Below are 182,493 nucleotides of genomic sequence, written 5' to 3'. Positions count from 1 at the left end.
CGTGTTTTTTGATCTTTTGTGGTCAAGTTTTTAAGAGCACACGGTGGATGCCTTGGCATTAGGAGCCGAAGAAGGACGTAGGAATCTGCGATAAGCCTGGGGGAGTCGATAACCGGACTGTGATCCCAGGGTGTCCGAATGGGGAAACCCCGCCAAGCGCGCGAGTGACTTGGTGACCCGCATCTGAACACATAGGGTGCGTGGAGGGAACGCGGGGAAGTGAAACATCTCAGTACCCGCAGGAAGAGAAAACAATAGTGATTCCGTTAGTAGTGGCGAGCGAACGCGGATCAGGCTAAACCGTTCCATGTGTGATAGCCGGCGGGCGTTGCATGGTCGGGGTTGTGGGACTTTCCATACCAGTTCTGCCGGGCTGGTGGGGTGTGATGTGCGTGCATAGGTGAACGGTTTTGAAAGGCCGGCCAGAGAGGGTGTTAGCCCCGTAACCGTAATGTTTTGTACCGCCTGTGAGAGTATCCCAAGTAGTACGGGGCCCGAGAAATCCCGTGCGAATCTGTCAGGACCACCTGATAAGCCTAAATACTCCCTAATGACCGATAGCGGACCAGTACCGTGAGGGAAAGGTGAAAAGTACCCCGGGAGGGGAGTGAAACAGTACCTGAAACCGTGTGCTTACAATCCGTCGGAGCCAGTCTGATTCTGGTGACGGCGTGCCTTTTGAAGAATGAGCCTGCGAGTTAGTGTTACGTCGCGAGGTTAACCCGTGTGGGGCAGCCGTAGCGAAAGCGAGTCTGAATAGGGCGTTGCAGTGGCGTGATCTAGACCCGAAGCGAAGTGATCTACCCATGGCCAGGTTGAAGCGACGGTAAGACGTCGTGGAGGACCGAACCCACTTCAGTTGAAAATGGAGGGGATGAGCTGTGGGTAGGGGTGAAAGGCCAATCAAACTTCGTGATAGCTGGTTCTCCCCGAAATGCATTTAGGTGCAGCGTTGCGTGTTTCTTGCTGGAGGTAGAGCTACTGGATGGCTAATGGGCCCTACAAGGTTACTGACGTCAGCCAAACTCCGAATGCCGGTAAGTGAGAGCGCAGCAGTGAGACTGTGGGGGATAAGCTTCATAGTCGAGAGGGAAACAGCCCAGACCACCAACTAAGGCCCCTAAGCGTGTGCTAAGTGGGAAAGGATGTGGAGTTGCTCAGACAACCAGGAGGTTGGCTTAGAAGCAGCCATCCTTAAAAGAGTGCGTAATAGCTCACTGGTCAAGTGATTCCGCGCCGACAATGTAGCGGGGCTCAAGTACACCGCCGAAGTTGTGGCATTCAAACAATGACTAAGCCTTCGTGGTTCAGGTGTTTGGATGGGTAGGGGAGCGTCGTGTGGGCGGTGAAGTCGCGGTGTAAACCAGCGGTGGAGCCTACACGAGTGAGAATGCAGGCATGAGTAGCGAAAGACGGGTGAGAAACCCGTCCGCCGAATGATCAAGGGTTCCAGGGTCAAGCTAATCTGCCCTGGGTAAGTCGGGACCTAAGGCGAGGCCGACAGGCGTAGTCGATGGACAACGGGTTGATATTCCCGTACCGGCGAAAAACCGCCCATGCTGAACAGGGGATACTAACTGCCCGAGACCTGCCCGATCACCCTTGTGGTGTGAGGGTTTTGGTGGAGCGCAGGACCTGATCCTGGGAGGCAAGCGTATTAACAGGTGTGACGCAGGAAGGTAGCCGAGCCGGGCGATGGTTGTCCCGGTCTAAGGATGTAGGGCGAACGGTAGGCAAATCCGCTGTTCATGATGCCTGAGATCTGATGGGACCCCCGTTTGGGGGGATTTGGTGATCCTATGCTGCCGAGAAAAGCATCGACGCGAGGTTTTAGCCGCCCGTACCCCAAACCGACACAGGTGATCAGGTAGAGAATACTAAGGCGATCGAGAGAATTATGGTTAAGGAACTCGGCAAAATGCCCCCGTAACTTCGGGAGAAGGGGGGCCCCAACCTTGATACACCTTCGCGGTGTGGAGGGGATCGGGGCCGCAGAGACCAGGGGGAAGCGACTGTTTACTAAAAACACAGGTCCGTGCGAAGTCGCAAGACGATGTATACGGACTGACTCCTGCCCGGTGCTGGAAGGTTAAGAGGACCGGTTAGCCTCACGGCGAAGCTGAGAATTTAAGCCCCAGTAAACGGCGGTGGTAACTATAACCATCCTAAGGTAGCGAAATTCCTTGTCGGGTAAGTTCCGACCTGCACGAATGGAGTAACGACTTCCCCGCTGTCTCAACCATAAACTCGGCGAAATTGCAGTACGAGTAAAGATGCTCGTTACGCGCAGCAGGACGGAAAGACCCCGAGACCTTTACTATAGTTTGGTATTGGTGTTCGGAGTGGCTTGTGTAGGATAGGTGGGAGACGTTGAAGCCCGGACGCCAGTTCGGGTGGAGTCATCGTTGAAATACCACTCTGGTCACTTTGGACATCTAACTTCGGCCCGTAATCCGGGTCAGGGACAGTGCCTGATGGGTAGTTTAACTGGGGCGGTTGCCTCCTAAAAAGTAACGGAGGCGCCCAAAGGTTCCCTCAGCCTGGTTGGCAATCAGGTGTCGAGTGTAAGTGCACAAGGGAGCTTGACTGTGAGAGAGACATCTCGAGCAGGGACGAAAGTCGGGACTAGTGATCCGGCGGTACATTGTGGAATGGCCGTCGCTCAACGGATAAAAGGTACCTCGGGGATAACAGGCTGATCTTGCCCAAGAGTCCATATCGACGGCATGGTTTGGCACCTCGATGTCGGCTCGTCGCATCCTGGGGCTGGAGTAGGTCCCAAGGGTTGGGCTGTTCGCCCATTAAAGCGGTACGCGAGCTGGGTTTAGAACGTCGTGAGACAGTTCGGTCCCTATCCGCTGCGCGCGCAGGAAATTTGAGAAGGGCTGTCCTTAGTACGAGAGGACCGGGACGGACGAACCTCTGGTGTGTCAGTTGTACTGCCAAGTGCACCGCTGATTAGCTACGTTCGGATGGGATAACCGCTGAAAGCATCTAAGCGGGAAGCTCGCTTCAAGATGAGATTTCCATACACCTCGTGTGTGAGAGGCCCCCAGCCAGACCACTGGGTTGATAGGCCGGATGTGGAAGCGAGGACTAACGACTCGTGAAGCTGACCGGTACTAATAGGCCAACAACTTACACCACACACCCCTCCCCGCAAACGAACTTCAAAAGCGTTTGCACCAAGGGTCGGGTAAAAAGAAACAAGACTGCTTGCGTCCACTATGTGGTTCCCAAACAACAAACCCGTTTGTTGCAGGGAACACCAAATGAATAACAACACCACAGTTGTAACTACTAAGTTTTCCCACCCCCACGGGGGTGTGGAGCAAGGGTTACGGCGGTCATAGCGTGGGGGAAACGCCCGGTCCCATTCCGAACCCGGAAGCTAAGACCCACAGCGCCGATGGTACTGCACCCGGGAGGGTGTGGGAGAGTAGGTCACCGCCGGACAACCATTAAGGTCGAGGCCCCAACCAGAAATGGTTGGGGCCTCCCGCATTTAAACACCACCGCCCCGGGATGCCCTATCAGATAACGCACCCAAAAACCCCGGATGACAACCACAACTGACAGAGCACCCACCCCGGGTCACGCCGCGGGGCACCAAGGCACCGTCCCGCCGTCGGACAATCCGCCCGGGTGATAGGCCGTCCACAGCGAACCCAGGACAAGTGATGCGGCGTCACCCGGGAACCCGCAACAGCTGATGGAGCGTCGCCCGGGAACCTGCAGTAGGTGAGAGAGCGTCCGCTGAGGGCACAATCGGGGCTGAAAACCCCCCAAAATCCGGTGATTAACCTCAAAAAGTCGCGGAAACACGCGGAATTTGCGGACCTCGACCGCCCAAGCTGGTAAGTTTTCGAACAGTGGCTTGTGCGCATGCCGCGTGCAGGCTCCATAAAGATGACCGTCCAGGAGGACATAAATGGCTAAGAACCGTAGTGAACTTGTTGCAGAGGTAGCGGGCAAGGCCGGCACCAGCCAGGCAGCCGTCAACTCCGTCCTCGACGCACTGTTCGAGGTTTTCGAGACTTCTGTCGCCGCGGGCGAGAAGATCACCATCCCGGGCTGGCTCGCCGTCGAGCGTACCGACCGTGCAGCACGCACCGGCCGCAACCCGCAGACGGGTGAGACCATCCAGATCGCAGCAGGCCACAGCGTCAAGCTGACCGCCGGTTCCAAGCTCAAGGCTGCGGTTTCCAACAAGAAGTAAGCTTCTTCCTCCCCGGCCCAGAGCCGGCGTGGAAAAGGAGCGGTGACCGGGAGGTTGCCGCTCCTTTTGCTTTTAAGGCCGATTCGCGGCCCGGGCAGGCGTAGCGGACAATGGAGTGGTGTCTTCTGCCGCAAAACCCCGTTCCACAAACCCCCAGTCCGCTCCCGGCAAGGGAGCGCAGGGGCAGGACAGCGGCGCCTCCGGCATCTCACGCCCCTGGCAGCTTGCCGGACTGGCCGCAGTATTCCTTGGCCTTGTTGCCGCCCTCATCTTCTCCGGTGCTGCGGCAACCCGCGGCGTCGCCGACCCCGGCGCCCTGGTGCGTTGGGGCCTGCCCGCCAGCAAGGCCATCCACAACATTTCCCTGGCAACGGTCATCGGCGGCCTGATCTTCGCCGTCGGAATCCTGCCCAGGAGCTTGGCGCCCCGCAGCAGGGCCAGGGAAGCGTCCGAAGCCGACGGCGGCCCGGAGCACCCTGCCTTCAGCCGTGCTCTGGCCGTGGCAGCCGCCGCCGGCGCAACCTGGACCCTGTCCGCAATCGCCGTCCTGGTCCTGACGTACGCGGACGTCGCCGGGCAGGCGCTTTCGGGAGACGCCGAGTTCACGCAGGCCCTGGTGTATTTCATGACGGACATCGAGACGGGGCGCGCCTGGCTGGCCGTCACCATCATCGCCGCCGTCGTCACCACAGCGCTGTTCGGCGTCAGGTCCCTCGGCGGGCTGGCGCTGACCCTGGTCCTGGCGTTCATTGGGCTGGTCCCCACAGCGCTGATTGGCCACTCCTCAAGCTCGTCAGACCACGAGGGCGCCATCAACTCCCTCGGCCTGCACCTGGTGGGCGTCAGCACCTGGGTGGGCGGCATCATCCTGCTGGCCCTGCTCTCCGGCATCCTCACCGGTTCCAAGGCAGGGGTAGCCGGTGACATCACGGAATCCACCCTCCGCAGGTTCTCCTCCCTGGCGGGCTTCGCCTTTGTCCTGGTGTTCGCCTCCGGGGTCATCAATGCCAGCATCCGGATCACCAACTGGGGAGATCTCTTCGGCTCCGCCTACGGCCAACTGATCCTGGCCAAATCCGCAGCCACCCTGGTCCTGGGCGGGATCGGCTTCATGCACCGCCAATGGGTCATCCCGCAGCTGGGCCGCAAGGGCTCCACCATGTCCTCGCGGCGCGTGCTGTGGCAGCTGGTCCTGGCAGAACTCCTGGTGATGGGCCTGACCTCCGGCGTGGCCGTCGCCCTGGGGCGTTCGGCCCCGCCGGAGCCCGCAACCTATGCGCCGGACGCGTCGCCGGCCTTCATCCTGACCGGGTACGAACTGCCCCCCGAACTCACGCCGGAGCGCTGGCTGACGGAATGGCGCCTCGACTGGCTCTGGATAGCCGTGGCCCTGTTCGGGCTGGTGTCCTACTTCCTCGGCGTGGCAAAGGTCTATCGCCGAGGCGACACGTGGCAGTGGTTCCGGTCCGTTAACTGGGTGATCGGCCTGCTGGTGCTGACCTACATCACGTCCGGGCCGCCGTCGGTCTATGGCCGCGTCCTGTTCTCCGCGCACATGGTGGACCACATGGCGCTGACCATGGTGGCCCCCATCTTCCTGGTGCTGGGTGCACCGGTCACGCTCGCCCTGCGCGCCCTGCAACCCCGCGGCGACGGTTCACGTGGAGCCCGGGAGTGGATCCTGGTCTTCGTGCACTCGAAGTTCTCCCAGGTGGTTACCCATCCGCTGTTCGCGGCCGCCAACTTTGCCGGCTCCATTGTGCTGTTCTATTACTCCGACCTGTTCGGGTTCGCCATGCGCGAGCATGTGGGCCATGAGCTGATGATCGTGCACTTCCTGCTCACGGGCTATATCTTCGTGCTGAGCATGATCGGTTCGGACCCGTTGCCGCGCCGGGCGCCGTACCCCATGCGGCTGCTCCTGCTCCTGGCCACCATGGGCTTCCACGCGTTCTTCGGCGTGGCGATCATGGGCGGCACCAACCTCCTGGCCGCCGACTACTTCGGCAACCTGGGCCGGGACTGGGGACAGTCCGCACTGATGGACCAGCAGACCGGCGGCGCAGTGGCCTGGGGCATCGGCGAGGTGCCCACCCTCCTGGTGGCGATCGGCGTCGCCATCATGTGGTCCCGGTCCGATGCGCGGGAAACCAAACGGGTGGACCGGGCGGCCGACAGGAATAACGACGCCGATCTCACCGCTTACAACGATATGTTTGCCAAATTGGCCGAACGCGATGCCAAGCTGGCTGACCGCAACAAGCTGGAAGGACGCTGATGAGCGAAACCGTACGCACCCACCACCGGGTCCGAGCCTCCGAACTGGTGGGCCGTAACTGGTTGAACACCGGCGGCAAGACCCTCGACCTTGAAGCCCTGCGCGGCAAGATCGTGCTGCTGGACTTCTGGACCTTCTGCTGCATCAACTGCCTGCACGTCCTGGACGAGCTGCGCCCACTGGAGGAAGAGTACTCGGACGTCCTGGTCACCGTGGGCGTCCACTCGCCCAAGTTCGAGCACGAGGCGGACCCGGTGGCGCTGGCCGCCGCTGTGGAGCGCTACGAGATCCACCACCCGGTCCTGGACGATCCGGAGCTGGAGACCTGGAAGGCGTACACCGCCCGTGCCTGGCCCACCCTGGTGGTCATTGACCCGGAGGGCTACATCGTGGCGCACCTCTCCGGCGAGGGCCACGCGGACGGCCTGGCCGTGTTGATCCCCGAGCTCATCGCCGAACACGATGCCAAGGGCACCCTGCACCGCGGCTCCGGCCCGTACGTGGCGCCCGAGCCGACGTCCGGCACCCTGCGGTTCCCGGGCAAGGCGCTCTTCCTTCCCGCAGGCCGTGGTTCCGGCGCAGATGAAGCGTCCGACGGCGGCGCGGCAGCAGGTGCCGCAACGCAGGGTTCATGGCTGGTCACCGACACCGGCCACCACCGCCTCGTGGAGCTCGGCACCGACTTCCAGACCGTCCTGGCCACCTTCGGCTCGGGCACCAAGGGCTACGCCGACGGTCCGGCCGCCGGCGACACCGCGACCGCACAGTTCAACGAACCCCAGGGCCTGGTCCTGCTGCCGGGAGACGTGGCAGCCAAGGTGGGCTACGACGTCGTCATTGCCGACTCCGTCAACCACCGCCTTCGCGGGCTGTCGCTGACAGACGGCAAGGCCTCCACCCTGGCCGGCAACGGCGTCCAGCGTTTGCTCGAAACCGGCCCCGCGCGGGTGGACGAGGACGCTGCCGGGTTCACGGGCCGCCTCAGCGACCATCCCCTGGAAGTCTCCCTGAGCTCGCCCTGGGACCTGGTATGGTCGCGCAAGCTTAACGCCGTGGTGGTGGCCATGGCCGGAACCCACCAGATCTTCAGCTTCGACCCCGTGTCCGGTGAAGTGGACATTATTGCCGGCAACGGCCTCGAAGGACTGCTGGACGGTCCGGCCCACGAAGCCTGGTTCGCGCAGTCCTCGGGCCTTGCGGAGGACGCCGACGGCAGCATTTGGGTGGCCGACTCCGAAACGTCTGCCCTGCGCAAGCTGGCCATTGACGACGATGGCGCCATCACCGTGGAAACCGCCGTCGGCAAGGGTCTGTTCGACTTCGGCTTCCGGGACGGCGCCGCCGAGGAGGCACGCCTGCAGCACCCGCTGGGCGTGACGGTCCTGCCGGACGGCTCAGTGGCTATCGCCGACACCTACAACGGCGCGGTCCGCCGGTACGACCCCGCCACCAAGACCGTCTCCACGCTGGCCCGCGGCCTGGCCGAACCCTCCGACGTTATCGTGGACCACACCAAGGCAGCCGGCTCCGAGCCGCTGCTGGTGGTGGTTGAGGCGAACCAGCACCAGCTGGTGTACGTCCCCATCCCCAAGGAAGCACAGCAGGTGGACGAGGGCGCATCCCAGACCCACCGGCCCAAGAGCCCGGTGGCCCCCGGCCCGCTGGAGCTGACCGTCCGCTTCACCGCCCCCACCGGGCAGAAGCTGGATGACCGCTGGGGCGATCCCACGCAGCTGAAGATCTCCTCTACACCCCCGGAGCTGCTGGTATCCGGCGGCGGAACATCGGTGGGGCTTCTCCGGACCCTTGAGCTGTCCCAGGACGTACCGGAAGGCATCCTGCACATCACCGCGCGGGCGGCCGCCTGTGACGGGCCGGAGACCGAGGACGGCGAGATCCCCGATCACGCCGCCTGCCACCTGTACCAGCAGGACTGGGGCATCCCCGTGCTGCTGCAGGCCGACGGAGACACCGAGCTGGTACTGGACCTCCGCGGCATGGACTGACGCGCCGCCGTCGTCCGCTTTTTAAAAGGCTGCCGCCCGTGACTCTAACGTCACGGGCGGCAGCCTTTTGTGGCTGTACCCTGGCAAGAACCGCGGATTCGCGCGAATGCCGCTGCTAGCTGAACCCAAAAACGTGCCTGACGTGACGTACGAGATACGGCAGTTCTCCACAAAGGGCTGCCACCAGGTGCCGCACGCCCAGGGGCACGGCCAGCATGGCCGAATGGATGTCCCAGATGCACTCGCCCGCTGCGGCGGAGCCGCCCGCCGTCCTGCCCTTGCCCGGCTCGGTGTTGACAACGCCGCGCTCAGACGCGCTGTGCGTAGGGGCATCCTGCAGCCGGACCGGGGACTTTACGCGCTTCCGACGGCGCCCCCGGACCTGGTTGCCGTGCTGCGGAACCGGGAGTTGCTCACCTGCTCCAGCGCCGCGGCGCACTACGGCCTCTGGTGCCTGCATCCTCCAGGTCTTCGGCATGTCTACCACCAGCGACATTCTGCAGTGGGTGACTCGGCCATCCACCACGCAGGGCTGCTGCTGCCACCTTCCCGGCTTCATCCTGTCGTTGCCCTCGCCGACGTACTGGTCCACGCCCTGCGCTGCCTGCCCTTCGCCCAGTCCCTGGTTATGGTCGAAAGCGCGGTCTCCAGGGGTGACATGACCGTAGACTTCCTCCGCCAGCGGCTCGAGGGCCGGCGCAACGGCAAAACCCGGGAAGTTTTGGCGTGGGTGGACAGAGGCGCCGACTCCCTCCTCGAGACGCTGGCGCGAACCTATTTCCGCCAAGCCGGCATCTTCGTGCAGACCCAGGTTTACCTTGAACGGGTGGGTTATGTTGACCTGCTGCTGGACGGGTGGCTGGCGGTGGAGCTCGATGGCCGGCACCATGCAGAGTGGAGCCAGGTCAAGAAGGACCATCGGCGGAACAACGAATCCGTCGTCCAGGGATATACAGCGCTGCGCTACTACTACGCCGATGTGGTGCACCACCCCGGTGAGATGGTTGCCCAGGTCCAGGCTGTCCTGGGGCGGCGGAGGTAGAACGTCCTCATCAGCCGGCCGTTGCGTCACGCTGAACATGCTTTTGTGGGCGTGCCTGCCCTAAAAGCCCGGAATACAAAGGGCCGCCGCTGAACAGGTGGCCAAAACCATGCCTGGCGTGACGTGCGGCCCGGGCCAGAGTGGCGTGCGCGGCCTAGAAGCTCAGCACCGGGGTGACCCTGACCGCGCCGCCGGAGACGTCCAGGCGGGTGGTGAAGCTGAAGTCCACTTCTTCTTCCAGCGGGTACCAGATTCCGGTGAAGGAGTTCTGCTGCAGCGCTTCCACCTTGGCCTTGCCGTCCAGGGGTGCCACCACCCACCGCCCGTCAAAGGGTTCGATGGCAACGTTCGGATACTCCGTGACGGTCCACTTGATGGTGCCGTCCTGGACCCTGTTGTTGCTGGCGTAGTAGAACGGGCAGTCCGGCTGGAGCTTCTGTTCCTTGACCGCTTCCGCCGCGCAGCCGTCCAGGAATTCCTTGACCTTGTCCGCCACATCCTTCTTCAGGCTGGCAGTAGCCTGGGTCAGCAGGTTGAGCGGCGCCACGGGGACGTCCCGGGCGGTGACTGTCGCGCGGGTTGCGGGGGCCGAGAAGTATTGCCCGTTGAGGGCTGCCTCGTACTCACCCGGATAGAACACCGCGAAGGAGTTCCTGCCGTTGGGCATGTTCACCGGCACGCCGTTGACGTTGGCCTCGCTGCCGTTGACCACCGTAATGTCCACCGTGGGCAGCCGGGACGGGACGAACGCCCACGTGTTGAAGAAGATCCATTCGGTACCGGTCTTCTGCAGCATGAACTCCGTGCGGAGCCGGCTGCCGTCGATGGTGTATTCCATGGGCACCATGACCTGGTTGCCGGAACGCTCCTCCGGTTCACCGATCTCCACGTTGGCCAGGCGGGACGCGGCGGTCTGCAGCCCTGTCCCATCGAGCATGGCGGCATTGCTGGGCGGTACGGTGGCGCGCAACAATCCCAGCGCCTTCCCGCCGTCGCCGCTTTGCAGCGCGTCCAGATACTCACGCACCGGCTGCTGCGGACTCGCCACCGTCTTGTTCACCAGGTTCACGGCAACAACGGCTCCGGCCACGGCAAGCATGAGGCCCAGCAGCCATCCGGCCGCTATCCTCACCAACGCTTGACTCATCTGCACGTTCCTTACACTAACGTTAGTGCGAACGCGCACTGAAGTCGGCGTCTACCCTTTGTGGGGGAGAAGCACGGTGTTAAGGCCCGACGACGGCAGCCGGAGCAGGCGTCCGCAGCCCCTTGGGAGCGGCCCGGGTCAGCGGCGGCGCCGCCGGGACGACGTGCCGAACACGCCTCGCAGCAGTTCACGGCCCAGCTGGGTGCCGATGGACCTGGCCATGCTCTTCAGGCCGCCGCCCAAGGCGCCACCGAGTGCGCCGCCAAGGTCGTCCATCATCCCGCCGCCCGACTCCGGCCGCGAAGACCGGGGCGCCCCGGCCGGCGTGCGGGGAACAGTGTTCCGGCCGGGAGCCGGCCTGCTGCTGGGCCGGCCGAGGATCTCCTCCTCAATCCGGCGGGCCTCGGCGTCCACGTCCGCAGCGTCGCCGGAACCCGGAACCGGCGGCCCGCCCGGCACCGCGGAACCGGTGGGTGCGGCAGCCTTGCCGGTCAGCTTCTCAAAGGCGGAATGGTTATCCACCGCGGTTCCGTACTTGGGCAGGAGTGCCGAGCCGGCCACCGTGCTCCGGACCAGGGCGTCATCGCTGGGTCCCATGACCGACTCGGGCGCCCGCAGCCGGGTGAGTGCCACAGGAGTGGGCGCGCCCCTGTCGTTCATGACCGTCACCACGGCCTCGCCGATCCCCGCGGAGGTCAGGGTTTCCTCCAGGTCGTAGTCGCTGACCGGGAACGTGGACACGGTGGCCTTGAGCGCCTTGGCATCCTCCGGGGTGAAGGCACGCAGGGCGTGCTGCACCCGGTTGGCCAGCTGGCCAAGGACGTCGGCCGGAACGTCCTTGGGAGTCTGGGTGACGAAGAAGATGCCCACGCCCTTGGACCGGATGAGCCGGACGGTGGTGGTGATGGCTTCCAGGAACGCCTTGGACGCACCGTTGAAAAGCAGGTGGGCCTCGTCGAGGAAGAACACGAGCTTCGGCTTGTCCAGGTCCCCTGCTTCCGGGAGGTCCTCAAAGAGATCGGCGAGCAGCCACATGAGGAACGTGGAGAACAGCATCGGTTTGGTCTGGAGCGTGGGCAACTCGAGGCAGGTGACGACGCCGCGGCCGTCCGGCGCGGTCCGCAGCAGCTCCGCGGTATCAAACTCGGGTTCGCCGAAGAACTTTTCCAGCCCCTGCGCCTCGAGGTTCACGAGCTCGCGGAGGATGACACCGGCGGTTGCCTTGGACAGCCCGCCCAGCTCCTCCAGCTGGTCCTTGCCTTTGGCGGAGGTCAGGAACTGGATCACGGCCCGGAGGTCCTTGAGGTCGATGAGTTCCAGGCCGTTCTTGTCCGCGAAGTAGAACACCAGCTGCAGGCTGGATTCCTGCGTGTCGTTCAGTTCCATGATGCGCGAGAGGAGGATGGGCCCGAAGGACGATACCGTGGCCCGCACGGGGACCCCGTTACCATCGCCGCCCAGGGCCAGGAACTCCACCGGGAACGTCTTCCCCTGCCAAGCCTGTCCAATGCCCTCGGTGCGGGCGGTGAGCTTAGCGCTGCCGGTAGCGGCGGTGGCCAGCCCGGAGAGGTCACCTTTGATGTCCGCCAGGAAGACGGGGACGCCGGCGGTGGAGAGTTGCTCGGCCATCATGTGCAGCGTGACGGTTTTGCCGGTACCGGTGGCACCGGCCACCAGGCCGTGCCGGTTCATCATGGCCAGCGGCAGCCGCACCGGCGCGTCCTTGTGGAGTTCGCCGTCGATGATGGCGGCCCCCAGTTCGATGGTGGCACCGTCCAGCGCGTAGCCCTTCTGGATGGTGGCAAGCTTCTCTGCTGTGGTTTTGTTGGCCATGGCGCCAGCTTAGCGGCGCCCGGTGCCTGCGCGGCGGCACTCCGCCGGTCAGTTCTGCGCGGCCGGAAGTTCCTTGGTGAACGCCAGCGGCCCGATGGTCTCGGGGTCGGCGGCCAGGTCGAACTGCGGCTCATAGCCGGTGGTGAGGTAGAGGTGCTTGGCCTCGGGCTGCCGCGGACCGGTGGTGAGGTAGAGCCGGGTGTATCCGCGGCGGCCAGCCAGGGCCTCCAGTTCGGTGAGTACCATGCGGGCAAGGCCGCGACGGCGGTGTGCGGAGTGCGTCCAGATCCGCTTCAGTTCCGCCGTGGTGGCGTCATATTGGCGGAACGCCCCGCCAGCGATGGATTCGCCGTTTTCCTGGATCACCAGGAGCGCACCGCGGGGCTCCTCGAATTCGGCGGCTGGGTACCGGTTCAGCTCCTCTGCGGCAGCGCCCCGGCCAAAAAGGTCGCCGTAGCGGGTGTCGTATTCGACGGCGAGTTCGTCCAGCAGCGGCCGGACGCGGGGATCGTGCATGGGCAGGTTCAGGACCGCCAGGGCTGCGGGGTCAAGGGGCCTGCGCTTGAGTTCGGGTTCTGCGGTCACGGGTTCAGTACTTTCCGACGGCGGCTGGTTCTGGAGTTATTGTGGCGGAGGTTTCGGCGGACAGGCCACGGGCAACGGTGAGGATGGTCCGGGCCAGGGCATCGTTCTCGCGGAACGGTGCGGCATTGGTATTGGGCCGGGCAAACGCTCCCGCGCCCCAGCCTGAGGTTCCCGGCCCGATGCCGAACACGGTTTCCTGCGGGGTTCCGGCGGCATCCACCAGCTGGTGCCGGGCGGAAACCAGCAGTTTGCCGGTGGAGTGGATGCCGTCGGCCGTGAGCAGCTGCTGCTCCGTGCCCAGCCCGCTGCCGTGCAGGGACGCGAGCACGGGATTGAGCGACCGGGTGACCGACGTGGACGGCAGCCGGGCCTCGATGAAGGCGCTGGCCGTGATGGCGGCGGGATGGTGCGGGGACGTGGCCCGGAACAGCCCGGTGGCCTCGTCGACCGTCACCTCGAGGCCGGGACCCAGGAACTGGAGCAGCCCGGCACGGTGCAGGGCCAGCATCTGGCGCAGGCGGTGGGGCGGCGGGCCGGAGTCGACAAAGCTGAAGAACCCGTGCCACCAGCCGTGGACGGTCTGCTGGGACCGTGCATTGAGCCGTTCCGCAGGCACCACGCGCCCCAGTTCCATGTAAACGTGCAGCAGGGCCAGGAAGAGTGCCAGGGTCTCCGGATGGTCCGGGCTGTCCCGCAGCGCGAGGTCCTCTCCGATGTACCCTGCCACGGCGGACTGTACTTCCCCGAGGCCGGCGAAGCGGCGCCCGTCAAAGGGCCGGTCCAGCCGCTCGAGGTCGAGATGCAGGCCGGCATCCGGGACGGCGGCAGCCACGAGTTCGGTGCGCGCGGAGCTGTACCAGTCCAGGCCGGAGTAGCGCGAGGCGAACTCTTCCCAGCCCATGGCGGCCCGCTCCGGGCTGCCGGTCAGCAGCTCCCGGTAGTAGCCGTAGCCGGCTTCCTTGGCGATCAGCGGCCAGAGGTGGCTTCGGAAATCCAGTTCGCCGTGCCGCCGGAGCAGGGCCTCGACGGCGTCCGCGGTGAAGAACAGCAGCGGACCGGGGGCCTGGCCGCGGAGGGCAGACGAAATCTTGGAGTGGTACGGCACGCCGCGCCGCGACCCTGCCCACAGCCGGGGTTCCCTGCCGGACGCAAGGTAGCGCAGCCCGCCGTCGGGCGTTTCGTCGAAGCGCCCGCCGCGGCCCTCCATCAGGAGGACCAGCAGGTCGACGAACGCGAGGCCCATGCCGGCGACGATCACGTCCTGCCCGGGGGCGATGGCTGAATAGTCGACGTCGGTGGTGTAGCTGGGCGCCGCATGGAACCCGCCGTGGCGGGCGGCGAAGCGGGACCAGCCGGCGGAGGCGGCGTCCGGGCGGGAGTCGGTGTGGCCCAGCGCGGTGACCAGGATGTCGGCATGCAAAGTCCGCCCGTTGGCCAGTTCCACGGCATGCGCGCCGTCGCCGAGCGGGGCGATGTCCACCGCCGTGGTCCGGTGCACGGTCACGCTCTTGCCGAGGGACCGGGCAGCGCGGCGGAAGAACCATTCGAGGTACTGGCTTTGAAGTTGGCGGGTGGGGAACGAGGAGCCCGTGAGGGAGTGAAGCTGGTCCCGCAGCTGCCGGGGGAAGTCCGGAACATCGGTAATGGATCCGTCCAATACGCCGTCCGCCCATTCCGCCAGTCCGGGGCCGGACGCCGGGGGACCATCACAGGCGACGGACGCGTCCGTGAACATGGTGACGTCGGCCGCCGTCGAGTTCAGCAGCAGCCCGGGATGCTGGTCGTACCGCCAGATGCGGCCGGATCCGGGGACGTACGGCTCCACCACGTGGATCTGCAGGGCGCCGGCGAAGATCTCAGGCCGGTTGGCGGCAATCCGCTCAAGCACGCCGGCCGCCCGGGGGCCGCCCCCAATGAAGACGACGGCCGGAATGTTCGCTGGCATGGGGCTCCTGACGGCGGTGCGGGGCGGACGGGGACGCGGGGGCCTTGGAAGGGCCGCCGGAGTGCCCATGCTAGGCAGCGGTGACGACGGCGGTCGAGCGCCTGGTCACGCCCGTTAACTCCGCGTCACAGCGCGTCAAGGGACGCAAAAAACCGACTCATGACGCCACGCTAAGTCCCGTGACGATATGCAACCTGGCGCCTTGCTGGCCTCTTCCGGGCGGTCCTAGATTTGCAGCCAGCAACCGGGCCAGCCAGGACCGGTACCGGGGCAGCGGGCTCCAACCCGATTCGAGAAGCGAGGTGGCGCATGAGTTCAGCAGCAACGAAGGTGGCGCAGTCAGCACAATCACAGCCGGCACAGTCAGCACAGACGGCAGGAGCGGCTCCCCAGCCTGCGCCACCTGCCCGGACCGCCATGGACTACTCCGGCTACCCGGTGGTGGCAGCCAGGCATCCCTGGCGCTGGGTGGGGACTGCCGCCGTCGCGCTTGGTGTCCTGGCGGTGGCGTGGTCCCTTGCCACGAACCCGCGCTGGGAATGGGGCGTGGTGGCGCAGTGGTTCACCGCGCAGTCCGTGATCAACGGCTTGCTGGAAACCTTGAAGCTGACGGCCATTTCGGGCCTGCTCGGGTTCGTCCTGGGCTTCATCCTGGCGCTCATGCGGCTGTCCGCCTCACCGCTGCTGGTCTCGGCGTCCTGGACGTTCTCCTGGATCTTCCGGTCCACGCCGCTGCTGGTCCAGATGCTCCTTTGGTACAACCTGGGCTACCTCTACGAAAAGATCAGCCTGGGCATCCCCTTCACCGACGTGAGGTTCTTCGAGGTCCAGACCACCACGCTGATCAGCCAGTTCGCGGCCGCCGTCCTGGGCCTGACCCTGAACCAGGCGGCCTACTCGGCCGAGATCATCCGCGGCGGACTCCTCTCCGTGGACCAAGGGCAACTGGAGGCCGCGGCGGCCCTGGGCATCCCGGCCTGGCGGCGGTCCACCCGGATTGTGCTGCCGCAGGCGATGCGGGCCATCCTGCCCACCGCCTTCAACGAGATCATCGGCCTGGTCAAGGGCACATCGATCGTCTACGTCCTGGCCTACTCCGAGCTGTTCTACACCGTGCAGGTCATCTACAACCGCACGCAGCAGGTCCTCCCGCTGCTCCTGGTGGCAACGCTCTGGTACGTGGTGATCACCTCGGTCCTCAGCGTCTTCCAGTACTACATCGAACGGCACTACTCCAAGGGTGCGGTGCGGAACCTGCCGCTGACCCCCTGGCAGAAAGCCCGTAAATTCTTCGCCACCCACGCAGTGGCCAACCGGACCAGGAGCCTCTGATGACCGTTACAGCTGCTACAGCCACCCGCGGCCTGGTGGAAATCACCGGCGTCCGCAAGTCCTTCGGGGCCGCCGAGGTCCTCAAAGGCGTCAGCCTCACGATTGAGCCGGGCGGCGTTGCCGTCATCGTCGGCCCCTCCGGTTCCGGCAAGTCCACCCTGCTGCGCACCATCAACCATCTGGAAAAGGTGGACGGCGGCCACATCTCAATCGACGGCACATTGGTGGGCTACGAAGTCCGGGGCGGGCGGCTCCATGAGCTGCGCGAGAAGGACATCCTGAAGCAGCGGACCGAGATCGGCATGGTGTTCCAGAACTTCAACCTCTTCCCGCACCTCACAGCTTTGGAGAACGTGGCCGAAGCGCCCGTCGTGGCGCAGCGTCCCGGAAAAGCACGCCCCTCCAAGGAAGAGGCAAAGCGCCGTGGCCTGGAGCTGCTGGACCGCGTGGGCCTCAAGGACCGCGCCGATGCCTACCCGCGGCAGCTGTCCGGCGGCCAGCAGCAGCGCGTGGCGATCGCACGGGCCCTGGCACTGGATCCCAAGATCCTGCTCTTCGACGAGCCCACCTCGGCGCTGGATCCTGAACTCGTCAACGAGGTGCTCGACGTTATCCGGGAGCTCGCCACCTCCGGCACCACCCTGATCATCGTCACCCACGAGATGGGCTTTGCCCGGGACGTGGCGGACACCGTGGTGTTCATGGACCAGGGCCAGATCGTGGAGCAGGGCACCCCGCAGGAGATTTTCACCAACCCCCAGGAACCGCGCACCAGGAGCTTCTTCTCCAAGGTGCTCGAACCGGCTTTCAACATCTAAGGACTTCCCATGTCATTCTCTTCACCTGCCGGCATCCGCACCCCACGCTTCCGCAACAGGCGCACCCTGGCGGCGCTGCCCGCCGTCGTACTCCTCGGAACAGCCGCGCTGTCTGCCTGCGCCGATCCCGGTGCAACAGCTGCGGGCTCTGCCACGGGCGGAGCTGAGACGACGGCGGCACGCAACGGCGTGGTCTACAACGCGTCCCCGGACCAGCAGCGCATCCGGGCGGAGAAGGATCCGGCGCTCGCCGCCAAGGTCCCCGAACTCATTGGCAAGGACGGCAAGCTCACCATCGCCACCACCGCCGGTTCCATTCCGCTGTCCTTCCACGCCACGGACGACAAGACGCCCATTGGATCCGAGCTGGACATCGCGCAACTGGTGGCGGACAAGCTGGGCCTGGGGCTGGATGTCCAGGTCACCTCCTGGGAAAACTGGCCGCTGAAGACCCAGTCCGGCGACTTCGAGGCTGTGTTCTCCAACGTGGGTGTGAACAAGGACCGGGTGAAGCTCTTCGACTTTGCCAGCTACCGCGCCGCCTTTATGGGTTTCGAGGCGAAGAAGTCCGCCAGCTATGACATCAAGGGCGCGGATGACATCTCCGGCCTGAAGGTGTCCGTGGGGTCCGGCACCAACCAGGAGAAGATCCTTCTCGCGTGGAACAAGGAACTCGAGGACAAGGGCAAGGCACCCGCCACCCTGCAGTACTACTCGTCGGACGCGGACACCATCCTGGCTCTCTCCTCGGGGCGGACGGACCTGAACATCGCCCCCTACCCGTCCACGGTGTACCGGGAAAACACCCGGGACGACCTGAAGGTGGTGGGCAAGGTCAACGCCGGCTGGCCCTCGGAAACCCTGGTGGCAGCCACCACCCTTCGCGGCAACGGGCTGGCCCCGGTCATCACCGAGGCCCTGAACGCGGCCATTGAGGACGGTTCGTACGCAGAGGTGCTGGAGCGCTGGGGCCTGTCCGAGGAGGCGCTGCCGGAGTCGAAGACCATCACCGAGGAGACCTTCGCTGCCGCCCAGGCGACGGCCAGTGCCGTTCCTTCCGGGAAGACCTCATGAAGTTCCAGGTCCTGGACATCATCCCGCACCTGAAAAACCCGGTGACCGGGGAGATCGTCTCCACAGCGGACCGCCTCAACCAGGTGGTGGAAACCGCGCGGCGGGCCGAGGAACTGGGGTTCGACAGCTTCTCCATAGGGGAGCGCCACGCCGGGGAGTTTATCTCCTCCTCGCCCACCACGGTGCTGGCAGCAATCGCCGCCGTGACGGACCGGATCCGGCTGCAGAGCGGCGTCACCGTGCTGTCGGTGCTGGACCCGGTGCGGGTGGCCGAGGATTACGCCACCATCGACCAGCTCAGCCGCGGCCGGCTGGAACTGGTGATTGGCAAGGGTAACGAGGTGCTGCAATACCCGTTGTTCGGGCTGGACCTCGCTGACCAGTGGGACCTCCTGGCCGAGAAGTATGGGCTGCTGCGCCGGCTCTGGCGTGAAGAAGGAGTCACCTGGTCAGGGCGCTTCCGCCCGGCGCTGACAGAGCGAACCACCACCACTCCTCGCCCCTTTGACGGTCCGCCCAGGATTTGGCACGGCTCTGCTACAACGCTGACGTCCGCCGCCCTTGCCGGCAAATGGGGTGACCCGCTGTTCACGGCGAACGCCATTCAGCCCCGGGAGAACTACCAGGTGCTGATCGAGCATTACCGGGCGGAGTATGAGCGGCACGGCCACGATCCCCGGCAGCAGTACGTGGGTTCGGGCAGCGGTGCCGGCGGGGTGTTCATCGCGGACACCACCCAGGAGGCCATCCGGCAGTTCGGGCCGGTGTATGAGGCCCTGACGGCGAACCGCAACGTGCCGGGCAACAACACACCCTTCCGGGACATCCAGCACGCGGTGGCCGAGGGCCCCGCGCTGGTGGGCAGCCCGGAGCAGGTGATCGACAAAATCCTCAGCTACCACTCGCTGTACGGCCACGACCTGCAGTCCATCTCGCTGCCCACCACGCTGCCGTTCGAACAGCAGCTGGAGGTCCTGGAGCGGTTCGCGCTGGAGGTCATTCCCGCTGTCCGGGCGGCCGCGCCCACCACGCTGTGGGAAGCCGAAGATCCTTACGGCAACCGCCCCGAATCCGCCCGCACCAGCACCACAAGGAGACACTTTGTCTACGCACACTGAAACCGCCCTCGAGTCCTTCGACGCCGACTGGCAGGAATGGCACACGGCCCACGAACGCCAGCGCGCGCACCCGCACGGCTTCCTCGCCGTCACGCACCTGCACTGGCTGGACTCCTCCGCCAGGCGGCTGGACGATGTTCCCGGCACGTGGAGTGCAGTGGACGACGCCGTCCGCATCGTCCTGGAGGCAAGCGAAAGCCTGCAGCGGGACGGGCGGGAGTTGAACACCGGCTCCGGTGCCACCATTGAGCTGGGATCCATCGAGGAGCGCGGCGGGATCAACCTGGCGTCCAGCGATACGGTCATTGAGGTGGCGAAGCGCGGCGGCGAGTACATTGTGCGGCCGCGGAACCCGGAGAACGCACTGCTCCGCGAATACCAGGGCACCCCTGCCTACTCGCCGGACGCTGCCTACGCCGTCCGCGGGACCTTTGTGCCCTTCGAGGCGCCGCGGCCCACCACGGTGGGGGCCGCCGTCGAAGGCATCCAGCATGTCTACGAGGCCCCGGGTGAAATCCGTTTCAAACTGGCAGGCCGGGAACTGGCGCTGACGGCGTTCAACGGCCACGCACCCGGTTCGCTGTCCGTCCTGTTTACGGACCAGACCTCCGGCAAAACCACCTACGCAGCCAACCGTTCGCTTTCCGTGGTGCCGGCCGCGGACGGTTCGGTGGAGCTGGACTTCAACCGGGCCGTCAACCTGCCCTGCGCCTACACGGACCTGGCCACCTGCCCGCTGCCGCCGGCCGAAAACCGGCTGCCCGTGGCCATCGAAGCCGGCGAGAAGATCCCCTACGAACGTCAGGACCGGAAGTGAGCACCAACGAATCAGCCCGCGCCGGGTTCCTGGCGATCGAACTCGACGGCGCCGGGTGGGACGGTGCCGGTTTCGGCAGCCTCACCGAAGCCGTGCTTGCCGCGGAATCCGCCGGGTTCCATGTGGCCACCTTTACCGATGAACCGGCACCCGGGCGTGCCAACGCCCTGCAGCGTGCGGCCTACGCCGGCCCCATCACGCGGACCATAGCCCTGGTGCCGGAGGTGGATACGGTGTACACGGAGCCGTTCCACGTTTCCACGCAGCTCGCGAGCCTGGACTACGTGGCGGGCGGACGCGCCGGATGGATCGCTACCGCAGGGGAATCACCCGAAGCCGCTGCCGCCGTCGGACGCGAATTTGTGAGCGGCGCTGCGCTGGGCCAGGAAGCCGCTGCCTCCATCGAGGTGTCCCGGCGTTTGTGGGACTCGTGGGAGGACGATGCGGTGATCCGTGACGTCGCCACCGGCCGCTACATCGACGTGGACAAGCTGCACTACGCCGACTTTGAAACCCCGGCGGACTTCGCGGGCGCGGCCTATTCGGTCAAGGGCCCATCCATTATTCCCAGGCCGCTCCAGGGGCAGCTGCCGGTGCTGGTTCCGGCGTCCCTGCTGGGCGGGGTTTCAGCGGACGCCGTGGACGGTGTGCTGGTGAACGCGCCGACCCCTGAACTGCTGGCCGCCGAGGTCCGCGACGTCCGCACCCGCGTCGGAGCTTCGGTGGCGGTGGTTGCCGAGCTCGACGTCGTCCTGGACGCCCGGGGGCAGGCTGCGGGGGACCGCGGGGCCGGCGCCGACAGCGGCCGGGCGAGGTACACCGGCCCGGCGGCAGCCCTCGTTGACCTCCTGGCGCCGCTGCTCGCAGAGGCCGACGGCGTGCGGCTCCACCCGGCGTCGCTCGCGGTGGACCTCGGGGAACTGGCCCGGCTGGTCCTGCCGGAACTGAGGCGGCGCGGTGCCCTCCGTTCTCCCGTCCAGGACGGCACCTTCCGTGACCTGCTGGGCCTCGAACGTCCGACCAACCGCTATGCATCCGCCGCTGCCGGCACCGGAAAGTGAGGGAAAAACCATGACGCAGCACAGCCGTGCTACATCCAATGTTTTCACGCCGACAGGGAAGCTGCAGTTCGGCATTTTCTTTCAGGGCGTCAACTCGGGAACCATCTGGAAGGCCCCGGAATCCGGCTCGCAGACCGACTTCGAATCGTTCCGCCGCATCGCCCAGACCGCCGAGCGCGGGCTGTTCGCCGCGTTCTTCCTGGGTGAAGGGCTCCGCCTGCGGGAACATCTCGGCCGGCCCCACGCGCTGGACGTGGTGGGCAGGCCGGACGCCCAGACCATGCTCGCGGCGCTGGCTTCGGTCACCAACAACATCGGTCTGGTGGCCACCCAGAACACCACGTACAACGATCCCGCGGATCTGGCCCACCGGCTCGCCTCAATGGACCTGATCTCCGGCGGCCGTGCGGCGTGGAATATCGTCACTACGGACAACGCCTGGACCGGGGCGAACTTCCGGCGCGGCGGCTACCTGGACCACGCGGACCGGTACAAGCACGCCGAAGCCTTCGTGGAGACGGCAAAGCGGATCTGGGACTCCTGGGAGACCCCGAACGGTCCTGCCCGCCCGGTGCTCCATGAGGGGCAGCACTACACCGTGGATGTCACCCCCCGCCTGCCGCGGAGCGCCCAGTACCGGCCGGTGCTGTTCCAGGCCGGCGACTCCCCGCAAGGCCGTGATTTCGCAGCGCGGCAGGCCGATGTGATCTTCTCCGCCCACCCCACGTTCGATGACGCCGTCGAGTTCCGCCAGGACCTCGTGGCGCGCTCGCTGGCTGCCGGCCGCGGGGCCAACGCGGTGCAGATCATGCCGGCCAGCGAATTCATCCTGGCTCCCACCGCGGAAGAGGCGGCGGAGAAGAAGGAGTGGGTCCGCAGCCTGCAGATCGGTCCGCAGCAGGCGGTGGCGTACCTGGAACAGTTCTGGGGCCGTGAGCTGTCCGACTACGATCCCGACGGCCCGCTTCCGGAGATTGATCCCGTGGTGGAGGAAACCTCTGAAACCCGGGGCAGCGGCTTCCACGGCGCGAAGGCACGGCAGTTGGCGGACCAGTGGCGGGCCGAGGCCAAGGACAAGGGGCTCTCCATCCGCCAGTTCGTCACGTCCCGCACCGCGCGCGTGGACTCCACCTTCACGGGTTCCTACGCTGCGGTGGCCGACCAGCTGGCCGAGTACGCCCGCGTGGGCGCGGTGGACGGTTTCAACGTCTCACCGTGGCTCATTCCAACGGGGCTGGACGACATCGTGAACCACCTGGTGCCCGAACTCCAGGAACGCGGCGTCTACCCCACCGAATACCGGGGCACCACCCTGCGGGAGAACCTGGGGCTGGAGACGCCCGTGCGCTCCGCCGAGACGGTCCGCGCCTGATGAATTGGCACCGCGGTGGAAAGGCCGACGACGGCGAGGAGGGTGCCGCCGTCGTCGAGCCTTCCGCTGGGGCTGTGCAGCTGCAGCTGACGGTGTGGGAGCAGCATCTGTAGGGCGTTTGTCAGACCCCGCACCTAGGCTGGAAGCGTCCGGATAAGGAAAACCCGACGTCTCAGGAGGAGGGCAGCGCATGCGGCATCAAACGGCCCCGGAGGCTGATGATGCCTGGGTTCCTGCTGTCGCCTTCGCGGATGGGGATCCACTTCTGGTCGGGACCGTGAGCTTTCCACTCCCTTCCTTCCTCTCGGCTGACCAGGCTCTTCGGCTCGTCGCATCAGCAGACCGGCTCATTGCCTGGGGAACGGCCATGAAAACGCGTGCCCTGGCCCGGGTCGAAGAGGCCGTTGGCGAAGAGACCCCGGTGAGGCGGGAGGAGCAGCCCGTGCGTTTTGGCGGGGACGAGGCCCATGCGCTCGCCGTCACAGAGGTGGCTACCGCCTGCGCCGTCTCCGAAGGTTCAGCCGCACGCTCCTTGAATGAAGCCGCAGAACTGACCACGTCCCAATGGGAAGTTCTTGAAGCGGTTGAAGAAGGAAAGATTTCCAACGGGCACGCACGGACCATCCTCGAACAGGCGCGCTTCCTGCCTGCCGGGCACGCTGAAAAGTTCTCGCGGGTGGCCCTGCAACGGACGCGGACCCGCCACGGCCGTCTCCGCACCGCCGTCGAACTGCGCAGCTGCCTGCGCAGGCTGCGTGAGCGGCTCCATCCAGAGAGCCTCGCGGCCCGGAAAGCAGCCGCCCACCGCGAACGCGGCGTGTGGTTCTCACCCGAGCCGGACGGGATGTGCACCCTCACCGCCTCCCTTCCTGCAGAGGTTGGCCTGGCCATTTACGGCTCGACCACGACGCACGGCTGATCAAGGCCAAGGTTGCGGAACATAGCCGTGACTCAGGCGCCATTGTTGGGGACGGTGTCCGGTCCGGCTCCAGCACGCTCCCGGAGTTCCGGGCGGATGCACTGGCCCACCGTCTCCTCGGCGGAACTGGGGAGTTAGAGTTCGGGGTGTTCCGGGCCGAGGTGGTAGTGACCATTCCCCTAGGCCTGGCACTCGGGGGCGGCACAGGAAGCGAAGCGACACTGGACTCCGCGGAACTTGCCGGCTACGGGCCCATTGACGGTCCCACCGCCCGACAGTTGGCGGCACTGGCCCCCAACTGGCAGCGGCTTTTCACTGACTGCACCACCGGCAAAGCCCTCGGGGTTGGGCGGACGGCTTACCGTCCGCCGAAGGCGTTGCTACGGTACCTGCACAGCCGTGACGGCACCTGCAGGTTCCCGGGCTGTACCCGCCCGGTCTCTGTTTGCGAACCCGACCATACCGTTGAGTGGCAGGACGGGGGACCGACCGACGCCGGCAACCTTGCAATGCTGTGCCGAAGACACCACGCGCTCAAGTCCATAGGGGCCTGGAAGTACAGGCAGATGCCTGGGTCCGGCAACCTCGAGTGGCAATCACCATTCGGCCGCGTCCACATCAGCGAACCCGTGGAAGTCCATCCGGGGCCTGATCCAGGCAAGCCGCCGGAACCGCCGCCGTTTTAGTTCCTGCGGCCGCGGTGGGACTTCAGTCGTTGGCAGGGCGGTGCCATTCCTGATCAGCGGGCACACGTCCGATGCTCCAGGCCGCGACTTTACGCAGATCGACCCTGGTTGCCTGCAGGCGGACCTGGCGTCCCCCTGTCACGAGCACGGGGCCAAGAAAATGAACGTACAGATCATCGTTCAGTTTCTGTTCGTCCGCGGGTGAGGCAACGGAGGCGAAGGCGTCGGCGATGGCCGGGCTGCCGACGCGGATCTGGTCATTCTGCCGCCGCTCCCAGGCCTGCCCGGACGCGACCGATCCCGAAATGATGGTCCCGTCAACGACAACAGTCAACTCGATCGTTGCATCAGGGTCGAGCCGGACAGTTGCGGCCAACAGCTGCGCCAGTCGGCCGTCAATGTCATACTTCCCGTCCGTCATGGCTCGTCCCTTTCATACTTATATGGACCTGGACCTGCTCCTTAACAGCTTAGTTTCCGGCGTTCACGCCACCGCCGGAATTGGGCATAAAAATCCCCGCCGGGCTGGTGCCCGGCGGGGATTCCTTCGTCGGCAGGACCTTTACTTCTTTGGCAGGCCTGCCGGGTTCAACTCGGACTTCTGGATTGCCTCGGATGACAGGCCCCAGCGGTCCAGGATCTTGGCGTAGGTGCCGTTTTCGATCAGTTCGTTCAGCGCTGCCTGGGCAGCCACGGCCAGGCCGTTGTCCTTCTTGGTGGTGAAGGCGATTTCCGCCGTCAGCGGCCAGCCGCCGTTGAGCGTGCCCACCTGCTTGCTCTTTCCATCCTGCGCAGCCTTGTAGGCGGCACCCGCGTTGGGTCCGAAGGTCAGGTCCGCCCGGCCCGACTGAAGGGCAAGCGACGAGGCGGAATCGTCGTCGTAATACTGGAACTCGATCGGCGCCAGGCCATTCTTCTTGTTTTCCTCGTCCCAGCGCACCAGGATGGCTTCCTGGTTGGTGCCGGAGCCAACGATGACCCGCTTGCCCGCCACGTCCTTGGCGTCCTTGATCTCGCCGATGTTTGAATCGCTCTTTGCGTAGAAGCCCAGCAGGTCATTGCGGTAAGTGGCGAAATCGAACTATTCCTTGCGGGCCTCGGTGACGGTCACGTTGGACAGCACGGCCTCGTACTTGCCGGATTCAACGCCCAGCGGCCAATCAGCCCAGGCCACGGGAAGCGCTTCGACCTCCAGGCCAAGCGTCTCGCCCACCGCGTAGGCGATGTCCACCTCGCTGCCGATGAGGGTCTTGTTGTCGGTCGCGAAAAGGCTCAGCGGAGCAGTGCCGCCGGTGCTCACGATGGTAAGCTTCCCGTCGGCCTTGATGGCCTCGGGGACCAGTGCCGCCGCAGCGGGGTCAACGGTGACCTTGAAGCGGTCCTGCTCCGGGGACAGGTTGAACTGCTTCCCCGCCACTGTCGCGGAGGACGACGACGGTGCTGTCGCCGCCGTCGCGCCCGGATCAGCGCAGGCAGCCAGCCCCAGCAATGCTGCTGCTGTCAGGGCCGCGGCGGCGGCGGGTTTCGTTCTGGTGATGGCCAAGATTCCCCCTTGGGAAGTAGGTAGCGGTTGCATCGGGTGTGCTCGTTGCAGCAACTATCCGCCAGCGCCGCGAAGGGAATCAAAGGCCGCCGCAACCCGGAGATACAGGGCGTAACGCCGGTTAATCGGGGGACCGCGGCGGTCATATTCGGGCCCTCTGCCGAGTCAAGAACCAAGTAGCGCGCGCCGGGTGTCGCCTTTTAACGAGTACCTGGGGCCTAAAGACAGGTGTGGGATTACGCGTGTGCTTAGCAGCTGCCGCAACCTACCGTTGGGCTAGCAGCGGCCAATGGGGGCCGCTCACCGGTCTCAGGAGCACACATGCGCACTTCCCCGTCAAAGCCGTCGGTTCCACGCCGCCTCGCCGCTGCCGTTGTCCTGCCGGGCCTGCTGGCCACCAGCTTGGTGCTGGTGCAGCCGGCCGTCGCCGGGACATCGTCCAACGGATCGATCTGCAATGGCGTGGTGAACCAGCTGGCACACCGGGGGACCGTCCAGGAAAACCTGCTGAAAGCCGCGGCCAAAAAGAACGCCGATGTCATTGCCAGGCTGCAGGCTGAACGTGATGGGCTGGCGGCACAGCAGGCGGCACTCATGGAGCAGAAGGCTGCAGTGAATACGGAGATGGCGGCCCTCGAGGCGGAGGCACAGCAGCTGGCGAAAGACGTCAACACTGCCGAGGCCGACATCGCCAGGCTTGACGGGGAGAAAACCGCAACGCTGGCCGCCATTTCAGACACCCGGGAGGCCCTGGCCATCCTGCATGTCGACAAGGCTGGGGTCGAAGCCGAGCTCGCGCCCCTGCTTGAGCAGCAGGCTGCGGCTGAAGCGGCCGCTGCCGGTCTTCGCGCCGAAGCCGCTGCCCTGACCGCGGAAATGGCCGGTGCCCAGCGCGCGATCGATACCGCCGCCGACGAGCTTCTTGTCCTTCAGCAGGCCGCCGGGAACGCGGCCTCTGAACTGGCGGCCAAGGAAGCTCACATCGAGGCGGCAGAAGACGATCTAGTAACCCTGACCACCACGGCGCAAGAAGCCGTCGCGGCTGTAGCCACCGCAAGGGACGAACTGACCGCAGCCAAAATTGACCTCACGTCATTGGAGACAACAGGCAAAGCCGCTGAGGAAGCCCTGCAGGCGCAGCGGGAGGCCATACGGCTGGCAGAGCAGAAGCTCGCGGAACTGGAGGCAACGGCGGCGGCAGCGGACAAAGCCGTGGCAGATAAGAAAGCTGAGATCGCGGCCGTCGAAGCGGATCTGGAGGTTCGTGAAGCTGCCGCCGGCTCAGCAGCGGCAGCGCTCGCAGCCAAGACCGCCGAGATTGTTGCGGCCGAGGCACGGCTCGTCACCTTGGAGGCGGAGGCAGCGGCAGCTGCGGCCGCGGTGAAAGCCAACGATAACCACATCGCTGAGGCAGAAGCGGAGGTAGCGGTATTCCAAGGCCGAATCAGCACCATAAATACCGCCATAGTGGCCATACAGGATGAGCTGGCAACGGCCCAGGCCCAGCTGGGCCAGCTGGAGGCCAACAAGAACACTCTTGAAGCAGAGATCGCGGCGTTGACGGCGAAAATAGACAAGAACAATGGCAGCGCGAACGGCCTTATTACCCAACGGGCTGAGAAGCTGACGTTGCTGGCTGCCGTCAGCGCGCAGATCAACGACAAAGACGCCGAGATTTCCGGACTTCAAGGGGACCTTGCGGCCCTTAACGCGCAGGTGTCATCCTTGAACAGCCAGTTGCTGGCCAGGCAGCAGGAAAGCAGCGCGCTGCAGACGCTGTCCGTGCCGCTGCAGTCGGTCCTGACGATTGCGAATGCGGCCGTCACGGCCAAAGAAGGCGAAATCGCGAAGCTCACGGCCGAACTTCCCGCGCTTGAGGGCGCCGTGGACCAGGCGAACACTGCCGTCGCTGGGAAGCAGACTGAACTGGACGCTTTGCAACAGCAGCTCACAGTGCTTACGGACACAGCCGCTGTGGCATCAGGCGAACTCTCCACCCAGGAGAAGATTCTGAAGGATCTGGAAGCGGCGCTGCCGGCGCTCATCGGGAACGTGGCCGCTGCCGAGCAAGCCATTGCCGGCCAGGAGTCCGTGGTGGAGGCAAGGAAGGTGGCTTTGGCGGAGGCCGAGGCGGCCCGTGTTGCAGCGGAATCCGCGGTGGGAGCAAAACAGCTGGAAATTTCAGGTCTCAAAGGCGAACTTCCGGCCCTTCAGGCGGCTGTTGATGCAGCGCAGAGTCTGGTTTCCGGCAAGACGAAAGAGATCGAAAGCCTGAACGCGATTATGGACAAGCTGGTGGCTGACCTGGCCCTGAAGAACGCGGAAATCCAGTCCAAGGAAGCGGAGATCCTCGTGCTGCAGGGCAGGGTGACGCCGCTTCTGGCCCAGCTCACTGCTCTGGAAGGTGAGATCACCGCGGCGGAATCAGCGCTCAAGGACCTGCAGCTCCAGCTGAACGCGCTTGACCGGCAGCTGGTGGAAGCCCAGGGTGTGCTGGCCGGCCTGGCGGGCAGGAAGGGGAGCAACAGTAAAGCCATTGATGTGCAGAAGGCAGTGGTGCGCAGCTTGCAGGATCAACTGGGGGCAGTGCAGACGAAGATCAATGCCATCGACACGCAGATCGGATACGGAGGCTGCGCCATCTAATGGCGTGATTCCTTTTGGCCAGGTAGTCCCGGAAGTCTTTCGCCCGTTCGAAATAAGCGGGGCCTCGCCGTCGTTATGCCTTTCGTGCCCGTCGTGACCCGGCGGGCAAAACTACGCAACGCTTCGAAAGGCCGGCACCTCACGTGACTCTTCCGCTTTCCATCCTTGACCTGGCAACCATCGGCAAAGGCCAGACGGCGGCGGAGAGTTTCGCAGGCAGCGTGGCCATGGCGCAAAGCGCCGAGCGGCTGGGGTACCGGCGGATCTGGTACGCCGAGCACCACAACATGTCCTCCATCGCCTCGTCAGCCACCAGCGTGCTGATCGCCCACGTGGCCGCGCACACGGAAAGCATCCGGCTGGGCGCCGGCGGCATCATGCTGCCCAACCACTCGCCGCTGACCATCGCCGAACAGTTCGGCACCCTGGAAACCCTGCACCCGGGGCGCATCGACCTCGGCTTGGGCCGCGCACCCGGCAGCGACCAGAACACCATGCGTGCGCTGCGGCGGGACCCGATGTCCGCGGACAGCTTTCCGCAGGACGTCCTGGAGCTCCAGGGCTACCTCACCGGCCCCACCCGCATCCAGGGTGTGGAAGCCACCCCGGGCAAGGGCACCAACGTGCCGCTCTACATCCTGGGCTCATCCCTGTTCGGCGCACGGCTGGCCGCCCAGCTGGGACTTCCCTACGCCTTCGCTTCGCACTTTGCGCCCAACGCGCTGCAGGATGCCGTGGCCATCTACCGCCGGGAATTCAAGCCCTCCGCCCAGCTGGATGCGCCGCACGTGATTGCCGGCGTGAATGTTATTGCCGCTGATTCCGCCTCTGAAGCGCAGGCCATGCTGCAGGAGACCAAGCGCGCAAGGGTCTCCCTGTTCTTCGGCGGCGGGCGGGAGTTCACCGACGACGAAGCGGACATGATCCTCGACTCACCGCAGGGCCAGCACGTCTCCCAGATGATGACCTATTCGGCGGTGGGCACGCCCGACGCCGTGATGGAGTATCTTGACAGCTTCGGCCGGCACGCCGACGCCGACGAACTCATCGTGGCCCACCAAAGCACCGGCACCGAGGCCCGGTTGCGGTCCGTCGAGCTGCTTGCCCAGGCGGCCGGCCTGGCCCGGGTGTAGCTGGGGGCGGCCACCCGCCGCCGGACTTTTCCACATACGCAGTGCTTTTACACATACGCAATGGTGGGGACTTTCGGCGGAAACCGGCCGGGCGGACCATGAGGGATGTCCCCTCCGGAGTTCCGGCGGACCTCCGGGGAGGGGCACCACCCGATCGCCGCGGGCCATCCCGCGGCTGCCTTACCGGGTGCGTCCTGCCTAAGGGGTGCACGAATGGCGATGCCGCTGAACCAAAGCGTGGCGGATTCCGCGCTGCTTACCAGGTCCCTCCCGCTGGGGCTGCTCCGTTCCTTCATCCAGTCTGACGCGGCCGGCGACGGGCTGACTCCCACCCTGCTGTCGGAACTCAAGGTCCTGGCCCGGGTTCCGGGGCTTCTGGTTGCATGCAATTACGGCGGGACGCTCTGCGATGCCGAGGGGATCTCCACGGAAACCCTCCCTTTGGGGAGCGCTGCCATCGCCCTGCGCGCACTGGCGGCGCTGCCCAACACCCATGCCGCCGTCATCTCCGGCCGTTCGCTTCGTGACCTGGCTGCCGTATCCCGCCTGCCCGCGGAAGTGCACCTCATCGGCTCGCACGGTGCCGAGCCGGACATGCAGTTCGCGCATGTCCAGCCGCTGGCCACCGAAGCGGTCCTGCACAAAGTCAACGCAGCCCTCACTGAGGCTGTGGGCTTCCACAAGGGCATCTGGATTGAGCGCAAGCCTGTGGCCGTTTCGGTCCACACCCGGCCTGCCACCGCGGACGTCGTCGCGGCCGTCACCGAAACCGCCCGGGAGATAGCCCGCAGCCACGGGCTGTTCTTCATCGTGGACGGGTCGGTCCTGGACCTTTCCGTCGTGGAACCGGCGAAGGCCGAGGCGCTGGAAAACCTCCGGTCGCGGCTCGGCGCCAGCGCTGCCATGTACGCCGGTGACGCCTACAGCGACGAGCTGGCCATCGCCACCCTCCGCGGGCCGGACATGGGCCTCCGGGTGGGCACGGGGGAGACCCGCGCCGCGCACCGGCTCCGCGACCCGGAGTGCTTTGCCCGGGTCCTGGCCATCCTGTTCGAACTGCGCCGGGCGTGGCTGTTCGGCGAGGACGCCGTGGGGCTTGAGCGGCACTCCATGATCGGCAACGGATCCTCCACGGCCCTTGTCACCCCGGACGCCAGGATCTGCTGGATGAGCCATCCGCTCCCGGACTCCGGATCACTCTTTGCCCACATCCTCGGCGGCGACGCGGCAGGGCACTTCTCCATCGAGCCCGTCAAGGCCTCCCAGGTGCTGGGCCAGCGCTATGTGGACAGCACCATGATCGTGGAGACCCGCTGGGCGGACGTCACGGTCACGGACTACCTTGAACCTGCCCCGGAAGGCATCACCAGCCTGGTGCGGGTCCTGTCCGGAAGCGGTGCGGCCCGGATCGTCTTCGCCCCCCGCCCCGACTACGCCAATGCGCCGTTCAGCATGGAGGCCCGCGGCGACGAACTGCATGTTGCGGGGACCTCGGACCCCATTGTCCTCTACGCCCCGGGCGTGAAGTTCGCCATCACCTCGGACGGCCGGCACGCCACGGCCACGGCCGCTGTCAACCTGCAGGACGGTCCAGTGGTGCTCAACCTGCGGTGCGGCGACACCGAACACCAGCCCGCAGATCCCGGCGGCGAAACGGACCGGCGGGCGGGCGTGGCACTCCACTCGCGGAGCTGGGTGCAGAGCCTGGACCTGCCCGGCGTCAAGCCCTCCCTGGTGCGCCGGTCCGCCCTGGTGCTCCGGGCGCTGGTCCACGAACCCACCGGCGCCGTGCTGGCCGCGCCCACAACGTCGCTGCCCGAAGGGATCGGCGGCACCCGCAACTGGGACTACCGGTACTGCTGGCTGCGGGATGGGTCCATGACCGTCAACGCGCTGGTGGACCTTGGCTCCACGCAGGAAGCAGCCGGTTTCCTGGATTGGCTGGGCCGGATCCTCGAGCACGCCCCCGGCCCGGAATGGCTGCATCCCCTCTACTCCGTGACGGGCGCGCCGCTTTCAACCGAAGCGGTCATCGACAGTCTCCCCGGCTATGCCGGCTCCCGGCCGGTCCGGATCGGCAACGCCGCGGACCACCAGGTCCAGCTGGACGTGTTCGGCCCCATCGCGGAACTGATCCATGCCCTGAGCGAAAAGGAATTGGCGCTGACCGACGGCCACTGGGAGCTGATGGTCCAGATGGCTTCCGCGGTGCTGGCCCGCTGGCACGAACCCGACCACGGCATCTGGGAGGCACGGCGGGCTCCCCGGCATCACGTGTACACCAAGGTGATGTGCTGGGTGACCCTCGACCGGGCGCTGCAGACCGCCGCCCGGCACGGCCGCACCCCCGACCCCTCCTGGGAAGCCACTGCCACAGCCATCCGGAACGAGGTGCTGCGTGAAGGCTGGGACGAGACAGCATCCTCCTACACCGTTGCCTATGACAGCCCCGATCTGGACGCCGCCGTCCTGCACATCGGGCTGTCAGGCCTGCTGGACGTCTCGGACCAGCGCTTCCTGGATACGGTCACGGCCGTGGAACGGGAACTGCGGGTGGGTCCCACCGTGTTCCGCTACAGGTACGACGACGGCCTGCCGGGGCTGGAGGGTGGGTTCCACATCTGCACCACCTGGCTGATTGAGGCGTACGTTGCGGTGGGGCGGGTTGAGGAGGCCTGGGACCTTTTCGACCAGCTGGTGAACCTCTTCGGGCCAACCGGCCTGCTGCCCGAAGAATACGATCCCGGCACCGAGACCCACCTGGGGAACCACCCGCAGGCGTACTCCCACCTCGGTTTCATCCGGTGTGCGCGCCTCCTGGACGCCCTGCAGGGCAGAAGGTAGCCGCTTGTCCTGATTGCTGCCTAGAGTGGAAGTTCCGGGTGCCTGCAGCGGACGGTTCCGGCAACGGAGACCAAGGCAGGAAACCCACCATGACAACCACATCCCAGGGCGTAGGATTCCGCTCCGAACGCGGGCCCATCCTCATCGCCCTCATGCTGGCCACGGGGCTCGTCGCAATTGACTCCACCATCGTGGCCACCGCCGTCCCGTCAATCGTGCGGGACGTGGGCGGGTTTTCGTCATTCCCCTGGCTCTTCTCGGCCTACCTGCTGGCCCAGGCCGTCTCCGTGCCCATCTACGGCAAGCTGTCCGACATGGCCGGCCGCAAGCCCATCATCCTGGCCGGCATCGGACTGTTCCTGCTCGGCTCCGTCCTGTGCGGCCTCGCCTGGAGCATGCCCTCGCTGATCGCGTTCCGGGCCCTGCAGGGGCTCGGCGCCGGCGCGGTGCTGCCGGTGTCCATCACGATCGCCGGCGACATCTATTCCCTGGAGGAACGCGCCAAGGTGCAGGGCTACCTCGCCAGCATGTGGGCCGTGTCCTCCGTGGTGGGGCCAAGCCTCGGCGGAATCTTTGCGTCCCTGGGCCTGTGGCGCGGGATTTTCCTGGTCAACGTCCCCCTGTGCCTGCTGGCAGGATGGATGCTGCTCCGGACCCTGCACGAGAACGTGGACCGGGCCAAGCACCGGGTGGACTTCGCCGGGGCGGCGCTGCTGGCAGTTTCCCTGGGACTGCTGATCCTTGGCGCCCTCCAGGGCGGCCAGGCATGGGAGTGGAACTCACCCGCCAGCATGGGCGTCTTCGCGGTGGGCGGCGTGCTCCTGGCCCTCTTCCTCCTGGTGGAGCGGCGGGCGGCCGAGCCCGTCCTGCCGTCCTGGGTGGTGTCCCGCCGCCTTCTTGGCACCACCGCCATGGTGTCCTTCGGAGTTGGGGCGGTGCTGATCGGGCTGACCTCCTTCGTGCCCACCTTCCTGGAAGGGGCATTGTCCAGCTCACCCCTGGTGGCCGGGCTGGCCCTGGCCGCGCTGACCGTCGGCTGGCCGATCAGCGCCTCGCAGGCCGGCCGGCTGTACCTGCGGATCGGCTTCAAGGCCACGGCCCTCATCGGCGTTTCCGTGACGGTGGCGGGACTCCTGGTCCTGGCCCTGACGGCAGCCGTACCCAACGTGGCGTCCGTGGCCGGCAGCTGCTTCGTGGTGGGACTCGGGCTGGGGCTGGTGGCCACCCCCACCCTGATCGCCGCCCAGTCCAGCGTTCCCTGGAATGAGCGCGGCGTGGTCACCAGCACCAACATGTTCGCCCGGTCCATCGGCAGCGCCCTGGGCGTGGCGGTGTTCGGCGCCGTGGCCAACGCAATCTACGCGGGAACCCCGGGCGGGGACAGCAGCGGGCAGGCGGTGGTGGCCGCTTCCGGTGCCGTCTTCCTGGCCGCGCTGGTGGCCGGTCTGGTCACCGTCGCCGCGGTCCTGGCCATGCCCGCTGTCCGCGCCGGCACCAGCGGAGGGAAGGGGCCGGACCAGGTCCTCGCCGATGCGGAGGACAGCACCCAATAGCGGCAGTGCTTACCGGGAGGCGCGGAAGATCTCCGGCGCCGGGCGGGTGCCGGTGGCAAGGTCGGCAAGGATCCGGCCCACCACCGGCGTGAACTTGAAGCCGTGCCCGGAGAAACCGGCGCCGATCACCACTGGTCCGATCCGGTCCAGGATGAAGTCCTCGTCCGGGGTAGTGGTGTAGGTGCAGCTGATCGCCTCGAAGGAATCGGCATCCACTCCCGGCAGCCAGGTCCGGGCATAGTCCTGCAGCGCAGCGAGCTGCCTGGGTTCGGGCTGGAAGGACCGCCGGTCCGGGTCCACCACGGGCCCCACGCCGTGCCACCCGGCCTTGATCCCTTCGCCCGGGGTATGCATTCCGTACACCGGGGAGTACCAGCCCTGGTAGTCCCCGCCGGTACCGGGGTAGTGGTTGAACCCGGGCCACACGGCCTGCCCGTCGGTGATCCGGAAGTGCGCGGGCTGTTCCTGCGTGACGGTGAGCTTCGGGACCCGCAGCTTCCCATTGCCAGCGGCACCCAAAAGCTTTTCGGTCCAGCCGCCCGCCGTCACCACCACCTGGGCCGCGGTGACCACCTCGGTGCCCGCTGCGGTCTCGAAACCCAGCCGGACGCCGTCGTCCATCACCTCGAAGTCCACCACCTTGGTGTGGTGCCTGATATCGGCGCCGCGGGCGACGGCAAGCCGCTGGAAGGCGGGCAGCGCAGCCTCCGGATTGAGCTGGCCGCCGTCGGGCATGTGCAGCACCTGCTGGTCGAACCGGATGCCGCCCCACCGCTCCGCCGCCTCGGCCGGGCGAAGGAACTCCGCGCGGATGCCGGCCCGAGTCAGCGCGGCAGCGACGTCGGGAAGCATCGGCTCGGGGCCGTGGTTCACAATGCCAGTGCGGGTGAGCAGCTTCTCGCCGCTGTCCTGCTCCAGTTCGTCCCACAGGGCCAGCCCTTCGGCCAGCATGGCCACGTACTCCGGGCGGTGGTAGCCGGGGTTCAGGTTCCGGGTGGTGCCGTGCGAAGCGCCGATCCGGTGCCCCGGGCCGAACTGATCCACCAGCGTCACGTGGCGGCCCCGGCGCGAGAGCGCCCACGCGGCAGCCGAGCCCATGGCCCCGCCGCCGATCACCACAGTGTCAAGGATGGTGTGCATGGTTCTCCAATTGCTCTCTCGGTCTGGTTGTGCAGTCGGTGCGTTCCTACGTGAGCAGCAGCGCGACGCCGATCATCGCAGGCACAGCCACGATGGTGGTAATCAGGACGGTGTCCTTTGCCACTGTAAGTCCGGTCTTGTAACGGCTGGCGGCCACGAAGACGTTCTGCGCGGTTGGCAGCGCCGAGGTCACCACCACCGCGAACAGGGCATGGCCGTCCATCCCCAGGGCAAACCGGGCGAAAAGGTACGCCAGTGCCGGCTGGACGGCCAGCTTGAAGCCGCTCGCGAGCAGGGTGTCCACGCGCCGGGCCGCCGCGGCCTGCAGTGGCCGGCTGCCGTTAAGGCTCATCCCGAACGCGATCAGCATCGCGGGGATCGCGGCCCCGCCGATCAGGTGGATGGGTTCCATGACCAGCGCCGGAACCTGGAAGCCGGTCCCGGCAACCACCAGGCCCAGCGCCGAACCCACGATCATGGGGTTCCGCAGGATCATCACGATAAAACTGAGGGGAGTGGTGCGGTGCGAGCTTGTGCTCGAATCCAGGATCATCAGGAACAGCGGGGTGAAGAAGGCGAGCTGGAAAATCAGCAGCGGGGCCACATAGCTGGCATCGCCCAGGACGTAGACGGCGATGGGGATGCCGAGGTTCGCCGAGTTGGCCAGCGACGCCGCCATGGAGGACATCAGGGATTCGGGCAGTGAGCGTTTCAGCCAGAACTTGGCGAGGGTAAAAAAGATGACGGCGGTGGCCATGGCGGCCACCGCCGTCACCAGCAGTGGTTCCGCGAAGACTTCCTGCAGGCGGGCCTTGCTCAGCGTTTCGAAGAGCAGCGCCGGGCTGGCAACGAAGAAAGTGAGGGAGCTAAGGACCTGGCGGGCGTTGTCTCCGAGGATTTTCCGCCGGCCCACAAACCAGCCCACCAGGATGATGCACCACACCACAAAGAAGCCCGCCAGCACTCCTAGCACGGGGCAACCTGCCGGGCGCGGCGGAGTTGTCTACCGGGGCTCACGCTCCGGGTTAGAGTGCGGCGTTGTTAAGGGCGAACGGCGGACGCATCATCCCGGGGGTGAGCCCCTCCGCGGGGTCGTTGCCCAGCTGGATGACCTTGTTGTTCTCGTCCACGTGGACCACCCGGGGCTCGTACGCCTTGGCTTCCTCGGAGGTCATCTGTGCGTAGGTAATCAGGATGACAATGTCGTTCTCATGCATAAGGTGCGCCGCTGCACCGTTGATGCCGATGACGCCGGAGCCGCGCTCGCCCGCGATGGTGTACGTCTCCAGGCGGGCGCCGTTGGTGACGTCCACAATGGACACGAGCTCACCGGGAAGGATGTCGGCAGCATCCAGCAGGTCCAGGTCAACGGTGACCGAACCTACATAGTGCAGGTCGGCGTGCGTGACGGTGGCCCGGTGGATTTTGGACTTGAACATTGTTCGATTCATAACGGCACAAGTCTAGCGCCGGCCCCGCTTCCCCGCAGTGACGCAGGGAACACTTGGCAGGACCCGCCGGAGACAACGTACGACGGCGGGTGGTTACGCGGCGTCGTCCCGCGCCACGGCCGCCGCGGCCGCTGCCAGGGTTTCGCGGGCTGCGAGGATGGCAGGCCGCTGCGCGCTTGAACGGCGCACCGAGGTGAAAACCGTGCGGTGCGGCTTGCCCGGAAGCTCCAGCAGCTGGGCAGAGGTGCCGCGCCCGGTCCACACCAGGTCCGGCATCAGGGCCACCGCGTTGCCGGACTCAATCAGCCGGATCTGGGCCTGCAGGTCCGCGGTTTCGAAGCGGACGTCCGGTTCGAAACCGGCACTGCGGCACGCCTGCTCCGCCCAGTGGCGCGACGCAGCACCCCGCGGCTCCATGACCCAGGCCAGTTCCGCGGTGTCGGCCAGCCCACGGATGGCCGGGCCGCCGTCGGACGCCGGGGGAACTGCCAGCCGGATGGCATCCTTGGTCAGGCGTACGCGGTCCAGCTCCGGATAACGCGGCGCGGCGTGTCCCGGGTACTGCTCGGCGATCACCAGGTCGAAGTCCCGTGCCCACGTCTCGTGAAGCGCCGTTTCGGGCTCGCGCTGAATCATCTCGATCCGGACCTCGGGGTAGGTAGTGGACATCCGTGTGAGGGTGTCCGGCATCAGCGCCAGGGCTGCCGACTGGAACACGGCGATCCGCACGGTTCCGGTGACGGTGGTCAGTGACGCCGCCAGGTCCGCCTCGGCCTGCTCCATCGTCTGGAGCAGCTGCTCCGTGTGGGCCACCAGGACTTCAGCCTGCGGCGTCAGCTGCACCCGCCGGCCGGTTTTCCGGAGCAGCTCCACACCCACCTCCTTTTCCAGGAGGGCAAGCTGCTGCGATACCGACGACGGGCTGTACTGCAGTGCGTCCGCCACCTCCGCAAGGGTCCCGCGGATGCTTAATTCCCGGAGCAGCCGAAGCCTGCGGACATCAAGCATGAGGAATTCCTTACCGAAACTAACGAATATAGGTTAGAAGTAGTCACTTTATCTAATGCAAGCATGCTTGCATACTGTTGGGACCGAGTTACCCCCGTCACAGCCGATTTTCGGCGTGCCGCGGCGGGGTCGCACCCCAAGCAGGAGTTCCTGATGAGTACTAGAGATATGAGCCAGTCGGTCATGCGGCGCAAGCCCATCGACGACATTGAGGAAGAGAACAAACACAGTGGCCTCTTCAAGTCACTCGGGCTGTGGCAGCTGACCGCCATTGGCGTAGGCGGCATCATCGGCGTCGGCATCTTCTCCCTCGCGGGGCTGGTGGCCGCCGGAAGTGAAAGCGCACCCGGAGTGGGGCCGGCTGTGCTGATCTCGTTCCTTGTTGCCGGGCTTGCGTCCGCAGCAGCTGCACTGTCCTACGCGGAGTTCGCGGGAATGATCCCGCGCGCCGGTTCCGCCTACACCTACGGCTACGTGGCCCTGGGCGAAATTATCGGCTGGTTCATCGGCTGGGACCTCCTGCTGGAATACATCGCCATCGTGGCCGTGGTGGCCATCGGCATCTCCGGCTACTTCGACGCCTTCCTCTCCGGCATCGGCATCAACATGCCCCTCTGGATGACCTCCACCGCCGACGAGGGCCGGGGCGGCATCGTGAACATCCCAGCCATCGTGGTGTGCCTCCTGGTGACCTGGATCCTTTCCCGCGGTACCAAGGCGTTTGGCCGGTTCGAGCTCGTGGCCGTGGCCATCAAGGTCCTCCTGATCCTTTTCATCATCGGACTGGGCGTCTTCTACATCGACACCAACAACTACAACCCGTTCATGCCCAGCGGCTTCGGCCCCGTCCTGGCCGGCGCAGCCACCGTCTTCTTCGCCGTCTTCGGCTACGACGCCATGAGCACCGCCGCCGAAGAGGCTAAGGACGGCAAGAAGCACATGCCCAAGGCCATCATCCTGTCGCTGATCATTGCCATGCTGCTTTATGTAGCCGCCACGCTGGTGCTGACCGGCATGCAGAACTACAAGGACATCGACCCCACGGCCGGTTTCGCCTCGGCCTTCACGGGTGTGGGCCTGCCGGTGATCGCCACGATCATCTCCGTGTTCGCCGTCCTGTCCATCCTTACCGTGATGCTGACCTTCCTCCTGGGCGTCACCCGCGTCTGGTTCTCCATGAGCCGCGACGGCCTGCTGCCCGGCTGGTTCGCCAAGACCGACCGCCACGGCACCCCGCAGCGCGTCACCTGGATCGCCGGCGTCGCCTCGGCCCTGCTGGCGGGCGTCTTCCCCATCAAGGCTGTTGCTGACCTGACGAACATCGGCATTCTGGCGGCGTTCGTTGTGGTCTGTTTCTCCGTGATCGTGTTCCGCTACAAGAGGCCCGACGCGCCGCGCACCTTCCGCCTGCCGCTGATGCCTGTCATTCCGGCCTTCGGCGTCCTGGCATCGGCCTTCCTGATGTTCCAGCTCCACTGGGAAACCTGGGCACGCTTTGGGGTGTGGCTGGTGGTGGGCCTGGCGATCTACTTCTTCTACGGCAAGAAGAACTCCCTGATGAACCCCGCCAGCCCGCGGCACGAGGAGATCGTGGAGATGCACCGCCCCCTCCGCTGACCGGCCCCGGGACGCTCTCTCAGCTTCCGCAAGTTTTCACGCGACGCCCTCTCGCATTGGGCGGAAATAAAAGAACCCTTTCCCACAGTCCTGTGGGAAAGGGTTTTTTTGGTTTCCGGGCTGCAGGCCTACTGGGTGACGGCGTTCTCATGGCTGGCAGCCATGGAGTGCGGAACCGCCAGCAGCGCAACCACGGCGAGGGCGCCGGCCGTAGCAAAGATGTAGAACCCCCAGGGGTAGGCGATACCTGCTGCAACCAGCCCGCCTGTCACGGCAGGTCCGGCGATGGCGCCGATACGCCCCACGCCTGCGGCGAATCCGAGTGCCGTTGCGCGAAGGCGGGCCGGGAACAGCTGGCTGACCCAGGCGTACACGAGCACCTGGGAACTGAAGACAAACACCCCCGTGACGAAGACCAGGGCGTTAAGCAGGATTGCGTTGTCCACCTTGATGCTCAGGAGGGCGAGGCACACCGCCGAAAGGCCGAACCACAGCAGCACGATGGGTTTGGTGCCGTGCTTGTCCGCCAGGACGCCGGCGATGATGAGCCCGGCAACGGCACCAAGGTTCAGGACCAGGAGCAGGGACAGCCCTGCGCTGACGGGGTAACCGGCGGAGGCCATGAGCTGGGGAAGCCAGGTATTCAGGCCATAGACCAGCAGCAGGCCCATGAATGAGGCTGCAGCAATCGCCGCGGCGACCAGGGGGTAGGGCTTTTTGGCCAGATCCCGGAATCCGGTCCGCTCCTCCGTCCTTGCAGTCCGGACGGAGGGCAGGGTCTCGGGAAGTTTGAACCACAGGAACGGGAGGAGGACCAGGCCGGCGATGCCGCCCACCACGAACATGGTGCGCCAGTCCGGAATAACGATCAATGCAAGGAAGGCGGTGGCCACGGCGCCCACGTGGTATCCCGTCATGGTGCGGGTGGTGGACTTGCCGGCGGAACCTGCCGGGGCATAGTCGTTCATGTAGGCAAGGGCAGCCGGAAGGCAGGCCCCGAGGCCGGCCCCTGCAAGAAGCCGGAAGGCACCAAATACGGCGACGTTCGGTGCCCACACCACCGCCAGGGTGAAAATCGAGAACCAGAGTACGCATGCAATCAGCAGGTTGCGGCGCCCGAAGCGGTCGGAGAGCGGGGCGATGAAGAGTGCTCCCAGGCCCACACCCACGAGAGAAATGGTGGCGACGAACGTTGCGCCTACGGCGTCGAAGCCCAGTTCGCCCGTCTTGATGAGGGTGGGGATGACGGTGCCAAGCACCACGAGGTCAAAACCGTCCAGGACCATTGCCAGCCAGCAGAGCCACACGGGCCACCGTGACGGGGAGGTGGAGGGGGAAGTTGTCATGGAATCCTCATTGATTAGGGACAGATGGGAGCGCAGCCGGCTGAGAGCCCTGACACACGGTGAGGTGACCTGCGGCATGCTTACGGTCAGTCAGAGTACAGCGCAGTTCATTGAACGTACAAATGTTCGAAAGACGAACAGGGATAGAGCGCATCAGGCGTGTTGCGGGCGGATGGGGACGCCCTTCAAGAGGCTCCAAAAGCTTCATGTTTTCTAACCTGTATTGCTTAGAAAACATCGCTTTATCTTATGTGACAGCAAGCTCATACTGGTTCTAAGACCTCCTTGAATCCCCAGGAAAGAACGAGAAAAGCCATGACCCACATTGCAATGGAACCGGCAGTTGCAACCGGCATCGCGCCGCAGACCGTCGATGTCGACGTGCCCCAGGCCAAAGCACTGGCCAATGACGCCGTCGCCCTGGTCCGCCGCTGGCTGACCGAGGCTGCGAAGGTTCCCGTCGACGCCTCCGCCGAGCAGCTGGCCGGCGTCCTGAAGGACCCCAACGGCCTGGAATTCACGGTCGGGTTCGTGGACGGCGTGGTCCGTCCCGAAGACCTGAACGTCGCCGCCCGCAACCTCGCCGCCCTGGCCCCCAAGGTTCCCGCGTTCCTGCCCTGGTACATGCGCAGCGCGGTGCAGCTGGGTGGCACCATGGCACCGGTCCTGCCGCAGGTTGTCATCCCCGTCGCCCGCAAGGTCCTCCGCGAAATGGTGGGCCACCTGATCGTGGACGCCACCGACGCCAAGCTGGGCCCGGCCATCGCCAAGATCCGCAAGGACGGCGTCAAGCTCAACGTCAACCTCCTGGGCGAGGCCGTCCTTGGCGAGCACGAAGCCTCCCGCCGGCTCGAAGGAACGCACACCCTGCTGGCACGCCCCGACGTCGACTACGTCTCCATCAAGGTCTCCTCCACCGTGGCACCGCACTCCGCCTGGGCCTTCGACGAAGCAGTGGAACACGTCGTCGAGAAGCTCACCCCGCTGTTCCAGCGCGCCGCCTCCTTTGCCCGCGATGGCGGGAAGGCCAAGTTCATCAACCTGGACATGGAGGAGTACAAGGACCTGGACATGACCATCGCGGTCTTCACCCGGATCCTGGACAAGCCGGAGTTCAAGAACCTCGAGGCCGGCATCGTGCTCCAGGCTTACCTCCCGGATGCACTCTCCGCCATGATCCGCCTGCAGGACTGGGCTGCCGAACGCCGCGCCAACGGGGGTGCCGGCATCAAGGTGCGCGTGGTCAAGGGCGCCAACCTGCCCATGGAGCAGGTGGAGTCCTCCCTCCACGACTGGCCGCTGGCCACCTGGGGCACCAAGCAGGACTCCGACACCAGCTACAAGAGCGTCATCAACTACTCCCTGCACCCGGAGCGCATCAAGAACATCCGGATCGGCGTCGCCGGCCACAACCTGTTCGACATCGCCTTCGCCTGGCTCCTGGCCAAGCAGCGCGGCGTGGAATCCGGCATCGAATTCGAAATGCTGCTGGGCATGGCCCAGGGCCAGGCTGAAGCGGTCAAGAAGGACGTCGGCTCGCTGCTGCTCTACACACCCGTGGTGCACCCGTCCGAGTTCGACGTCGCCATCGCCTACCTGATCCGCCGCCTCGAAGAGGGCGCCAGCCAGGACAACTTCATGTCCGCCGTGTTCGAACTCAGCGAAAACGAAGCCCTCTTCGAACGTGAAAAGCAGCGCTTCCTCTCCTCGCTGGAGGCCCTGGACAACAGCGTTCCCCTGCCGAACCGCCGCCAGGACCGCAGCCTGCCCCCGGCCCCGATGCCGCACGGGGGCTTCGACAACACCCCCGACACGGATCCGTCCCTGCCGGCCAACCGCAACTGGGGCCGGGCCATCCTGGAGCGCGTCCCGTCCTCCACCCTCGGCAACGCATCGGTGGCGGCAGCATCCATCAAGGACGAGGCCACACTCAACACCGTCATCCAGACCGCCCTGGACAAGGGCAAGGCCTGGGGCCAGCTTTCCGGCGACGAGCGGGCCGAGATCCTGCACCGTGCCGGCGACGTCCTGGAGGCCCGCCGGGCGGACCTGCTCGAGGTCATGGCCAGCGAGACCGGCAAGACCATCGACCAGGGTGACCCCGAGGTCAGCGAGGCAGTGGACTTTGCCCACTACTACGCCGAGTCGGCCCGCAAGCTGGAAAAGGTCGACGGCGCCACGTTCGTTCCCGCGAAGCTCACCGTAGTGACGCCGCCATGGAACTTCCCGGTCGCCATTCCGGCCGGCTCCACCCTCGCGGCACTCGCCGCCGGCTCCGCCGTCGTGATCAAGCCTGCCAAGCAGGCCGCCCGCAGCGGCGCCGTAATGATCGAAGCCCTCTGGGAAGCAGGCGTTCCAAAGGACGTCCTCACCATGGTCCAGCTCGGCGAACGGGAACTCGGCAAGCAGCTGATCTCGCACCCGGCCGTGGACCGCGTGATCCTTACCGGCGGCTATGAAACGGCCGAACTGTTCCGGTCCTTCCGGCAGGACCTGCCGCTGCTGGCCGAGACCAGTGGCAAGAACGCCATCATCGTCACCCCCAGTGCAGACCTGGACCTGGCAGCCAAGGACGTGGCCTACTCCGCGTTCGGCCACGCCGGCCAGAAGTGCTCCGCCGCCTCACTGGTGATCCTGGTGGGCTCCGTGGCCAAGTCCAAGCGGTTCCACAACCAGCTGATCGACGCCGTCACCTCCCTGAAGGTGGGCTACCCGGAGGATCCCACGAGCCAGATGGGGCCCATCATCGAGCCTGCCAACGGCAAGCTCCTGAACGCCCTCACCACCCTGGGCGACGGCGAAAACTGGGCCGTTGAACCCAAGAAGCTGGACAACACCGGAAAGCTCTGGAGCCCGGGCGTGCGCTACGGCGTCAAGCGCGGTTCCTACTTCCACCTGACCGAATTCTTCGGCCCGGTGCTCGGCGTGATGACGGCCGACACCCTCGAGGAAGCCATCGCCATCCAGAACCAGATCGAGTACGGCCTGACTGCGGGCCTGCACTCCCTGAACCCGGAGGAGCTGGGTATCTGGCTGGACTCCATCCAGGCCGGCAACCTCTACGTCAACCGCGGCATCACCGGTGCCATCGTGCAGCGGCAGCCCTTCGGCGGCTGGAAGAAGTCGGCGGTCGGCGCCGGCACCAAGGCAGGCGGGCCCAACTACCTGTCCGGCCTGGGTGACTGGGTCTCCTCGCGCAGCACGGCAACGGCTGCCGTCACCCACCCCGGTGTCCGCCGGATCATCAACGCCGCCGGCGCCGCCCTGGAGCCTGCTGAGCTGGAATCCGTCCAGCGCGCCCTGGCCTCCGACGCCGAGGCCTGGGCGGAGGAGTTCGGCACCGCCAAGGACGTGTCCGGCTTGAGCGCGGAACGCAACATCTTCCGCTACCGCAGCCTTCCGGTGACCATCCGCCTGTCCGAAGGTGCGCCGCTGGCGGACCTTGTCCGGACCGTAGCAGCCGGCGTTCTGGCGGGCTCGGAGCTGACGGTGTCCACCGCCGTCGAGCTTCCCGCCCAGCTGCGCCCCGTGCTCACCGCGATGGATATCGACGTGACGGTGGAGTCCGACGCCGGCTGGCTGGCTTCCGCGGGCCGGCTCGCCAAGGCGGGCAGGCTGTCCGGTGCCCGCGTCCGCCTTATCGGCGGCGACGCCACGGCACTCGCCGAAGCAACGGGCGGCCGTCCTGACCTTGCGGTCTACGCCCACCCCGTCACCGAGGCAGGCCGCGTTGAACTCCTGCCGTTCCTGCACGAGCAGGCCGTCAGCATCACTGCCCACCGCTTCGGCACACCGAACCACCTCTCGGACGCTTTGATCCAGGTCCGGGGATGATGCCCTAGGGCAAGCAGAAGGCCGGGCGGCCACCCTTAGGGGGTGGCCGCCCGGCCTTCTTGATGTCATGTGTCCGCGCCGGCTGCGCGGCAGGAGACCTTGGGAAAATTAGCCCAGGTACCACCCCGGAGGTGACCACGTCACCGGGACGCTGTGGGCTGAGAAATCCTCGCAACGCGTGCAGGTATAGGCGACTTCGCCGAGCGTGGCCACAGACCCATCACGGCGGTAGGTGGGCGGGATGTAGGACTCGAGGTAGATGAACTCGTCGGTGCGGCACTTGTCGCAGGTTGGCTTACCCACATAACCGGAATCCGTGGTTGCTATTCCGGCGCCCAGGGTGGATTGGCGTGTGGAAGGCCGCGCGGTGGTGTGCGGACGTGCATGGGCCGCACTGAAATGGGTGTTCCTGGCTGTCGTCATTGGCTGCCTGTCCCGGGCGCGTTCACTGTGATTCAGGCGCGCTCGTGTTGCTGAACCGGCCAGCTGCTTGACCTGGAAAACCAGCATAGATTATGCAACGTTCCGACATCAATGGAGAACGGGTTGTCTCGTGTGCTAAGGCCGCCTGTTAGCCCTGGCGGTTGATGGTCCGGCCCACGATCGACTGCGTCAGGGCTTCGATCACCTCCGCGTTGGCCAGCGGGTTGCGGATCAGCGTGAAGTCCACGTCCCCGACGGCCGGAAGGTTGAACCGGCGGGTGATGATTTTCAGGTCCTCGGGAACCAGCGACGACGGCATGACGGCCACTCCGATTCCCGCGCGGACGGCGGCCAGCACCCCGCTGATCTGGCGGGTGGTGCACGTGATGCGCCAGGTCCTGCCATGCGCTTCGAGGGCGTCGATGGCAAGTTTCCTGCTCAGGCTGGGGGAGGGGTAGGCGATGAGCGGGACTGGATGACCCGGTTCCAGCGTGGTCTGTTCAAGTCCCACCCAGGAAAAGGAATCGTGCTGTACCACCGTGCCGTCCTTGGCGCCTGCCACCCATTTCACGAACACCAGATCCAGCTGGCCGGCATTCAGCTTGCGGTACAGCTGGTCGCTTTGCCCCACCGTGAGTTCCAGGTTGATCTGGGGATAGATCTGCCGGAACTCCCGCAGGATCCGGGGCAGCCCGGTTATGGCAAGATCATCCGCGGTGCCGAACCGGAGCCGCCCACGCATGGCCGAACCGGAAAAATAGCGTGCCGCAGCGTCATGCGCGGACAGAATGTTCCGGGCAAAACCGGCCATCGCATCCCCGTTGTCAGTGAGCCGGACGTCACGGGTATCCCTGGTGATCAGCACGCGCTTGGCTGCCGTCTCCAGCTTCCGGATGTGCTGGCTGATGGTGGGCTGGGCCAGGCCCAGCCGCTCGGCGGCCTTCGTGAAACTGAGCGTTTCGGCAACGGCCAGGAAAGAACGCAACTGGGCTGGTTCGAACACGTCGGGCTCCTTCGGCCGGCACTGCCGGATCTCTCATTGTGCTTCGCAATACGAGTTATAGGGAGAATAGGCCTCCATAATCCGTTGGGCCCAGCCTAGCGTTAAGGGCATCCCGGACCGCCCGCAATTTTGAGGACACCACTGTGGCACCCCCACCGCCGTCATCGGCAAGCGTCACCCAGCCCGTCATCGATTCCGCGGGCACCGCTCCGCCGGACAACCAGACCCAGCCGCTGCCGGTTGCCTCGGAACGCCTTCCCTGGCGGCACACCTTCATCTCCCTGAGAGTCCCCAACTTCCGGATTTTCGCGGCAGGGCATTTCATCGCCGTCATCGCGATCTGGATGCAGCGGATCGCCCAGGACTGGATGGTGCTGCAGCTCTCCGGTTCCGTGACTGCCGTGGGAATCACCGTGGCGCTGCAGTTCCTGCCCTCGCTCCTGCTGGGGCCGTGGGGCGGGATGGTGGCCGACCGTTTCGCCAAGCGGAAGATCCTGATCCTCTGCCAGAGCCTTGCCGCGGTCCTGGCTGCAGCGCTCGCAGCCCTCGCGCTCACCGGAACCGTCCAGGTATGGCACGTCTATGTGATCGCACTGGTGCTGGGCCTGGTCACGGTCCTCGACCAGCCTGCGCGGCAGGTGTTCGTCAACGAACTGGTGGGGCCCACCTACCTGCGCAACGCCATCAGCGTCAACTCCACCACCTTCCAGCTGGGTGGCTTGATCGGCCCTGCCCTGGCCGGGCTGCTGCTGACAGCAGTGGGTGCCGGCTGGGCTTTTGCCGCCAACGCCGTGGCCTGCTGCTCAACGGTGGCCATGCTGCTGGTCCTCCGGAAGGACCAGCTCTTCGTGAGCCCGCCGGCCCCCAAGAGCAAGGGGATGCTGCGCGAGGGTCTCCGTTATGCCCTGAGCAAGCCCACCATCTACTGGCCCTGGCTCATGGCCGGTTTCATTGCAGTGTTCGCCATGAGCCTTCCGGTGGTGCTTGCCGCTTTCGCGGACCACGTGTACAGGGTGGGTGCCGGCGGTTATGGCCTGCTCAATGCACTGGTGGCGCTGGGCGCGTTGGCGGGGGCCGTGGCTTCGACCCGCCGCCGGCAACTCCGGCTCCGGTCAGTCGTGTTCTGCGCAGGAATGTACGGGGCCATGCTGTGCCTCGCCGCCTGGGCGCCCTCGATGGCCTGGTTCGGCGCTGCGATGGTCCTGTCCGGATTCTGGTGCCTGATGTTCCTCACGGGTTCCAACCAACTGGTCCAGGTCAGCTCCAATATGGGTATCCGGGGCCGCGTGATGAGCCTCTACATCATGGTGCTGATCGGCGGCCAGGCCCTCGGCGGACCCATGCTCGGCTGGATCGCCGAACATGCGGATCCGCACGTGGCCCTCCTGGTTTCCGGCGGGGTGCCGGTGCTCGCGGCCCTGACCGTCGCCGTCGTCCTGGCGCGCAAGGGTTCGCTCAAGCTGCAGGTGGACTTCAAGGACCGGAGCCACCCCGTGCGCATCGTGAAAGCGGCCGCGGCTCCCTGAGAATGCGGATGCCGGCACGTTTCCTGCGTGCCGGCATCGCTGAACAAAGGTGCGCTTTACAAAGCCGGTTGCACCTGCCGCACACGGTGCGGGTACGCCTCATCGCGCTGCTGGAACTCCAGCACGTCCTGGTTGCGCACCACGCCGTCGCGGATTTCAAGGGCACGGGTTATGGTGTCGCTTCCCGCCCAGGCATCGGGCCCGCCCATGACCGTTTCCAGGAACGGCTGCAGGGCCTGGCTGATTTCCCAACTCGAGGAATTCCACAAATACGACGGGCTGTGGTCCACCGCGTAGTAGCTGATGTGGTCCCCGATGGCCACCATCGGCTCGGCAAAGGTGGTGGAACGCGCCCAGCTGAAGCCCATGCCGGGGTCACAGGACACGTCGATGATGAGGCTGCCCGGGGCGAAGGCGTCCAGGTCCTCGGTCTGCAGATACGTCAGCGGATTGTTCGGGTCCTGCAGGGTGCAGTTGACCACGATGTCGCTTTCGGCGAGGAACGGGGCGAGCGGAACCCTGCCCCGTTCGGTGATGACCTGGCTCAGGAAGGGCGCCTCGTCGTCGTGGTCGAACTGCACGATGTTCACGGAGTGGATGGGGGCGCCAACGGCGGCGACTCCCCGGTTGGTCAGCACCTGCACATCGTGGATCCCATGCGCATTCAGCGCAGTGACGGCGCCACGGGCGGTGGCTCCAAAGCCGATCACCACGGCACTCAGGCGCCGCCCGTAATCTCCCGTTGAACCCGTCAGGGAGAGCGCATGCAGCACCGAGCAGTACCCGGCCAGTTCGTTGTTCTTGTGGAACACGTGCAGGCCGAAACCGCCGTCGCTGGCCCAGTGGTTCATTGCCTCGAAGGCAATCAGCGTGAGCTTCTTGTCGATGGCCAGCTGCGTGATGGCGCGGTCCTGGACGCAGTGCGGCCAGCCCCACAGAACCTGCCCGTCACGCAGTTCGGCGAGATCCTCTGGCTGCGGCTTGGGCAGAAGCACGATGTCCGCTTCCGCCAGCAGCTCTTCCCTGCTGGCGATCGTGCCCACAAGGGTCGCGAGGTGCTGGTCTGAAACGCCGAAGCGCTCGCCGTAGCCGTGCTCCAGGATGATGCGCCGCCGCAGGGCCGGGGCAATGCGTTCAAAATGCAGGGGATGAATGGGGAGGCGGAGTTCGTCCGGTTTTCTTGTTGATGCCAGGACTCCCAGGCTCAGTTGGCTCTGGTGGCCGGTCACTTCTTTTTGGGAGCCTTGCCGGACGTGATGTCCAGGGAACTGGCCGGTGCGGAGGCGGCCTTCTTATCTGCGCGTTTTTCCTTGATGGACTTGCCGGACTTTTTTGATGCCGTTTGACGCGGGGACTTGTCAGCCATGATTGCTCCTGTAGCGGAACCGAAAAGGTTCCTGACTACTGACGATACACCTGGGTGCCTAACGGGGCTCCGGGGCTGCAGGTGCCGCCAAGGGCAAGAGTGGAGCGGCTGACGGGAATCGAACCCGCGTATCAAGCTTGGGAAGCTAGCGCTCTACCATTGAGCTACAGCCGCATCGCCCCCACTCGCGCGGGGCAGAACTTAGCTTAGCGCAGTTGCGGCGGCGTGCCGCCCAACCCGAAAGCCGCGCCGCCGTGTCCCGTTACCCGCGGCGTCATCCAGTAACTCTTCAATAACGTCCCCCTGCCTGGCTAGGTGGGGACACAATGAGCTGGCTAACCTGAACCGGATAGCTGCGGGCGTCAGGGGGAGGCGGCTATTGCGGCAGGCCGACGTCAACCACAGGAAGAATTTCATGGCATTCGCAGAGCACGAGGTCCTCATCCGGCGTGACGCCATGGCTGTGTACCTGTACCTGCTCGACGCCACCAATCTTCCGCTCTGGCGCGACGGTATCCGCAGCGTCAAGCTGCTCCAGGGCCCGGCCGGGACCAAGGGCACCGTGTACCGGCAGATGGTGGCAGGGCGGTCCGGACTGAGCATTCCGGCCGACCTGGAAATCACGCAGGCAAGGCCAGGGGCGGAGATAGAGTTCCAGGTCACCTCCGGCCCCGCCAACCGCACGGGCGGTTACTACCTCAGCACCGAGAGCTCGGGAACCCGCGTCAGGTTCGCGCTGGAAGCATTGCCGGAGGGCTCATTCGGCTTCCTCGACCGGCTCGGCCTCCTGAACCGGATGGTCCAGCGAAGTGTCTGCTCCGAGGTTGCCCAGCTGGACCGGCTCAAGGACGTCCTGGAACTTCAGCCCGCCGCCCAGTAGGCGGCCGGCCGCAGCTTGTTGCGCAGCCGCCGCCCGGGTTGGCCTACTGTGCCAGCCGCTGTCCGGACCACGGCCCGGCGATGTTCGACGGCGTGGCAAGGGTTCCACCGGTCAGGTCCCAGTACTGCACCACGTCCGACGCCCGGCGGAGCGCCAGTCCCGTCGAGTTCAGCCCGGTGACGTCCCGCAGCGCCTTGACGCCCGTGACGTCCTGCCACCCCGTGGCGACAGTCGGCCTCGCTTCCGCCCGCAGGGCGATGGTTCCCCAGCCCCGATAGAGCTGCACAGCACCATCGGACCGCACTGCCAGGATGTCCTGGAAGCCGTCGGCGTCGTAATCAACCATGGAGAGCCGGCTGGCCGTGATGCCGCTGGCAATAAGCGTGCGTCCGGAAAGGTCACCTGTGCCCTTGTTGGGGTACAGGTAAAGGCCGCCGGCAGTATCCAGGGCGAGGATCTGGGGCATCCGGTTGTTGGCGCACCAGCCACCCACCGCCAAGGTCAGGGACTGCCATCCCCCCGCTCCGAGCGTGACAGGAGCCTGGAATCCACCGGTGGCGATGCCCCGGTGGAGCGTGAGGTTCCCGTTGGTCCATTGCGTCAGCAGGTCATACGCGCCGTCACGGTCCCAGTCCGTCACGAAGACCTCCTTGGCGCCGGTGAACCCGGAGCCGATCACCTTGGCCGGAGCGTAGGAGCGCGCGCCCAGCGAGGGCCGGTTGAGGAGTTGGCCGGCGGAATCCACGGTTACCAGGTCTGCCGGGCCCTTGATCGCGGCGGCGGACAGGTCAAGCGTGGGCGGCATGTGCCTGACGGGGGCATCGCACATGCTGGCAACCGGCGGCGGGAAGGCGTTGCCTGAGCCTGCGCCGCCGGGGGAATCGGTGGTGCCTGCCGGAAGTGTTGTGTAGCCGAAGAAGTTGACCACGCCCCAGATCTTGTACGTGCTGTCCGTGTACGAGATCCCGGCGCCCATGACATTGAAACGCGGGTCGAGCAGCATGGCGTTGTGGCCCGGGGAACCCTTCCACCATTCCACCAGCTGAGCGGCATCGCGGTCCGTGCGGATGGCGATGACCTCGCCGGCGCCGTTGTTCGGATTCATGGCGCGCGGATCCGTCCAGAAACTGGCGCGGTGCTCAATCACCTCACGCGAGGCAATGTTGTCGGACCATTCCTGCGCCAGCCCGGCAACGGTGGCATGGTATTTCACCGGGTTCAGCTTGTTGGCCACCCTGTATTCATTGATCCGGTTGAACACCGTGAGGACAGCTGCGGCATTGCTGTCCCGGACCAGGCCCTCAGGTGCGGGCATCGCCGTTGCGGACTCGGGGGCCGCCAGGCGGGTGGCCGGGGGTGAGGCCAATTCCTCGTCCGGCGCCCACAGCGGAGGGATCCAGGGGACAGGGTCTGCAGAGCCGGCCGGAGCAGGTTCTCCGGTAACCGCGGGCGTGGGCGCAGGTGCAGCGGGGGCATCTGTGGACGGGCGGACGGCGGGCTCGGTGACCACGCTTGTCACAGCAGCAGGTGATGCCGGGCGGATGTCCGGTTCCACAGCGGGTTTCAGGATGGATCCGGCGGATCCGCCGCCGGCGGAGGCACCGCCGTCGTTGACCGCAGGCTCCAGTGAGACGCCCAGCGGAGCCGCTGCGCTGGCCGACTGGCTGGCGGGCGCCGGCACCGACAGTGTTCCCGCTGATGATGAGACCAGCGCAAGGGCGCAGAGCACACCAATAAAAGAGGGCGCAACCAATTTATTCACAACATCCCCAGCTCTGTTGGGCCATCCGGGAGACCATCCGGCGCCTGTGCATCTGAGGCAACATTAGCCCCACTAGGCCACAGCAACAACGGGAAAATATAGGTGTGGATAAGGCATACGGTAATTTGGGACGGTGCTGATCTCTGACCGCGATATTCGTGCCGAAATAGACTCCCAACGGATCGTGCTGGAGCCGTACGATTCGGCGATGGTGCAGCCGTCATCCGTGGACGTCCGGATCGATAAGTTCTTCCGGCTTTTCGACAACCACAAGTACGCGCACATCGACCCTGCCCAGGAGCAGCCCGAGCTGACGCGGCTGGTGGAAGTGGAGCAGGACGAAGCCTTTATCCTGCACCCCGGCGAGTTCGTCCTGGGCTCAACCTACGAGATTGTTACGTTGCCGGATGACATCGCGGCCCGCCTGGAAGGCAAGTCCTCCCTGGGGCGGCTGGGGCTCCTGACCCACTCCACCGCCGGGTTCATTGACCCCGGTTTCTCCGGCCACGTGACCCTGGAGCTGTCCAACATGGCCACGCTGCCCATCAAACTGTGGCCGGGCATGAAGATCGGCCAGCTGTGCTTTTTCCGGCTGACGTCCTCCGCTGAGTACCCGTACGGCCATGGCGGGTACGGCAACCGCTACCAGGGCCAGCGCGGGCCCACAGCCAGCCGCAGCCACCTGAACTTCCACCGCACCAGCATTTAGGGCCGGTACCGGAGGCTACGCCTTTGCTGCGACGCCCGGGCTCCCCGTCGCCATCCTGGCGAGCGGTTCAACGTAGCGGGCTGCCAGCGGTCCAACCACGGCCATGATCAGCACGTAGGCGGTGGCCAAGGCAGCCAGTTCCGCGGGAATGGCTCCGGAGGCCACGGCCAGCCCGGCGATAACGATGGAAAATTCCCCGCGCGCAATCAGCGTAGCCCCGGCACGGAACTGGCCGGGACGTGCAATATTTGCCCGCTTCGCCGCCCAGATCCCGGTGGCCATCTTGGTCACGGCCGTGATGACGGCCAGCACCAGGGCCCACCCCAGTACGGGCGGGATGGATGTGGGGTCCGTATTGAGGCCGAACGCCACGAAGAAGATGGCCGCGAACAGGTCACGCAGCGGTTCAAGGATGCGCGTGGCGTTATGGGCGGTGGCTCCGGAAATGGCGATGCCCAGCATAAACGCGCCCACCGCCGCCGAAACCTGCATGGCTGACGCCACCCCGGCTATCAGCAGGGCGGCGCCGAGGACGTTCAGGAGGAAGACCTCGGAGTTCTCGCTGTGGACGGCCTTGGAGACGCTGTGGCCGTGGCGCAGGGCCACCATAAGCACCAGGCTCACCACTGCCAGCGCGATGCCCACCGTTGTGAGGCCGCCCAGGAAGCTGACGCCGGCAAGGATGGCCGTCAGGATGGGCAGGTAGACGGCCATGGCCAGGTCCTCGAACACCAGGATGGACAGCACCACGGGAGTTTCGCGGTTGCCCAGGCGGCCGAGGTCTGTGATGACTTTCGCAGCGATCCCCGACGACGAGATGTAGGTGACGCCACCCAGCACCATGGCTCCCACCCCGCCCCAGCCCAGGTAATACGCCAGGGCGGCGCCTGGCAGGAAGTTCAGGACGAGGTCAAGGACACCGCCCTGCCATGACCGCTTGAGGCCGGTAAACAGCTCCGCTGCCGTATATTCCAGCCCGAGCATAAGCAGCAGCAGGATGACGCCGATCTCGCCGGAAAGATGTGCGAACTCGTGCATGCCTTCGAGCTTGACGATCCCCCCGGCACCGAAAGCGAGCCCGCCCAGCAGATAGAGCGGGATAGGTGACATTCCAATCCGTCCGGCCAGCCTGGCCAACAGGCCAAGGCAGAACACAACGGCCCCCAGTTCAATGAGGGTCAGGGCCAGCGGATCCATAGGATTTATCCGTGGCGCAGGATGTCGGCCGCCGAGTCGAGGCCTTCCTGGGTTCCGACTGCCACCAGCAGGTCACCCGTGTGAAGCACGACGTCGGGTCCCGGCGACGGGAGCACCTCGCCTTCACGCATGATGGCCACAATGGACACGCCGCACCGGGTGCGGATGCAGGCCTTGCCCATCGGCTGGTTCTGGAACGGGGAGTCCGGAGCGATCGAGAACTGCCGGGTGACGATCCCGGGGACATCCTTGTGCTCCTCCGTCAGCTTCATGGCCAGGTGCTGCCCTCCCAGAAGGTTGCCCAGGGTGGCTGCTTCGTCGCTGGTCAGCGGAATTGAAGCTTGGCAGGTATCGGGATCGTCCCAGGTGGAAACGATAAGTTCCGTCTGGCCCTCCCGCAGCTCCACCACGCCGATCCGGCGCCCGGATGCTGTCATGAAATCCTTCCGCCGGCCCAGGCCCGGAAGGTTGGTCTCATCCACGTTCATGAACCAAGCCTAGTCTCCCGGGACGCACTTGGCGCGGGAGTCATACCACCCGGGAATCATCCCAGGTGGTCAGCCTTCCGCACATGCCGTACCCCTCGCCGGGGCGGCGGCCGGCGGTGGCCACTGCCGCTCCGGCCAACGGCCGCGCCGAGCCGTCCGCCAGGTCCTCCAGCGCCTGCTCCGTTGCGTCAACCTGGCTGCGGACCGTTTCGGACCAGATCTTCTTCCAGCGCTCCACGCGCGGGCGTACCAGGACGGCGGCTGCACGGTGGAAAGCGGCAAGGGCATCAGGGCCCTCACGCAGGACGGATGTATGCAGCTCGGCGTATCCTTCCATGGCGAGGTCCCGGCGCCTGCGGGCGGCTGCGGCGACGACGGCCTCGTCAGCATCGCGTGGCAGTACCGCGTGCTGCGCGTACTTGTCCGGATCCGCCAGGATGGCCCGGGGAAACGTGAGGACAGCGTCCCCTGCCTCGGGCAGCCCGGCGTTGGACATGATCACGTTGAGGGTGAGCTGATGGGAATTGACCAGCCGGTGGACTGTCCCGGGGCTGAACCAAAGCAGTGAACCGGCGGCAAGCTCATGTTCCGCGGCTCCCGCCATGGAGATGGTGTGTACCTGGCCGGTGCCGCCGGTCACCACGTAGGCCTCGGTGGAGACGGTGTGCAGGTGGGGTGACCCTCCGCACAGACCGTCAGCGGCCTCCCAGTCATAGACCCGGAGGCCGCTGACCGCGGTCCCGCCCGGAAAGCCGGGTAAGCCGGGAACGCCTGCAGTGTTCACTGACCGTTCCGGCCCTGGGTGGCGGCCAGGAGTTCCCGTGCCACAAGGGCCAGGGCTTCGGACCGCTGGGCGTCGGACTGCCCGTCGGCGATTACCACCCCGTACCGGTAGTGCAGGGTGGTGCCGGCCTCGAACAGGACTTCCTCGCTGAAAAACGGCGCCGGCCCCATGCAGGCGAACGGCTCGGACCGCGCAAACCATTCCGGCTCGGGGTGTTGACTGCCGGGGTCATCCACCATGACCAGCGTGGAGAAGCGGCAGGTCTCATCGTGCTGGCCAACGAAGGAAAGCCAGGGTGCCCGCTGGCCGCGGAGCTCCTCGCCGGTAGCGCCGCCCGGTCCGATGATGGACCCACCGGCAAAGGACCGCGGACCGCGCCAGAACAGGCCGCCGTAGCCGGCGTTCTCCCGTCCCTCGGTAGTGGGCGAGCCGATGTGGATGGGTTCCCCTGAGACGTTGGTCATGGCCGTGTCGAAAACCAGGGTGTAGCTGCTGTCCGTCCCCGGCACCACCTGGAAGGACCGCTCCTCCTCCACCACAAGGGAGCCCTGCTGCGTGACCCACTGCAGGGAATGGGCAAAACGGAACGTGCCGTCGTCGTCCGTTGCCTGGCCAAGCTCGCGGTGCCGCATGGCGCCGTTGTTCGGCAGCCACCGGTAGTCCTGCCCCCGCCGGTAACTGGGCCCGCCCCAGAAATTGTCCGGACCAAGGTGCGGCAGTGACCAGGCGATGCCCTTGTGCCACACATGGTCGTGCGGGCGGTAGGCGCTCACCAGGTCCCCCGTCCTGGTCCGGACGGGGTGGAAGTACGGCCGCGGGGACTCCTCCTGCGGGTCATTGGCAGCATAGATATAGGTCAGGACCTGGACGCCGTCGAGGGAGACGGTGACGGCTGCGCCGTCATCCGTCCAGCTGAACGGGCTGCGGGTGGTGGAGGTGCCGGCTACGGGGGCGGTGGTGCTCATGCATTGCTCTTTTCGAGTTTCCAGGGTTCCAGCCGGCCGTCGGCACGGTCGAAGAACGGGTTTCCTTCAATGATGTCGCCGCGGCGCACCGTCTTGCCGGTGATGGCGGAGGCGTAGATGGCGGCGGCAAGCTCCATGGTGGGGTACGCCTCGGCGAGGGTGACCGGCGGGACCGTTCCGGAGCCAATGGCCTCAACAATGTGCGAGTACTGGGCGGGGTGCCCGCTGGCGACGGCGGCGGAACCGTCTGCCCACAGGCCGGCAAGGTGCTCCTGTCCCGGCGCGGGGGTAAAACGCCAGTGGGAGTCGTCGTAGCCGTAGAGGTGCTCGAGCTCAACGGTGGCGTTCTCGTAGTCGAACCTGAGCTGTGACGTCTCCCGGGGGGAGATGACGGAGTTGATGACGGTGCTCAGGGCGCCGGATTCGAACCGCACGATGGCCGTGGACACATCCTCGGTTTCCGTGCGCCGGGCAAGCCGGCCCGCGAACGCGGTGACTTCCTGCCAGGGGCCCCACAGGTGGAGCAGCATGTCGAACTGGTGAATGCCGTGCCCCATGGTGGGCCCGCCGCCCTCAACATCCCAGAGGCCCCGCCACGGAACGTCAAAGTACTCCTGGTTGCGGAACCACAGCGTGTTGCAGAAGCCGGTGAGCGGGTTGCCGAGGACCCCCGATTCCTGCAGGGCTGCCAGTTTGCGCGCGCCCGGGCCAAAGCGGTGCTGGAAGATGCAGCTGACGTGTTTGCCCGATGCCCGCTCCGCCGCCTGCAGTTCAACCATTTGCCGCAGCGACAACGCGGGCGGCTTTTCAAGCACCACGTTCAGGCCCAGGGCGAGTGCCTCCAGGGCAAGGGAAGCGTGCGACGACGGCGGCGTGCAGATTGCCACCACGTCCAGTGTTGCGTCGGCGACCGCAGCCAGGCTTGGCGCGGTCTGCGCGAAGCCGGTCTCTGCCGCAAAGGCGGTGGCCCTGTCAGGGTCGATGTCCACGGCAACCACCAGCTGTGCCCCGGCCAGCTTGAGGGCTTCAGCGTGGGCGTGGGCTATCCCGCCGGTACCGATGATTCCGGCCCGGGGGCGTGGAGGGGTCCGTTCCATGGGCAGTGCTCCTCATCATTGAAAGCATTCAAAATGTTATCACCCACAAGTATGTGATCGATAACAAAAGGAGTCAATGCTTCCCGTAAGGAATCAGGCCCATTTCCTGTTCTGCCGCCGACGGGTGGTTCCGTCCGGTCAGGCGGCCGGAACAACCGCGATGGACGCCTTCCCCGGAGACTTCACGGGCAGCAGGACAAGGAGCCCGGCGAGGAGGACCACCATGATGCCCAGGATTCCCCAGCGTTGCGCCTGGCCGGCTGCCACCATCGGCGTGGCCACCGCAATGCAGAGCGTGAACAGGGCCGGCGCCAGGAAGCTGACGGCCCGCCCGGTGGTGGCGTACAGGCCGAAGAGCTCGCCCGATTCGCCATGCGGGGCAAGCCGTGCCAGGTAAGCCCGCGAGGAGGACTGGGCCGGCCCCACGAACAGGCAGAGGAAGAGGCCGAACACCCAGAAGGTGGTGCTGCCGGCCCAGTCCATGCCGAAGAAGACGTAGTCGCCGTTGCCGAGGACCAGGATGACCGTGCCGGCAATCAGCAGGCCCGCCAGGGAGCCGACAATCACTGCCTTGGGTCCCACCCGGTCATCAAGAAATCCGCCGATCATCGCGCCCACGGCCGCCACCACGTTTCCGAAGATGGCGAAGAAGATGACCTGTGACAGCTCAAAGCCGAAAGTGCCGGCGGCGATGATTCCACCGAACGTGAAAACGGCCGCCAGGCCGTCGCGGAACACCGCACTGGCCAGCAGGAAGTAGATGGTGTGGGGGCTGGTGGCGTAGATCGCCTTGATCCGCCGGACCAGCAGTCCGTAGCTGGCCAGGAAGCCCAGCCGCGCCGCCTGGCCGGTCCTCGGCAGTTCGGGGACCGCAAACAGCACAGGCAGGGCGAAAATGAAGAACCACAGGGCCGAAAAGAGAGCAACCAGCCGGATATTCAGGCTGTCCTCGGTGGAGGCGCCGAACCATTCGAAGCTGGGCTGGACGAACAGCTGCAGGACCACCAGCAGCGCCACGATGCCGCCCAGGTATCCCGCGCCCCAGCCGAACCCGCTGACCTTGCCGATGTTCCGGGGCGTTGAGATCTGGGCGAGCATGGCGTTGTAGTTGACGCCGGCGAATTCGAAAAAGACGTTCCCGAGGGCGATTAGAGATACTCCGAGGAGCAGGAATTCAGGGCGCGGGAACACAAAAAAGCACAGGGCTGTCAGGATGGCGACGGCAGCCGTGTTGATTCCCAGCCACAGCTTCCGCCGGCCGCCGGCGTCGGAGCGCTGCCCGGTGACGGGGGCCAGCACTGCGATGGCGAAACCCGCCACGGCCAGGGCGCCGCCCAGGACCGCCGACGCCTGGTCCTCCCCGCCGAAGGCGTTGGACGTCAGGTAGACGGTGAACACGAACGTGGTCATTACGGCGTTGAAGGCGGCGGAGCCCCAGTCCCAGGAAGCCCAGGCCAGGATCCGGCCCTTGCTGGACGCGTGGTGCCCGGATTCAAGTTCCGAGGCCGGCTGCATGGCCCCGGGAGCGCTGGCGGTGTTCATACGAGCATCGTATCCGCCGGTGGCGAACATCCAGCGGACGCGGCCCCGGGCCTCCGGGGGAGGACGGTGTCAGCGGCTGCTAAGCCGACAGAACGGGTATAAGGACTTGATAAACTGTCCACTCCCGAACCTTACTTTTTGCCGCCTGCTCCAACTTTTGACAATCGAATCCCTGACGTTGCGGAGATACCAGTGATCACAGTCCTTGCCGTGCACTTTACGGTGGCTGTGCTGGCGCCCCTACTGTTCAGGACGTGGGGCCGCAACGCGTTTTACGCACTGGCAGCAGTGCCGGCCGCCTCCTTCGCCTGGCTCCTCTTCCAGCACGCCCCGGTCTACTCGGCCCAGGGGGCAGTTGCGGAGGTCATTCCCTGGATACCCGGCCTCCACCTGGAGCTTGCCTTCCGCATGGATGCGCTGGCGTGGGTGATGTCCCTCCTGGTGCTGGGCGTCGGCTCCCTCGTGCTGGTCTACTGTGCACGGTACTTCAAGACAGGGGACCAGGACCTGGGCGCCTTCGGGGCGCAGCTCCTGGCTTTCGCGGGTGCCATGTTCGGCCTGGTGGTGGCCGATGACCTCCTGCTCCTTTTCATCTTCTGGGAACTGACCACCATCCTGTCCTACCTGCTGATCGGCTACGCCCGGACCAGACTGGCAGCCCGGCGCTCGGCGCTGCAGGCGCTGATGGTCACCACCGCAGGCGGCCTGGTGATGCTCGTGGGCCTGATCATGCTGGGCTACGCCGCCGGAACCTACCGTATTTCGGCCATCCTTGAACAGGCGCCCGCACTGGTTGGCGGCGCGTCCGGCACCATGGTGAGTGCCGCCGTCGTGCTCATCCTGGTTGGCGCGATCACCAAATCAGCGCTGGTCCCGTTCCACTTCTGGCTGCCGGGCGCCATGGCCGCGCCCACCCCGGTCAGCGCCTACCTGCACGCCGCCGCGATGGTCAAGGCCGGCATCTACCTGGTGGCCAGGCTGGCGCCGGGCTTTTCCGAGACCGCGTACTGGCAGCCTGTGGTCCTGGGCCTGGGGCTGGCCACCATGCTGGTTGGCGGCTACCGGGCGCTGCGGCAGACGGACATCAAACTCATCCTGGCGTACGGCACGGTGAGCCAGCTGGGCTTCCTCACCATGGTGGTGGGGCTGGGCACGCCTGATGCGGCGCTCGCCGGCCTCGCGATGCTCCTGGCGCACGGGCTGTTCAAAGCAACGCTGTTCCTGGTGGTGGGCATCATCGACCACCAGTCGGGAACGCGTGACGTCCGCAAGCTCTCCGGAGTCTTCCGCTCCTCGCGTGCCCTGGGCATTGTGGCCGGCATCGGTGCCGCATCCATGGCGGGGTTTCCGCTGCTTGCCGGCTTCGTCGCCAAGGAATCCGTGCTGGAAGCGTTTGTACACCATGCCGCGGATCCCGGCGCAGGGCCGTGGGGAACGGTCGTCCTGGCCGGCCTGGTCCTGGGGTCAGTCCTCACCTTCGCCTACAGCGCCCGCTTCATGTGGGGTGCCTTTGCCGCCAAGCCCGGCGTGGAGCCCACTCCGTTCAAGGCCATCAAGCCTTCCTTCCTCGCCGCGCCCGCCATCCTCAGCATCCTCACCATTGCCTACGGCGTGTGGCCCGTCCCCGTGGATGCCTGGATCCAGCCGTACGCGGCGCTGTTTGCCTCCACCGCGTCCGACGCCGGGACGCCGGCTGAACAGGCAGGGCACCTTACGCTGTGGCACGGTTTCACGCCGGCGCTTGGCCTGACTGCCGTCACGTTCGCCCTGGGGCTTGCCATGTACTTTGGCCGGAACGCGGTGGCCCGGCTGCAGTCCCTGGTCCCGCCCTGGGTGGACGCCGACCGCGCCTACCAGCTGACCATCGGCGCGCTGGACGACGTCGCCGTCTGGGTTACCGGCCGTACCCAGCGCGGTTCGCTGTACTACTACCTTGCCGTCATCCTCAGCGTCGCCTTCGTGCTGCCCCTGGCGGTGATCCTGCTCGCCGGAAAGCCGCTGCCGGAGGGCATCTACCTGGTGGATCCGGGCTCCCCCCTCCAGCTTGTGGTGGGGGCCGGGATCGTGATCGGCGCCCTGGCAGCCGTGAAGGCAAACAAGCGCTTCCTGGCCGTCCTGATGGTCTCCGTCACCGGTTACGGCATCGCGCTGATGTTCGCCCTCCAGGGTGCCCCGGACCTCGCCCTGACCCAGATGCTGGTGGAAACCATCATCCTGGTGGCGTTCGTCCTGGCGATGCGGAGCCTGCCTGCCGAGCTCCGCGACCGCACCGGCGGGAAATACCGGGTGGTGCGCGTGATCATTGGCCTGGGGTTCGGCGTCACCATGGTGTTCGCCGCGATCTTCGCCATGGGTGCACGGATCGCCACCCCCGTGTCGCTGGAGTTCCCGCTCCTGGCCTACGAGGGCGGCGGCGGATTGAACATCGTCAACGTGACGCTGGTGGACATCCGTGCCTGGGACACCTTCGGGGAAATTACGGTCCTTGCCCTGGCCGCCACCGGAGTGGCCAGCCTCATTTTTGTCCGCGGCCGCGGCGACCGGATTCGGACGTCCGCCAGCATCGCCGAGGGCACGGTGGGCCGGCACCACGGGGTGGACCCGGGTTCCCGCGACGGCGCCGCTTTGGCGATCAGCCGCAAGTTCGCAGCCTCTGCCCGTGACGCCTGGCTGGTTGCCGGTCGGACCCTGGCGCCGGAACGCCGCTCCATCATCTTCGAAGTGGTCACCCGGCTGGTTTTCCACTCCCTGGTGATCTTCTCCCTGTACCTCCTGCTGGCCGGCCACAACCTTCCGGGCGGCGGCTTCGCCGGCGGCCTGACGGCCGGCCTGGCCCTGACCATCCGCTACCTGGCCGGCGGCCGGTTCGAACTCCGCGAGGCCACACCGGTCAGCGCCGGCGCCCTGCTGGGCATCGGCCTGGCCGTGGCCGCAGCCTCCGGCGCGGTGCCCCTGTTCCTGGGCGGCCAGGTCTTCCAGACCGCCATCATCGAGTTCTGGCTGCCGGTGTTCGGGGACATCAAGTTCGTCACGTCCACCATCTTCGACATCGGCGTCTACATCGTGGTGGTGGGCCTGGTGCTGGACGTGCTGCGGAGCCTCGGCGCCGAGATTGATGAACACTTCGAAGAACGGTCCGCGGCACCCGCCGAAGACCAGGAGCCGGACGGCATTCCTGCAGAAACCACCGCAAAGGGCAAAGCATGAGCGTCAACCTGACCCTGCTGATCGTCATGGGGGCCCTGTACGCCTGCGGAATCTACCTGATCCTGGAACGCAGCCTGACCCGTGTCCTGTTGGGCCTGATGCTCCTGGCCAACGCCACCAACCTGCTGATCCTGGCAACGGGCGGCTATGCGGGCCTGGCTCCCTTGTACTCCAAGGACATCGCGGCCGGGGACTATAACGATCCCCTGCCGCAGGCCCTGATCCTGACGTCAATCGTCATCTCCTTCGCGGTGACGGCCTTCATGCTCGGCATCATCTACCGCACTTGGGTGCTGGCCCGCCGCGACGAAATCCAGGATGACGTGGAAGACCTCCGCGTTGCCGAAACCCCCAGCTTCGATGCCGAGGACGATGCCGAGATTCCCGCCGAGACCTCCGAGTTCCCGCTCACCATGCTGGGCGGCAACGGACGCGACATCTCGGACCACAGGCCGTCCGGAGACGGGGGATCTGCCACGGCCACCCTCGTGGCGGGCGGCCGCGAAATGCTTGCCGAACATGCCGCCGCGGAAGAAAAGCCCGGCTCCCAAAACATCGCTCCTGGCCCGGAAGGAGGCGGAAAGTGAACATCGCAAGCTTTGCCCCGCTCGCCGTCGTACTTCCCATCCTGGGCGCTGCCCTCACTTTCCTGCTGATCCGGCATTCCCGCGCGCAGCGGGCGGTCAGCATCGGCCTGCTGTCCCTGACGCTGCTGCTCGAATGCCTCCTGCTGGCCCATGTGTGGACCGCCGGCACGGCGGCAGTGACCATCGGCGGGTGGTTGCCGCCGTGGGGCATCGTGATGGTGGTGGACCAGTTTTCCTCGCTGATGCTGGTGGTTTCGTCGGCGGTGAGCCTGGCCGTGCTGGTGTACGCCACAGGGCAGGGCATGGCCGACGGCGACCATGACGCACCGGTTTCGATCTTCCACCCCACCTACCTGATCCTGGTGGCCGGGGTGTCCAACGCGTTCCTCTCCGGCGACCTCTTCAACCTTTACGTGGGCTTCGAAATCCTGCTGACCGCAAGCTACGTGCTGATGACGCTGGGCGGAACCGGGCCGCGCATCCGCGCCGGCGTCACCTATGTGGTGGTCTCCGTGGTGTCCTCGGTGCTGTTCCTGATCTCCATCGCCATGGTGTACGGCGCAACCGGAACAGTGAACATGGCCGACCTTGCCATCAAGCTGGGCGAACTGGACCAGGGCACCAAAACCCTCCTGCACGTCATGCTGCTGGTCGCGTTTGGCATCAAGGCGGCCGTCTTCCCGCTGTCCTTCTGGCTTCCCGACTCCTATCCCACCGCGCCGGCCCCGGTCACCGCGGTGTTCGCCGGCCTGCTGACCAAGGTGGGCGTCTATGCCATGGTCCGCACGGAAACCCTGCTTTTCCCCGGCGACTCGCTGAACACACCATTGATGGTGGCGGCGCTGCTGACCATGGTGGTGGGAATCCTCGGTGCGCTGGCGCAAAGCGATATCAAGCGTCTTCTCTCTTTCACCCTGGTCAGCCATATCGGCTACATGGTGTTCGGGCTCGCGATGTCCTCGGTGGCGGGGCTGGGCGCTGCCGTGTTCTACGTGGCCCACCACATCACCATCCAGACCAGCTTGTTCCTGGTCACCGGGCTTATTGAACGCCGCGGCGGCAGCTCGTCGGTGGACCGGCTGGGCGGCCTGGCCAAACTCTCGCCCCTCCTGGCGATTCTGTTCTTCATCCCCGGCATGAACCTTGCCGGCATTCCTCCCTTCTCCGGATTCCTGGGCAAGGTGGGTCTCATGCAGGCCGGTGTCGAGCTCGGGACGCCCTTGGCCTACGCCCTGGTCATCGGCGGAGTGCTCACCAGCCTGCTGACCCTGCTGGCAATCGCCAGGGTCTGGAACCGGGCGTTCTGGCGCCGGCCATCCGACGCCGAGCACCCGGACCCGGTGCTGCTGGCGGTTCCCGAAGAAGCGGACCGGGCAGAGGACGCGGTCCAGCGCGCCGGCAGCCGGACCGGCATCATGCTTGCTGCACGCACCGGCGTTCAGCGGCTCGCCGGCGCCTCGCCGCGCGCCGGTGCCTCCCGTCCCGCCACACTCCTGCCCAGGACCATGGTGGGATCCACCCTGGGCCTTGTGGCGCTGGGCGTGGCCCTCACCGTTTTCGCGGGGCCCCTGTTCGGACTGTCCGACCGGGCCGCCGCTGACATGCTGGACCGGTCCCCCTACATCCAGGCCGTGATGGGTGAGGACACCGTTGTTCCGGCGGTCAGCACCAGGGGAGGAGGGCAATGAGCCGCCAACGAATTTCGCTGCGCCAGGAACTGCCGCTCCTGGTGTGGCTGGTGATCGTCTGGGGCGCCCTCTGGCAGGACTTCAGCCCCGGCAACCTGCTGTTCGGGGCGCTGCTGGCAATAGCAGTGGCCAGGCTGTTCTACCTCCCGCCCGTGGAGCTCAGCGGCCGCTTCAACATCCTGTACGCCATCCCGTTCGCCCTGGTGTTCCTGGCCAAGGTGGTGATCGCCAGTGCCCAGATCCTGTACCTGGCCATCGCCAGGGGACCCGCGGTGACCAATGCTGTGGTGGCAGTAACCCTGCGGAGCCACCAGGACCTGATGGTCACCGCCACCGGGCACGTCATTTCCCTGATTCCCGGGTCCCTGGTGGTGGAGGTGGACCGTTCCACGTCCACCCTGTACCTGCACGCCATCAACATCAGCTCCCCGCAGGACGTGGAAAACCTGCGCAATGAGGTGCGCTCCATCGAGGCCGCCCTGATCCGCATCATGGGCACTGCCGAAGAGCTGGAAGCCGTCCGATCGGAGGCAGCCGCATGATGCAGGCCGTCCTGGCCATCACGGCCGTGATCTTCTCGCTCGCCGCCGGCGGCGCAATCATCCGCATCGCCCGGGGCCCGTCACTGCTGGACCGGGTGCTCGCGGCGGACGTGCTGCTCGCGATCCTGGGCGGGGCGCTGTGCATCGACATGGCCGTGAACCGGCACCTTAACAACCTGATGCTGGTGGTGGCCATTTCGGTCATCGGCTTCATCGGGTCCGTAACGGTGGCCAGGTTCGTGGCAGACCGGAGGGAACAGCCCCATGAGCCCTAATGTTGCCAACCCTGATGTGTCCGGCGTGGACGGCTGGATCGACCTGGTTTCCGCCGTCTTTATGGTGGTGGGTGCCCTCATGTCCCTGGGCGCTGCGATCGGCCTGCTGCGCTTCCCGGACCTGCTGAGCCGCATGCACGCCGCCACCAAGCCGCAGGTACTGGGCCTGTTCCTGCTGCTGGCATCGATCGGGCTGCAGATGCGCACCTGGTGGGTATGGCCGGTACTGCTGGTGGCGTGGATTTTCCAGCTCCTCACCGTGCCCGTCTCCGCGCACATGGTGGGCAGGGCCGGTTACCGCACCAAGCACCTCCACCGGGAGCTGCTGACCTCGGACGAGCTGGAAGCCGTCGTCTTGAAGGCAGCTGGCCAGAAGGCAGCCGTGCAAAAAGCCGCCGCCAAAGCCGCCCAGGAGGACGGTTCCGGCGACGGCTCAACGCGCTAGGTGTATTCAGCCAGGGGCTGGATCAGCCGCCAAACTAAGTCCTTGGCTTAGACAATGTCCTGGCTCTTGGCAAAGCGGGTGATGGCACGCTGGGTGCCGCGGTTTGCCAGCACCTGGATGATGGTGCTCACGGACGCTGAGATCAGCGCGAACGTCAGGGCCGAGTGGAGGCTCGTGGGGACGTCCTCGTCCTTGCCGGTGGGCGGCTTCCGGCCGGTGGTCTTTTCCCAGATGGCATTGACCAGTTTGGTACCGACCAGGCCGGCGCCGAGGCTCACACCGGTGCCGAGCAGCTTGATGAAGAGGTTCATTCCTAGTACTCCTTGCGGGCGGAAAACGGGCTGTACCCAGCCTAACCGTCCCTGTGCCGCTATCGGGGCAGGCTGAACTACGGTGCCGGGACCAGTCCTTCCCAGGCAACTGTCCAGTCGGCGGGGAACCCCGGGGCGTGCCGGTCCGGTCCGCCATCCCAGCCTGCCGCCATCAGCGCTACGGCCGCGAGCAGCCCGCCGTTGCCGGGCAGGTACAGCGGCAGCGAGTCGGTCTGCCGGTTGTGCCCGTTGGGCAGCACCAGGTTTTTGGGCGCGTCCAGCAGGAGCGCGGCCACGGCCGTCTCCGGGTCCTCCAGTCTGGCCGCGGTCATGGCCATCACCGGGTAGTCCCACCCCCACGTGCTGTCCCAGTCCCAGCCGGCCATCACTTCGGCCAGGGTGGCCCGCATGATGGCGGGGTCGATAATGTCCGTCTGCGGCAGCACGCCCAGGGCGCAGAGCATGGAGGGATGGTCGGTGCGGATGGTGAAGGGTTCGACGCCGATCGCCGCGTAGACGCCGTCCACCACCTTGGGCCGGACCATGCCGTCCGCCACGGCAAGCCATGTATCCCGGGGCGGCAACCCCAGCCGTTCCCGCCAGGTGCAGGCTACGCGCAGCGCCCACTGCCAGTAGGCGAGCTCGAAGGTTGGGTTGCTGACCGTGCCCCTGATCGATTCGTAGCTTTCCTGGGCCGGAACCAGGGGCGGGCCCAATTCGAATCCGCGGGCCGTGGGGTGCGCGAAGCTGACCATGAAATCCGCGCTCTCGAACACGATCCCCGCAAACTCTTCCAGCAGTTCGCGCGAGGGTTCGGCCCGGTACGCGAGTTCTGCGAGGTGGATGGGATGCGGCTGCTGCCAGACCAGGAAGGTGCCGATGGGGCTGGGGCTCTCGCGCCCGTCCGGTCCTGACTGCTTGGGCCAGCGGACGCCGTCGAACCCCTGTGCCTTGGCAGTCTGCCGTGCCGGTTCCAGGATGGAGGCGTACCAGCGCAGCGCCGGGAGCAGGAGCGGAGTGCGGTTCCAGGCGGCGAAGTGGGCAGCGTGCCACCAGTGCATCTCGAGGTGGAACCGCCCGCGCCAGGAGTTGCAGACCAGCCCGGTCTCCTGGGGCGGCAGGGACCCGGAGCAGTTGATGGCGGTGAGGTACTGCGAGAGGACCACCCGGCGTTCGAGTTCCTTTGCGCGTGGGTCTTCCGTCGCGGAAAGTTCGACGGCGGCGCCTGACGTCCAGAAGTCCGGCCAGGCGGTGCGGGACGCCTCGATCACCGCAGTACCCGGCGCGGGCGCCTTCTCCTTGCCGGTGGCACTGGCACTGGCCCTGGCACTGGCACTGGCACTGGCGAAGCCGATGCCTCCCGTGCCGCGCAGCAGGCAGTCGCCCTGGCCGGTGCTGATGAAGTGCACGCTGAAGTCCAGGGCCTCCGCCCCGTTGGCTGCCCTAAGGATCACCCCGTGCGGGCTGGTTTGCACCAGTTCCAGGCCGGCGCCGGTGACGGCCACCTGGTATCCGGAATTGTCCAGGCGACGGGAGATCAGCCACTCCCGTCCCTTTCCGGTGGCGGGCAGCTCTTCCACCCGGGTGCTGTGGGCCTCGGGACGGGTCCAGTCCGCGGCGTAATGCCAGGCCTCGGAGCCGTAAGGGAACGACAGGGAGATGGCCAGGCCCTGCTGCAGCGCAGTGGATTCAATGCGGAAGCCGAGTTCGTCGCGGTGCGGATGGCACGCGGTGGTGACCCCGACGGGCTGGCCGTGCAGGGTGAAGCGGCTGGCGGCCGCGCCGGTCCACAGGTCCAGCACCTGCCGCGGGTGGGCAACGTCTTCCGGGGCCAGCCCCGGGCTGTCCCGTCCCGGCAGGGCGAAGGCGATCCGGCCCAGGTCCAGCCGGTGCGGGTTGGCCCGCAACCAGGTTTCAGCGCGGGAGGACTCCGTTTCGCGGCCGTCCACGAGCCCGCCCGCCATGTCCACGTACGGGACCGGGCCGCGGGGAGAGTCGTAGAGGACGGTGGAACCGGCCAAGGTGTAATCCTGCTCCGGAGGGATGGAATGCCAGCCCCACTGGGCCTGCGTTCCGAGCAGGGTGCCGGCTGGCAGCTCGCCGCGGGCGCCCACCGGGTACTTTGCCGGAAGAGACTGCAGGCCGGTGAGGTCCATCGTGAAGCAGAATTCCCCGTTCCCCACCGACACCGGGCTCCGGGGGTCCAGGCTGTCCTGTTCCACGGCGTGGCGGCGGACCAGGGCCTTGCGGTCGATGGCTGTCGGCCGACTGTACACAGCGCTGGCCCTCCTCGGTAAGAAAACGCTTTCCAAGGTCCCATCCTTGTTGGCATGATCTTGGCTGTCAACCGCCCCGGACCTGTCGGCCGTACGGGCAGGCGCCGGCGCAGGAGGTGCTCAGGAGGCGGGCGGCTCCGTGCGGAACTTGATCATCTTGTGGGTCCCGTCGCAGTACGGCTTGATGGCCGAGGCCCCGCACCGGCACAGAGCCACCGTTTTCCGGTCGCGCGGCACGGGGGCGCCCGACGGCGTGACGATCTCAAAGTCACCCCTGATGATCAACGGTCCGTCGGGGCAGACCACGATGGAGCTCTCGGCCGGTTCCTGGTTCATATCCGCTCCTTTGTAGCTGCTGTTGATGTGCTTGTTTGTTGCTGCCGGAATGCATGCAGCTTGCCCTGGTGGCGGCGCCTGAGCTCCGCTTCGGTATGGGCGGCCGTCCGTAGCCTCGCGCCGGCATACGGCACGCCGCCGGCCAGTCGAAAAGCCACTGCGCACCAGATGCAGACGGCCCGTTCCATGGCCCAGAGCGGCGCGAACCACACGGCGCGCAATGGAAAGACGTCCGTTCCGTTGAGCCGCCGCCGCCCGATCCCGGCTACGGCCGTCGCGGCGGCCGCCAGTAACAGGAAAACCGTGAGGCGCGCCCTTCTGGGGAGAAGGGTGCCCCCGAGGATGGCCGGGAGCAGGGCAAGTTCCGCGGCCAGGCGCCGGGGCTGCGCGAAGTCGTCGTACGCCTGCCGGACGCGCTGCTTCAGGAAATGCCTGGTGCGGGGCGGCCGGCGCGCCACGAACAGGTCCGGAATGATTTTCTCCCGTCCGCCGGCGGCTATGACGGTCCGGATCAGCTCAAGGTTTTCGAACAGGACAGGTTCGTAGCCGTCCGTGGCCAGCAGGGCGCTTCGGCGCAGGGCCAGCGTGCCGGGAAAGTCGGCGGACCAGGCCCGGTTGATCAGCGTCCGGGACGTGTCCCAGCACGCGTGCCAGGGCAGGGGGTCGAAATAGTTTTGCGGGCGCACGACGTCCGCCGTCCCCAGGTGACCCACGACGGCGGCGAGGGACGCGCGCGTGTAGCGGACGTCGTCGTCGGCGATCACCAGAATCTCTGCCGTGGCGGCGCGGACGCCTGTCATCACCCCTGCCACCTTGCCGTTGCCGTGCAGCCCGCCGTCATGTCCCCGTCCCGCAGGGTGATCGGGGCGGATGTGGCGGACCTCCGGCGGGAACTGCTCCCGGTGGCGGGCGAACAGGTCCGGGGCTGAACCGTCCACCACAATGACCGGTATCCAGGTGGCCAGGCGATGCAGGTAGGCCACCAGGTCAGGGAGCCCGGAGTCGTCGGCCCAGCGCAGGGGAAGGATGTACTCGGCCGCTTCGAGGCCTTGTTCCATGGCCTGGGACGTCATGCTGCCGCCGGCACTGCCGCCCTGAGCGAAGACCGGCCATGTTCCCAGGACTCCAGGAGGTGGGCGGACAGCCTGGTGTCGATCGCCATCACCGCGGTGGCACCGAAAATGACGTCATCCAGCAACCCCGGTTCGGCTTCCACGAGGCCGCCTGCCAGGTCCCGGCCGGCGATCTGCTCGTGTACGGCATCTGCCTCGACGTGCTCGTCGAAATAGTGGGTGACGTCCGCATCGAAGCCGTGCCGGCGGAAGCCGTTGCCGTACAGGCGGTTGGGCTGGGAGGACGTCATTTCATAGATGGCCAGGTGCCCGGTGATGGCGCCGCGGAGCCGACGGTTCAGTCCGCAGAGGGACATCAGGTTCACGGCGGCCAGGGAGATGGCCGGGACGGCGTTCACGTACGCACCGTAGTGGTCGTCCATCCCCAGGCCGCGCATGGTCCGGGCGAACAGGGCGCTGTGCATCCGGTCCGGCCGGCCGCCGCCATACTCGTCTGCCTGGATTTCCACCAGGGCGGCTTTCGCCCGGCCGCTCAGCCGCGGAATAGCCCAGGTGTGCGGGTCCGCCTCCTTGAGCTGGTAGATGGATTTGTGGATCAGGAACTCCTTGAGCTGCCCGAGGCTTGCCTTCTTTGCCACGAACCGGGAGACGCTGGGGCCGGTGTCCCGGGCCGCCAGGCCGAACAGGACATCGGCAACTGCGTCGCTGGTCAGGTCGGAGCCGGCCGGAAGGTCCAGATCCCCGCCGGCCTCCCGGGCGGCGAGGCGCAGGGCTTCCTCGAAGGGCTTCTCCAGCATTTGCCGCACCTGGATCAGCCCGGGTTCCCACTCCCACTCGTCCTGCACGCCTTCCAGGCCGGAGTAATGCAGCTCGTAGAGGCAGAAGAGGGCCAGCTGGACATCATCGTCGCCGATGATGTTCGTGACCCCGGCCAGCTTCCCGCCGACCAGCCGGCGCAGCCCGGAAAGGGACTCGCCGGCGCTGCCCGGCTCTCCTGCCAAAACCCCCAACAGGGCGCTGCTGATGGGGCCTCTCGGTTCCGGAAGTTTCATGGTGCTCCTTGGGTTCGGGCGGTGTGCCGGTGCGGTGCCGTCTGCATTGACGGCCCGTCAAGAAAGGTCAGTTGCCACGGCCGGCGGCGGGAGTGCGCGGGGACAGCATGATGGCCAGGGCGATCATGGCCAGGCCCAGGACGAGGTGCAGCCAGTTGTCCGCACCGTTCTCCGGGATGAAGTTTGCCGGCGTGTTGTCTCCTATGAGGAGGCCATACAGCCAGAGCACCAGGTAGATGACCCCGCCGTACGTGAAGAAGTTCCTGGCCTGGCGGTGGGTCCGCGCCATGAGCAGGCCGGCGGCGCCGAAGAGGCAGTGGACAAGGTTATGGAGAATGGATACCTGGAACACGCCCAGCAGCAGCGCCCCTGAACCGGGCCCTGCGAAACCGAGGGAATCATAGTTGCGGGTAACTCCGGGGACGAATCCCAGGATGCCAACGAGCAGGAATACGGCGCCGGCGGCAACGGCAGACCACTGCAGGGCGGTTCGGACGCCCGGTGGGCGGGTGCTGACTGCCATGTCCTGTACTCCTCTCACGCCTGAAACAATATAGTAAGCATGATTACTAATAAAAGCTAAGCAGGCTTTGTTTCTGCGTTGAGGGATGCGGAAACATTCCCCGCTCCGGCCTTTTCTTACGCCGGACCGGTCCAGGTGTAGGGGTTGGGGTGCTGCCCGGCACTGCGGCCCTGCTCGTACCCCTGTTGCCATGCCTTGCCGACGGCGGACACCAGTTCGGCCAGCAGCGGATAGTAGGGATGGTCCGGGCCGATGAAGATCATCTCGTCCTCGGCTTTGTCCAGTGCCGCCCGGACGGCATTGTCAGCGGGCCTGCCGGTCATGCCGGGCCGTCTGCCCCTGCCGGGCGCAGCACCTCACGCATAGCCTCCACCACCAGGTCATGGTCCTGCATCTGCGGGAGCCCGGAAACGGTGACGGTGGCCACCGCGCCCACACCGGAGACATAGACCGGGAAGGACCCGCCGTGCGCGGCGTACAGGGTTTGGTCGAACCAGCCCTGGTCCTCGATCCGGCCGCCCCGGAGCCGGCCGCGAAGCCCCACCAGCAGCGAGGGAACCTCATACCGGGCGGCGGTGCGCTGCTTCGCCCGGATCCAGTGTTCGTTGTCCGGGGTGGCGCCGGGCAGGGCCACATGGAACAGGACCTGATCGCCCTTGGTGATGTCGATCGCGATGGGCAGGCCACGCTCCTTCCCCAGTTCCACAAGGAGAAGTCCAAGGTTCAGCGAGTCGTCCAGGGAGAAGCCGGGGAACTGGAGCTCATGGATCTCCCCCTCGATGCGGCCGATGAGGGCCTGCAGCGATCCTTCCGGCTGCGCGGCGTCAGAGTCCGGATCGAAGTCGGTCACATGCGGCTGATTAGCAGTCATGGCCCACAATCTACCCCTGTCCCGGTGTAAACTGGACTCCGCCCAGCAGGGCAGTTCTACCCAAGCATCATTCCATTCAGAGCATTACTTAACGACAGGGGAGCGCCGCCGTCGGGCACTGGCCAAGGCCGGGAACCGCAGGTGGGCGCTGAGAGTGCGGACAGCCGCAGACCCTCGAACCTGATCCGGTTAGTACCGGCGCAAGGGAGTCGAGTTCTCGAAGTCCGGCAACGGCAGTAGCCGCTTGCCGTGCTTTCCCCTCCTGTTTCCCAGGAGGATCACATGAGCACTGCAGCAATCAAGAAGACCACCAGCAAGTCCTGGCGCGTCGTGGACATCGTGGTGGCGGCCCTGATCGCCATCGCCGGCGGCGTCATTTTCTGGGCCTGGTCCCAGGGTGCGGCCGCGGTTTCCGCGCCGATGAACGCCGTTTACCCGCCCCTGACCGGCCTGATCGCCGGCGGCTGGATGATCCCGGCGGTGCTGGGCATGCTGATCATCCGCAAGCCCGGCGCGGCACTGTTCTGCGAAACCGTCGCAGCCACCGGTGAGCTCCTGATGGGCTCGCAGTACGGCGCCTCGGTGCTGTTCTCGGGCTTCGTCCAGGGCCTTGGCGCGGAGATCATTTTCGCGATCTTCGTGTACAAAAAGTTCAACCTGCCCGTTGCGCTGCTCGCAGGCGCGGCAGCAGGGTTCTTCTGTGGCCTGAACGATTCCTTCGCGCCCTGGGGCTGGAACATCGCCTACTCGGGCGGTGACAAGCTGGCCTACATCATCTTCACCGCGATTTCCGGAGCGGTCATCGCCGGTGCACTGTCCTGGATTGCCACCCGGGGACTGGCGAAGACCGGCGTGCTGAGCTCCTTCGCCTCGCGCAAGGCAGCCACGGAGCCCGTCCTCTCCTGATGCAGGCACCTTCGCACCAGGCCGGGCCAGGAGCTGTGCGGCCGGCGGCCGTCACGGCCCGCGGCTGGGGGTGGCGGCACGCCGGCCGCCCCAGGCCCGCGGTCCACGGCCTCGACCTCGACATCGCGCCGGGGGAGCGGGTGCTCCTGCTCGGCCCTTCCGGTGCCGGCAAATCCACCCTCCTGCACGCCCTTGCCGGGGTTCTGGGCGACGCGAACGACGACGGCGAGGCGGGCGATTCGGACGAGTCGGGTTCGCTGCTCGTCGAGGGCGCGTCCCCCCGCGGGCAGCGCGGCCATGCCGGGCTGATGCAGCAGGACCCCGAAACACAGGTGGTCCTCTCCCGCGTGGGTGACGACGTCGCCTTCGGCGCCGAAAACCTCGCCGTGCCGCGTGACGCCATCTGGACCCGCGTGCACGAGGCGCTTGACGACGTCGGCCTGTCCCACCTGCCGCTGGACCATCCGACCTCGGCCCTGTCCGGCGGCCAAAAGCAGCGCCTCGCGCTGGCGGGCATCCTTGCGATGCGGCCCGGGCTGATCCTTTTGGATGAGCCCACCGCCAACCTGGACCCGGCGGGGGTGCTGGAGGTCCGCGACGCCGTGGCACGGTGCCTGGACAAGACCGGCGCAACACTGGTGGTGGTGGAGCACCGGGTGTCGGTCTGGAAGGACCTGGTGGACCGGATTGTGGTCCTGCAGCCCGGCTCGGCCTCCGACCCCGCGGTACTGCTGGACGGCCCGCCGGACCAGGTGCTGAGTGAGGCACGGACCATGCTGATGGCCGCCGGGGTATGGGTGCCCGGTTATGTGCCCGCCACCCGTGCCCGTGCTGCCGTGCCGGCCGCCGGGACGGGAAATCTCCTGCTCGCCGCCGAAAAGCTGGCAGTGTCCCGGGAACGTCCGCACCGCAGCGGGTTCCGCAGGATCCCGCCAGTCCCGGTACAGGAAGACATCACCGCGCAGGTGCGGTCCGGCCAGGCGCTGGCTGTGGTGGGCCCCAACGGTGCGGGAAAATCCACGTTCGCCCTGACCCTCGCGGGACTCCTGGAGCCGGTTGCAGGCACGGTTTCCGCCACCACCGACCTGAGCCGGGGAGCGGGAATCGACCCCTACAAGTGGAAAGCCGAGCAGCTGATCGAACGGGTGGGCACTGTGTTCCAGGAACCCGAGCACCAGTTCGTTACCGGCAATGTGCTCGATGAACTGCTGTTCGGGCCCCGGCACCTGGGGCACGGCGAGGAACGCGTTGACGAACTGCTGGAACGGCTGCGGCTCACCGCGCTGGTGGACGCCAACCCGTACACACTTTCCGGCGGGGAGAAACGGCGGCTCTCCGTGGCTACGGTCCTTGCAGCGAGCCCGCAGGTCCTGGTGCTGGACGAACCGACGTTCGGCCAGGACGCCAACACGTGGGCGGAACTGGCGTCCTTCCTCTCCGAACTCCTGGACGCGGGCACCGCAGTGGTGTCGGTGACCCACGATGCCGAGTTCACCGCCGCGCTGGGCGGGGCGGAGCTGCGGATGGCTGCAGCGGAACGGGTGGCACCATGAGGCAGCAGCTGAACCTGCGTGGCAACCACGCCCTGCTCACCCGCGCCAACCCGCTCAGCAAAGTGGCCGCCGTCGTCCTCATCACGGTGGTGCTGGCACTGTCCATCGACTGGGTCTCGGCCTCGGTGGCGCTGTTTTTTGAGTTCCTGCTGTTTCCGCTTGCCGGCCTGACCCTGACGCTGCTGTGGCAGCGTGGCTGGCCGCTCATTCTCGCCGCTGCCGTGGGCGGCTGGAGCACCTCCATCCTTGCCGCGGACAGCGGACGGACCCTGATCGACGTCGGCATCTGGACCATGAGTGAGGGTTCACTGGAGACGGGAATCGGGTTCATGCTGCGGGGCCTGGCCATTGCCCTGCCGGCGGTGCTGCTCATGAGCTGCACGGATCCAACCGACCTCGCGGATGCACTGGCGCAGAAGGCCCGGTTGCCCCACCGTTTTGTGCTGGGCACGCTGGCCGCGATGCGGCTGGTGGGCCTGATGGCTGAGGAATGGCAGACCATCGGCATGGCGCGCCGGGCCCGGGGCGTGGGCTCGCGGGGCACAATTGTGCAGCGCGTGAAAGCGACGCTGGGGCAGAGCTTCGGCCTCCTGGTGCAGGCGATCCGCCGGGCGTCACGGCTGGCTGTCACCATGGAAGCGCGGGGCTTCGGCGGCGGAACCCGGACGTGGGCCCGCGAGTCCACCTACAGCCTTTTGGACGCCTGGGTGCTGGCGGGAGGCCTGCTCGTGGCGGGCCTGGCCGTTGCCGCGGCTCTCTCTGCGGGCACGTGGAACATGGTGTGGCTGGGAAGCTAGGGTTCCTGCTTGCAGGCATGGTTGTAGTCGAAGCCCCGCGCCACGAACTGCGTCAGGACCACCGTGCCGCCGCCCGTTAGCGGAGCCTTTGAGCAAGCGCCGGCCGCCCGGTAGGCGTTGCGGGAGCCCGCCAGCCAGCTCGGCAGCGGGTAGAGGTTGCTGGAGCTGCTGACGCTGCCCACGATCCGGCCCCACTGCAATCCGGTGGAGTAGAGGCCCACGCCTTCCACCCCAATGCTGTGGAAGAAGTCCGTCATGCCTTCCAGGACAGCCCGGTTGGCGTCCTTGTCGCTGGACCAGGTGTTTTCAGTCTCAACGTCCAGCCACCAGACGTAGTCCGCCGGGTTGCTGATGCCGCGGATGTAGGCGTCGTCGTAGGCTTTGGCATAGCCGTACATGTAGGCGCAGGCCGTGCCGTAGTCCCCTTCTTCGCAGGGTCCGTAGGGGTTGTGGACGTGCCGCCCGATGGGGTACTCGTCGCTGACGGGCCACCAGGATCCTGCGCTGCCGGGGTTGGCAGTGTTGACGTACAGCGACACGGCCGGTTGGGTCGGGAGGCCCGGTGACGTCTCCGCCCACTCGAGCTGCTCCTCCAGGCACGGGTTGGTGCTGTTGGCCAGGCCGTTGTTGACGCCCACGATGCCGAAGGCCTGGCCCTTGGGCAGTTCCTTCTTGCACTGCGGCCACGAGATGTCGTTGCCTAGGAGTGATCGGCTTCCCTCACCCGGCGGCGGCGCGGCGGACGCGGGACCGGCAAGAACCAGAATCAGGGCTGCTGCCAGTATCCACGCAAGCCGGATGGCGGGCAGAAGGGCTGGCGTCCGGGGCATGTAGGCTCCGTTAGGTGCTCGAAAAGATAGTTCCCCTCCAGTTTCCTCCGGACTGCGGGGTGGGACAAGGAGCGGGCCGGGCCCATTTCTATCGCATGTAGCGGGTAAGCGGTCTCCGAATCAGGCTGGAACCCCAATATTTGGCCAGCTGTAACTCATGAATGATATATTTGCTCCATGACTCAGGAAACCGCTGAACACGTTGCCGCCATGCTGCGGGACGCCCGCAACGAGAAGGGCTGGACCCAGGGCCAGTTGGCCGCCGAACTCGGAACCAGCCAGAGTGCGGTGGCACGGATGGAGCAGGGGAAGCAGAACCTGAGCCTGAAAATGATCCAGCGCCTGGAAGTCATCTTCGCCCGGAGCATAGTCAACGTCGGCAAACCGCAGATGACGCACCTTCGGGTGGAGGGCGGACGGACCCTGTCGGGCGCGGTGGACGTGAACAGCAGCAAGAACGCCGGCGTCGCCCTGCTCTGCGCAAGCCTGATCAACAGGGGAACAACAGTGCTCCGCCGCCTGGCGCGGATCGAGGAAGTCAACAGGATTGTCGAGGTGCTGAGCAGCATCGGCGTGGAGTGCACCTGGCTTAACGACACGGACCTCCGGCTCCGCCGCCCGGCCGTTTTGAACCTGGAAGCCATGGACGTTGACGCCGCCCGCCGGACGCGCAGCGTGATCATGCTGCTGGGTCCGCTGCTGGATGAGTCGGAGGAGTACCGGCTTCCCTACGCCGGAGGCTGCGACCTCGGCACGCGTACGGTTGAGCCGCATATGCAGGCACTGCGCCAGTTCGGACTTTCGGTGGAAGCCACCGCCGGCTTCTACACGGTGCAGGCGCCGTCCGCAGACAGGCAGGACCGTTCCTTCGTCCTGACCGAGCGCGGGGATACCGTCACCGAGAACGCCATCATGGCGGCCGCCCACCGCGAGGGCACCACCGTCATCCGCAACGCCAGCCCCAACTACATGGTCCAGGATCTCTGCTTCTACCTGGAGATGCTGGGGGTGACCATCGAGGGCGTGGGCACCACCACCTTGAAGATCACCGGGCGCCCGCAGATCGACGCGGAGATTGAATACTTCCCGTCCGAGGACCCCATCGAGGCTATGAGCCTCATCACCGCCGGCATCGTCACCAACTCCGAGGTCACGGTCCGCCGCGTCCCCATCGAGTTCATGGAGATCGAATTGGCAACGCTTGGCCAGATGGGCCAGCAGCTGGAGATTTCCGGCGAATACATGGCACGCAACGGCCGCACGCGGCTGGTGGACGTCACCACCAAACCGTCGGAGCTTCGGGCACCCGAGGACAAGATCCATCCCATGCCGTTCCCCGGCCTCAACATCGATAACCTGCCCTTCTTCGCCGTCATTGCAGCGAACGCCAGCGGCCAGACCATGATCCACGACTGGGTCTACGAAAACCGGGCCATCTACCTCACCGAGCTCAACCGGCTGGGGGCGCAGGTGCAGCTGCTGGATCCACACCGGATCTACGTCAACGGACCCACGCGGTGGCGTGCAGCGGAAGTGGGCTGCCCGCCGGCGCTGCGGCCTGCCGCCTGCCTGCTGCTGGCGATGCTGGCCGCGCGCGGCGTCTCCGAACTGCGGAACATCTACGTGATCGAGCGTGGCTACGAGGACCTGGCAGAGCGGCTGAACACTATCGGTGCCAAAATCGAGTACTTCCAGGACTGACCTTTCACGGTTCGTCATGAAGGGCCCGGTCCCGCTAAACATCCCGTGACTGCCGCAGAATGTGAGTATGCGTACTTTCGGCGTGGAGGAAGAACTCCTGATTGTTGATCCGGAGACCGGGGAACCGCTTGCCCTGGCCGACGCGCTGCTGTCCGGGCGGCGCATGGCAGCCGATGATTCCCCGCGGGATCCGCACGCCCTCGAGACCGAGGACACGACCGTCTACGACGACGACGAGATGGGCCTGAGTGCCGAGCTTAAGCTTGAGCAGATCGAGACCCAAACCAGGCCGTGCCTGGACTACGGCACCTTGCTTGACCAGATCCGGGCGGGACGGGCACTGGCTGACCAGGCCGCCCGGAAGAACAAGGCGCGGGTGGCAGCCTTGGCAACCTCGCCCTTGGCTTCGACCACCCACACCACCCCGGATCCGCGCTATGCCAGGATGCTGGAGCGCTTTGGACTCACTGCCCAGGAGCAGCTGACCTGCGGCTTCCACGTCCACACCTACGTGGAGTCGCCTGAGGAGGGTGTTGCGGTGCTGGACCGCATCCGCGACAAACTCGCCGTGCTGACGGCGCTGAGTGCCAACTCGCCGTTCTGGAACGGCCTTCAAACGGGCTTTGAAAGCTACCGCACGCAGGCGTGGAACCGGTGGCCCACGGCCGGTCCTGCAGGTATCTACGGAACCTATCCGGCCTACCGCAGGGTGGTCACGCGGCTGCTGGACAGCGGCGTGATGCTGGATGAAGGGATGCTGTACTTCGACGCCCGGCTCTCACGGAATCACCCGACCGTGGAAGTCCGGGTGGCCGACGTCTGCCTTCGTGCCGAGGATGCTGCCCTCATCGCCCTGCTTGTGCGTGCACTTGTCGAGTCGGCCAGCAGGGAGTGGCATGCCGGCGTCGAGCCGGCCCCCGTACCTACGGTGCTTCTTCGGATGGCGTCGTGGCAGGCGAGCAGCGCCGGGCTCAGCGGTGACCTCCTGGACTTCGGGAACTTCCGGCCAAAGCGTGCGGCCGATGTGGTGCGCTCCCTGGTGGACTACCTCGCTCCGGTTCTGGACGAACAAGGAGAGCTCGGCCTGGTGCGGCAAAGCGTGGAAGACATCATCGCCCGGGGGACCGGGGCAGCCGAACAGCGCCGCGTGCGGGACAAGGTCCTGGCAGGACCACCGCCTGAAGACCTGGGTTTCGGCGCAGTGGTCAGGCACGCCGTGAACATCACTATGAGCGGAGCCGCGGATTTACCGGAGGCTGATGCGGTTCCGGAGCTGTTGCGGGTGCGGCAATCCTAGGGGAAGCAGTTTCCGGTCCCGCTGCATAGCGCATCAGCCTGATTCCTGCGGCGAGTTCCACGGCGTAGAAAACAAAAGGCGGGAGGTCTTTGTAGCGCAGGAGAATGGCGGCGAAAAGCGGGGCACTCGCGGCTGCGCCTGTGGCCGTGGGCCCTTTGAGCGGTGAAAGCAGGAGGGCTCCGCCCAGCGCGCCAATGCCGAAGGTCTGCAGGCCCGCATAGCTGAGGAATGGCCAGGCCGGGCCGCGCCGGTAAGCGAAACGTTCAGTGTCAGCGGCCCGTCCGGCGAGGGTCACGACGAACATGGGACTGCCCGCCAGGAATGCAGCGGCCGACGCAGTGGCCAGCTTTTGCGCTGGTCCGGGTCCGGCTCCGGAGTCCTTCACCGGGCCGGACTGGTGCTGTTGGGCCCGCCCGAGCTGTTGGGCAAACCTGGCGAAGCCCACGGGGGCCGCGGCGGTGCCGGCAGCGGCCAGGAACTGGCCCAGAATCCAGAGGCCGCGGTGGCGTTCCAGGGTAGACAGCCTGACGGCAGGGTCATGGATGGCGTGGACATTGCCAACCATGGCGATTCCCAGCCCCCAGCACACGCTCGCAGCGGTGATAACGGCTCCTGCCCGGCGGTACGGTTTCAGCTGGCTCACAACCCGACTCCTTTGACTCCCGCCCTGGCCGTGGAAAGAAGCACTGGTATCGGCCAGATGCGGCCGAAGCTACTCCTTGCTCGATATTGGGTCAACGGTCCTGTGGCCTGCCGGCACAGGCACAGGCGCCCAGGAGGGTAGGAGTTCCCAGTCTCTGCAGGGGTCCTCAGGCAGGACAACGGGCATGGTGTAGAACTCCTCCCACAGTGGATCGTCGGGTGGCAGTTCGTCGATGTCCAGGAGGTTGTCGCCAGGTGGTTCCTCCAGTGGAGGTGCCGGGTACATCAAAACCCGGAGCGGGTCCTCCGGCAGGACAAGGGGCATGGTGTAGAACTCCTCCCACAGTGGATCGTCGGGTGGCAGTTCGTCGATGTCCAGGAAGTTGTCGCCGGATGGTTCCTCTGGTGGAGGTGCCGGATACATCAGATCCCCGAGCGGGGGAAGATCTTTGACCGGCAAGTCCTGCGGAACCCGCGGCTGAGGCATGCCACCCTGCAGGTCGTCGCCCCCTTCTGGCCAGAACTCTTCGGGCCAGAACCCTTCGGGCCAGAACCCTTCGGGCCAGAACCCTTCGGGCGAGAACCCTTCGGGCGAGAACCCTTCGGGCCAGAACCCTTCCGGCCATTGTGGTGGTTCCCAGTCCTGGTGTTCGCTCTTATAGCGACGGCCTGAGGGTGAGATCCAGCCGGGTGGTTCGTGTTTGGTGGCCGGGGTGGGTGTCCAGCCGCTGGTGTGCCTGAGGCGGTGGTGTTTGCGGCAGGGCTGACCCAGGTTGGATATTCCGGTGGTCCCACCGTGATGCCACGCCAACAAATGGTCTGCTTCGTTGTCCAACGAGTTGTTGCTGCAACCAGGGAACGGGCATTTCCCGTCCCTCATCCGCAGCCACCGCCGGATCGCTTTGGTGACCCGGTAGCTGGTGCGCCCGATTTCCAGCGGCGCCCCGTCCCGCGGGTCCACCAGCACCCGGTAAAACGAGCCGGCACCGTCCGCGACCAGCTTCCGCGCCATCGACGCCGGGATCGGTCCGTGGCCGTCGAGCATCGCCGGTTCATCCGTCAGCCCCATGAGCGAGAACACGGGCACCGTAACCAGAACCTCCGCGTGCGGAGCGCGGACCTCCGCCACCGTACCGCCGGAATCCTGCACGGTCTGCCCGTTGCGCCCGTTCTGTCCGTTGCTGAGGACGGCGGCGGCGAAGATGTCGGCGCAGAGCTGGGGCAGGGTGCGGAACTCGTCCGGGCCCTGCAGTCCCCGGGCAAGGGCGGTGGTGCGGTTCCACATCGCCGAGGCGGTGTCCGCCGGCAGGTAGGCGTGGAACCAGGCCATCCCGTCCTGGTCAGGACGGTGTTCGACCCGCCGCTCCGCGACACTCCTAGCGTGGCGCTTTTCAAGGGATTCGAGGTGGTGGCGTTCGCGCCAGGTGCGGGCCTTGTGCCGGAACCGGTGCGGCACCAACTCCCCCGGCGCCGGCGCGGTAGCCGGAATAGGTGCGTCCGGGCCCAGGAAATGCGCTTCCAACGCGGCGGCCCCGGCCGGATCCAGGGTGGCGGTTTCCTCCACCATGGCCTTCGCGTGCGCCCACGACAGGCTACCGTCCTGCAACCCCGCCAAGGTCAACGGCAAAACATTGGCCAGCACCTGCGACTCGTTCAGCAGCACACCGGCAGCCCGCGCACCAATGGTTAGCACACCGGCGACTTCGGCGACCATCGACGCTTCCTGCGCCATCGCCCCGGATGGCACCATGGCCCGTGACGCCACAGCCTTGGCAGCTTCTGCATACCCTGCGGCCAGATGCACCTTCAACGCAGCTGTCCCGGCCTCAAGCCGGGCGACCCCAGCGAGCCCGTCCAGGCTCCGATCAGCCTGCTCCCGCAACGGATCAAAACCCTCACCGGTCCCACGCAGCACAGCCCCCAGCTCAGCAAGGGACGCCTCAAGGACCTCCAACGCTTCCAATGCCGCCCTGCCCGCCATAGGAAAACTATGACAGGGGGGTCTGACAAAGCATGGGGCAGCCCATCCAGCCCGGTGGTCAGGGTAACCGGTGTCTGGCCGTTAGCTGGCAGGGCCGCCGGTCGTAGCGCACCGCCAAAGCGACGTGGCATACTCAGGCGCGTGACGCCGTCGTACGAATTCCACGCCGAGGTATGGCTCAATCCCGGCGAAGCGGGCTGGCATTTCGTCACCCTGCCTGCGGACGTGGCGGATGACATCAAGGAGCGGACCGCTGCCAGCAGCAGGGCCTTCGGAGCGGTGAAGGTGACAGCCGACATCGGAGGCCAGTCCTGGCAGACCTCGCTGTTCCCCGACACCAAACGCGGCACCTATCTCCTGCCGGTCAAGAAGACCGTCAGGGACAAAGCCGGGATCGGCGCCGGGGACACCGTGGAAGTCCGGCTGGACTTCCAGCCGGACAATGCTCCACAGAACTAGATCTGTTTGAGGGCCTGTTCCAGGTCCCGGATCAGGTCGTCGGCGTCCTCAAGCCCCACGGACAGCCGCACCACGCCGTCGCTCAGGCCGATGGCGGCACGGCCTTCCGGCCCCATGGCGCGGTGCGTGGTGGTTGCAGGGTGCGTAATCAGGGACTTGGAATCGCCAAGGTTGTTGGAGATGTCGATGATGCGCAGCCCGTCCAGCAGCGCAAAGGCGGCTTCCTTGCCCGACCGGCCGCCGGACGGAGCAAGCTCCAAAGTGAGCACCGTACCGCCGGCGCGCATCTGCTTGGCCGCAAGCTCGTACTGCGGGTGGGACTTCAGGAGCGGGTACTTCACCCAGCTCACGGCGGGCTGCTGCTCCAGCCACTCGGCGAGGCGCAGGGCGGTTGCGGAAGAGTGGTTGACGCGCAGGGACATGGTCTCCAGGCCCTTGGTGAGGACCCACGCGTTGAACGCCGACAGCGACGGGCCGGTGTGGCGCATCAGCTGCTTGACAGGTCCGTCGATGAATTCCTTGGTGCCCAGGATGGCGCCGCCCAGAACCCTGCCCTGGCCGTCAATGTGTTTGGTGCCGGAGTAGACGATAACGTCGGCTCCCAGCTGGCCGCAGCGCTGCAGCAGGGGAGTGGCAAAGACATTGTCGACGACGACGGTGGCACCCGCGGCGTGCGCGAGTTCGCTGACCGCGGCGATGTCCACGATCTCCTGCATCGGGTTGGACGGCGATTCGAAGAAGACGGCGGTGGTGGGCTGGGACAGGGCCTCACGCCACTGCTCCAGGTCCGGCCCGTCCACGAAGACCGTCTCCACGCCCCAGCGGGGCAGGATTTCGTTCAAAATCACGAAGCAGGACCCGAACAGCGAACGGGCGGCAACAACGCGGTCGCCGGCAGCCAGCAACGCGCCGAGGGCGGTAAAGACGGCGGACATGCCCGACGCCGTCGCAAAGCACGCCTCGGTGCCCTCGAGCAGGCGGAGCCGCTCCTGGAATGTGGCCACCGAGGGGTTGCCGTACCGGGAGTAGACGAAGCGCTCGTCCTCACCCGTGAATGCCCGCTCGGCGGCGGCAGCGGATTCGTAGACGAAGCCCGAATTCAGGAACACGGCCTCGCTGGTTTCCTGGAAGTTGGTGCGGTCCAGCCCGCCGCGGACGGCCTGGGTGTCAGGGCGCCAGCCGGCGGCGTCGTTATTGAAGGTCACTTAGTTCTTTCCCAGGTTGGTCGGCAGGCCGCGGTTCTTCCAGCCGTTGACGGTGCGTTCGCCGTAGCGGTCCGGCTCACCCTCGAAGCCCTCCAGGACGTTGTACGAGGTGAAACCGGCCTGGGTGGCGGCGATGGCCGCGGAGATGGAGCGCTGGCCGGAGCGGCAGATGAACAGCAGCTCGGTCCCGTTGTCCTCCGGCGCCTGCTGGCTCAGGTCTTTGATGAAATCGGGGTTGGGAATGCCGCCCGGGAACGTCCACTGGATGAACAGGGGATCATTGTCAGTGGCCTTGGTGTCCGGAATGCCGATGTGGGCCCATTCGCCCTCGGTGCGCACGTCCACCAGGATGGCGCCCTGCTCCAGCTTGGCCCAGGCTTCCTCAGGCGTCAGGTCTCCTGCGTAGCTCATGCGTGGCCCTCGCCGTCGAACTCGAGGTCCTCGGTGCCTGACTCCAGGTTGTCAACGGCGGTGGCGACGGCGGCATCAGCCGAAGCGATGGCCGCCGGCAGGACCAGGGCCTGGGCAACGATGACGCTGCTGCCGTTGAACGTTGCTGCCGGGCTGCCGTGCAGGACATAGCCCTCGGCCAGCGCGGTTGAGATCCGCTCGCAGAATGCGCGGTCGTCCGGGCCACTGATAAGGCGGTAGGACAGCTTTTCTTCAGGGGCAGGTGCGTCAGACACGACGGATCTCCTTCTCTCACGCTTGCAGCTCGAATCGGTCGATATGCCGAGTATTCACCTGAGGCACCCCGCCGCGAAAGGGAGGGTTGCCGACCGGCCAGTCAGGGCTTGCCGCCGGTACTCATTACTCCCCAAAAACGTAACATCTGGCACGCGGAGCCGCACCGCCGCCGTCGTCATGTTCCGTAACTGAACGGTCCGGCCCGTGGTGGGCGACGCTGCGCACCTCAGCGAGGGAACGTCCGACGGCGGTATCGCCGCAGGTGGGCGGGCGTTCCTTACCGTCCGCCAGGCCTGCGTCCGGATAGAGTTCACGTGGGGCAATCGCCCCGTCACCAGGTCACCAGCAGTGGGGGTCCCATCAGCATGCGTACAGCCGTGCCTCGAGTCCGCGCCGGGTCATCCACCGTGTCCCTCCACCGGAAAACCCTGGCATTCCTCGCCGTGGTGCTGATGGCCCTCATCGCCGTAGTGCTCCCCGCCGGGCCCGCGCAGGCCGCACGGAGCTTTCCGGAAGAGGGGAAGCCGCTGCTGGGCGCAGTCCTTGAATGGGGCGAGGATACCGCCGCCGATTTTGCGGGCCGTTTGGGTGCGTCACCGGCCGTTTTTGGCCATGACATCACTTTTCCCTACCGTCCATCCGAGCAGGACGACATTGAGGGCTTCCTGGAGCAGTCCTCGCTGCAGGGCGCCCACGCGATGCTCACGGTGAAACCGACGGTGCCGCTGGATCAGATTGACGGCGCGGCCGCGAAAGCCTTCGCCGGCGACGTGCGGGAGCTTGCTTCCACCTTCAAGGGCCAGCTGCTGATCCGGTTTGCCCCGGACATGAACGCAAGCTGGGTTGAGTGGGGACAGCAGCCCGCTGCCTACCGCGCAGCGTTCCAGGCCGTGACGGCGGCGTTCCGGGAGGCTGACGGCGGCACGGTGATGGTCTGGGAACCGTACCTGGGCACGGACTATCCGTTCGGCCGGAACCGGAACGCGCCTGCGCAGGGAAGTGAAGGGTTCGCGCTGCTTGACACCAACGGTGACGGCCAGTGGGACGGCGGAGACTCAGCCTATGCCCCCTACTATCCCGGGGACGGTGCGGTGGATTGGGTGGGCCTGACGGCCTATCACGACGACACAGCCGGCGGTGCGGCGGTCAATACCGTCCCCCGCGCGGGGGAGCTGCAGGAGATGCTGACGGCCTCCGGCGGGGAAAACTTCTACGCCACCTATTCGGAGGGGCGCGACAAGCCGTTCCTCCTGCAGACCGCCGCGTTTTACAGCCCGGCTTCCGGTGGAGCCCCGGAAGCGGACATCAAAACGAGCTGGTGGGACCAGGTGGTGGGGACGGCCACTGATGCCGGGTTCCGCATGACAGGGGCGGTGGTGTGGGATGAGCGCACCAGTACCCGGGATACCGGAGTGGCAAGCATCGACTGGCTGCTCACCGGAAACCCGGGCATCGCCAAGGCCGCCCTGGACATGCTGGAAGCGTCCCCCATTGTCACCGGCCCCGTCACCGAGGTCAGCTCCGGCAGTGCGTTCGTGCGGGCCAACACCCTCACCGGGGCGGCTGCCTGGACAGTGGGGGCAGCGCTCCTCATCCTCCTGGTTGCCCTGTGGCAGATTCCCCGCCGGGTCAATGCCGCAACGGCGTGGGGATATTCAGACCCGTCCAGCAGGGATTCCCGGGTGGACATGCTGCGCGGCCTGGCCATTGTTTTTGTGGTGGTCAACCACCTGGGCATGACCTCGCTGTTCCAGTTGCTCACGCAGGAAGCGGTGGGGTTCGTCTCGGGCGCCGAGTTGTTCGTCCTGTTCTCCGGCCTGGTGGTGGGCATGGTGTACGGGCCCAGGGCCAAGGACGACTTCGGAACGGTGGTGGACCTCACCTCGCGGAGGGCGGGCAAGCTGTACCTGACCGCGCTGATAGTCCTCATCGGCGTCTTCCTGGCCTCGCTGCTGCCGATCTTCCGGACCGACGCCCTGACCACCTTCGTGGACCAGGGAACCGGCGGCGCGGGGCACGACGGCGCCGGGCGCACCTATGACCTCTACGCGGGAATGGAGTCACTGTTCCAGTTCCCGGTGCCGCCGCAGGTGCTCCCTGCCATCCTGCTGCTGCAGTTTGGCCCGTGGCAGTTCAACGTGATGGGACTTTACGTGGTGCTGCTTTTGGTCAGCCCGCTGATCCTCGCGGCGCTCAACCGCGGCAAAGCCGTTTGGGTGCTGGCCGCTGCCCTGGCGGTTTACGCCGTAGGCTCGCTGACCCGCTTCCGGCTCCTGCCGTCGCAGTTCGAGGACTCGTTCCCGCTGCTCGTGTGGCAGGTGCTGTTCGTGATCGGACTGGTGGCGGGGTACCACCGGCGCAGCATCGTTGCCTGGCTCTCGGCGAGGCTCTGGGTGGTGGCCGCGTGCACCGCCGTCGCACTGCTGTTTGCGTTCCTCTCCTGGGGCAACCCCTACCTGGCCAACGGCTTTGACACCCGCCTCGGCATCATCCCGGACACCCTGTACCGGTCGCTCTATGACCTGCTGTTCGCCCGGACGTACCTTGCACCGGGACGGCTGCTCAACGTCCTGGTCCTGGTGGTGGCGGCCTACGCCTTCCTCACGGCGTACTGGAAACCCGTGCAGCGCGCGCTCGGCTGGTTCCTGATTCCGCTGGGCCGCGCCACCCTCTATGTGTTCATCATGCACGTGGTGCTTATCGCCGTCGTGGCCAATATCCCGGCCCTGCAGCAGGAAAACGTGCTGCTTAACACTGCCGCTTACGCCGCGGTACTGGGACTCTTGTGGGTCATGGTCCGGACCAGGTTCCTCTTTCGGATCATTCCCACGTAGGTGGGCCCTAACAAACTGAAAGGGCGTGAATCGCCGGCCAGGTGCCGGCGGTTCACGCCCTTTTGTGTGGGCTCTTAGACGAGTCCGGGGTAGCTGGTCATGATGTAGTCCGCAGCGGCGGGGCCCTTCATGCGCAGGCCGTTGTGCCCCGGCGTGATCCTGTTTTTCATGGCCGCCCAGAACTTTGACTCCGGACCGGGGGCCTGCTGGTTGATGAAGCACCAGCTGGTGTAGAGGCCGTAAAGGCGGTCCTGGTCCAGGGTTGAGTCGGAGGATTGGTCGATGTAGGTGGCTTCATGGAGGAAAAGGTCGAACTGCGAATTAGCCATGACGGCGTCCCTTCGCTAAGTGCGTGGCGCCGCCGTTCGGCTACAGCAGCAAGCCTCAACTGCCGTGCACGGGGCAATGGAGTGTGAGGTGGGCCCCGAAAGAAATGAGGTCCGGATGCGGCGTAAACGCTGCATCTACAATGTAGACTTTACTCGTAGACTACAAATACAGCAAGCGTCTGGAATTACCGCTGGACCCTGCACCGCCCCTCCCAGGATGGAAACAATGGCTTCCCCCAAAAGCGCTCCGGCCGCCGACCGCAAGGCCAGGCTGAGCCGGGAACTGGTGTTGGCCACGGCCCTGGAACTCGTGGACGCCGAAGGCCTGGACGCGCTGACCATGCGCCGCCTCGGCCAGGAACTTGGCCGGGACCCCATGAGCCTTTACCGCTACGCCGAGAACCGCGCCGCACTGCTGGACGGAGTCTCCGAACTGGTACTCAACGAACTCCCTGTCCACGAAGAAGACCCGGACTGGAAAGCCCAGCTCCGGCAGATTGCCCACAATCTTCGGCTGCTGGCGCTGCAGCACCCGAACGTGGTGCCGCTGCTGGTGACCCGGCCGCTGTCCACGCCGCTGGGCCTCCGGCCGCTCGGCACCCTGCGTCCGCTCGAACAGATCCTCGCGTTGCTGGTGGGGGCAGGATTTTCGCCGGCCGACGCGTTGCACGTCTACCGCGCTTACTACGGCTTCCTGTATGGGCACATCCTGAACGAGCTGCAGGAATTCGTGGTGGACCCGGAGGAGAACGAGGTACTGCTGCGGCTGGGACTCCATCGGTTGCCCGCCAAGGAATTCCCCCTGCTCCGCGCGCTGGCGCCGGCACTCGCGGAGTACGACGGCTCGGCCGAACTCGACCAGGGGCTCACTATCCTGCTGTCCGGGCTGGAATCCCAGCTCTCGCTGCAGCCTGCGCATTCCCCGGCTTAGCTGCCCGGCCAGTGGCGTTGCCCACCTGCGCACCTACTCGAACGAGGCCCGTCTCCGGTCCTGAACGCGCGTGTTCCAGACATCCGGCCGGGTGACCTTGAAACGCCGGCCGGTGAGCGCGCGTGCTGACAGGCGGATGTAGTGGACCTTCTCGCCCGGCTGCCATGGCTCCAGCCCCAGGATGTCCACGGCGTCCCTGTCAGCCTGGTCCTCAATGACCCCGGTGCCGCCGCGGGCCACCACGCTCCAGGCCTCTTCGGTGTGGGGGTCGTAACCGTCGATTTCGAGGGCAGCGGGCCGTTCCTCCTTCGCGTTCCAGAGCTTGGTGACTCCGGAGGTGCGGAAGACGATGCTCCGGCGGTGGACTACGTAGTTGACCGGGAAGATCTCGGGGTGGCCGTCCACCACAACGGCCAGGCGGCCAAGGGTGTCACTGTCCAGCAAGTCCCAGCACTCATCAAAGGTCAGGTTCCCGGTGGGCTGCTCGTGAGTAGTCATGACCACACCCTACGGCCCTGGAAATCGTTATTGAATACCGGCGAACAATTCGTTCAGCTCCGCGGTCAGCTCCTTCTGGAGCGAAGGCGTGCCGATCTCCTTGCCGTCTATCCGGTTCACGGGGGCAAGCATGCGGATGCTCGAGATCAGCCAGACGGCGTCAGCGTCGAGGAGGTCTTGGGGTTCCAGCGGGCCGTAACCCAGCTCCCAGCCGGCTGCCTTGGCGGCGGTGAACAGGGCGCCCTGGGATGTCCCGGCCAGGATGCCGCTGTCCAACTGGGGCGTGATGAGGCGCTTAACGGAAGCCCCGTCGTCGGACTTTTCCACATGGGCCAGCAGCACGGTGGACGTGGGGCCTTCCAGGACCCGACCATCGGAGGAGAAGAAAATGACGTCGTCGGCGCCCTGCTTATGGGCGTGGCGCAGAGCCGCCATGTTCACGGCGTAGGAGAGGGTTTTGGCACCGAGGAGAAGCCAGGGGGCACGTTCGGCGGCGTCGCTGTCGTAGCCGCGGTCAAGGAGGATGACATCGATGCCCGTTTCGCGCTGCCGGCGCCCCGCCGCCCCTACGGGTGACACCTGCACCCAGGCGGTGGGGTTGGGGGCACCTTCGACGCCCCGGGTTACCACCAGCTTGACCACCAGCTCATCCTCGGAGGCAGAGGCCGCCGGGTGCTGGGACCGGTGCTCGGCGAGGCCGGTCGCGATGGCACGCCGCCATGCGTCCTGGTCCGGGATCCTGAGGTCCATCGCCTCGGCGGAACCGCCAAGCCGGTCAAGGTGTGCCTGCAGCTTGCGGACCGTCCCACCCACGGCCAGCATGGTTTCGAAGATACCGTCACCCCGTGTGGCGCCCTGGTCCGTGACCATCAGCTGCGGCTTGGACGCGTCGGCGAGCCGGCCGTCGGGGAAAGCGGGGTCGAGGAAAACGAGAACCACGGAAGCTGGAGAGGTCATGGCTCCAGCTTAGTGCGGCGCCGCGCGGATAAGCTGGGCGGAGTGCCCCGGCCGGAAACCGCCCGCCGGGAGCCCATGTTCCGGGGGTTTTCTCGTGTTGTGGCCATTTTCGCTTGCCGGCTCGGCGCCGATGTGGGTAGTGGTGCTGCTTGCCGTCGCCGATCTGGCGATCAGGGTGCTTGCCCTGGGAATCATTCCGGGAAACCGGCGCCCCACCACCGCCATGGCGTGGCTGCTTGGCATCTTTTTCGTGCCCTTTGTGGGCATCGTCCTGTTCCTGCTCTTCGGCAATTTCAAGCTGTCCAGCCGCCGCCGGGAGCAGCAGCAGCAGGTCAATGACCGGGTGCGCGCTGGCATTTCCTCCCTCGCCGACGTCGAAAGCGTCTACCCCGGCCCTGAATGGGTGAAGTCTGCGGCCGAGCTGAACCGCAGGCTGGGCTCCCTGCCCATGGTGGACGGCAATGCGGTGGACCTAATTCCCGGCTACCCGGACTCCATCCTGGCCATGACGGAGGCAGTGCGGAAGGCCAAGAAGTTCGTCAACGCCGAGTTCTACATCATGAGCACGGACCACATCACCAATGACCTGCTCACCGCTTTGGAGGAAGCGGCCGAGCGCGGGGTGGAAGTGCGTGTGCTTTTCGACCACATCGGCACCCTCCGGGTCCAGGGCTACAGGAACCTCCTCAAGCGCCTCAAGGCCGGCAAGATCCAGTGGAAGCGGATGCTGCCGCTCATGCCCATCCATGGCCAGTGGCGCCGGCCCGATCTCCGGAACCACCGCAAGATCATGGTGATCGACGGCGAGATCGCCTTCACGGGCTCGCAAAACCTCATCGAGCCCTCCTACAACAACCCCCGGCACCGCAAGGCCGGCCGTGAGTGGGTGGAGCTGATGGCGTGCCTGCGCGGCCCCATCGTCACCACCCTGAACGTTGTTTTCGCCACCGACTGGCTCAGCGAAACGGACGAGTCCCTGGAGCACCAGCTGCAGCTCCCGGCGAATCCCCACCCGGGGGAGGTCACGGCGCAGGTGGTCCCCAGCGGCCCCGGCTTCATTACCGAAAACAACCTGCGGCTGTTCAATACCCTGATCTACTCGGCCCAGCACCGCATCTCCATCTGCAGCCCTTACTTCGTGCCTGACGATTCGCTGCTCTACGCCATCACCACGGCCGCCCAGCGCGGCGTCGACGTGGAACTGTTTGTTTCCGAGAAAGGCGACCAGTTCCTGGTCCACCACGCCCAGCGCTCCTACTACGAGGCGCTGCTGGAGGCGGGCGTGCGCATCTTCCTCTACAAGGCACCGTTTGTACTGCACGCCAAGCACTTCACCATCGACGACGAAGTGGCGGTGCTGGGCTCCAGCAACATGGACATGCGCTCGTTCTCGCTCAACCTTGAGGTGTCCGTGATGCTGCTGGGTGACGACATCGTGGCCAAGATGCGCGCGGTGGAGGACACCTACCGGGACATTTCCCATGAACTACGGCTGGCGGACTGGCTCAACCGTCCGCTGGCGGCGCGGTACGTGGACAACGTGGCCCGGCTGACGGCAACAGTGCAGTAAGAAAGACAGTGCAGTAGGAAAACGGTGCAGTAGGAAAACGGCGCAGTAGAAGAGGTACTAATCACCGGCAGCGACGCGTTCGTTGCCGGTGCGGGCCGCGTGGTCGGGCCAGCCGCCCTTCCGGTAGGCGGGGGTCCCGGCGGCAAGCACAATCACGGTCAGGACACAGGTCCCGATCATGACTCCCACCATCGACAGCGCATTTCCGCCCAGGAGTCCCACCAAGGGACTGACAAGTCCCGCCACGCCGGACTGGAGGGCTCCGATGACGGCCGCCGCGGTCCCGGCCATGTGTCCATAGTTGTGCAGGGCCAATACCGAGGCATTGGCTGGAATCATTCCCTGCACCCCGAGGACAAGCCAGAGGCCAGCCATCAGGCCAAAAGCGCCGCCGGTGCCTGTGGACACCGCCGCGAGCAGCAGCAGGGCCAGGCCCAGCTGGACAATGACTGCCGTGCGCAGCAGGCGGACAGGCGGGACTTTGCGGACCAGTGCGGCATTGAGCTGGGCGGAGAGCACCAGCGCGGCACCATTCAACGCGAAGGCCAGGGCGAACTGCTGCCCGGTGAAGCCATACTCGTCCTGGAAGACGAAGGGCGACCCCACCACGTAGCTCATGATCAGTCCCAGTCCCAGCCCCGGGATGACGGCCAGCGCCATAAAGTGCTTGTCCCGCAGGAGCGACCAGTAGGCGCTGGCAACGTGCCGCGGGCTGCCGGGGCTGCGTCTGTCCTCCGGCAGGGTTTCGGGCATGAACTTCCAGACGATGGCCACCAGGACCACGCCGATGAGTGCCAGGGCGTAAAAGACGGCACGCCAGTGTGAGATTCCGGCGATTGCCTGGCCTATGGTCGGGGCAAAGAGGGGCGCGACGCCGATCACCAGCATTAGGCGGGACAGCAGCCGCGCGGCGGCGGCGCCCACGAATCGGTCACGGATGACGGCAATGGCCACCACCGCTGCGGCGGCGTTGAAGAAGCCCTGGAGCACGCGCAGTCCCACGAGCGTTTCGATGTTCGGCGTGATGGAGCACAGCATGGAGATCACCACATGCAGAGAGATGCCGATGACCAGCGGCAGGCGCCGTCCAAACCGGTCCGAGAACGGGCCCATGACCAGTTGGCCTATTCCGCCGCCCAGCAGCATTCCGGACAGCGTGAGCTGGGCCGCTGCCTGGGTGGTGTCAAGATCGGCCACCACGGCGGGCAGGGACGGCAGGTACATGTCGGTGGTCACGGCCGGGAGGGCGGCCAGGGCGCCGAGCATCAGGACGTACTTGACGGTACGGGGAGGCCTGGGATGTGGGGCAGGGGATCGGGCGGTGTCCGTCACGCGGCAAACCTAACTATTTTTGGAAAGACTGATGGTCGCCGCATGTCTTGAGCGTTTCAGTTGGCGGAGTCCAGCAGCTGCACGGATTCCCACGTCTGCCCGTAAGGGACGTGGTCGCTCAGTTCCACCGTGAACTCACCGGCACCCCGCTCGGTCACGAGGATACCCCTCGTCGGGTTTTCCTTGGCGAGGTCCAGGAGCTGCCGTACGGAGGAATTGAGCTTCTCGTCGGCCTCGGAGCTGGTGGTTGCGGAGATTGTCACGCAATGGTCGGTGGTCATGGCATGTCCTTTCAGCCTTGTCCGGTTGTGCCAGGGTGATCGGGGGAGCAGGGCTGCGGGTGGCCGGGGCACCGGAAGGGCGCCCCGGCCACCTTGCCGTCAGGCGGAGGGTGTAACCGTGACTCCGCAGTGCAGCCGGCGGGTATGGTCCACCGTCCGGGGCGCACCGGTGAGGGTGACCGTTGCCTGCAGGCGGATCTCCCCGCTTGAGGCGCCGAAGCCAAGTTCCAGGTCACCGGGCTCCACGATGCGCCGTCCGTCGCGGCCGGTAAAGGATGCGACGTCGGCGGGGACCGTGAAGGCAACGCGGGCCGAGGCTCCCGGTTCCAGGGGGACGCGGGCATATCCCACGAGCCACTGCTCCGGGCGGACAACCGATGCCACCGGATCGTGCAGGTACAGCTGGACCAGTTCCGTTCCTGCCCTGTCACCCGTGTTGGTGACCGTGATGCTGGCCTTGGCCTCGCCGTCCACCGGTACAGCGGCGGCGCCGTCAACAGTCAGGCCGCTCCACTCAAAGGTGGTGTAGCTCAGGCCGTGGCCGAACGGGTAGGCCGCGGCGGGATCAATGTTGGAGACGCTGCTGGCGCGGGCCAGCCGGGACGCCAGATAGGTCGAGGGTTGCGCCCCCGGCCGGGCCGGAATGCTGACGGGCAGCCGGCCGCTGGGATTGACGCGGCCGCTGAGGATTTTTGCAACAGCAGGGCCCCCTTCCTCTCCGGGGAAGAACGCCTGCACGATCGCTGCGGCGTTCTCGACGGCGGAGCCCACAGCGTAGGGGCGGCCGGTGAGGAGCACCACCACTACCGGCACGCCGGTTTTGATCAGGCGGTCCAGCAGTTGCTGCTGGACTCCCGGGAGCACCAGGGATTCCACGTCGCAGCCTTCGCCGCTTGTTCCGCGGCCGAAAAGTCCGGCGCGGTCGCCCAGGACGGCGATGACGACGTCGGCGCCGGAGGCGGCAGCAACGGCTTCGTCGAATCCTTCCGTGGAGTCGCCGTCGATGGAGCAGCCGGCGGTGACGGAGATGGCGCTGTCAGGGAACTCGGACCGGAGGGCCTGGGCCACGGTGGGCAGTTCGATGCCGACCGGAACGTCCGGGTGCTGTCCGCCGACGTGCGCGGGGAAGGAGTAGCAGCCCAGGAACGCCTGCGTGTTGTCGGCGTTGGGCCCCACGACGGCGATGCGGCCGGGCGTGCGCAGCGGCAGGATGCCGTTGTTGCTGGCGAGGATGATCGATTCCTCGGCAATCCTGGCTGCTAGCTTCCGGTTGGCCTCGGTGTCCAGCGTGATGCTGCCTTCGAGGCGGGCGGCATCCTGCAGGTTGGCGTTCTCCAGGGCAGGCGGAACGGACGACCAGTCCTCATCCAGCAGGCCCAGCTCGATCTTCTGCACCAGGACGCGGCGCAGGGCCCGGTCCACCATGCCGACGGGCAGGCGGCCCGCTTCAATTTCGGCGATAAGGTGCTCGCCGAAGGCGTGCACGGTGGGAAGTTCGACGTCGACTCCCGCGGACAGTGCCGCGGCTGCAGCTTCACCGAGGGACCCTGCGATGCCATGCAGTTCCTTGAGGAAAGCAACACCGAAGTAGTCGGCCACAACCGTGCCGCTGAATCCCCAGGTGTCGCGGAGGAGCCCAGTGAGCAGGGAAGCATCGGCGGCGGTGGGGACGCTGTCCATGTCCGTGTAGGCATGCATGACCGAGCGGACGCCCGATTCCCGGATGGCCATCTCGAACGGCGGCAGCAGGACGTCGGCCTGCTCACGCGCGCCGACGGACACAGGTGCCAGGTTCCGGCCGGCCTTGGACGCCGAGTAGCCCACGAAGTGCTTCAGGGTGGCGATGATGCCGCTGCTTTCCAGGCCCTGGATGTAGGCGGTGGCCAGCGTCCCGATGAGGTAGGGGTCCTCGCCGATGGTTTCCTCCACCCGGCCCCAGCGGGCGTCGCGCACGACGTCAAGGACGGGGGCAAGGCCCTGGTGCACACCTACGGAGCGCATGTCGGCGCCGATCGCGGCACCCATCGTGCGGATGAGGTCTGCGTTAAAGGTGGCTCCCCAGGCAAGTGGCACCGGGTAGGCGGTGGCCTGCCAGGTGGCGAAGCCGGCGAGGCATTCTTCGTGGACCAGGGCGGGGATGCCGAAGCGGTTGGCCGCGGCGATGCGCTGCTGGGTCCGCTGGAGGGACAAGGCGCCCAGCGCAGGGTCCACGGGTGCGGTTCCGAAAGGCCTGGTGAGTTGTCCGAGGCCGTTCGGCAGGATTTCGTCCAGGTCGACGGGAGGGTTCATCTCGTTCTGGTGCGGGGCCACTTCGCCCCCTTCAGTGGAGGCGCCCACCCAGACCCCGAAGAGCTGGGCCGTCTTCTCCCGAAGGGTCATGGCTGCGATGAGGCTTTCGGCACGTTCCTGCGGTGTGGCGTCGGTGTCGCGCCAAGGCGCGTTGTGAGTTGCGGTTTCGGTCATGATTACTTTCCGCCAGCGCCCATCAGGCCCTGGACAAGTGCGCGGCGCGCGAAGAGGTAGACAAGAAGTACCGGCACCATGGACAGTGTCACGGCGGCCAGGAGCCCGGGAATGTTGATGCCGAACTGGGTCTGGAAGTTGAACAGGCCCAGCGTGACCACACGGGTGGACTCGGACTGGGTCAGGATCAGCGGGAAGAGGAAGCCGTTCCAGGCCTGGAGGGCCGAGAACACGGCGATGGTGGACAGGCCGCCCTTGGACAGCGGCAGCACCAGGCGCAGGAAGGACTTGGCCGGGGTAGCGCCGTCCATGGCCATGGCCTCGTACAGCTCGGGGGTGATGTCCCGCATGGTTCCGCTGAGGATGATGGTGCAGATGGGCAGGGCGAAGGCCGCGGTGGGGAGGATGACGCCCAGCAGGTTGTCGTAAAGGCCCACAGTGTTGATGAGGTAGAACACGGGGACAATGACGGCCTGGGCGGGGATCGCGAGGCCCAGCAGGAACAGGCGGAAGATGGCCGAGGCGGCGCGGCTCTGGCTCCGCACGATCGCGTAGCTCAATGGCGGCACCAGGAGCAGGACCAGGCCCACGACTCCGACGGTAACGATGATGGTGTTCAGGAAGTACCGGCCAAAGCCGCTGGTGACGGCATCCACGTAGTTCTGCAGCGTAAAGCTGGTCGGCAGGGACAGCGGCCCGTTGTCGCCGAACTCGGCACGGGTCTGGAACGTGGCGGACAGCATGACGTAGAGCGGAACAGCCACGATGGCGAGCCAAATGAAGGCTCCGATGCCGGCGAGGTAATTCGGGCGTGTTTTCATTTAGAGCCCCTCCAGCGAACTGCGCATCTTGTCGTACCCGGACAGGCGGACCACGGCGAAGGAGATGGCCGTCGAGATGACGACGAGGACCAGCGCGATGGCACTGCCGGTGCCGAAATCGAACCGCCGGAACGCTTCCTGGTACATGTGGAAAGCGGTGATGGTGGTACCGGTGCCCGGTCCGCCGTTGGTCAGGATGAGGACGGTTTCAAAAGTGGTCAGGCCGCCGACCACCATCAGGATCACTGACGTGATGATGCTGTTCTTCAGCTGCGGCAGGGTGATGCTGAAGAACTGCCGGACGGTGCCGGCGCCGTCGATTGACGCGGCCTGGTACAGGACGGGCGGGATCTGCCGGGCGGCGCCTTGGTAGATCAACGTGTGGAAGGGCGTGAACTGCCACATGCCCACGAAGATCAGCACCGCGATGGCACCGGTCTGCGTGCCAAGGATGTTGCCGTCCCCGAACAGCCAGGACATCTGGCCCGGAATGCCGAAGTTGGGGTCAAGAAGTGCCCGCCACAGCACGGAGATGGCGGCCGAGGAGAGCAGCAGCGGCACGAAGTAGACAGCGCTCAGGATGGCGCGGTTCTTCTGGTTGCCGGCTGCCCAGACGCCGAGCAGGATGCTGAGCGGAGTCTGCGTGACGATGCCGAGCACAATGAACAGCAGGCTGAGCCAGAGGCTCTGGAGCATGACCGGGTCTGCGAAGAGGGCTTCCCAGTTCTTGAGCCCGACGAACTTCGGGTCGCCAAGGCCGCTCCAGGTGGTGAAGGAGAGCACGGCCACCGCGAGGAGCGGGACAAGTGCGAAAAGGGCAAAGAATATGCTGGCAGGAAGGGCCCAGACAAAGCCGGGGCGGCCCACGTTGGAGCCGCCCCGGCCTGCCGGGCGGCCCTTGGCGGGGCCGCCCGGATGTGCCGGGCGCCTGCGTTGTGCAAGCGTCGTCGTCATTGTTGTTTCCTAGAGGCTCTGCATGGCCTTGATGAAGCCGTCTTCGTCGATCTGTCCGCTGAAGAACTGGGCGACGGCGGTGTGGATGGTGACAGTTGCTTCCGGCGGGTACGCCTGGTCCCAGGAGAGCTGGAAGGACGGGGCTTCCTTGACCAGGTTGAACTGGTACTTGGCGTATTCCGGATCTGCTGCCTTGTCGAGGAACTTCTCGGTGTTCGTGGTGGTGGGCAGGTTTCCGATGCCCACCTGCTCCTGCACGAACTGATCGGAGTACATGAGCTTCAGGAAGTCGCGGGCGGCTTCCGGGTAGCGCGTGTTTTTGTGGATCGAGTAGAAGTTGTTGGTGTTGCCCACCAAGTTGTCCTCGTCGCCGAGGCCCCCTTCAACCTTGGGGAACTCGCTGTAGCCCAGGACCTCGGCGGCGAACTGCGGGTCGCTGCTCTGCTGGGTGGCGTATTCCCATGAGCCCATCAGCTCAAAGCCTGCCTTGCCGCTGGCGAGGAGGGCGGGAGAGCCGCCGTCGGTGAACTTCACGGAATCGAAATTGGTGCCGAACGCACCGGCGTCGACCAGTTCGCGGAGCATGCCCAGGGCCTTGCGGCTCTCTTCCGATTCCCAGACGCTGGTGTCCCCCTCCAAGGCCTTCTTGAACAGTCCTTCGCCTGCAACGCGGTCGTAGACGTACTCCACCCACATCAGGGTGGGCCACTTGTCCGCACCACCCAGGGCGATGGGGGTGATGCCCTTGTCCTTGAGGATCTTGACGTCTTCAAGGAGTTCATCCCACGTCGCGGGAGGATTGGAAATGCCTGCGTCGGCGAGGACCTTGGAGTTGTTGAACAGCATGACGGGCTGGGTGCCCCGCATGGGGATCCCGTATGCCTTGTCATCGATGACGGCAGTCTCGAACACGGACGGCAGGAAGGCGTCCTTCAGCTGCGGGTCCTCCTTGATGAAGTCGTCAAGGGGGAGCAGGAGGTCGGCATCCACGAAGTTCTTGATGCTGCCCCCGCCCCAGTTGAAGAAGATGTCCGGAGCCGTGGGCGTGTCGATGATGGTCTGGAGCTTGGACTGGTACTCCGCGCCCGGGATCTTGTCCAGGACAACCTTGACGTCGGATGTTGCATTGAAGGTGTCGATCATTTTCTGTTCGACGGTGTTCCCCGCATCGCCGTACATGGCGACGTGAATTTCATTTTCGGGCCGGCTTGCTGCGCCGGACCCTCCTGAGCACCCGGCCATTGTCAGGCCAAGGGCCAGAGCCGCGCTGCCGGCAATCGTGCGGGCCACCCAACCGTGGTGGTTCATCTTTGAACGCCTCTCGAAAGTTTCGATACTAGGACCGAAAGTTGTTTGATGGATCACAGTCTAGGCGCGGCCATTCACCGGCGCAAGAGGTTCGCAAATTTGCGGTACAAAAACCGAAAGTATCGCTATGCTGTTTCTCATGACGAGCCCTGCTTCTTCTTCCGACGTGCGCGTTACTCTCGCCCAGCTGGCGGAGGAGGCGGGCGTTTCGCTGTCGACAATTTCGAAGGTCCTCAACGGCCGCGCCGACGTTTCCCGCAAAACCAGGACGAAAGTTGAGGAGCTCCTGGAGGAGCATGGGTACAAACGGCGAAAGGCATCGACCAAGTCGGCGCTCCTGGAGCTGGTCTTCCCGGAACTCGAAAGCGCCTGGGCGCTGGAGATTATCCGCGGCGTCGAAAATGTCGCCAAGGCGAACGGCATGAGCGTCATCCTCACCGAAAGCGGCACCAGGCATGCGCCGGGCGCAGGCTGGGTGGAGGGCGTGATGGCGCGGCAGCCCGCCGGGGTTGTCCTTGTTTTCTCCGACCTGCCCCTGGAATACCGGCAGCAGCTGGAGGCCCGCTCCATTCCCTTTGCCATCATTGATCCCGCGGGTGACCCCGCCCCCGGTGTTCCCTCCGTTGGCTCCGCCAACTGGGCCGGAGGCATGATGGCGACCCGCCACCTCATCGAACTCGGCCACACACGAATAGCCGCCATCTCCGGCCCGGAGGACATGATGTGCTCCCTGGCGCGGATCGACGGCTACAGCTCAGCCCTGAATACAGCCGGTATTCCCATCGACCGCTCCTTGATCAGGTACGGCGACTTCCACGTGGACGGCGGACGCGCCCATGCCCTGGAGCTGCTGGCCCTCGAGGAAAGGCCCACCGCCATCTTCGCGGGCAGTGACCTGCAGGCCCTCGGCGTGCTCGATGCCGCCCGCCAACTGGGCCTGTCCGTTCCCGGGGACCTGTCCATCGTGGGATACGACGACCTTCAGGTGGCACGCTGGTCCAGCCCGGCCCTCACCACCGTGCACCAGCCCCTGATCGAGATGGCCGAAGAGGCTGCCCGGATGGTTCTGCGCCTGCGGGAGGGCGAGCGGCCCAACAACCTGCGCCTGGATCTCGCGACGTCACTCGTTGTCCGCCAAAGCACTGCACCTCCAGGCCGGATCTGATCCTGGCCCCGCCTCCCGAAAGGAACCGCATGTCATCCATCGTCAACGCCAACGGTGAGCTCATTACGCTTGAGGCGGGGGACTACACGGCAGTTGTCACCACTGTGGGGGCCGGGCTGCACAGCCTGGCTTTCCGCGGCCAGGACCTGGTCCTGCCCTATCCTGCCGACGAACTGCCCCCCGCCTTCGCAGGCAAGACGCTCATGCCCTGGCCGAACCGGGTGAACGGCGGTGCGTACTCCTTCGGTGGGCAGCGTTATGAGCTGCCGGTCAACGAGGCGGCCACCGGGAGCGCGCTGCACGGGCTTGCGCTGTGGAGCGAATGGCGGGTGGAGCAGCGCTCGCAGGCCGAAGCGACCCTGGCGCACCTGCTGCACGGCGAGCCCGGGTACCCCTTTCCGCTTGCGCTCTCGGCAACCTACGCGCTGGACGCGGCCACGGGGCTGCGAATCGAGCTCAGTGCCCTCAACTGCGGCCCGGCACCAGTCCCTTACGGCTGCGGCTCCCATCCCTACCTCACGGTGGGCGGCGGGGACATCTCCACCTGCGAGTTGAGTTTCCGGGCAGGCAAGGTGCTCCTGACGGACGACAAGCTGCAGCCTACGGACCTTGTTGATACCAAGGGCACGGACTTTGACTTCTCGGACGCCCGCAGGATTGCCTCGCAGTCGCTGGACCATGCCTTCACCAACCTCCCTGAGGGGGAGTGGGACGTCATCCTCCGCAACCCTGCCCTGCAGCTTGCGGCGGTGCTGCAATCAACGGGGGACCAGGCACCCTGGCTGCAGCTCTATTCAGGAGAACTGCGCGGCCGCAAGGGGCTGGCGGTTGAACCAATGACCTGCTCGCCCGATGCTTTTAACTCCGGCCAGGACCTTGTTGTCCTGGAACCCGGCCAGTCGCACACGCTCGCGTTCACGATCCACGCCCTGGAGGGTTAGCGGATCAAACCTGTCGGCGGATCAGGACAGCCGGCACTGGGCAGTAGCTGGAGCACAAAGCGGCCCGGAACCCTTCGGTTCCGGGCCGCTTTGCCGGCAATTGCCGCTTTCGCCAGGATTTACTGCGGCAGTGGCTACTGCTGGTAGGCCGGGTGGTGGGCCAGGCGCTGCTCTCCGCCCGGGGTTGCTGCGGCCAGGGTGGACTGCAGCGCGTAGTACGAGGGCTTGCGGGTGTAGTCCTCCCACATCACCGTTGCCTCGCCCTCGCCGCTGAAGAAGACAGGCACCCAGGAGTACTTGTCGTTGAATCCCCAGATGGTGAAGGACTTGCATCCCTCAATGTTCAGGCAGGCTTCCAACGCACGCTGGTAGTAGCTGGCCTGCTTGGCCAGCTGTTCGGTGGTCGGCTTGGTCCCGGCCGGAACGTCCATGCGGACGTCGATCTCCGTGACGGCGGTTTCCAAGCCAAGGTCTTCGAAACGCTGAAGGTTCGCCTGGAGGTCGCCGGGGAAGCCATAGCGGGTGCTCAGGTGGCCCTGCACAGCAAAGCCGTCCACCTTCACGCCCTCTTTCAGGAGCTTCGAAATGAGGCTGACGTAGGCCGTGCTCTTGGGATTGATGCTTTCAACGCCGTAGTCGTTGAAGAAGAGCTTGGCTTTCGGATCTGCTTCGTGCGCCCAGCGGAACGCGTCAGCGATGATATCCGGACCCAGTTCGCGGATCCAGATGTTATCGGTGGTGCGCAGGGTGCCGTCATCCTTGAAGATCTCGTTGGCAACATCCCACTGCTGGATCTTTCCGGCGTAGCGTCCCACCACGGTGGTGATGTGGTCCTTCAGGATGGAACGGAGCTCCTCCTTGCTGAATTTGCCTTGCTCCAGCCAGGCGGGGTTCTGGCTGTGCCAGAACAGGGTGTGGCCGCGGACCACCTGTCCGTGCTGCTGGGCGAACTCGACGATGGCGTCCATCTCAGCAAAGCGGTACTGGTCCCGCTGGGGGTGGATGAACTCCCACTTCGCCTGGTTTTCGGGGGATACGGAGCTGAACTCGGCAGCCAGGACTTCCCGGTATTGCGCGTCGGAAGTGAACGGGTTGGCGTAGGGCATGGTGTCATGATGGCCGCCGCCGGCAACCGCGGTGCCGATCCGGACGTCGTTGGGTGCGGCCCAGCGCAGGGTGTCCTGCTTGGCAAGTCCTGGGGGCTTCGGCTGGTCGTTTTGGCCGGCCATCGCGGGCAGTGCCGTAGGGAGGACAAACGTCGACGCCAGCACGGCGGCGGCGACTAGTTGGGCAACCTTCATTAAATGCTCTCCTTTGAGGTGCTGAATCGATCGGTCCCGGAGGGCCGATGGCGACTGACTTCCGGAAATTTCCGGAAGTCAGTCGTTGTAGATTAGGAATATTCCGGAGAGCGCGTCAAGGGTTTCGGCAAAACTTTTGAAACCGCCCAGCCGGGCGAGGGCCTATACTTGCAGCGGACCAGGAGGAATGCGTGCAGGAGAGTCCCCGCCGGGCAGTCACAATTTCGGCCATCGCCGCCGAAGCGGGAGTATCGGTGCCCACTGTCTCCAGGGTGCTCAACGGCCGCAGCGACGTCGCCCCGCAAACCCGGGAACGAGTGGAAACGCTGCTCCGGGACTACGGGTATCAACGCCGGGGCGCGCGCCCGGAAGTACGGTCCGGCCTTATCGACCTCGTGTTCAATGACCTGGACAGCCCGTGGGCAGTGGAGATCATCCGCGGGGTGGAGGAAGCCGCCAACGAAGCCGGTGCCTCCACCGTGGTCTCCGCCATTCATCGCCAGAGCAGCCCCGCGTCCACCCGGCAGTGGCTGGACAACGTCAGTGCCAGGGCAAGTGACGGGGCCATCCTGGTCACCACCGACCTCGATTCCTTCCTCCGCGCCGAACTGCAGCGCCTCCACGTGCCGGCAGTCGTGGTGGACCCGGCCGGTGTTCCGGACCTGGATGTGCCCACGATTGGCGCCACTAACTGGACCGGAGCAGTGGGTGCTACCGAGCACCTGACCGGAATCGGCCACCGCCGCATCGGCTTTGTGGCCGGAACGCCGGGGTTATGGTGCAGCAGGGCCCGGCTGGACGGCTACCGGGCAGGCCTGGACGCGGCGGGCATTTCCTTCGATCCCGAACTCGTTATCGAGGGGGACTTCGACTACCAGTCCGGCTTTCGTGCCGGTTGCCGCCTGCTCGAGTTGGCCGAGCCGCCGTCCGCCGTCTTCGCAGCCAGCGACCAGATGGCCCTTGGCGTCTACGAAGCGGTCCGCAAGAAGGGCCTCCGGGTGCCCGAGGACATCAGCGTTGTGGGCTTCGATGATCTTCCCGAGGCCCAGTGGGCCTCACCTCCGCTCACCACAGTCCGGCAGCCGCTGGCCGAGATGGGCAAACTTGCCGCCCGCACGGTACTTCGGATGCTGCAGGGCGAAGGCGTGGAGAGCCCGCGGGTGGAACTTTCCACGCGGCTGATGGTCCGGGAGAGCACGGCTCCGCCGGCCGGCCGCTGACCTCCGGAAGCCGCTGCCTCCCCGCAACTACACCAGGGCCGGATAACCCTTGACGGCGCTCGCGGCGTGGACCTACGCTGAGCAAGTTCCGGAACTTACCGGAAAACTTCCATGATCCTCCCCGCCAGCCACGCGGCTCTGTGGTCCGCAAAGCAGCGGTCTTTCGTGCTTTCACGACGTGCGGCGTGCCGGCGAGGTTCATGACGACAGGAAGGAAAACAATGCACCTCCCGACGTACAACCCGGTTTCCCTGCGCAGGGCCGCACTGCCACTCGCGGCGGCTGTCCTTGCCCTCGGTGCCTCCGTCCCGGCAGGCCTCGCCGGAGCAACCCCCGCGCAGGCGGACCAGGCAACCCCGGCCATTGTCGATTCGACCCGGCATGAGGGCAAATACCTCAGCCTGACGTTCGATGACGGTCCCGACCCCGTAAGTACCCCCAAACTGCTGGCCGTCCTGGAGAAACACCACGTCAAGGCCACCTTCTGCCTGTGGGGTGACCATGTGAAGCAGTACCCCGACATCGTGCGGCAGATTGCCGCCGCCGGCCACCTGCTCTGCAACCACACCATGCACCACGACAACATGGCCACCTGGGGCCCGGAAGCCATCAAGGCTGATCTGCTGGAAACCAGCGCCGTTATCCGGGAAGCGGTGCCGGACGCAAAGATCGACTACTTCCGCGCCCCGTACGGCAGTTGGGGACAAACGCCTGAAGTGGCCGCCGAACTGGGCATGCAGCCGCTGGGCTGGCAGCTGACCATCGGCGACTGGGAGCCGCCGGGGACGCCGGAACTGGTCCGCCGGATCCGTGAGGGAATCCGGCCTGGCGGTGTTGTGCTCCTGCACGACGGCGGCGGTGACAGGACCCAGACCGTGGAAGCCGTTGACCAGGTCATCCCGGAGCTCAAGTCCGAGGGCTGGAAGTTCGACAGGCCCGCCCGCCGCGGCTGACCTGTCGCGCGGGCGGCACGGCAACGGCCCGCGCGGCGCATCAGGTGTCCGGGAATTCCGCACCCAGCGTGGACAGCACTCCATATGCCTTGGTGCGGATCTCCTCGTACTCCTCGTCCGGCACCGAGTCGGCGGTGATGGCACCGCCGACGCCGAGCGTCAGTTCCGCGGTTCCGTTCCCGTCTGCGCTGATCACCAGGGTCCGGATGGCGACGGCGAGGTCCGTTGCGCCGTTCAGCGAGAAGTATCCGATGGCGCCGGAATAGAGGCCCCGCGCTTCGCCTTCCAGCTGGTCGAGGATGGCCATGGTGCTGATTTTGGGCGCGCCGGTCATCGAGCCCGCCGGGAAGCAGGCGGCAACTGCCTCCGCCCGGGACGATCCGGGCAGGAGGCGGGCGTCAATGGTGCTGACCATCTGGTGCACGGTGGCGTAGCTCTCGATGGCGCAGAGCCGGCTAACCGTGACGGAACCTGGAGCGGCGAAATGGCTGAGGTCGTTCCGCAGCAGGTCGACAATCATGATGTTCTCCGCGCGGTCCTTCAATGACGTGGCCAGATCGGTGCGCAGCTGTGCATCCTCGGCCGGATCAGCAGCCCGGCGCCTGGTGCCCTTGATCGGTTCGGCGCGCATGCCGCCGTCGGACGCTATCTTGAGGAACCGCTCGGGGGAGGTGCTCGCCACCGTGACGCTGCCCAGCCGGAGGAAGCTCGCGAAGGGTGCGGGGTTCCTCCGGCGAAGCGCCAGGTACGTGCTCCAGGGGTCCAAGGTGTCGGCCGGCACGCGGGCTGACAGTGTTGTGGTCAGACAGACCTCGTAGGTGTTTCCCTCGGCGATCTCGTGTTGGGCAGCGGCAATCTTTTCCCGATATTCCGCGCCTGTGTCGCGGCTTTGAAAGGCAGGCGCTGCAGGGAGTACGACGCCGGTGCTGCCGCCGGGAGGGGTTTCTTCTTGCCGTTGCGCCGCGTCTTCGACGGCCGCTGCCGCGGCGTCCAGCCAGGCCTCCGCGTCCGGAGCCTCCAGGGCGAGGAGCCAGGCCGTGCCCTCGGCGTGGTCCAGGACCACGGCCCTGCCTGCGAAGATCAGCGCGGCGTCAGGGGTGGGTGCAGGCAGGTCGGTGCCGCCGGTTTCGCGCTTGAGCTCATAGCCCAGGCACCCCAGCCAGCCCAGTGTGAAGTGGCCCGGGTAGCCTTCGGGCGCGCGGACCGCCCGGCGGCCCCACACGGTGTCGAGCCACCGGAAGAACGGCCCGTTCACCCGGACTGCCGCGGAGCCCGTGCTGATCAGGCTTTCCCCGGAGCGGTGGGTCACTGCCTGGCCGAAAGTGCCGCCGTCGTCCGCCATGATGCTGAAGCGGCTGCGCCCGGCGGCTGTCTTTCCGGTCAGGTCCTCCCCGCCTGGTTGGAAACCAGCGGCAGCGGCGTTGGACGAGTCCAGCCAGACGGCGTTGGCCGAGCCGCCATAGAGGGAGCGGAACAGGGCCGGGGCGTCCGGGAGCCGGTCCAGCCGCCTTGCCCTGAGGGTGAGGCCGCGGCGGGCGGACAGTTCGGGTGCCAGGACCGGGGCCAGTGGCGGGAGGTAGGGGAGGAGTTGCAGCAGGTCGGTCACCGCGGAACCGTCTGCGAGATTGTTGACGCGGACATCCGCGTGCCGCGGGACGTCATCGCCCGCCAGCCATTCCTCTTCCTGCGCCGCCCACTGGTCCCAGTAGGGTTCATAGGTGTCGCCGTCGCGGTTCAGTGCCCGGGTCCGCCGCACGTCGTCCGGCGACTCGGCCCAGATCACGGCGCTCAGGAGCGGACGCGCTTCCGCCGCTGCCGCCCCCACTCCCTCCACGATGACGATCTCTGCGGGGAGCGTTACCTTGGGGTCGCCGTCGTAATGTTTCTCCCAGTCCCAGCTGATCCATGTTGCCGCCTCCCCCCGGCTCAGCGGGCCGAGGACGGTGGAGACGTAGCGTTCGACGCCGGCCGCGAGGCCGTTCCAGCCGGGGTAGATGTCTTCGAGGTGGAAGAGGGAGACCTTGTGGTGGACGCGCAGGCGGGCCGCCAGTTCGACGGCGAGTGTGGTCTTCCCTGCGCCCGAGCGCCCGTCGACGGCGATGATGACGGGGGCTGGGCTCATGGATTAGAGCGTACCGTTATCCCTGCCGGGCTTTCATCCGGGGGTTCTTCTTGTTAATGACAAAGGTCCTGCCGCGGCGGCGGACAATTTGTGCCCCCGGGATCTTCTTCAGTGCCCGTAGTGAATTCCGTACCTTCATGGTTCTTCCTTTGTTTTGTTTTTTGATGGTGAAACGGCGGGTGCTAGCTGGCAGGCCGGAGGCCGAAGGGGTCGTGCAGGCCCTCACCGGATGCCAGTTCCTCATCCGTGAGCTCGCAGTTCCGCAGGAGCCGCTCGAACTCCTCCGGATCCAGGTCCTCTCCCGTTGCGGCAATCACGGTGGCGGCGGCAGGGGCCAATGCGCGTACCGCGGGCTGCTTCCCCGGCCGCCCCTCCGGCCAGCCGCCCACGTTTTCGAGCCAGACCCGCGGGCCGATGCCCTGGATGGCTATCCGGCATTCGGGCGCGGAAGCGACCCATAGTTGGCCCCGCAGGACGCAGCAGCCCTGGGCGAGGATGCCCAGCGCCTGGCGGAAACGTCCGGGATGGAGGGGGCGCTCAACGTGCTGGAACACGGTAGTGAACGGCGAGCCTGTGCCCTTGCCGTCCGGGCGGGGCTCCTGGATGGTCCCCGGAGCTGTCCTTGCCACGGCCTCCGCGTACTGGTGCAGGCCGGGGCGGACAGCTGCGGCGGCGGGTGCAATGTCTGCATGCGGGGCCACTTCCCGGATCAGGTGCAAGCCACGTTTCCGCCCTACGGGATCAGCCGGAACGATATCCGGTTCTGCCGGCAGGACGGTGTCCACAAACGCGAGTTCGCCGAGCAGGAATTCACCGGGTGTGCGCTCGTCATCGGCCACCGGAGTAAACCCGGACTCGAACAGCGTGTGCGGGTCCCAGATGTGGTCCTCCACCGCGTCCGGGGCGCAGGCAAGGATGGCCGAGGAAACCCGGGCTGGGCGGCCGAGGCCCCGGTCCAATGCGGAAACGGCGACCGACGCAGGCACGGCCGGAGGCAGGCCGATGATGATCGGCTGGCCCTGGTTTTCCTCGATCAACCGGTCGACGGCCGGGACCAGGTCCAGGCGGACCGCACAACTGAGGCAGCCATGCTCCAACATGGTCTCGTCCCGTTCCACCATTATGGAGCCGCTGTACACACGGCGGATAACGAGTCCGTTTTCCAAAAGGTCGTGGAGGACCACCAGGCTTCCCGGGTGGGCTGCAGCCAGGCCCTCGCAGGCCTGCTGGCGGCAGAGGGCATCAAGGGAACTGACAACGATCAGGTGCATGCAAGCAAGAGTAATTGAGAATCATTCTCAATTACAAGCCGGCGGTGTTTCCCCTCATTAGCTTTCCTGCGGCTGAAGCTCCGAACCCCTTAGTACTGCCGCCCTGATGTGGTCCACGATGCCTGGCAGGGCGCCGCTGATCTGGCGCCATACAGTGTCGAAATCGGCCTGCCCGCCGTACCAGGGGTCCTCAATCCCCTGGTCCAGCATGTCCCGGCCGGCCACTTTGGGGTCGAAGCTGCGCAGCATGCGGATCTTTTCCAGTGACTCGCGGTCCGGGGCCGCCTCGCTCAGCCAGGCGTAATGGTCAACGTCCAGCGCCAGGATCAGGTCCCGTTCGCGGAACCAGTCGGGAATCCATTCCCGGGCAATGTGAAGTTCGGAAGCCAGGTGGGCAACCGCCAGTTTGCGGGCAGCGCGGGGATCGATGGGCCGGCCCGCCTCATAACCTGTGGTTCCGGCCGAGTCCACGGCCACCATTCTGTCCAGCCCTTCGCGCTCCAGAGCCGCCCTCAGCATAAGTTCAGCCATGGGGGAGCGGCAGATGTTGCCGGTACAGACGGCAATGACGCGGTATGGGCTCGACGCTGAGTTCATGAAAGTAAGCATGCGCGCTAATTGGCCCTGTTGGCTAGGGCCCGATTCATAAATGTTGACAGGCTTGTAAAGAACGATGACTATCCGTGCCATTCCCGCACTTTTGAGCCGTCGTTGAGCCGCCCGGACCGGCTAGTGGATCAGGGCTAGCAGGATTCCGACGGCCACAAACAGCACGCCAAACACTTTGCTGAGGAGCAACTGTCCACGGCTGGTCTGGGTAAAACGCTGGAAGGACCTGGCTGTGGCGGCGAAGAAGAACCACATCACCAGGATGTCGATGCCCACAATGGTGGCGGTGAGCACCGCGTACTGCGCGAAGAGGGGCTGTTCGGGCCGGATGAACTGCGGCATGAACGCGAGGAAGAAGACGATGGCCTTTGGGTTGAGCAGGTTGACCCACAACCCGCGCCGGAAGATCGACCAGGCCGGCTCGTTCCGCAGGGCCTCAGCCTTGTCCTCTTCAATGTCCGGCTTGCTGAGGAACTGCCGGACCCCCAGGTACACGAGGTACGCGGCGCCTGCATAGCGGATCACGTTGAAAGCGACCGGGGAGCTGGCAACCAGCACGCCCACCCCCAGGGCCACGATCACCACGTGGACCACCAGGGCTGCCTGCTGCCCAAGGATTCCCCACATCGAACGCCGAAAACCGGCGTTCAGCGAGTTGCTCATGGTGTTGATGGCCCCTGCGCCCGGGGTGAAGCTGATCAGGGCGCCGGCGCCGGCCAGAGCCAGCCAAAGGGAAAATTGCACCTCACAATCCTACGCGGCGCATGTGCGTCTACAGCCGTCACCACAATGTGGGTCATTTGGAGGCGTGAATTTCCAGGTAAGTCATCCGAAAGGTCAGCCACATTTCCCGTGCTTTGAATGCACCCAATGGTCCATTGTGCACGGCAGGCCCAGGCGATAGCGGTCAAAATAGTAGTGGGGTCCGTTCGACATGTACCCGGCATCATCGAGGCCGAAATGTCCGATCATGACGAATCCACGGTGAAGGGCCAGTTCCCGCAACTCCTCCGCTTCTACGAGGACCGGTTCATTGCTGTCAGCGCACTCCGGCCAGCACCCGGCATGTGCGATCGCAAAGTACCGCGTCGAGTCCTGATCCAGATGACCCAGGATGGTGTCGTAATGGGGTTTGAGCCTCCCGTCGAATTGGCAGCTGACAAGCGCAATGTCTCCAAACTGCATGTCGGCGTCCAGCTCAATCAGGACGAGCCGGGGTAGGAGTTCGCCAGCGGGAGCTATCAGCAGACGTGCAAGGAACTCGAGGTCGAAGCCTGCTTGGATGATCATGCTTCGATGCTATGGACCCGGAGTTGCAGGCGGGAGTACAAGCACAGGCTATGTGGACAAGGACTTATGCCCGGGCGATGACCTCGCCGTTGGGGATCAGGAACCAGCCGTCATCCGTGGAGCCCCAGCGGTGCCAGCCCGCCGAAATGCGGGCCAGGTCTGCAGCGTTCGCGAAGCCGTACTCCAGCGCCTGCTCGGCGAAGGCGGAGTGCAGTACCCGCTCGCCCCAGACGCGCGCCTGCCAGCGGCGCTGCTGGCCAGTGGCGTAAAGCCAGTTGCTGCTGGTGGGGGCGACGTCCGTGAAGCCTGCCGACTGGGCCCAGCTGACCAGCCGCCGCCCGGCGTCGGGCTCTGCTCCGTTCCGCCGCGCGATGCGCTGGTACAGGTCCATCCACTCGTCCAGTTCAGGAATGGCGGGATACCAGCTCATGCCGTGGAAATCGGCGTCCCGCACGGCAACGATGCCGCCCGGCTTGGCCACGCGGCGCATCTCCCGGAGAGCCTCAACCGGATCTGTAAGATGCTGCAGCACCTGGTGGGCGTGGACCACGTCGAAGGTTTCGTCCTCGAAGTCCAGGTCATAGATGTTTCCGGCCACGAACTCCACGTTGGGCACCTCGCGCTCCACGGCGAGGGCCTGCGCCTGGGCGATGATGTCCGGTGAGCGGTCCAGGCCGGTGACTTTTCCGGGGCTGACAAGGGCGGCGAAATCGCAGGTGATGGTGCCCGGGCCGCAGCCGACGTCCAGGACGTCCGAGCCCGGCGTCAGGTGCGGCAGGACAAACGCGGCGGAATTCTCTGCGGTCCTGGCGGCATGGGCGCGGACCACCGATTCGTGGTGTCCGTGCGTGTAAACGTCGTCTTCAGGCTGCTGGGCACTCATAACCAAACGCTACCCCCAACCGGGCTGCATTTAACGTCGCGAAAAGCGCGTTTGTCGCTACTCGCTGGATGTTTCGTCCCGCGCCGCCACCGTTGCTGCCACCATCGCCGTCATGAACCGGGAAACGGTCTCCAGTTCATCCTCGGAGAAGCTGGCCATGGCGGTCCCCATGTGGCGTGCGAGCGGGCCGAAGATGGCGCCGCCCTCCTGGTATGCCTTGGGCGTCATCTTGAGCTGGACCTGCCTCCGGTCCGAGGTGCCGCGCTCGCGGACCACGTGGCCCGAGCTGTCCAGCCTGTCGATCAAGGCGGTGGTGGCCGGCGAACTCAGGTGCAGCTCCTTGCGGAGGATGCCGGGCGTGACCACGCTGCCCTTGGCCGTGTGCCGCATAATGACGGCCAGGGCGTTCAGGTCCGTCCGGTGCATGTCTTTCCGGCCCCCGGCCGCATCGACGTACCGGTTGGCTTCGATCGTGAAGTCCTGAAGGAGCCGGACCAGGGGGTGGGGGCCGCCATTGGGTACGGGGCCTGCGGGAGGAGCCTGCACGCCGGAGGGTTCCTTGCCTGCCATGCCCACCTCCTCCATTCTTCGTCACTCACCCGCACCGGATCTGCCGGACCGTCCTGACGGATATTACTTCAGCAGCCCGGCGCCCCGCGTACCGGTGAAGCGAAAAACAAAAGCTTGACTGGCTCTTATCTCCATTATGGAGATACTCTGTTGTGGAACAAGTCTACGCCCCTGTCCCCTCCGGAAGGCATCATGAAACATCACACCGCTGGCAAGGAACGCGTCCCGTTCTGGCTGCGCTGGCTCCTCCCTGTCATCCTGGTGCTCACCTGGCTTGCGATCGCGGGCGTGGGCGGACCCACCTTTGGACGGCTGGAGGAAGTGTCCTCGAATGACCAGGCCTCGTTCCTGCCGGCAAGCGCCGAGGCAACGGCTGCGCAGGACTGGCAGGCAAAGTTCCGGGATTCGGACGAGGTTCCGGGCGTCATCGTTATTGAAAGCGGCGCGCCCTTCACCCCGGCCCAGTTGGGCGAAGTGGCCGGCCTCCGGACGGAACTGGAAGAGCTGAAACTGGGCAGCGCCGTCGTCGGGCCTATTCCGTCCGACGACGGCAAAGCGGTCCAGTTCATCGTCCCGGTCAATCAATCGACGGAAATCAAGGAAGCCGTCCAGGAGCTGCGGGACGCGGTGGCTGAAGCGGCGCCTGCCGGGATGCAGACCTTCGTTACCGGCCCCGCAGGCCTGGCGGCTGACCTCACCGCGGCGTTCGCCGGCATTGACGGGATCCTGCTGCTGGTGGCGCTGGCCGCAGTGTTCGTGATCCTGCTGGTGGTTTACCGCTCCCTGCTCCTGCCCATCATGGTCCTCCTGACGTCCGTCTTTGCGCTGTGCGCCGCCATCCTCCTGGTCTTCGGAATGGCCAAGGCCGGCTGGATCCAGCTGAACGGCCAGAGCCAGGGCATCCTCTCCATCCTGGTGATCGGCGCCGCTACGGACTATGCCCTGCTGTATGTGGCGCGCTTCCGCGAGGCGCTGACACACACCACCAACCGCACCGGGGCCGTCCTGACAGCCTGGAAAGCATCCTTCGAGCCCATCCTGGCTTCGGGCGCCACGGTGATCATTGCCCTGCTGTGCCTCCTCTTCTCGGACCTTAACTCCAACAAGGCGCTCGGTCCCGTGGCCGCGGCGGGCATCCTCTGCTCGCTGTTCGCCGCGCTGACCCTCCTGCCCGCCCTGATGGCGCTCCTGGGCCGCGCAGCCTTCTGGCCCTTCCGCCCCAAGCTGGTGCCCGCCGAGGAGCGTGAACCGGAACTGGTCACGGGGCTGGAAGGCCAAAAGGGGCTGTGGCGCGCCACCGGCTCCCTGGTGTCGCGGAGGCCGCGGACTATCTGGGTTGCCTCGGTCCTGTTGCTCGTGGCGGCCTCGGCCGGCGTCCTGCAGCTCAAGGCCAACGGCGTGCCGCAGACGGACGTGATCCTCTCCGCCTCCAATGCTGTTGACGGCCAGGACGCCCTGGCGCGCCACTTCGACGCGGGCAGCGGCAGCCCCGCCGTCGTGGTGGCGGACCAGGGCAAGGCCCAAGAGGTCCTCAACAGCGTGAAAGCGGCCGACGGCGTGGGCGAGGCCTATCTGTTGGCTGAGGGCAGTGTGCCCATCACCGGGGCCCCGGGCACTCCCAGCGAGCCGGACGTCCGCGAGGGCAGGGTGCTGATCAATGCCACCCTGAGCTCTGCCGCTGATTCACTGGAAGCCGAGGAAGCCGTCAAGGCCCTCCGCAACGACGTTAAGGCCGTGGACCCCGGGGCGCTGGTGGGTGGCGTCACGGCCACCGCACTGGACACCAACACCACGGCCCAGCGCGACCTGGTGATCATCATCCCGGTGGTCCTGGTGGTGATCCTCTTCATCCTGATGCTGCTGCTGCGCTCGGTGGTGGCCCCGGTGCTGCTGGTGCTCTCCGTGGTGCTGTCCTACGCCGCAGCCATGGGCGTGTCAGCGTTGGTCTTCAACAACATCCTGGGCTTCCCCGGCGCCGACGCCACCGTTCCGCTGTTCGGTTTTGTGTTCCTGGTGGCGCTGGGCGTGGACTACAACATCTTCCTGATGAGCCGGGTCCGCGAGGAGTCCCTGAAGCACGGCACCCGCCCCGGCATCCTCCGCGGCCTGGGCGTCACCGGCGGGGTCATCACCTCGGCCGGTGTGGTGCTGGCCGCGACGTTCGCCGCGCTCGGGGTCATCCCCATCATGTTCCTGGTGCAGCTGGCCTTCATTGTGGCTTTCGGCGTGCTGCTGGACACCGTGCTGGTGCGCTCGCTGCTGGTACCTGCCCTGGCCTACGACATCGGCCCGAAGATCTGGTGGCCGAGCAAGCTGGGGCGGCCGGAGGCGGATACTGCTGCGCGTTCCGGCGCCGGCACCAGCCCGGAGACGGACCTGGAAGGTGCTGGCCGCCGGTAAAGCCGCGGGGCTTTGCGGAAGGCCGTTTCCGGGCCCTGTTGACCGGGTCCGCTGCTCGATAAACTGCGGATGTGCCCGTATGGACGCGGAACTCGAAGGAGAGATGCCACATGAGCGAATACGACGCCTATGAGGAGCCCCGCCAGGGCAGCCCTGCCCCGGGCCTGGAAGGCGAAGGCGGGGACTACGGCGATACCGGCTCCGTGGAAAGCCCCACTGAGAACCTTGCGGACGGAGAATATCCGGACGGGGATTACGGACCTGCAGGTACCGTGGGCTCCGCACGCCAGGAGGATTCCATTCGGGAGCGGCTCACGGACGGCCAGGTCAACACCACGGCCGAAGAGCGTGGCCCCCTGCACGGCGACGGGAACGTCGAAAGGTAACCCCTGGTGCACTGACGCCCGCCGACAGCAGCCCGGCGGTGGTTCTCCCGTAGCGAAACCGGAGAGCCGCCGTCGGCCTTTTTGAGCGTAAAACCGCGGCATTCCAAGGAATGCAAAGACTCTCCGCCCCTCCTGCAAGAGCAGAAGTTGAGCGTACTCCACTCAACTTTGGTTGACATCGGAAGCGCCCTGAGTAAAGTTGAGTGCAGAACGCTCAATATCAGGGCGCCAGCAAGTTTCCAAGGAAAGAAGGAAGCAACACATGTCACGTGCAGTAGGTATCGACCTCGGAACCACAAACTCCGTCGTCTCCGTTCTCGAAGGTGGCGAGCCCACCGTTATTGCCAACGCCGAGGGTGGCCGCACCACGCCGTCCGTCGTTGCATTCTCCAAGTCCGGCGAGGTCCTGGTTGGCGAAATCGCCAAGCGCCAGGCCGTCAACAACATCGACCGCACCATCGCCTCGGTCAAGCGCCACATGGGCACTGACTGGAAGGTGGACATCGACGGCAAGAAGTACACCCCGCAGGAAATCTCCGCGCGTACGCTCATGAAGCTGAAGAACGACGCCGAGTCCTACCTGGGCGAAAAGGTCACCGACGCTGTGATCACCGTTCCCGCGTACTTCAACGACGCCGAGCGCCAGGCCACCAAGGAAGCCGGCGAAATCGCAGGCCTGAACGTCCTGCGCATCGTCAACGAGCCCACCGCCGCAGCACTCGCCTACGGCCTGGACAAGGGCAAGGAAGACGAACTCATCCTGGTCTTCGACCTCGGCGGCGGCACCTTCGACGTCTCCCTGCTGGAAGTCGGCAAGGACGAGGACAACTTCTCCACCATCCAGGTCCGCGCCACCGCCGGTGACAACCGCCTGGGCGGCGACGACTGGGACAACCGCGTCGTTGAGTACCTGCTGAACCAGCTGAAGGTCAAGGGCATCGACCTCTCCAAGGACAAGATCGCCCTGCAGCGCCTCCGCGAAGCTGCCGAGCAGGCCAAGAAGGAACTGTCTTCCTCCACCAGCACCAACGTCTCCCTCCAGTACCTGTCCGTCACCCCCGACGGCCCGGTCCACCTGGACGAGCAGCTGACCCGCGCCAAGTTCCAGGACCTCACCAAGGACCTGCTGGAGCGCACCAAGAAGCCGTTCCACGACGTGATCAAGGAAGCCGGCATCAAGCTCTCCGACATCAACCACATCGTGCTCGTGGGTGGCTCCACGCGTATGCCCGCAGTCTCCGAGCTGGTCAAGGAACTCGCCGGCGGCAAGGAGCCCAACAAGGGTGTGAACCCGGATGAGGTTGTGGCTGTTGGCGCAGCCCTGCAGGCCGGTGTGCTGAAGGGTGAGCGCAAGGACGTCCTGCTGATCGACGTCACCCCGCTGTCCCTCGGTATTGAAACCAAGGGTGGCGTGATGACGCACCTGATCGAGCGCAACACCGCCATCCCCACCAAGCGGTCCGAGACCTTCACCACCGCTGACGACAACCAGCCGTCCGTGGCCATCCAGGTCTTCCAGGGCGAGCGTGAGTTCACCCGCGACAACAAGCCGCTGGGCACGTTTGAGCTGACCGGCATCGCGCCGGCTCCGCGCGGCGTTCCGCAGGTTGAGGTCACCTTCGACATCGACGCCAACGGCATCGTCCACGTCTCCGCGAAGGACAAGGGCACCGGCAAGGAACAGTCCATGACCATCACCGGCGGGACCGCGCTCTCCAAGGAAGACATCGACCGCATGGTCCGTGACGCGGAGGAGCACGCAGCCGAGGACAAGGCCCGCCGCGAGGCAACCGACACCCGCAACAGCGCCGAGCAGCTCGCCTACTCCGTGGACAAGCTGATCGCCGACAACGCCGACAAGCTGCCCGAAGAGGTCAAGACCGAGGTCCAGGGCGACGTCGACGACCTCAAGAAAGCCCTCGAAGGCACCGACGACGCCGCAGTGAAGTCCGCTTTCGAGAAGCTGCAGGCTTCGCAGGGCAAGCTGGGCGAGGCCATCTACGCCCAGGCCGGTTCGCCGGACGGCGCCACCGGTGCCGCAGGCGCCGAAGGTGCAGCGGGTTCCGAAGGCTCCAAGGCTGACGAGGACATCGTCGACGCCGAGATCATCGACGAAGACGAAGCGAAGAAGTAGCCATGCCGCACCACGGTAACGAGGAAGAGCACAACTCATCCACAAACCAGGAGCGCATGGGCCAGCAGGGCAACGCACAGGAACCGGTCATCCGGGACAACCGCAAGGTTGACCCGGTGACCGGCCAGGCCCGGCACCCGGAGGGCGGCCAGTCCGCCGCCGGCGCTTCGGCGGGTGAAACGGATTCCGACGGCGACGCGCTCGCCCAGGCCGAGGAGATCCTCAACGGCATCGACGTGCCGGCCGAGGAATCCGTGGCACAGGGGGTTCCGGCAGGCTCAGCCACCGCCGAGGCAGCCGAACTGAAGAACGACCTCCTCCGCCTGCAGGCCGAGTACGTCAACTACCGCAAGCGCGTTGAACGCGACCGTGCCGTGGCAGGGGAGATGGCCGTCATCGGCGTCCTGAATTCCCTGCTTCCGGTCCTGGACGACGTCGACGCCGCCCGGCAGCACGGCGACCTCACCGACGGGCCCTTCGCCGCGATCGCCACCAAGCTGGAGAACGCGCTGAAGACCTACGGCCTGGTCCGCATCGACGAGACCGGCGTGGAGTTCGATCCCACGATCCACGAGGCCCTGATCCAGCAGCCCGGCGACGACATCGAGGTTGACACCGTCAGCCAGGTGCTCCGCTCAGGCTACAAGTCAGGCGAACGCGTCCTCCGCGCAGCACAGGTGATTGTCGCAGTACCTGCGTAGTACTACTTCGGTGGTTGAGCTTGTCGAAACCAGATTTCGGTAAGCTCAACCACCGACCCATAACTTTTGAAAGGAAACGCCATTGGCTAGCCAGGATTGGGTGGACAAGGACTTTTACAAGATCCTTGGTGTTGCCAAGGACGCTTCCGACGCCGATATCAAGAAGGCTTACCGGAAGCTGGCCCGCGAGCACCACCCTGATACCAACTCGGGGAACACTGCTTCCGAGAAGAAGTTCAAGGACATCTCCGAGGCCTATTCGGTGCTCTCGGATCCCGACGAGCGCCAGCAGTATGACGCCATCCGCGCCATGGGCGGCGGGGCACGCTTCGCTCCCGGCGGTGCCGGTGGCGGCAACGGCGGGTTCGAGGACATGTTCGGCGGCCTGTTCACCGGCAACACCGGCCGGCACGCGGGCGGGTTCAACCCCTCCGCCGGCGGCATCCCGCCCGAGTTCGCGGACCTGTTCGGCGGCGGCTTCGGCCAGACCGGCTTCCAGCGGGCGCCCTCCAAGGGTGCCGACCGTACCGCGTCCACGAGCATCTCGTTCTCGGGCGCCATCCGCGGCACCACCATCGGCCTGCGGGAACCCAGCGGCGAGGTCATTGATGTCCGCGTGCCCGCCGGCATCAAGGACGGCCAGAAGATCCGCGTCCGCGGCAAGGGCCAGCCCGGCCCGGCCGGCAACGGCGACCTGGTGGTCACCGTGTCCGTCAAGCGGCACGAGTTTTACACGCGCGACGGCGACAACCTCCGCATCCACGTCCCCGTCACCTTCCCGGAGGCTGCCCTGGGCGCCGACATCGAGGTGCCCACCATCGACGGCGAAAAGGTGCGGGTCCGCGTTCCGGCCGGGACGCCGTCGGGCCGTACACTGCGGGTCAAGGGCAAAGGCGTGAAGACGTCCAAGGCCACCGGCGACCTGCTGGTGACCATCGACGTCGCCGTTCCCAAGAACCTGAATAAGGAAGCCGAAGCTGCGGTCAAGGCGTTTGCCGAAGCCACGGCCGGTGCCGACGTCCGAGAGGGCCTGGCCGCCAAGGCCCGGTTGTAGGAGCGGAGGTGTTGCGTGGAGATCAATGCTGACCAGCCAATCTTCGTGATTTCGGTGGCAGCTGAGCTTGCGGACATGCACCCCCAGACGCTCCGGCAGTACGACCGGCTGGGCATCGTCTCGCCCAGCCGTGCACCCGGAAAGTCCCGCCGCTACTCGCAGCGGGACGTCAACATGCTCCGGGAGGTGCAGCGGCTGTCGCAGGAAGGCGTCTCGCTGGAAGGGATCAAGCGCATCCTGGAACTCGAAAACCAGGTGGCCGCCCTCCAGCGGCGCGTCTCCGAACTTACGGAGGAACTCACGCGCCGCCCGCAGTCCTTCGATTCCCGCATCTTCGCCGCAGGCGCGGCCGGCGATGTGGTGAGCCTGGCCCGCGGCCAGCGTCCCCGGCCCCGCTCCCAGGCAGTGGTGCTCTGGCGGCCCCGGGCGATTGGGCAATGACTGGGCACAGGGCAATAAGTACCTGATATTGGTCACGGGTCGAAAATAGAGTACCCACTACTCGTGACCCTTCCACCCCCGGAAACTTCAATGGAACCACCGCTGGATCAGCAGTGGTTCCAAGTTTCTGGGGGTTTTCCATGTGTGGTTCCAACAAGGCCCGGCCATGAGCCCGGGGATGGAGGCGGTGTCCGCGTTCAGCGGCTCGGTCCCCGGCCAGCTCCTGCTCGCCATTGGGCAAACGATCGTGGTGGTGTGCGTCTGCTTCGACATGGTGCGGGCCCTGTCCGTCCCGAGGTCGCACCGGCGCTATGTAGCCAGCACCGTTTTCCGGACCCTGGCCATCCCGTCCATCATCGCCAACGGCCTGACGGTCCTCATCGCACTGGTGGTGGCATCCTGGATCGATGTGGTCATGGGCATGTTCGTGCTCATGGCCATCATCTTCCGGCTGCACCACGACAAGGACGAGGACAACTGGTGGAAGGGCAAGGGCAAGAAGCTCGCCCGGTGGGCCCGGCGGCAGTTTGCCGGCCGGACCGCCGCCGCCCCGGCGATGGGGTGATCCCGTCGCCGGGGCAGCACGCCGGTATTTGGCTTAGCCGTTGATGACCTGGGGTACGCCGAGGGCCTTCAGGCCTTCGACGCCGAATTCAAGGCCGTAGCCGGACTGCTTGGCGCCGCCGAAGGGGATGCGGGGGTCTACGGCGCCGTGTTTGTTGATCCAGACGGTGCCGGCCTGAATCCGGCCTGCGACCTCGCGTGCCGCTGCAAGGTCCGAGGACCAGACGGAGGCGCCGAGGCCGACGTCGAGCCCGTTGGCTTTTTCCACTGCTTCGTCGATGGTGCTGTAGCGGATGATGGGCAGGGCGGGGCCGAATTGTTCTTCGGCGACGAGCGGGTTGTTGTTGTCGATGTCGGCCACGAGGGTGGTGGGGTAGAAGTAGCCGGGCTGGTCCGTGTCCGGGTTTCCGCCCAGGAGGACGCGGGCGCCGGAGTCCTTGGCGGCCTCCACGAGGTTCGCGACGACGTCGTACTGTGCTTTGTTTTGCAGGGGGCCGAGGACGTTGTTCTCGTCGAGGCCGTTGCCCATGGGCATGGCTTTGGCGACGGCGGTGAGTTCTTCGCAGACGGCGTCGTAGATGTCGTTGTGGACGTAGAGGCGTTTGAGGGCGGCGCAGGTTTGGCCGGTGTTGAGGAAGGCGCCCCAGAAGATGTCTTCGGCGATGGCTTTGGGGTCGGCATCGGGCAGGACGATGCCGGCGTCGTTGCCGCCCAGTTCCAGGGTGAGGCGTTTGACGGTGTCGGCAGAGGATTTGATGATGGCGCGGCCGGCGGCGGTGGAGCCGGTGAACATGATTTTGCCGATGGCGGGGTGGTTGGTGAGGCGGGCGCCGACTTCCCGGCCGCAGGAGACTACCGACAGGATGCCGTCGGGGAGTTCTTCGTTGAGGACCTTGACCAGGGCCAGGACGGAGAGCGGAGTGTTGCCGGATGGCTTGACCACGACGGCGTTGCCCATGCGCAGGGCGGGGGCGATCTGCCAGATGGCGATCATCATGGGCCAGTTCCACGGGCCGATCGCGCCCACAACGCCGATGGGCTTGTAGTGCAGCTCCGCATAGGTCTGGCCGTCATCAACAAGAGTTTCAGGCTCAAGGGGCAGCCCGGCCGTGGCGCGCAGCCACGCGACGCAGGCGCCCACCTCGAAGCGGGCGTTCGGACCGTTCAACGGCTTGCCCTGCTCACGGGAGAGCAGCTGGGCGAGTTCTTCGGCGGAGCGTTCGACGGCGTCGGCGGCCTTGAGGAGCGCGGCGGACCGGGCGTCGTGGCCCAACGCAGCCCATGCCGGCTGCGTCTCGACGGCGGTGGCGACAGCCTGCTCCAGGTATTCGAGGCTGTGGACGGGGGCCTCGCCTACCGCTTCACCCGTGGCCGGGTCCAGGATGGTCCGGGTGGGGCCGGACGTGGGGGTGATGGACGCTAGGAGTGCATCGTAGGTTTCCAAGGTTTACTCCACTTCGAGTAGGCAAGGGCGCCGGCCGGGCGGCGTGGCGGGTTACCCCCAGTGTGGTTTACCGCCCCGGCTCCGCTCTTGTCTTTTGGCGCAAGGCCCTTGGCGTGGGAGGAACGGATTGGGTTTGTGCACCCTTCTGGTTTCGGAGAGCGCTTGGTCCGGGGAAGTGCTCCTTCCTGGACTGACAGGACGTGTCAGGTTGAACTCTGGGAGTTTGTTGAGCAGGTGTCAGGAATGCCGCGACCACGGCTGAGCCTGAGAGGTAGTCCGGCTGCTGCCTGACGTCCTATTGGGGTGTAGTCCGTTTAGGCACCAGATCGGGTCGGCGTGCTGTCGGAGCTTTGTGGGCGTTAGGCGTCTTCCTCGTACCAGCCGATCCATGCAGCTGACGTGAGCCTAGTATTCGAGACGGGCGATTCTGCCGCCCCCTCTGGTTTGTCGTGGCCACTGGCGTCCAGCAAGGAGGCCAGGTGGTTCCATAGGTGAATCACGGGTGGTTCCTTTCCAAGCGTGTGCAGCACCGGCTAGAGGTGACAGCTGGCGTGCAGCCAGAAGGTGGCCAGGATGATGCCGCCTGCTGTTTGTTGTGTGTCTCAAGTCGAGTGACTGCGTCCTAAGTCGGGACGAGAGCCTTTTATGCAGGTATAGCGGCGTCGCCTTCGAAGGGCATGCCGAGTTCGCTTGAGATCTTCCGTGTGATGTTGAGCAGCTGGTTTTTTACCTGTTCCAGCTCGTCTTCGTGGACGACTTCGGTGGGGAAAACAACCGCAACTGTCAACGGAATTGCGTCAAGCGATGAATATACGGGGGCTGCGATCGAGGACACTCCCGGAATGACGCCCCTGAGGTAAAGGCATATCCATTGGTTGCGACTTCGGCCCGGACTCGCTGGATATCTTCGTCCGTGTATGCGTTGGGATTCCGCCGGGAACGTTCGGCTTCCAGCGTTGCGGCCCACAAAGGCCCATGATGCAGGGCTCACACCTCTATGCCCGGGGGGGCCATTCGCTGCCTTTGGCCACGTTCTTGTCGGCACTGGCGCCGCCGGAAAAGCTGGAGCCGTCAGCCCCCGGCAGCAAAGTCCAGCAGAACCTTCCCGGACTCAGCCGAATTCCTGGCCGTTTCAAAAGCTTCGAGGCCGCGTTCCAGCGGGAAGACGTGGGTGACCACCGGGTCCACGAACAGGGACCCGTCGCCCAGGGCGGCGATGACCTCATCGATTTCGTCGTTGAACCTGAACGAGCCCAGCAGTTCCAGTTCCCGGGTGATCGCCAGTGAAATCAGCACAGGCTGTGGCCCGGACGGCAACAAGCCGACCATCACCACTTTTCCGCCACGGGCCGCTGCCTTGATGGCCGTAGCCAGTCCGTGGTGCGAGCCTGAGGATTCAATCACGACGTCGGCCTCCACTGTTGCCAGCGCATTGTCGCCTGCCTCGATGACCTCGTCCGCGCCCACTGCCCGGGCTGTCTCGAGGGGTTTCCGGTGCAGGTCGGTGGCCACAATGCGGGCCGCGCCCGCGCGCTTGAGGACGGCGACGGTCAGTGTACCGATGGGGCCGCAGCCCACCACCAGGGCGGTCTTGCCCCTGATGTCACCGGCGCGGGCCACGGCATGCCAGGCCACGCTGGCCGGCTCGATCAGCGCCGCGGTCTTCAGGCCGAGGCTGGCCGGCAGGACCCGCAGCATCCGCGACGGCAGGTTGACGTACCTGCTGAAGGCGCCGTCCGTATGCGGGAACCGCGCGGCACTCCCAAGGTAAGTGCAGCCGGGGGACAGGTTGGGCCGGTTTTCGGGATACCTGGGAAAGTCCGGACCCTCTCCCGGCCCGGGCGTGGCCGGATGCACGGCGACCGGTGCGCCCTCCGCCGGTCCGGATCCGTCCGCCGCCGCACGGATCACCGTCCCCACAATCTCGTGCCCCAGCACCATCGGGGCCTTCAGGACCGATTCCCCGGCCGCGCCGTGCAGCCAGTAGTGTAGATCGGAGCCGCAGATGCCGCCGTAGGCGATCTCCACCACGGCCTGGTCCGGCCGGGCCGCCGGGAGCGGGATACTTTCAATGCGCAGGTCGCCTGCGGCATGGGCGACGACGGCGGGACCCGCCGCCGGAAGTCCGGCAACGGTGCGCATCAGACCACCACCGTCATTCCGCCGTCGACGAAGATCGTCTGGCCGTTCACGAAGTCCGAACCGCTGGAGGCCAGCCACACCGCCGGGCCGGCAAGGTCCTCCGGCGTGCCCCAGCGGTGGGCAGGGGTTCGCCCCAGGATCCACGAGTTGAACTGCTCGTCGTCCACCAGGTTCTGCGTCATCTCGGTATGGATATAGCCGGGTGCCAGCGCATTGATCTGCAACCCGGCGGCCGCCCATTCCGCCGTCATGGCCCGGGTAAGGTTCCGCAGCCCGCCCTTGGCAGCGATATAGGGGGCGATGGTGGGCCGGGCCAGGTCGGTCTGGACGGAACAGATGTTGATGATCTTGCCGCGGCCCCGGGGGACCATAAAGCGGGCCGCCGCCCTTCCCACCAGGAACGCGCTGGTGAGATCGGTGCTGATGACCCGCTCCCAGTCCTTAACATCCAGGTCCAGCATGGCCACCCGGTGCTGGATGCCGGCGTTGTTGACCAGGATCTCCAGCGGACCCACATTGTCTTCCACCCAGGCCACAGCGTCCGCAACTTCGGCGTCACTGGTGACGTCGAAAGCGCAGCTGTGGATCCGGCCGGACGCAAAATCGGCGGCCATGGCGGCTTCCGCGGCCTTGAGCCGTTCCGCGTTCACCCCGTTCAGCACCACGGTAGCGCCGGCGTCGGCCAAGGCCCGGGCAAGGGCATTGCCGATGCCCCGGCTTGATCCCGTGACGAGGGCTGTACGTCCGGTCAGGTCAAAAAGCGGACTCATTGGGCGGTCTCCTTGATAGTCTCCGGAGCGTTCTCCCGGGAGGCGGTGCTGAGGTTGGCAATGGCCTGCCGCACCACGGCCAGGTCGAGGTCCCCCAGGCCCTGCCGGACGAGGTGGGCATAGAGTTCGGTGCCGGCAGTTGCCATTGGAACCGCGGCGCCAACACTCCGGGCGCTCTCCAGCACAAAGGACAGGTCCTTGTGCATGAACTTGGCCGGCCCGGTTGGTGCGTAATCTTCCGCTGCCAGCCTGGGCCCCACCACTTCCAGCACCCGGCTTGCCGCGAGTCCGCCGGACAAGACATCGAAGAGGGCTTCGACGTCCATGCCTGAGCGCTCCGCAAGCCCGGCCGCTTCGGCGAGGGCCGCCGTCGTGGTGCCCACAACCAGCTGGTTGCATGCCTTCGCCAAGGACCCGGCGCCCAGCCCGCCGAGCCGGCGCACCGTTGTACCCATGGCCTGCAGCGCGGGCAGCGCCCGCCCAAAGTCCTCCTCGGAGCCGCCGGCCATGATGGCCAGTGTCCCCTGCTGGGCACCCTGCGTGCCGCCGCTGACGGGGGCATCAAGCACCGCCGCGTTCCCGCCGCTTGCCTCCCCCACGGCGAGGCCGAAAGCCTGGACGCCCACGGGCGAAACACTGCTCATCACCACCACCAGCGTTCCGGGTTCGGGCGGCGAGGACCGCCACGCGTCGAGCAGCCCGGCCGCAGCCTCTTCGATGTAGGGCAGATCCGGGAGCATGAAGATGATCACCGGTTCGTTTCGAAGGTCTTCCACCATTGCGGCGGCGGACCCGCCCAGCCGGACGAGGTCCTCAACTGCCGACGGCGAGCGGTTCCACCCCGTGACGGACCACCCGGCTTTCACCAGATTTGCGGCCATCGGGGCGCCCATCAGCCCCAGCCCGACGAAGCCGGCACGCTGGCGGGATGGATCAACCGGGGCAGTGGGAGCGGCGGAGGTGTTGGCGGGGTTCATCTACCTTGCGTCCTCCACGAGCACCAGGTCGCGCCCGTTCGTCTCCGGCGTGAAGAACGTGGTGATGAAGGAGATTGTTGCCAGGACCAGCGAGTACAGCGCGGGAACAAGCCAGGAGTGGTTGGTTGCGGCAAGCAGGGCAACGCCGATCATCGGGGCGAAGCCGCCGGCCAAGACCGCCGAAAGTTCGCGGCTCAGGGCCACACCGGTGAACCGGTGCTGGGAACCGAAGAGCTCGGGAAGCAGGGCACACTGCGGGCCGAGCATTGACTGCACGCCCAGGGCAATGCCCACCACCATGACTGCCCACACCAGGGCAGGGTTGCCCAGGGTGACCAGGTAGAACGCCGGCAGCGCAATGAGGGCTTGGAAGAGGGCGCCGTAACGGTAGACGGGGACCCGGCCGAAGCGGTCGGACAGGGCGCCGAAGGTGACCACCATGACTGCCGCGCAGCCAGCGGCGATCAGCAGGCCGGTGGGGCCAATGAACTTGTCTCCCGGGAAGACGCCGGCCGGAAGGCTGATGAACGAGACCAGCAGCGCCGAGTAGACCGACGAATTGCCGTTCTCACCCATCCGCAGGCCGATGCCGACAAGCACGTTCTTCTTGGAGTGCTTCCAGATCTGGCCCACCGGGTTCTTCACCACGGCCTTGTGCTTTTCAAGCTCCTGGAACACCGGGGTTTCCTTGAGCCGGAGCCGGATGAAGACGGCGATGACGATGAGGATGACGCTTGCCAGGAAGGGCACCCGCCAGAGCCAGCCCTGCAGGACCTCCTTGTCTGCGAGGGCCATCAGGGCGAACGTGCCCGCGCCGAGCAGGGTGCCGAGCTGGATGCCCACGAAAGGCAGCGAGGCGAAGAAACCCCGGCGGCTTCGCGGAGCCACCTCCGAGATCAGCGTGGTTGCACCCGCCTGTTCGGCGCCGGCGCCCAATCCCTGGAGGATGCGCAGGGCCACCAGCAGGACCGCTCCGAGCATTCCTGCCTGTTCAAAGGTGGGCAGGAGGCCGATGGCGAAGCTTGCCAGTCCCATCAGGCCGATGGTGAGGATCAGCACCATCTTCCGGCCGAAGCGGTCGCCGATGTAGCCAAAGACCACGCCGCCGAACGGCCTTGCGGCAAAGCCGACGCCGTAGGTTGCGAAGGAGGCGATGACGGCGCCGCTTTCACCCAGCGGGGAGAAGAACAGGGGGCCGAAGATCAGCGCTGACGCCAGGCCGTAGATGTAGAAATCGTAGTATTCGAGGGCTGACCCCACGGAGCTGGCAAGAGTTGCCCTTCGCAGCTGTTCCGGTTCGACGACGGCGCCGCCCGCCTCAGTCTGCGGTGATTTAGTACGAGTTGTCACAGTAACTCCCTTAAACGCACTCCAGGCCCACGTTGGCCTGGTGGTGGGATAGCAACGACACCCTGTTGCGTCGATCACTATGCTGAACACAATACAGCAAGTTGAACAAAGGGCAACGGTGTGGATTTTGTGACCGGAAAAACCGCCGCGGCGGGCGGGGTCAGCCCATGGGATTGCCCAGCGAGTGGGCCAACTCCTGGAGTTCCTTGACCATCTGGGCGCCCTGCTCCGGGGTGTAGGTGGCTTTGAGGGCCGTCACGGACAGGCCGAGGCTGGGGCCGTGGGCTCCCCGGGTGGGGACGGAAACGGCAAGGCAAACCACGCCCGTGGTGGACTCCTCGTCCTCGAAGGCGTAGCCCTGTTCGCGGATGGTCTGCAGCTGCGCCTTGAATTCCGCTCCCGTGCGCAGCGACTTCGGCGTCAGCACGGGCAGTTCGGCGTCATCGGGGAAGAGTTCCTCGATGTCATGGTCATGCAGCCGCGCGATCAGCGCCTTGCCCACGGCGCAGAGCGAAACCGGCATTTTGTCGCCGATATTCGACGTCAGGCGCACCGCTGGATGTCCCTCGTACCTGGCGAGGTAGATGACGTTCAAGCCGTCGAGCATGGCGATGCGGACTGTCTCGCCGGAGAGGACCGGGGCCTGCTCGCAGTAGCCGTAGAACTCCTGCACTTCGTCCAGGCGGCCAAGGTAGGCCGCGCCGAGCTCCACGAGCTTGCGGCCCAGGGTGAACTCGCTGCCCTGGCGGCTGATGAGCCGGGCTTCCTCCAGTGCCAGCAGCAGGTTGGACGTCGACGATTTGGGAATGCCTACTTCCCGCGAGAGGTCACTGAGCGTGAGGCGGCCGGTGGCGGAGGAGGCCAGCGCATCCAGGACGGCAGCCGCCCGCGTCACGGCGGGGGCGGGGGAAGTGGTGCCCTGGTTGTCTGATGGACCGGGGTTGCGGGAATCGGCCATGATTCTCCTTCGGGTTGCCGCGGCAGGACGAGCGGTGTTCATGTGACTGAACACCATCCATCATAGAGGGCGCTTCTTATCGCGCCGAAGCCGTGCGTTTCCCCGAAGGCGGCGGGCAGGGTCAGGAGATCCTGTTGGACAGGCTCCCGATCCGCTCCACCACAATTTCCACGTGGTCGCCCGGCTGAACGGCCACTGCCGTCCCGGGAGCCCCCGTCATGAGCACGTCACCGGGTTCAAGGGTCAGCCAGGACGTGACGTACACGAGGCACTCCACCACTGAGGAAGGCAGGTTGTACGTCCCGGAGTTGGCCTGGGCTGCCCCGTTGACGATCACATCAATGCCCACGCGGTCCGGATCCGGGATGTCTGTTTCTATCCACGGGCCAAGGGGCGTGTAATTCACGCCGGCCTTGCCCTGGAAATTCCGTTCATCCACCAGGCCCTGGTCCACGTTGGTCACGTCATTGACGCAGGTATAGCCGAGGACGTGCTCCAGCGCATTGCCGGGCGTCAGTTCCTTTGCTTGCTTCCCGATGACCACCGCGAGTTCGCCTTCCACGTTGACCGTGCCGCGGTCCCGGGCGGCGACTACCGGGTCGCCGGGATCGGCGAGGGTATGCACCGACTTATGCCAGGCCTGGATGGGCAGCGGATGGTCGTTCAGCGTCCGGTTGTGTCCGATTCCGAGCACCACGGCGGGCCGGACCGGGGCGAGGAACACGGCGTCGGTGTCCGGGGTGGTGTGCCCCGTGTAGCTGAGGGGTTCCGCGAACGGGTCAACAATGTGGTGCCATGTCCCGTCCCGTTCCACTGCGTGCCGGGCGCCCTCTTCTGTCTTGATTCGTGCGATGCGCATGGATCTCCTGATCGTGCTTCGGGTCGGCGGGCCTAGTAGAAGTGGACCGTGTCCACGAGGTGGGGGAGGTCGCCGCCGTCGAGGAAGATCTGCAGGTTGCTGCAGAAGCGTTCGGTAATGAGGCGATTCTCAGCGGCGCTGAGGGCGGAGGTGTGCGGGGAAACCATCACCCTGGGGTGCTCCCACAGGGGGCTGTCCTGGGGGAGGGGTTCGACGGCGAAAACGTCCAGGCAGGCGTAACTGACCTGGCCGTTGTCCAGGGCTTCCAGGAGTGCTTCCTCGTCAACAACGGTGCCGCGGCCCACATTGATGAAGACCGTCCCGGGCTTCATGGCGGCGAAGGCTTCCCGGTTGAAGAGCCTCTCGGTGAATGCCGTGCCGGGCAGCGTATTGACCACCGCATCGGCCGTGGCAAGGAGGCCCGAAAGGCCGGCGTTGTCCACCACGTGGTCGATGCCGTCAATGTGTTCCACTGAGCGTTTGGTCCCGCTGACCTTCATTCCCAGAGCCCTGGCAATCCGTGCAGTCTCCAGCCCGATCTCGCCCAGTCCCGTGACCACCAGCATGGAGCCGTTGACGAGGCGGGTGGGAATCCGGAGTTCCGGCCAGACCTTGGCGGCCTGATCCTGGGCCAGTTCCGCGCTCCGCTTGAAGCCGTTGAGGATCCCCAGCGCTGCGAACTCGGCGAGGGGCAGCGCGTGGACGCCTGCCGATGTGGTGATCTTGAACTTCTGCAGGGCCTCCTGGTCTAGGCCTGATGCCTTGACGGCCCCGCCCGCCCCTGCTGCCATTGCATGGATCCACTGCAGGTGGGGATTCTCGCGGGCGATGCGGGCAAGGCCGGCAGGGCTTTCATTGGGGAAGCCGTACAGCACCTGCGCGCTGTTGAGCATGGACCAGTAGCGCTCTTCCTGGCCTGGCGTGCGCTTGAACGCCGGGTCGCCGGAGTGGTCTGCGGGGAACCGCTCCGGCGGGAGGAGCTCCGGTTCGTAGCGAACGGTGACGGAGGGGTCGACGGCGCGGATCTGCTCCACCAGCTCTGCTTCGAGGGGTACGGCGATCGCGACTGTAAGAGAGGAGGTCATCCGTTCACTATACTGGCTGATGGCTAATATGCTGAACAAACTTTAGTGCTCAGTAACGAATATCAGTCTGCAGGGCGTAGTGGTCTGACGGAAACGTGCCGGCCACAGGGGTGGTGCCAAGCAGGGCGGCTGCCCTCGGATGTCCGGCTCCGCCTCTCCGTGGTGCGGCGGTGAAGACGTAGTCGATCCGCCGGTCCGGCCACAAGAGCTGTACTGCCCACGGATTGGCATTGGACCACGTGCTGCCCGCTATGCCCGGTGCCGCCACTTCCCAGGCATCGTAGAAGGACAAACCAGGCACCGGCGCTGCCGCACGGCCCGTCATGAGGCGCATTTCATCGCTGTCGGGGTCGGCGTTAAAGTCTCCGCAGACGGCCAGGGGAGTCCGCTCATCCTGTTCCGCGTGCAGGTGGGCGATCAGTCCGCGGACCGCATCCTGCCGTGCCTGGCTCTCGTCCAGCCACCAGGCGTCCATGACCACTCCGTACACCTGGAGCGGTCCACGCGGGCCATCAACCCGGACGTACTGCACCCGCAACGCACCAAAGCTGAAGCCGGCAGCATCGGCAATCGGCCATCTGGACAAGACAGCAACGCCGGAGAGGGCTGATTCGTCCTCCTGCGCAGGAACCCCGCTAAAGGCGTGGTACGGCAGCCCCAGGGGATCGGCCAGCCTTGCGGACTGGCTGTCGTCACCTTTTGCCCAGGACTCCGTCAACACAAGAAGATCCGGCCTTGCCTCCAGCAGTGTGGAAGTTATCGCCGCTTCACGCTCCTGCCAGGGGCCGTACAGCCCCCACACATTCCAGGTGACCACCCGGGCCGTGGTCCTGATCAGCTCGCCGTAAAAGTACGGCGGAATGTCCAGGTGCTGCGCCATCCGTCCATCCTGCCCGCACACCTCGGGGATCGCCAGAGCCCGAGGTATGCGGGCAGGGGAGTCAGCCCGCGTAGGGGTCGGCGATGCCGATGTATTGGGTGGTGGTGTATTCGGCGATGCCTTCGGTGCCGCCTTCGCGGCCGAGGCCGGATTGCTTGACGCCGCCGAAGGGTGCTGCGGCGTTGGAGATGACGCCGGCGTTGAAGCCGACCATGCCGAATTCGATCTGTTCGGCTACGCGCAGGAGCCGGTTGAAGTCGCGGCTGTAGAGGTAGGAGGCGAGGCCGTATTCGGTGGCGTTGGCCAGCCGGATGGCGTCTTCTTCGGTGGTGAAGGTGGTGACGGGTGCGACGGGGCCGAAGATTTCCTGGCGCAGAATTGCTGCATCGTTCGGAACGCCACCGAGGACGGTGGGCTGGTAGAAGTAGCCTGGCCCGTCCACGGGGGCTCCGCCGGTGATTGCGGTGGCGCCGGCGTCGACGGCGGCACTTACTAGGGCGTGCACATCATCCCTGGCCCCGGCGTCGATGAGCGGGCCGACCTGGGTGGCGGCATCGGTGCCGCGCCCGGTGGTCAGGGCGCCCATGGCGGCGGCGAACTTGCGGGTGAATTCCTGCGCGACGGTTTCGTGGACGAGGAAGCGGTTGGCGGCGGTGCAGGCTTCGCCCATGTTCCGCATCTTCGCAGCCATCGCGCCTTCGACAGCTTTGTCCAGGTCGGCGTCTTCGAACACGATGAACGGGGCGTTCCCGCCGAGTTCCATCGAGGTCCGCAGCACGTTTTGCGCGGCGTCGGCCATGAGGCGTTTGCCGACCGGGGTGGACCCGGTGAAGCTCACTTTCCGGAGGCGGGAGTCCTTCAGCAGCGGCCCGGAGATCCCGGAAGCGGAGGAGGAGGCGACGACGTTCAGGACGCCGGGCGGCAGGCCGGCGTCGAGCATGGTCTGGGCGAAGTACTGCGCCGTGAGGGGTGTAAGTTTGGCGGGTTTGAGGACCATGGTGCACCCGGCCGCGACGGCGGGGGCTACTTTGCGGGTGGCCATGGCCAGGGGGAAGTTCCACGGGGTGATGAGCAGGCAGGGTCCGACGGGCTTGTGCTGGACCAGGATCTTGTTCTTCCCCTCCGGCGACGTCAGGTAGCGGCCGTAGTCCCGGACGGTTTCCTCGGAGAACCAGCGCAGGAATTCGGCTCCGTAGGCGACTTCGCCGCGGGCTTCGGCCAGGGGCTTGCCCATCTCCAGGGTCATGAGCAGGGCGAAGTCCTCGGCGCGTTCGGTGACCAGGTCAAAGGCGCGGCGCAGGATCTCGGCGCGCACCCGCGGCGCGGTCCGCGCCCAGGACGCCTGGGCGGCGTCGGCTGCATCCAGCGCTGCAACCGCATCGTCGCTGGTGGCGGAGGCGAGGGTGGCGAGGACCTCCCCGGTGGCGGGGTCGTGCACGTCAAACGTGCCGCCGTCGGACGCCTCCCGCCACTGCCCGCCAATCAACAGGCCGGTTGGAACGGACGCAAGGAGTGCGGCTTCGCGCTCCTGTGAGATGGCAGGGGAAAGTGCGGGAGAAAGAGTCATGGTGCTCCTAGGGAAGTTTAGGGTTTCGACAGCCTCAACCACCGGTGGCGGGGTTACGGGTTCAACCACCGTTAGTAGCTAGCAGGGGTGTCGCCGTCGGCCTTCTGGATGTACTGCTTGGCGAGGGCTTCGGAGCCTCTTGCCAGGAGGGCGACGTCGGCGCCGACCAGGATGAAGTCTGCGCCGTGGTCCAGGTAGTGGCGGGCCGTGTCCGGGTTGAAGGCATTCACACCGGCCGGCTTTCCGGCGGCTTTCGCGGCGGCGAGGCAGTGTTCGACGGCGGCGCGCACCTCAGGGTGTTCCTGCTGTCCCAGCAGGCCCATGGAGGCGGCGAGGTCGGAGGGCCCGATGAAGACGGCGTCGACGCCATCGACTTTCAGGATGTCCGCCACAGAGTCCACTGCCGCCGTCGACTCAATCTGGACGGTGACGCTGATGGTCTCGCCGGCCCGGGCCAAATAATTTGGCACACGGTTCCAGCGGGCGGCGCGGGCAAGGGCTGACCCCACTCCGCGAACGCCCAGCGGCGGGTAGCGGGTGGCCGCCACGGCAGCTTCCGCTTCGGCGACGGAGTTGACCATGGGAATGAGCAGGTTCTGCACGCCCAGGTCCAGGTACTGCTTGATGAGCACGGTGTCGTTCACCGGTGGCCGGACCAGGGTGTGGACCGGGTAGCCGTGGACGGCCTGGAGCTGGGCGAGGACGGACTCGAGCCCGTTGGGGCTGTGCTCGGCGTCCACCAGCAGCCAGTCCAGGCCGGACCCCGCGCACAGTTCGGCAACCAGGGGGCTGCCGGAGCAGACCCACATCCCGGCCAGCGGGCGCTTGGCCTCACCCAAAGCGGACCGGAAGGTGTCCTCTATTCGAAGCGGCATGTGACACTCCCCAAAGGTCCGTAGTCAGCGTGAACGGTGTCACCCTTGTAAACCCAGAGCGGGCGGGTGAAGGAACCGGCGAGGATGATGTCACCGGCCTTCAGCGAATCGCCGTGGGCGGCAATCTTGTTGGCCAGCCAGTGGACGCCGTTGGCAGGGTGATCCAGGACGCCGGCGGCCACGCCGGTTTCCTCCACGGTCTGATTCTTATACAGGATGGCGGCGACCCACCGGAGGTCCACGGCGTCAGGCTTCACCGGGTTGCCGCCGATCACCATGGCGCCCATGGCGGCGTTATCGGAGATGGTGTCCACGATGGTCCGGCCCTCCATCTCGATCCTCGAATCGAGGATTTCCAGGGCCGGAACCACGTAGTCGGTGGCCTTCAGGACATCGAAGATCGTGACCCCGGGACCCTTCAAACCGTCCTTCAACACGAAGGCCAGCTCCACCTCCACCCGGGGGTGGGTGTATTTGTCCCACTCCACCGAGCAGCCGGTCTCCAGCACCATGTCATCAAAAATGGCCCCATAGTCCGGCTCCGTGATGCCCGTGGCCGCCTGCATGGCCTTGGACGTGAGGCCGATCTTGCGCCCCACCAGGGTCCGGCCGGCCTCCTCGTTCCGGCGCCGCCACAACTGCTGGACGGCGTAGGAGTCCTCCACGGTCATGTCCGGGTACCGGGCAGTGAGCCGCGGTACGGGGGTGCGGGTGCGGCCGGCCTCCACCAGCTCGTCCGCGATGGCCTCGATCGTCCTGTCATCCAGCATGGCTACAGCTGCGCTCCCAGCTTGAAGCCGGTCCGGTCGTCTTCCGGGGCTCCGTCCTTGCGGGTGTAGGAGAAGCCGTCAGCGCCGACGGTGACCGCCATTTCGCTCTTTTCCTCACGGACGATGACCGGCTGGGGATTGCCGTCCAGGTCCAGGACCAGGGATGCTTCGGTGTACCAGGACGGGACCACGGGGTTGCCCCACCAGTCGCGGCGCTGGTTGTCGTGGACGTCCCAGGTGATGGTGGGATTATCGGGGTCGCCGGTGTAGTAGTCCTGGGTGTAGATCTCGATGCGGTGGCCGTCCGGGTCCAGGATGTAGAGGTAGAAGGCGTTGGACACGCCGTGCCGGCCGGGACCGCGTTCGATCCGGTCGCTGATCCGCAGGGCGCCCATCTTGTCGCAGATCTGGATGATGTTGTGCTTCTCGTGCGTGGCGAACGCGACGTGATGCATCCGCGGGCCGTTGCCGCCGGTCAGGGCGGTGTCGTGCACGGTCTGCTTGCGGTGCATCCACGCGGCGTACGTGACGCCGTCGGAATCCTTGATGTCCTCGGAGACGCGGAAGCCCAGGTCTTCGAGGTAGGCGCGGCCGCGGGGCACATCGGGGGTGACCTGGTTGAAGTGGTCCAGCCGGACCAGTTCACCGGCGGAGTAGAGGTCGTAGCGCTGGGTGAGGCGTTCCACGTGCTCCACGTCGTAGAAGAACTCGTACGGGAAGCCCAGCGGGTCCTCGACGCGGACGGAGTCGCCGATGCCCTTGGTGAATCCGTCCTTGCGCCGCTCAACCCGGCAGCCCAGTTCCTTGTAGTAGGCCTCGGCGGCGTCCACCTCGGCGGGGGACTTCACCCGGTAGGCGAACGCGGCGACGGCGGCGATGGGTCCCTTGCGGAGCACCAGGTTGTGGTGGATGAACTCCTCGAGGGAGCGCAGGTAAATGGCGTTCTCGTCTTCCTCGGTGACGTGCAGGCCCAGGACGTCAACGTAGAACTCGCGGGACTTGGCGAGGTCGGTGACCACGATGTCCATGTAGGCGCAGCGGACGATGTCCGGTGCCGGGACGGAAGGGGTGGGGACGAAGTTGGTCATGATGGTCTCTCTTCTTTGAGCAGGTTCTTCAGTAATTAAGGGGTTAGCCTTCGTTGGCGGCGGAGGTTTCGATGCTGCCGAACTTGGGGGTGTGGACGGTGCCGAGGGTGATGTGCACGGCCTGCTGGTCGGTGTAGAAATCGATGGAGCGGTAGCCGCCCTCGTGGCCCAGGCCCGAGGCTTTGACGCCGCCGAACGGGGTGCGGAGGTCGCGGACGTTGTGGCTGTTCAGCCACACCATGCCGGCTTCGACGTTCTGCGAGAAGTTGTGGGCCCGGGTGAGGTTCTGGGTCCAGATGTAGGCGGCGAGGCCGTATTTGGTGTTGTTGGCCAGGGCGAGGGCCTCGTCGTCGTTCTCGAACGGGGTGATGGCCACGACGGGTCCGAAGATTTCCTCCTGGAAGATCCGGGCGTCGGGGGCGACGTCGGCGAACACCGTGGGTGCGATGTAGTTGCCTTCGGGCAGGTGGTCGGGGCGGCCGCCGCCGGCCAGGAGCCGGCCTTCGGACTTGCCGATTTCGACGTAGGAGGCCACCTTTTCGTAGTGCTCCGGGTGGACCAGGGCCCCCACCTGGGTCTTGGGATCGTGCGGGTCACCGACCACGATGTTCCTGGCGCGGGCGGCGTACTTTTCGCAGAACTCGTCATAGATGGCGCGCTCGACGAGGATGCGGGAGCCGGCGGTGCAGCGTTCGCCGTTGAGGGAGAAGACCCCGAACAGCGCCGAATCGATCGCGGCGTCCAGGTCGGCATCGGCGAACACGACACACGGGGACTTGCCGCCGAGCTCCATGGACAGGCCCTTGAGGTTGGCGGCCGCGTTCCGGAAGATCGTCTGGCCAGTGGTGGTCTCGCCGGTGAAGGAGATCAGGGGCACGTCCGGATGCTTGACCAAAGCGTCGCCGGCTTCCTCGCCCAGGCCGTTGACCAGGTTGAACACGCCGTCCGGGAGCCCGGCGTCCTTGAAGATGGTGGCCCAGAGCGAGGCCGAGAGCGGGGTGAACTCGGCGGGTTTGAGGACCACTGTGTTGCCGGTGGCCAGGGCCGGGGCGAGCTTCCAGGATTCCAGCATGAAGGGGGTGTTCCATGGGGTGATCAGGCCGGCGACGCCGATCGGCTTGCGGTTCACGTAGTTGATCTGCGAGCCGGGGACCTTCATGGCGTCGTCGAACTGGGCCACGATCAGGTCCGCGAAGAAGCGGAAGTTCTCGGCAGCACGGAGCGCCTGGCCCTTGGCCTGGGTGATCGGCAGGCCGGTGTCGAACGTTTCGAGCTCGGCGAGCCGGGCTTCCTGGGCCTCGACCGCGTCCGCGATCCTGTTCAGGATGCGGGCGCGTTCGCGGGGCTTCATCTTCGGCCAGGGGCCGTTCACGAACGCTTCGCGGGCGGCGGCAACGGCGAGGTCGATGTCCTCTTTCTGGCCGGCGGCGGCGGTGGCGTAGTTCCGGTTGGAGACCGGGTCCAGCACATCGAAGGTCTTGCCGCCCACGGAGTCAACGAACTGGCCGTTGATGTAGTGCTGGATGTGGGTGGGCAGATCCTGGGGCACGTAATGGGCGGTTGTTTCTGCTGCAGTGAACGTCATTGTTGTTTCCTTACTGCTTCTGAACGGGTGGGGAGTGTCAGATGGTTTTGGCCTGGGCGAGGTAGGCGTCCAGGGTGGCGGAGCGGTGGAGCCGGGCGGCTTTTTCGATGGCGTCGGCATCGGCGCCGGATTCGATCAGCTTCAGGAGTGCTTCGTGTTCGTCCACGGAATCGCGGGCGCGGCCGGGGACGAAACGGAAGGTGGAGGACCGCAGTGCTGCAAGCCGGTTCCAGCCGCGGTGGACGAGGTCCAGGATGTGCGGGTTGGGGCAGTGCTCGAACAGGACGCTGTGGAATTCCTGGTTGAGCTGGGTGAAGCGGACGGGATCAAAGTGGTCCAGGCATTCGCGCATCTGCTCGTTCACGGCTCGGGCCCTGGCTATGGCCACAGCATCGATCAGGGGAGCGGACAATGCGGTGGCGGCGCCTTCCACGATGCTGAGGGTCTGCATGGTGTAGAGGTATTCGGTGGGGTCGATCCCGGCCACCGTGGCACCCACGTTGCGTTCGAACGTCACCAGGCCTTCAGCCTCCAGCCGGCGGATGGCTTCGCGGACCGGAACCACGCTGAACCCGAGGTCCTTGGCGATGGTGCCCAGGACCAGCCGGTAGCCGGGGGTATAGGTGCCTTCCACAATGCGTGCCTTGACGGCCTGGTAGGCCTGTTCGGACTTGCTGCCGGCAGGGGCCGCAGCGGAAAACTCAGCCAATGTTTCAGTCATTCGCCGCGCCTGCCTTCCATTCCTCGTACCGGGCCTGCCATTCGGCGTTCATCGGGTAGAGGCCGTCCACGCTGTTGCCCTGCTTGACCATCTCGAAGATGAAGGCTTCTTCCTGCTCCTGGGCGATGCAGTCGTCCACGAGTTCTTCGGCGATGGCCGGCGGGACCACCAGGATGCCGTCGGAATCGGCCACGATGATGTCGCCGGGCTGGACGGTGGCGCCGCCGCAGGCGATGGTGATGTCCGTGTCCCACGGGATGTGGCGGCGTCCCAGCACAGCCGGGTGCGGGTTGGCGAAGTAAGTGGGCATGTCCAGGCCTGCCACGGCGGTGTAGTCGCGGACGCCGCCGTCGGTGATGATGGCAGCGGCGCCGCGGACCTGGGCGCGCAGGGCCAGGATGTCCCCCACGGTGCCGGTGCCCTTTTCACCGCGGGCTTCCATGACCAGGATTTCGCCGTCGTTCACGGAATCGATGGCTTTCTTTTGGGCGTTGAAGCCGCCGCCGTGGGTTTTGAACAGGTCCTCGCGGTTGGGGACGTAGCGAAGGGTGCGGGCCAGTCCCACCACCCGGCGGTCCGGCCGGGTGGCCTGCAGGCCGTCGATGCTCACGTTGTTAAGGCCGCGCTTGCGCATCTGGGAGGACAGGGTGGCCGTGGCCACGCTCTCCAGCTTGGCCTTCAGCCCAGGGGTGAGGGTGCTGGCAGGGGCAGGAAGGCCAGCAGCCTCGCGTGAGCCCCACGCCTCCTCACGCTGCACGTCATCAACCTTCGGTCCGGCACCAAAGTTAGCGAACGGCGTCGTGCCTTCCTCCACCCGGGTGACCAGGCGGCCGGTGGTGAGGCCGCCGGCGGAGACTTCCACTTCGAGGACGTCGCCGGGTTTGGCGACGGAGGCGCCCGCGGGGGTGCCGGTGAGGATGATGTCCCCTTCCTCGAGCGTCAGGAGCTGGGACAGGTCCGCCACCAGCCGGGCGAACGGGAAGAGCAGGTCTTCCGTGGTGTCGTCCTGGACCAGCTGGCCGTTATGCCAGGTGCGGATGCGCAGCTGGGCGGGGTCGACGGCGTCTGCCGGGATGAGTGCCGGGCCAACGGGCGTGAAGCCGCGCCGCCCTTGGACCGGAGGTTGGATCCCTTGTCCGCGTAGCGCAGGTCGTAGACGCCGAGGTCATTGCTGGCGGTGACGGCGGCAACGTGGCTCCAGGCGTCATCGATGCCCACCCGGCGTGCGGCCTTGCCGATGACCAGCGCAATCTCGCCCTCATAGCCCAGCAGTTCGCAGCCCGCGGGGCGTTCGACGGCGCTCCCCGTCAGGGAGAGCGACGACGACGGCTTGAGGAAGTAGGAGGGCTGCGCCGGGGTGCGTCCCCGCTGGGCAGCACGGCTTGGGTAGTTGATGTGCACCGCGATCACCTTGCGTGCCGCAGCCAGGGTATCGCCGTTGACCTGCTCCAAAACTGTCTCCCTTATCAGGTACGAAATCGTATACGATCACTTTCGCTCGATATCCGGCAGTTGTCAACCCCTGCATTCCGACCTTTTCCGGCACTCTTGTCGTCCGCGTCACAGGTGGCGTACAGTGATGCTCCAACAGCAGGTTTTCTCATATGGAAACCCCAGTTCTATTATCGAACAGCTCTTGGCTTCCCAGCCACACAACGAAGTGAGGACATCCCGTGCAGTTTCACCATCACGGTTACGTATCCGGAGACCCGCGGGTAAAGCCGGCCGCCGGCGTCGGACTCAACCGCCCCGATGAACTTCCGGACGAGGTTGACGTGCTGATTGTCGGCACAGGTCCTGCGGGAATGCTCGCCGCCGCGCAGCTGTCCATGTTCCCGAATGTCACCACGCGGATTATTGAGCGCCGTCCCGGGCGGCTCGCGATCGGCCAGGCCGACGGTATCCAGGCGCGCAGCGTCGAGACTTTCCAGGCCTTCGGTTTTGCCGAACGGATCATCGCGGAGGCATACAGGATCACCGAGATGGCGTTCTGGAAGCCGGACCCCGCCAACCGCTCGAATATCATCCGGACGGCCCGCGCCGTGGATGATGAGATGGGCATCAGCGAGTTCCCGCACCTCATCGTCAACCAGGCCCGCGTGCTGGACTACTTCGCCGAATTCGCGGCCAACTCGCCTACGCGCCTGAAGCCCGACTACGGCTACGAGTTCCAGGGCCTGGAGGTTACGGAGCAGGGCGAGTACCCCGTGGCCGTGACGCTGCTCCACACCGCGGGCCCAAACGAAGGCCGGGAGCGGGTTGTCCGCGCCAAGTACGTGGTGGGGGCCGACGGCGCCAGGAGCAAAGTGCGCGCGGCAATCGGCTGCACCCTCGCCGGCGACCAGGCCAACCACGCCTGGGGCGTGATGGACACCCTCGCCGTGACCGACTTCCCCGATATCCGCACCAAATGCGCCATCCAGGGCGAAAAAGGCAGCATCCTGCTGATCCCCCGGGAAGGCGGCCACCTGTTCCGCATGTATGTGGACCTTGGCGAGGTGGACCCGGCCACGCACCACGCCGTGCGCAACACCAGCATCGAACAGATCATCGACAAAGCCAACGAGATCCTCCACCCCTACACCCTGGACGTGCGGAACGTGGCGTGGCACAGCGTCTACGAGGTGGGGCACCGGCTCACCGACAGGTTCGACGACGTCCTGCCGGAGGACCGCGGCACCCGCACGCCGCGTGTCTTCATTACCGGCGACGCCTGCCATACCCACAGCGCAAAAGCCGGCCAGGGCATGAACGTGTCCATGCAGGACGGCTTCAACATCGCCTGGAAACTGGGGCACGTCCTCGAAGGCCGCAGCCCGGAGAGCCTGCTGTCCACCTACTCGGCGGAGCGCCAGGTGGTGGCCAAGAACCTGATCGACTTCGACAAGGAATGGTCCACCATGATGGCCAAAAAGCCCGAGGAGTTCGAAAACCCCTCGGACCTCGAGGACTTCTACGTGCGCACTGCCGAATTCCCGGCCGGCTTCATGACCGAATACGCGCCGTCCATGCTGGTGGCACCTGCCAAGCACCAGGGCCTGGCCACCGGCTTTCCGGTGGGCAAGCGCTTCAAGTCCGCGCCCGTGGTCCGGGTCGGTGATACCAACCCGCTCCACCTCGGCCACCACGCCACAGCCGACGGCCGCTGGCGCATCTACGTCTTCGCAGACGCCGCACCCGCAGGAGCGCACTCAGGTGTGGCGGACTTCGCCGAGTGGATCGCCAACTCGCCGGACTCACCGCTGGCCGCAACGCCGTCGGGCGCTGACCCCGACGCCTGGTTCGACGTGAAGGTGATCTACCAGCAGCCGCACACGGCCGTGGACATCGGACAGGTTCCCGCCGTCTTCAAACCGCAGGTGGGCCCGTTCAAACTGACCGATTACGAGAAGGTGTACGCCACCGATCCGTCCGCGGACATCTTTGAGCTGCGCGGCCTGGACCGCAACGGCGTGGTGGTGGTGGTCCGCCCGGACCAATACGTGGCCAACGTCCTGCCGCTGACGGCGACGGCCGAACTCGGCGCGTTCTGCGCCCAGTTCCTGGCACCGCGCCAATCAGCAGTCGGCGCCACCCCGGCAATGCAGGCCGCATCCCCTGCTCCGTCACTGCTCGTCAGCAACGGAGCGTGACGTCCATGGCATCCCTTCACGGCACAGCTGTGCCCTCGTCCGGGCAGCGCATGAGCAAAGCGGACCGCCGCGTGGTGGCCGGCACCATGATCGGCACCACCATTGAATGGTACGACTTCTTCATCTTCGCCCAGGCCGCCGGCGTGGTGTTCGCCAGCCTCTACTTCAAGCCGCTGGACACCGACAACCCCGGACTTGCCCAGCTGGTCTCCTGGGCCACCATCGGCGTGAGCTTCTTCTTCCGGCCGCTCGGTGCCGTCATCGCCGGACGGCTGGGTGACAAGGTGGGGCGCAAGGCGATGCTCGTCTTCACGCTGGTGATGATGGGCGCGTCCACGGCGCTGATCGGGCTCCTTCCGACGTATGGCCAGATTGGCGTATGGGCGCCCATCCTGCTGATGGTCCTGCGCATCCTGCAGGGCTTCTCCGCCGGCGGTGAATGGGGCGGGGCCGCGCTGATGGCCGTTGAGCACGCACCCCGGGACCGGCGCGGATTCTGGGGCGCCTACCCCCAGATCGGCGTTCCCGTCGGCATGATCATCGCAACTCTGGTGCTGTTCCTGCTCCGGCTGTCCATGTCACCGGAGCAGTTCCTCGAATGGGGCTGGCGCGTTCCGTTCCTGCTCTCGGTCGCGCTGATCGTGGTGGGCTACTTCATCCGTGCGGCTGTGTCCGAGAGCCCGGTGTTCCAGGAGATGGTGGAGCGAAAGCGTGAATCAGCCACCCCGCTGAGGCAGCTGCTTCAGACGAACAAAAAGCAGGTGCTGCTGGCCGCGATCATCTTCATTGGAAACAATGCCGCTGGTTACCTGGTGATCGCATTCCTGTCGTCCTACGCCCAGAAGACGCTGAAGATGGACGCTTCCCCCGTGCTCCTGGCAACCCTCCTCGCGTCGTTCGGCTGGCTGATTTTCACGCTGTACGGCGGCGCGCTGTCGGACCGGATCGGCCGCGTCCGCACCTTCCAGCTGGGCTATGTCCTGATCTTTGCCTGGGTCATCCCCATGTTCCTGCTGGTGGACACGCGCAACATCTGGGCATACGGCGTGGGGATCTTCGTCCTGACCATCGGGCTGGGACTTTCCTACGGCCCCATGTCCGCCATGTATGCGGAAATGTTTCCTGCCAGTGTCCGGTACTCGGGAATCGGCATCGGATACGCCCTGGGCTCCATCCTTGGGGGCGCCTTCGCACCGCTCATTGCCGAGGCAGTGCTCGCGGACACCGGCTGGTCCGGCTCGATCGGCATCTACATCATGGCCCTGTGCGTCATCTCGTTCGTGGGTGTGAGCCTGGTGAAGGAAACGAAGGGGGCGCCGCTGGGTGCTGACGCGGAGGCCTCCACCGAGGCGGAATCCGCTTCCGCCAGGTAGCCGTCAGGCCGCCGCTGTCTGAGCCGTCCGGTACTCCGCGGCTGCGTACACGCCGAGGATCCGCACCTCGGTGGTGAAGAAGTCCAGTTCCTCGAGGGCCAGCTTCAGCGGCTGGTCCTCGGGGTGGCCTTCGACGTCCGCCATGAACATGGTGGCAGCGAATTCGTTGCCCACCATGTAGCTTTCCAGCCGCGTCATGTTCACGCCGTTGGTCGCGAAGCCGCCGAGCGCCTTGTAAAGGGCGGAGGGGACGTTGCGGACGCGGAACACAAAGCTGGTGACTGCCGGTCCGGGAAGTTCGTCCCGGGCCGGCAGTTCCTTTTCGCGGGCCAAAACCACAAAGCGGGTGGTGTTGGAGGGGTCGTCCTCAACCCGTGAAGCAAGCACTTCCAAGCCGTAGATCTGGGCAGCCAGCGGGGGAGCGAGGGAGAGTTTCCGGGGATCGTTCCATTCGCTCACTTCCCGGGCTGAGCCCGCGGTGTCACCGGCAATGACCGGCTTGAGCCCATGCTCGCGGATGAGCTTCCGGCACTGGCCCAAAGCGTGGATGTGGCTGTGGACCTCGGTGGCGTCCTCGATGGTGCTGCCCGGGATGCCCAGCAGGTCGAAGTGGATGGGCAGGAAGAACTCGCCCACGATCTGCAGGTTGGACTGTGGCAGCAGGATGTGGATGTCCGCCACGCGGCCCGCAATCGAGTTCTCGATGGGGATCATGGCCAGGTCCGCCTCGCCGCTGGCCACCAGTTCGAAGGCGTCCTCAAAGCTGGCGCACGGGACGCTTTCCAGCTCGGGGAACATCTGCTTGCACGCGATATTGGAGTTGGCGCCGGGCTCACCCTGGTACGCAATCTTCTGGGCCATGATCCGTATGGTTTCACGCCCCGCGCCCGCGGACCCAACTGGGTAGCGCTAAGTGTCGTTATGGGCAGTTGAAACGACACTTGGCGCTACCCAGTTGGGGAGGGTGCGTCACACCGGGGTGACGCGAAGCCAGACGTATTGCCGGGGGAGGAGCATGACGCCTTCGTTCAGCTGCAGGCGGGCTTCCGAGAGAAGGTCGACGGCGGCGGGCAGGAACCCGCCGAAGGTTTCCGCGGGCAGGGACTGGGGAACGTTGCTGAAGTTCGCGAGTGCCAGGACGCGGGTTCCGCCCGTGGTCACGCCGCCCGGCCGCTGGTAGGCCAGGACTCCCCGGTTGTGGGTCTGGAAATCGATCAATGTGGTCCCGGCAAACTCAGGAGCGTTCGCGCGGACCTCGATCATCCGCTGCAGGCCCGCGTAAACGGCACCTCCGGGTGTGGCCGGATCGGTGCGCCGGGCGTACTGCGCGGCCGGGTAGTGCGGCCGGTGCACCCAGCGGCTGTCATCCCCGTGGCCGGGCTCATCCGCGTAATCGTAATCATTGACCTGGCCCACCTCGTCGCCGAGGTACAGGAGCGGGATGCCGCCGGTGCTGAAGGCAACCGAGTGGGCCAGGAGGATCCGTTCCGCCGCCTCGGCCGGGTTGACCTCCATGCCGCACAGCGACGCCGTCGTACCTGAAATACGGCAGTCTCCGGTGCGCGGGTTGTCCTGGAAGGGGACGCCGCGGGCAAAGCTGCCGGGGAAGCGGTTGACGTAGAAGGAGTTGAGGAAGCGGCGGTGGTCGAAGCCGTTGATGCCCAGTTCCGCGGCGTCCTCGTCCGCGAAGGTCCAGCCGATGTCGTCATGGCTTCGGACGTAGTTGACCCAGGACGTCCCCTCGGGGATGTTGTGCCGGCGCTTCAGGGCCTGGGCCAGGAGCGAGACATCCCGGGTGGCCAGGGACTCCCAGATGAGCGCCATCTGCAGGGGATTATAGGAAATCTGGCATTCGGTGGGGTCGATGTAGAGCGCCACCTCGTCCGGATGCACGATGGCCTCCGACTTGAACAGCAGCGACGGAGCCGCCAGCCGGCACACCGCGTTGAAGGCCCGGAGCAGGGTGTGCGCCTCGGGAAGGTTCTCGCAGGGCGTGCCCAGCTGTTTCCAGATGAAGGCCACGGCGTCCATGCGCAGGATGTCCACGCCCTGGTTGGCCAGGAACAGCATCTCGCCGGCCATGGCGCGGAAAACATCCGGATTGGAGTAGTTCAGGTCCCACTGGTACGTGTGGAACGTTGCCCACACCCACCTCCCGTCCTCCATCTGGATGAACGAGCCTGAATGGTTCTCCGGGAAAATCTCCCGGACATTCTGCTCGAAGGCGTCCGGCATGGTCCTGTCCGGGAAAATCCAGTAGTAATCGCTGTACTCCGGGTCCCCTGCGGCCGCCTTCCGGGCCCACTCATGCTCGTCAGAGGTGTGGTTGAAGATGAAGTCAACCACCAGGCTGATCCCGTTGCTGCGGAGTTCGGCCGCCAGCGAGCGAAGCTGCTCCATGGTGCCCAGCTTCGGGTTGACCTCACGGTAGCTGGACACCGCGTAGCCGCCGTCGGAGTGCGGTTCGGGGGCCAGGAACAGCGGCATCAGGTGCAGGTAGGTGAGTCCGAGCTCCTTGAAGTAGGGAATGCGTGCCCGCACTCCCTCCAGGCTCTCCGCGTAGCGGTCCACGTAGCAGACGCCGCCCAGCATGGTGTTGGACTGGAACCAGCCGCTGTTGCCTTCCCGCTCCGCGTCCAGCTCCTTGAGTTGAGCCGGGCGCTCCTGCCAGGACCGGGCGCTCTGGACCACCAAGGCTGCCAGCTGTTCCTGCCAGTCCGGCCGGGAACCGTACAGGGAGCCAAACAGTTCCGTCAGCTGTGGGAGATGCCGGTCCAGCCTTCGGTCAAAGACCGGGTCCGGGCTGAGCCCGGCCGTCCGTTCGCGGAAAAGCGCCGTGAGGACATGCTGCCGGGTCATTTCGTCCGCACTAACGGATTTCTGCATGCCCACGGCCCTTTCCCACTTCCGCCGGCGGTTCCGGCAGCACCTGTAGGGAAGTATTCCACGCCACACTTCCGCGCGTTGACCTGGACCTATACATGGACCTGGACCTGGACCAGGACGCGGCAGCGGACACGGGAGGTTTCACCGGCTACGCCTGGAGCCAGGCAGTGGTTGCCCCGGGCAGGGAACCTGCCATGAGCGGCGAACTGGAGACCAGGACCTCGCCGTCGGGCAGTCCGAAGGCTTCCGTCCCGAAGTTGGTGACGGAGATCCAGCCGTTGGGGCGCCGGAAGGCCAGGACATCGGTCCTCCCGGTTTCCAGCCATTCCAGCGCTTCGGCGGTTTGCAGCTGTGACCGCAGGGCCAATGCGCGGCGGTAGAGGGACAGGGTTGAGTCGTCCTGCAACTCCTGGGCTTCCACGGAGTAGCTGGCGAACCATTCGGGCTGCGGCAGGTGCGCGCCGCCGGTCCCGAAACCGAACGAGGTGCCGGAGGCTGTCCATGGCAACGGGACGCGGCAGCCGTCGCGGCCGATTTCCACGCCTTTGTTGCGGAAGAAGGCCGGGTCCTGGCGCTGGGAGTCGGGGATTTCGCTGCCGACTTCCTGCAGGCCCAGTTCCTCGCCCTGGTACAGGTATGCAGAGCCCGGAAGGGCGAACATCAGCAGCGATGCGGCGCGGGCGCGGCGCAGGCCGAGTTCGGCGTCGACGTCTTCCTGCTTGCCGCCGGCGAGCAACCATTGCTTGCCGGCCTCGCCGGCCATGATCCCGCCCTCGGCCGAGGGCCCTGGCACGGGGAGCCCGTAGCGGGTGGCGTGCCGGACGACGTCGTGGTTGGAAAACACCCACGTGGAGGAAGCGCCGGAAGCCTCGGCCTCGGCGAGGTTCTTGGTGATGATCTTCCGGAACTGGGCGCCGTCGAAGTCTGCCTGCAGCAGGTCGAAGTTGAAGGCCTGGCCCAGCCCCTCCGGGCTGGCATAACGGGCACGGCGGTCCGCGTGCACCCAGGCTTCGGCGACGGCGGTGCGCGGCGGGCTGTATTCGTTGAAGACCTTGCGCCACTCGGCGTAGATCCCGTGGACTTCGTCACGGTCCCAGTACGGATGTGATCCGGCAAGGTAAAGCGCCTCGCCCTGGGCTTCAAGGTCTGCCTTGCTGGGGAGGGACTCTTCGAGGTTCTTGGTCAGGGCATGGGCCACGTCGATGCGGAAGCCGTCCACGCCCCGGTCGGACCAGAAGCGCAGGGTGGTCAGGAAGTCGTCGCGGACCTCGGTGTTGTCCCAGTTGAAGTCCGGCTGTTCCTTGGCGAAGATGTGCATGTACCACTGCCCCGGCGTCCCGTCAGGTTCAGTAATGCGCTCCCATGCGGGACCGCCGAACACGGAGTCCCAGTCTGACGGCGGCAGTTCGCCGTTGTCGCCCAGTCCGTCCCGGAAGATGTAGCGGTCGCGGGCCGGGGACCCCTTGGGCGAGGCCAGGGCTTCCTGGAACCACTGGTGGCGGTTTGAGGAGTGGTTGGGGACGATGTCCACGATCAGCTTGATGCCTGCGGCGTGCAGGGCGGATGCCATATGGCTGAAGTCCTCGAGGGTGCCGAGCCGCGGGTCAACATTACGGTAATCGTCCACGTCATAGCCGCCGTCGGCGAGGGCTGAAGGGTAGAACGGGCTCAGCCAGACCGCGTCGACCCCCAGATCCTTCAGATACGGGACCTTGCCGGTGATGCCGTTGATGTCGCCGATGCCGTCACCGTTGGAGTCAGAGAAGCTGCGGGGGTAGATCTGGTAGACCGAGGCCTGGCGCCACCAGTTGGGGTCGGCCATGGTTTTGGGTTCGGTGCTGGTTGCCGTGGTGGCGATGGAGGGCAAGGCTGGGTCCTTTGCGTTTTTCGTGGAGGTCGGTTTCGCGGCCGGGATCATTTCACGGCGCCCTGGGTGAGTCCGGACATGACCCAGCGCTGGGTAAACAGGTAGACGACGATCGCGGGCGCCATCGCCATCAGGTAGGAGGCGAAGGCGACGTTGTAGCTGTTGCTGAACTGGGTCTGGAAGATCTTCTGCAGCACCGGGATGGTCTGCAGTTCCGGGTCGGAGATGATGAGCGACGGCATCATGAAGTCGTTCCATGAGGCGATGAAAGCGAAGATGCCGACAGTGGCGCTCATGGGTGCGAGCAGGGGGAAGATGAGCTTCCAGAACACCTGCCAGGTGCCGGCGCCGTCGATGCGCATGCTTTCTTCCAGCTCCAGCGGGATGGAGCGCAGGAACGCGGTAAACAGCATGGTGTTGAACGCCAGGGCAAAGACGATGTGCAGGATCGCGACGCCGAGCGGGTTGTCCAGACCGGCGAGGCCGGTGAGCTGGATCTGCGGCAGTGCCACCACGGGGAACGGGATGAACATCGCCGCGAGCAGGTAGAAGAAGGACCAGCGGAAGAGCCGGCGGTCCCAGTTGCGGACGATCGCGTAGGCTGCCAGCGCCGAGACGATGATTTCCCCCGCTACGGCGGTCACGGAGACGAACACGGAGATCGCGAAGCCGCGGGGGAAGTTCGTGAGCGTCCATGCCTGGACGAAACTGTCGAACGTCAGCGGGCTTGGCAGCGAGAAGGCGTTGCCGTCCACAGCCTGGCCGGTGGTTTTGAACGCCATGCTCGTGGTGACGTAGAGCGGCACGAGCACGCTGAGCGTGCAGACGATCAGGACGATGGTGGCAGGCCAGTTGCTGCGTTCACGGCCGGCGCGGATCCTTTGCTTCTTTCCGGCGGCGGCGGATCCTCCTGGGATGGTGCTGGGTGCGCTGCTCATGCGGCGATCCCTCCTTTGCCACGTGTGAAGCGAAGCTGGATGAGTGCGATGACGATGCTGATGAGGAAGAAGATCACGGCGTTGGCCATCTGGTAGGCATAGTCGCCGCCTTCGAAGCCGCGGAAGATCGACATGGCGACGCTGCGTGTAGCGACGCCCGGGCCGCCGTCGGTAAGGCCCACGATGATGTCGTAGGCGTTGAGGTAGTTCTTGAAACCAAGGACCATATTGATCACTGCATACCCGGCGACGAGCGGCAAAGTGATGTGCCGCAGGTTGTGCCAGGGCGTTGCTCCGTCGATGGAGCTTGCCTCGTACACCTCGGCGGGAACCGTGAGGAGCCCCGCGATGTAAATCAGCATCGCGCTCGGAATCGACTGCCACGCCGTGACGAAGACGATGGCCAGCCACGCGAGTTCGGGGTTGGCGAGGATGCTGGTCGCCAGCGGTTCGATTCCCATGCCTTGGCCCAGGAGCGGCAGCGAGTTCGAGAAGAGGTATTGGAAGACGAACGCGATGACGATGCCTGAGATCACCATGGGGATAACGAATACCGTGCGCAGGGCGGCGCGGAAGCGGACACGGGACGTGAGTCCCAGAGCCAGGAAAAAGGCCACGGCGTTGACGACAATGACGGTCACGAGCGCAAAGGCAAGGGTGAAGCCGTAGGCGCTGAGGACCCCCTCATCCTGGAACACCGCTATGAAGTTTCGGATGCCGATGAAGTCGAAGTCGCCGAAGCCAACAGAGTTCGTGAAGCTGTAGACGAAGCCGAGTATGGCCGGCAGCGTGACGGCGAGCGTGAAAATTACGAGCGAAGGAAACAGGAAAAAGTAGTACAGCGGATCGATGCGGCTCTTGCGCGCTCTTGCCGCTCTCACCGCTGCCGGGGCCGTCACCACCGCTCGAGGGGAAGGCTTAGTCGTCGATGACATGAATGGTCCTCGTTTCGTGCGTTGGAAGTGTGATCACGCGCGGAAAGCCAGGCGCGCCCAGTCGGCGTCCATACGGCGGAGCGTGCTCTCGGCGTCGGCGCCGCCGATGATCGACTGGAGGTAGTTGGCGGCGGGAATCGAGTTTGGAATGAACTGTGAGGCACCCATGTAGAAACGGCCCTCGTCGTAGTACTTCTGCATCTCAACGATTCGGGGGTCGGTGACCGCCGGTGCGTCCTTACCCGTGCCGAATCCCAGGAATTCGGCATTGTAGGAGTTCTGGATTTCCGGCTGCATGAGGTACTGGAGGAAGGCGCGGGCCCCCTCCTGTGCGTTGCCGGCTTCGGGAACCCACAGCGAAAGGTCGATGTTAACGCGGACTTTCAGGTCGGCGGGATTGCTGGTCATTGGCAGTGGAAAGGTGCCCAGATCCACATCGGTCCCCGCCTTTTCAATTTCTCCGAAGGCCCACGGCCCCTGGAAGTACATCGCCGCCTGTCCCTGCGCCATGGCGGTGTTGCCGTCACCGTAGCCTCGGCTCGACGCATCGGGGTTGACGTAGGACGTCAGCTGCACCATGCGCTGCACTGGCTCGAGCATCGTTTTCTGGAACGACACTTCGGAATCCGGTCCGACATCCTCGCCGATCCCGTGCATTGTTTTATAGAACTCGCGCACGTTGACCATGCCGCCCACCGTGTAGTCGAACAGGCCCTGCGCGATGGTCCAGGGGTCGCGGAAGGTGCCGTAAATGGGCGTGATGCCCGCCGCCTTTAGCACCTCACATACTTCAATCAGTCCGTCCCAGGTTGTGGGAACGGCCAGCCCGTTCTGCTCGAAGATGCGGCGGTTGTAGATGACCGAGGCGGCCATGACCGAGTAGGGGATGACGCTCGTACGGCCCGGGTAGGTGGGGTACCAGTTCGTGAGGTCCAGAACGTCGTTCCGGATGGAAGCTGCTGCCGGGAGATCGGAAAGGTCGGAGAGGGCGCCGCGCTCCATGAACCGGGCCATTTCAAGGTTGTAGTTGAGGCAACCGAGGTCCGGCGGACTGCTGCGCACAAAGCTGGCAGAAAGATTTGTCGCCATGTCATGAAGGACGCGGACGCGGTCCTGCGACGCGGTGAACTTCGCCGCGAGATCGCGGAAGTATGGCACGGCCTCCGGTTTTGACTGGTGGAACGTGATGGTGGGACGGGTTCCTCCCGGAGCACACCCTGCCAGGCCGAAAGCGGCCAGTGCGCCCCCGGCAGCGGCAAGGAAGGTGCGTCGGGAGACTCGCGTCCCTCTGGACGGCAAAGGTGGCAACATCGGCTCCTCAGGGTCTCACAGAGTTTATTTGGATCTTATATTTAAGTCCTATACGAGGATGAGGCATCGTGCGGATATCGTCAAGGGATGAAGGAGACAACCGCGAGTTCGACGCAATTGTTGCGGCAGATCAATTCCGATGCGTTGCTGCGGTTTGCCCTGCAGGAGCAAGTGTTCACAGCCGGGGAAGCCATGGCGGTGACGGGGTTGACCCGCGCGACGGTGCTCGGCGTTTGCCATGCCCTGGTCGACGCCGGCTGGCTGGAGGAAGTGGACGACAGTGCTGCCGCGGCCCGCACCAACAAAGGCAGGCCGGCACGCCGCTACCAATTGCGCGAGGCTGCCGGTGTGGTTGTTGGACTGGACGCCGGGGAAAGCTACTTCACCACCATCGTGGCGGATCTGCGGGGCCGTGAGCTGGGTTTGCGCCGCCAGAACGTTGACTCGAAGATGCTCGGACGCTCCGGCCGCTGCGCGGCTGCACGGGAGCTGATCGGCCTGGCCCTCCACGACAGCGGACACGAGGCGGACGATGTTTTGCTTACGGTTGTCGGTGTTCCCGCGCCGATCGACGCCCATGGCACGTCTCCTGAAGGAGAATTCTGGCATCTGATGAATTCCGGATTCGCCTCCCACCTTCACGGCAAGGTGGTTGTCGAAAATGACGCCAACCTCGCCGCCATTGCCGAACGCGCGCACAAGCCATCAGCCAACCTGGCCACGCTGCTGACAGGCGAGCGGTTCGGCGCCGGGCTGATCGTCGATGGGCGCCTGCTGCGGGGACCGCGCGGCGGCGCCGGCGAGATGCGATTCCTCGACACTATTACCGCCGGCAAGTTCGTGCCCGACGAAGGCAGCACGGATGGGTTTGGGGCACTGGCCCGTAAGTGGGCGCGCTCGCGGATCCACTCCCACGGCGGACAATCCACACTGCGCCATATACCCGAGGGGGAGATCAACGCCGAGGACGTGTTCCAGGCAGCCCGGGAGGGGGATCCGTTCGCGGGGGACATCATCGCCCGGCTCGGTGCCAGGCTGGCGCGTATTGCTGTTGTGCTTTCCAGCCTCCTGGACATTGAACGCGTCATCATCGCGGGCGGGATCTCCCGGGCCATCGAACCTGTCCTGGAACAGGCACGCTGCCTGCTGCCCGCCGATTCCGGTGTGCCCCTCCCGGACTTGGTTGCAAGCACCTTCGGAGCGGAGGTGGTGGTCAAAGGTGCCATCGAGTCCGCCCTGACGCAGGTCAGGCGCGAACCGGCGGCATTCCTCCCGCGGGCACCCCGAACCTAGACTGGCTCTCATGTCATGCCGAATCAGCGAACTGGTCCTGAACTGCGCCGACCCCGAACTGCTGGCAAAGTTCTGGAGTGACGTCCTTGGCTATGTCGAACTGGACCGGGAGGACGGCGCCATCGAAATCGGCCCGGCCGCCGGCTTTGGCGGCCTGCAGCCCACCATCATCCTGAGTCCGAGCAGCAATCCGCGGACCGGACGGCTTCCCCTGCACATCGACGTCAATCCCGTGGACCGGGACCAGGCCGCCGAGCTGGAACGGCTGCTCGCCCTCGGCGCCAGGCCGGCCGACGTGGGGCAGAGCGGCGACGAACAGTGGCACGTCTTGGAAGACCCGGAGGGCAACGAGTTCTGCCTCCTCCGCAGGCGGCTTGACCCCTGACGCAGCGGCGGGCGGTTAACCGCTGAAGGTTCCTTAGAGGACTGCGCGGATGGCGTGTTCGAAGCTGGTGACGTGCTCCAGCGCGAGCTTGCCGGACCGGTCGGCGTCGCCGTCGGCAATCGCTTCCAGCAGCTCCACATGCTCCGAGATGTGCTCGGACACCGCGGGCACCTTCTCCAGCACCATGCACCAGATCCGGGTGGCCAGGTTGTCGTAGCGGATCAGGACATCTTCCAGGTGCGCGTTGGCCGCGGCACGGTAGATAAGGCGGTGGACCTTGATGTCATACCGCATCAGGTCGTAGGGATCCTCGGCGGCGGCCATCCGGGCAATCGCGGCCGCGGTTTCGCGCAGCTCGGCGCGCAGTGCGGGTGTGGCGAGTTTGGCTGCCCGCCGCGCGGCGAGGGGCTCCAGTGATTCCCGGAGCTCCGAAACATCGGCCAGCTCGGTGATGTCCACAACGGTGGCGAAGGTGCCCCGGCGCGGGTAGGAGATCACCAGGTGGTCGCTTTCAAGTCGCTTCAAGGCTTCCCGGACGGGGGTGCGGCCGATGCCCATTTCGGCGGCCAGCTTGCCGTCGTTGATGGCTTCGCCGGGCCGGATGTCCAGCATGATGAGCCGGTCCCGGAGATGCCGGTACGCCCGCTCGGCCAGCGAGAGATCCCCGCCGCCCTCCAGATGGTTCTCTAGCGTCAGGCTCATTACGAGGCTCTCCATGGTTCCTATTGACTCCTGCGTGATGTGGAACATACTATTACGTCAGTTCTAATATATCAGTTACAGGTCAGTTGTTGATCAGTAAACCGAAGGGCCTCTGAAGGAGAAACATGCAGAACGTACTCAACGCCTCGCTCGCCCAGGTGGACTCCGATGTTGCCGCCGCTGTAGCAAAGGAGCTGGAGCGGCAGCAGAACACCCTGGAGATGATCGCCTCGGAGAACTTCGCCCCGGCGTCGGTCATGGAGGCGCAGGGTTCGGTCCTGACCAACAAGTACGCAGAGGGCTACCCCGGGAAGCGCTACTACGGCGGCTGCGAGCACGTGGACGTCGTGGAACAGCTCGCCATCGATCGCGTCAAGGCCCTGTTCGGCGCAGAATTCGCCAACGTGCAGCCGCATTCCGGCGCCCAGGCCAACGCCGCAGCGATGTTTGCCCTGCTGAACCCGGGCGACACCATCCTGGGCCTTTCCCTGGCGCACGGCGGCCACCTCACCCACGGCATGAAGATCAACTTCTCCGGCAAGCTCTACAACGTGGTTCCCTACCACGTCCGTGAATCCGACCTCCGGGTGGACATGGCCGAGGTGGAAGCCCTGGCCCTGGAGCACAAGCCCAAGCTCATCGTCGCCGGCTGGTCCGCCTACTCCCGCCAGCTGGACTTCGCCGAGTTCCGCCGCATCGCCGACCTCGTTGGTGCCTACCTGATGGTGGACATGGCCCACTTCGCCGGCCTCGTTGCCGCAGGGCTGCACCCGAACCCGGTCCCCTTCGCGGACGTGGTCACCACCACCACCCACAAGACCCTGGGCGGCCCGCGCGGCGGCGTCATCCTGGCCAAGGAGGAGTACGCCAAGAAGATCAACAGCGCTGTGTTCCCCGGCCAGCAGGGCGGCCCGCTGGAGCACGTCATTGCAGCCAAGGCCGTGGCCTTCAAGCTCGCCGGATCGCCCGAATTCAAGGAACGCCAGGAGCGGGTCCTGCAGGGTGCCAAGCTGCTGGCCGAGCGTCTCCTCCAGTCCGACGTCGAAGCCGCAGGCATCTCCGTTGTCAACGGCGGCACGGACGTCCACCTGGTCCTCGTGGACCTGCGCAACTCGGAGCTCGACGGCCAGCAGGCCGAAGACGCCCTCCACCGGATCGGCATCACCGTCAACCGCAACGCAGTACCCTTCGACCCCCGCCCGCCGATGGTTTCCTCCGGCCTCCGGATCGGCACCCCTGCCCTGGCCACACGCGGATTCGGCGCCGCTGAATTCACCGAGGTCGCGGACATCATCGCCACGGCCCTGATCGCGGCAGCCGGCAGCGGCACCCTGGACGAGGACACCGCCGTCGAACTCCGCAGCCGCGTCACCGCCCTTGCCGACCAGTTCCCCCTTTACCCCCACCTCAACGACGATGCCGCCCTGGCCGGTGTTGAAGCAGACCTGATTGGAGCCGCCCAGTGAGCACCCAGCAGCTTCCGGAGCACCCGGACTTCCTCTGGCGGAACCCCGAGCCCAAGTCCTCCTACGACGCCGTGATCGTCGGCGGCGGCGGGCACGGCCTGGCCACCGCGTACTTCCTGGCCAAGAACCACGGCATGACCAACATCGCCGTCCTGGAAAAGGGCTGGCTGGCCGGCGGCAACATGGCCCGGAACACCACCATCATCCGCTCCAACTACCTCTGGGACGAGAGCGCGGCCATTTACGAGCACGCCCTCAAGCTCTGGGAAATCCTGCCGGAGGAACTCGAATACGATTTCCTCTTCAGCCAGCGCGGCGTGATGAACCTGGCCCACACCCTCGGCGACGTGCGTGAAAGCATGCGCCGCGTGGGCGCCAACAAGCTCAACGGTGTTGACGCCGAATGGCTGGACCCGCAGCAGGTCAAGGAACTCTGCCCCATCCTGAACATCAGCGACAACATCCGCTACCCCGTCATGGGCGCCACCTACCAGCCCCGTGCCGGCATCGCCAAGCACGACCACGTGGCCTGGGCCTTCGCCCGCAAGTGCGACGAGCTGGGCGTGGACATCATCCAGAACTGCGAAGTCACCGGCTTCGTCAAGGATGGAGAGCGCGTGGTGGGCGTCAAGACCAACCGCGGCACCATCAACACCGAAAAGGTGGGCCTGTGCGCCGCCGGCCACAGCTCCGTCCTGGCCGAAATGGCCGGCTTCCAGCTCCCCATCCAGTCCCACCCGCTGCAGGCACTGGTCTCCGAGCTGCACGAGCCGGTCCACCCCACCGTTGTGATGTCCAACCACGTGCACGTCTACGTCTCCCAGGCCCACAAGGGCGAACTGGTGATGGGCGCCGGCGTGGACTCCTACAACGGCTACGGCCAGCGCGGCTCCTTCCATGTGATCGAGCAGCAGATGGCGGCCGCCGTCGAACTCTTCCCCATCTTCGCCCGGGCCCACGTGCTCCGGACCTGGGGCGGGATCGTGGACACCACGCTGGACGCTTCCCCGATCGTGGGCAACACCCCGGTGGAGAACATGTTCGTGAACTGCGGCTGGGGTACCGGCGGCTTCAAGGGCACGCCCGCGGCCGGCATGACCTTCGCGCACAACATCGCTACGGGCTCCCCGCACAAGCTGAACGCGCCGTTCTCCTTGGAGCGCTTCGAAACCGGCGCGCTCATTGACGAACACGGCGCCGCCGCCGTAGCCCACTAGCCGCCGCCTCCACAGAAAGACAACGCACATGCTGCTGATCTCATGCCCCAACTGCGGCCCCCGGGATGAAACCGAATTCCACTATGGCGGCCAGGCCCACGTGGCCTACCCGGAAAACCCGAACGAACTGAACGACACGGAGTGGTCCCGGTACCTCTTCTACCGCGAGAACCCCAAGGGCACCTTCGCCGAGCGCTGGGTCCACAGCACCGGCTGCCGCCAGTGGTTCAACATGCTGCGTGACACCGTCAGCTACGACATCCAGGCCATCTACCCGATGGGCACGCCCCGGCCCGACCGGGCAGCCCCGCGAACCGCCGAATCCGGAACTGCCAGCACCGCTGCTGACAGCACCACCACCGGAACCGCGGCGCCCGACATCTCAGGCACCAGCACAACACCTGCCAGCACCACCGCCCCGGAAGGAGCAACCAAGTGACTTCCCAGAATGCCCGCCTCGCCGCCGGCGGCCGCATCGACCGCACCATTTCCTGGCGCTTCACTGTGGACGGCGAGGAATTCACCGGCCACCCCGGGGACACGCTGGCTTCCGCGCTGCTCGCCAACGGCCGTGTCGCGGTCGGCAACTCGCTGTACGAGGACCGGCCCCGTGGCATCCTGGCTGCCGGAGTCGAGGAACCCAACGCCCTGGTGAAGGTGGCCCCGCGCTTCCCCGGCCACGTTGCCGAATCGATGCTTCCCGCCACCACCATCTCCCTGGTGGACGGCCTGAAGGCCGAACTGCTCAACGGCCTCGGCCGGCTGGACCCCGAAGAGGACCGCGCCGAATACGACAAGAAGTACGTCCACACCGACGTCCTGGTCATCGGCGGCGGCCCCGCCGGCCTGGCGGCTGCCCGTGAGGCCGTCCGCACCGGCGCCCGCGTGATGCTCCTTGATGACCAGCCCGAACTGGGCGGTGCCCTGCTCTCCGGCTCCACCGCAGCTGAGCTCGGCGAGACGGTCGAAGGCAAGCCCGCCCTGGAATGGGTGGCGGACGTGGAAGCCGAGCTGGTCTCCAACGCCGAATGCACTGTCCTGAACCGCACCACGGCGTTCGGCGCCTACGACGCCAACTACGTCATTGCCGTCCAGAACCGTACGGACCACCTCTCCAGCCCGGCCGCCCCCGGTGTGTCCCGCCAGCGTATTTGGCACATCCGTGCCAAGCAGGTTGTGCTGGCTCCGGGCGCGCACGAGCGTCCCCTGGTCTTTGAAAACAACGACCGCCCCGGCATCATGCTCGCCTCCGCCGTCCGCAGCTACCTGAACCGCTACGCCGTGGCCCCCGGCCAGCGCGTGGTCATCAGCACCACCAACGACAGCGCCTACGCCCTGGCCGCCGACCTCCGCGCCGCCGGCGTCAAGATCGCCGCCGTGGTGGACGCCCGTCCCAAGCTCACGGACGTGGCAGCCGCCGCCGTCGAAGCCGGCACCCGCGTGCTGATCGGCAGCGCCGTGGCCAACACCAGCGCCGCCGCCGGTGAGGGAGCGAACGCAGGCAGGCTGGACGGCGTGACCGTCCGCAGCATCAACGACGACGGCGAACTCACCTCGGGCATCGAACAGATCGCCTGCGACCTGCTGGCAGTGTCCGGCGGCTGGAGCCCGCTGGTGCACCTGCACTCCCAGCGGCAGGGCAAGCTGCGCTGGGACGACGCCCTGGCCGCCTTCGTCCCCAGCACCGAGGTTCCGAACCAGCAGATCGTCGGCTCCGGCCGCGGCTCCTTCGACACCGCTGACTGCCTCGCCGAGGGCGTCTCCGCCGGCGCGAAGGCGGCCATCGGCGCCGGCTTCACCTCCGCCGTCGAACCTTCCCCGCTGGGCGAGCCGACAGCGTCTGCCCCCACCCGCCAGCTGTGGCTGGTGCCGGGCGAGACCGGCACGCCGGACGACTGGCACCACCACTTCGTGGACTTCCAGCGTGACCAGTCCGTGGCGGATGTCCTCCGTTCCACCGGCGCCGGCATGCGGTCCGTTGAGCACATCAAGCGCTACACCTCCATCAGCACCGCCAACGACCAGGGCAAGACCTCCGGCGTCAACGCGATCGGCGTCATCGCCGCCGCACTCCGGACCGCCGGCGAAGCGTCCCGCGGCATCGGCGACATCGGCACCACCACCTACCGCGCCCCGTTCACGCCGGTTGCGTTCGCGGCACTGGCCGGACGCCAGCGCGGCGAACTCTTCGACCCCGCACGCATCACCTCCATCCACCCGTGGCACGTCGCCAAGGGCGCGTTGTTCGAGGATGTGGGGCAGTGGAAGCGGCCCTGGTACTACCCGCAGGACGGGGAGGACATGGACGCCGCCGTGCTGCGCGAATGCGCAGCAGTCCGTGACTCCGTGGGCTTCATGGACGCCACCACCCTGGGCAAGATCGAAATCCGCGGCAAGGACGCGGGCGAATTCCTGAACCGCATCTACACCAACGCGTTCAAGAAGCTCGCCCCCGGCTCCGCCCGCTACGGCGTCATGTGCACACCGGACGGCATGATCTTCGACGACGGCGTGACCCTGCGCCTCGACGAGGACCGTTTCTTCATGACCACCACCACCGGCGGAGCCGGCAAGGTGCTGGACTGGCTGGAGGAATGGCTCCAGACGGAATGGCCGGAACTGGACGTGCACTGCACCTCAGTGACCGAACAGTGGAACACCATCGCCGTCGTCGGACCGAAGTCCCGCGAGGTCATCGCCAAGGTGGCACCGGAGCTGGCCGCGAACGGAGGCCTGGACACCGAGGCCTTCCCGTTCATGACCTTCCGGGAAACCACCCTCGCCTCCGGCGTCCGTGCCCGCATCTGCCGGATCTCGTTCTCCGGTGAACTGGCCTACGAAATCAACATCCCGGCCTGGTACGGGCTCAACACCTGGGAAGCCGTTGCGGCTGCCGGTGCCGAATTCAACATCACCCCCTACGGCACCGAAACCATGCACGTCCTGCGCGCCGAAAAGGGCTACCCGATCGTCGGGCAGGACACGGACGGCACCGTCACCCCGCAGGACGCCGGCATGGAGTGGATCGTTTCCAAGGCCAAGGACTTCATCGGCAAGCGCTCCTACTCCCGGGCGGACGCGCAGCGTGAAGACCGCAAGCACCTGGTCAGCGTCCTTCCGGTGGACGGCACCCTGCGGCTGCCCGAAGGCACCCAGCTCGTGGAAAAGGGCCGTTCCACCAATCCCGCCTACGGGCCGGTGCCCATGGAAGGCTTCGTCACCTCGAGCTACCACAGCGCAGCACTGGGCAGGTCATTCGGCCTCGCCCTGATCAAGAACGGCCGCAAGCGCATCGGCGAGACCCTCGTGGCAGCTGCCGGCGATCAGCTGGTGGACGTCGTTGTCGCAGAAACAGTGCTTTTTGACCCCGAAGGGACCCGTAAAGATGGCTGAAACAGCAGCATCCCCGACCTCTGCCAAGAACCTCGCAGACAAGAACCTTGCCGTCCGCGTCAGCCCGGCGAAGCAGCTGCAGGACGCCTTCGCTGCCGGCTCCCTGGCGGGCACCGTGGAACTGTCCGAGCTGCCCTTCCTCACCATGGTGGGGCTCCGCGCCGGTGCCGGCACCGAAACGGCCCAGCGGCTGGCCTCCGTCACCGGCGGCCTGCCCGCCCGGTCCGGTGACGTGGCCGGCAACGGTGACACCTCCGTCCTGTGGCTGGGACCCGGGGAGTTCCTGGTGGTGGCACCCACCGAGGCGCACGAATCCCTGGGCGGCGACCTGATCCGTGCCCTGCAGGACGCGCTGGGCGACGGCGAAGGCCAGGTGGTGGACCTCTCCGCCAACCGCACCACCTTCGAACTGACCGGTCCGCAGGGGCGGGCAGTGCTTGAGAAGGGCTGCTCCCTGGACCTGCACCCCCGGGAGTTCAAGGCCGGAACCGCCGTCTCCACCGAGATCGCCAACATCCCCGCCATCCTCTGGAAGACCGGCGAGGAGTCCTTCCGGATCTTCCCCAGGGCGTCCTTCGCCGAGTTCCTGGGCCGGTGGCTCCTGGACGCGATGCGGGAGTACGCCTCGCCAGAGGTCCCCTGATGGCGCTCAGCGTCCTTGACCTGTTCTCTGTCGGCATCGGGCCCTCCTCGTCACACACGGTGGGCCCGATGCGGGCGGCCAAGCTCTTCGCTGATGGCCTGAAGGGCGACGGGCAGCTCAGCTCCACCGTGCGCGTCCAGTCGGAACTTTTCGGTTCCCTGGGCGCCACGGGGCGGGGCCACGGCTCGGACAAAGCGGTTGTCCTGGGGCTGCAGGGCCTCGAACCGGAAACCGTCAACACCTTCACCGCCGACGACCAGGTGGCGGCCGCCGCGCTGGACGCCGAGCTGCACATCGCCGGCACCCACCGGGTGGACTTCAACTGGGATGAGGACGTGGTCCTGCACCGCCGCAAATCCCTTCCCGCCCACCCCAACGGCATGACGTTCCGCGCGCTGGACCACACCGGATCCGTGCTCAGTGAACGGAGCTTCTATTCCATTGGCGGCGGCTTCGTGGTGGATGGTGACGCTGCCGGCGCGGACAAGGTAGTGGCGGATGACACCGTGCTGCCCTACGCGTTCAGCACCGCCGACGAGCTGCTGGAAATCTGCAGCCGCGAAGGCATGTCCATCTCCGACGTCATGCTCGCCAACGAGCTGGTCTGGCACACGGAGGCCGAGCTGCGGGAGAAGCTGCTGGGCCTGTGGGCAGTGATGCGCGAGTGCGTGGAGAACGGCTGCAACGCGGAGGGCATTTTGCCCGGCGGGCTGAACGTGACGCGGCGCGCACCGGCGCTGTTCCGCACGCTGACCGCCTCTGCTGCCAGCGCGGAAGCCGCGGCGGCATCACCGTCGCCCGTCCAGGCCCCCGCGGATCCGCTGCTGGCGATGGAATGGGTGAACCTGTTCGCCCTCGCCGTCAATGAAGAAAACGCCGCGGGCGGGCGGATCGTCACCGCTCCCACCAACGGCGCGGCCGGCATCGTGCCGGCGGTACTGCACTACTACGTGAAGTTTGTTCCGGGAGCCGACGACGACGGTGTGGTCCGCTTCCTCCTGGCGGCAGCCGCCGTCGGGATCCTTTTCAAAACGAACGCCTCCATCTCCGGAGCCGAAGTGGGCTGCCAGGGCGAGGTGGGCTCGGCCTGTTCCATGGCGGCCGCAGGGCTGTGCGAGGTGCTGGGCGGAACGCCCGCGCAGGTGGAGAACGCCGCCGAGGTGGGCATCGAACACAACCTCGGGCTCACCTGCGATCCCGTGGGCGGGCTGGTGCAGATTCCCTGCATCGAACGGAATGCCATCGCCAGCGTCAAGGCCATCAACGCGGCCCGGCTGGCCCTGCACGGGGACGGCAGCCACAAGGTCTCCCTGGACAAGGCCATCAAAACCATGCGCGACACAGGAGCTGACATGAAAACCAAGTACAAGGAAACCTCCCGAGGCGGCCTGGCCGTGAATGTGATCGAGTGCTGAGCCATGACCGCTACTGAAACCCACATCCCCGCCCCGCAGCAGTCCACCACGGTGGAACATGTGCTGACCCTCGACTGCCCGGAATCGCCCGGCATCGTGCATGCGGTCTCCAGCTTCCTCCTGGAGCATGGCTGCGACATCATCGACAACAAGCAGTTCGGCGAACGCTCCGAAGGCCACTTCTTCATGCGCGTGCATTTTGCGTCCGACGGCGATGCCTCCACTGCGGATACGCTGCGGGCAGCTTTCGCCCCCGTAGCTGAAAAGTTCGGCATGCGGTGGCAACTGGAACGCCAGGGAGCCAAGCGCAAGGTCCTGATCATGGTGTCCAAGTTCGGCCACTGCCTCAATGACCTGCTGTTCCGTGCCCGGATCGGCGAGCTGCCCATGGAGGTGGTTGCGGTGGTGTCCAACCACACCGACCACCAGGCACTCGCGGAGTGGCACGGTATCCCGTTCCACCACATCCCGGTGACGGCCGATACCAAGCCCCAGGCCGAAGCCAGGCTCCTGGAGCTGGTGGACGAACTGGATGTTGAGCTTGTGGTGCTGGCCCGCTACATGCAGGTGCTCAGCGACGAGCTGACCCGGAAGCTGGACGGCCGCGCCATCAACATCCACCACTCGTTCCTGCCCAGCTTCAAGGGCGCCAAGCCGTACCACCAGGCCTACGCCCGCGGGGTCAAGACCGTCGGTGCCACAGCCCACTACGTCAACGCGGAGCTGGACGAGGGACCAATCATCGCCCAGCAGGTGGTGGAAGTGGACCACACCTACGGACCCGAAGACCTCGTGGCCGCCGGCCGCGACACCGAATGCAAGGCCCTTTCCAACGCGGTGCGCTGGCACTGCGAGGGCAGGGTCATCCTGCAGGGCAACAGGACCGTGGTGCTTCGCTAGCCTTCGGCACGCCGCAAGCAGGCATGTGACTTAACTGAACAGCAACAGAAGGGCCCCTGCGGCCGCGCGAACTGCGCGGCGGCAGGGGCCCTGTGCGTTAAAGCAGCCGGAGTGCCGTCAGTCCGCGAGGGGACGGGCCGGACAAGGGTCAGGTGAGGCCGGAAGCGGCTGCACCATCCCGCCGGAGGATGACCACCTGGTGCACCTCCTCGAGGGCCGCCGCAATCTCCTCCCGTGAAACCCCGGCCAGGTACTGCAGCACCAGCCCGTCCAAGGCGGCGAACAGTGTGCGGGCGACGACGCGGACATGTGCAGTGACTCCAAAAGCCTCAAGTCCCGCGGCGAGGGCGTCAACGTAACTCTCGTACAGCGCGGCTACCGGTCCTGCCAGCTCCGGGCGCCGCCTGGCTTCCAGGATCATCTCGTACTGGAATACCTGCAGCTCGGGGTCCGTGAGGAGCAGGTCCATCAGGGCCTCGGTGAACGTTGCCTCCTGCTGCGCCGCATCGCGCAGGCGGGAGGCTGCAATTGACTGTTCGGAAGCCCACTGCAGGGCGGCCGCGATCAGCGCGTCACGTGATCCAAAGTGGTGTGCCACCAAGGTGTTGTTGACTCCCGCCGCTTCTGCCACTGCCCGGTAGGTGAGTCCCCGAAGGCCCTTGTGCGCCACCACATCCACAACGGCCCGAAGCAGCGCTTCGCGGCCTTTGCCGTACTTCGACGGGGAGGCTGGGGCGGAGGAAGGGGCCATGCCGTCGATTCTAGCCACCTGCGTGGCGGCCGACGGCGGCTATTGACTTAAAACTAAGCACTTGCTTAGATTAATTCACCATCCGTGACGGCAATCACACGCCGAGCCGGATGAACCACTTCCTTCCGACGCATCCCGCCCGTCCCCCCTTGGAGCCATTCATGACCATCGCACCTGCCTTCAGCACGTCCTCGACCCTTGATCAGGCCAAGAATGAACCCTTCGAACTCGGCCAGGTCCAGTGGGTCCGCCGGTTCGGCGAGGGCGGCCGCGAGGCGCTCGCCTGCGGCTACTGGCACGTCAACCCGTCCGAAGCGCCGGACCCCTTTGACCTGATCATGGAGGCCGATGAGACCATCCACATCCTCGCTGGGCACCTCCGCATAGAGGTTGAGGGAGGCGAGGCCTACGAGCTCACTGCCGGAAGCTCGGCGTCATTCAACAAGGGCGTGCGCACCCGCTGGGCCGTGCTGGCACCCACCATCGAATTCTTCGTCTATTCCTAGGGGCCATGATCATGGAGCAGCAGGACATTGACCGAAAAAAGCCGGACGTCATCGTGGTGGGGGCCGGGTTCGCCGGCCTTACCGCGGCACGCGAACTTACCCGGCAGGGCTTCTCGGTCCATATCATCGAGGCGCGCGACCGGATCGGGGGCAGGACGTGGCTGGACCACCGCCTCGGCCGCAACCTGGAGATCGGTGGAACATGGGTCCACTGGACGCAGCCCTATGTCTGGGCTGAGCTGAAGCGATATGGCCTGGGCACGGTCGCAAGTCCGGAGCCGGAGCGCGCCTTCTGGTGGGCAGACGGCGGCCGCCAGGAAGGTGCCCCCGGCATCCTCCTGCAGCTGATCGGGAAGTACAACCATGAACTGGTGAAGGACTCCCGCGAGTACTTCCCCGAACCCTTCCGGCCATTGGCCCGGGACGCTTTCAAGGAGATTGACCACATTTCCGTCCAGGACCGCATCAGGGAACAGTTCCCGGCAGGTTCATCCAGGGACATCCTTGAGTCATTCTGGGCCCTGAACTTCAACGGTCCACTCGAAGACGCCGCCCTGACGCAGGCCCTGCGCTGGATAGCGCTGACCAACGGCGACTGGGCGGTCAACTTCGAGGCCTGCGCCACCTACAAGATCGAGGGCGGCACGGCTGCCCTCGCGGAGTCCATCTTCCGGGACAGCGGAGCCGGGATTGACTACGGCTTCACCGTGGCTGGAATTTCGGACGACGGCGGCAGCGTCACCGTCCGCAGTTCCGACGGCAGGACCATCTCCGCGCGGTCCGCCATCGTTACCGTCCCGCTCCACGTCCTGCCCGGCATCGCCTTTGAGCCGCCGTTGCCGCCCTCCAAGGCGGACGGAGCCAGGCGCGGGCAGGTATCCAAAGGCGTCAAGGTCTGGATTCGGCTGCGGGGTGAGCATGCGCCGTTTGTCGCGCTGGGACAGGCCGACTGGGCGCTGAACTTCTTCCAGGTGGAATACACGCTCGACGGCGACACGATCGCCGTCGGCTTCGGCCCGGACGCTTCGAACATCGACGCCACGGACCCGGCCGCCGTCCAGGCGCACCTTAACCGTCTGGTGCCCGGCGCCGAGGTGGTGGACGTGGCCACCTATGACTGGGTGTCCGACCCGCTGGCCGGCGAAACCTGGCCGATGCACCGCACCGGTTTCCTCTCCGCGCACCTGGCCGCCCTGCAGGCACCACACGGCAACATCCTGTTCGCCGGCTCGGACATCGCCAACGGCTGGGGTGGATTCATCGACGGCGCCATCGAAAGTGGCATGGAGGCTGCCCTGGAAGCGGCAGCACATTCCGCCGCCGCATCCGGCACTGCGCTGACGGACAAGAACTGATCGCTGGCGGACAAAGCCGTCGGGCCGCCCGCTGCCAAGCTGGATTTCACAGCATTTCCCCACACTCATGACCGTTAAGAAGGATCCAATGAGTATTTCGAATTCCGAGTCCCGGACCACTGACGCTCCGGCCAGGGAGCATTCCACAGCCCTCCGCGCCGGGAGCATCGGCGTCATGGGCATCCTCTTTTTTGTCCTCTCCGCCCAGGCACCGCTGACGGGCATTGTGGGCGCTTCCCCGCTCGCGGCGGCCCTTGGCAACGGCGCCGGCGCCCCGGGCGCCTACCTGATCGTCGGCATTGTCATCGTCATCTTTGCCGTGGGCTTCGTGGCCATGAGCCGCAGGATCCAGGCCAACGGCGCCTTTTACGCCTACGTCACCGCCGCCTTCGGCAGGAAAACCGGTGCCGGGGCGGCCTGGCTTGCGCTGCTTGCCTACAACACCGTCCAGGCTGCCATGTACGGACTCTACGGGGCAGTCTTCTCCGGCCTGCTCGCCTCAATGGGCCTGGACGTGCCCTGGTGGCTCCTGGCCCTGGCCACCATGGCGGGCGTACAGGTGCTCGGGTCCCTGAACATCGAACTCGGCGCCCGCGTCCTGGCCCTGCTGGTGGGACTTGAGGTGGCCGTGCTGCTGCTGTTCGGTTTCACCGTCCTGTTCAGCGGCGGCGGCCCCGAAGGCATCAGTGTGGCAGCCTCCTTCTCACCGGAAGCCATCGCCGCCGGCGCCCCCGGAGTGGCCATCATGTTCGCCGTGGCCTCCATGTTCGGCTTTGAATCCACGGCCATCTACTCGGCCGAGGCAAAGGACCCGCACCGCACCGTGGCCCGGGCAACCTACCTGTCCGTGGGCGTCATCGCGGTCTTCTTCTCGTTCATCTCCTGGATGCTGGTCAGCTACTACGGCCCGTCCCGGGTCATGGACGCGGCAGGCGCCGCCCTCGAATCAGGCGATGCCACCATCTTCGTCCTGGGGCCCATGGTGGAGCTTTTCGGTCCGTGGGCCGGCGTGGTCACCGGCGTCCTGCTGGTCACCTCGCTGCTCGCCGGAATCATCGCCTTCCACAACGGCATCAACCGCTACCTGCACTCCCTTGCCCTGCGCGGTTCCATGCCCGCCATCGTGGCCCGGACCAACCGGCACCGCGCACCGGCCGTGGCTGCCTGGATCCAGACCGCCACCGCCGTCGTCCTGGTGGCGCCGTTCGCCATCCTGGCGCTGGATCCCGTCCTGACACTCTTCTCCTGGTTCAGCGGACTGGCAGTAGCGGCACTCCTGGTGCTGTACATGCTCTGCTCGACCGCCGTCGTCGGCTTCTTCCGCCGTGAACGCGCCGGTGCCCAGCTCTGGCAGACGCTGGTTGCCCCGACGCTCGCGGCGCTGCTGCTGGGATGGATCCTGTTCCTGGTGGTCAGCAACTTCACGGCATTGATCGGCGGCAGCGCAGAGACGGCAACCGCCCTTCTGGTGGCTGTTCCCCTTGTTTTTGCGGCCGGGGTGCTGGTGGAAGCCCAGGTGCAGCGCCGGCAGAAGGCTGCAAGCCTGGGGCATCCGGTCAGGTAGAGCTCAGCCTTTCCGGGGGCTGCACGGGATGTCCGGCACTGGCCCGGCGTGGAGCGGCTCCGCGCCGGGCCAGCACTCGTGCCACAACAAACAGTGCGGCCAGGACTGCTGCCGCCGTCCAGGCAGCTGCCTGCCCGCGTGGCCAGTTGCCGGCCAGCCCGAGGAAAGCCGGAAGTGTGGCAGTCGTCTGGCTGGTCAGCACCAGCGCCCAGCCGATGAACGGGTCCAGGCGTGTGAGGCCCAGCGCCATTGATGCGAAAAACAACGCCCACAGCGCAGACCAGGCCAGCCACAGGACGGCCAGCAGCGGGTCCGGTCCAGCCCAGGCGGCGGCGAGCAGCAGGCCGACGACGCCCACCATGCCGCAGAACCACCCCAGGCCCTTCGAGCCAAGGTCCAGCAGGGTGTCCAGCCCCACGTACACGTATGTCAGGCCGAACAGGAACATCCCTGCAGCAGTCAACAGCGGCCCTGCCTGTTCGAGCACCGCCGCGCCTGGCAAAAATACGACGCCGAGCGCCAGTTGAACGGTCCCGATGGCAAGGCTGGCCACGGCTGCGTCGCGACGGGGGAGGAGGCCCAGCGTGGCGAGTCCGTTGAGGAGCAGGGCTGCCCCCGAAAGCAGCAGGCAGATGTAGGCCATCAGAGGGCCTTCCGGATGCACATCCTCGTGCACCTTCCTTTCACTGTGCGGAAGAGAACTGTCGCAATACGGAGAATAAGGGACAAATAGCGCTCCGCCTACTGGTCTCCGGTCTTAATCCGATAGCTTGAAGGGTCAAGTTTCGAGCGGTTCAACAAAACGTACCGTTCCTGTTTCACGCAGAGGTGAGGAAAACCATGGATTCACGGCTCGAGGCCATCAGGGATACGGTCCTGGCACGGAACCCCGGCGAAGCGGAGTTCCACCAGGCGGTGGTCGAAGTCTTCGAAAGCCTCGGCCCCGTCCACGACAGGCACCCCGAATTCCTCGAAGCCGCCATCCTGGAGCGGCTCTGCGAGCCCGAGCGCCAGATCATCTTCCGCGTGCCGTGGACGGATGACACCGGGCGGGTGCAGATCAACCGCGGCTTCCGGGTGGAATTCAATTCGGCGCTGGGCCCGTACAAGGGAGGCCTGCGGTTCCACCCGTCCGTCTATTTGGGAATCGTCAAGTTCCTTGGTTTCGAGCAAATTTTCAAAAATGCCCTCACCGGCATGCCCATCGGCGGCGGCAAGGGCGGCTCCGACTTTGATCCGCGCGGCCGCAGCGATGCCGAAGTCATGCGTTTCTGCCAGTCCTTCATGACGGAGCTGTACCGGCACATCGGCGAGTACACCGACGTTCCGGCGGGGGACATCGGCGTGGGCGGACGCGAAATCGGGTACCTCTTCGGCCAGTACAAGCGCATCACCAACCGGTACGAATCCGGCGTGCTGACCGGCAAGGGCATCTCGTGGGGCGGCTCGCTCGTCAGGCCCGAAGCCACCGGCTTCGGGACCGTCATCTTTACGCAGGAAATGCTGAAGACCCGCGGAACGTCCTTTGACGGCAAGCGCGTGGTGGTCTCAGGCTCCGGCAACGTCGCCATCAACGCCATCGCCAAGGCCCAGGCCCTCGGCGCCACCGTGGTGGCCTGCTCCGACTCCTCCGGCTACATCGTGGATGAGGCGGGCATCGACGTCGGGCTCCTGCGCCAGGTTAAGGAGGTGGAGCGCGCCCGGCTCAAGGAATACGCTGCCCGCCGGGCCGGCGTCTCCTACGTGGAGGGCGGTTCCGTGTGGGACGTTGACGCGTCGGTGGCACTGCCGTGCGCCACGCAGAACGAGCTCGACGGCGGTGCTGCCGCCAGGCTGGTGCGCGGCGGGCTCCTTGCAGTGGGCGAGGGCGCCAACATGCCGTCCACCCGTGACGCCGTCGCGGTGTTCCAGAAGGCGGGCGTGCTCTTCGGTCCCGGCAAGGCAGCCAACGCGGGCGGCGTTGCAACGTCCGCCTTGGAGATGCAGCAGAACGCCAGCCGGGACTCCTGGTCCTTTGAGCACACCGAAGAACGGCTGACGGAGATCATGGTGGGAATCCATCACCGGTGCGCGTCCACAGCTGACGAGTACGGCGACCCCGGCAACTACGTCCTCGGCGCCAACATCGGCGGCTTCGTGAAGGTGGCGGACGCCATGCTGGCCCAGGGGCTCATCTAGGAGTGCTAAGCGCCCCGGCGCCAGTCGCTTGGGGAGACGCCGAAGGCATCGCGGAACGTGCGGCTGAAATGTGCGGCGTCCAGGAAACCCCAGCGGGCTGCGACGGCACCCACGGACTGTGCGGCGTGCAGGGGGTCGCGCAGGTCGCGGCGGGCCCCCTCCAGCCGCTGGCTCCGGATCCAGCTGGCCACCGTTGTCCCGGACTCGTGGAACACGTTGTGCAGGTGGCGCGTCGAGATGAAGTGCGCGGCGGCGATGCTGGCGGGGGACAGCAGGGGATCGGCCAGGTTGGCCTCGATGTATTCACGGACGGAAACTGCCAGGAGTGCCTGCGGCTTCATCCGGTCCGGCGTCATGTCCATTTCGGCGTGCAGCATGGTGGACACCAGGTCCAGGGCGTTGGCTGCCAGCCGCGAACCGCTGGGGCCGTCCAGGACGTCCAGATTCTCGGACAGCTGGCGGATGAACTGTCCCACAATTCCGCTGAGGCCGGTGCTGCCGGCCATCCTCACGGCAGCGAGCTGGCCCACGAAGTCGGTGGGCAGGGACAGTGCGTCGCAGGGGAACATCACCACCATCATCCGCGCCTGCTCCGCGAACGTCAGGGTGTAGGGCCTGTTGGTGTCGTAGATGGCCAGGTCGCCGGGCCGGAGGACGGCCTCGCGGTTGTCCTGGATGAGCAGCCCGGTGCCCTCCAGCTGCAGGTTGAGCTTGAAGTAGCGCTCATGGGCCTGGGCGATCAGGGCCGGGGTGCGGTGGACCTCGTGCGAGGTGGCCGTGACTTCGACGATGGACATGCGGTCCAGCACCCTTGCGCGCAGCTGTCCGCGGAACCCGTCCACGTCTGCCGTCCGTGCCGCGAGGGGTACGAAGGACTCGGCCACCAGGTGCTTCCAGTGGTCAAAGGACGTGGCAACGCTGGACGTAAGGCTTTGGCTGGCGGAATGTACCGCAGGCCGGGCTGGTGCTGGCATGGATGTTCCTGACGACGGCTGGCCATCTGATGTTCCCCGGGAGCTGTGTCCTGCAACACAGTCCCATCAGGTTACGGTCCGCAGGATCTTTTTTCAACGGTTGGCGAAAAAAGAGTGGAAGTACTACGCGTTCCTGCCGCGGGCCGCCACCGTCCACCGGTCCACGAGCTGCCCGCCGCTGGTGACGGCGACGTTATCCACGAGGTTGATGGCCAGGCAGACGTGGTTCGGGATGACCCGCAGCCGGTCGCCCAGGGCCGGCCTGTTTCCCGGGCCGTGCCACTCGACCGTGGCATGGTGCTCCGAGAGGGCGGTGATCCGGGCCTCCGGATGATCGATCAGGCGGCCATATCCGGTGGCCCAGGCCGGCCGGTCGCTGCCCAGGATCTTGCTCCCGGCATCGATGATGAAGCGTTCCGGGGTACCGGGCGTGCTTGCATGGTGGCTCACCACCGTCGCCGCCACCGTCAGCGCGATGTCCTCCACACCGCACCGGCCAAGCTCAAGCTGCTGGGCGTCGCCGAACACGTAGACGCCCGGGCGCACCTCCGTTGCCACCGAGCTTTCGGTCAGCAGTGCAGTGGGCGTGGATCCACCGCTTCGCACGGTTGCGTTGTGTCCGGCGGCGGCCAGCGCACCCGAAGCCTGCCTGAGCGCCTCCTGCTCCTGTGCCGCTGCTTCCACCGGCATGCCGGGCGCGTAGCTGTGCCCGGGGAAGGTGAACACTCCCGCGACTTCAAGGCCGGCGTCGGACGCTGCTTTTGCCACGTCCGCCGCCGCCTGCGGGTGGACACCGCTGCGGTGATGGCCGCTGTCGATTTCAACCAGCACGCTGACGCTTCGGGCTGCCGGGCCGAGCCCCGCGCCGAGCATTGCTGCGCCTTCCGCCGAGTCCACGCCGATGGCGACCGTCACTGTGTCCGCCAGGCGCCGGAGTCGTTCGGCCTTCCCCGGCGAGACCCACAAGGGGTAGGCGATGAAGAGGTCGGTAACCCCTGCCGCTGCGAAGACTTCAGCCTCGCCGATGGTTGCCACCGTGAGTCCGGCGGCCCCAGCTGCCAATTGGCGGGCGGCGATCTCCGGGATCTTGTGCGTTTTGGCGTGCGGGCGAAGGGTGAGGCCTTTTGCCCGGACGGTTTCAGCCATCCTTGTAATGTTCCGGTCCAGGATGTCGAGGTCCACCAGGATGTCCGGGGTGTCGATGACGGGCGGGATGGTCATAGCAGGGCCAAGAATCCCTCGAGCTGCTCCTCGAGCCCGGGATTGGGTGTGCCGTTGCCGAGTGCTGCGGCAATCTGCGCGCCGAGCAGCATGTTCAGGAGCTGGCCCGCCAGGACGGAATCATCGACGGCGGCCCGGACGTCTCCGCTGTCCCTCGCCTCTGCCAGGTAGCGCCGGATAGTGGCCAGCCACTCGCTCATGGACTGCTGATGGATGTCAGCCTTCTGGGGGTCGTTGACCGCCTTCTGCCAGAACGGGATGACGATCCGCGCCTCGTTGATGCGCTCCTCGTCGAGCGGGAGCACTTCGCGGCAGAAGGCCCGCAGGGCGGCCAACCCTGACTTGCCCCGGGTGACGTCCGCGATCCGCTGGTTGGTGCGGTTGAAGACATGGCCGAACGCGAATTCCAGGAGCGTGTCCTTGGTGGGGAAGTAGGGCTTGAGCGCTCCGTTTGCAAAGCCCGCTTCCATGGCGATCTCCCGCATCGTGGCGCCCTCCAGGCCCTGCCGGGCAATGATGCGCCAGGTGGCGTCCACCAGTTCCAGGCGCCGCTCGTCATGGTCAACTATCTTCGGCACCGCGGCCACTCCCCAGAAAATTTTTCGCTCAGACTCTTGTGAGCCATGTTACGGACGTTTATTCTCTACAACTATAGAAAATAAATCCGCAGACCCGAAAGGGTCAGGACAAAGGTTCCCCATGACGCTTGCTCCAACCCACGCCATATCAGCCTTCCAACTGGCCACCGGCGACGAAATTTCCGAGGTCCGGTCCATCCTGCAGTCTGAAGGCCACCTCGAGACGCACCACCGCATCGCCTACCTGGGACTGGTGGAACCACCCCGGGGAGCCGCGGCACAAACTGACCGGCGCTTCCGCATCTTCATCCACGACGTCTCGGGCGGTGCCCCGAGCGACGTCGTCGTCTCTTTGACGCAGCACAAGGTGGTGTCCGCCGTCGTGCTTGACACGGCGGTGACCGGAGAACTCCCGGTCCTGGAGGAGGAGTTCGAAGTCGTCGAGGCGCTCCTGGCCGAAGATGAGCGCTGGCTCAAAGCGCTGGCGGACCGGAACCTGGACGTCAACAAAGTCCGGGTTGCCCCGCTCTCCGCCGGCTCGTTCGAGTACACCGAGGAAAAGGGCCGCCGGATCCTGCGCGGCCTCGCGTTTGTCCAGGAATTCCCGGAGGACAGCGCCTGGGCCCATCCCGTGGACGGGCTCGTGGCCTACGTTGACGTGGTCAACAAGGAGATCACCCAGGTGCTGGACCTCGGCCCCATGCCGGTGCCGTCCGAGCACGGCAACTACACGGATCCTGAACTGACCGGCCCGCTCCGCACCACGCAGAAGCCCATCAGCATCACCCAGCCGGAAGGCCCCAGCTTCACGGTTTCGGGCGGCAACCACGTGGAGTGGGAAAAGTGGAGCGTGGATGTGGGCTTCGACGTCCGGGAAGGCGTGGTCCTGCACAACCTCGCCTTCCGGGACGGCGACAAGAAGCGCCCCATCATCAACCGCGCCTCCATTGCGGAAATGGTGGTTCCCTACGGGGACCCCTCGCCCATCCGGTCCTGGCAGAACTACTTCGACACGGGCGAATACCTGGTGGGCCAGTACGCGAACTCCCTGGAGCTGGGCTGTGACTGCCTGGGCGACATCACGTACCTCAGCCCGGTGATCAGCGACGCCTTCGGCAACCCGCGCGAGATCCGCAACGGCATCTGCATGCACGAGGAGGACTGGGGCATCCTGTCGAAGCACTCCGACCTGTGGTCCGGCGTCAACTACACCCGCCGCAACCGCCGCCTGGTGATCTCCTTCTTCACCACCATCGGCAACTACGACTACGGCTTCTACTGGTACCTCTACCTGGACGGCACCATCGAATTCGAGGCCAAGGCCACCGGCATCGTCTTCACATCCGCCTTTCCCGAGGGCGGCTCGGACAACATCTCACAGCTGGCACCCGGCCTCGGCGCCCCCTTCCACCAGCACCTGTTCAGCGCCCGCCTGGACATGGCCATCGACGGCTTCACCAACCGGGTGGAGGAGGAGGACGTGGTCCGCCAGGCCATGGGCCCGGGCAACGAACGCGGCAATGCGTTCTCCCGCAAGCGCACCGTGCTGGCCCGCGAGTCCGAGGCTGTCCGGGAAGCCGACGCCCGCGCCGGCCGGACCTGGATCATCTCCAATCCGGAGTCCCGCAACCGGCTGGGTGAGCCCGTGGGCTACAAACTCCACTCCGAGAACCAGCCCACCCTGCTGGCCGACCCCGGGTCCTCCATTGCCGCGCGTGCCGCCTTCGCCACCAAGGATCTCTGGGTCACCCGCTACGCCGAGGATGAGCGGTACCCCACGGGCGACTTCGTGAACCAGCATGCAGGCGGCGCAGGTTTGCCCGCGTATGTTGCGCAGGACCGTGACATCGACGGCCAGGACATCGTGGTGTGGCATACCTTCGGCCTGACCCACTTCCCGCGCGTCGAGGACTGGCCCATCATGCCCGTGGACACCGTGGGCTTTAAGCTCCGCCCCGAAGGCTTCTTTGACCGCAGCCCCGTCCTGGACGTGCCGGCCAACCCGAACAAGCCGGCCTCAGGGTCCTGCCACAGCGGGGGCGACAGCGGTGGCTCCTGCCACTAGTACCGGCAGCCGGATCCGGGACATGACGACGACGGCGGAACGGGTCCGCGCCTGCGGGCCCGTCCTGCATCCCCGCGTGTGCGCCGTGGCCACCGCTGTCTCCTGCCTGGTGCATGTGTGGCTGGCGGCTGCCGGCCATCATGGTGTGTGGCTTGGCGTCCTGATGGTGGCGATGGCGGCAGTCTGCGTCCCCTGCACCGTGCACGTGTGGCGGCACAGCCGGGTGGGTGCGCTCCATCAGGTGACCGTCACCGCCGTGCTGATGGCCGCTTTGCACGCGGCATTGCTGCTGGGTATGGCAGGTGCCGGACACGCGCATGGCGGGGGACCGTCGTCGTACGTCCCTGACACGTCCGGGGCTGCCCGCCTGCTGGTGGTCATCGGACTGGAAATGACGACGGCGATGCTCGCCGCCACGCTGGTGGCGCGGCTTCGGCGGCAGCCGGATCCAGTCTGAGCAGTGTCTAGAGCCGTTCCCTCGCCGGCTCGCCGGTTTTGCGGCGGGCGACCGTCATCTCCGCCACGCGTTCCAGCCGTGGGTGCAGGTGATCGCCGCCGTCCACCACCCCTTTTTGCCACCACAGCCTCAGCCCCTCGGGCACCACTTCAAGGCAGGCAAGGTTGTTGTCGAACCAGGGACCATTGATGCCGGACCAGCGGAACGGGGGGTCCTGGACCTTTGCCGAACGCGCCACAGCCGCGCCCACCGGTGCGGCCAGGCCGTAGGACATGAGCGCCCCGAAGGAGCGCATCACCCGCGGCAGGGGGTTGCGGATGGGTGAGCAGACCGCCTGGATAATGCGGCTGCCCGAGGACCGCTCCACCTCGGAGACATAGGAAAAGTGCACGTCGCCGGACAGGAAGGTGATGGTTTCCGGAGCCGGCCCCCGTTTGCCGTCGGCCACCTCCACCGCCATTGCCGCCACCTGCCGGAAGCTTTTCTGGAACGCGGCCCAGTGCTCCAGGTCGGCCGCCTGGCGCAGCTTTTCACCGGCCCGCGCCGCCGGCTTGCCCCATGCTCCTTCCGAGATGGCTTCGTCCCACGATTCCAGGTGGTGCAGGCCCATCGGCAGCAGGAACGGCAGGGAGGTCGCCACCAGGACATGGCGGAGGCCGCCCTGCATCCGCTCGTCCAGCCAGGCCATTTCGACGTCGTCCAGGAGGGCGCGGCGGTCCGGGTCCAGGTTCCGCGCGGCACGGGAATCCACCACGATCAGCCGGGTATCGCCGAAATCCCGGGAGTAGCTCCACCGATAGGACTCAGGGTCCCTGTTCGCCCGTTCCGCGAGGCTGTCCAGATCGTCACTAAGGTCGAGTTCCTGCCCGTCCCGGTGCGCGGCGACTTTTTGCCACACGGGATCCGCGGCCCGTTCCTGCGGCGACAGGTTGCCAAGGTGCTGGTACACCCAGTAGGACGCCAGCCCGGCCTTGATCCGGCCCCGCCACCAGGGAACATCCTGCATTGCCTGGCGCCAGGACCGTGAGGCGTTCCAGTCGTCACGGATGTCATGGTCGTCGAAGATCATCGCACTGGGCAGGGTGGACAGCAGCCACCTGTTAGCCGGGTCCGACCAGGCGAGGTAATAGAGGTGCGCGTACTCTTCGTAGTCCTTCAGCTCCTCGCCGGGCGGTGCCTTGATGTCCCGGCGGGCCTTGATGAACTCCTGCATCTGCTTGCTGGTGGAATCGGCATAGACCTGGTCCCCCAGGAAGGCCACAAGATCCGGCCACGGCTCGCTGCTGCCTGAGATCATGTTCAGCGCATAGGCCCTTAAGGAGTCCACCCCGTGGCTCCGGTTTCCTGCCGCATCATGCGGCACGCTGGTGCGGCAGGAACCGTAGGCCAAACGCAGGGGCTTGCCGGGGTTGAGGGTGGCAATGACCGGCGGCGGGAATTGGCCGTCGGGGTTTGAGCCATCCACCCCGCGCTGTTCCGGCGCCGGCCAGACGTGCGTCCCGTTGATCTCCACGGTGTAGGGCGTGACCGTTCCCGGCCCGAGGCCGTCCACTTCCACCAGCGCATAGTGGTGGCCGTGCACTGCGAACGTGGGGACTCCCCACTCCCCGGCACTGGTCTTGACGGTGACCAGGGCAGCATCACGGGTTTCCACCCAGATACTCGCCGACGTCTCGTCCACGTACCGCATCATGGGGCCTAGCACCAGCGCTGGGGTAGTCATCTCTCAGTTGTACCCGCTGGCGGCCGGACGGGCTATGGGAGAAACCGCAGCATTGTGGTCGGCATCGTAAATGCTAAGCGTTCTCGAACCATTCCCTCTGTGGGTTGGTGACCTCCGGGGCCGAACGGTGCAGTCCGGGCTGGGCTGCCCACTTCACCCCATTGGCCAGGACCCGCTGGATCTGCGGGTGGTGGTAGACCGGGTATTCCTGGTCGCCGGGGCTGAAGTAGAAGATCCGCCCTTTGCCGCGGGTGAACGTGACGCCGGAGCGGAACACCTCGCCGCCCGCGAAGGAGCTGATGAAGATCAGGTCGTCCGGGTCCGGGATATCGAACAGTTCGCCGTACATCTCCTGCTCGGGGATAACGATGGGGCTGTCCACGCCCTCGGCGATGGGGTGTGAGGGCTTCACGGTCCACACCAGCTCGCGCTCGCCGTCATTCCGCCAGGCGAGGGAGCAGCTGGTGCCCAGCAGCTTGGTGAAGACCTTGGCGAAGTGCCCCGAGTGGAGCACGATCAGCCCCATACCGCCCAGCACGTGCCTGTGGACGCGTTCGACGACGGCGTCGCTCACCTCGTGGTGGGCCATGTGTCCCCACCACAGCAGGACGTCCGTCTCGGCCAGCACCTCTTCGTCCAGGCCGTGTTCTTCGTCGGTGGCCAGGACCGCCGTCGTAATTTCCGCCTCCGGGTAGTAGGGGCGAAGGCCTGCGGCGATGGCGCCGTGGATGCCGTCCGGGTAGATCTCGCCGATGTGGGATGGCTCGTTGATGGCCTCGTGGACGCCTTCGTTCCAGACCCGGATCCTTAGCTTGCCGTTCATTAGAGACGAACCTCCCTCTGCTCCAGTGCGGACTGGTAGCACGCGTCGATGATCTGTGCGCGGTAGAGCGCCAGGGAGCCATCATGCTCGCCCCAGACTGCCTCGCCGCCGCGCACTGCCGTGATGAAGTCTTCCACCACTCCGTCGTGGGCACGGCCCGGCAGCACCGGCGGGACGTAGTCTGCGGATTCGCCGTCCTTGTCCGTAAACACCCGAAGCTGTCCGACGGTCGGGAAAGGTGCACCCTGCACCTTCAGTTCGGCTCCGCCATCGGTGCCGTAAACCGTGAAGTCCAGGAGGTCGTCCGATTCCCGGTAGGTGGCCCAGCTTGCTTCGATCAGGAGGGTTCCGCCGCCCTCAAGCCGAAGGAACGCGGAGGCGAAGTCTTCGACGTCAAAAGCGTGGCTGGAGGCGAGGGCAGAGTACTCGTTCCCGCCGCCGCGCCCCTGCGGGCCCAGCTCGGAGTGGGTGGCGGCGGACACGGCCACCACCTTCGGTTCGCCCAGCAGGTGCAGGGCGTAGTCGAGGGCGTGGACGCCGATGTCCGCCAACGGCCCGCCGCCGGCGAGTTCAGGATTAGTGAACCAGCTGCCCAGCGTGGGGATGCCGGAACGGCGCAGCCAGGATGCCTTCGCGTAGTACGGGCGGCCCAGGCCGCCCTCGTCGATAACACCCTTGAGTGCCTGGATATCGCCGCGGCGGCGGTGGTTGAAGGCGACGTCCAGGACACGCCCGGCCTTACGGGCCGCGTCCACCATGGCCTGGCCTTCGGCAGCGTTCCGTGCGATGGGCTTCTCGCTCAGCACATGGATCCCGCGCTCCAGGGCTGCGATCGCGATGGGTGCGTGCAGGAAGGTGGGCACTGCGACGCTGATCGCATCCAGGCCGCCGTGGTTCAGCATGTCTTTCCAGTCCGCGAACGCACTGGGAATGGAGTATTCGGCCTGCAGGGACTCGCGGAGTTCCTGCTCCATCCCCGCCAGCGAAACGATGCTGACGCCGTCCAGTGCCTCATAGGCCTTCAGGTGCTGCTGGCCGGCCCAACCTATGCCAACGACGCCGACCCGCAAATCCTGGGCCCGTGCTCCGTCCGGGAGGGCTGCGGGCTGCGTTGACGACTGCTGCTCGTGGTTCAAAGATGCGTCCTTACGTGGTGGCTGGGGAGAGTCGCGGTGAGGAATTGGAATCGATTCCAAACTGCACGGTTTTGTGGCACTCTTGAAGCCTTTGGAATCGATTCCAAAAGTCTGGCAGCCATCCGTTGCGGCTGTCAACCCCTGGCGCTAGTTCCTGGTGGAGTCGCGGACCACGAGTTGATGCGGAAGGAACGTGCGCCCGCGGCGGTGCCCGCCCGGTTCTGTCATGCGGGCGAAAAGTGCCTCAAAGGCCACCCGGCCCATCTCATAGGCGGGCTGCCGGATGGTGGTCAACTCTGGAACGCACATTTCGGCCTGGATGGAGTCGTCAAAACCCGCCACGGCGACGTCCTCCGGAACCCGCAGGCCGGCGTCCGTGATTTCCCGGACGCACCCGGCCGCCACCGTATCGCTGCCGCAGAAAACGGCATCCGGCAGCGGGTCCAGCTGCAGGAGGTCCCTGGCGAGGCGGCGCCCGGCGTGGAAGTCGAACTCGCCCTCGGCCAGGAGCAGATGTTCCGGCGACAAACCCGCTTGGGCGGCCGCTTCCCGGAAGCCTTCCTCGCGCAGCCGGCCGGAGCGTGCCAGCCTGTTGCCGATCATCGCCAGGCGGCGGCTCCCCGATTGGATGAGGTGCTGCGTGATGTCGAAGGCCGCCTGCCGGTCGTCGATGGAAACACCGAACGCAGCCTCGGAATCAACGATTTCGCAGACCTGGACAACGCTCAACTGCTCTGCCAGCGCTTCAACCTCGGCATCCGGCATGGTGGGCGAAAACAGGATGAGGCCATCCACCGAGCCGTTGCGCAGCATGTCCACCAGCTGCTGTTCGCGTTCGAGGTCCCCGGAGGTGGGCGCAATCAGGCTGACGTAGCCGGACAATGCCGCTGCGTCACCGAATCCCCGGAAGGCCTCGCTGATCACGGGGGAGTTGAGGTTCTTCGCGAGCGCCAGGACGCGCATGGTCCGGTCGCGGCGCAGGTCACGGGCGGAGGCGAGGGGCCGGTAGTTGAGCTTGCGGATGGCCCCCGTGACCTTTTCCTTGCTCGCTGCGCTGACGGCCGGACTCCCGTTCAGGACGCGGGAGACGGTCCCGACGGACACTCCAGCCGTTTTGGCGACGTCCTGGACTGTCGCTCGCGCCATGTGTCGTTTCCTTCCGCGACCAATGACCTAGGTCCTCGCTGCCATGCCCGTGCCGTCCAGTGCTGTGGCGGGTTTTCCCAGCATAGCCCGCCTATGGGTCCCCTAACCCGAGCCACCGTGCGAGTCCAGGGCGCAGTTGGCGCCGAAGCTGCAGCGCAGCGAAACGCCTGAGGCGGCAGGCCTGCTGGGGGTTGGGCCACCTAAGATGGCTGACATGACCGATCACGCCCGGGAAGAGGTTGCCGGAAAACTCGAACAGGTGATCGCTGCCCAGCTCCGGCATTACCGCACCTCCCAGGGCCTGTCCTCCGCTGAGCTTGCAAGCCGCACAGGGATGTCCAAAGCCATGATCTCCAAGATCGAGACGGCCAGTACGTCCTGTTCGCTGACCAGCCTGCAGCGCCTCGCTGACGGACTCAAGATCCCCGTGACGGCACTGTTCCGCGGTGCGGACACGGACCGGGACGCGACGTTCACCAAAAGCGGCGAAGGCAGCCTCACCGTCCGCAGCGGCACCCAGCACGGGCACGAATACCGGGTCCTGGGTACCCTCAAGGGCCGCACTGATGCCCTGGAGCCCACCCTCGTGACCCTGACCGACGCGTCAGACGTTTTCCCGCTCTTCCAGCACCCCGGCACTGAATTCATCTACATGCTCGCCGGCAAAATGGTCTACGGCCACGGCCAGTACGAATACACCATGGAATCCGGAGACTCGCTCCTGCTCGATGGCGAAGGCCCGCACGGTCCGCTGGAGCTGCTGGAGCTGCCCATCCGTTTCCTTGCGGTGGCCGCCAGGTAGGACCGGCCAAGGGCCGGGAGGATTTCGGCCGCGACGTGAAACGGCGAGGTAGTCCGGCCCCGCTCCTTTACCCGTGATGCCGTAAGGCGCTGTGCCTGTGTGGGCTGGCCTCCTGCCCGCCTTGTTGCCTTATCCCCGTGTACCCCCAGCCGCTTGGCGGTGCCATCGGGCATACCCCCCGACTTCCAGATTTAACAAACGGCGCGAACAGCTGAAACATCACTTTGACTACTGTGGTTCAACAAGGTTTCATAAGATGCAACAGCAACCGAACAGGACAGTTTCGATGACAAGTCTCGCAACCCCTGAAGTACAGGCGGCCGGGCCGGTGGCAGCGGACGCCGGCCGGATTTCCCTGGCGGATATTGCCAAAGCCCACGGCGTCCGCTTCCTGCTGGCCACCTTCGTGGACATGACGGGGAAGCCCTGCGCCAAGCTGGTGCCGGTGGAAGCCGCTGATGAGCTCGAGAACGGTGCCATGGGCTTTGCCGGCTACGCCGCGGGCCTTATCGGACAGAAGCCGCAGGACTCAGACCTGATCGCTGTTCCCGATCTGGCGTCCTTCACGCCGGTTCCCTTCATCAAGGAGGGCCTGGCCATCATTCACTGCGACCCATACGTCGACGGCAAGCCCTGGCCCTACGCCCCCCGGGTGATCCTGAAGAACACCCTCGCCCGCCTCGCAAACAATGGGATGCAGGCCAAGGTGGGGGCGGAGGTTGAATACTTCCTGGTGAAGAAGAACGACGACGGGACGCTGAGTACCGCCGACGCCCGGGACGATTCGCCCCGCCCCTGCTACGACGCGCGCGGCGTCACCCGCATGTATGACCACCTCACCTCCATCTCGGACGCGATCAACGGGCTGGGCTGGGGCAACTACGCCAACGACCACGAAGACGCCGCGGGCCAGTTCGAGCAGAACTTCAACTACGCGGACGCCCTCACCACCGCTGACCGTGTGGTGACCCTGCGCTACATCCTCAACATCCTGGCCGAACAGCGTGGCATGACCGCAACGTTCATGCCCAAGCCCTTCACGGACCGGACCGGCACCGGCCTGCACTTCCACCTGTCCCTCTGGTCAGGAACCGAAGCGCTGTTCCCGGCGGGCGGGAGCCCGGACGACGACGGCCGGGGCCTTGGGATCTCCAGCCTCGCCTATTCATTCATCGCCGGAATCCTGGACCATGCCCCCGCGCTTCAGGCGTTCCTCGCACCGACGGTCAACTCCTACAAGCGCACGGGCGCCACCACCAGCTCCTCCGGTGCCACGTGGTCACCGCGCAAGGCGTCCTTCGGCGGCAACGACCGCACGCACATGATCCGCGTCCCGGACAACAAGCGGATTGAGCTGCGCTCCGGGGACGGCTCCGCAAACCCCTACTTGGCCATCGCGACAGCCATCGCGGCAGGACTGGACGGCGTGGAGAAAGCCGCCGACCCCGGTGCTCCCTCCGGACCCGGCGAGTCCAGGCCCGACGCGCACCTCCTGCCGGCCACCCTGCTCCACGCCGTGGAAGCACTGCGGAAAGACCCTGTGATCCTCTCCAGCCTCAGCGGTGACGCCCGGATCGGCGCCTATTACGCAGACGCCAAGGAAGAGGAATTCCTGAGCTGGCACAACCAGGTCAGCGACTGGGAAATCCGCACCTACTTGACCTCTATCTGATCCCCACCGAGTAAAGGACCCCCACCATGTGCGGAATCGCCGCGCTGCAGCTGCGCAATCCCTCGCTGCATCCCCAGATGGGCAGCCTGCTGTCCTCCATGCTGTGCCAGATCGTGGACCGCGGACCGGACTCCGCCGGCCTGGCCGTCTACAACACCCCCGGGCTGGTGTCGGACGGCACCTCCACCCTCAGCCTCCTCGGCAAGGACCAGGGCATGACGACGGCGGCCATCACTGCAGGCGTCGCCGCCATGCTCCCGGCCGGCGCCGCAGCAGCAACGAAAGTGGTCGGAGACACTACCCTGGTGAGTGCCGCCGTCGGGACTGACCTGCTGGTGAAGGCCGTCAGCGAAACCCTGCCCGGCGCCACCATCATCGGCCGCGGCGAGCACGTGGCAGTGATGAAGAGCGTGGGCCATCCCATGGATATCGCCGCCGAGCACGGCCTCGAGGCGATGGCTGGAAGCCAAGGCCTGTCGCACACCCGGATGGCCACCGAATCCGCCGTGACCGCAGGCGGCTCCCACCCCTTCTCGGTTGCCGACGACCTGTGCCTGGTCCACAACGGCTCCTTCTCCAACCACGCCACGGTGCGCCGCGACCTCAAGCGCGAAGGCGTGGTGTTCGACTCCGAAAACGACACCGAGGTGGGCGCCCGCTACGTCGCTTCCCGGCTCAAGCAGGGCGACACCCTGGAGGAAGCCCTGGTGAACCTGGGCAAGGTCCTGGACGGCTTCTACACCCTGGTGGTTACAACTGCGGACAGCATGGCCGTGGTCCGGGACCCCATCGCCTGCAAACCGGCCATCATCGCCGAAACGGACGACTACGTGGCCATGGCCTCCGAATACCGTGCCCTGGCCGGCCTGCCCGGCATCGACAACGCCCGCATCTTTGAACCGGAACCCGGAAAGGTCTACACATGGTCACTCTGACAGCCCCCGAAAACATCGCGACGGACGTCCCGGCAGCAGACGGGCCCGCCACCACCACCGTGGACCTCGACGCCAGCACCGTCCGGGAACTCAACCAGGGCATCCACGACGCCGTGGACGGACAGGCCTGGACCGTCACCAACCCCGGCGGCAAGCACAGCATGGCCGTCGGCATCACCGCGGACATCAAGGTGACCATCGAAGGCCATGCCGGCTACTACGCAGCCGGGATGCACCAAAAAGGCGACGTGACCATCACCGGCAATGCCGGCGTCGGACTGGCCGAGAACATCATGTCCGGCAGGGTCCACGTGAAAGGCGACGCATCGCAGTCCGCCGCGGCCACCGGCCACGGCGGCCTGGTGGTCATCGACGGGAACGCCGGCGCACGCTGCGGCATCTCCATGAAGGGGGTGGACATCGTGGTGGGCGGCAACATCGGCCACATGTCCGCGTTCATGGCGCAGGCCGGCCGCCTGGTGGTCTGCGGCGACGCCGGGGACGCCCTGGGCGACTCCATCTATGAGGCCCGGATCTACGTCAAGGGCACCGTCGCCTCCCTCGGCGCGGACTGCGTCGAAAAGCCGCTGCAGGCCGAGCACCTCGCCGAGCTCACGGAGCTGCTCGCGGCTGCCGGCCGCACGGACAACCCTGCCGACTTCAAGCGCTACGGCTCAGCCCGGAACCTTTACCACTTCCACGTCGACAACTCGACGTCGTACTAGGAGCCCCCATGACCATCACCTCCGTTCCGCAGCAGGCGCCCACCCAGAACATCGCTGAACTGGGCCTGCGCGAATCCGCCACGTTCGACCGCGCCACCATCGCCGACATCCAGCGCGCCGCCGCCACCGGCGTCTACGACATCCGCGGCTGGGGCGCCAAGCGCAAGGTCCCGCACTTCGACGACCTGCTTTTCCTCGGCGCCTCCATGTCCCGCTACCCGCTGGAGGGCTACCGCGAAAAGTGCGATACCGACGTCGTCCTTGGCGACCGGCACGCGTCCAGGCCGCTGCACCTGCAGACCCCGGTGACCATCGCCGGAATGAGTTTCGGCGCACTGTCCGCCAACGCCAAGGAGGCGCTGGGCCGCGGCGCTTCGGAGGTGGGCACCTCCACCACAACGGGCGACGGCGGCATGACGCCTGAGGAGCGCGGCCAGTCCAAGCACCTCGTGTACCAGTACCTGCCGTCCCGCTACGGCATGAACCCGGACGACCTGCGCAAGGCCGACGCCATCGAAATCGTGCTGGGCCAGGGCGCCAAGCCCGGCGGCGGCGGCATGCTCCTGGGCCAAAAGATCACCGAACGCGTGGCCGGAATGCGCACCCTTCCGGTGGGCATCGACCAGCGCTCCGCCAGCCGGCACCCGGACTGGACCGGCCCGGACGACCTCGAAATCAAGATCGGTGAACTGCGCGAAATCACCGACTGGAAGACCCCCATCTACGTCAAGATCGGCGCCTCCCGGCCGTACTACGACACCGCGCTCGCCGTGAAGTCCGGCGCGGACGTTGTGGTGGTGGACGGCATGCAGGGCGGGACCGCCGCGACGCAGCAGGTGTTCATCGAGAACGTCGGCATCCCCACCCTCGCCGCCATCCCGCAGGCTGTCCAAGCGCTGCAGGAGCTCGGGGTCCACCGCAAGGTCCAGCTCATCGTCTCCGGCGGCATCCGCACGGGCGCGGACGTCGCCAAGGCCATGGCTTTGGGTGCCGACGCCGTCGCCATCGGCACTGCGGCGCTGATCGCCCTGGGTGACAACGATCCCCGCTACGCCGCTGAATACTCTGCCCTCGGTTCCGCCGCCGGGTTCTACGACGACTTCCAGGACGGCCGCGACCCCGCCGGCATCACCACCCAGGACCCGGAGCTCGCCTCCCGCCTGGACCCGGTAGCCGCCGGGCGCCGCCTGGCCAACTACCTGCGGGTCCTCACCATGGAAGCCCAGACCATCGCCCGGGCCTGCGGAAAGTCACACCTGCACAACCTGGAGCCCGAGGACCTGGTGGCGCTCACCATCGAGGCTTCCGCCATGGCCCGCGTGCCGCTGGCCGGCACCTCCTGGATCCCCGGCGCAGGCTAGGAGCACTCCGTGACTGATTCGTCCGATTATGTGGTGGTGGGTGCCGGACTGGCCGGCGCCGCCACCGCCTGGCACCTTGCGGCCCGCGGCCACCAGGTGACCATCCTGGAACGCAACGTCCCCGCCAGCCACGACGCCAGCTCACACGGCTCCGCCCGGATCTTCCGCTACGCCTACCCGAACCCCTTCTACACGCGGGCGGTACTGGAATCCAAGGCACTGTGGGACGGGCTCGCCCTGGACACCGGCACACAGCTGATCACCCCGTACGGCGCCGTGGATTACGGCCCCGAACGCAAACCTGCACTGCTCGCCGGGGTGCTGGCCGCCGTCGGCGTTGAGCACGAACTGCTCTCCGCTGCCGACGCCAGGACGCGCTGGCCGCAGATCGGCTTTGATACCGAGGTCCTCTGGCACCCCGGCGCCGGCGTCATCGATGCCGAAACCGCCGTCAACGCCATGGTTGCCCTGGCAGTGCGGAACGGCGCCGAGGTGCTGACCGGCTGGAGCCTGAACAGCATGGAGCGCAACGGCAGCGGCTACCGCCTCATTTCCGCCACGGGGGAAACGGTCGACGCCGGCAACGTCGTCATCAGCGCCGGCGGCTGGCTGCCGGAGCTGCTGGGGCAGCTGCCCCTTCCGGAAGGGTTCCTTGCCGGGCTGCCGGAGATCACCGTCCGGCAGGAACAGGCGTTCCACTTCAAATACCGGGACCCCGAGGGTGCAGGCCAGTGGCCCACCTTCATCCACAAGGCCGCCGACATCCAGACATACGGCCTTCCCGGCGGGCGTGACGCAGGCTTTGCCGGGCAAAAGGTGGCCGAGTACAACGGCGGCCCGTTCATCCCCTCCGCGGCTCAGCAAACCGGCGTCGTTGATCCGGCCAACCGGGACCGCGTGGTGGACTACGTCCGGCGCTACCTGCCGGGCCTGGACCCCGAGCCGTACGCGGAAACCACCTGTCTCTTCACGAACACGCCCAACGAAGACTTCATCATCGACCGCGCGGACAACCTGACAATCCTGTCGCCCTGTTCCGGGCACGGGGCCAAGTTCGCGCCGCTCATCGGCCAATGGGCTGCAGAACTCGCCACCGGGGCCGGCGGTGTCCCGCGGCGGTTCCGGCCCGCGTCGTCCACAGCTGTGACCACATAGAACGGATACCAGTGAGCCTTTCACAGACAGTACCCCCGGCGGACCCCGCGGCGGATGCCCGGCCTGCTGCCGCAACGAGCTCATCCAGTGTGACCAGCCTGCTGCAGGACATCTCCACGATCGGCAGGGACACGTCACGCGGCGGCTACTCGCGGCCGGTCTTCTCCACCGCGGAAATGGACCTGCGCAACTGGTTTATCGAGCAGGCAGGCCGGCGCGGGCTGGACGTCGCCACGGACCACAACGGGATCATCTGGGCCTGGTGGGACACCTCCGCCGGCACCCGCAGGGACGCCGTTGTCA

157 protein-coding genes, 1 tRNA gene, 2 rRNA genes, 2 pseudogenes and 2 riboswitches (1 of these 164 only partly in view) are annotated in these 182,493 nt (G+C 66.0%); of the genes and pseudogenes, 74 read left to right on the top strand and 88 right to left on the bottom strand.

Annotation, left to right across the window (positions count from 1 at the left end; genetic code table 11):
* Nucleotides 1-20 precede the first annotated feature (20 nt).
* The 6 genes from B5520_RS02320 to B5520_RS02295 all read left to right on the top strand — a co-directional run bounded on the left by B5520_RS02320 (nucleotide 21) and on the right by B5520_RS02295 (nucleotide 9,545).
* Nucleotides 21-3,147, top strand: a 23S ribosomal RNA gene (locus tag B5520_RS02320).
* 192 nt (nucleotides 3,148-3,339) lie between these two features.
* Nucleotides 3,340-3,456: ribosomal RNA gene (rrf, locus tag B5520_RS02315) — 5S ribosomal RNA — on the top strand.
* A gap of 475 nt (nucleotides 3,457-3,931) precedes the next feature.
* Complete coding sequence (locus B5520_RS02310) at nucleotides 3,932-4,219, top strand: HU family DNA-binding protein (protein WP_009358243.1); 288 nt, start codon at nucleotides 3,932-3,934, stop codon at nucleotides 4,217-4,219.
* Nucleotides 4,220-4,334: 115 nt separating this feature from the next.
* Entirely contained in the window at nucleotides 4,335-6,497 is a 2,163-nt protein-coding gene (locus B5520_RS02305) for a cytochrome c oxidase assembly protein (protein WP_079595438.1), read from the top strand.
* On the top strand, nucleotides 6,497-8,503 hold the full coding sequence (locus tag B5520_RS02300; RefSeq protein WP_079595437.1) for an NHL domain-containing thioredoxin family protein: 2,007 nt from the start codon (nucleotides 6,497-6,499) through the stop codon (nucleotides 8,501-8,503). Before B5520_RS02305 ends, B5520_RS02300 begins: the two co-directional genes overlap by 1 nt.
* 223 nt (nucleotides 8,504-8,726) lie before the next feature.
* Nucleotides 8,727-9,545, top strand: a complete 819-nt coding sequence (locus B5520_RS02295; RefSeq protein WP_139386198.1) for a DUF559 domain-containing protein — start codon at nucleotides 8,727-8,729, stop codon at nucleotides 9,543-9,545.
* A 154-nt stretch (nucleotides 9,546-9,699) separates the two neighbouring features.
* Here the strand turns inward: B5520_RS02295 and B5520_RS02290 are convergent, their stop codons facing one another.
* From B5520_RS02290 to B5520_RS02275, 4 genes are all read right to left on the bottom strand, one after another.
* On the bottom strand, nucleotides 9,700-10,692 hold the full coding sequence (locus B5520_RS02290) for a hypothetical protein (RefSeq protein WP_176156735.1): 993 nt from the start codon (nucleotides 10,690-10,692) through the stop codon (nucleotides 9,700-9,702).
* 138 nt (nucleotides 10,693-10,830) lie between these two features.
* On the bottom strand, nucleotides 10,831-12,525 hold the full coding sequence (locus tag B5520_RS02285; protein ID WP_079595435.1) for a helicase HerA-like domain-containing protein: 1,695 nt from the start codon (nucleotides 12,523-12,525) through the stop codon (nucleotides 10,831-10,833).
* A gap of 48 nt (nucleotides 12,526-12,573) precedes the next feature.
* On the bottom strand, nucleotides 12,574-13,110 hold the full coding sequence (locus B5520_RS02280) for a GNAT family N-acetyltransferase (protein ID WP_079595434.1): 537 nt from the start codon (nucleotides 13,108-13,110) through the stop codon (nucleotides 12,574-12,576).
* A gap of 4 nt (nucleotides 13,111-13,114) precedes the next feature.
* A complete protein-coding gene (locus tag B5520_RS02275; RefSeq protein ID WP_079595433.1) occupies nucleotides 13,115-15,055 on the bottom strand; it encodes an FAD/NAD(P)-binding protein in 1,941 nt (646 codons plus the stop codon).
* Nucleotides 15,056-15,364: 309 nt separating this feature from the next.
* Between B5520_RS02275 and B5520_RS02270 the strand changes: the two genes are divergently transcribed.
* The 9 genes from B5520_RS02270 to B5520_RS02230 all read left to right on the top strand — a co-directional run bounded on the left by B5520_RS02270 (nucleotide 15,365) and on the right by B5520_RS02230 (nucleotide 24,252).
* Entirely contained in the window at nucleotides 15,365-16,387 is a 1,023-nt protein-coding gene (locus tag B5520_RS02270) for an amino acid ABC transporter permease (protein ID WP_176156733.1), read from the top strand.
* A complete protein-coding gene (locus B5520_RS02265; protein WP_079595431.1) occupies nucleotides 16,387-17,205 on the top strand; it encodes an amino acid ABC transporter ATP-binding protein in 819 nt (272 codons plus the stop codon). Before B5520_RS02270 ends, B5520_RS02265 begins: the two co-directional genes overlap by 1 nt.
* Nucleotides 17,206-17,214: 9 nt before the next feature.
* Complete coding sequence (locus tag B5520_RS02260) at nucleotides 17,215-18,279, top strand: transporter substrate-binding domain-containing protein (protein WP_079595430.1); 1,065 nt, start codon at nucleotides 17,215-17,217, stop codon at nucleotides 18,277-18,279.
* A complete protein-coding gene (locus tag B5520_RS02255) occupies nucleotides 18,276-19,397 on the top strand; it encodes an LLM class flavin-dependent oxidoreductase (RefSeq protein WP_079595429.1) in 1,122 nt (373 codons plus the stop codon). The genes B5520_RS02260 and B5520_RS02255 overlap by 4 nt, the downstream gene beginning before the upstream one ends.
* Nucleotides 19,381-20,214 (top strand): DUF1684 domain-containing protein, encoded by an 834-nt coding sequence (locus tag B5520_RS02250; RefSeq protein WP_079595428.1) that lies wholly within the window; start codon nucleotides 19,381-19,383, stop codon nucleotides 20,212-20,214. Before B5520_RS02255 ends, B5520_RS02250 begins: the two co-directional genes overlap by 17 nt.
* Complete coding sequence (locus tag B5520_RS02245) at nucleotides 20,211-21,275, top strand: LLM class flavin-dependent oxidoreductase (RefSeq protein ID WP_079595427.1); 1,065 nt, start codon at nucleotides 20,211-20,213, stop codon at nucleotides 21,273-21,275. Before B5520_RS02250 ends, B5520_RS02245 begins: the two co-directional genes overlap by 4 nt.
* 10 nt (nucleotides 21,276-21,285) lie before the next feature.
* Nucleotides 21,286-22,647: an NtaA/DmoA family FMN-dependent monooxygenase gene (locus B5520_RS02240; protein ID WP_079595426.1), complete on the top strand. Its 1,362-nt coding sequence runs from the start codon at nucleotides 21,286-21,288 to the stop codon at nucleotides 22,645-22,647.
* Between the two features lie 190 nt (nucleotides 22,648-22,837).
* Nucleotides 22,838-23,566, top strand: coding sequence for a DUF222 domain-containing protein (locus B5520_RS02235; protein ID WP_079595425.1), 729 nt, complete (start codon nucleotides 22,838-22,840; stop codon nucleotides 23,564-23,566).
* 167 nt (nucleotides 23,567-23,733) lie between these two features.
* The gene (locus B5520_RS02230) at nucleotides 23,734-24,252 is read left to right on the top strand and encodes an HNH endonuclease signature motif containing protein (protein ID WP_368483714.1); all 519 of its coding nucleotides are present in this window, start codon (nucleotides 23,734-23,736) and stop codon (nucleotides 24,250-24,252) included.
* Between the two features lie 22 nt (nucleotides 24,253-24,274).
* Here the strand turns inward: B5520_RS02230 and B5520_RS02225 are convergent, their stop codons facing one another.
* Together B5520_RS02225 and B5520_RS02220 are read right to left on the bottom strand one after the other, a co-directional pair.
* Nucleotides 24,275-24,673, bottom strand: a complete 399-nt coding sequence (locus B5520_RS02225) for a hypothetical protein (RefSeq protein WP_079595423.1) — start codon at nucleotides 24,671-24,673, stop codon at nucleotides 24,275-24,277.
* A gap of 141 nt (nucleotides 24,674-24,814) precedes the next feature.
* Nucleotides 24,815-25,795 (bottom strand): annotated as a pseudogene (locus B5520_RS02220) (ABC transporter substrate-binding protein).
* A gap of 321 nt (nucleotides 25,796-26,116) precedes the next feature.
* Between B5520_RS02220 and B5520_RS02215 the strand changes: the two are divergent.
* From B5520_RS02215 to B5520_RS02200, 4 genes are all read left to right on the top strand, one after another.
* Nucleotides 26,117-28,441 carry a hypothetical protein gene (locus B5520_RS02215; protein ID WP_079595422.1) on the top strand — a complete coding sequence of 775 codons (2,325 nt, stop codon included), beginning with the start codon at nucleotides 26,117-26,119 and terminating at the stop codon, nucleotides 28,439-28,441.
* A gap of 143 nt (nucleotides 28,442-28,584) precedes the next feature.
* Complete coding sequence (locus B5520_RS02210) at nucleotides 28,585-29,574, top strand: LLM class flavin-dependent oxidoreductase (protein ID WP_079595421.1); 990 nt, start codon at nucleotides 28,585-28,587, stop codon at nucleotides 29,572-29,574.
* A gap of 213 nt (nucleotides 29,575-29,787) precedes the next feature.
* A complete protein-coding gene (locus B5520_RS02205; RefSeq protein ID WP_079595420.1) occupies nucleotides 29,788-32,418 on the top strand; it encodes a trehalase-like domain-containing protein in 2,631 nt (876 codons plus the stop codon).
* Between the two features lie 89 nt (nucleotides 32,419-32,507).
* Nucleotides 32,508-33,971: an MFS transporter gene (locus B5520_RS02200; protein WP_079595419.1), complete on the top strand. Its 1,464-nt coding sequence runs from the start codon at nucleotides 32,508-32,510 to the stop codon at nucleotides 33,969-33,971.
* Between the two features lie 9 nt (nucleotides 33,972-33,980).
* Here B5520_RS02200 and B5520_RS02195 read toward each other — a convergent pair whose 3' ends face one another.
* The 4 genes from B5520_RS02195 to B5520_RS02180 all read right to left on the bottom strand — a co-directional run bounded on the left by B5520_RS02195 (nucleotide 33,981) and on the right by B5520_RS02180 (nucleotide 37,570).
* Nucleotides 33,981-35,111, bottom strand: coding sequence for an FAD-dependent oxidoreductase (locus B5520_RS02195; protein WP_079595418.1), 1,131 nt, complete (start codon nucleotides 35,109-35,111; stop codon nucleotides 33,981-33,983).
* A gap of 46 nt (nucleotides 35,112-35,157) precedes the next feature.
* Nucleotides 35,158-36,084 carry an AEC family transporter gene (locus B5520_RS02190; RefSeq protein ID WP_079595417.1) on the bottom strand — a complete coding sequence of 309 codons (927 nt, stop codon included), beginning with the start codon at nucleotides 36,082-36,084 and terminating at the stop codon, nucleotides 35,158-35,160.
* 52 nt (nucleotides 36,085-36,136) lie between these two features.
* Nucleotides 36,137-36,562, bottom strand: a complete 426-nt coding sequence (gene panD, locus B5520_RS02185; RefSeq protein ID WP_176156730.1) for an aspartate 1-decarboxylase — start codon at nucleotides 36,560-36,562, stop codon at nucleotides 36,137-36,139.
* 93 nt (nucleotides 36,563-36,655) lie between these two features.
* Nucleotides 36,656-37,570, bottom strand: a complete 915-nt coding sequence (locus B5520_RS02180; RefSeq protein WP_079595415.1) for a LysR substrate-binding domain-containing protein — start codon at nucleotides 37,568-37,570, stop codon at nucleotides 36,656-36,658.
* A gap of 153 nt (nucleotides 37,571-37,723) precedes the next feature.
* On the opposite strand from B5520_RS02180, the gene B5520_RS02175 reads away from it, so the two are divergent.
* Complete coding sequence (locus B5520_RS02175; protein ID WP_079595414.1) at nucleotides 37,724-39,187, top strand: amino acid permease; 1,464 nt, start codon at nucleotides 37,724-37,726, stop codon at nucleotides 39,185-39,187.
* A gap of 128 nt (nucleotides 39,188-39,315) precedes the next feature.
* Here B5520_RS02175 and B5520_RS02170 read toward each other — a convergent pair whose 3' ends face one another.
* Nucleotides 39,316-40,533 (bottom strand): MFS transporter, encoded by a 1,218-nt coding sequence (locus B5520_RS02170; protein WP_079595413.1) that lies wholly within the window; start codon nucleotides 40,531-40,533, stop codon nucleotides 39,316-39,318.
* 315 nt (nucleotides 40,534-40,848) lie between these two features.
* On the opposite strand from B5520_RS02170, the gene B5520_RS02165 reads away from it, so the two are divergent.
* Nucleotides 40,849-44,367, top strand: a complete 3,519-nt coding sequence (locus B5520_RS02165; RefSeq protein ID WP_176156729.1) for a bifunctional proline dehydrogenase/L-glutamate gamma-semialdehyde dehydrogenase — start codon at nucleotides 40,849-40,851, stop codon at nucleotides 44,365-44,367.
* A 108-nt stretch (nucleotides 44,368-44,475) separates the two neighbouring features.
* Here the strand turns inward: B5520_RS02165 and B5520_RS02160 are convergent, their stop codons facing one another.
* Nucleotides 44,476-44,790 carry a hypothetical protein gene (locus tag B5520_RS02160; RefSeq protein WP_079595866.1) on the bottom strand — a complete coding sequence of 105 codons (315 nt, stop codon included), beginning with the start codon at nucleotides 44,788-44,790 and terminating at the stop codon, nucleotides 44,476-44,478.
* Nucleotides 44,791-44,938: 148 nt separating this feature from the next.
* Entirely contained in the window at nucleotides 44,939-45,793 is an 855-nt protein-coding gene (locus tag B5520_RS02155) for a LysR family transcriptional regulator (RefSeq protein ID WP_079595412.1), read from the bottom strand.
* Nucleotides 45,794-45,936: 143 nt separating this feature from the next.
* On the opposite strand from B5520_RS02155, the gene B5520_RS02150 reads away from it, so the two are divergent.
* Nucleotides 45,937-47,319, top strand: coding sequence for an MFS transporter (locus B5520_RS02150; RefSeq protein ID WP_079595411.1), 1,383 nt, complete (start codon nucleotides 45,937-45,939; stop codon nucleotides 47,317-47,319).
* Between the two features lie 56 nt (nucleotides 47,320-47,375).
* On the opposite strand, the gene B5520_RS02145 is transcribed toward B5520_RS02150, so the two are convergent.
* The 3 genes from B5520_RS02145 to B5520_RS02140 all read right to left on the bottom strand — a co-directional run bounded on the left by B5520_RS02145 (nucleotide 47,376) and on the right by B5520_RS02140 (nucleotide 48,859).
* A complete protein-coding gene (locus B5520_RS02145; RefSeq protein ID WP_079595410.1) occupies nucleotides 47,376-48,548 on the bottom strand; it encodes a N(5)-(carboxyethyl)ornithine synthase in 1,173 nt (390 codons plus the stop codon).
* Nucleotides 48,545-48,685, bottom strand: a complete 141-nt coding sequence (locus B5520_RS22675; RefSeq protein WP_176156728.1) for a hypothetical protein — start codon at nucleotides 48,683-48,685, stop codon at nucleotides 48,545-48,547. Before B5520_RS22675 ends, B5520_RS02145 begins: the two co-directional genes overlap by 4 nt.
* A 100-nt stretch (nucleotides 48,686-48,785) precedes the next feature.
* Nucleotides 48,786-48,859 (bottom strand) — tRNA-Gly (locus B5520_RS02140).
* Nucleotides 48,860-49,100: 241 nt separating this feature from the next.
* Between B5520_RS02140 and B5520_RS02135 the strand changes: the two genes are divergently transcribed.
* Nucleotides 49,101-49,565, top strand: a complete 465-nt coding sequence (locus B5520_RS02135; RefSeq protein WP_079595409.1) for an SRPBCC family protein — start codon at nucleotides 49,101-49,103, stop codon at nucleotides 49,563-49,565.
* A 43-nt stretch (nucleotides 49,566-49,608) separates the two neighbouring features.
* Here B5520_RS02135 and B5520_RS02130 read toward each other — a convergent pair whose 3' ends face one another.
* Nucleotides 49,609-51,327: a CAP domain-containing protein gene (locus B5520_RS02130; RefSeq protein WP_254865441.1), complete on the bottom strand. Its 1,719-nt coding sequence runs from the start codon at nucleotides 51,325-51,327 to the stop codon at nucleotides 49,609-49,611.
* Between the two features lie 133 nt (nucleotides 51,328-51,460).
* Here B5520_RS02130 and dcd point away from each other — a divergent pair, with 133 nt between their 5' ends.
* Entirely contained in the window at nucleotides 51,461-52,036 is a 576-nt protein-coding gene (gene dcd / locus B5520_RS02125; protein WP_079595407.1) for a dCTP deaminase, read from the top strand.
* 15 nt (nucleotides 52,037-52,051) lie between these two features.
* Here the strand turns inward: dcd and B5520_RS02120 are convergent, their stop codons facing one another.
* The 6 genes from B5520_RS02120 to B5520_RS02095 form a co-directional block, all read right to left on the bottom strand.
* The gene (locus tag B5520_RS02120) at nucleotides 52,052-53,233 is read right to left on the bottom strand and encodes a cation:proton antiporter (protein WP_079595406.1); all 1,182 of its coding nucleotides are present in this window, start codon (nucleotides 53,231-53,233) and stop codon (nucleotides 52,052-52,054) included.
* A gap of 5 nt (nucleotides 53,234-53,238) precedes the next feature.
* Nucleotides 53,239-53,721, bottom strand: coding sequence for a cation:proton antiporter regulatory subunit (locus B5520_RS02115; protein WP_079595405.1), 483 nt, complete (start codon nucleotides 53,719-53,721; stop codon nucleotides 53,239-53,241).
* Nucleotides 53,722-53,761: 40 nt separating this feature from the next.
* The gene (locus B5520_RS02110) at nucleotides 53,762-54,505 is read right to left on the bottom strand and encodes a cupin domain-containing protein (protein WP_079595404.1); all 744 of its coding nucleotides are present in this window, start codon (nucleotides 54,503-54,505) and stop codon (nucleotides 53,762-53,764) included.
* A complete protein-coding gene (locus B5520_RS02105) occupies nucleotides 54,502-55,470 on the bottom strand; it encodes a DUF6807 domain-containing protein (RefSeq protein WP_079595403.1) in 969 nt (322 codons plus the stop codon). The genes B5520_RS02110 and B5520_RS02105 overlap by 4 nt, the downstream gene beginning before the upstream one ends.
* Nucleotides 55,467-56,567 carry a Gfo/Idh/MocA family protein gene (locus tag B5520_RS02100; RefSeq protein WP_079595402.1) on the bottom strand — a complete coding sequence of 367 codons (1,101 nt, stop codon included), beginning with the start codon at nucleotides 56,565-56,567 and terminating at the stop codon, nucleotides 55,467-55,469. The genes B5520_RS02105 and B5520_RS02100 overlap by 4 nt, the downstream gene beginning before the upstream one ends.
* Nucleotides 56,568-56,705: 138 nt before the next feature.
* Entirely contained in the window at nucleotides 56,706-58,109 is a 1,404-nt protein-coding gene (locus tag B5520_RS02095; RefSeq protein WP_079595401.1) for an MFS transporter, read from the bottom strand.
* A gap of 192 nt (nucleotides 58,110-58,301) precedes the next feature.
* Between B5520_RS02095 and B5520_RS02090 the strand changes: the two genes are divergently transcribed.
* The 6 genes from B5520_RS02090 to mnhG are packed head-to-tail and all read left to right on the top strand — an operon-like array spanning nucleotide 58,302 to nucleotide 64,853.
* Complete coding sequence (locus B5520_RS02090) at nucleotides 58,302-61,316, top strand: Na+/H+ antiporter subunit A (protein ID WP_079595400.1); 3,015 nt, start codon at nucleotides 58,302-58,304, stop codon at nucleotides 61,314-61,316.
* Nucleotides 61,313-61,903 carry a Na(+)/H(+) antiporter subunit C gene (locus tag B5520_RS02085; protein ID WP_079595399.1) on the top strand — a complete coding sequence of 197 codons (591 nt, stop codon included), beginning with the start codon at nucleotides 61,313-61,315 and terminating at the stop codon, nucleotides 61,901-61,903. Before B5520_RS02090 ends, B5520_RS02085 begins: the two co-directional genes overlap by 4 nt.
* Complete coding sequence (locus B5520_RS02080) at nucleotides 61,900-63,591, top strand: Na+/H+ antiporter subunit D (RefSeq protein WP_079595398.1); 1,692 nt, start codon at nucleotides 61,900-61,902, stop codon at nucleotides 63,589-63,591. The genes B5520_RS02085 and B5520_RS02080 overlap by 4 nt, the downstream gene beginning before the upstream one ends.
* Nucleotides 63,588-64,133, top strand: coding sequence for a Na+/H+ antiporter subunit E (locus B5520_RS02075; protein WP_079595397.1), 546 nt, complete (start codon nucleotides 63,588-63,590; stop codon nucleotides 64,131-64,133). The genes B5520_RS02080 and B5520_RS02075 overlap by 4 nt, the downstream gene beginning before the upstream one ends.
* Nucleotides 64,130-64,408, top strand: a complete 279-nt coding sequence (locus B5520_RS02070; protein ID WP_079595396.1) for a monovalent cation/H+ antiporter complex subunit F — start codon at nucleotides 64,130-64,132, stop codon at nucleotides 64,406-64,408. The genes B5520_RS02075 and B5520_RS02070 overlap by 4 nt, the downstream gene beginning before the upstream one ends.
* Nucleotides 64,398-64,853: a monovalent cation/H(+) antiporter subunit G gene (gene mnhG / locus B5520_RS02065; protein ID WP_079595395.1), complete on the top strand. Its 456-nt coding sequence runs from the start codon at nucleotides 64,398-64,400 to the stop codon at nucleotides 64,851-64,853. The genes B5520_RS02070 and mnhG overlap by 11 nt, the downstream gene beginning before the upstream one ends.
* A gap of 47 nt (nucleotides 64,854-64,900) precedes the next feature.
* On the opposite strand, the gene B5520_RS02060 is transcribed toward mnhG, so the two are convergent.
* From B5520_RS02060 to B5520_RS02025, 8 genes are all read right to left on the bottom strand, one after another.
* On the bottom strand, nucleotides 64,901-65,164 hold the full coding sequence (locus B5520_RS02060) for a DUF4235 domain-containing protein (RefSeq protein ID WP_079595394.1): 264 nt from the start codon (nucleotides 65,162-65,164) through the stop codon (nucleotides 64,901-64,903).
* 77 nt (nucleotides 65,165-65,241) lie between these two features.
* On the bottom strand, nucleotides 65,242-67,440 hold the full coding sequence (locus B5520_RS02055; RefSeq protein WP_079595393.1) for a hypothetical protein: 2,199 nt from the start codon (nucleotides 67,438-67,440) through the stop codon (nucleotides 65,242-65,244).
* A 120-nt stretch (nucleotides 67,441-67,560) separates the two neighbouring features.
* The gene (locus B5520_RS02050) at nucleotides 67,561-67,776 is read right to left on the bottom strand and encodes a CDGSH iron-sulfur domain-containing protein (RefSeq protein WP_079595392.1); all 216 of its coding nucleotides are present in this window, start codon (nucleotides 67,774-67,776) and stop codon (nucleotides 67,561-67,563) included.
* Entirely contained in the window at nucleotides 67,773-68,849 is a 1,077-nt protein-coding gene (locus tag B5520_RS02045; protein WP_176156727.1) for a glycosyltransferase, read from the bottom strand. Before B5520_RS02045 ends, B5520_RS02050 begins: the two co-directional genes overlap by 4 nt.
* Complete coding sequence (locus tag B5520_RS02040) at nucleotides 68,846-69,901, bottom strand: iron-containing redox enzyme family protein (protein ID WP_079595390.1); 1,056 nt, start codon at nucleotides 69,899-69,901, stop codon at nucleotides 68,846-68,848. Before B5520_RS02040 ends, B5520_RS02045 begins: the two co-directional genes overlap by 4 nt.
* 67 nt (nucleotides 69,902-69,968) lie before the next feature.
* A complete protein-coding gene (locus B5520_RS02035) occupies nucleotides 69,969-70,424 on the bottom strand; it encodes a DUF4383 domain-containing protein (protein ID WP_079595389.1) in 456 nt (151 codons plus the stop codon).
* A 116-nt stretch (nucleotides 70,425-70,540) separates the two neighbouring features.
* Nucleotides 70,541-70,747, bottom strand: coding sequence for a hypothetical protein (locus B5520_RS02030; protein ID WP_079595388.1), 207 nt, complete (start codon nucleotides 70,745-70,747; stop codon nucleotides 70,541-70,543).
* Nucleotides 70,744-71,295 (bottom strand): heme-degrading domain-containing protein, encoded by a 552-nt coding sequence (locus B5520_RS02025; protein ID WP_079595387.1) that lies wholly within the window; start codon nucleotides 71,293-71,295, stop codon nucleotides 70,744-70,746. Before B5520_RS02025 ends, B5520_RS02030 begins: the two co-directional genes overlap by 4 nt.
* Before the next feature lie 86 nt (nucleotides 71,296-71,381).
* Nucleotides 71,382-71,520, top strand: a riboswitch (TPP riboswitch).
* A gap of 57 nt (nucleotides 71,521-71,577) precedes the next feature.
* Between B5520_RS02025 and B5520_RS02020 the strand changes: the two genes are divergently transcribed.
* The 3 genes from B5520_RS02020 to B5520_RS02010 are packed head-to-tail and all read left to right on the top strand — an operon-like array spanning nucleotide 71,578 to nucleotide 74,551.
* Nucleotides 71,578-72,201, top strand: coding sequence for an ECF transporter S component (locus tag B5520_RS02020; protein WP_079595386.1), 624 nt, complete (start codon nucleotides 71,578-71,580; stop codon nucleotides 72,199-72,201).
* Complete coding sequence (locus B5520_RS02015) at nucleotides 72,201-73,754, top strand: ABC transporter ATP-binding protein (protein ID WP_079595385.1); 1,554 nt, start codon at nucleotides 72,201-72,203, stop codon at nucleotides 73,752-73,754. The genes B5520_RS02020 and B5520_RS02015 overlap by 1 nt, the downstream gene beginning before the upstream one ends.
* A complete protein-coding gene (locus tag B5520_RS02010; RefSeq protein WP_079595384.1) occupies nucleotides 73,751-74,551 on the top strand; it encodes an energy-coupling factor transporter transmembrane component T family protein in 801 nt (266 codons plus the stop codon). The genes B5520_RS02015 and B5520_RS02010 overlap by 4 nt, the downstream gene beginning before the upstream one ends.
* Here the strand turns inward: B5520_RS02010 and B5520_RS02005 are convergent.
* On the bottom strand, nucleotides 74,548-75,381 hold the full coding sequence (locus B5520_RS02005) for a hypothetical protein (protein ID WP_079595383.1): 834 nt from the start codon (nucleotides 75,379-75,381) through the stop codon (nucleotides 74,548-74,550). The genes B5520_RS02010 and B5520_RS02005 overlap by 4 nt on opposite strands.
* 177 nt (nucleotides 75,382-75,558) lie before the next feature.
* Here B5520_RS02005 and B5520_RS02000 point away from each other — a divergent pair, with 177 nt between their 5' ends.
* Both B5520_RS02000 and B5520_RS01995 read left to right on the top strand, forming a co-directional pair.
* Entirely contained in the window at nucleotides 75,559-77,082 is a 1,524-nt protein-coding gene (locus tag B5520_RS02000) for a UDP-N-acetylglucosamine 1-carboxyvinyltransferase (protein WP_079595382.1), read from the top strand.
* Between the two features lie 67 nt (nucleotides 77,083-77,149).
* Nucleotides 77,150-78,379 carry a glutamate--cysteine ligase 2 gene (locus tag B5520_RS01995; RefSeq protein WP_079595381.1) on the top strand — a complete coding sequence of 410 codons (1,230 nt, stop codon included), beginning with the start codon at nucleotides 77,150-77,152 and terminating at the stop codon, nucleotides 78,377-78,379.
* Here B5520_RS01995 and B5520_RS01990 read toward each other — a convergent pair.
* Nucleotides 78,309-79,022, bottom strand: a complete 714-nt coding sequence (locus B5520_RS01990) for a hypothetical protein (RefSeq protein ID WP_176156725.1) — start codon at nucleotides 79,020-79,022, stop codon at nucleotides 78,309-78,311. The genes B5520_RS01995 and B5520_RS01990 overlap by 71 nt on opposite strands.
* A gap of 69 nt (nucleotides 79,023-79,091) precedes the next feature.
* Nucleotides 79,092-81,002: an HNH endonuclease signature motif containing protein gene (locus tag B5520_RS01985; protein WP_079595380.1), complete on the bottom strand. Its 1,911-nt coding sequence runs from the start codon at nucleotides 81,000-81,002 to the stop codon at nucleotides 79,092-79,094.
* Nucleotides 81,003-81,143: 141 nt separating this feature from the next.
* On the opposite strand from B5520_RS01985, the gene B5520_RS01980 reads away from it, so the two are divergent.
* On the top strand, nucleotides 81,144-81,461 hold the full coding sequence (locus B5520_RS01980) for a DUF1905 domain-containing protein (protein WP_254865440.1): 318 nt from the start codon (nucleotides 81,144-81,146) through the stop codon (nucleotides 81,459-81,461).
* Here B5520_RS01980 and B5520_RS01975 read toward each other — a convergent pair.
* The 3 genes from B5520_RS01975 to B5520_RS01965 are packed head-to-tail and all read right to left on the bottom strand — an operon-like array spanning nucleotide 81,458 to nucleotide 83,352.
* Nucleotides 81,458-82,666 (bottom strand): O-succinylhomoserine sulfhydrylase, encoded by a 1,209-nt coding sequence (locus tag B5520_RS01975; protein WP_079595378.1) that lies wholly within the window; start codon nucleotides 82,664-82,666, stop codon nucleotides 81,458-81,460. The genes B5520_RS01980 and B5520_RS01975 overlap by 4 nt on opposite strands.
* On the bottom strand, nucleotides 82,667-83,077 hold the full coding sequence (locus tag B5520_RS01970) for a rhodanese-like domain-containing protein (RefSeq protein WP_079595377.1): 411 nt from the start codon (nucleotides 83,075-83,077) through the stop codon (nucleotides 82,667-82,669).
* A complete protein-coding gene (locus B5520_RS01965; protein ID WP_079595376.1) occupies nucleotides 83,074-83,352 on the bottom strand; it encodes a DUF1737 domain-containing protein in 279 nt (92 codons plus the stop codon). The genes B5520_RS01970 and B5520_RS01965 overlap by 4 nt, the downstream gene beginning before the upstream one ends.
* Before the next feature lie 13 nt (nucleotides 83,353-83,365).
* A riboswitch (SAM riboswitch) is annotated at nucleotides 83,366-83,481 on the bottom strand.
* A 324-nt stretch (nucleotides 83,482-83,805) separates the two neighbouring features.
* Here B5520_RS01965 and opgC point away from each other — a divergent pair.
* On the top strand, nucleotides 83,806-86,187 hold the full coding sequence (gene opgC / locus B5520_RS01960) for an OpgC domain-containing protein (protein ID WP_254865465.1): 2,382 nt from the start codon (nucleotides 83,806-83,808) through the stop codon (nucleotides 86,185-86,187).
* A 74-nt stretch (nucleotides 86,188-86,261) separates the two neighbouring features.
* On the opposite strand, the gene B5520_RS01955 is transcribed toward opgC, so the two are convergent.
* The gene (locus tag B5520_RS01955; protein ID WP_079595374.1) at nucleotides 86,262-86,516 is read right to left on the bottom strand and encodes a hypothetical protein; all 255 of its coding nucleotides are present in this window, start codon (nucleotides 86,514-86,516) and stop codon (nucleotides 86,262-86,264) included.
* Between the two features lie 226 nt (nucleotides 86,517-86,742).
* On the opposite strand from B5520_RS01955, the gene B5520_RS01950 reads away from it, so the two are divergent.
* On the top strand, nucleotides 86,743-87,447 hold the full coding sequence (locus B5520_RS01950; protein WP_079595373.1) for a TetR/AcrR family transcriptional regulator C-terminal domain-containing protein: 705 nt from the start codon (nucleotides 86,743-86,745) through the stop codon (nucleotides 87,445-87,447).
* Between the two features lie 33 nt (nucleotides 87,448-87,480).
* On the opposite strand, the gene B5520_RS01945 is transcribed toward B5520_RS01950, so the two are convergent.
* Together B5520_RS01945 and B5520_RS01940 are read right to left on the bottom strand one after the other, a co-directional pair.
* On the bottom strand, nucleotides 87,481-87,945 hold the full coding sequence (locus B5520_RS01945) for a pyridoxamine 5'-phosphate oxidase family protein (protein WP_079595372.1): 465 nt from the start codon (nucleotides 87,943-87,945) through the stop codon (nucleotides 87,481-87,483).
* A 27-nt stretch (nucleotides 87,946-87,972) separates the two neighbouring features.
* On the bottom strand, nucleotides 87,973-88,902 hold the full coding sequence (locus B5520_RS01940; protein WP_079595371.1) for an aminodeoxychorismate lyase: 930 nt from the start codon (nucleotides 88,900-88,902) through the stop codon (nucleotides 87,973-87,975).
* Nucleotides 88,903-89,032: 130 nt separating this feature from the next.
* Here B5520_RS01940 and cls point away from each other — a divergent pair, with 130 nt between their 5' ends.
* Nucleotides 89,033-90,472 (top strand): cardiolipin synthase, encoded by a 1,440-nt coding sequence (gene cls / locus B5520_RS01935; protein ID WP_079595370.1) that lies wholly within the window; start codon nucleotides 89,033-89,035, stop codon nucleotides 90,470-90,472.
* Nucleotides 90,473-90,529: 57 nt separating this feature from the next.
* Here cls and B5520_RS01930 read toward each other — a convergent pair whose 3' ends face one another.
* From B5520_RS01930 to B5520_RS01905, 6 genes are all read right to left on the bottom strand, one after another.
* Nucleotides 90,530-91,804: a multidrug effflux MFS transporter gene (locus B5520_RS01930; RefSeq protein ID WP_079595369.1), complete on the bottom strand. Its 1,275-nt coding sequence runs from the start codon at nucleotides 91,802-91,804 to the stop codon at nucleotides 90,530-90,532.
* Nucleotides 91,805-91,860: 56 nt separating this feature from the next.
* A complete protein-coding gene (locus B5520_RS01925; RefSeq protein WP_079595368.1) occupies nucleotides 91,861-92,085 on the bottom strand; it encodes a hypothetical protein in 225 nt (74 codons plus the stop codon).
* Nucleotides 92,086-92,184: 99 nt separating this feature from the next.
* Complete coding sequence (locus tag B5520_RS01920; protein WP_079595367.1) at nucleotides 92,185-94,548, bottom strand: beta-xylosidase/alpha-l-arabinosidase; 2,364 nt, start codon at nucleotides 94,546-94,548, stop codon at nucleotides 92,185-92,187.
* 2 nt (nucleotides 94,549-94,550) lie between these two features.
* Nucleotides 94,551-95,369, bottom strand: a complete 819-nt coding sequence (locus B5520_RS01915) for a carbohydrate ABC transporter permease (protein ID WP_079595366.1) — start codon at nucleotides 95,367-95,369, stop codon at nucleotides 94,551-94,553.
* On the bottom strand, nucleotides 95,370-96,323 hold the full coding sequence (locus B5520_RS01910) for a carbohydrate ABC transporter permease (protein ID WP_079595365.1): 954 nt from the start codon (nucleotides 96,321-96,323) through the stop codon (nucleotides 95,370-95,372). It abuts the gene before it with no gap.
* A gap of 9 nt (nucleotides 96,324-96,332) precedes the next feature.
* Nucleotides 96,333-97,631, bottom strand: a complete 1,299-nt coding sequence (locus tag B5520_RS01905; RefSeq protein ID WP_079595364.1) for an extracellular solute-binding protein — start codon at nucleotides 97,629-97,631, stop codon at nucleotides 96,333-96,335.
* A gap of 139 nt (nucleotides 97,632-97,770) precedes the next feature.
* On the opposite strand from B5520_RS01905, the gene B5520_RS01900 reads away from it, so the two are divergent.
* Nucleotides 97,771-98,796, top strand: a complete 1,026-nt coding sequence (locus tag B5520_RS01900) for a LacI family DNA-binding transcriptional regulator (protein ID WP_104443427.1) — start codon at nucleotides 97,771-97,773, stop codon at nucleotides 98,794-98,796.
* Nucleotides 98,797-98,825: 29 nt separating this feature from the next.
* Nucleotides 98,826-99,737 carry an aldose-1-epimerase gene (locus B5520_RS01895; RefSeq protein ID WP_079595362.1) on the top strand — a complete coding sequence of 304 codons (912 nt, stop codon included), beginning with the start codon at nucleotides 98,826-98,828 and terminating at the stop codon, nucleotides 99,735-99,737.
* 134 nt (nucleotides 99,738-99,871) lie between these two features.
* Here the strand turns inward: B5520_RS01895 and B5520_RS01890 are convergent, their stop codons facing one another.
* The gene (locus B5520_RS01890; RefSeq protein ID WP_079595361.1) at nucleotides 99,872-101,038 is read right to left on the bottom strand and encodes an endo-1,4-beta-xylanase; all 1,167 of its coding nucleotides are present in this window, start codon (nucleotides 101,036-101,038) and stop codon (nucleotides 99,872-99,874) included.
* A gap of 191 nt (nucleotides 101,039-101,229) precedes the next feature.
* On the opposite strand from B5520_RS01890, the gene B5520_RS01885 reads away from it, so the two are divergent.
* Together B5520_RS01885 and B5520_RS01880 are read left to right on the top strand one after the other, a co-directional pair.
* Nucleotides 101,230-102,258: a LacI family DNA-binding transcriptional regulator gene (locus B5520_RS01885; protein ID WP_079595360.1), complete on the top strand. Its 1,029-nt coding sequence runs from the start codon at nucleotides 101,230-101,232 to the stop codon at nucleotides 102,256-102,258.
* 221 nt (nucleotides 102,259-102,479) lie between these two features.
* Nucleotides 102,480-103,211 (top strand): polysaccharide deacetylase family protein, encoded by a 732-nt coding sequence (locus B5520_RS01880; RefSeq protein ID WP_079595359.1) that lies wholly within the window; start codon nucleotides 102,480-102,482, stop codon nucleotides 103,209-103,211.
* A 40-nt stretch (nucleotides 103,212-103,251) separates the two neighbouring features.
* On the opposite strand, the gene pabB is transcribed toward B5520_RS01880, so the two are convergent.
* The 8 genes from pabB to B5520_RS01840 form a co-directional block, all read right to left on the bottom strand.
* Nucleotides 103,252-105,333 carry an aminodeoxychorismate synthase component I gene (gene pabB / locus B5520_RS01875; protein ID WP_079595358.1) on the bottom strand — a complete coding sequence of 694 codons (2,082 nt, stop codon included), beginning with the start codon at nucleotides 105,331-105,333 and terminating at the stop codon, nucleotides 103,252-103,254.
* Between the two features lie 16 nt (nucleotides 105,334-105,349).
* Nucleotides 105,350-105,472: a type B 50S ribosomal protein L36 gene (ykgO, locus tag B5520_RS01870; protein ID WP_011693081.1), complete on the bottom strand. Its 123-nt coding sequence runs from the start codon at nucleotides 105,470-105,472 to the stop codon at nucleotides 105,350-105,352.
* 43 nt (nucleotides 105,473-105,515) lie between these two features.
* Nucleotides 105,516-106,604 (bottom strand): GTP-binding protein, encoded by a 1,089-nt coding sequence (locus tag B5520_RS01865; RefSeq protein ID WP_079595357.1) that lies wholly within the window; start codon nucleotides 106,602-106,604, stop codon nucleotides 105,516-105,518.
* Nucleotides 106,605-106,661: 57 nt separating this feature from the next.
* Nucleotides 106,662-107,201 (bottom strand): low molecular weight protein-tyrosine-phosphatase, encoded by a 540-nt coding sequence (locus B5520_RS01860; RefSeq protein WP_079595865.1) that lies wholly within the window; start codon nucleotides 107,199-107,201, stop codon nucleotides 106,662-106,664.
* A 132-nt stretch (nucleotides 107,202-107,333) separates the two neighbouring features.
* Nucleotides 107,334-107,957 carry a LysE family transporter gene (locus B5520_RS01855; protein ID WP_079595356.1) on the bottom strand — a complete coding sequence of 208 codons (624 nt, stop codon included), beginning with the start codon at nucleotides 107,955-107,957 and terminating at the stop codon, nucleotides 107,334-107,336.
* A 93-nt stretch (nucleotides 107,958-108,050) separates the two neighbouring features.
* Nucleotides 108,051-108,503, bottom strand: a complete 453-nt coding sequence (locus tag B5520_RS01850) for a hypothetical protein (RefSeq protein WP_079595355.1) — start codon at nucleotides 108,501-108,503, stop codon at nucleotides 108,051-108,053.
* A 64-nt stretch (nucleotides 108,504-108,567) separates the two neighbouring features.
* On the bottom strand, nucleotides 108,568-109,386 hold the full coding sequence (locus B5520_RS01845; RefSeq protein ID WP_079595354.1) for a methyltransferase domain-containing protein: 819 nt from the start codon (nucleotides 109,384-109,386) through the stop codon (nucleotides 108,568-108,570).
* 57 nt (nucleotides 109,387-109,443) lie between these two features.
* Nucleotides 109,444-109,956: a MarR family winged helix-turn-helix transcriptional regulator gene (locus B5520_RS01840; RefSeq protein WP_079595353.1), complete on the bottom strand. Its 513-nt coding sequence runs from the start codon at nucleotides 109,954-109,956 to the stop codon at nucleotides 109,444-109,446.
* 192 nt (nucleotides 109,957-110,148) lie between these two features.
* Here B5520_RS01840 and B5520_RS01835 point away from each other — a divergent pair, with 192 nt between their 5' ends.
* The 7 genes from B5520_RS01835 to B5520_RS01805 all read left to right on the top strand — a co-directional run bounded on the left by B5520_RS01835 (nucleotide 110,149) and on the right by B5520_RS01805 (nucleotide 117,637).
* Complete coding sequence (locus B5520_RS01835) at nucleotides 110,149-112,356, top strand: MMPL family transporter (protein ID WP_079595352.1); 2,208 nt, start codon at nucleotides 110,149-110,151, stop codon at nucleotides 112,354-112,356.
* Between the two features lie 110 nt (nucleotides 112,357-112,466).
* Complete coding sequence (locus B5520_RS01830) at nucleotides 112,467-112,742, top strand: hypothetical protein (RefSeq protein WP_079595351.1); 276 nt, start codon at nucleotides 112,467-112,469, stop codon at nucleotides 112,740-112,742.
* Nucleotides 112,743-113,004: 262 nt separating this feature from the next.
* Nucleotides 113,005-114,876 carry a molecular chaperone DnaK gene (gene dnaK, locus B5520_RS01825; RefSeq protein WP_079595350.1) on the top strand — a complete coding sequence of 624 codons (1,872 nt, stop codon included), beginning with the start codon at nucleotides 113,005-113,007 and terminating at the stop codon, nucleotides 114,874-114,876.
* A 2-nt stretch (nucleotides 114,877-114,878) separates the two neighbouring features.
* Complete coding sequence (locus B5520_RS01820) at nucleotides 114,879-115,577, top strand: nucleotide exchange factor GrpE (RefSeq protein WP_079595349.1); 699 nt, start codon at nucleotides 114,879-114,881, stop codon at nucleotides 115,575-115,577.
* An 82-nt stretch (nucleotides 115,578-115,659) separates the two neighbouring features.
* Nucleotides 115,660-116,631 carry a DnaJ C-terminal domain-containing protein gene (locus tag B5520_RS01815; protein WP_176156724.1) on the top strand — a complete coding sequence of 324 codons (972 nt, stop codon included), beginning with the start codon at nucleotides 115,660-115,662 and terminating at the stop codon, nucleotides 116,629-116,631.
* Nucleotides 116,632-116,646: 15 nt separating this feature from the next.
* Entirely contained in the window at nucleotides 116,647-117,072 is a 426-nt protein-coding gene (locus B5520_RS01810) for a heat shock protein transcriptional repressor HspR (protein WP_079595347.1), read from the top strand.
* 178 nt (nucleotides 117,073-117,250) lie between these two features.
* The gene (locus B5520_RS01805; protein WP_079595346.1) at nucleotides 117,251-117,637 is read left to right on the top strand and encodes a hypothetical protein; all 387 of its coding nucleotides are present in this window, start codon (nucleotides 117,251-117,253) and stop codon (nucleotides 117,635-117,637) included.
* Between the two features lie 33 nt (nucleotides 117,638-117,670).
* Here the strand turns inward: B5520_RS01805 and B5520_RS01800 are convergent, their stop codons facing one another.
* The 17 genes and pseudogenes from B5520_RS01800 to B5520_RS01720 all read right to left on the bottom strand — a co-directional run bounded on the left by B5520_RS01800 (nucleotide 117,671) and on the right by B5520_RS01720 (nucleotide 136,159).
* Complete coding sequence (locus B5520_RS01800) at nucleotides 117,671-119,080, bottom strand: aldehyde dehydrogenase family protein (protein WP_079595345.1); 1,410 nt, start codon at nucleotides 119,078-119,080, stop codon at nucleotides 117,671-117,673.
* A gap of 643 nt (nucleotides 119,081-119,723) precedes the next feature.
* On the bottom strand, nucleotides 119,724-119,915 hold the full coding sequence (locus B5520_RS22670; protein ID WP_176156723.1) for an IclR family transcriptional regulator domain-containing protein: 192 nt from the start codon (nucleotides 119,913-119,915) through the stop codon (nucleotides 119,724-119,726).
* A gap of 236 nt (nucleotides 119,916-120,151) precedes the next feature.
* A complete protein-coding gene (locus B5520_RS01790) occupies nucleotides 120,152-121,222 on the bottom strand; it encodes an L-idonate 5-dehydrogenase (RefSeq protein ID WP_079595343.1) in 1,071 nt (356 codons plus the stop codon).
* A complete protein-coding gene (locus B5520_RS01785; protein WP_079595342.1) occupies nucleotides 121,222-121,992 on the bottom strand; it encodes an SDR family oxidoreductase in 771 nt (256 codons plus the stop codon). Before B5520_RS01785 ends, B5520_RS01790 begins: the two co-directional genes overlap by 1 nt.
* Nucleotides 121,989-122,969: an NAD(P)-dependent oxidoreductase gene (locus B5520_RS01780; RefSeq protein ID WP_079595341.1), complete on the bottom strand. Its 981-nt coding sequence runs from the start codon at nucleotides 122,967-122,969 to the stop codon at nucleotides 121,989-121,991. Before B5520_RS01780 ends, B5520_RS01785 begins: the two co-directional genes overlap by 4 nt.
* Nucleotides 122,970-124,319 (bottom strand): MFS transporter, encoded by a 1,350-nt coding sequence (locus B5520_RS01775; protein ID WP_079595340.1) that lies wholly within the window; start codon nucleotides 124,317-124,319, stop codon nucleotides 122,970-122,972.
* A gap of 160 nt (nucleotides 124,320-124,479) precedes the next feature.
* The gene (locus tag B5520_RS01770) at nucleotides 124,480-125,277 is read right to left on the bottom strand and encodes an IclR family transcriptional regulator (RefSeq protein WP_079595339.1); all 798 of its coding nucleotides are present in this window, start codon (nucleotides 125,275-125,277) and stop codon (nucleotides 124,480-124,482) included.
* Between the two features lie 121 nt (nucleotides 125,278-125,398).
* Entirely contained in the window at nucleotides 125,399-126,136 is a 738-nt protein-coding gene (locus B5520_RS01765; protein ID WP_079595338.1) for a fumarylacetoacetate hydrolase family protein, read from the bottom strand.
* A 32-nt stretch (nucleotides 126,137-126,168) separates the two neighbouring features.
* Nucleotides 126,169-127,221, bottom strand: coding sequence for a D-2-hydroxyacid dehydrogenase (locus B5520_RS01760; protein WP_079595337.1), 1,053 nt, complete (start codon nucleotides 127,219-127,221; stop codon nucleotides 126,169-126,171).
* Between the two features lie 49 nt (nucleotides 127,222-127,270).
* Nucleotides 127,271-128,101 (bottom strand): endonuclease/exonuclease/phosphatase family protein, encoded by an 831-nt coding sequence (locus B5520_RS01755; RefSeq protein ID WP_079595336.1) that lies wholly within the window; start codon nucleotides 128,099-128,101, stop codon nucleotides 127,271-127,273.
* Between the two features lie 61 nt (nucleotides 128,102-128,162).
* Nucleotides 128,163-129,668, bottom strand: a complete 1,506-nt coding sequence (locus B5520_RS01750; protein WP_079595335.1) for an NAD-dependent succinate-semialdehyde dehydrogenase — start codon at nucleotides 129,666-129,668, stop codon at nucleotides 128,163-128,165.
* Nucleotides 129,669-129,739: 71 nt separating this feature from the next.
* Nucleotides 129,740-130,543: an HpcH/HpaI aldolase family protein gene (locus B5520_RS01745; protein ID WP_176156722.1), complete on the bottom strand. Its 804-nt coding sequence runs from the start codon at nucleotides 130,541-130,543 to the stop codon at nucleotides 129,740-129,742.
* Nucleotides 130,528-131,313, bottom strand: a complete 786-nt coding sequence (hpaH, locus tag B5520_RS01740; protein WP_079595334.1) for a 2-oxo-hept-4-ene-1,7-dioate hydratase — start codon at nucleotides 131,311-131,313, stop codon at nucleotides 130,528-130,530. The genes B5520_RS01745 and hpaH overlap by 16 nt, the downstream gene beginning before the upstream one ends.
* 2 nt (nucleotides 131,314-131,315) lie before the next feature.
* A complete protein-coding gene (gene hpaD, locus B5520_RS01735; protein ID WP_079595333.1) occupies nucleotides 131,316-132,401 on the bottom strand; it encodes a 3,4-dihydroxyphenylacetate 2,3-dioxygenase in 1,086 nt (361 codons plus the stop codon).
* A gap of 43 nt (nucleotides 132,402-132,444) precedes the next feature.
* Complete coding sequence (hpaE, locus tag B5520_RS01730; RefSeq protein ID WP_079595332.1) at nucleotides 132,445-133,986, bottom strand: 5-carboxymethyl-2-hydroxymuconate semialdehyde dehydrogenase; 1,542 nt, start codon at nucleotides 133,984-133,986, stop codon at nucleotides 132,445-132,447.
* Between the two features lie 37 nt (nucleotides 133,987-134,023).
* Nucleotides 134,024-134,707 (bottom strand): GntR family transcriptional regulator, encoded by a 684-nt coding sequence (locus tag B5520_RS01725; protein ID WP_079595331.1) that lies wholly within the window; start codon nucleotides 134,705-134,707, stop codon nucleotides 134,024-134,026.
* A pseudogene (locus B5520_RS01720) lies at nucleotides 134,700-136,159 on the bottom strand (fumarylacetoacetate hydrolase family protein). The gene B5520_RS01725 and the pseudogene B5520_RS01720 overlap by 8 nt, the downstream one beginning before the upstream one ends.
* A 221-nt stretch (nucleotides 136,160-136,380) precedes the next feature.
* On the opposite strand from B5520_RS01720, the gene B5520_RS01715 reads away from it, so the two are divergent.
* Complete coding sequence (locus B5520_RS01715; RefSeq protein WP_079595330.1) at nucleotides 136,381-138,339, top strand: FAD-binding monooxygenase; 1,959 nt, start codon at nucleotides 136,381-136,383, stop codon at nucleotides 138,337-138,339.
* Entirely contained in the window at nucleotides 138,336-139,712 is a 1,377-nt protein-coding gene (locus B5520_RS01710; protein WP_079595329.1) for an MFS transporter, read from the top strand. Before B5520_RS01715 ends, B5520_RS01710 begins: the two co-directional genes overlap by 4 nt.
* Nucleotides 139,713-139,715: 3 nt before the next feature.
* On the opposite strand, the gene B5520_RS01705 is transcribed toward B5520_RS01710, so the two are convergent.
* The 6 genes from B5520_RS01705 to B5520_RS01680 form a co-directional block, all read right to left on the bottom strand.
* Nucleotides 139,716-140,573 carry a prephenate dehydratase gene (locus B5520_RS01705; protein ID WP_079595328.1) on the bottom strand — a complete coding sequence of 286 codons (858 nt, stop codon included), beginning with the start codon at nucleotides 140,571-140,573 and terminating at the stop codon, nucleotides 139,716-139,718.
* A 108-nt stretch (nucleotides 140,574-140,681) separates the two neighbouring features.
* Entirely contained in the window at nucleotides 140,682-142,598 is a 1,917-nt protein-coding gene (locus B5520_RS01700; RefSeq protein WP_079595327.1) for an amylosucrase, read from the bottom strand.
* Between the two features lie 148 nt (nucleotides 142,599-142,746).
* Nucleotides 142,747-144,465 (bottom strand): glycoside hydrolase family 13 protein, encoded by a 1,719-nt coding sequence (locus B5520_RS01695; protein ID WP_079595326.1) that lies wholly within the window; start codon nucleotides 144,463-144,465, stop codon nucleotides 142,747-142,749.
* A 47-nt stretch (nucleotides 144,466-144,512) separates the two neighbouring features.
* On the bottom strand, nucleotides 144,513-145,403 hold the full coding sequence (locus tag B5520_RS01690; RefSeq protein WP_079595325.1) for a carbohydrate ABC transporter permease: 891 nt from the start codon (nucleotides 145,401-145,403) through the stop codon (nucleotides 144,513-144,515).
* Nucleotides 145,400-146,338, bottom strand: a complete 939-nt coding sequence (locus tag B5520_RS01685; RefSeq protein WP_104443414.1) for a carbohydrate ABC transporter permease — start codon at nucleotides 146,336-146,338, stop codon at nucleotides 145,400-145,402. Before B5520_RS01685 ends, B5520_RS01690 begins: the two co-directional genes overlap by 4 nt.
* A 33-nt stretch (nucleotides 146,339-146,371) precedes the next feature.
* Complete coding sequence (locus B5520_RS01680) at nucleotides 146,372-147,649, bottom strand: ABC transporter substrate-binding protein (RefSeq protein ID WP_176156721.1); 1,278 nt, start codon at nucleotides 147,647-147,649, stop codon at nucleotides 146,372-146,374.
* An 87-nt stretch (nucleotides 147,650-147,736) separates the two neighbouring features.
* Between B5520_RS01680 and B5520_RS01675 the strand changes: the two genes are divergently transcribed.
* Complete coding sequence (locus B5520_RS01675; protein WP_079595322.1) at nucleotides 147,737-148,942, top strand: ROK family transcriptional regulator; 1,206 nt, start codon at nucleotides 147,737-147,739, stop codon at nucleotides 148,940-148,942.
* A 10-nt stretch (nucleotides 148,943-148,952) separates the two neighbouring features.
* Entirely contained in the window at nucleotides 148,953-149,327 is a 375-nt protein-coding gene (locus B5520_RS01670; protein ID WP_079595321.1) for a VOC family protein, read from the top strand.
* A gap of 33 nt (nucleotides 149,328-149,360) precedes the next feature.
* On the opposite strand, the gene B5520_RS01665 is transcribed toward B5520_RS01670, so the two are convergent.
* Nucleotides 149,361-150,029: a GntR family transcriptional regulator gene (locus B5520_RS01665; protein WP_079595320.1), complete on the bottom strand. Its 669-nt coding sequence runs from the start codon at nucleotides 150,027-150,029 to the stop codon at nucleotides 149,361-149,363.
* Between the two features lie 125 nt (nucleotides 150,030-150,154).
* On the opposite strand from B5520_RS01665, the gene glyA reads away from it, so the two are divergent.
* The 7 genes from glyA to purU are packed head-to-tail and all read left to right on the top strand — an operon-like array spanning nucleotide 150,155 to nucleotide 159,063.
* A complete protein-coding gene (gene glyA / locus B5520_RS01660) occupies nucleotides 150,155-151,495 on the top strand; it encodes a serine hydroxymethyltransferase (RefSeq protein ID WP_079595319.1) in 1,341 nt (446 codons plus the stop codon).
* Nucleotides 151,492-152,712 carry a sarcosine oxidase subunit beta family protein gene (locus tag B5520_RS01655; RefSeq protein WP_079595318.1) on the top strand — a complete coding sequence of 407 codons (1,221 nt, stop codon included), beginning with the start codon at nucleotides 151,492-151,494 and terminating at the stop codon, nucleotides 152,710-152,712. The genes glyA and B5520_RS01655 overlap by 4 nt, the downstream gene beginning before the upstream one ends.
* Before the next feature lie 28 nt (nucleotides 152,713-152,740).
* On the top strand, nucleotides 152,741-153,151 hold the full coding sequence (locus tag B5520_RS01650; RefSeq protein ID WP_079595317.1) for a sarcosine oxidase subunit delta: 411 nt from the start codon (nucleotides 152,741-152,743) through the stop codon (nucleotides 153,149-153,151).
* On the top strand, nucleotides 153,148-156,105 hold the full coding sequence (locus B5520_RS01645) for a sarcosine oxidase subunit alpha family protein (protein WP_079595316.1): 2,958 nt from the start codon (nucleotides 153,148-153,150) through the stop codon (nucleotides 156,103-156,105). The genes B5520_RS01650 and B5520_RS01645 overlap by 4 nt, the downstream gene beginning before the upstream one ends.
* Nucleotides 156,098-156,748, top strand: coding sequence for a sarcosine oxidase subunit gamma (locus B5520_RS01640; protein WP_079595315.1), 651 nt, complete (start codon nucleotides 156,098-156,100; stop codon nucleotides 156,746-156,748). Before B5520_RS01645 ends, B5520_RS01640 begins: the two co-directional genes overlap by 8 nt.
* Complete coding sequence (locus tag B5520_RS01635; RefSeq protein WP_079595314.1) at nucleotides 156,748-158,163, top strand: L-serine ammonia-lyase; 1,416 nt, start codon at nucleotides 156,748-156,750, stop codon at nucleotides 158,161-158,163. The genes B5520_RS01640 and B5520_RS01635 overlap by 1 nt, the downstream gene beginning before the upstream one ends.
* A gap of 3 nt (nucleotides 158,164-158,166) precedes the next feature.
* Nucleotides 158,167-159,063 (top strand): formyltetrahydrofolate deformylase, encoded by an 897-nt coding sequence (gene purU / locus B5520_RS01630; RefSeq protein WP_079595313.1) that lies wholly within the window; start codon nucleotides 158,167-158,169, stop codon nucleotides 159,061-159,063.
* Nucleotides 159,064-159,211: 148 nt separating this feature from the next.
* Here the strand turns inward: purU and B5520_RS01625 are convergent, their stop codons facing one another.
* Nucleotides 159,212-159,814, bottom strand: a complete 603-nt coding sequence (locus B5520_RS01625) for a TetR/AcrR family transcriptional regulator (RefSeq protein WP_079595312.1) — start codon at nucleotides 159,812-159,814, stop codon at nucleotides 159,212-159,214.
* A 161-nt stretch (nucleotides 159,815-159,975) separates the two neighbouring features.
* Here B5520_RS01625 and B5520_RS01620 point away from each other — a divergent pair, with 161 nt between their 5' ends.
* The 3 genes from B5520_RS01620 to B5520_RS01610 all read left to right on the top strand — a co-directional run bounded on the left by B5520_RS01620 (nucleotide 159,976) and on the right by B5520_RS01610 (nucleotide 163,239).
* Nucleotides 159,976-160,320, top strand: coding sequence for a cupin domain-containing protein (locus tag B5520_RS01620; RefSeq protein ID WP_079595311.1), 345 nt, complete (start codon nucleotides 159,976-159,978; stop codon nucleotides 160,318-160,320).
* A gap of 5 nt (nucleotides 160,321-160,325) precedes the next feature.
* A complete protein-coding gene (locus tag B5520_RS01615) occupies nucleotides 160,326-161,675 on the top strand; it encodes a flavin monoamine oxidase family protein (protein WP_254865439.1) in 1,350 nt (449 codons plus the stop codon).
* Between the two features lie 88 nt (nucleotides 161,676-161,763).
* Nucleotides 161,764-163,239, top strand: a complete 1,476-nt coding sequence (locus tag B5520_RS01610) for an APC family permease (protein WP_079595310.1) — start codon at nucleotides 161,764-161,766, stop codon at nucleotides 163,237-163,239.
* Here B5520_RS01610 and B5520_RS01605 read toward each other — a convergent pair.
* On the bottom strand, nucleotides 163,232-163,882 hold the full coding sequence (locus B5520_RS01605; protein ID WP_079595309.1) for an AmiS/UreI family transporter: 651 nt from the start codon (nucleotides 163,880-163,882) through the stop codon (nucleotides 163,232-163,234). The genes B5520_RS01610 and B5520_RS01605 overlap by 8 nt on opposite strands.
* A gap of 197 nt (nucleotides 163,883-164,079) precedes the next feature.
* On the opposite strand from B5520_RS01605, the gene gdhA reads away from it, so the two are divergent.
* Nucleotides 164,080-165,417: an NADP-specific glutamate dehydrogenase gene (gene gdhA, locus B5520_RS01600; protein WP_079595308.1), complete on the top strand. Its 1,338-nt coding sequence runs from the start codon at nucleotides 164,080-164,082 to the stop codon at nucleotides 165,415-165,417.
* Between the two features lie 5 nt (nucleotides 165,418-165,422).
* On the opposite strand, the gene B5520_RS01595 is transcribed toward gdhA, so the two are convergent.
* From B5520_RS01595 to B5520_RS01585, 3 genes are all read right to left on the bottom strand, one after another.
* Complete coding sequence (locus B5520_RS01595; RefSeq protein WP_079595307.1) at nucleotides 165,423-166,391, bottom strand: AraC-like ligand-binding domain-containing protein; 969 nt, start codon at nucleotides 166,389-166,391, stop codon at nucleotides 165,423-165,425.
* A 123-nt stretch (nucleotides 166,392-166,514) separates the two neighbouring features.
* Entirely contained in the window at nucleotides 166,515-167,612 is a 1,098-nt protein-coding gene (locus B5520_RS01590) for a D-TA family PLP-dependent enzyme (RefSeq protein ID WP_079595306.1), read from the bottom strand.
* A complete protein-coding gene (locus B5520_RS01585; RefSeq protein ID WP_079595862.1) occupies nucleotides 167,609-168,190 on the bottom strand; it encodes a TetR/AcrR family transcriptional regulator in 582 nt (193 codons plus the stop codon). The genes B5520_RS01590 and B5520_RS01585 overlap by 4 nt, the downstream gene beginning before the upstream one ends.
* Before the next feature lie 121 nt (nucleotides 168,191-168,311).
* Between B5520_RS01585 and B5520_RS01580 the strand changes: the two genes are divergently transcribed.
* Nucleotides 168,312-170,255: a primary-amine oxidase gene (locus B5520_RS01580; protein WP_079595305.1), complete on the top strand. Its 1,944-nt coding sequence runs from the start codon at nucleotides 168,312-168,314 to the stop codon at nucleotides 170,253-170,255.
* Between the two features lie 22 nt (nucleotides 170,256-170,277).
* Nucleotides 170,278-170,712, top strand: a complete 435-nt coding sequence (locus tag B5520_RS01575) for a hypothetical protein (protein WP_079595304.1) — start codon at nucleotides 170,278-170,280, stop codon at nucleotides 170,710-170,712.
* Between the two features lie 7 nt (nucleotides 170,713-170,719).
* On the opposite strand, the gene B5520_RS01570 is transcribed toward B5520_RS01575, so the two are convergent.
* The 4 genes from B5520_RS01570 to B5520_RS01555 form a co-directional block, all read right to left on the bottom strand.
* Nucleotides 170,720-172,435 carry an alkaline phosphatase D family protein gene (locus B5520_RS01570; RefSeq protein WP_079595303.1) on the bottom strand — a complete coding sequence of 572 codons (1,716 nt, stop codon included), beginning with the start codon at nucleotides 172,433-172,435 and terminating at the stop codon, nucleotides 170,720-170,722.
* 73 nt (nucleotides 172,436-172,508) lie between these two features.
* Entirely contained in the window at nucleotides 172,509-173,258 is a 750-nt protein-coding gene (locus B5520_RS01565; protein WP_079595302.1) for a ThuA domain-containing protein, read from the bottom strand.
* Complete coding sequence (locus B5520_RS01560; RefSeq protein ID WP_079595301.1) at nucleotides 173,258-174,394, bottom strand: Gfo/Idh/MocA family protein; 1,137 nt, start codon at nucleotides 174,392-174,394, stop codon at nucleotides 173,258-173,260. The genes B5520_RS01565 and B5520_RS01560 overlap by 1 nt, the downstream gene beginning before the upstream one ends.
* A gap of 147 nt (nucleotides 174,395-174,541) precedes the next feature.
* Nucleotides 174,542-175,540, bottom strand: a complete 999-nt coding sequence (locus B5520_RS01555; protein ID WP_079595300.1) for a LacI family DNA-binding transcriptional regulator — start codon at nucleotides 175,538-175,540, stop codon at nucleotides 174,542-174,544.
* A gap of 214 nt (nucleotides 175,541-175,754) precedes the next feature.
* Between B5520_RS01555 and B5520_RS01550 the strand changes: the two genes are divergently transcribed.
* The 7 genes from B5520_RS01550 to B5520_RS01520 all read left to right on the top strand — a co-directional run.
* Entirely contained in the window at nucleotides 175,755-176,342 is a 588-nt protein-coding gene (locus B5520_RS01550; RefSeq protein ID WP_079595299.1) for a helix-turn-helix domain-containing protein, read from the top strand.
* A 286-nt stretch (nucleotides 176,343-176,628) separates the two neighbouring features.
* Nucleotides 176,629-178,014 (top strand): type III glutamate--ammonia ligase, encoded by a 1,386-nt coding sequence (glnT, locus tag B5520_RS01545; protein WP_079595298.1) that lies wholly within the window; start codon nucleotides 176,629-176,631, stop codon nucleotides 178,012-178,014.
* Nucleotides 178,015-178,040: 26 nt separating this feature from the next.
* Nucleotides 178,041-178,949: a glutamine amidotransferase gene (locus tag B5520_RS01540; protein ID WP_079595297.1), complete on the top strand. Its 909-nt coding sequence runs from the start codon at nucleotides 178,041-178,043 to the stop codon at nucleotides 178,947-178,949.
* Nucleotides 178,937-179,674: a GltB/FmdC/FwdC-like GXGXG domain-containing protein gene (locus B5520_RS01535; protein WP_079595296.1), complete on the top strand. Its 738-nt coding sequence runs from the start codon at nucleotides 178,937-178,939 to the stop codon at nucleotides 179,672-179,674. The genes B5520_RS01540 and B5520_RS01535 overlap by 13 nt, the downstream gene beginning before the upstream one ends.
* 8 nt (nucleotides 179,675-179,682) lie before the next feature.
* Nucleotides 179,683-181,035, top strand: a complete 1,353-nt coding sequence (locus tag B5520_RS01530) for an FMN-binding glutamate synthase family protein (protein ID WP_079595295.1) — start codon at nucleotides 179,683-179,685, stop codon at nucleotides 181,033-181,035.
* A gap of 9 nt (nucleotides 181,036-181,044) precedes the next feature.
* Nucleotides 181,045-182,190 carry an FAD-dependent oxidoreductase gene (locus B5520_RS01525; RefSeq protein WP_079595294.1) on the top strand — a complete coding sequence of 382 codons (1,146 nt, stop codon included), beginning with the start codon at nucleotides 181,045-181,047 and terminating at the stop codon, nucleotides 182,188-182,190.
* An 11-nt stretch (nucleotides 182,191-182,201) separates the two neighbouring features.
* Nucleotides 182,202-182,493 carry the 5' end (the start) of an allantoate amidohydrolase gene (locus tag B5520_RS01520; RefSeq protein ID WP_254865438.1) on the top strand. 1,007 nt of this gene lie beyond the right edge of the window, so only the first 292 of its 1,299 coding nucleotides appear in the window; its start codon is at nucleotides 182,202-182,204; its stop codon lies off the right edge, out of view.

The organism is Arthrobacter sp. P2b (genome assembly GCF_900168295.1).
Taxonomy (GTDB): domain Bacteria; phylum Actinomycetota; class Actinomycetes; order Actinomycetales; family Micrococcaceae; genus Arthrobacter.
This window is presented reverse-complemented; position numbering and strand designations above follow the sequence as displayed.

Coding starts and splice junctions, on each gene's coding strand:
- B5520_RS02005 (WP_079595383.1), bottom strand. CDS start 75,381: ATGCCCCGGACGCCAGCCCTTCTGCCCGCCATCCGGCTTGCGTGGATA.
- B5520_RS01640 (WP_079595315.1), top strand. CDS start 156,098: ATGGCTGAAACAGCAGCATCCCCGACCTCTGCCAAGAACCTCGCAGAC.
- B5520_RS02020 (WP_079595386.1), top strand. CDS start 71,578: ATGAGCACTGCAGCAATCAAGAAGACCACCAGCAAGTCCTGGCGCGTC.
- B5520_RS01685 (WP_104443414.1), bottom strand. CDS start 146,338: ATGTCATCGACGACTAAGCCTTCCCCTCGAGCGGTGGTGACGGCCCCG.
- B5520_RS02015 (WP_079595385.1), top strand. CDS start 72,201: ATGCAGGCACCTTCGCACCAGGCCGGGCCAGGAGCTGTGCGGCCGGCG.
- pabB (WP_079595358.1), bottom strand. CDS start 105,333: ATGAGCCCAGCCCCCGTCATCATCGCCGTCGACGGGCGCTCGGGCGCA.
- B5520_RS02205 (WP_079595420.1), top strand. CDS start 29,788: ATGGCGATGCCGCTGAACCAAAGCGTGGCGGATTCCGCGCTGCTTACC.
- B5520_RS01920 (WP_079595367.1), bottom strand. CDS start 94,548: ATGACCGAAACCGCAACTCACAACGCGCCTTGGCGCGACACCGACGCC.
- B5520_RS01725 (WP_079595331.1), bottom strand. CDS start 134,707: ATGACTGAAACATTGGCTGAGTTTTCCGCTGCGGCCCCTGCCGGCAGC.
- B5520_RS01750 (WP_079595335.1), bottom strand. CDS start 129,668: ATGACTCTTTCTCCCGCACTTTCCCCTGCCATCTCACAGGAGCGCGAA.
- B5520_RS01665 (WP_079595320.1), bottom strand. CDS start 150,029: ATGAGCCTGACGCTAGAGAACCATCTGGAGGGCGGCGGGGATCTCTCG.
- B5520_RS01880 (WP_079595359.1), top strand. CDS start 102,480: ATGCACCTCCCGACGTACAACCCGGTTTCCCTGCGCAGGGCCGCACTG.
- B5520_RS02035 (WP_079595389.1), bottom strand. CDS start 70,424: ATGGCAGTCAGCACCCGCCCACCGGGCGTCCGAACCGCCCTGCAGTGG.
- B5520_RS02120 (WP_079595406.1), bottom strand. CDS start 53,233: ATGGATCCGCTGGCCCTGACCCTCATTGAACTGGGGGCCGTTGTGTTC.
- B5520_RS01570 (WP_079595303.1), bottom strand. CDS start 172,435: ATGACTACCCCAGCGCTGGTGCTAGGCCCCATGATGCGGTACGTGGAC.
- B5520_RS01840 (WP_079595353.1), bottom strand. CDS start 109,956: ATGGCAGGCAAGGAACCCTCCGGCGTGCAGGCTCCTCCCGCAGGCCCC.
- gdhA (WP_079595308.1), top strand. CDS start 164,080: ATGGATTCACGGCTCGAGGCCATCAGGGATACGGTCCTGGCACGGAAC.
- B5520_RS02300 (WP_079595437.1), top strand. CDS start 6,497: ATGAGCGAAACCGTACGCACCCACCACCGGGTCCGAGCCTCCGAACTG.
- B5520_RS02240 (WP_079595426.1), top strand. CDS start 21,286: ATGACGCAGCACAGCCGTGCTACATCCAATGTTTTCACGCCGACAGGG.
- B5520_RS01555 (WP_079595300.1), bottom strand. CDS start 175,540: ATGGCGCGAGCGACAGTCCAGGACGTCGCCAAAACGGCTGGAGTGTCC.
- B5520_RS01860 (WP_079595865.1), bottom strand. CDS start 107,201: ATGAACTCAGCGTCGAGCCCATACCGCGTCATTGCCGTCTGTACCGGC.
- B5520_RS02285 (WP_079595435.1), bottom strand. CDS start 12,525: ATGGCCAACAAAACCACAGCAGAGAAGCTTGCCACCATCCAGAAGGGC.
- B5520_RS01690 (WP_079595325.1), bottom strand. CDS start 145,403: ATGAGCAGCGCACCCAGCACCATCCCAGGAGGATCCGCCGCCGCCGGA.
- ykgO (WP_011693081.1), bottom strand. CDS start 105,472: ATGAAGGTACGGAATTCACTACGGGCACTGAAGAAGATCCCGGGGGCA.
- B5520_RS01995 (WP_079595381.1), top strand. CDS start 77,150: ATGCGTACTTTCGGCGTGGAGGAAGAACTCCTGATTGTTGATCCGGAG.
- B5520_RS02000 (WP_079595382.1), top strand. CDS start 75,559: ATGACTCAGGAAACCGCTGAACACGTTGCCGCCATGCTGCGGGACGCC.
- B5520_RS01700 (WP_079595327.1), bottom strand. CDS start 142,598: ATGCAGAAATCCGTTAGTGCGGACGAAATGACCCGGCAGCATGTCCTC.
- B5520_RS01770 (WP_079595339.1), bottom strand. CDS start 125,277: ATGGCCGATTCCCGCAACCCCGGTCCATCAGACAACCAGGGCACCACT.
- B5520_RS02310 (WP_009358243.1), top strand. CDS start 3,932: ATGGCTAAGAACCGTAGTGAACTTGTTGCAGAGGTAGCGGGCAAGGCC.
- B5520_RS01790 (WP_079595343.1), bottom strand. CDS start 121,222: ATGCGCACCGTTGCCGGACTTCCGGCGGCGGGTCCCGCCGTCGTCGCC.
- B5520_RS01910 (WP_079595365.1), bottom strand. CDS start 96,323: ATGACGACGACGCTTGCACAACGCAGGCGCCCGGCACATCCGGGCGGC.
- B5520_RS02225 (WP_079595423.1), bottom strand. CDS start 24,673: ATGACGGACGGGAAGTATGACATTGACGGCCGACTGGCGCAGCTGTTG.
- B5520_RS01610 (WP_079595310.1), top strand. CDS start 161,764: ATGAGTATTTCGAATTCCGAGTCCCGGACCACTGACGCTCCGGCCAGG.
- B5520_RS01765 (WP_079595338.1), bottom strand. CDS start 126,136: ATGCGCATCGCACGAATCAAGACAGAAGAGGGCGCCCGGCACGCAGTG.
- glyA (WP_079595319.1), top strand. CDS start 150,155: ATGCAGAACGTACTCAACGCCTCGCTCGCCCAGGTGGACTCCGATGTT.
- B5520_RS01955 (WP_079595374.1), bottom strand. CDS start 86,516: ATGGCTAATTCGCAGTTCGACCTTTTCCTCCATGAAGCCACCTACATC.
- B5520_RS01835 (WP_079595352.1), top strand. CDS start 110,149: ATGAAACATCACACCGCTGGCAAGGAACGCGTCCCGTTCTGGCTGCGC.
- B5520_RS02200 (WP_079595419.1), top strand. CDS start 32,508: ATGACAACCACATCCCAGGGCGTAGGATTCCGCTCCGAACGCGGGCCC.
- panD (WP_176156730.1), bottom strand. CDS start 36,562: ATGAATCGAACAATGTTCAAGTCCAAAATCCACCGGGCCACCGTCACG.
- B5520_RS01985 (WP_079595380.1), bottom strand. CDS start 81,002: ATGGCGGGCAGGGCGGCATTGGAAGCGTTGGAGGTCCTTGAGGCGTCC.
- B5520_RS01580 (WP_079595305.1), top strand. CDS start 168,312: ATGACGCTTGCTCCAACCCACGCCATATCAGCCTTCCAACTGGCCACC.
- B5520_RS01760 (WP_079595337.1), bottom strand. CDS start 127,221: ATGACCTCCTCTCTTACAGTCGCGATCGCCGTACCCCTCGAAGCAGAG.
- B5520_RS22675 (WP_176156728.1), bottom strand. CDS start 48,685: ATGGCTGACAAGTCCCCGCGTCAAACGGCATCAAAAAAGTCCGGCAAG.
- B5520_RS02085 (WP_079595399.1), top strand. CDS start 61,313: ATGAGCGTCAACCTGACCCTGCTGATCGTCATGGGGGCCCTGTACGCC.
- B5520_RS02040 (WP_079595390.1), bottom strand. CDS start 69,901: ATGAAACTTCCGGAACCGAGAGGCCCCATCAGCAGCGCCCTGTTGGGG.
- B5520_RS01890 (WP_079595361.1), bottom strand. CDS start 101,038: ATGAAGGTTGCCCAACTAGTCGCCGCCGCCGTGCTGGCGTCGACGTTT.
- B5520_RS01605 (WP_079595309.1), bottom strand. CDS start 163,882: ATGGCCTACATCTGCCTGCTGCTTTCGGGGGCAGCCCTGCTCCTCAAC.
- B5520_RS01830 (WP_079595351.1), top strand. CDS start 112,467: ATGAGCGAATACGACGCCTATGAGGAGCCCCGCCAGGGCAGCCCTGCC.
- B5520_RS01845 (WP_079595354.1), bottom strand. CDS start 109,386: ATGAGTGCCCAGCAGCCTGAAGACGACGTTTACACGCACGGACACCAC.
- B5520_RS02030 (WP_079595388.1), bottom strand. CDS start 70,747: ATGACCGGCAGGCCCGCTGACAATGCCGTCCGGGCGGCACTGGACAAA.
- B5520_RS01820 (WP_079595349.1), top strand. CDS start 114,879: ATGCCGCACCACGGTAACGAGGAAGAGCACAACTCATCCACAAACCAG.
- B5520_RS02095 (WP_079595401.1), bottom strand. CDS start 58,109: ATGAACACCGCCAGCGCTCCCGGGGCCATGCAGCCGGCCTCGGAACTT.
- B5520_RS02175 (WP_079595414.1), top strand. CDS start 37,724: ATGAGTACTAGAGATATGAGCCAGTCGGTCATGCGGCGCAAGCCCATC.
- B5520_RS01650 (WP_079595317.1), top strand. CDS start 152,741: ATGCTGCTGATCTCATGCCCCAACTGCGGCCCCCGGGATGAAACCGAA.
- B5520_RS01940 (WP_079595371.1), bottom strand. CDS start 88,902: ATGACCTCTCCAGCTTCCGTGGTTCTCGTTTTCCTCGACCCCGCTTTC.
- B5520_RS02060 (WP_079595394.1), bottom strand. CDS start 65,164: ATGAACCTCTTCATCAAGCTGCTCGGCACCGGTGTGAGCCTCGGCGCC.
- B5520_RS01705 (WP_079595328.1), bottom strand. CDS start 140,573: ATGGCCCAGAAGATTGCGTACCAGGGTGAGCCCGGCGCCAACTCCAAT.
- B5520_RS01550 (WP_079595299.1), top strand. CDS start 175,755: ATGACCGATCACGCCCGGGAAGAGGTTGCCGGAAAACTCGAACAGGTG.
- hpaD (WP_079595333.1), bottom strand. CDS start 132,401: ATGACCAACTTCGTCCCCACCCCTTCCGTCCCGGCACCGGACATCGTC.
- B5520_RS02105 (WP_079595403.1), bottom strand. CDS start 55,470: ATGAGCACCACCGCCCCCGTAGCCGGCACCTCCACCACCCGCAGCCCG.
- B5520_RS01970 (WP_079595377.1), bottom strand. CDS start 83,077: ATGAGCTACGCAGGAGACCTGACGCCTGAGGAAGCCTGGGCCAAGCTG.
- B5520_RS02295 (WP_139386198.1), top strand. CDS start 8,727: ATGGATGTCCCAGATGCACTCGCCCGCTGCGGCGGAGCCGCCCGCCGT.
- B5520_RS01925 (WP_079595368.1), bottom strand. CDS start 92,085: ATGACCACCGACCATTGCGTGACAATCTCCGCAACCACCAGCTCCGAG.
- B5520_RS01530 (WP_079595295.1), top strand. CDS start 179,683: ATGACCATCACCTCCGTTCCGCAGCAGGCGCCCACCCAGAACATCGCT.
- B5520_RS01595 (WP_079595307.1), bottom strand. CDS start 166,391: ATGCCAGCACCAGCCCGGCCTGCGGTACATTCCGCCAGCCAAAGCCTT.
- glnT (WP_079595298.1), top strand. CDS start 176,629: ATGACAAGTCTCGCAACCCCTGAAGTACAGGCGGCCGGGCCGGTGGCA.
- hpaH (WP_079595334.1), bottom strand. CDS start 131,313: ATGCTGGATGACAGGACGATCGAGGCCATCGCGGACGAGCTGGTGGAG.
- B5520_RS02075 (WP_079595397.1), top strand. CDS start 63,588: ATGAGCCGCCAACGAATTTCGCTGCGCCAGGAACTGCCGCTCCTGGTG.
- B5520_RS02180 (WP_079595415.1), bottom strand. CDS start 37,570: ATGCTTGATGTCCGCAGGCTTCGGCTGCTCCGGGAATTAAGCATCCGC.
- B5520_RS01785 (WP_079595342.1), bottom strand. CDS start 121,992: ATGAGTCCGCTTTTTGACCTGACCGGACGTACAGCCCTCGTCACGGGA.
- B5520_RS01755 (WP_079595336.1), bottom strand. CDS start 128,101: ATGGCGCAGCACCTGGACATTCCGCCGTACTTTTACGGCGAGCTGATC.
- B5520_RS01540 (WP_079595297.1), top strand. CDS start 178,041: ATGTGCGGAATCGCCGCGCTGCAGCTGCGCAATCCCTCGCTGCATCCC.
- B5520_RS01620 (WP_079595311.1), top strand. CDS start 159,976: ATGACCATCGCACCTGCCTTCAGCACGTCCTCGACCCTTGATCAGGCC.
- B5520_RS02215 (WP_079595422.1), top strand. CDS start 26,117: ATGCGCACTTCCCCGTCAAAGCCGTCGGTTCCACGCCGCCTCGCCGCT.
- B5520_RS02010 (WP_079595384.1), top strand. CDS start 73,751: ATGAGGCAGCAGCTGAACCTGCGTGGCAACCACGCCCTGCTCACCCGC.
- B5520_RS02100 (WP_079595402.1), bottom strand. CDS start 56,567: ATGGAACGGACCCCTCCACGCCCCCGGGCCGGAATCATCGGTACCGGC.
- B5520_RS01745 (WP_176156722.1), bottom strand. CDS start 130,543: ATGCCGCTTCGAATAGAGGACACCTTCCGGTCCGCTTTGGGTGAGGCC.
- B5520_RS02290 (WP_176156735.1), bottom strand. CDS start 10,692: ATGAGTCAAGCGTTGGTGAGGATAGCGGCCGGATGGCTGCTGGGCCTC.
- B5520_RS02255 (WP_079595429.1), top strand. CDS start 18,276: ATGAAGTTCCAGGTCCTGGACATCATCCCGCACCTGAAAAACCCGGTG.
- B5520_RS01675 (WP_079595322.1), top strand. CDS start 147,737: ATGAAGGAGACAACCGCGAGTTCGACGCAATTGTTGCGGCAGATCAAT.
- B5520_RS02270 (WP_176156733.1), top strand. CDS start 15,365: ATGAGTTCAGCAGCAACGAAGGTGGCGCAGTCAGCACAATCACAGCCG.
- hpaE (WP_079595332.1), bottom strand. CDS start 133,986: ATGACGTTCACTGCAGCAGAAACAACCGCCCATTACGTGCCCCAGGAT.
- B5520_RS01625 (WP_079595312.1), bottom strand. CDS start 159,814: ATGGCCCCTTCCTCCGCCCCAGCCTCCCCGTCGAAGTACGGCAAAGGC.
- B5520_RS01575 (WP_079595304.1), top strand. CDS start 170,278: ATGACGACGACGGCGGAACGGGTCCGCGCCTGCGGGCCCGTCCTGCAT.
- B5520_RS01915 (WP_079595366.1), bottom strand. CDS start 95,369: ATGAAAACACGCCCGAATTACCTCGCCGGCATCGGAGCCTTCATTTGG.
- B5520_RS02045 (WP_176156727.1), bottom strand. CDS start 68,849: ATGACGTCCCAGGCCATGGAACAAGGCCTCGAAGCGGCCGAGTACATC.
- B5520_RS01945 (WP_079595372.1), bottom strand. CDS start 87,945: ATGACTACTCACGAGCAGCCCACCGGGAACCTGACCTTTGATGAGTGC.
- B5520_RS02165 (WP_176156729.1), top strand. CDS start 40,849: ATGACCCACATTGCAATGGAACCGGCAGTTGCAACCGGCATCGCGCCG.
- B5520_RS02265 (WP_079595431.1), top strand. CDS start 16,387: ATGACCGTTACAGCTGCTACAGCCACCCGCGGCCTGGTGGAAATCACC.
- B5520_RS01780 (WP_079595341.1), bottom strand. CDS start 122,969: ATGAACCCCGCCAACACCTCCGCCGCTCCCACTGCCCCGGTTGATCCA.
- B5520_RS02195 (WP_079595418.1), bottom strand. CDS start 35,111: ATGCACACCATCCTTGACACTGTGGTGATCGGCGGCGGGGCCATGGGC.
- B5520_RS01615 (WP_254865439.1), top strand. CDS start 160,326: ATGATCATGGAGCAGCAGGACATTGACCGAAAAAAGCCGGACGTCATC.
- B5520_RS02235 (WP_079595425.1), top strand. CDS start 22,838: ATGCGGCATCAAACGGCCCCGGAGGCTGATGATGCCTGGGTTCCTGCT.
- B5520_RS02135 (WP_079595409.1), top strand. CDS start 49,101: ATGGCATTCGCAGAGCACGAGGTCCTCATCCGGCGTGACGCCATGGCT.
- B5520_RS01850 (WP_079595355.1), bottom strand. CDS start 108,503: ATGATCATCCAAGCAGGCTTCGACCTCGAGTTCCTTGCACGTCTGCTG.
- B5520_RS01590 (WP_079595306.1), bottom strand. CDS start 167,612: ATGACCATCCCGCCCGTCATCGACACCCCGGACATCCTGGTGGACCTC.
- B5520_RS02160 (WP_079595866.1), bottom strand. CDS start 44,790: ATGACGACAGCCAGGAACACCCATTTCAGTGCGGCCCATGCACGTCCG.
- B5520_RS01635 (WP_079595314.1), top strand. CDS start 156,748: ATGGCGCTCAGCGTCCTTGACCTGTTCTCTGTCGGCATCGGGCCCTCC.
- B5520_RS01905 (WP_079595364.1), bottom strand. CDS start 97,631: ATGAACCACCACGGTTGGGTGGCCCGCACGATTGCCGGCAGCGCGGCT.
- dnaK (WP_079595350.1), top strand. CDS start 113,005: ATGTCACGTGCAGTAGGTATCGACCTCGGAACCACAAACTCCGTCGTC.
- B5520_RS01535 (WP_079595296.1), top strand. CDS start 178,937: ATGGTCACTCTGACAGCCCCCGAAAACATCGCGACGGACGTCCCGGCA.
- mnhG (WP_079595395.1), top strand. CDS start 64,398: ATGAGCCCTAATGTTGCCAACCCTGATGTGTCCGGCGTGGACGGCTGG.
- B5520_RS02025 (WP_079595387.1), bottom strand. CDS start 71,295: ATGACTGCTAATCAGCCGCATGTGACCGACTTCGATCCGGACTCTGAC.
- B5520_RS01895 (WP_079595362.1), top strand. CDS start 98,826: ATGTCATCCATCGTCAACGCCAACGGTGAGCTCATTACGCTTGAGGCG.
- B5520_RS02050 (WP_079595392.1), bottom strand. CDS start 67,776: ATGAACCAGGAACCGGCCGAGAGCTCCATCGTGGTCTGCCCCGACGGA.
- B5520_RS01670 (WP_079595321.1), top strand. CDS start 148,953: ATGTCATGCCGAATCAGCGAACTGGTCCTGAACTGCGCCGACCCCGAA.
- B5520_RS01900 (WP_104443427.1), top strand. CDS start 97,771: ATGACGAGCCCTGCTTCTTCTTCCGACGTGCGCGTTACTCTCGCCCAG.
- B5520_RS02115 (WP_079595405.1), bottom strand. CDS start 53,721: ATGAACGTGGATGAGACCAACCTTCCGGGCCTGGGCCGGCGGAAGGAT.
- B5520_RS01865 (WP_079595357.1), bottom strand. CDS start 106,604: ATGCACCTGATCGTTGTCAGTTCCCTTGATGCCCTCTGCCGCCAGCAG.
- B5520_RS02275 (WP_079595433.1), bottom strand. CDS start 15,055: ATGCCAGCGAACATTCCGGCCGTCGTCTTCATTGGGGGCGGCCCCCGG.
- B5520_RS01680 (WP_176156721.1), bottom strand. CDS start 147,649: ATGTTGCCACCTTTGCCGTCCAGAGGGACGCGAGTCTCCCGACGCACC.
- B5520_RS02070 (WP_079595396.1), top strand. CDS start 64,130: ATGATGCAGGCCGTCCTGGCCATCACGGCCGTGATCTTCTCGCTCGCC.
- purU (WP_079595313.1), top strand. CDS start 158,167: ATGACCGCTACTGAAACCCACATCCCCGCCCCGCAGCAGTCCACCACG.
- opgC (WP_254865465.1), top strand. CDS start 83,806: ATGGCCCTCATCGCCGTAGTGCTCCCCGCCGGGCCCGCGCAGGCCGCA.
- B5520_RS01565 (WP_079595302.1), bottom strand. CDS start 173,258: ATGAACGGCAAGCTAAGGATCCGGGTCTGGAACGAAGGCGTCCACGAG.
- B5520_RS02260 (WP_079595430.1), top strand. CDS start 17,215: ATGTCATTCTCTTCACCTGCCGGCATCCGCACCCCACGCTTCCGCAAC.
- B5520_RS02170 (WP_079595413.1), bottom strand. CDS start 40,533: ATGACAACTTCCCCCTCCACCTCCCCGTCACGGTGGCCCGTGTGGCTC.
- B5520_RS01950 (WP_079595373.1), top strand. CDS start 86,743: ATGGCTTCCCCCAAAAGCGCTCCGGCCGCCGACCGCAAGGCCAGGCTG.
- cls (WP_079595370.1), top strand. CDS start 89,033: ATGTGGGTAGTGGTGCTGCTTGCCGTCGCCGATCTGGCGATCAGGGTG.
- B5520_RS01805 (WP_079595346.1), top strand. CDS start 117,251: ATGGAGGCGGTGTCCGCGTTCAGCGGCTCGGTCCCCGGCCAGCTCCTG.